Genomic DNA, 230,686 nt, shown 5'->3' on the forward strand with positions numbered 1-230,686 from the left:
GCTGGCCGCGCTGCTGGCGATCGCCGCGGTGGCCGCCGTCCTGTCCAACCTGATCAACAACCTCCCCGCGATCCTGGCCCTGTTGCCGGTCGTCGGGCCCGCAGGGCCAGGCCCGGTCCTGGCCGCGCTGATCGGGGTCAACCTCGGTCCGAACCTCACCTACGTCGGCTCCCTGGCGACCCTGCTGTGGCGGCGCATCATGCACGAGCACCACACCGAACCGGAGTTGGGCCTCTTCACCAGGCTGGGCCTGCTGACCGTGCCCGCCACGCTCCTGGTCTCGACGGCCGGGCTCTGGCTGTCGCTGCTCGCGTTCGGAAGCTGAGCCCGCGACGGCCCCCCTGGTTGTCCCGGGACGGTAAACAGCCGTCAAAAACCCGGTCTGCAACTCCTGTGGTCGGTGGACAAGCCATTGACGCACCGTTGGTCTAGTCCTTTACTCGTTCCCATACCGGCCGGTTCACATGAACGGTCTCCGTTCTTTCACCTGAACCACGACGGCCGATCCCCGTCCGCTCATTTCGGTACTTGTCTGCGCTCCACCCCCACGTGTGTATTGATGCGTCCATGACAGGAGTTTCCGTGTTCCGATCCTGTACGAGAGCGCTGGCCGCGGTTCCGGCCGTCCTCGCCCTGGCCGCCACCGCGGTAGTCGCCACCGCCGGCGGCGCCAGCGCCGCGGCCAACCCGGGCCCCGGCTTCCCCGCCCAGTACGCGGCGCCCTACATCGAGACCTACGCCTCGCCGTCGGCGATGGCCAACGCCCGCAACGCCACCGGGCTCAAGTACTTCACCCTCGCCTTCATCATCGACGGCGGCGGCTGCAACGCCACGTACAACGGTGACACCCCCATCACCGACGCCGGCTGGACCTCGGCGATCAACGCCAACCGCGCCGCGGGCGGCGACGTCATCGCCTCGTTCGGCGGCGCCGCGGGCACCGAGCTGGGCCAGGCCTGCACCTCGGTGGCCGCCCTCAAGACCCAGTACAAGCGTGTCATCGACGGCCTCAACCTCACCCGGGTCGACTTCGACATCGAGGGTGACGGGGTCATCGACGACGACGCGGCCAACGACCGCCGCAACAAGGCGCTCGCCCAGCTCCAGCAGGAGTACGCGGCGGCGGGCCGGAAGCTGGACGTCCAGTTCACCCTGGCGACCGACCCCACCGGTCTGCCCCAGGACCAGCTCGACCTGCTGACCAACGCCAAGAACAACAACCTCACCGTCAACCTCGTCAACCTGATGACGATGGACTACGGGCCGGCGATGGACATGGGCAAGGCGGCCACGGACGCGGCCACCGCGCTGCACGCGCAGCTCGGCCGGATCTGGACCACCAAGACCGACGCGCAGCTGTGGGCGATGGAGGGCAACACCCCGATGATCGGGGTGAACGACACCACGGCCGAGGTGTTCAGCACGGCCAACGCGAACACCCTCACGGCCTTCGCCAAGGCCAAGGGCATCCAGGAGCTGGCCTTCTGGGCGCTCGGCCGGGACAAGGCCTGCGCGACCAACGGCACCCTCTCCGACACGTGCAGCGGCACCTCGCAGAGCGCCTGGCAGTTCTCCAGCACGTTCAACGGCGTCACGGGCGGCGGCGGCACCACCCCGCCGCCCACCGGCGCCACCGGCAAGATCACCGGTCTCGGCGGCAAGTGCGTCGACGTGAACGCGGCGAGCAACGCCAACGGCACAGCGGTGCAGCTCTACGACTGCAACGGGTCCACCGCCCAGCAGTGGACGGTGTCCACGGACGGTACGGTCCGCGCGCTCGGCAAGTGCCTCGACCTCGCCGCGGCGGGGACGGCGAACGGCACCAAGGCCCAGTTGTACGACTGCAACGGCACGGGCGCCCAGCAGTGGCAGAAGGGCAGCGGCAACACGCTGGTGAACCCCGTGTCCGGCAAGTGCCTGGACGTCGTGGACAAGTCCACGGCCAACGGCGCGCGGCTCCAGATCTGGACCTGCGCGGGCGGCACCAACCAGCAGTTCCTGCTGCCCGCCTGACGACCGGCCGCCGATTCCGATCGGTGGAGCCGGACCCGCGTGGCCCCGGGGTGACCTCACCCTCCGGGGCCACGCGCGGGTCGGGGGCCGGGGAGGCAGGGCCCGGTGGCCCGGGTCAGGACCAGCGGTAGCACACGTGGGTCTGTTCCTCCGAGTCCGTCCACAGGGTCGCCGCCAGCCGGGCGTCGGACGCCGCCGCCGGGAGCTTGGCGGGCTGCGGGGTCTCGGGCGCGCCGCGCCTGCCGCCCGGCTCGTAGTAGCCGCCGGGGGTCACGTCCCGGGCGGTCGCCGCGTACAGCGAGGGCAGCGCGGCCTCCTCCGTACTGGAGCCGACGACCCGGCCGAGAGCGAGCTTCGACAGGCGCCGGGTGAGGCCGGAGCCGTGCTGCTGGAGCCCGGTGAAGGCCGAACCCGGGTGGATGACCACGCTGGTCAGGGGCACACCCGCCGCGTCGGCGCGGCGCTGGAGCTCCTGGGCGAAGAGGATGTTGGCGAGCTTGGACCTGGCGTACGAACTCATCGGCCGGTAGCGCTTCACGCTCTGCGGATCCTCGAGGTCGCCGGTGAAGGCCCTGGCACCGGCGATCACCGCGCTGACCGTCACCACCCTCGGCGCGGGCGCCTTGAGCAGCAGCGGCAGCAGGCGTCCGGTGAGCGCGAAGTGGCCGAGGTGGTTGGTGCCGAAGGTCAGCTCGAAGCCGTCCTTCGTGACGCGGCGCTCGGGGATGGCCATCACACCGGCGTTGTTGACCAGCAGATCCAGCGGGCGGCCGCTCTCGGTCAGCCGGCCGGCGAAGGCCGCGACGGAGGACAGGTCGGCGAGGTCGAGCACCTCGGCGCGGACCGTGGCGCCGGGGACGGCCCCGGTGAGCCGGTCGGCGGCGGCGCGGACCTTGTCGGCGGAGCGCCCCGCCAGCACCACCTCGGCGCCCGCGCGCGCCAGCTCGACGGCGGTGACCTCGCCGATGCCGGTGTTGGCGCCGGTCACGACGGCGAGGCGGCCCTGCTGGCGGGGAAGGTTCTGTGGGGACCACTCGGACATGGGGCGGATCACTCCTCGGGACGGACAAGTGCCTGGTGAGATAAGCGCGTAAGTAAGTAACTGACTGTCCAGTTACTTGACTGTAGACCCTGCTCTCCGGCGGATGCAAGGCCGACGCAACCGACCGGTTGGTCAGTTGTACGGTGGATCCATGCCGAGAGACCCGCACGCCACGAGGAACCGCCTGCTGGAGGCCGCGACGGAGGAGTTCGCCGCGTACGGGATCGCCGGTGCCCGGGTGGATCGCATCGCGGTCGGCGCGGGGGCGAACAAGAACCTGATCTACGTGCACTTCGGCAGCAAGGAGGGGCTGTTCGCGGCCGTGGTGGAGCGGGCCGTCGGGGAGCTCCTGGAGACCGTTCCGATCACGCCCCACGACCTGCCCGGCTACGCGGGCGCCCTCTTCGACTTCAACATGAGCCATCCCCGCCTGGTCAGGCTGGCGCGCTGGTACGGGATGGAGCGGCCGGGCCGCCAGGCCGAGCTGCCGCTCGCGGCCGAGTCGACGCGCGCCAAGCTCGACGCGGTGGCCGCGGCGCAGGCGGAGGGCGCGGTGTTCGCGGGGCTGCCGCCCCGGCTGCTCCTGCCGCTGCTGTTCTCGATCGCCATGACCTGGTCGGACGGCGGGGTGGAGCCGTCGGCGCGGGACGGCGCGGACGGCGGGGCGGACGGGGCGGACGGCGGGGCGGACGGGGCGGACGGGGGCGTGGAGGGCGAGCGCGAGGACCGGGCCGCGGCCGTCGCGCTCGCCGCGCGCCGGCACGCGGTGGTGGTCGCGGTGGACCGCCTCGTCCGGCCGTAACGCCACGGGTGACTGACCATTCAGTTACGGACCGCCCCGCACCGCCTGTCCTTGTCTACGATGAGGCGGTGCCCCGAGACTCCCGTACGACCAAGGCCGGCCTCCTGCGCGCGGCGACGGACGAGTTCGCCGAGCACGGCATCGCCGGTGCGCGGGTGGACCGGATCGCCGCGGCCGCCGGGTACAACAAGAACCTGATCTACGTGCACTTCGGCAGCAAGGACCAGCTCTTCGACGCGGTGTACGAGGCCGCCGTCGCGGACATCCTGGCCGCCGCGCCCTTCGACGCCGACGACCTGCCTGGGTACGCGGGCGCGCTCTTCGACTTCCACTTCTCCCACCCCCACCTCATGCGGCTCGCGCGCTGGCACAGCCTGGAGCGTCCCGGCGAGGTACTGCCGCTCGCCGAGCGGGCCAACGCGGAGAAGCTGAGGCTGCTGTCGGCGGCCCAGGGCGACGGCCGGGTGGACGCGGGCCTGCCGCCCCAGGCGGTGCTCGCGCTGCTGGTGGGCATGGCCACGACGTGGGGCGAGGGCAGCCCGGAGCCGGGGGGCGCGGCCGGGAGCGCGGCGGAGATCGCCGCGCGCCGGCACGCGGTGGTGGTCTCGGTCGGCCGCCTGACCCGGCCGTACGGCGCGGGTCCCGCCGACGCGGCTCCCGTGGAAGTTCCCGGCCGGCGCACACTGTGAGTAACCCCACGAAGCGGACAATTGATCATTATCGGCTGCGAGAGTGGCTCTCCGTAGGTCACGCGCTCTTCACCCCGGATTCCCCCGCCGCACGACGGGTGTTCACGGTGCGGAGCCACGAACCCCTGGGAGCACCCTCTTGGCAGCCCTCGCGCGATGGTGCGTCAGGCATCGCCTGCTCGCTGTCCTCCTGTGGCTGACCACGCTCGGCGGCGTCACGGTGGCGGCCCAGGTGATGGGGTCCTCGTACTCGAACGACTACGACACCTCAGGCAGCGAGTCCGGTCACGCGGCCCAGCTCCTCACCGAGAAGTTCCAGGGGCTCGGCGGCGACAGTGACTCCGTCGTCTGGCACACGGACCGGGGCTCGGTCCGTACGGGCGAGGTCCGCCAGGACATGAGCAGGACGCTCGCCACGATCGCGAAGCTTCCCGGAGTCTCGTCCGTCGTCAGCCCGTACGCGCCCGACGGCGACGGCCGGATCAGCCAGGACGGCCGTACCGCCTACGCGACCGTCACCTTCGACCGGCAGGCCGACGACCTCCCGAAGGCGCGGGCCCAGGCGGTCGTCGACACCGCCAAGTCCGCTGCCACGGACACCCTCGACGTGGACCTGGGTGGTGACGCCGTCGCCCTCACCGAGGGCTCGACGGGCGCCCACCGGACCGAGATCGTGGGCGTGGTCGTCGCCGCCGTGGTCCTCTTCCTCGCCTTCGGCTCGCTCGCCGCCAGCGCGCTGCCCCTCGCCACCGCGCTCGTCTCGGTCGGCACGGCGTACGCGGGCATCGTGCTGCTCGGCCATGTGATGACCGTCGCCGACTTCGCGCCGATGCTCGGCCTGCTGATCGGGCTCGGCGTCGGGATCGACTACGCGCTGTTCATCGTCACCCGCCACCGCAAGGGCCTCAAACGCGGGCTCACCGTCACCGAGGCCGCCACGAACGCCGTCGCGACCACCGGCAGAGCCGTCGTCTTCGCCGGGGCCACCGTCTGCATCGCCCTGCTCGGCATGCTGGTCCTCCGGCTCGGTTTCCTCAACGGCGTCGCGATCGCCGCGTCCCTCACCGTCGTGCTGACGGTCGCCGCGTCCGTCACCCTCCTGCCGTCCCTGCTGTCGTTCACGGGGATGCGCGCGCTGAGCCGGCGCGAACGCGCGCGGCTCGCCACCCGTGGCCCCGAGCCCGAGGTCCCCGGCGGCTTCGCCGTCCGGTGGTCGCTCTTCGTGGAGCGCCACCCCAAACTGCTGGGCGCGGTCGCCGCCGGGGTGATGCTGCTCCTGGCCCTGCCCACGTTCTCCCTCCACCTCGGCACCTCCGACCAGGGCAACGACCCCGCCGCGACCACCACCCGGCAGGCGTACGACCGGCTCGCCGAGGGGTTCGGCCCCGGCGTCAACGGGCCGCTCGCCCTGGTCGCGCACCTCGACGGCGCGGACGACCGGCTCGCCATGGACCAGCTGCCCGACCTGCTCCGTACGACCAAGGGGGTGGCGTCCGTCGGCCCGATCATGTTCAACGGCAGCGGCGACACCGCGTCGCTCACCGTCGTACCGACCTCGGCCCCGCAGTCCCGGCAGACCAGCGAGCTGGTCGACCGGTTGCGTACGGACGTGGTCCCACGCGCCGAGACCGACACCTCCTTGGAGGTGTACGTCGGCGGCGTCACCGCCAGCTACGACGACTTCGCCGGCACGATCGTCGGCAAACTCCCGCTCTTCGTCGGGGTGGTGATCACCCTCGGCTGTCTGCTCCTCCTGCTCGCCTTCCGCTCCCTGGGGATCCCGCTCAAGGCGGCGGTGATGAACGTGGCCGCCGTCGCCTCGTCCTTCGGGGTGGTGGTCGCGATCTTCCAATGGGGGTGGGGGAGTGGGCTGCTGGGGCTCGGCGGGGGCGGGCCGATCGAACCCTTCCTCCCCGTGATCATGGTGTCCGTCCTCTTCGGGCTCTCCATGGACTACCAGGTCTTCCTGGTCAGCCGGATGTACGAGGAGTGGCTGGAGACCGGCGACAACAGACGGGCCGTACGGGTGGGACTCGCCGAGACCGGACGGGTGATCAACTCGGCGGCCGTCATCATGATTTCGGTGTTCCTGGCGTTTGTCCTCAGCGGCGACCGGGTCATCGCGATGTTCGGCATCGCGCTGGCCGCCGCGGTCGCGCTGGACGCGTTTGTCCTCCGTACACTGCTGGTGCCGGCGCTCATGCACCTGCTCGGCGGCGCCAACTGGTGGCTCCCGAAGCGGCTGGACCGGTGGCTGCCACGGATCAGCGTCGAGGCACCCGAGTACGGCTCCCGTTCGACGGTCCCCGGACAGCGCCCCTCGGCGCGGGCACCGCACGAGGCACGGCACCGGGTGACGGCCGTGAAGAGAGAGTCCGCCGTGAAGAGAGAGCCTGCGGTGACGAGGGAGTCCGCGGTGACGAGGGAGTCGGATGTTCGCGACATCACTGGGTGACGGTGCGGAGCCGCGCCCCCCGGAGCCCTGGCAGGAAGTCCGCCGGGGGTTGAGCCTCTTCCGGTCAGTTTCGGCGTTCTCAGGAAGTTCTCAGACTTCGCCCCTAGCGTGCGCCGTATGAACCCCACCTCCAAGACCCAGACCCCCGAGCCGGAGTCGTCTCAGGACCCCACGCCTGAGAACGCCGCGGCCACCGCGCCCACGGCCGGGGAGAGCGACGTGCGTGACGAGGCGGTGCCCGCGGCCCGTAAGGCGGACTCCTCCGAAGGGCCCGACGCGGCGGACGGCGCGCTGGTCGTCGAGTTCGACGACGAGGAGTCCGACGAGTCCGACGACGACTTCGCGGACGAGCTCGCCGCCGAGCGCGGCCCCTCCGGCCTGGGCTCGATGGCCGGGGCCTTCCTCGCGCTGGCCCTCGGCATCGTCGGCCTGACCGGCACCTGGTTCGGCAAGGTCCTCTCCGAGCGCGAGGCGCTCTCCGGGCAGGTCAAGCTGGACCAGAGCGCCACCGCCGCCAAGCAGATCTCCGAGGGGTACGCGGACGCGTGGCACGCCTCCGCCGCCGCCAACGGCGTGGTCGCGCTGATCGCCCTGCTGGTCGGCGCGATCGTGGTGGCACTCCCGCAGCGGACCGGCTGGGTGCGTCCCGTCGCCATCGCGGGAGCCGTCCTCGGTTTTGTGGGCATCCTGGTCTCGGTCGGCATGTACTTCGACATCTTCGCGTCGATCCCGGTGCCGCCCGCGCCGCCGGCCGCCCCGGCGGCTCCGTAAGCACCCGGCGGACGACCCGTTTCCCGCCCGGCTCTTCCTCTCGGCCTAAGGCCCTCGCGCGCTTCGCCGCCGGGGCCTTAGGCCGTACCTATGCATCCGCGTCCGCACCCCCGCGCCCGGCCCCGCGCCTAAGGCCCCGGGGGTCCGGAAATGCGGCACTCTCCCGATGCGGGCGGACCCCGTGGGAGACGAAGGTGGAGGCATCACCAGACGCCGGAACCTTCGCCTCAGGGGGAACACCATGTTCGCGTACGAACTCCAGAAGATCCACACCGACGAACTGCTGCGCCGGGCCGCCCGGGGGCGGCTCGTCCAGGAGGCCCGCGCCGCCCGCCGTGAGGCGCGGCGAGCCGCCAGGGACGCCGGGGAGGGGCCGGTGAACCCCCTTCGCGAACGCTTCGCGCGCGCGGCATGAGGCCGCCGGCCGGACCGCCGCCCGTACCGGCGGCTCCAGCGGTGGCCGCTCCAGCGGTGGCCGCTCCAGCGGTGGCCGCTCCGGCGCGGGCCCTCGTGCCCGCGCCGGAGCGCGCGCCCGTCCACACGCGGGCGCGCACACGCGTCCCCGCGCCCGGCGCGCACGGACAAACCGGTACGCCGGGCTCGGGCAGTTGTGCGATGCTCGGCCGTGTGGATACCAGGTCCGTCAGCCCTGTGTTCGTCGGCAGAGCCGGCGAACTGACCGCTCTCACCGAAGCGCTCGCCCGCGCCGACGCCGGCGAGCCACAGGCCCTGCTCATCAGCGGTGAGGCCGGGGTCGGCAAGACCCGCCTGGTCGAGGAACTGCTCGACACCGCCTGCTCGGAGAAGGCCGTCGTCGCGGTCGGCGGCTGCGTCGAGATCGGCGCCGACGGGCTGCCGTTCGCCCCCTTCTCGACCGCCCTGCGCTCCCTGCTGCGCCGGCTGCCCGACGAACTGATCGCGGCGGCCGACGGCCAGGAGGGCGAGCTGGCCCGGATCCTGCCCGAGCTGGGGCAGTCGGGGCGGGAGGCGCTCGGCGAGGACTCCACGGCGCGCCTCTTCGAACTGACCGTCCGGCTGCTGGAACGGCTGGCGGCCGACCGTACGGTGGTGCTCGTCCTGGAGGACCTGCACTGGTCGGACGCCTCGACCCGGAACCTCCTCGCCTACCTCTTCCGCGCGCTGCGCCGGGGCCGGCTCGTCGTGATCGCCACCTACCGCGCCGACGACATCCACCGCCGTCACCCGCTGCGCCCGCTCCTGGCCGAGCTGGACCGACTGCGGTCCGTCCGCCACCTCGAACTCTCCCGCTTCACCCGCGCCGAGGTCGCCACGCAATTGGCCGGCATCCTCGCCGCCGAACCCGACGCGGCCCTGCTGGACGAGATCTTCACCCGCTCCGACGGCAACGCCTTCTTCGTCGAGGAGCTGGCCTGCTCGTACGGCACCGGCTGCCGCCCCGGCCTGAGCGAGTCCCTGCGCGACGTCCTGCTCGTCCGGGTCGAGGCGCTGCCGGAGAACGCCCAGCGGATCGTACGGATCGTCGCCGAGGGCGGCACCACCGTCGAACACCCGCTGCTGCTGACCGTGTCGCGGCTCGCCGAGGACGACCTCATCGAGGCGCTGCGGGCCGCCGTGGGCGCGAACATCCTGCTCCCGGTGGACGACAACAGCTACCGCTTCCGCCACTCACTGGTCCGCGAGGCGGTCAGCGACGACCTGCTCCCCGGCGAGCGCTCGCGGCTCAACCGCCGGTACGCGGAGGCCCTGGAGGCCCATCCCGCGTACGTCTGCGCCGATGTACGGACCACCCGCCTCGCCGGGTACTGGTACAACGCCCACGACGCGGCCAAGGCCCTGCCCGTCGTCCTGAGCGCCGCCGTCGAGGCACGGCAGCGGTACGCCCACTCCGAGCAACTGCGCCTGCTGGAGCGGGCCATGGAGCTGTGGGACGACGCCCCGCCGGAGGTGCTCGCCACGCTGCGGCCGCCGGACGACGCCGAGGTCTACCCCGCGTGCGCCGGCGGTACGAAGACCACCGCGCTCTCGTACCTCGACCTGATGGCGGAGGCGACCGTCGCCGCCCGCTTCGGCGGCGACCGCGAACGGGCCCTGGCGATCTCCAAGAAGGCCATGCGGGTCCTGGAGCGGGACACCGACCCGCTGCGCGCCGCGTGGTTCTGGACGCAGCGCTCCCGGCTCATGCAGGACCTCACCCGCGGCGACGGCTGGCAGGAACTCGCCACCGCCCAGGAGCTGGTACGCGGCCTGCCGCCGTCGGCCGTGCACGCCGACATCCTCGTCAACATCGCCAGCTGGGGCGCCCTGCACCGGCCCGGTCCCGAGGCCCTGGCCGCCGCCACCCGCGCCGTCGAGTACGCCGAGCTGGTCGGCGCCGAGTTCATCGAGCTGCACGCCCGGCTCACCCACGGCTGGCTCACCGCCGACGCGGGCGGCATCGAGGAGGGCCTCGCCGAGATGTACGCGGTGCGCGACCGGGCCGCCGAGATCGGCGCCGTCGGCATCATCGGCCGCGCCGGCACCAATCTGCCCTCCACGCTGGAGGCCGTGGGCCGCTCGGCGGAGGCCGTCGCCGCCGCCGAACTGGCGATCGCGGTCTGCCACCAGCGGGGGCTCGCCAACTCGGAGAGCTGGGTGCGCGGCAACCTCGCCCAGTCGCTCACGTCGCTGGGCCGCTGGACCGAGGCGGACCGGGTCCTCGACGAGGCGGCCGGGCTCGCCCACTCCCGCAAGACCCGCGGCCTGATCGCCGACCGCCGCGCCGAACTGGCCCTGCGCCGGGGCGACCTGGCCGAGGCGCGGGCCCAGGTGGACGCGGCCCGCGCGTTCTACGGCACCCACGACCCGCAGCCGCAGCACTCCATCTCGCTGTCGAGGATGGCGATGAGCGTGGCCGCGCGGCAGGGCAGGCTGGCCGACGCCCGCGCGGAGTTCGAGCAGGCCGTCGGACGGGGCTTCCCGCCGGGCACCCAGCGCTACGCGCTCCCGCTGCTGTGCGCGGCGGTGGCGATGGAGGCCGGGGCGCTGGGCCTGCCGGGCGCGGCGGGGGGCCGGGCGCGGACCCTGGCCGCCGTACGGGCCGAGGCCAAGCGGCTGCCGGCGATCGTGCCCGTCTGGCAGGCGTACGGTCTGCTGCTCGACGCCGAGCTGGCGCGCGCCGAGGGCCGTACGACGCCGGAACTGTGGGGGCGCGCGGCCGTCGCCTTCGAGCAGGTCGGACGGCCCTACGAGACGGCGCTGGCGCAGTGCGGCTGGGCCGCCGCCCTGCTGGACGCCCACGCCGACCGGTCCGCGGCGGCCGGCCCGCTGACCCGCGCGCACGCGCTCGCCGTCGGCCTCGGCGCCCGCCCGCTGGCCGAGGAGACCGGGCAGCTCGCCGCCCGGGCCCGTATCGCCCTCGACGGCGCGTCCGGCGCGGCCGCCCTCACCGGCGCGGCCACCGATCCCGTACGGGCCCTGGGCCTGACCCCGCGCGAACAGGACGTCCTGCGCCTGGTCGCCGCGGGCCACAGCAACCGCCGGATCGCCGAGGAGCTGTACATCTCGCCGAAGACGGCGAGCGTGCACGTCTCCAACATCCTGGGAAAGCTCGGCGTCTCCGGCCGCACGGAGGCCGCCGCGACGGCCCACCGGCTGCGCCTCTTCAGCGACCCGGCCGCCTGAGGTCCGTGGAGCCGGGCCGTTCCGTACCGCGGACCGTACTCCGGCTCACTTCTCGGGCGACGAGGCGGGCGGGGTGGGTGGCTCTGCGGAGGGGGCGGACCCGTCGGACGCTTCGGACTGGCCGGACTGCTCCGACGACCCGGTCTGCTCGGTGGGCACCCGTATCGTCACCTTCCCCGAGGCGAGGTCTATCGGTCCCCGCCCCGGGTCGTTCGCGTCGACGTCGACGCGGCTCAGCTCCAGCCGCTTCTGCTCCTCGGTGGTGTGCTTGCGGCCGGGGGCGAAGAGCTGCTCGATCATGTTGAACACGGACGGTCCACCTTCTCGCTACGGCTGGTCATGAGACCTCCAGCTGGAGAATCCTGTCGTCCCCCGGCTCCGGTGTTCCCCTGGTGTCCGTTTCGCTGGTCACCAACCACACTTTGTCGCCGCCCACCGCGAGAACCGTGCGCAGACGGCCGTACTTCCCCTCGAAGAACGCCTGGGGCGCCGCCGCGGATTCCCGTCCGTCCAGCGGGATCCGCCACAGCCGCTCGCCGCGCAGCCCGGCCATCCAGATGGACCCCCGCGCGTAGGCGATCCCGCTCGGGGACGCCTCGCTCGTCCGCCACTGGACCACCGGGTCCACGAACCCGGCCTTCCCGGCCTTCCCCTCGACGTCCGGCCAGCCGTAGTTCTTCCCCGGCTCGATCAGGTTCAGCTCGTCCCAGGTGTTCTGCCCGAACTCCGCCGCCCACAGCCGGTTCCCGGAGTCCCAGGCCAGGCCCTGCACATTGCGGTGGCCCGGTGAGTACACCAGCGAGTCCGGCACCGGATTGCCGGGCGCGGGCGTCCCGTCCGGCGTCATCCGCAGGATCTTGCCCGCCAGCGACTTCATGTCCTGCGCGAGCCCCGTCTCGCCCGTCTCACCCGTGCCCGCGTAGAGCATCTTGTCCGGGCCGAAGGCGATCCGGCCGCCGTTGTGGATGGTGCCCTTGGGGATCGACCGCAGGACCGTGTCCGGCGCGCCCAGCTGCTCCCCGGACGGCCTCGTGTCGTCGTAGCGCATCCGCGCGATGCGGTTGTCGGACTCCGTCGTGAAGTACGCGTACACCAGGTGGTCCGAGGCGTACGCGGGGGAGAGCGCGATCCCCAGCAGACCCCCCTCGCCCTCGGGCGAGACGCCCGGCACCGAGCCGATCTTCGTCTGCTTCCCGCTGTCGGCGGCGACGCGCGTGATCGTGCCCTCGTCCCGCGAGGACACCAGCAGGTCACCGTCGGGCAGGGCGGCCAGGCCCCACGGCGACTTGAGCCCCTCGGTGAGCGTGCGCACCACCTTCGCCGAGCCCTTCGCGGGCGCCGCGGACCCGCTCGCCTCCGCGCCGGTGGACGGCGCGCCGGCCGACGCGCCCCCCGTACTCCCCGTACCCCCGGTGCCTTCCGTGCTCGACGCGGGGAGCGGGATCCGGCCGGTCCGCGCTCCGTCGCCGTCGGACGAGCACCCGGTGGCCACGAGAAGCACGGCAGCGGCCCATACGGCCGTCACTGCTGAACGTTGCACGGTTCTGATCCCTTCGGCGGGTGAGCGCTGCGGTTCCTACTGTTCTTACACCGCCGCCCCGTGCCAGGTTCCCACCGTCGGCCCATGGATTCCCGAATCCCACGACCCGCGCTCAGTCCCAGGACCCCCGCGCCGCCGGAAGGTCCGCCAGCTCCGCCAGGTCCGCCGCCGTCAGCGCCAGCCCCGCCGCGCCCGCGTTCTCCACCGCCCACTCCACCCGCTTGGTCCCCGGCACGGGCACCACGTGCGGCCCCCGGCCCAGCACCCACGCCAGCGCCACCTGCGCCGGGGTCGCGCCGTGCCGCTCCGCGACCCTGCGTATCCCCGCCACCAGCGGCTGGTTCGCTGCCATCATCTCCGCCGTGAACCGCGGATGCCTGGCCCGCGCGTCGTCCGGCTCGAAGCCCTGCCCCGGCGTGAGCGTCCCGGTCAGGAAGCCGCTGCCCAGCGGCATCGCCGCCAGGAACCCCACCCCCCGCGCCTCGCACCACGGCAGCAGCCGCTCCAGCGCCTCCGGCGACCACAGGGACAGTTCGGCCTCGACCGCGCTCACCGGGAAGACCTGCTGCACCCGTTCCAGCTGCCGGACGGTCGCCTCGTACGGCCGCGTCCGCGCACTCCGGCGGAAGGCCCGCGACGCCGTCGGCCCCGCCTCCACCGCGCACAGCCCGAGCGCCCGTACCTTCCCCGCGCCCACCAGCTCCGCCATGGCCCCCCAGGTCTCCTCGACGGGTATCTCGGGGTCCGCGCGGTGGAGTTGGTACAGATCGATCACCTCGGTCCGCAACCGCCGCAGCGAGGCGTCACAGGCCCGCTTCACATACCGGGGGTGGCCGTTGGCGACCAGATGCCGGTCACCCACCAGCAGACCGCACTTGGTCGAGACGAAGATCTCGTCCCGCCGCTCCCCGACCACCCGCCCCAGCAACAGCTCGTTGGTGAACGGCCCGTACATGTCGGCCGTGTCGAGCAGGCTCGTGCCGGCGTCGAGCGCCGCGTGCACGGCGCGCAGCGACCGGTCGCCGCGCTGCTCCGAGGCGGTGTACGCCCAGCTCATCGGCGCGCAGCCGAGCCCGATCGCGCCCACGTCGAGGGCCGCCGCACCGATGGTCCTGCGCTCCAACCGCCGTACCCCTTCTCGTTCCGCCCACAAGCTAACCCCATCGGCCGCCCGGCCCGCCGGGGGGCGGACCCCGCCGGCGGCGGCTCCGGACGGCCGTCGCATAGCCTCCTGGCCATGACTTCAGACATCTGGCTCCCGATACCGGCGGCCGAGATCGAAGGGCTCCCCGCCGGACCGCGCTACGTCCACTGGGACGGCGCGGAGGACTTCCCGGCGGATCCCGCCGACTGCGCCTTCTACGTGGTCCCGTACATGAAGGGCGCGGAGGTGGCGGTCCGGCCGCTCGCGCGGATGACGTCCGTACGCGTCGTACAGACGCTGTCGGCCGGCACCGACCACGTGCTGCCCGGCCTCGCGCGGCTGCCCGCCGGCATACGGCTGTGCAACGCGAAGGGCGTCCACGAGGCCAGCACCGCCGAACTCGCCCTCACCCTGATCCTCGCCTCCCTGCGGGGAGTTCCCGGATTTGTCGCGGGCCAGGAGCGTGAGGAGTGGCGCTCCGGTTTCTACCCCGCGCTCGCCGACAAATCGGTACTGATCGTGGGGTACGGGTCGATCGGCGCCGCCATCGAGGACCGGCTCACACCCTTCGAGTGCGCGCGGGTGGCGCGCGTCGCGCGCTCCGCCCGTGCCACGGAGCGCGGTGAGGTGCATCCGCTCGACGCTCTGCCCGCGCTGCTCCCCGAGGCGGACGTCGTCATCCTCTCGACTCCGCTCACCGAGGAGACGAAGGGCCTGGCAGGGGCGGAGTTCCTGGCCCTGATGAAGGACGGCGCGCTCCTCGTGAACGTGGCGCGCGGCGCCGTCGTCGACACCAAGGCGCTCCTCGGGGAGCTGGAAACCGGAAGGATCAGGGCCGCACTTGACGTCACCGAGCCTGAACCGCTCCCCCCGGGGCATCCGCTCTGGCATGCTCCGGGTGTTCTCATCAGTCCCCACGTGGGCGGGTCCACCTCCGCCTTCCTGCCCCGTGCCAAGCGGCTGCTCGCCGGACAGCTGACCCGGTTCGTGGCGGGGGAGGAACCTCACAACGTGGTGCACACGACAGGCCACTGACCCGGACCGGCCGCGTCGTGGATACACCCGGTACTCGCAACTCCCCCGCTGGTGACGGAGAGTAGAAGTGCTATGTCCCTGAGTGACGAGACTGGTGTATCGTCCCGATCTGGGGGTCGCGACGTGCGCAGGTGCGACGCGGGGAGAGATCAGACAGCGAGGGGGGCGACGGGCGATGTACGGCCGATGGACCGACCATCCGACGCGGCAGGGCCGCCGACGGCGACCTCCGGACGCCCCGCTGCGTACCGAAGGCCCGATCCCCGCCCCGCACGGCCCGGGATCCGCGGTGGTGACAGCGACGCTCGCCGGGACGCTCCGGTGAGCGCCGAGAGCGTGCTCCCCGCCCACCGGCCCACCCCGGGCGGTCTCGGTACGGGGCTGGTCGCCCAGCTCCTCCTCGCCCTGATCTGCGGGGGCTACGCCGCGGGCGCGGCCCTCGGCTGGGGATCCCCGGAACTGGCTCTGATAATGGGCGACTTCGGGCTGAGCCTCGCCGCGGGCCTCGCGGCCGTCTCCTGCTTCCTCTACGCACGCGGCCGCGACCGGCGCTTCCGCCCCGCCTGGCTGCTCTTCTCGCTGTCCTCCGCCATGGCCTCCTGCGGCAATGCAGTCTGGGGCTGGTACGAAGTGGTCCTCGACCGCCCCGTGCCGGGCCTGTCCCTCGCCGATCTCTTCTTCCTCTGCTTCGCGCCGCCCGCCATCGTCGGCCTGCTCGTCCTCGCCAAGCGCCCCGTCACGAAGGCCGGCTGGGTCTGCCTGGCCCTGGACTCCTGGCTCATCGGCGGCTCGCTGCTGACCCTCTCCTGGAGCCTCGCCCTCGCGCACAACGCGCACTTCCGCGGCGAGAGCGTCGCCCAGGCCGCCCTGTCCCTCGCCTACCCCCTGCTCGACATCGTGCTCGTCAGCATGGTGCTCGCCCTGCACTTCCGGCGCTCCACGGGCAGCCGCTCGGCGGTGAACACCGCCATCGCGGCCCTCGCGCTGACCGTGCTCTGCGACGCCCTGTTCACCTCGCCGCTGCTGCGGGCCACGTACCGCTCGGGACAGCTCCTGGACGCCGGCTGGTTCGCCGGCTCCCTCCTCCTCGCGTACGCGCCCTGGGGCGTGCGCCGCGGCGCGGACGCGGCACCGGACCCGCCGCCCCCGGTCCCCGCCCTCGCCCCGCCCGTCCGTCCCTCCAGCCGCCCCATCGCCGGCTCCCTGGCCGCGCTCACGCCGTATCTCGCCGCCGCCGTCTGCACGCTCGGGATCCTCTACAACGTCATCGAGGGCCGCCGGGTGGACCGGGTGGTGGTCCTCACCGGTTGTACGGTCGTGCTCGCCCTGGTCGTACGGCAGGGCATCATGCTCCTCGACAACATCGCGCTCACCCACGAACTGGCCCAGAAGGAGAACCACTTCCGCTCCCTGGTCCAGGGGTCCAGCGACGTCATCATGATCGCCGCGCCCTCCGGGACCCTGCGGTACGTCAGCCCCGCCGCGACCGGCGTCTACGGACGCGACGCCGAGGCCCTCGTCGGCGCCGAACTGGCCACGATCATCCACCCGGACGATCTCGGCCGGGTGCACCACGAGGTACGGCGATTTCTGGCCGCGCCTCCCACGGAGGAGCCCACGACCCGGATCGAGTGCCGCTTCAAGTCCGGCACCGGCGACTGGCTCAACGTGGAGTCCACCGTCAACCGCCACCAGGGCGGACTGATCTTCAACAGCCGTGACGTCACCGAGCGGGTCCGCCTTCAGGCGCAGTTGCAGCACAACGCCGAACACGACCCGCTCACCGACCTGCCCAACCGCGCCCTGTTCACCGAGCGCGTCCGGCTCGCCCTCTCCGGCCGCCGGGCGAGCGACCCCGGCACGGCCGTGCTCTTCATCGACCTCGACGGCTTCAAGAGCGTCAACGACCGGCTGGGCCACCAGGTCGGCGACGAACTGCTGATCCAGGCCGCCCGCCGGCTCCAGGACTCCGTCCGGGCCGAGGACACCGTGGCCCGGCTCGGCGGCGACGAGTTCGCGGCGATCGTCCTCGGCGACGGCGGCGACGACCAGACCGCCCGCGAGTACCTGGTCCACGAGATCGCCGACCGGCTGCGCCTCCAGCTCTCGCAGCCGTACCGCATCGAGGGCAACGACGTCCGGGTCGCCGCCTCCATCGGCGTCGCCTTCGCGGAGCCCGGCATCACCCCCACCGACCTGATGCGCAACGCCGACCTCGCCATGTACCGCGCCAAGGCCGGCGGCAAGGACCGCGTCGAGCTGTACGCCCCCCAGATGCAGGCCGACGTCGTCCGCAGGACGGAGCTGGCGGCCCGGCTGCGCACCGCGCTGCACGACGGCGAGTTCGCGCTCCTGCACCAGCCCGTGGTGCACCTCACCACCGGCCGGGTCTGCTCCGTGGCCGCCCAGGCGCGCTGGCGCACCGCCCAGGGCATCCTCTCCACGCCCGCCGAGATCCTGCGCGTCGCCGACGACAGCGACCGCACCGCCGAGCTGGGCCGCTGGCTCCTCGAAGAGGCCGTCGCCCAGGCCGCCGAGCGCACCGCGCTCGGCCATCCCGCCCCCGTCGTCGTACGGCTCCCGGCCCGCAGGCTGCTCGACCGGTCCCTGCCCCTCGGCTCGGTGGAGACCCTCCTCGCCCGCCACGGCCTGCCCTCCGGGGCGCTGGTCATCGAGCTGGCCGACAGCGACCCCCGCAGCTCCCTGGACGAGCTGGAGCACCGCCTCCTCGCGCTGCGCCGGCTCGGCGTACGGATCGCGCTCGACGGCTTCGGCAGCGGGTACGCGGCCCTCAACGCCCTGCGCCGCCTGCCCGTGGACATCCTGAAACTGGACCGCGGGCTGGTCGACGGGGTGGTGGAGTCCGCCCGGCTGCACAAGATCACCACCGGGCTGCTCAAGATCGCCGGGGACCTCGGCCTGGAGTCCGTGGCGGAGGGCGTGGACCTCCCCGAGCAGGTGGTGGCCCTCCGCGCCATGGGCTGCACACACGGACAGGGCATGGCCTTCTCCGGGCCCCTCGACGAGTTCCGGCTGCGCCGCGCCCTGGTGCGCGGCTCCTACCCGCTGCCCGGCGGCGCCCCGGGCACCCCCGGCGTCCCGCGGCCCGTCCTGAGCGGCGGCTCCCTGCCCGTCCGCTACACCCGCCCGCCGGGTGCTGACCGGATCCCGTACCCCTCCATCCCCGCCAGCCGCTCAAATAATGAGACGCCCGTCCCACCCACTTGACAGCCGTGGCGGGCCGGAGGGAGGGTCAATGCCATGCGCACCCGAATTCTCGTACTTGGCAAGCGCGTCGGCTGAAGCAGAGCCCGTACCGGCTCCGCAGACCGCACCCGACGCGCTCCCCTCGCTTGCCTCCCGGCACGAGGGGTTTTTTGTTGCACCGATACACCCCAAACCCTCGCGAACACCCTCAGCTTCGAGAAGAGAATGCCGATGACCGACCAGGCCACCGGGGCCCACCATCCGCAGCCGCGGGCCCGTACCGGCGGACCGTCCCCCGCCACCGTCGAGCACGTCACGGGCGCGCAGTCCCTCATCCGATCGCTGGAGGAAGTGGGGGCCGACACGGTGTTCGGCATCCCCGGCGGCGCCATCCTCCCCGCCTACGACCCGATGATGGACTCCACCCGCGTCCGTCACGTCCTGGTCCGCCACGAGCAGGGCGCGGGCCACGCGGCCACCGGGTACGCCCAGGCGACCGGCAAGGTCGGGGTCTGCATGGCGACCTCGGGACCCGGCGCCACCAACCTGGTCACCCCGATCGCCGACGCGCACATGGACTCCGTGCCGCTCGTCGCGATCACCGGCCAGGTGGCCAGCGCGGCCATCGGCACGGACGCCTTCCAGGAGGCGGACATCGTCGGCATCACCATGCCGATCACCAAGCACAACTTCCTGGTCACCAAGGCCGAGGACATCCCGCGGACCATCGCGGAGGCGTTCCACATCGCGTCCACGGGACGCCCGGGACCCGTCCTGGTCGACATCGCGAAGGACGCGCTCCAGGCCCGTACGACCTTCAGCTGGCCGCCCGTCCTGGACCTGCCCGGCTACCGCCCGGTCACCAAGCCGCACGCCAAGCAGATCCGTGAGGCCGCCAAGCTGCTCACCGCGGCCAAGCGCCCGGTCCTGTACGTCGGCGGCGGGGTCATGAAGGCCGGCGCCACCGCCGAGCTGCGGGTCCTCGCCGAGCTCACCGGAGCCCCCGTCACCACCACCCTGATGGCGCTGGGCTCGTTCCCCGACAGTCACCCCCTGCACGTGGGAATGCCGGGCATGCACGGTGCGGTCACCGCCGTCACCGCGTTGCAGAAGGCCGACCTGATCATCGCCCTCGGAGCCCGGTTCGACGACCGCGTCACCGGCAAGCTCGACAGCTTCGCGCCGTACGCCAAGATCGTCCACGCCGACATCGACCCGGCCGAGATCGGCAAGAACCGCCACGCGGACGTGCCCATCGTCGGGGACGCCCGCGAGGTCCTGGCCGACCTCGTGCAGGCCGTCCAGGCCGAGCACACCGAGGGCAACACCGGTGACTACAGCGCCTGGTGGAAGGACCTCTCCCGCTGGCGCGACACCTACCCCCTGGGCTACACCCAGCCCGAGGACGGCAGCCTCTCCCCGCAGCAGGTCATCCAGCGCATCGGCCAACTGGCCCCGGACGACACCATCTACGCGGCGGGCGTCGGCCAACACCAGATGTGGGCCGCGCACTTCATCGACTACGAGCAGCCCGCCACCTGGCTGAACTCGGGCGGCGCCGGGACGATGGGGTACGCCGTCCCCGCCGCGATGGGCGCGAAGGCCGGACAGCCGGACCGTACCGTCTGGGCGATCGACGGCGACGGCTGCTTCCAGATGACCAATCAGGAACTGGCCACCTGCGCCGTCAACAACATCCCCATCAAGGTCGCGATCATCAACAACGGCGCCCTCGGGATGGTCCGCCAGTGGCAGACCCTCTTCTACAACGAGCGTTACTCCAACACCGTCCTGCACTCCGGCAAGGACTCCGACGGCGAGGTCTGCCGGGGCACCCGCATCCCCGACTTCGTGAAGCTGGCGGAGGCCATGGGCTGCGTCGCGATGCGCTGCGAGTCCCCGGACGAGCTGGACGCGGTGATCGCCAAGGCCAACTCCATCAACGACCGTCCCGTCGTCGTGGACTTCATCGTGCACGAGGACGCCCAGGTCTGGCCGATGGTCGCCGCGGGCACCTCCAACGACGAGGTCATGGCCGCCCTCGGCGTCCGCCCCGACTTCGGCGAGAACCTGGACGACTGACGCCGGGACAGCAGGCGTCACACAGGAAGACGACCGAGCCGAGAGCCCCAGAGAGAGCCCGAGAGAGACAGACATGTCCACCAAGCACACCCTCTCCGTCCTGGTCGAGAACACGCCCGGCATCCTTGCCCGGATCGCCGCGCTGTTCTCCCGCCGCGGCTTCAACATCGACTCGCTCGCCGTCGGTGTCACCGAACACCCCGACATCTCCCGCATCACCATCGTGGTGAATGTCGACGGGCTGCCCCTGGAACAGGTGACCAAGCAGCTCAACAAGCTGGTGAACGTCCTCAAGATCGTCGAGCTGGAGCCGAACGCGGCGATCCAGCGCGAACTGGTCCTGGTCAAGGTCCGCGCCGACAACGAGACCCGCTCCCAGATCGTCGAGATCGTCCAGCTGTTCCGTGCCAAGACCGTGGACGTCTCACCCGACGCCGTGACGATCGAGGCCACCGGTTCGAGTGACAAGCTCGACGCGATGCTCAAGATGCTGGAGCAGTTCGGCGTCAAGGAGCTGGTCCAGTCCGGGACGATCGCCATAGGGCGTGGCGCCCGGTCCATCACGGACCGCAGCCTGCGCGCCCTCGACCGCAGCGCGTAGCGCCCGGTAGCCGAGGGCCCCGGCCGTGGTTCGCATCGCGAGACCGGGACCCCGCCTCACCCCACCCGTCGTACGGTGGGAAGGCAAGACGAACCACCACGCAGAAGCAGAAGTGCAACCAAGGAGAAAAGCCAGTGGCCGAGCTGTTCTACGACGACGACGCCGACCTGTCCATCATCCAGAACCGCAAGGTCGCGGTCATCGGCTACGGCAGCCAGGGCCACGCCCACGCGCTGTCGCTCCGTGACTCGGGTGTCGACGTCAGGGTCGGTCTGCACGAGGGCTCCAAGTCCAAGGCGAAGGCCGAGGAGGAGGGTCTGCGCGTGGTGTCGGTGGCGGAGGCCGCCGCCGAGGCCGACGTCATCATGATCCTGGTCCCGGACCCGCTCCAGGGCAAGATCTACGAGGAGTCCATCAAGGACCAGCTCCAGGACGGCGACGCGCTGTTCTTCGGCCACGGTCTCAACATCCGTTACGGCTTCATCAAGCCGCCGGCCAACGTGGACGTGGCCATGGTGGCGCCGAAGGGCCCGGGCCACCTGGTCCGCCGCCAGTACGAGGAAGGCCGCGGCGTGCCCTGCATCGCCGCCGTCGAGCAGGACTTCTCCGGCAAGGCGTTCGCCCTCGCGCTCTCCTACGCGAAGGGGATCGGCGGCACCCGCGCGGGCGTCATCAAGACGACGTTCAAGGAGGAGACGGAGACCGACCTGTTCGGTGAGCAGGCCGTGCTCTGCGGTGGTACGGCCGCGCTGGTCAAGGCGGGCTTCGAGACGCTGACCGAGGCCGGCTACCAGCCCGAGATCGCGTACTTCGAGTGCCTCCACGAGCTGAAGCTGATCGTGGACCTGATGTACGAGGGCGGCCTGGAGAAGATGCGCTGGTCGGTCTCCGAGACCGCCGAGTGGGGCGACTACGTCACCGGCCCCCGCATCATCACCGACCAGACCAAGGCCGAGATGAAGAAGATCCTCGCCGAGATCCAGGACGGTTCGTTCGCCCAGACCTGGATGGACGAGTACCACGGCGGTCTGAAGAAGTACAACGAGTACAAGCAGGCCGACAGCGACAGCCTGCTCGCGACCACCGGCGCCGAGCTGCGCAAGCTCATGAGCTGGGTGGACAACGACGCGTAACCCAGCCGCCGGCCGGGGTCGTTCCCGGGCGCCGGACGGGCCTGGAGCCCGCCCGGCGCCCGGGGCGCGTATGGGTTTTCGCATGTGCCTCAGGCCGCTCCCGTACGGGATTCCCGTACGGGTGACGCAGTCGCCGAAGGCGGAAGTCCACACCCGGTGACAGCACTACACTGCTCAACACAAACGCGTCAGGCCCACAGCGTCGTGCGTCTTCGCGGTCAGACCTCCACCGCATGCGGCCGTCGGGACGGCCGTCCGCAATGGGACTTGTGAGGACTCACGTGAGCTCGAAACCTGTCGTACTCATCGCCGAAGAGCTTTCGCCCGCCACGGTCGACGCGCTCGGTCCGGACTTCGAGATCCGGCACTGCAACGGCGCCGACCGCGCGGAACTGCTGCCCGCCATCGCCGATGTGGACGCGATCCTCGTCCGCTCCGCCACCAAGGTCGACGCCGAGGCCATCGCCGCGGCGGGCAAACTGCGTGTGGTCGCCCGCGCGGGGGTGGGCCTCGACAACGTCGACGTCTCCGCCGCCACCAAGGCCGGCGTGATGGTCGTGAACGCGCCCACCTCGAACATCGTCACCGCCGCCGAGCTGGCCTGCGGTCTGCTGATCGCCACCGCGCGGCACATCCCGCAGGCCAACACCGCGCTCAAGAACGGTGAGTGGAAGCGCTCCAAGTACACGGGCGTCGAGCTGAGCGAGAAGACCCTCGGGGTCGTCGGCCTCGGCCGCATCGGGGTGCTGGTCGCGCAGCGCATGTCCGCGTTCGGCATGAACATCGTCGCGTACGACCCGTACGTGCAGCCGGCCCGTGCCGCGCAGATGGGCGTCAAGCTCCTCACGCTGGACGAACTGCTCGCGGTCGCGGACTTCATCACCGTCCACCTCCCCAAGACCCCCGAGACGCTGGGTCTGATCGGCGACGACGCGCTGCACAAGGTCAAGCCGTCGGTCCGGATCGTCAACGCCGCGCGCGGCGGGATCGTGGACGAGGTGGCGCTCGCCGCCGCCCTCAAGGAGGGCCGCGTCGCCGGCGCCGGTCTGGACGTGTACGCGAAGGAGCCCTGCACGGACTCCCCGCTCTTCGAGTTCGACCAGGTCGTCGCCACCCCGCACCTCGGCGCGTCCACCGACGAGGCGCAGGAGAAGGCGGGGGTCGCGGTCGCGCGTTCCGTACGCCTCGCGCTCGCCGGTGAGCTGGTCCCCGACGCGGTCAACGTCCAGGGCGGCGTCATCGCCGAGGACGTACGGCCCGGCCTGCCGCTCGCCGAGAAGCTCGGCCGTATCTTCACCGCCCTGGCGGGCGAGGTCGCGGTCCGGCTCGACGTCGAGGTGTACGGCGAGATCACCCAGCACGACGTGAAGGTGCTCGAACTCTCCGCGCTCAAGGGCGTGTTCGAGGACGTCGTCGCCGAGACGGTGAGCTACGTGAACGCGCCGCTGTTCGCGCAGGAGCGCGGTGTCGAGGTACGGCTCACCACCTCCAGCGAGTCCCCGAACCACCGCAACGTGGTCACCGTCCGGGGCACGCTCTCGGGCGGCGAGGAGGTGTCGGTCTCCGGCACCCTGGCGGGCCCCAAGCACCTCCAGAAGATCGTCGCCATCGGCGACTACGACATCGACGTCGCGCTCGCCGACCACATGGTCGTGCTGCGCTACGAGGACCGTCCCGGTGTGGTCGGCACGGTCGGCCGCATCCTCGGCGAGGCGGGCCTGAACATCGCGGGCATGCAGGTCTCCCGCGCGGAGGAGGGCGGCGAGGCGGTGGTGGTCCTCACGGTGGACGACAACGTCCCCGCCGCGGTTCTCACGGAGATCGCCGAAGAGATCGGCGCGGCCTCGGCCCGCACGGTGAATCTCACCGACTGACGCGGCCCCCGCGGTTCACGTCGTCCTCAAGCGCCGGACGGGCTTCTTGCCCGCCCGGCGCTTGTGCGTCCGGACGAGGTCACGGGGCCGGGGTCCGCGGCCCGTGCGCGACCGAGTAGCGCGCCATGCCGACTGAACGTCACCGCTGCTCATGATCACGCGGAAATGCTCACGAAACTGCGGAACCTACAAGGAGTCAGAGCCGCGCCGCCTTCAACCCCATGTGCAGCAGCAGGCGGTCCTCGCCCGAGGTCAGGTTCAGGCCCGTCAGGTGTTCGATGCGGGACAGGCGGTAGTAGAGCGTCTGGCGGTGGATGCCCAGGGCCGCCGCCGTGCGGCCCGCCTGGCCCGCGCAGTCGAGGTAGACCTCGGCCGTGTGGGCCAGTTCGGTGTGGGCGGGGGTCAGGAGGGGGCTGACCGCCGGGTCGGGGGTGGGCGGGAGGGTGGTGAGGAGGCGGTACGGGCCCATCGTCGGCCACTGGGCGACCGGGCCCAGGCGTGGCTGGGCCACCGCCGTACGGGCCGCCGCGACCGCCTCGTGCCAGGCCGCGGGCAGGTCGGACGGGCCGCGCCGGGGGGCCGAGGCGCCGGCCGCCGTGTCCTGGTCCGCGCTCTCGCGCAGCCGGGCCACCGCCGCCAGCGCCGGGGTGAGGGCGTCCGGCGAGCGCAGCCGTACGAGCAGGGCCAGCGCCACCTCGCCGCCGTACGGCAGACCGTCGTGGGGCAGGGTGCAGAGCGCCGCCGTGCCCGGCACCGCCCGTACCGAAGGCTCCTCGTCGCGCCACGGTGCCACGCACACCACCACGTGCGGCCCCTCCGCGCCCGGGCCGAGCGCCGTGCGCAGCGCGGTCAGCGCCGTGTCGCGCTGCCAGCCGGGCCCGGCGGTCAGCACCGCCCGCAGCTCGCGCGCCAGGTCCGTGCCGGCCTTGACCTCCTCGGCGAGCAGGTCGCCGATCCGGGCCGTCACCTCCATGGCCGTCGCCAGCCGGGCGGTGCCCGGGCCAGGGTCGGAGTCGTCCAGCAGCCATACGTACCCCAGCACCATGCCCCGGTGCCGTACGGGCAGGCAGATGCGGCCCCGGTAGACCCCCGCGTCCGGGGCCGCCGGGATCCGGACGGGGCCGGTGGCCCGCGTGATGCCGAACCCCTCGAACCACGCGCGGACCGCCGGGGTGGACTTCCTCGTCACGATCGACCGGGTCCTGACCGGGTCCATCGCCGTGTCGTCCTCCGTGTCGTGCGCGCCGAAGGCGATCAGCCCGAAATCGCGGTTCTCCAGCGTAGCGGGGACGCCGAGCAGCGCCGAGATCTCATCCACCAGGTCCTGGTAATCGCCCTTCATCCGGACATTCTCGCACCGCTCTCAGACAGATGTATGAGATCCCGCCCACGGATGCGTGACAGCTGTCGATGGCAGAGGATCGGACCGCTCCCTAGATTTTGAGCCGACGCCCGAACGCACCGGGCGCTCGTACTCACCGTGGAGGTGCCCAGTGCTGGGTCCCGTGATCCTGGCCGCCTCGCGCAGCGGCTCCCTGCGCCGCGCCGTCTCGGCCGCTCCGGTCACCAAGCCCGTGGTGGAGCGTTTCATCGCCGGTGAGTCGATCGAGGAGACGGCCCCCGTCATCCGGTCCATGGCGGCCCGCGGCCTGGAGGTCACCCTCGACGTCCTCGGCGAGGACATCACCGACCCGGCGGAGGCCCTGCGCGCCCGGGACGCGTACCTGCGGCTGGTCGAGGCCCTGGAGCCGCTGGAGCTGGGCGCCCGCGCCGAGATGTCGGTGAAGCTCTCCTCCTTCGGCCAGGCCCTGCCCGGCGGCCACGACCTCGCGCTCAAGAACATCACCGCCGTCGTCGAGGCGGCCGCCGCCATCGGCACCACGGTCACCCTCGACATGGAGGACCACACCACCGTCGACTCGACCCTCGCCATCCACGCCGAGGTCCGCCGCGACTTCCCGCAGACCGGCGCCGTCGTCCAGTCGTACCTCTTCCGTACGGAGGACGACTGCCGCGCGCTGTCGGCCGCCGGCGCGCGCGTACGGCTCGTCAAGGGCGCCTACAAGGAGCCCGCCTCCGTCGCGTACCAGGACAAGGCCGACGTCGACAAGGCGTACATCCGGAGCCTGCGGATCCTGATGGAGGGCGGCGGCTACCCGATGGTCGGCTCCCACGACCCCCGGATCATCGCGATCGCCCAGGACCTCGCGCACCGCGCGGGCCGCAAGCCCGACGAGTACGAGTTCCAGATGCTGTACGGCATCCGCGAGGCCGAGCAGGTGCGGCTGGCCGCCGAGGGCCACCGGATGCGTGTGTACATCGCGTACGGCACCGACTGGTACGGCTACTTCATGCGCCGCCTCGCCGAGCGCCCCGCCAACCTCGCGTTCTTCCTGCGCTCGATCGTCAGCCGTGGCTGACCCCGCCCGACCACACCGCTGATGAGGCTGCTGAAGCTGAAGCTGAAGCGGATGAAGAAGCCGATGAAGGAGATCCGCCACCCATGGACGCTGTGACACAGGTTCCGACGCCGGTCAACGAACCGGTGCACGGTTACGCCCCAGGATCGCCCGAGCGCGCCCTGCTGGAGGCGAAGCTCAAGGAACTGGCCGAGAACCCCGTCGACCTGCCGATGACCATCGGCGGCGTGAAGCGGATGGGCGGCGGCGCGCGGGTCGACGTCGTACAGCCCCACCACCACGAGGCGGTGCTCGGTACGTTCGCCGGCGCCACGGAGCAGGACGCCCAGGACGCGGTCGACGCGGCCCTCGCCGCCGCCCCGGCCTGGCGCGCCATGGCCTTCGACGACCGCGCGGCGATCATCCTGCGCGCGGCCGAGCTGCTGGCGGGCCCCTGGCGCGAGACGCTGGCCGCCGCGACCATGCTCGGCCAGTCGAAGACCGCGCAGCAGGCCGAGATCGACTGCCCCTGTGAGCTGGTCGACTTCTGGCGCTTCAACGTGGCCTACGCCCGTGACCTGCTCGCCGAGCAGCCGCCGGCCAACTCGCCCGGCGTGTGGAACCGGCTCGACCACCGCCCGCTCGAAGGCTTCGTCTACGCGATCACGCCGTTCAACTTCTCCGCCATCGCGGGCAACCTGCCGACCGCGCCCGCGCTGATGGGCAACGTCGTCGTCTGGAAGCCGTCGCCCACCCAGACCCTGGCGGCCGTGCTGCTGATGGAGCTGCTGGAGGAGGCCGGGCTGCCCAAGGGCGTCATCAACCTGGTGACCGGCGACGGGATCGCCGTGTCCGAGGTGGCGCTGCGCCACCGCGACCTCGCCGGCATCCACTTCACCGGCTCGACCAAGACCTTCCAGCACCTGTGGAAGACGGTCGGCGAGAACATCGAGACGTACCGCTCGTACCCCCGGATCGTCGGCGAGACCGGCGGCAAGGACTTTGTCGTCGCCCACCCGAGCGCCGATCCCGCGATCCTCAAGACCGCGCTGACCAGGGGCTCGTTCGAGTACCAGGGCCAGAAGTGCTCGGCGTCCTCGCGGGCGTACGTCCCCGCGTCGATCTGGAACGACGGCTTCAAGGAGCGGTTCGCCGCCGAGGTCGACTCGCTCACCATGGGCGACGTCACCGACCTCGGCCACTTCATGGGCGCCGTCATCGACGAGCGCGCCTTCGCGAAGAACAAGGCCGCGATCGACCGCGCCGCCGCCGACCCCACCTGCACGATCGTCGCGGGCGGGACGTACGACGACTCCGTGGGGTACTTCGTCCGGCCGACGGTCATCGTCTGCACCGACCCGGAGAACGAGGTCTTCACGACGGAGTACTTCGGCCCGATCCTCGCCGTGCACGTCTACGACGACGCGGACTACGAGAGCGTGCTCACGCAGCTGGAGTCGGTCTCGGCGTACGCGCTGACCGGCTCGGTCATCGCCAACGACCGCGCGGCGGCGGCCCGGACGATGGAGAAGCTGCGGTACGCGGCCGGCAACTTCTACATCAACGACAAGTCCACCGGCGCCGTCGTCGGCCAGCAGCCCTTCGGCGGCGGTCGCGCGTCCGGCACCAACGACAAGGCGGGCGCCCCGCAGAACCTGATGCGCTGGACGCTGACCCGCGCCATCAAGGAGACGCTGGTCCCGCCGACGGACTACCGCTACCCGCACATGGGCTGACGGCACCGGGCCCCGTCGTACCCCCGGACCCCCTCGTCCCCCCGGGGCCCCTCATACCCCCGGGGCCCCTCATACCCCCGCCCCCGCACCGGCGCCCCCCTCCGGAGCGGGGGCGGTGTTGTGCCTCCGTACGGGAGAGGGGCGCCGGTGCGGAGGCGGGGGACGCGGGGGACGCGTTCTGGGGTCGGCGGGCCGTCACACCCGGCGCCACCGGGCCATCGCGAACGAGAAGACACCGAACAGCACCAGCCCCGTCGCGACGAGCGCCAGCAGCCACGGGCCCGCAGGGGTCTCCGTGAACGAGCGCAGGGTGTCGTCGAAGCCCTTGGCCTTGTCCGGCTCGTACGTCACCGCCGCCTGGATCACGAACCCACCGATCGCGGCGAACAGGATTCCGCGCCCCGCACCCCCGCCGACGCCCGTCACGTCGACCAGCTGCCGGGTCCTGCGGGACATCTCACCGAGCTTCAGGTGCTTGTGGTACGAGCGCATCACCGCGCGCGTACCGACCCACAGACCGGCGACGACTATGCCCACGCCGGCGATCCCCACGATCCACTGGCCGCCGGGCCAGTCCAGCGCCCTCGCGGTGATGTCCTGCGACTGCTGGTCGCCGGACCCGCTGCCGCTGCTCTTCTCCCCGGCGGCGAACGCCAGGACCGAGTAGGCGACAAAGCCGTAGAAGACGAAGCGGCCCGCCGACATCAGCCGCTTGCCCGGCTTCCGGCCGTCGGGGCCCGCCGCGCCCACGATCGCCTCCGAGAGCCGCCACAGCGCCATCCCGACCAGTCCGATCCCGAGGACCCAGAGCAGGACCGATCCCATCGGCTGCTTCGCCAGCTCGGCGAGCGCGCCCCCGCGGTCGGCCTGTTCACCGCCCCCGCCGAACGCGATGCGCAGCGCCAGGACCCCGATGAGCAGGTAGATCACGCCCCGCGCGGCGAACCCCCAGCGGGCCGCCCCGTCCATCGCCGAGCTGTTCGCCGCCTGCCGCGCCTTGCCCTGGCCACTGTGTGAAACCGTCTGTGCGTCCATGGTGAAACCTCCGCTGTCCGGGTGCCCCCGGCCGCACGGCGGAAACGGCTGTCCAGGGGCGTCCACCCGGTAGTGGTCCCAGCACGCACCCGGCAGCTGTCCCGGCACTCACCCGGCACCGCACCGGCGCTTTCCCATGATCACCGTCTCAGATAGTAGGAAGTCCGAGTAAATAGAAGACAGGGCGGCCCCGCTCGCCTAGCTTGGAATGAGCCGAACGTCTCGCTTCATCGAGCGAACGCGGTAGATGGCACGCGCCCCCACGCAGGCAACCCCTGCCGCGTATGCCGCACCGCCCCTTCCGGCGCCTCGTAGACGCATCATGCGGCCCTCGTGCCGCATGTCTCCGCTCTCCGCTGCCTCAAGGAGTCGATCAACATGGCCGAGACCACTGTCCGCCGCGTCCGTCACACTCCCCGTACGAGCGAGTCCGAGCGCAAGAACGCCGCCGCGGCGCTCCAGCGCGCCCTCGACCGCAGGGACAACGGCGGCTCGACGGGCCACTGAGCCCCCAGTCAGGACCGCGGTATCCATGGAGATTGGCATCCGTGTCCACGGAATGGACACGCGATGTCAATCCATGGGACGCGGAGTAGGGTGCCGCTATGTCTCGCAGCATCAATCTCGCAGTGATCCCCGGTGACGGCATCGGTCAGGAGGTCGTCGCCCAGGGCCTCAAGGTCCTGCGTGCCGTCCTCCCGCAGGATGTGAAGCTGGAGACCAAGGAGTACGACCTCGGCGCGGGTCGCTGGCACCGGACCGGGGAGACCCTCCCGGACGCGGACCTCGAAGCCCTCAAGGGCCACGACGCCATCCTGCTCGGTGCGATCGGCGACCCGACCGTGCCGTCCGGCGTCCTGGAGCGCGGGCTCCTCCTCAAGCTGCGCTTCGCCTTCGACCACTACGTGAACCTGCGTCCGTCGAAGCTCTTCCCGAACACCGCGACCCCGCTGGCCGGCCGCCCCGGCATCGACTTCGTCGTCGTCCGCGAGGGCACCGAAGGCCCGTACACGGGCAACGGCGGCTCGCTGCGCACCGGTACGCCCGCCGAGGTGGCCACGGAAGTGAGCCTCAACACGGCCTACGGCGTGGAGCGGGTCGTCAGGGACGCGTACGCGCGCGCCGCCGCCCGCCCCCGCAAGAAGCTGACGCTGGTCCACAAGAACAACGTCCTCGTCTACGCAGGCCACCTGTGGAAGAACATCTTCGACCGGGTGGGCGAGGAGTTCCCCGAGGTCACCACCGACTACCTGCACGTCGACGCCGCGACGATCTTCTTCGTCACCCAGCCCGAGCGCTTCGACGTGATCGTGACCGACAACCTCTTCGGTGACATCCTCACCGACCTGGCCGCCGCCATCAGCGGGGGCATCGGCCTGGCCGCGTCCGCGAACATCAATCCGGACCGTACGTTCCCCTCGATGTTCGAGCCGGTGCACGGCTCCGCGCCGGACATCGCGGGCCAGGGGAAGGCCGACCCCACCGCCACCGTCCTCTCCGTCGCCCTCCTGCTGCGCCACCTCGGCCTCGACGCCGAGGCCGTCCGGATCGAGGAGGCCGTCGCGGCCGACCTCGCCGGGCGTGACGGTTCCGCGGCCGCGCGGACGACCGACGAGATCGGTGACGCGCTCGCCGTACGCGTAGCGAGCTGACCCGCCGCGACTTCTGACAGCCGCCGGGTCCTGTGACCCGGCGGCTGTGCTTTTGCGGCCTCCGGGTGACACCATCATCCCAGGACCGCATTCACTCGTTCCGGTTACGCCCCCGTCCTCTGTCAACGACGGGGGCGGTCGCCCGCCCGCATACTCGGACGTCCTAGTAGAGCCGTAACGGCGTGAACGCGGTCCGTCACACACAACCGGTGAAGGACGAGAGTATTCATGACCACGCCCACGACCACCCTGGAGCTCAAGCCCTCCGCGCACCCGCTGTCCGACGCCGAGCGCGAGCGGATCCTCGCCAACCCCGGGTTCGGCCGCTACTTCACCGACAACATGGTGACGGTGAAGTGGACCGAGGGCCGCGGCTGGCACGACGCGGAGCTGGTGCCGTACGCCCCGCTGTCGATCGACCCGGCGAACATGACCCTGCACTACGCGCAGACCATCTTCGAGGGGCTCAAGGCGTACCGGCAGGTGGACGGCTCCGTCGCCACCTTCCGCCCGGAGGAGAACGCGCGCCGCTTCCAGCGCTCCGCGCGCCGGATGGCGATGCCCGAGCTGCCCGTGGAGACGTTTGTCGCCGCGGTGGACGCGCTCATCCACCAGGACCGCGCGTGGGTGCCCGGCGTCGGTGAGGAATCCCTCTACATCAGGCCGTTCATGTTCGCGACGGAGGTCGGGGTCGGCGTGCGGCCGGCCAACGAGTTCCTCTTCATGGTCATCGCGTCCCCCGCCGGGGCGTACTTCGCCGGCGGCGTGAAGCCGGTCTCCGTCTGGCTGTCCGAGGAGTACGTGCGGGCGTCCCCCGGCGGCACGGGCGAGGCGAAGGCCGGCGGCAACTACGCGGCGTCCCTCATCGCCCAGGCCGAGGCCACGAAGCACGGCTGCGACCAGGTGGTCTGGCTGGACGCGACCGAGCGGCGCTGGATCGAGGAGATGGGCACCAACAACCTCTTCTTCGTGTACGGCGACAGGCTCATGACGCCCGAGCTGACCGGCACCCTCCTCGCCGGGGTCACCCGCGACTCGGTCCTGCGGATCGCCGCCGACCTGGGGTACGAGGTCACGGAGGGCCGCCTGACCGTCGACGACTGGCGCACCGGCAACGCCGACGGCTCCCTCACCGAGGTCTTCGCGTGCGGCACCGCCGCCGTCATCACCCCGGTCGGTACGGTCCACTCGGCGCGCGGCGGCTGGACGGTGGCGGACGGCCGACCCGGCGAGGTCACGATGAAGATGCGCAAGGCGCTGCTGGAGATCCAGTCGGGCGCCGCGCCGGACGCCCACGGCTGGCGGCACACCGTCGCCTGAGGTGGCCGTACGCACGTACGAGGACCCGCGTCCCGCGCCACCGGGGTGCGGGTCCCGCTACGGCGGCGGCCGAAAGTGATCGACCGCATCGTGAGACAGGGCTCCGTAAAGTGACCAGACGTGCGAAAATCGGCTCGTGCTCTCGTTCGTCATGATTATTGGCAGCAAGCGCGCCGGTCCGCAGTGACCGCCCCGTAGACCAGTACGGAGCGGACATCGAGCCTCGGACCCGCGCGCAGACCTCTCGCATCCGCGAGGGGTTTTTTCGTTTTCCGGCCCCACCCCGGCCGGAGACGGACCGCGCGTGGCGAGGGGGGCAGGTGGAGCCAGACCATCCACTCAACAGGAGCAGGACACCATGACCACAGAGTCCACGGGGCCCACGGGGAACGACGGTTTTCACGTCTTCGACACGACGCTGCGGGACGGCGCCCAGCGCGAAGGCATCAACCTGACCGTCGCCGACAAGCTGGCCATCGCACGGCACCTGGACGAATTCGGGGTGGGCTTCATCGAGGGCGGCTGGCCGGGGGCCAACCCGCGCGACACCGAGTTCTTCGCCCGGGCCCGGCAGGAGATCGACTTCCGGCACGCCCAGCTCGTCGCCTTCGGCTCCACGCGGCGCCCCGGCGCCAAGGCATCGGAAGACCCGCAGGTCAGGGCGCTCGTGGAGTCCGGCGCGCCGGTGGTCACCCTGGTCGCCAAGGCGCACGACCGCCATGTCGAACTGGCGCTGCGCACCACCCTCGACGAGAACCTCGCGATGATCCGCGACACCGTGTCGTACCTGCGCGAGCAGGATCGCCGTGTCTTCGTCGACTGCGAGCACTTCTTCGACGGCTACCGCGCCAACGCCGAGTACGCCAAGTCCGTCGTACGCGCCGCCGCCGAGGCCGGCGCGGACGTCGTGGTCCTCTGCGACACGAACGGCGGCATGCTGCCCGCCCAGATCCAGGCCGTCGTGGCCACCGTCCTCGCCGACACCGGCGCCCGGCTCGGCATCCACGCCCAGGACGACACGGGCTGCGCCGTCGCCAACACCCTCGCCGCCGTCGACGCGGGCGCCACCCACGTCCAGTGCACGGCCAACGGCTACGGCGAGCGCGTCGGCAACGCCAACCTCTTCCCGGTCGTCGCCGCGCTGGAGCTCAAGTACGACCAGCGGGTCCTGCCCCCCGGCGCGCTCGCCGAGATGACCCGGATCTCGCACGCCATCGCCGAGGTCGTCAACCTCGTCCCCTCCACCCACCAGCCGTACGTGGGGGTCTCGGCCTTCGCCCACAAGGCCGGCCTGCACGCCTCCGCGATCAAGGTCGACCCCGACCTGTACCAGCACATCGCCCCCGAGCTGGTCGGCAACACCATGCGGATGCTGGTCTCCGACATGGCGGGCCGCGCCTCCATCGAGCTCAAGGGCAAGGAGCTGGGCGTCGACCTCGGCGGCGACCGCGACCTGGTCGCGCGGGTGGTCGGCCGGGTCAAGGAGCGCGAGCTCAAGGGGTACACGTACGAGGCCGCGGACGCCTCCTTCGAGCTGCTGCTGCGCGAGGAGGCCGAGGGGAAGCCGCGCGTCTACTTCCGTACGGAGTCCTGGCGCGCGATCGTCGAGGACCGCCCCGACGGCACCCACGCCAACGAGGCCACCGTGAAGATCTGGGCGAAGGGCGAGCGGATCGTCGCCACCGCCGAGGGGAACGGCCCGGTCAACGCGCTGGACCGGGCGATGCGGGTCGGCCTGGAGCGGATCTACCCGCAGCTCGCCAAGTTCCAGCTGGTGGACTACAAGGTCCGCATCCTGGAGGGCAAGCACGGCACCGACTCCACCACGCGCGTGCTGGTCACCACGTCGGACGGCACGGCCGAGTGGGCCACGCTCGGGGTCGCGGAGAACGTCATCGCGGCGTCCTGGCAGGCGCTGGAGGACGCGTACACGTACGGCCTCCTACGGGCCGGGGCCGAGCCGGCCGAGTGAGACCCGGCGGAGTGACCGGGCATGACGCCGGACGGGCTGTTTCCAGCCCGTCCGGCGTTTTCCGTGCGGTCGATGGCCTGACAGCGATCCGGTCCGGCTACTGGAGGCGCCACTTCTGATTGGCGGCCCCGGTGCAGGCCCAGATCTGCGCGCGGGCTCCGTTCGCCGACGAGTTCCCCGTCACGTCGAGGCACTTGTTCGCCCCGAGGTTGACGATGTCGCCCGATCCGGAGTTGTACGTGAACTGCTGGGCCGTGGAGCCGTTGCAGTCGTACAGCTGCACCTTCGCGCCGTCCGCCGTGGAGGCCGCCGTCACGTCCAGGCACTTGCCGAGCGTCCTGATGGTGTTGTCCGTGCCGACGGTCCAGTTCTGGGCCGTCGAGCCGTTGCAGTCGTAGAGCTGGACGGCGGTGCCGTTGGCGCTCGAACCGGACGCCGCGTCCAGGCACTTGCCGGCGAGGCCCCGGAAGGTGCCCGTCGAACCGGTGCCGCCCCCGCCGCCCGCCTGGGTGCCCGACCAGGTGAACGTGGCCGAGGTCTTGCCGGGGAGCGAGTAACTGAAGTTCTGGCCGCCCCAGTTGACCCGCAGGGTCTGCGCGCCGGTGCCGTCGTTGTACGCGATCAGCGCCTTCGAGCCGTCCGTGTTGCGCCAGGCCACGTTCGGGACGGTGCCGCTGGCGGTGGAGGAGATCCGCGAGGCGCCCGGCTTCACGAACTTGGTCAGGTGGCCCATCGTGTAGTACTCGATGTTGTAGTCGACCTGGCCGTGCCGGCTGTCACCGTTGTGGACCGTGATCAGACCGTCGCAGGTGCCGCAACCACCGTTGTGGGGACCGCGGTTCTGGTCCACCGCGAGGGACCACTTGGTCACCGACTTCGCCCAGTTACGGGTGTAGTCGATGATGTTGTTCATGTCCTCGCGCTGCTGGTTGGCGATCCACGTGCCACCGGAGTGCTCCGTCTGGAACGCGTCCATCGTCGGGTACTGGTTGTGCACGGTGGTCTGCTTGGCGATGTCGCCGCCGTAACCGTGCCAGGCGACCCCGCCGAAGTTCGGGTGGTTGCGGACCGCCGGGTCGTTCACGGTCTCCGCGGCGTACGCGTCGTACGTGTCCCAGTTCCAGTCGTGCGCCAGCACCTTGGTGGGCAGGCCGGCGGCCTGGAGCTTGGGCAGCAGGTTGCTCTTGGTGAAGAACGCCAGGCCGGAGCCGTTCCAGCTCATCGACGGGTAACTGGAGCAGCACGTCGGCTCGTTCTGCGCCGTGACGTAGTCGATCGGGATGCCCTGGTCGCGGTACGCCTGGAGGTACTTGACGAAGTAGTCGGCGTACGTGCCGTAGTTCTCCGCCTTCAGCCAGCCGCCATTGAGCTGCCCGTTGTCCTTCATCCAGGCCGGGGCGGTCCAGGGCGACGCCACGTTGGTCATGGCCGGATTGAGCTGCTTCGCCTGCTTGGTCAGCGGCAGCACGCCCCGGAGGTCGTGGGCGATCGAGAACTTCGACAGCGTGGGGTCGGTCTGACCCGCCGGCACGTCGTCGTACGTGTAGCCGAAGCGGGCGAGGTCGGAGCCGCCGATCGGGTTCCGGTTGAAGGAGAGCCCGATGCCGTCGGTGGGGGAGAACAGCTTCCTCATCGTGGCGTCGAGGGTCGCCTGCGAGAGCGCGCCGCTCTCCTTCATCAGGTACGCGGCGGTGTCGGTGAAGGACGCGCCGCCGCCCGTGAAGGTCTGGTAGCGGGTGTTCTCGTCGACGGTCACGTTCGTGCCGCTGCCGCCGTTGCCCGACTGGAAGTTGACGGGAGTCTGCTGCTGGAGCCCCCGGGTGACGACCCGGCCCCCGGCGTCGCTCGTCGTCGTCAGATAGATGTTGACCTGCTCGCCCGCGGCCTGGGCCGGCCCGGCGGACAGGCCGGTGAGCCCGGCCGTCGCCAGGGCGCCCGCGAGGAGGACCCTCGTCAGACGCCGTCCTTGAGCACTCGATCTCGCCATGTGACTGCTGCCCTTCTTGGCACAGAGGTGGGGGGTTACGCGATGGTGCCTGCGGCGTGAGTGAACTGCTGTTGCGAACTCCCGTCAAGAGGCGGCGCATTCACAACCTGAACGCATAACTCCCTTGGCCCGCTACTGGCCTGCTATGCACCAAAGGTGCGGACCAATCTCGACGTGAAGTATTGACGGCAGTGTTGCCTCCCGGTTAACTCACCGCCCAACGCCCGGTACCGGTTCCGGAAGCGGTTGCGGTACCGGTTCCACACCTCGACGCGGAGGCCCCCGATGCGTGTCACGATCGCCGACGTCGCCCGCCAGGCGGGCGTCAGCAAGACGACCGTGTCCCGCGTCATCAACACCAAGGGCGAGGTGGACGGCGGTACGGCGGCCCGTGTCCGCGCGGTCATCGCGCAGCTCGGGTACGTACCGAGTTCGGGCGCCGTCGGACTGGCGCGCGGGAGCAGCCGTACGGTCGGCATGCTGGTGCCCTCGCTGACCTGGCCGTGGATGGGCGAGGTCCTCCAGGGGGTGGTCGACACCGTGGAGGCCGCGGGGTACGGGCTGCTGCTGTTCACCTGCAACCGGGGTGCCGAATCGGTTCAGCGGTTCACCACCCAGGTCTCGGCCCGCGCCTTCGACGGACTGCTCGTCGTCGAACCGGAGAACACCCTCGACACCATCATCGGCCTGCACCGCCAGGGCCTGCCCGTCGTCCTGATCGACGACCGCGGCAGCCACCCCGAGGACTTCCCCTCCGTCGTGACCACCAATTTCGAGGGAGGCGCGTCCGCGGCCCGCCATCTGCTGGCCGACGGACGCACCAAGCCGCTGGTCATCACGGGCCCCGCGCATTTCGGCTGCGTACGCGACCGGCTCGCCGGCTTCCGGCACGTCCTGCCCACCGACCGGGTCGTGGTGGGTGACTTCACCGAGCTGTCCGGACGGCTCGCGGTGGAGAAACTCCTCAACGGCCGGGTCGCGTTCGACGCGGTGTTCGCGCACAACGACATCAGCGCGGCCGGCGCCCTGCGGGCCCTGCGGGCCGCCGGGAGGACCGTCCCCGACGACATCGCCGTGGTCGGCTTCGACAACATCCCGATGGCCCGGCACACCGAGCCTCCGCTGACGACCGTCCGCCAGCCCGCACGGCAGATGGGCGAGACGGCGGCGCGGATGCTGCTGGAACACCTGGGAGGGGCGGCCGCCCCCGACGAACCGGTCGTCCTGCCCACCGAACTCGTCGTCCGGCAGTCGGCGCCGTAACGACAGCGCACCGCATGCACGCAACGCCCTGTACCCCACGCACCGCCTTGCACCCCACGCACCGCAGCGCAGTTGTCCGCCAGATCTCGTAGTCCTTCCTGGAGACCCCCATGTCCGCACACCGCAAGCTCCGGGCGCTGGCCGCCGCCACCGTCGTGGCCGCGCTCGCCGCCGGATGTTCCTCGGCCAACTCGGATGCCAACCGGAAGGCCGGCGGCGCGTCGGGTGTGCTCACCGTCAGCATGCCGAACGGCCCCCAGACCAACAACAGCAACCCGTTCCTGGGCACGTCGGCGGGCGCCTCGCTCGGCTACCGCTACATGATCTACGAGCCGCTGGCGATGACGAACCTCATCCGGCCCAGCGAGAAGGCGAAGCCCTGGCTGGCGACCGGCTGGGAGTGGGAGTCCAACTTCACGAAGGTCACCTTCACGATCGACCCCAAGGCCAAGTGGTCCGACGGCAAGCCGCTGACCGCCGAGGACGCCGCCTTCACCTTCGAACTGCTGAAGAAGTACCCGGCGCTCAACGGCAACGGCCTCCAGTTCGACGGCATCGAGGCGCAGGGCGACAAGCTCGTCCTGACCTTCAAGGAGAGCCAGTTCGTCAACCAGAACAAGATCCTCCAGACGTACGTCGTGCCCAAGCACATCTGGGAGACCGTCAAGGACCCGGCGACCTGGCCCAACCGGACGCCGGTCGGCTCGGGCCCGTACAAGCTCAAGACGTTCACCCCGCAGACCACCACCCTCACCGCCCTGCCCTCCTACTGGAAGGGCACGACGCAGGTGAAGGAGCTGCGCTACACGTCGTACAACGACAACAGCGCGCAGACCACGGCCCTGGCGAGCGGCCAGACCCAGTGGTCGTTCGTCTTCATGCCGAACTACAAGCAGCTGTACGTCGCCAAGGACCCCAAGAACAATAAGCTCTGGTTCCCCTCCGGGCTCGGCATCCACGGCCTGTGGTTCAACACCACCCGGGGCCCGCTCGCCGACAAGGCGCTGCGCAAGGCCATGGCGATGGTCGTCGACCGCCGCGCCATCCACGTCCAGGCCCAGGCCACGCTGTACCCGGAGATCACCAATCCGACCGGCATCCCGCTGCCCGCCGGTGACGCGTTCCTCGCGCCCGAGTACAAGAACGCCACGACCAAACCCGATGTCGCGGGGGCGAAGAAGCTCCTCGCCGAGGCCGGGTACAAGCTCGACGGCGGGGTGCTCAAGGACCCCAAGGGCAAGGCGGTCTCCCTGACCTTCACGGACCCGGCGGGCTGGAACGACTACATCACCGGGCTCGCGATCATCAAGGACAACATCAAGCAGCTCGGCATCGACGCGAAGGTCAAGACCCAGACCGCGGAGTCCTGGACGTCGGACGTCACCAACGGCAACTTCGACGCCACGCTGCACTGGACCAACAGCGGTCCGACGCCGTACGACATGTACCAGAACATCATGGACGGGGAGCTGCTCCAGCCCGTCGGCAAGCCCTCCCAGCTCGGCAACTTCGGCCGCTTCGACAGCCCCGAGGCGACCAAGGCGCTGCGGGAGTACGCCAACGCCACCGAGGACGCGGCCCGGACGACGGCCATGAACACCCTCCAGAAGGTCATGGTCGAGGACGTGCCGATGATCCCGACGGCGGCCGGCCCGATCGGCGCGGAGTACTCCACCAAGTACTGGGTCGGCTGGCCCACCGAGGAGAACCCGTACGGCCCCCCGCAGCCCACCCAGCCCAACTCGCTGGACGTCGTGCTGCACCTCAAGCCCGCGGCGAAGTGACGGCGGGACCGGCCATGACCCCCCAGAACACGACCGCCCAGGACGACCCCACCGCCACCGGCCAGGACGGACCCGACGGCCACGACCACGCCGTCGTGCTCGAGGCCCGCGGTGTCACCAAGCACTTCCCCGTCCGGCGCACCGGCGGCGACCTGCTCGCCGGCCGTCACCGCAGCGTCCACGCCGTGGACGACGTGTCGCTGTTGCTGCGGCGCGGCACGGTCACCGCGCTGGTGGGGGAGTCGGGCTCGGGCAAGTCCACCGTCGCCCGGCTGCTCGCCCAGCTGTACCCCCTCACCGAGGGGGAGATACGGCTCGGCGGCAAGCCCGTCAGGGCGGGGCGCGGCCGGTCCTTCCGCGCGTACGTCAAACAGGTCCAGCTGATCTTCCAGGACCCGTTCGCCTCGCTCAACCCCGTACACACCGTGCGCTACCACCTCACCCGCTCGCTGCGGATCCACGGCAAGCGGGGCACGGAGGAGGAGTCGTCCGCGCTGCTGGAGCGGGTGCAACTCACCCCGCCCGGGCAGTTCTTGGACAAGTTCCCGCACGAACTCTCCGGCGGGCAGCGCCAGCGCGTGGCCATCGCCCGCGCGCTGGGCGCCGACCCGCAGGTGCTGCTGGCCGACGAGCCGGTCTCGATGCTCGACGTCTCCATCCGGCTCGGCGTGCTCAACCTCCTGCGCGACCTCAAGGAGCGGCTGCGGCTGGCGATCCTCTACATCACCCACGACATCGCCTCCGCGCGGTACTTCGCCGACACGACGCTGGTGATGTACGCGGGCCGGATCGTCGAGGGCGGGGACAGCGAGACCGTCACCCAGCGCCCCGCGCACCCGTACACCCAGCTGCTGATCGCCTCGGCGCCCGACCCCGACCGGATCGTGGCGGAGGAGCGGCAGGAGGAGACCGGCACCGGCGAACCCCCGTCGCTCATCGCACCCCCCGCCGGGTGCCGCTTCCACCCCCGCTGCCCGCGGGCCATGGAGCGCTGCCGTACGGAGCTGCCGCCGCGCTTCGAGCTGGCGGACGGCCAGTGGGCGGCCTGCTGGCTGTACGAGGACGGCGCCGACGCAGGGAAGGGCCCGGACGCCGGGGGCGCTTCCGCCACCGGGGGCGCGGGCGCCGCGCCGGAGGTGACCGCACCGTGAAGTACGTCCTCCAGCGGCTCACCTTCTACGCCGTCACCGCCTGGGCCGCGATCACGATCAACTTCCTGATCCCGCGGCTGATGCCCGGCGACCCGGTCCAGGCCCTGATCGCCCGCTTCCAGGGGCAGCTCGACACCAGCGCCGTCAACTCCCTCAAGGCCCTCTTCGGCCTCGACAAGGAGCGCTCGCTCTGGCAGCAGTACACCGACTACTGGTCGCAGCTCCTCCAGGGCGACCTCGGGCTGTCGTTCACCTTCTTCCCCACCCCGGTCAGCGAGGTCATCTCCCAGTCGCTGCCCTGGACCCTGGCCCTGGTCGGCACCACCACCCTGATCAGCTTCCTGCTCGGCACCGGCATCGGCGTCTACAGCGGCTGGCGGCGCGGTTCCTGGCTGGACGGGCTGCTGCCCGTCACCACCTTCATCTCGTCCATCCCCTACTTCTGGCTCGGCCTGATCGCCATCGCGCTGTTCGCCGTGAAGTGGCCGCTGTTCCCGGCCTCGGGCGGTTACGACGGCTCGCTGGTGCCCGCCTTCGACGTGCCGTTCCTCTCCAGCGCGCTCTACCACTCGGTCCTGCCGGGCATCACGATCGTGCTGAGCGCCGTGGCGGGCTGGATCCTCGGCATGCGGAACATGATGGTGACCGTCTCCTCCGAGGACTACGTGATGGTGGCCCAGGCCAAGGGCCTGTCGGAGCGGCGCGTGATGTTCTCGTACGCCGCGCGGAACGCGATCCTCCCCAACATCTCCGGCTTCGCCCTCTCCCTCGGGTTCATCGTCGGCGGGACGCTGCTGGTGGAGATGGTCTTCTCCTATCCGGGCATCGGCTATCAGCTCTTCCAGGCCGTCGGCGCCAAGGACTACCCGCTGATGCAGGGCGTCTTCCTGATCATCACGCTCTCGGTGCTGGCCGCGAACCTGCTGGCCGACATGGTCTACCTGCTGCTCGATCCGCGTACCCGGAAGGAGGCCTGAGCCATGGCCGTCACCGCAACCGAAGTCGCCGTCCTGGACGCGGCTCCCGCCCCGGCGCCCGCCCGGCGCACGCGGCTGCGTTTCCTGCGCGGCGGCAAGACCGTCACGGGTCTGGCGATCCTCGGGTTCTTCGTCGTGCTGGCGGTCATCGGCCCGTGGATCGCGCCGTACGACCCGGACAAGATGAGCGACGACATCCTGCGGCCGCCCTCCGGGGCGCACTGGTTCGGCACCACCCAGACCGGCCAGGACGTGCTCTCGCAGATCCTCGTCGGCACCCGCGGGGTGCTGATCGTCGGCTTTGTCGCCGGATTCTTCGCGACGGTCCTCGCCGTGCTGATCGGGGTCAGCTCCGGTTTCCTCGGCGGGGTCGCGGACGAGCTGCTCTCGGCGCTCTCCAACATCTTCCTGGTCATCCCCGCGCTGCCGCTGATCATCATCATCGCCAGCTTCGTCTCGGACGCGGGCGACCTGCTGATCGCCGTGGTGATCGCCTTCACGTCCTGGGCTTGGGGCGCCCGGGTCCTGCGCGCGCAGACGCTCTCCCTGCGCCGCCGCGACTACGTGGAGGCGGCGCGGGCCACCGGGGAGCCCACCTGGCGGATCATCTGCTTCGAGATCATGCCCAACCTCACCGCCGTGATCGCGTCCGGCTTTGTCGGGACGGTCATCTTCGCGGTCCTGCTGGAGATCACCCTCGCCTTCACGGGGGTCGCCGACATCTCGAACTGGAACTGGGGGACGGTCCTGTTCTGGGCGCAGTCCAACCAGGCGCTGGCGCAGGGCGCGTGGTGGTGGTTCGTCCCGGCGGGGCTCTGCATCGCCCTGCTCGGCGCGGCCCTCTCGCTGATCAACTTCGGGATCGACGAGTTCATCAACCCCCGGCTGCGTACGGAGACGGGCGCCTCCCGGAAGGTCAGGATGCGGGTCGGCTTCACGCCGGTGGCCCGCAGGGACCGTACGCCCGACGCCCGTACGCCCGACAAGGAGCCGCGCGCATGACCGGCCGTCCCGTCCTGACCATCCGCGGCCTCGATGTCGACTACGGCACCGGCACCCACGCCGTGCACGCCCTGCGCTCCGTCGACCTCACCCTGCACCGGGGCGAGGTGCTCGGTCTCGCCGGCGAGTCCGGCTCCGGCAAGTCGACCCTCGCCTACGCGGTGACCCGGCTGCTCTCCCCGCCGGGGGTGATCACCGGGGGAGACGTCCACTACCACCCGCCCGGCCGGGACCCGGTGGACCTTCTCGCCCTCACCGCACGGGAGTTGCGGGCCTTCCGCTGGCAGGAGCTGTCGATCGTCTTCCAGGGCGCGATGAACTCCCTCAACCCCGTGCACACCGTCCACAGTCAGCTCACCGACGTCCTCCAGGCCCACCGCCCCCAGATGCGCGCGGCCGAACGCACCGCCCGCGCCGAGGAGTTGCTCACGCTCGTCGGCATCTCCAAGGACCGGCTCTCCGCCTACCCGCACCAGCTCTCCGGCGGCATGCGGCAGCGGGTGATGATCGCGATGGCCCTCGCCCTGGAGCCCGAGATCGTCATCATGGACGAACCGACCACCGCCCTCGACGTGGTGATGCAGCGTCAGATCCTGCGCAAGCTCGTCAGCCTCCGCGAGGAGCTGGGCTTCTCGGTCGTCTTCATCACCCACGACATCTCCCTGCTGATCGAGTTCTCCGACCGGATCGCGATCATGTACGGGGGACGGATCGTCGAGGAGGCCGCCTCCGCCGACATCTACCGCGACCCCCGCCACCCGTACAGCGACGGCCTGTTGCACTCCTTCCCCGCCCTGCACGGCCCCCGCCGCGAGCTGACCGGGATCCCGGGATCGCCCCCGCACCTGACCGCGATGCCGGCCGGCTGTGCCTTCCACCCCCGCTGCGGCAAGGCGTTCGCGCCCTGCTCGTCCCACGTCCCGGTCCTCGCGGGGCCGCCCGGCGAACCCGACCGCACGGTGGCCTGCTGGCTGCACCACACCCCGCCCGCCCCCGGCCCCACCGACCCCGGCTGATCCCGACCGCTTCCGCCTCCGCCCACCCGCGCACTCGTGTGCTTTCCCCTGACCCAGGAGACCCATGAACGCCATCACCCCCCAGGGCCTCACCCGCCCCGCCGTGGCGATCCCCGGCCTGCCCGCGGACTTCCGCTGGGGCGTCGCCACCTCCGCCTACCAGATCGAGGGAGCGGCTGCCGACGACGGCAGGACCCCCTCGATCTGGGACACCTTCTGCCGGGTGCCGGGGGCGGTCGCCGGAGGGGAACACGGTGACGTGGCCTGCGACCACTACCACCGGATGCCGCAGGACGTGGAGCTGATCGCGGGTCTCGGGGTCGACACCTACCGCTTCTCGCTCGCCTGGCCGCGCGTCCAGCCCGGCGGGACCGGACCGGCCAACGCCAAGGGGCTGGACTTCTACAAGCGCCTGGTCGACGAGTTGCGGGACCGGGACATCACCCCGTGGATCACGCTCTACCACTGGGACCTCCCGCAGGAGCTGGAGGACGCGGGCGGCTGGCCGGCCCGCGACACCGCGTACCGCTTCGCCGACTACGCGGCCCTCGCGTACGACGCCCTCGGCGACCGGGTCGAGCACTGGACCACGCTCAATGAGCCCTGGTGCTCCGCGATGCTCGGGTACGACGCCGGGGTGCACGCCCCCGGCCGCACCAACTTCGGCGAGGCCATCCACGCCGTCCACCACCTGCTCCTCGGCCACGGGCTCGCCGCCCGGCGGATCCGGGACGCCGCCGGGGACCGGCCGCTCGAACTGGGCATCACCCTCAACCTCGGCACCGCCACCCCCGAGACGGCCAGCGAGGCCGACGCCGAGGCGTGCCGCCGCGCCGACGGCCTCGGCGGCCGCCTGTACCTCGACCCGCTCGTCCACGGCCACTATCCCGAGGACACCCTCGCCGACCTGGCGGCGCGCGGCGTCGAGATCCCCGTCCAGGACGGCGACCTCAAGACCATCTCCACCCCGATCGACATCCTCGGGGTCAACTTCTACCGGGGCACCCTCTTCTCCGGAGTCACCGAGGAGGGGTCCCCGGTGGGCGCCGACGGGCTGCCCGTCACCCGTGGCGTCCCCCGTGATCTTCCCCGTACCGCCATGGACTGGGAGATCACCCCGACCGAACTGACCGATCTGCTCCTGCGCCTCCAGCGGGAGTACGCCGTACCGACGGTGATCACCGAGAACGGCGCCGCGTTCGACGACGCCGTGGCCGCCGACGGTTCCGTCCCGGACGCCGACCGCACCGCGTTCCTCGCCGACCACATCGAGGCCGTCGCCGCGGCCCGGGAGGCGGGAGCCGACGTACGGGGCTACTTCGCCTGGTCGCTGATGGACAATTTCGAGTGGGCGTACGGCTACGACAAGCGCTTCGGGATCGTCCGTGTCGACTACGACACCCAGGTCAGAACCCTCAAGGACAGCGCCAAGTGGTACCGCGACACGATCGGCCGCACCCGGGCCGCCAAGCGGTAGCACGCACCGCACCCACCCGCACTCCCCCCACCACGGAGGCAACGATGCCCTCGCGCACCACACTCCTCGCCACCACCGCCGCACTGGTGGCCCTCTCCGCACCGCTCGCGTTCGCCGCACCCCCGTCCGCCCCCGGCGCGGTCCCCGCGAAGGCCGCCGCGGTGGCCGCCGCGCCCTGGAACGCCGACCAGGCCGCCGCCTCCTACGCGATCAGCCCGGCCCGGGTCACCTCCTCCGGCAGTGAGAACCCCGGCGTCGGCCCCGGCAACGCCTTCGACGGCAACGCCGCCACCCGCTGGGGCAGCGAGTTCGCCGACAACGCCTGGATCCAGGTCGACCTCGGCAGCTCCCTGCGCATCAACCAGGTCAAGCTCGAATGGGAAGCCGCGTACGGCAAGCAGTACGTCCTCGAAGTGTCCAAGGACGGCACCAACTGGACCAACTTCTACACCGAGACCGAGGGCACCGGCGGCACCGTCACCGCCCACACGTATCCCCAGGAGGTCACCGGCCGGTACGTCCGGCTGCGCGGCGTCCAGCGCGCCACCGCCTGGGGCTACTCCCTCTTCTCCTTCCAGGTGTACGGCGGTGAGCAGGCGCCCGCCTCCACCACCCGCACCAACCTCGCCCTGAACCACCCCGCGTACGGCAACCTCTACCAGCACGCGGGCAATTCACCGGCCTACGTGACCGACGGCGGCTGGCCGGCCGACCTCAAGGCCGACCAGACCCGCTGGGCCAGCGACTGGAACGCGGACCGCTGGGTCGGGGTCGACCTGGGCGCCTCGTCCCGCATCGAAGCGGTCGACCTGTACTGGGAGGCGGCTTACGCCGTCGACTACGAACTCCAGGTCTCCGACGACAATCGCACCTGGCGCACGGTCTACCGGCCCTCCGCCGCCGACATCGCGGCCCGCCGCGCCGACGTCAAGTCCCCGGGGGACGCCGTCGGCAGACGCGACACGATCAACCTGCCGACCCCGGCGACCGGCCGTTACGTACGGATGCTGGGCAAGGAGCGCCGCTCGTTCTACAACCCGGCGCCGGCCACCGCCCAATTCGGCTACTCGCTCTACGAGTTCCAGGTCTGGGGGACCGGCGGCAGCGCCAACGCGGCCTACCCGGCCCTGCCGAAGAACTCCACCGGCGCCTACCGCACCACGTTCTTCGACGACTTCACCGGCTCCGGGCTCGACCGCAACAAGTGGCGCGTGGTGCGCACCGGCCAGGAGATGGGCTCGGTCAACGGCGAGTCCCAGGCGTACGTGGACTCGGCCAACAACATCCGTACGGAGAACGGCACTCTGGTCCTGGAGTCCAAGTACTGCAAGGGCTGCACCACCGTGCCGGGCGGCGGGACCTACGACTTCACGTCGGGCCGCGTCGACACCAACACCAAGTTCGACTTCACCTACGGCAAGGTGAGCGCCCGTCTGAAGCTCCCCGTCGGGGACGGCTTCTGGCCGGCGTTCTGGCTGCTCGGAAGTGACGTGGACAACCCGTCCGTCTCCTGGCCCGGTTCGGGCGAGACCGACATCATGGAGAACATCGGCTACGGCGACTGGACCAGCACCGCGTTGCACGGGCCCGGTTACTCGGCCGACGGCAATATCGGCAAGACCCAGACCTTCCCGGGAGGCGGCCGCGTCGACCAGTGGCACACGTACGCCGTCGAGTGGCTGCCGGAAGGCATGCGCTTCACCGTCGACGACCGTGTGGTGCAGGAGACCTCCCGGCAGAAGCTGGAATCGACCCGCGGCAAGTGGGTCTTCGACCACAACCAGTACGTGATCCTCAACCTCGCTCTGGGCGGCGCCTATCCGGCCGGCTGGAACAAGGTCACCCAGCCCTACTGGGGCCTCCCGCAGTCGAGCGTCGACCGCGTCGCGCAAGGCGGGATCAAGGCCGAGGTGGACTGGGTGCGGGTCGAACAGAAGTAAGACCAGCCGGCGCCCGGGGAGGGGTGACACCCTCCCCGGCGCCGGCCGGTCCGCTACGCCCCCGGGGACACCAGAGTCACCGGGGGCACCAGGGACACAAGGAGCACCATGCAAGGCACACGTGTCAGACCGAGACCGGGCACCAGGACGGCGGCGCTGCTCGCGGCCGCCGTCCTGGCGGGGCTGCTGCCCCTCGCGGGAACCGCGTCGTCCGCCACCGCGGCGGACGACCCGGCCCCCGTGGCCGTCGACCGCTTCGAGGGCGAGATCCCGTTCGCGAACCCACCCGCGGAAGGCATCTTCACCTGGGGCGGGGACGCCGACGACCCGCCGACCCTGAGCATCGCGGACCGCGCCGACGCCCCCGAGGGCGCCAAGGTCCTCGAAGGCTCCTACAACGTCAGCGGGTACGGCGGGTTCAGCCACGACTTCGCCTTCGACAAGCCGTCGCACGACTGGTCGGCCCACCGGGGCATCCGCTTCTGGTGGTACGGCCAGAACACCGCGCCGCTGCCGCCCGGATCCGGCAAGAAGATCGCCTTCGAGATCAAGGACGGCGGCGCCAACGGCGAGGCCTCCGAGCTCTGGAACACGTCCTTCACCGACGACTGGGAGGGGTGGCACCTGGTCGAGATCCCCTTCGCGGACTTCCAGTACCGCACCGACTACCAGCCCGTCGGCGGTATCGACCACGTCCTCGGCCTGACCGAGATGTGGGGTTACGCCTTCACGATGCCCACCGGTGCTCCGGGTCGGTTCGCCCTGGACGGCGTGGAGTTGTACGGCAAGGCCGACCCGAGTCTCAAGGCGAGCGTCGTCACCGACGCGGCGGTGTACCCGGTCAAGGAGGGCGCCACCGCCAAGGTGAAGGTCTCCGTCGCGACCACCGGCTCCGTCCCCGTCGACGAGCCCGTGACGGTCGACTACACCACCGAGGGCGGCACCGCCGAGGCGGGCAAGGACTACACCCCCGTCTCCGGCTCGGTCACCTTCCCGGCCGGCAGCGCCTCGGGCACCTCGCAGACCGTCGAGATCCCGACCCTCAAGGACCGGGCCGGTGAGAGCGCGGAGACCGTACCGCTCAAGCTCACGGTCACCGGTGCCAAGCCCCCGGTCGAGAACCCGCAGGTCGTCGTGGACGCCCACGGACTGCCGTACCTCGACACCAAGCTCCCCGTGAAGAAGCGGGTCACCGACCTGGTCTCCCGGATGTCCCTCGCCGAGAAGGCCGGCCAGATGACCCAGGCCGAGCGCAACGCGCTCACGGCCCAGGGCGACATCGCCACGTACGACCTCGGCTCGCTGCTCTCGGGCGGCGGCTCCGTGCCGACGCCCAACACCCCCGCCGCCTGGTCGAAGATGGTCGACGCCTTCCAGCTGAGGGCGCAGGCCACCCGCTACCAGATCCCGCTGATCTACGGCGTGGACGCGGTGCACGGCCACAACAACGTCGTCGGCGCGACGATCATGCCGCACAACATCGGCCTCGGGGCGACCCGTGACCCGGCGCTGGCGGAGAAGACCGGCGCGGTCACGGCCAAGGAGGTGCGGGCCACCGGCGTCCCGTGGGACTTCGCGCCCTGCGTCTGTGTCGGCAGGGACGAGCGCTGGGGCCGTACGTACGAGACCTTCGGCGAGGACCCCGCCCTGGTGACCTCCCTGGACACGGTCGTCAACGGCATGCAGGGCTCCGCGTCCGGCAGTGACCTGGACCGCAACGACAAGGTGCTGGCCACGGCGAAGCACTTCGTCGGCGACGGCGGCACCGAGTACGGCTCGTCCACGACCGGCTCGTACACCCTCGACCAGGGCGTCACCAAGGTCACCCGCAAGGAGCTGGAGGAGGTCCACCTCGCGCCGTTCAAGGACGCCGTGAAGCGGGGCGTGGGCACGGTCATGCCCTCGTACTCCTCGCTGGACATCACCGACGACAACCTGGCGCCGGTCAAGATGCACGCCGACGGCGCGATGATCAACGGTGAGCTCAAGGACAAGATGGGCTTCAAGGGCTTCGTCATCAGCGACTGGCAGGCGATCGACCAGATCCCCGGCGACTACGCGAGCGACGTCCGTACGTCCGTCAACGCCGGGCTCGACATGATCATGGTCCCGACGCAGTACAAGACCTTCACCCAGACGCTCCAGGCGGAGGTCACGGCCGGCCGGATCACCCAGGCCAGGATCGACGACGCCGTCTCCCGCATCCTGGAGCAGAAGTTCAAGCTGGGCCTCTTCGAGAAGCCGTACGCGGACACCACCCACCAGGCGGAGATCGGCTCGCCCGCCCACCGCGCGGTGGCCCGCCAGGCCGCCGCCGAGTCGCAGGTGCTGCTGAAGAACGACGGCGCGGTCCTGCCGCTCAAGCCGTCGCAGAAGGTGTACGTGGCCGGCTCCAACGCCGACGACCTCGGCAACCAGGCGGGCGGCTGGACCATCAGCTGGCAGGGCGCCTCGGGGAAGACCACCACGGGCACGACCATCCTGGAGGGCATGAGGAAGGCGGCCCCGGACGCCACCCTCACCTACTCCAAGACCGCCACCGAGCCCACCACCGGCTACGACGTCGGTGTGGTCGTCGTCGGCGAGAAGCCGTACGCGGAAGGCATCGGTGACGTCGGCAACGGCCACGACCTGGCGCTGAGCGCCGAGGACAAGAAGGCCGTCGACACGGTCTGCGCCGCCATGAAGTGCGCCGTCCTCGTCGTCGCGGGCCGCCCGCAGCTCATCGGCGACCAGCTCGGCGACATCGACGCGCTCGTGGCGTCCTGGCTGCCGGGCACGGAGGGCGACGGTGTCGCCGACGTCCTCTACGGCAAGCGGGCGTTCACCGGTCAGCTCCCGCTGACCTGGCCCAAGTCGGTCGAGTCGCTGCCGATCAACGTCGGTGACGCGTCGTACGACCCGCAGTACCCGTACGGCTGGGGTCTGACGACCCTCAAGGCGCCCCCGAAGGGCGGCCAGGCCACGCTCGCCGCGATAGGCCTCGCGGCGAAGATCCTCCAGAAGGCCGGGCTCGGCAAGTCGGCGCAGGGCAAGGAACTGGTCGGCCAGGCCAGGCTCCTCGTCCAGCAGAAGATCGGCCAGTCCGTCACGGCCGCGTCGGCGAAGCCCTTCGCCGAGGCGGACCACCTGCTGCTCACCGGTGACCTGACCGGTGCGGTGGCGAAGCTGACGGCGGCGTACAAGGCCGCCTGACCGGAGCAGTACACCCCCCAGGTACGAGGCACCCGAGCCGGCGGGCTCGGGTGCCTCTCCCTTTGCCGGGACGCTTGGGTTTTTGTCGCTGTAAGCACCACTTTGGTGTGATTCGGGTAGCGTCGACCGTATGAGGACCAGGCTCTTCACCGCGCTGTCCGGGTTGCTGCTCGCCTCGGCCGCCGCCCTCACGGCGGCACCCGTCACGCCACCGGCCGAGGCGGCCACCGGCCCCGGGACCGCCGCGGACGCCCTCAGGAAGAACCCGGTGTACGTGGACCCCCGCGCCACCGGCCAGCTGTCGCTGCCGCAGGCCGACGCCCTGGCGAAGAAGATCCGGGACGCGGACAAGCCCCTCTTCGTGGCGGTCCTGCCGCAGAACGCGCAGTTCCCGGCCGACAGCGTGCTCCGTACGATCCGCGCCGAGACGGGTGTGACCGGCCTCTACGCCGTCCGCCTGGGCGACGGCTTCAACGCGGGCGCCGACGCGTCCGTGCTGTCGGAGCGCGCGGTACGGAACCTCACCGCCGCGGTCAAGGTGGGTTCCCCGGACGCCGCGACCGAGCTGAACAACTTCGTCGACCAGGCACTGCCCCAGACGCGCGGCCACGCCCCGGATTCCTGGGGCTCCACCGGCAACGGCGACGGCAACGACGGGAGGGAGGGGCTGATCGCGCTCGCCGGGCTCGTGGTGGTGGGCGGCGGGGGAGCGTACGCCGTCATGAGCAGGAACCGCCGCCGGCGGGACGAGAAGCGGCGGGAGGCCCTGGAGAAGCTCCGGGTCGTCGTGGACGAGGACATCACGGCCTTCGGCGAGGAGCTGGACCGCCTGGACTTCCATCCGGCGGAGTCCGGCGCGGACGAGTCGATGCGTACGGACTACGAGCGGTCCCTCGACGCGTACGAGAAGGCGAAATCCCTCATGGGGTCCGCGCAGCGGCCGGAGGACGTGCGCGAGGTGACCGAGGCGCTGGAGGACGGCCGCTACCACCTGGCGATGCTGGACGCGCGCAGAAAGGGCGCCCCGCTGCCGGAGCGCCGTTCGCCGTGCTTCTTCGACCCGCGGCACGGGCCTTCGGTGACGGACGCGGAGTGGGCGCCGCCGGCCGGGGTGGTCAGGACCGTGCCGGTCTGCGCGGCGGACGCGGCGCGGCTGGCGGACGGGGAGGACCCGGCGGTCCGTACGGTCGGTACGGAACAGGGCCCCCGTCCCTACTGGGAGGCCGGGCCCGCGTACGGGCCCTGGGCCGGCGGGTACTTCGGCGGCGGGCTGCTGCCGGGACTGCTGGCCGGCACGCTGCTCGGCGCGGCCATCGCCTCACCGGGCTATGCCGCTGATTACGGCGGCGGCGAGTACACCGGCTTCGACGGCGGGGACACCGGCGGAGACACCTCGGGCTCGGACTTCGACCCGGGTGACTTCGGGGGTGGTGGGTTCGGCGGGGGAGGGGACGGGGGCGGTGGCGGCGGGTTCGACGGCGGGGGCGGCTTCTAGCTCCTGGCTTCTGGATCCTGCCGGGAACAGGGCCGTACCGAGGCTGGTGCCTCGCCCCCGCCGGTCGCGTACCGACGCTCGTCCGTGCCCCTCGGGGCGCGACGGGTCAGACGGCCTCGGGGGCCTTCTTGATCGCGCTGATGTCGAAGAGCAGCTTGACCTTGTCGGAGACGACAACGCCGCCGGCCTCCAGCGCCGCGTTCCAGGTCAGGCCCCAGTCGGAGCGCAGGATGGTGGCGCCGCCCTCGAAGCCGACCCGCTCGTTGCCGTAGGCGTCGGTGGCCGCGCCGTTGAACTCCAGGTCGATGGAGAGCGGCTTCGTGACGTCCTTGATGGTCAGGTCGCCGTTGATGCGGTACGACTCGCCGCCGAGCTCTTCGGCCGAGGTGGACGTGAAGGTCATCTTCGGGAACTGCTCGGCGTCGAAGAAGTCGCCCGTGAGGAGGTGGCCGTCGCGGTCGGGCGCGCCCGTGTCGACGCTGGAGATCGTGACGACGATCGAGGCCGTGGAGTGGGCGGGGTCGGTGCCGTTCAGGTCCAGCGAACCCTCGAACTCGGTGAAGGCGCCGTGGACGTTGGTGACCATCGCGTGGCGCACCGAGAAGCCGATCTTGCTGTGGCTCGGGTCGATCGTGTACGCGCCGGTCAGGGCGGCCAGGGCGGGGTCGATCTCGCGGGTGGCGGTGGCGCCGTCGTTCTTGCGGCCGAAGAGAGCCATTTCTATCTCCTGTGCGTAGTAGTTCAACATTCAATGAGTGTCGGACGAGCGCAACCATAGACCCATCTCGTTCGGATTTCAACTATGTCCCTCGATCGAGGGAACTCCTTTACCCGCGGCCTCCACGACCCCTTCACGGGCCGGTCCCGCACGCCCTCTGGCGGACGCGCGTAGACATCGGGCAGGATCGGCCTGCGCCACCCGCACCGCCTGCATCGCCGTCCCACCGGCCCGACATCACCGTCACAGCAGGAGGAATCCCCCCATGAAGCTCCGCTCCGTCCTCAGCGCGCTCGCGCTTGTCCTGGGCGCGCTGTTCGCCCCCGGCTTCGGCGTCCTCACGGCCTCCACCGACGCCCAGGCGGCCACGAAGATCACCCACGCCACCGCGACGTCGATGTTCAGCTCGCGCGGCATCACGTGGTCGTCGTCCGGCGGCTGCTCGAACCGCAACAACGCGACGTGTACGTCGTTCGACCAGCTCAACCAGGCGACCGCGCAGGGCGCGCAGACCCTGCGGAGCGCGACGGGCTGCGCGCTCAACATCACGGGCGGCACGGAGACGGGCCACGCGAGCGGCACGTACTCGCACTGGAACGGCTACAAGCTCGACTTCGGCAAGTCGACGTGCCTGACGAACTACGTCAAGAACACGTTCACGTACATCGGCGTGCGCGGCGACGGCTATCCGCAGTGGCAGGCGGGGTCGGGCAACGTGTACGCGGACGAGGGGAATCACTGGGACGTGACGTTCTACAACTGCGGCGGCTGCTGACGCGCGCCCGAGCCCGCGCGGGCCTTGTCCTCAAGCGCCGGACGGGCTGCATGGTGCTCGTCCGGCATGGCCCGTGAACGCCTACGGGGTCACCGCCTGTCCTCAATCGCCGGACGGGCTGAATTGGGCTGCTCGGCATGGTGTGGCCCCTGCGGGGTCCTGATCGCGGCACAATCAGGCGGACCCCGGCCCCATCAAGCCCGTCCGGCGATTGAGGACAAGCCGCGCGCGTTCGTGGAGGTACGCATGACCTGGGCCCGACGCCACCTCCTCGCGGCCACCGCCGCCACCGTCGGCCTCGGACGCGCCGAGCACGCCGGCACAAACGACACCGCCCTCGACACCCTCCGGCACCGCTGGGCCGCCCTCCACCTCGGTACCGCGTACGACGCGAAAGAAGAGCCGTACGCCTCCCGCCTCGCCCGCACGGGCACCCGCGCCGCGCACCACCAGAAAACCATCGCCCCCACCCCCACCTCCCTCTGGCCCGATCACCCCTTCGACCCGCCGGCCGGCGTCACCGCCAGCTACGGCCGGCTCCTGACCATGGCCGAGGCCTACCGGCGGCCCCGCACCGGCCTCACCGGCGACCCCGCCCTCCTCGCCGTCGTCCTGCGCGGGCTCGACCACCTCGCCGCGACCGTCTACCACCCCGGCACCACGCCGTACGGCAACTGGTGGGAGTGGCGGATCGGCAGCCCCCGCCACCTCCTCGACACCGTCGCCGTGCTGTACGACCACCTCACCGAACAGCAGCGGGGAGCCGCCTTCGCCGCCGTCGACCACTTCGTCCCCGACACCCTCCTCACCGACTACTCCGGCGTCAGCACCGGCGCCAACCGCGTCGACCTCTGCCGCTCCGTCGCGCTGCGCGGCATCCTCGGCCGGGCGCCGCAGAAGATCGCCCTCGCCAGGGACGCCCTCTCGCCCGTCTTCCCGTACGTGACGAAGGGCGACGGCCTCCACGCCGACGGATCGTTCGTCCAGCACACCTGGGTCGCCTACTCCGGTACGTACGGCCAGGTCCTGCTCGACGGCCTCGGCCGGCTCTTCACCCTCCTCGCCGGATCCCCCTGGGCCGTCACGGACCCGAACCGGCAGATCGTCCTCGACAGCGTGGAGCGGGCCTACGCGCCGCTGATCCTGGACGGTCTGATGATGGACAGCGTCAGCGGCCGGGCGGTCAGCCGCGGCTGCCTCAAGGACGACGACCTCGGCGTCCTGCGGAGCGACCACTTCCACGGCCAGGCCCTGATCGCGGCGATCCCGCTCCTGATGGGCGTCGCGAGCGCCGCCGAACGGACCCGCTGGACCGCCAGGACCAAGGGCTGGATCGAACGCTCCGCCGCCCCCGGCGCCCCCTCCCCGATCCTCACCGCCCCGCAGTTCGACGTCGCCGACCTCGCCCGGCTGCACACCCTCGCGGACGCGGAGGTCCCCGCCGCCCCCGAACCGGTCGGACACACCCTCTTCCCCGGGATGGACCGGGCCGTCCACCGCCGCCCCGGCTGGACCGCCAACCTCGCCATGGCCTCCGAACGCATCGCCTCCTACGAATGCGGCAACGGCGAGAACCCACACGGCTGGCACACCGGCGCCGGAATGCTCTACTGGTGGACGCCCGGCCCGGACGAATCGGATAAAGGCGACCGTCCCGACGCCGCCCACCGCCTCAACGACCAGTACACCGACTGGTTCTGGCCCACCGTCGATCCCTACCGGCTCCCCGGCACCACCGTCTCCACCCGCCGCCTCCCGGACCGCGCAGGCGGCGAATGGGGCGCGCCCAAACCCGCCGTCCGCTGGGTCGGCGGTGTCACCGACGGGGATTTCGCCTCCGTAGGACAGCACCTCAAGGGCCTCGGCTCCACCCTGGAAGCCCGGAAGTCCTGGATCTTCACCGCCGACACGGTCGTCTGCCTCGGCGCCGGCATCACCGGCACCGACGGCGTCCCGGTGGAGACGGTCGTCGACAACCGCAACCTGGGCGAGCCCGACTCCGGGACCGGGCGCCACCGCTTCACCCTCGACCCCGCTCCCCGCCCCCGCTGGGCCCACCTCGCCGGCCACGGCGGCTGGGTCTTCCCCGGCGGCGCGCCCCCGGGCACCCTGCGGACCCTCGAAGAGGACCGCACCGGCTCCTGGAACGACATCAACACCACCAGCACCACCGCCCGCCGCACCCGCCGCTACCGGACGCTCTGGCTCGACCACGGCACCGACCCGGTGGCGGCCTCGTACCTCTACCTCCTGATGCCGGGCGCCTCCCGCCGTACCGTCGCGGCCCGCGCCGCCGACCCCCACTGGCTGTCGCTCCTCGCCCATACCGGTCACGTCCAGGCCGTGGCGGTCCGCTCCCTCGGCCTGACCGCCGCGAACTTCTGGCGGGCCGGTACGGCGGGCCCGCTCACCGTGACCGCCCCCGCGAGCGTGCTCGTGGTGGAGCGGGGGCGTAACGCCACGATCCACCTCAGTGAGCCGGTACGCTCCGGGCAGCCGGTGGACGTCGTCTGGGACCGGCCGGTACGGCGGGTGGTGGCGGCGGACCCGTCCGTGGAGGTGCTCGCGGCGGGGCGCGCCGTGCGGCTGCGGATCACCCCGGGGACGCTGGGCGGAAGCCACCGCTGTGACGTCACTCTGCGCGGACACACGGGATGACTCTGTGCCGACATCTATGGAAACCCTACAAGTACTAGGTGTTCCGAGCTATGAGGTCGCGCCCATTCGGGTCGGGTTCTGTCCAGCTCCACCAGGAATCGGGGCAGGAGACTGTGTGGAGTCTACGGAGCTATTTACCCCTCCGTGTTCGTAGGGTTGGAACATGACCGTAGTGGACGAGAAGCCGAGCGAGCCCGCCGACGCCCGTGGCCGGGTGGCCGAACTGCACGCCCTGCGCGAGCAGGCCCGCCGGGGGCCGAGCGACCGGGCCACCGAGGCCCAGCACGCCAAGGGCAAGCTGACCGCCCGTGAGCGGATCGACCTGCTGCTCGACGAGGGATCGTTCAAAGAGGTCGAGCAGCTGCGCAGGCACCGGGCGACCGGATTCGGCCTGGAGACGAAGAAGCCGTACACGGACGGTGTGATCACCGGCTGGGGCACGGTCGACGGCCGTACGGTCTTCGTGTACGCGCACGACTTCCGGATCTTCGGCGGCGCGCTGGGCGAGGCCCACGCCACCAAGATCCACAAGATCATGGACATGGCCATCTCGGCCGGTGCCCCGCTGGTCTCCCTGAACGACGGCGCGGGCGCCCGTATCCAGGAGGGCGTCTCCGCGCTCGCCGGCTACGGCGGCATCTTCCAGCGCAACACCCGCGCGTCCGGCGTCATCCCGCAGATCAGCGTGATGCTCGGCCCGTGCGCGGGCGGCGCCGCCTACAGCCCCGCCCTCACGGACTTCGTCTTCATGGTCCGCGAGACCTCGCAGATGTTCATCACGGGCCCGGACGTGGTGAAGGCCGTCACGGGCGAGGAGATCACCCAGAACGGCCTCGGCGGCGCCGACGTGCACGCCGAGACCTCCGGCGTCGCGCACTTCGCGTACGACGACGAGGAGACCTGCATCGCCGAGGTGCGCTACCTCCTGTCGATGCTCCCGCAGAACAACCGCGAGAACCCGCCCACGGTCGACTCCGAGGACCCGGCGGACCGCCGGTCGGACGTCCTGCTGGACCTGGTCCCCGCGGACGGCAACCGCCCGTACGACATGCACAAGGTGATCGAGGAGCTCGTCGACGACGGCGACTTCCTGGAGATCCACGAGCGCTGGGCCCGTAACATCATCTGCGCGCTCGCCCGGATCGACGGACAGGTGGTCGGCATCGTCGCCAACCAGCCGCAGTCCCTCGCCGGGGTCCTGGACATCGAGGCGTCGGAAAAGGCCGCGCGATTCGTCCAGATGTGTGACGCCTTCAACATCCCGATCGTCACCCTCCTGGACGTACCGGGCTTCCTGCCCGGCGTCGACCAGGAGCACGGCGGGATCATCCGGCACGGCGCGAAGCTGCTGTACGCGTACTGCAACGCGACGGTGCCGCGGATCTCCCTCATCCTGCGCAAGGCGTACGGCGGTGCTTACATCGTCATGGACTCCCAGTCCATCGGCGCCGACCTCACCTACGCCTGGCCGACCAACGAGATCGCGGTGATGGGCGCCGAGGGTGCCGCCAACGTCATCTTCCGCAAGCAGATCGCCGAGGCCGAGGACCCCGAGGCCATGCGCGCGCGCATGGTCAAGGAGTACAAGGCGGAGCTGATGCATCCCTACTACGCCGCGGAGCGCGGCCTGGTCGACGACGTCATCGACCCGGCGGAGACCCGCGAGGTGCTCGCGAGCGCCCTCGCGATGCTCCGCACGAAGCACGCCGACCTGCCCTCGCGCAAGCACGGCAATCCCCCGCAGTAGAAGCCCCCGCAGTAGAAGCCCCGCGCCAGAAGCCCCGGCAGTAGAAGACGGAGACCGACTCCATGAGTGAGCCCACCAACGATTCCCTGCTGCGTGTCGAGAAGGGTCAGGCCGACCCCGAGGAACTCGCCGCGATCACCGCGGTCCTGATGGCCCGCGCCGCCGCCCGCTCGGAGGCCCCGGCCGTCGGCCGCGGCCGCTCCACCGCGGGCTGGCGCCGCCTGGAGCGCAGCTCTGGCTTCCGCGCCCCGCACAGCTGGCAGGGCTGACCCGCCCCGCCCACACGGCGTGTACGTACGACAACGGCCCCCGCACTCATCGAGTGCGGGGGCCGTTGTGCGTGACCAGTGGGGTGTGGTTTAGCGCAGTCGTGCCATGAGTGCGTGTTCGACGAGGGTGATGAGGCCGCTTTTGGCGTCGGCGCGGTGGCGGGCGTCGGTGGTGATGATGGGGGTGTCGGGTCCGATCTGGAGTGCTTCGCGTACTTCGTCGGGGGTGTAGGGCTGGTGTCCGTCGAAGCCGTTGAGGGCGATGACGAAGGGGAGTCCTGAGTTTTCGAAGTAGTCGACGGCGGGGAAGCAGTCGGCGAGGCGGCGGGTGTCGACGAGGACGACGGCGCCGATGGCGCCGCGGACGAGGTCGTCCCACATGAACCAGAAGCGGTCCTGTCCGGGGGTGCCGAAGAGGTAGAGGATGAGGTCTTGGTCGAGGGTGATGCGGCCGAAGTCCATGGCCACGGTGGTGGTGGTCTTGTCTCCGGTGTGGGTGAGGTCGTCGATGCCGGCTGACGCGCTGGTCATGACGGCTTCGGTACGCAGCGGGTTGATCTCCGAGACGGCGCCGACGAACGTGGTCTTGCCCACGCCGAAGCCGCCCGCCACCACGATCTTCGCGCTGGTGGTTGAGCGGGCTGCTCCTCCGCCGCTAGAGCTTCCGAAGTCCACTGAGCACCCTTTCGAGCAGTGTCACGTCTGGCTGACCGCCGGCGGTCTCGTCGCCGCCGGGCTGATGGATGGCGACAAGTCCGGCCTCCGCCAGGTCGGCTACGAGGATCCGGGCGACGCCGAGGGGGATGGAGAGAAGTGCCGAGATCTCGGCGACCGACTTGATCTCGAAACAGAGCTGGCAGATCCGCTGGTGCTCGGGCAACTGCCCTTGCAGCCGGGACGGATCGGCCGTCGTACTGACCAGTGCCTCGATGGCGAGCTGGTATCGCGGGCGGGTCCGTCCGCCGGTCATGGCGTACGGGCGCACCAACGGGTTGTGAGTGTCCCTGGACGGGTCGGGCGCGGAGGAGCGCCGGGGCTGCTGCACCGGTTGGATACGGGGCGTCCGGGGCTGGTTGTACTGGTGTTGCGGCGGGTAGGGCTGGTGTTGACCGCCCGGTCCGCCGTAACCGCCGCCCTGACCGCCCTGACCGCCCTGATTTCCCTGACCGCCCTGACCGCCCTGTCTGCCTTGATCGCCCTGACCGCTCGGCGCGGACGGGAAGTTGAAGCGGTTCCGGGCCTGCTCTCCCGTGGGCTGCCGGACACCGTCATAGGGATGTCCGCCTGGGGGTGTAGCCACGTTTCCTCCTCCGACTGCCGGTCGCCGGTCCTTGGTGTGCCTGTGGAGCCGCGCGCCACCGCACCCTATGGTGCGGTGGCGAGAACTGCACTGTCTGTCAGTTGAGCAGACTTCCCTGGAGTTCGGCGCGGAGGTCCGGTGTGAGGACCGTACCGGCGCGATCGACCAACAGGGCCATCTCGTAGCCCACCAGGCCGATGTCGGCCTCCGGGTGGGCGAGCACGGCCAGCGAGGAGCCGTCCGAGATGGACATCAGGAAGAGGAAGCCGCGCTCCATCTCCACGACGGTCTGGTTGACGGCGCCCCCTTCGAAGATCCGGGACGCCCCCGCGGTCAGCGAGGTCAGCCCGGACGCCACGGCCGCGAGCTGATCGGCCCGGTCGCGGGGGAAACCGTCGGACATGGCGAGCAGGAGTCCGTCGGCGGAGACCACCACCGTGTGGGACACCCCGGGGGTGTTGTCCACAAAGTTGGTGATCAACCAGTTCAGATTCTGCGCCGCCTGGCTCATCGGGCTCACACTAACGCTCCTGGTTGTAGGTACTGCCCGGGCCGTGGCCCGGTCCGTTCGTGTCCGCTCCCGCGTTGCGTCCCCGCAGGACCCCGCGCCGCAGGTTGCTCAACCTGCCGCGCACGTCCTCCGGAGCACGGGAGACCTGGGGGCCGCCCTGCGGGGTGCTCTCCGCCGTTCCCTCGACCAGATTGGCCTTGGGCACCCGGCGGGGAAGACCGGACGGGGTGACCCCGCCCGCCTTCGGCTCGCGGAGCTTCTCGGCCCGCTGCCAGCGATCGTCGTTCTTGGAACGCCAGTCCTCGGTGTCCGCCGCCCCGGAGTCCAACTCGCCGGTGACCGGGGGAGTCTGGCCCTGTCCGTCGCTCTGACCGGTGGGCTGCCACTCCTGGGCCTGGCGGCCACCGCCCCGGCGCGGCAGTCCCGCGCCGGTCAGCGCGTGACTGGTGCTCGGAGAAGGACCCGGACGGTCGAAGCCTACGCGGTCGGCGGGGATCTCGGGTGCGACCTGTGAAGATTCCGGTTCGGCGGGCGCCACCGGAGGGTACGCGCCCTGATCGGCCCACTCACCCTGGTGGGGTTGGCCGTCAAAACCGTTCTGGTACGGGACTTCGGCATTCGGCAGGTCCGGGTAACCGGCCTCCGCATAGGCGGGTGCCAGGGGCTCCTGGTATCCGTCGGGCGTGCCGTAGGGCTCGGGCGCGCGGTACTCCTCGTACCCGGCCGGCTGGTACCCGTCCGCGGCCGGTGCCTCCGCCGTCGCCTGCTGGGGGGCGAAGTTCGGGTCGTACGGGGCCTCCTGAGGCGCGTACGCGGCCTCGGAGCCCTCGCGGTACTGCCCGTCGACCTGGTCGCTGAAGAGCGGTCCCTCGGCGCTCTCAGGGCCACCCAGGGCCGCACGCCGTTCCTCGCGCCGCAGGGTGCGGTTGACGGGGTCGAGCCGGCGGCTCTCCTGGACGGGGCCCGGCTCCTCGGCCGCCGTCTCGTACTTCGAGTCGTCGAAGCCGAGTTCGGCCGCCGTCAGCATGGGCGCCGTCGGGAAGGACCGCACCTCGGCGGGCGGTTCCTGGTCCGGGATGATCTGGGAGACCGTGAAGTCGTCGGTCTGGACGGTCGGTTCGCCGCCACCGCCGTGCGTGATCGCGTCGGGGAGCATCACCAGCGACGTCGTGCCCGCCTGCTCGCCCGAGGGGCGCAGCTGGACCCGGATGCCGTGGCGGTCGGCCAGCCGGCCGACCACGAACAGGCCCATGCGCTGGGAGACGGCGGCGTCCACGGTCGGCGGGTTGGCCAGCTTGTGGTTGATGTCCGCGAAGTCCTCGGCGGTCAGGCCGATGCCCTTGTCGTGGATCTCGACCATCACCCGGCCGTCGGGCAGCCGCGTGGCGGTCACCCGGACCTTGGTCTGCGGCGAGGAGAACGTGGTGGCGTTCTCCAGCAGCTCGGCGAGCAGGTGCACGAGGTCGGTCACGGACTGGCCGTGGATGTCCGTCTCGGGGACGCCGGTGAGTTCGATACGGGCGTACGACTCGACCTCCGAGGAGGCGGCGCGCAGCACGTCCACCAGCGGCACCGGCTGGTTCCAGCGGCGGCCCGGCTCCTCACCGGCGAGGACCAGCAGGTTCTCGCCGTTGCGGCGCATGCGGGTCGCCAGGTGGTCGAGCTTGAAGAGGCTCTCCAGCTGGTCCGGGTCGCCCTCGTTGTTCTCCAGGTCCGTGATGAGGGTCAGCTGGCCCTCGATCAGGGACTGGTTGCGGCGCGAGAGGTTCGTGAAGATCGCATTGACGTTTCCGCGGAGCATGGCCTGCTCGGCGGCGAGCCTGACCGCCTCGCGGTGGACCTGGTCGAAGGCGCGGGCGACCTCGCCGATCTCGTCGCGCGAGTCGATCGGGATGGGCTGGACGCGGGTGTCGACCCGGCCCGGTTCGGTACGGGACAGCTGGTCGACCAGCATCGGCAGCCGCTGCTCGGCGATGGAGAACGCCGCCGTGCGCAGCTCGCGCATCGAGCGGCTCATCTGGCGGGCCATCATCCCGGCCAGGATGAAGGCGATGAGCAGGGCGACCACGACGATGGCGCCGTTGGTGATCGCGTCGTTCCTGGCGTTGGTGGAGATCTGCGCGGCGTCCGCGACGGCCTTGTCGACGAGTTCCTTCTCGACCACGGTGTAGCCGTCGAACTTGGCGGTGGCGGCGGCCATCCACACGTCCGGGGTGACCCCCCGCTCCGCGAGCTGCTCGGGGCTGGCGCCGGTGGCGATCGCGGCGACCATGCCGTCGAAGACGGAGCCCTCCTGGCTGGGGGGCGGGGTGAAGTCCTGGCCCGCGGCAGCGGCCTGCTGGCCGGCGGCGGCGAGCTTCTTCGCCCCCTCGGCGGCCTTCTGCTTCATGACCTGCTGGAGCCGGACCGTGTCCGCGGCGGTGCCGCCGGAGACGTACTCGGCGACGGAGACGCTCTCCAGGTAGGCGTACGAGGAGAAGGCGATGGTCTGCCCGCCTCTGACCTGGTCCTTCTGGCTCGGCCTGACCAGCAGGTGCATGCCGATCGAGCGCTGGAGCGACTCGGCGGCCTTGGCGAGCTGGAGGGCGTAGACCGTACGGCCGTAGCTGGTGATGTTGCCGGTGCCGAGGCCCAGCTCGTTGGCGAACTCCATGAGGGAGTGCTGGACCAGCACGTATCCCTCTTCGGTCGCCACGGGGCCGCCGTTGTTGCCGGTCTTGTCCGGGGTCTCCACCGCCGCGGTGTACGCGGTCTTGCGGATGGCGGCCAGCTTGGGCTCTTCCCCGCGGAAGATGCTGAGGCGGCGTTCGAGGCCCTGCTTGGCGGGCATGTCCTGGACCGCGACGTCGAACTTCTTCTTCGCCGCGTCGGTGGCCGCCCTGGTCCGTACGACGATCTGCGCGTCGCGCTTGTTCGTCAGCAGGGGCTGGGCGGTGAGGTCGCGCTCGTTGAGCAGGGCCTGGCCGTACTCGGAGGCGGCCCGCACGATGAGCGCCGTCTTCTCGGCGTCCTGGGCCTCCTGCCAGGTGTCGATCGACCCCTTGACCTGGAAGCCGCCCATCACCAGCCCGACCAGCACCGGGATCAGCAGAATGGCGTTCAGCCGGGTGGCCACACGCCAGTTGCGCGGCGAGAGCCGACTGGAGCTGCCGGGCGCGGAGGGCGCGCCGGCCGGGTCCGCGGACGGCGCCGCCGACCGTGGTGGCGGGGTGAAGTTGCCCCGCGCCTGTTGCTCCGCGGAGCTCGCCTTGCTTCGCCTCACTCGACCAACAACCTCTCGGCGCCGGCACCTACGCTGTGCCGTTTCTCGTTCAGGGCCGTACAAACTCGGGAGTCGCCGAATTCCAGCACGGGGAGTGGTCCCACTCCAAACAGTGGGAATCAGCCGTTCCGAGTGATCCACGCCTCAAATAAAAGGGGCATAAAGGCCGAGCGGGAACAAAAAGGGGTGGCGATGTGAGCGCAGTGATACCAGTTGAGTGCGTCGGGTGTCCGCAGCCCGTCAATTCTCTGTCTAAACGTTATGAAGGGCGAGGCGGGCCGTGTCGGACGACACAGCCCGCACCCTGCGCGGCCTACAGCAACTGCCGTAGCCGTCCGTCTACTTGAGTCGTGCCATGAGTGCGTGTTCGACGAGGGTGATGAGGCCGCTTTTGGCGTCGGCGCGGTGGCGGGCGTCGGTGGTGATGATGGGGGTGTCGGGTCCGATCTGGAGTGCTTCGCGTACTTCGTCGGGGGTGTAGGGCTGGTGTCCGTCGAAGCCGTTGAGGGCGATGACGAAGGGGAGTCCTGAGTTTTCGAAGTAGTCGACGGCGGGGAAGCAGTCGGCGAGGCGGCGGGTGTCGACGAGGACGACGGCGCCGATGGCGCCGCGGACGAGGTCGTCCCACATGAACCAGAAGCGGTCCTGTCCGGGGGTGCCGAAGAGGTAGAGGATGAGGTCTTGGTCGAGGGTGATGCGGCCGAAGTCCATGGCCACGGTGGTGGTGGTCTTGTCTCCGGTGTGGGTGAGGTCGTCGATGCCGGCTGACGCGCTGGTCATGACGGCTTCGGTACGCAGCGGGTTGATCTCCGAGACGGCGCCGACGAACGTGGTCTTGCCCACGCCGAAGCCGCCCGCCACCACGATCTTCGCGCTGGTGGTTGAGCGGGCTGCTCCTCCGCCGCTAGAGCTTCCGAAGTCCACTGAGCACCCTTTCGAGCAGTGTCACATCCGGCGCGCCGCCGGCCTCTCCGTTGCCCGGCTGGTGGATGGCCACCATGCCGGCTTCCGCCAGGTCCGCCACCAGGATCCGGGCGACGCCGAGCGGCATCGTCAGCAGGGCCGACACCTCAGCCACCGACTTGACCTCACGGCAGAGGTGGCAGATCCGCTGGTGCTCGGGGAGCAGGGTGGCGAGATGAGCGGGGTCTGCTGTCGTACTGACCAGCGCCTCGATGGCGAGCTGGTACCGCGGCCGGGTCCGTCCGCCGGTCATGGCGTACGGGCGTACCAGCGGCTGATCGCCCTCAGGTCCGTACGACGCGTCGACTGAGGCGCCGTACGGATCGTGAGAGGCGGGTGGCGGGGTCATGAATCCTCCGGGCGTGACAGCAAGATGTCTGCGTGCCGTCTGACTTGGCCGGTGGGGGGCCGGTTGGGCGGCCTGACGGGGTTGGAGCTGGTGGCGGCGGTGCCGAAGCCTCAGTGCAACAGACTTCCTTGAAGCTCGGCGCGCAGGTCCGGCGTGAGGACCGTACCGGCGCGGTCGACCAGGAGGGCCATCTCGTACCCCACCAGACCGATGTCGCACTCGGGGTGGGCGAGCACGGCCAGGGAGGAACCGTCGGAGACGGACATCAGGAAGAGGAAGCCGCGCTCCATCTCCACCACGGTCTGGTTGACCGGGCCGCCTTCGAAGATCCGGGACGCCCCCGCGGTCAGCGAGGTCAGCCCGGACGCCACGGCCGCGAGCTGGTCGGCTCGGTCGCGGGGGAAGCCCTCGGACATGGCCAGCAGAAGTCCGTCCGCGGAGACCACCACCGTGTGGGACACCCCAGGGGTGTTGTCCACGAAGTTGGTGATCAACCAGTTCAGATTCTGAGCGGCCTGACTCATCGGACTCAACTAACGCTCCTGCTGGTGAGAGGGGCCGAGGTTGAAGCTGTTGTTCGCCGGACCGGCTGTGCCCGCCTGACGACCCTGCTGAATACCCCGGCGTAGATTGGTCAGTCGGCCGCGTACGTCTGCCGGCGCACGCGAAACCTGCGGACCGGCCTGGTTGTTCTGTTCCTGCGCGGTACCGGGCACCAGGTTGGCACGCGGCACCCGGCGGGGCAGACCTGAAGTGGTGATACCGCCCGCCTGGGGCTTTTTGACCCGTTCGGCCTGGCGTACCAGCTCGTCGTTGGGTGACGTGCGCCAGGAGGACGTGGCACTGGAGCCGTTCGCCCCCGAGCCGTTGGTGGCCGGGCTGTTCGAGCCGGCACCGTTGGTGCCGAAACCGTTGCCGCTCGGCGCGCCCGCGCCCATCAGACCGGCACCGGGCTCACGCTGCGGCATCGGGTCACGCCGGGGCGCCGGCGGCAGCGGGGCCGGAGCCTGCTGCTGCGGGGCGACCGGCGCCGGGGGCTGCTGGGGCGGGGGCGGCTGCTGCTGTCCGCCCGGCTGCTGACCGTGGAACCAGTTGGTCTCCAGGTTGTCGAACAGCGGGGTACGGCCGTCGCCGGGACCGGCCGGCGGCAGTGCCTCGTGCTGGGGCTGCGGCGGCAGGCTGGGCTGGCGCGGGGCGCCGTAACCCGGTCCGTCCTGGCCACCCCGCCCGTTGAGCGGCTGACCGTACTGGTCGAGCTGCCCGGGGCCGCGGCCCTGCGCACCCGGCGCCGCAGAGGGAGCCGGGGGACGCGGGGCGTTGAAGTCCTGCTGCTGGCCGTAGTTCGGCGGCGCGGCGTAGTTCTGCTGCTGGCCGTTGCCGTAACCCTGCTGGTAGCCGCCCTGCTGGGCGCTGTGGTCGGGCTGGTAGCCGGTCGGCGCGGGCGCGTTGAAGTCCGGCCGGGGGAACTGGGCCGTGGCAGCCGCATCTTGGTGGCCTTGCTGCTGCCCCCCGCCCCGCTGGCCGTTGTCGGCCCCGGGACGCGGCGCGTCGAAGTCGGGCCGGGGGAACTCCGAGGTGCCGGGACCCTGCTGCGAGGCCTGGGGCCGCGCGTACTGGCCGGTGTTCTCGTGCTCCTCGTGACCGCGCGGGGCGTCCTGCGCGGGCTGCTGCCCGGTGCCCCAGCTGGTGGTCTCGGGGCGCTGCTGGCGGTTCTGCGGCTGCGGGTTGCCGCCCGGCAGCTCGGCGCGCGGACCACCGGGAGGCGGCAGCTGTCGGCTGCGCTCCGGTACGCCGCCCTGCTGGAAGGCGTTCTGGGCGTGGCCGCTGAAGCCGTTCTGGCCCTGCGGTCCGTTGGGCGCGCCGGGACCGTCGTTACGGCCCTGGCCCTGGCCGGGGTTCTGGCCCTGGCCCTGGCCCGCGAACGCGTTCTGGCCGCCGAAGACACTGTTCTGACCGGTCTGGCCCGTCTGGGCCGAGCCCTGGCGCTGCGGGTTCTGCGGCGCTCCGTTCCCGCCCTGCTGGCCGCCTGGTCCACCCTGTCCGCCGTCCCGGCCGGGCAGTGCGGCGCGCGGGCTCGCACCGGCGCCGACCTGGCCGCGCGGGGTGCCCGCGGCGATGCGGCCGGGCGGCGGCGAACCGGGGCCCGCGGTGAGACCGGGGGCGGGCGCTCCGCCGGGACCGGCGGTGAGGCCGGGGCCCGCGGGCGGCCGGCCAGCCACCGGGGCCTGGCCGTTCTGGAGGTTCTGGCCGCCGATGTTCATCCCGGGCTTGCCGACCGGGCCCTTCTTGCCGCCGTGGGCGACGTCGACCGGCAGCATGACCAGCGCGGTCGTACCGCCTGAGTCGGAGGGGCGCAGCTGGATCCGGATGCCGTGGCGCAGGGACAGCCGGCCGACCACGAACAGACCCATGCGGCGCGAGACCGAGACGTCCACGGTGGGCGGCGACGCGAGCCGCTCGTTGATCGCCGCGAGGTCCTCGGGCGAGAGGCCGATGCCGGTGTCGTGGATCTCGACCAGCACCCGGCCGTCGGGCAGCGCGTGACCGGTGACGCGGACCTTCGTCTGCGGCGAGGAGAACGACGTCGCGTTCTCCAGCAGCTCGGCGAGCAGGTGCACGAGGTCGTTGACGACGCGTCCCGCGACCTCGGTCGCGGGGACCGAGGACAGTTCGATGCGCTCGTACTGCTCCACCTCGGAGGCGGCGGCGCGGAGCACGTCGACCAGGGGCACGGGGCGGGTCCAGCGACGGCCAGGCTCCTCACCCGCGAGGACGAGGAGGTTCTCACCGTTACGGCGCATACGGGTCGCGAGGTGGTCCAGCTTGAACAGCGAGGACAGCTGGTCCGGGTCGGCCTCGCGCGACTCCAGCTCGGAGATGAGCGAGAGCTGGCGCTGGATGAGGCCCTGGCTGCGGCGCGAGAGGTTGGTGAACATCGCGTTGACGTTGCCTCGCAGGAGGGCCTGCTCGGCGGCGAGGCGGACGGCCTCGCGGTGCACGTCGTCGAAGGCCGCGGCGACCTGGCCGATCTCGTCCCTGGAGTGCACACCGACTGACTCGACGGAAGTGTCGACGTCCTGCGGGTCCGACTCGGAGAGCGCCTTGACCAGCTCGGGCAGGCGGTCCTGGGCGACCCTGGTGGCCGTGTCCTGGAGCCGGCGCAGCGAGCGGATCATCGCGCGGGCCACCACGAAGGCGCCGACGAGCGAGACCCCGAGGACGAGCAGGATCAGCGCGGCGTTGATGTACGCGTCGCGCTGGGCCTGGTCGCGCAGTTCGCGGGCCTTGCCCTCCATCTCGCCCAGCAGCGTGGCCTCGATGGTCTTCATCGCGTTGATACGGGTCGAGGCCTGGTCGGTCCAGTCCAGGTACGAGCGGTGGGGCTCGTTCTTCAGGCCGTCCTGCTGTCCGAGGACCCGGTCCGCGTACTTCTCGGCGGCCTGGATCTCGGGGTTTCCCTGGCCGTTGAGCGGTGCGGTCAGCTCTTCGGCGTTGCCGCCCATCGACTCGTACAGCGAGTTGAAGGACGTGAGGGAGTTCTTCTCCTTGGTGAGCGCGTTCTGACCGTAGAGACGGTCGTTCTCGCTCAGCGTGCCGTCCTTCTTCGGGTCGGCGGGGAGCGCGGCGGCGATGATGGCCCGCTGGATGGAGGCGTACTCCTTGGCGGACGAGAACGCGGCCAGCGCGCGGGTCCGCTTGATCATGTCCGGGTTGCTGGTCGCCTGCGCCATGTCCTGCGAGAGGCTCAGCAGGGACTCGATCAGTCCGCTGTAGGCGTCGACGGTGAGGGAGTCGGCACCCTTGGACTGGTAGGCGCCCTGGCGGATCTTGTTGATCTGGTTGACCTGCGTGGCGATCTGGTTGACGTTGGAGCGGATGGACTCCAGCGCCTGGTCGCCGTCGGTGTTGCCGATGTCGACGGTGGCGTCGAGGAAGGCCTTCTTCGCCCGGTCCGTCTTCGTACGGCGGTCCTGAACCTTGAAGTCCGACGCGGTCGCGCCGTTGGTGAGCGGACCCGCCGACTCGTCCCGCTCGGCCTGGAGTTGAGCCGCGAGGTTGGTCGCTTCCTTGGTCATCTTCGTCAGCAGCTGCATGTGCTCCAGCTGCTGGATCTCGTTCAACGACTCGTTGATCCGCAGCCCGCCCAGGGTGGTCGCCGCGACCACCGGGAGGGTCAGCAGAGCGACCAGGCGGGTACTGATGCGCCAGTTGCGCAGAAGTATTCGTGAGCCGGCGTCGGTCGGCCCCACGGGTTTCGGCGCGGCCGTCTTGCCGTCGCCGCCCGGAGCCGCCCCGGGGCGTGCGGCCCGCGGGCCGCTCTCGCCCGTCGGTGCCTGGCCCGGGTTCTGGGTGTGCTGGGGCGAGGCACCGCGGTCGGTTCCGCTGCGGGGCTCCTGCTCCGCCGCAGCGCTGCTATCCCTCTTGAAACGTCCCTGCACTAGCGTCGCAACCTCTGGACCAGGCGTCCCACCGCGAAACGGCAGGACGGTGTCGGCGTCGTGGGGCGCAGAACGCTCCCCATGGTGGTCTTGAGTGACCGGCGCTTTACCCCTTCCCCACCGCCACGCGGCGCTGCGATGCGCCCCTGCGCGCCGGCTTGAAACCCGCGGCGGTGGGGGGAATTCCAGCACAGTGCAGGATCTCCAACAAGGGCCGCGTACCGGGCTGTGACCTGTATGACACCGAGTGAGCACCATGTCACAAGCCGTAGAAAGAGTTCATGGAGGAAAGGGGGCGATTGCTGACAGGCTGCTTACGGGTGGGGGGTGTCCCAGTCCTGATGATCAGGAGCGGAATGCAACGTTCAGTAGCGCAATGTCCGTTTCGGTGATCTTGAGACCCCGCCCGGAATGCCTCGAATGCCCGCCCCGTCGTGAGCAAACTCACATGGAGATCGCGAAGGGATCCCCGCTCCGCCGGGGAATCGCGTGTTTAGCCTGACGTTTTACAAGGACGGCACGTCCGACAACCGGCGCTCCGGCGCCCCGAACACGCGACAGGGTCTGACACACAGATGAAGACGACGATGCTGTTCCGCAACACCGCCAATCCCCGGCGCACCACGCTGGCGCACCTGAAGGACGCCACGGGACTGGTACCCACGGAGCGCCCGGAACATCCCGTCACTCTGCCGAACCGCACGGCCAACCCGCGCCGTACGATTTTGATGGACGCTCCGGCCCCCCACAAGGTTCCCGACGCCGAGCCCGCCCAGTAGACCGAGCCCGCCCAGTAAGGGGTACGGCCCCGGCCCCCGGCGGGACCGGGCGGCCCCCGGCGGTCGCACGCGAGCGCGCCACCCCGCACCGGCTAGCCTGGAGTGTCAGTCTCCAGCAGGCCAGCAAGTGACAGTGAGGGGCGACAGCACCCGTGCGCATCGCCAGATTCTCCATCGACGGCAATGTCGCCTTCGGCGCGGTCGAGGGCGACGGCGGCGACCCCGCCGGCCTCGTCCTCGACATCATCAGGGGCATTCCGTACACCGACTTCGAGCTCTCCGGCACCAAGGTGCCGCTGAGCAAGGTGCGGCTCCTGCCGCCGGTGCTCCCCAACAAGGTCGTGGCCATCGGCCGCAACTACGCGGAGCACGCGGCGGAGCTCGGCAACGAGGTTCCCGAGGTGCCGGTGGCGTTCTTCAAGCCCACCACCTCGGTGATCGGCTCAGGTGACGCCATCGAATACCCCTCCTTCTCGAACGACGTGCACTACGAGGCCGAACTGGCCGTCGTGATCGGCCGGTTGTGCCGTGAGGTCCCGCGCGAGCGCGTCAAGGACGTCATCTTCGGCTACACCTGCGCCAACGACGTCACCGCCCGGGACACGCAGAAGACCGAGAAGCAGTGGGCCCGCGCCAAGGGCTTCGACACCTCGTGCCCGCTCGGCCCCTGGGTGGAGACCGAACTGGACCCCTCGGACCTCACGATCCAGTGCACGGTCAACGGCGAGCAGCGCCAGCTCGGCCGTACGAGCGAGATGGTCCGCTCCATCGAGGACCTGATCGTCCACATCACCGAGGCCATGACACTGCTCCCCGGAGACGTCATCCTCACGGGCACCCCCGCCGGGGTCGGCCCCCTCAGCGTCGGCGACGAGGTCGCCGTCTCCATCGAAGGCATCGGCACTCTCACCAACAGGGTGATCAAGCGTGGTTAACGGCCCCGTCCGTGTACGTTTCTGTCCCTCGCCGACCGGCAACCCGCACGTGGGCCTGGTCCGCACCGCCCTCTTCAACTGGGCCTACGCCCGCCACACCGGCGGCACCCTGGTCCTGCGCATCGAGGACACCGACGCGGCGCGCGACTCCGAGGAGTCGTACGAGGCGCTGCTCGACTCGCTGCGCTGGCTCGGGCTCGACTGGGACGAGGGCCCGGAGGTGGGCGGCCCGCACGCGCCGTACCGCCAGTCGCAGCGCATGGACCTCTACCGCGACATCGCGGAGAAGCTGCTGGCCGCGGGGAACGCGTACCCCTGCTACTGCACCACCGAGGAGCTGGACGAGCGCCGCGCGGCGGCCCGCGCGGCGGGCAGGCCGTCCGGGTACGACGGCCACTGCCGGGACCTGAGCGCGGAGCGGAAGGCGGCGTACGAGGCCGAGGGCCGTACGCACATCGTCCGCTTCCGGATGCCCGACGAGCCGATCACCTTCACGGACCTGGTCCGCGGCGAGCTGACCTTCACCCCGGAGAACGTCCCGGACTACGGCATCGTCCGTGCCAACGGCGCCCCTCTCTACACGCTCGTCAACCCGATCGACGACGCGCTGATGGACATCACGCACGTCCTGCGCGGCGAGGACCTGCTGTCCTCCACCCCGCGCCAGATCGCGCTCTACCGGGCGCTGATCGAGCTGGGCGTGGCGAAGGGCGTCCCGGCGTTCGGACACCTCCCGTACGTGATGGGGGAGGGCAACAAGAAGCTCTCCAAGCGCGACCCGCAGGCCTCCCTCAACCTCTACCGCGAGCGCGGCTTCCTCCCCGAGGGGCTGCTCAACTACCTCTCGCTGCTGGGCTGGTCGCTCGCCCCGGACCGCGACATCTTCTCCATGGACGAGATGGTCGCCGCGTTCGACATCGCGGACGTCAACGCCAACCCGGCGCGCTTCGACCTCAAGAAGGCCGAGGCGGTCAACGCGGACCACATCAGGCAGCTGGACGTGAAGACGTTCACCGAGGCCTGCGGTCCCTGGCTGCGCGCGCCGCACGCGCCGTGGGCCCCGGAGTCCTTCGACGCGGCGGCCTTCGAGGAGCTGGCGCCGCTGGCCCAGACCCGGCTCACGGTCCTCTCGGACATCACGGCCAACGTCGACTTCCTCTTCCTGGACGAGCCGGCGGAGGACCAGGCGTCCTGGGAGAAGGCGATGAAGCCGGGCGCGGACGCGCTGCTGGCGACCGCCCGTACGAACATCGCCGCGTCGGAGTGGAACGCCGAGGCGCTCAAGAACGCGGTCCTGGCGGCCGGCGAGGAGCACGGCCTCAAGCTGGGCAAGGCCCAGGCGCCGGTGCGCGTCGCGGTCACGGGCCGCACGGTCGGGCTGCCGCTCTTCGAATCACTGGAGCTGCTGGGCCGCGAGCGGACGCTGGCGCGGATCGACGTGGCACTGGCCAAGCTGACGGCGTAGGCCGTGGGCAGGCCATGCCCTCGGATCGCCGGACGGGCTTTCGGGCCCGTCCGGCTCCCCGGCCCCCCGGGCGCTGATACTCGTTTTGGAGCGCTGCCCGCTGTCGGGTAATGTTCTTCCTGCGCCGCCCGGGAAGGCCGAAAGGTCCGACCAGGAGACGCAAGCCAAGCAAACCCCCGTAAGGGGGTTGAGTTTTGGTGGGCTATGGTGTAATTGGCAGCACGACGGTTTCTGGTTCCGTTAGTCTAGGTTCGAGTCCTGGTAGCCCAGCGCAGACACCATTCTGCAACGCCCCCGTTGTGTAGCGGCCTAGCACGCTGCCCTCTCACGGCAGTAGCGCCGGTTCGAATCCGGTCGGGGGTACAGATCCTTCTCTCCGACGCTTTCGGGTCGCACCCGGACGCGTCGACGCTGGATCGCTAAGGCCCCCGTTGTGTAGCGGCCTAGCACGCTGCCCTCTCACGGCAGTAGCGCCGGTTCGAATCCGGTCGGGGGTACGGTAAGACGTAAATCACCATGGGCTATGGTGTAATTGGCAACACGACGGTTTCTGGTTCCGTTGTTCTAGGTTCGAGTCCTGGTAGCCCAGCTGGACCTCTTGGTCCTCGCCCCCGTTGTGTAGCGGCCTAGCACGCTGCCCTCTCACGGCAGTAGCGCCGGTTCGAATCCGGTCGGGGGTACGTGGATACGCGGAAGGCCCTCCCCGGTGGGGAGGGCCTTTTCCGTATCCCAGCTCCCCAGCTGCTCAGCTCGTACGGCGCAGCGCCTCGCTCAGCCGGCCCGCCGCGTCGATCACGGCCTGGGCGTGCATCCGGCCCGGGTGGCGGGTGAGCCGCTCGATGGGCCCCGACACCGAGACCGCCGCGACCACCCGGTTCGACGGACCCCGGACCGGCGCCGACACCGACGCCACCCCGGGCTCGCGCTCGCCGATCGACTGGGCCCAGCCCCTGCGCCGTACCCCGGAGAGCGCCGTCGCCGTGAAGCGGGCGCCCTGGAGACCCCGGTGCAGGCGCTCCGGCTCCTCCCACGCCATCAGGATCTGGGCCGAGGAGCCCGCCTTCATCGTGAGCGTCGAGCCGACCGGGACCGTGTCCCGCAGCCCCGACAGCCGCTCGGCGGCGGCCACACAGATCCGCATGTCCCCCTGGCGCCGGTAGAGCTGCGCGCTCTCGCCCGTCACGTCCCGCAAGTGCGTCAGCACCGGTCCCGCCGTCGCCAGCAGACGGTCCTCGCCGGCCGCCGCCGCCAGCTCCGCCAGCCGCGGGCCCAGGATGAACCGGCCCTGCATGTCCCTCGCCACCATCCGGTGGTGTTCCAGAGCCACGGCCAGCCGGTGGGCCGTGGGTCGAGCGAGCCCGGTCGCCGCGACCAGCCCGGCGAGGGTGGCCGGACCGGACTCCAGGGCGCTCAGTACGAGAGCAGCCTTGTCGAGAACGCCGACGCCGCTAGAGTTGTCCATGCAACGATACTCGCGTCTCACTCTGTGAAACGCAAGTTCCTTTTCCCAGGGTATTTGCCAACCTGTAGGGACAGGCCCGCGGACCACGGGTCCCCGCCGGCGTCCGGCACGAAGGGGTACGGACGCGGGCCCACGTCTCGAAAAGTGCCGGCGCTCCGCCGGCCGGAGGGAAAGCGATGGGTAGGACACTCGCGGAGAAGGTCTGGGACGATCATGTCGTCCGGCGGGCGGAGGGCGAGCCCGACCTCCTCTACATCGATCTGCACCTGCTGCACGAGGTGACCAGCCCCCAGGCCTTCGACGGCCTCCGTCTCGGCGGCCGGCAGGTCAGGCGACTCGACCTCACCATCGCTACCGAGGACCACAACACCCCCACCATCGACATCGACAAGCCGATCGCGGACCCCGTCTCGCGCGTCCAGTTGGAGACGCTCCGCAAGAACTGCGCGGACTTCGGCGTACGGCTGCACCCGCTCGGCGACGTCGAGCAGGGCGTCGTCCACGTCGTGGGCCCGCAGCTGGGGCTCACCCAGCCCGGTACCACCGTGGTCTGCGGCGACAGCCACACCTCCACGCACGGCGCGTTCGGCGCGCTCGCGTTCGGCATCGGCACCAGCCAGGTCGAGCACGTCCTCGCCACCCAGACCCTGCCGCTGGCCCGCCCCAAGACCATGGCCATCACCGTCGAGGGCGAACTGCCCCCCGAGGTCACCGCCAAGGACCTGATCCTCGCCATCATCGCCAAAATCGGCACCGGCGGCGGCCAGGGCTACATCCTCGAATACCGGGGCTCCGCCATCGAGAAACTCTCGATGGAGGCCCGGATGACCATCTGCAACATGTCGATCGAGGCCGGCGCCAGGGCGGGCATGATCGCCCCCGACGCCACCACCTTCGACTACCTCAAGGGCCGCGACCACGCCCCCGAGGGCGCCGACTGGGACGCCGCCGTCGCGTACTGGCGCACCCTGCGCACCGACGACGACGCCGTCTTCGACGCCGAGGTCGTCATCGAGGCCGCCGAACTGGCCCCGTTCGTCACCTGGGGCACCAACCCCGGCCAGGGCGCGCCGCTCACCTCGCACGTCCCCGACCCGGCTTCGTACGAGGACGCTTCGGAGCGCCACGCCGCCGAAAGGGCCCTGGAGTACATGGGGTTGACCGCCGGACAGGCGCTGCGCGACATCAAGGTCGACACCGTCTTCGTAGGTTCGTGCACCAACGGACGTATCGAAGACCTGCGCTCGGCGGCCTCGATCCTGGAGGGTCACAAAGTCGCGGACGGCGTACGGATGCTGGTCGTCCCCGGGTCCGTACGGGTCGCGCTCCAGGCCGTCGCCGAGGGACTGGACAAGGTCTTCACCGGCGCGGGGGCCGAATGGCGGCACGCGGGCTGCTCGATGTGCCTGGGCATGAACCCCGACCAACTCGCGCCCGGCGAGCGCTCCGCGTCCACCTCCAACCGCAACTTCGAGGGCAGGCAGGGCAAGGGCGGCCGTACGCACCTGGTCTCCCCGCAGGTCGCCGCCGCCACGGCCGTACTGGGCCATCTGGCCTCGCCCGCCGACCTGTCCGACGCCGACGCCGCCCGTACGCCCGCTGGAGCGCGATAACCATGGAAGCCTTCACCACCCACACCGGCCGTGCCGTGCCGCTGCGCCGCGGCAACGTGGACACCGACCAGATCATCCCCGCCCACTGGCTCAAGAAGGTCACCAGGGACGGGTTCGAGGACGGGCTCTTCGAGGCCTGGCGCAAGGATCCGGAGTTCGTGCTCAACCGGCCCGAGTACGCCGGGGCCACCGTCCTGGTCGCCGGACCCGACTTCGGCACCGGATCCTCCCGCGAACACGCCGTCTGGGCCCTCCAGAACTACGGTTTCAAGGCCGTCGTCTCGTCCCGGTTCGCCGACATCTTCCGGGGCAACTCGCTCAAGAACGGTCTGCTGACCGTGGTTCTGGAGCAGTCCGTCGTGGACGCCCTCCAGGAGATCGTGGAGAAGGACCCCACGGCCGAGGTCACCGTGGACCTGGAGCGGCGCCAGGTGCGGGCCGGCTCCCCCGATGGAGCAGTGCTGACGGCTGATTTCGACCTTGACGAGAACGCCCGCTGGCGTTTGCTGAACGGGCTCGACGACATCAGCCTCACCCTTCAGAACGAAGGCGACATCGCCTCCTACGAGGCCTCCAGGCCGTCCTTCAAACCACGCACCATTACCGCCTGATCAGCGCTTTTCCCCTCCTGCACCCCCTGCCTCCCGGCAGGGGGTGCAGTTGCTTGTTGAGCCCCCGTCGGGCGACAACTCGCCCCAGATGGCACAATCGGTGCATGGAACGCGACAACCAACTCAAGCTTTACGGGTTGGTCGCCGAACAACTGAAAGAGGCACACGCGAAGGTGCGTGGACTGCAAGTCCCGGAGGGCGTACGCATGGCGCTCACCCGGAAGCTGCTGGTCATCACGGCTGCGGCGAAGCACGATCTCCCGGATGCGGCAAGGCGTCTGGACCGCTTGACGAAGGACCTCGACGAGGGTCGATTTCCGGAAGGCGACTGACCTCTGCGGAACTCCGCCGGGCCGACTTCGTTGCGGCACTAGGGTGATTAGCCCGTTTCGTGTTTGATTTGCGGTATATATCTGCCTAACGTGCGAAAAAGCTTGAACACTTTCGTTCTGGCAATGTCTCCGAAGGGGAAGACGTGAACAAGGCGCAGCTCGTAGAAGCGATTGCGGACAAGGTCGGCGGCCGCCAGCAGGCCGCGGACTCGGTCGACGCGGTACTCGACGCGATCGTCCGTGCGGTCGTCGCAGGCGACCGGGTCTCGGTCACCGGCTTCGGTTCGTTCGAGAAGGTCGACCGCCCGGCGCGTTACGCGCGTAACCCGCAGACGGGTGAGCGGGTCCGGGTCAAGAAGACCTCGGTGCCGCGCTTCCGCGCGGGTCAGGGCTTCAAGGACCTGGTCAGCGGCTCGAAGAAGCTCCCCAAGAACGACGTGGCCGTCAAGAAGGCCCCCAAGGGCAGCCTCTCGGGCGGTGCTTCCACCCGTACGACGGTGAAGGCCGCGGCCAAGAAGGCCACCGCCAAGAAGGCCACGACCGCCAAGACGGCGGCCAAGCGGACGGTCGCCAAGAAGACCGCCGCGAAGAAGACCAGCGCCGCCAAGAAGACCACGGCGAAGAAGACCACGTCGTCGGCGGCGAAGACCACCGCCAAGAAGGCCACCGCGAAGAAGACCGCGCCGGCCAAGAAGGCGACCGCCAAGAAGGCGCCGGCGAGGAAGGCCGCGTCCCGCACCACCACCGCGAAGAAGACCGCCGCCAGGGGGAAGTAAGCGACAACAGGGCGACTCACGCGCCGGGCCGGGCTCCCCTCGGGGAGCCCGGCCCGCGGCGTTGGTGCGGGACCGTGCGCCAGGTCCTCAGAAGGTCTGGAGCGTCACCAGCGTGATGCGCCGGGAGGGGCCCTCGCCCTCGGTCTCGATCCGTACCCGCTGGCCCGGCCGCAGCAGCCGCAGGCCGCCCGCGTCGAAGGCCGGGGCGTCGAACTCCACCGGGGTGCCGTCGTCCAGCAGCACACTCCCGCTGCGGGTCTCTGACTCGTACGTGTAAGCGGTCGCCTGCATGCCCGCAGCGTAGCGGTCGGCGTACCGCGCGGCCGTCCGAGGGCCGAGCCCCAGCGCCGCCGCCACCAGCAGGTCCGCGCCCGTGTCGACGTCCCGCCGTACCGAATCCACCCCGGTCAGGAGAATTTCCACCGCGCCCGACGACAAATGCCGGGCCCGGGAAGGACCGCCGAAAGCCGGATTCAATTCCGCGCCCGGGGCCGCCGCCAGCAAAGTGGTGCCGATTCCGGCGGCGTCCGCGAGAAAGGCCCGCGGAAAAGCACGCGCGGCGCCCAGCACCCGGGCCAGCTCCGCGGGCCGCAGCGCGGGCAGATCCGCGTTGAGCGCGGCCACCGGCGCGCGCGGATCCGCGGCCCGCGCGACCCCGGCCCCGTGCGCCAGCGCCGCGTTGAGACCGGCGGCCGGCGCGTCCGGCACGACGCGCGCCCCCAGCGCGGCCAGCTCCGCCCCCGCCGTGGGATCGTCCGTGACCACCACGACGTCCCGTACCGCGGGACAGGCCAGCGCGGCGGCCACCGTGTCCTGGGCGAACGCCAGGGCCAGCCGTGGGCGCAGAGCACCGCCCATGGCCCCGGCGAGCCTGCTCTTGGCCAGCCTGAGCGGCTTGAGCGGGACGACCAGGGACCAGCGGGCGGTCGGGTCGGTGTCCGTGGCGAACTCTCCCTCGGTACGTGCGGGGTGGGTACCTGTGTGTACCGGCCCCCTATTGTTGCCCGGCCGTGTCCGGCTCGCAGGCCCGCTCCCCGGGCCGGGGCGTACGGTGTTCTCGACAGCGCACGACCCCGGGGCGAGACGTGGCCCCGGCCCGCCGGATCGCGATTCGGCTCCCGAGGAGGAAGGTGTCACGAGTGTCCCGCCGCAGAATCGGCTTCTGGTACCGCCTGGCGGCCGTCATCGCAAAACCGCCGCTGATCGTTCTGTTCAAGCGGGACTGGCAGGGCATGGAGCACATTCCGGCCGACGGCGGATTCATCACCGCGGTCAACCACAATTCGTATCTCGATCCTCTGTCGTACGGTCACTTCCAGTACAACACCGGCCGCGTCCCGCGATTCCTGGCGAAGGCCGCGCTCTTCAGGGGCTCCTTCGTCGGCATGATGCTCCGCGGCACCGGCCAGATCCCCGTCTACCGCGAGAGCACCAACGCCCTGGACGCGTTCCAGGCCGCCGTCGACGCGATCGAGCAGGGCGAATGTGTTGTCTTCTACCCCGAGGGCACTCTCACCCGCGACCCCGACCTGTGGCCCATGGCGGGCAAGAGCGGCGCGGCCCGCGTCGCCCTGCTCACCAAGGCCCCGGTCATCCCCGTCGCCCAGTGGGGCTCCCACCTCGCGCTCCCGCCGTACGCCAAGGACCGGCCCGTACGGCTCTTCCCGCGCAAGACGCTGAAGGTCCTCGCGGGCCCCGCCGTCGACCTCTCGCGGTTCGAGGGCCAGGAGCCCACCCCCGAGGTGCTGCGCGCGGCGACCGAGGTCATCATGGCCGCGATCACGGAGCTGCTCGCGGAGGTACGCGGGGAACCGGTGCCCGCGGAGTTGTACGACCCCCGCAGGGCCAGGGCGGAACAGCGGCGCAAGGCCGCAGAAGCGGAAGAGGGGTCGAAGTGACGCGGGTCGCCGTTTTCTCAGCGGGTTCGTGGGGCACGGCGTTCGCCATGATCCTCGCCGACGCGGGGTGCGAGGTGACCCTCTGGGCCCGCCGTCCCGAGGTCGCCGAGGCCATCAACACCACCCGCACCAACCCCGACTACCTGCCGGGCCTCGAACTGCCCGAGGGCGTACGGGCCACGACGGATCCGGCGGAGGCCGCGTACGGCGCCGAGTTCACCGTCCTGACCGTGCCTTCCCAGACCCTGCGCGAGAATCTGGCCCGCTGGGCTCCCGTCCTGCCCTCCGACACGGTGCTCGTGTCCCTGATGAAGGGCATCGAACTGGGCACGGCCAAGCGGATGAGCGAGGTCATCGAAGAGGTCGCCAAGGCGCCCGCCGAGCGCGTCGCGGTGATCACCGGACCCAACCTCGCCAAGGAGATCGCCGACCGGATGCCCGCCGCGGCCGTCGTCGCGTGCCGGGACGAGGCCGTCGCCCAGCGCCTCCAGTCCGCCTGCCACACCCCGTACTTCCGCCCCTACACCAACACCGACGTCGTCGGCTGCGAACTGGGCGGCGCCGTCAAGAACGTGATCGGGCTCGCCGTCGGCATCGCCGACGGCATGGGCCTCGGCGACAACACCAAGGCCTCGCTGATGACCCGCGGCCTCGCCGAGACCACCCGCCTCGGACTGACCATGGGCGCCGATCCGCAGACGTTCTCCGGCCTGGCCGGCATGGGCGACCTGATCGCCACCTGCTCCTCGCCGCTCTCCCGCAACCACACCTTCGGCACCAACCTCGGCCGCGGGATGACCCTCCAGGAGACCATCGCGGTCACCCGGCAGACCGCCGAGGGCGTCAAGTCGTGCGAGTCCGTGCTGGATCTGGCCCGGCGTCACGGCGTGGACATGCCCCTCACCGAGACCGTCGTCGACATCGTCCACAACGGCAAGCCGCCGCTGGTCGCGCTCAAGGAACTGATGTCGCGCAGCGCCAAGGCGGAACGCCACTGAGCCCGCACGCCGCCGAGCCGCACGCCACCGGGCCGGCACGCCACCGAGTCGGCCGCTGACGAGGCACTGTCCACCGGGTACGCTCATCGCGATATGAGCAGCGAGAACTCCTCCCAGAGCCCTGAGCGGCAGCTCCGTAAGCCGCGCGTGGCGGTCGTCTTCGGCGGCCGTAGCTCCGAGCACGGCATTTCGGTGGTCACGGCCGGCGCCGTCCTGCGCGCCATCGACCGTACGAAGTACGACGTCCTGCCCATCGGCATCACCACGGACGGCCGCTGGGCCCTCACCGCGGACGCCCCCGAGCGGATGGCCATCACCGACCGCGTCCTGCCGAGCGTCGAGACCGTCGCCGAATCGCTGGACGGCGGGGTGGTCCTCTCCGTGGACCCGGCCAACCGCGAGGTCGTCTACAGCGAGCCGGGCTCCGTGCCCAAGGTGCTGGGCGAGGTCGACGTCGTCTTCCCGGTGCTGCACGGTCCGTACGGGGAGGACGGCACGCTCCAGGGCCTGCTGGAGCTCTCCGGCGTCCCGTACGTCGGCGCGGGTGTCCTCGCCTCGGCCGTCGGCCAGGACAAGGAGTACATGAAGCGGGTGTTCACCTCCTTCGGGCTGCCCGTCGGCCCGTACGTGGTGATCCGCCCCCGCGAGTGGGAGCAGGGCCCCGAGGGCGCCAAGGGCGCCGCCGCCCGCAAGAAGATCGTGGACTTCGCCGCCGAACACGGCTGGCCGCTCTTCGTGAAGCCCGCGCGCGCCGGCTCCTCCATGGGCATCACCAAGGTCGACGACCTCTCCGGCCTGGACGACGCGATCGCCGAGGCCCAGCGCCACGACCCCAAGATCCTGGTGGAGTCGCTGCTGCGCGGACGTGAGATCGAGTGCGGGGTGCTGGAGTTCGAGGACGGCCCGCGCGCGAGCGTGCCCGCCGAGATCCCGCCCGTCACCGCCCACGACTTCTACGACTTCGAGGCCAAGTACATCGACTCCGCCGCCGGGCTGGTGCCCGCGCCGCTCACCGAGGAGCAGACCGCCGAGGTGCGGCGGCTCGCGGTCGAGGCGTTCGAGGCGGCGTCCTGCGAGGGCCTGGTCCGCGCGGACTTCTTCCTCACCGAGGACGGGGGGTTTGTCATCAACGAGATCAACACGATGCCGGGCTTCACCCCGATCTCGATGTACCCGCGCATGTGGCAGGAGACCGGCGTCAGCTACCCGGAACTGGTCGACCTGCTGATCCAGGCGGCCCTGCGCCGCCCCACCGGCCTGCGCTGAGGTCCCGCCGCGGCCTCCGCCCCTCCGGGAGGCCGCGCTCGCGGGGTCCCGCCGGGGCCGGGGCCGTACCCCTCAGAGACTGCTCGGGATCGTCCTCGCCACCGGCGCGGCCAGCGCGGCCAGGGGTGTCGCGTCGTTGGCGAAGCGCGGGCCCATGGTGACCTCCACATACGCCTCGCGGTACGTGGTCGTGAAGCGCGCCCCCGAGCCGAGCTGCTCCAGCATCCAGTTGACGCCGTCGGCGTCCACCGCGTTCGCCCGAGGATCGTCCATCTCCGCGGGGCGGGGGACACCGCAGCGCAGTACGATCGCGTCGTCCCCCCACCCGGCGGTCAGTTCGGAACGCGGCCGGGGATCGTCCCGGTCCAGCCCCCCGAGCGTCTTCGGCAGTGCCCGGTGCAGAGCCCCGCACAGCTTCGCCGCCTCGGCGGAGGGACGGGGAACGGTGACCGGAGAGCCCTCGTCCGTGGACGAGCAGCCCGCCGCGGCCAGGAGCAGGGCGACGGCGGGCAGGCACAGCAGCGGACGGCCGGATAGCCTGCGGCGGAAGAGCCGGCGGCGGGTAACGGTCACCGGCCAAGCGTAGACGGGGGCTACAGGTGAACGACGGGGCAGGTCAGGGTGCGGGTGATGCCGTCCACTTGCTGGACCTTGGCGACCACCATGCGGCCCAGCTCGTCGACGGTGTCCGCCTGGGCGCGGACGATGACGTCGTAGGGGCCGGTCACGTCCTCGGCCTGTATCACTCCTGTGAGCTTGGCGATGGTCTCGGCGACGGTTGTCGCCTTGCCCACCTCGGTCTGGATAAGGATGTACGCCTGTACCACGGAACCTCCAGGGCGGCCACGAGGATCATGTGGGGGGAAAGAGACGCCACGGTATCGCGTCGTCGCGGGCCACGGGGAGACCCGGGGGCCCGATGGCGCCCCCGGGTGGCGTACGGAAAACATAAGTTGACGTGTCTCTTGACGGTACCGACAGCAGTGACGGCCCGCGACCGCAGGCGCGGCCGGCGATGAGAGGGGAGTCTCGGTGAAGGGAACCGTGGGCGAGTTGGGGGAGTTCGGCCTCATCAGGGAGCTCACCTCCCGGCTGACCACCACCCCGGCGGTCCGGCTCGGTCCTGGCGACGACGCCGCGGTCGTGGCCGCGCCCGACCGCAGGGTCGTGGCGAGTACGGACATTCTGCTGGAGGGCCGGCACTTCCGCCGCGACTGGTCCACGGCGTACGACGTCGGCCGCAAGGCCGCCGCGCAGAACCTCGCCGACATCGCCGCGATGGGCGCCGTACCCACCGCGCTGCTGCTCGGCCTGGTCGTCCCGGCCGAACTCCCGGTCACCTGGCCCACCGAGCTGATGGACGGCATCCGCGACGAGTGCCAGGTCGCGGGCGCGGCCGTGGTCGGCGGTGACGTCGTACGCGGCGACACCATCACCCTGGCCATCACGGCCCTCGGCGACCTGCGGGGCCACGACCCGGTGGTCAGGTCGGGCGCGCGGCCCGGTGATGTGGTCGCGTACACCGGCTGGTTGGGGTGGTCGGCCGCCGGGCACGCGGTGCTCTCCCGCGGCTTCCGCTCGCCCCGCGCCTTCGTGGAGGCCCACCGCAGGCCCGAACCGCCGTACCACGCGGGCCCCGCGGCGGCCGGACTCGGCGCCACCGCCATGACCGACGTCAGTGACGGACTGGTCGCGGACCTCGGGCACATCGCGGACGCCAGCAAGGTCAGGATCGACCTGCGGTCCGGACTGGTCGACATCCCCCAGCAGATGCACGACATCGGCCAGGCGGTCGGGATCGACCCGCTCCAGTGGGTGCTGACCGGGGGAGAGGACCACGCGATCGTGGCGGCCTTCCCGCCGGACGTGAAGCTCCCCGCCCGCTGGAAGGTGATCGGCGAGGTTCTCAACCCGTCGGCGCTGCCGCAGGTGACGGTGGACGGGGCACCCTGGACGAGCAAGGGCGGCTGGGACCACTTCGGGGACATCGAGGACGCGCGGTAGATTCGGTCGTGTGAGCCCCTCTCTCCCGTTTGTGCCCGCCCGTGTCCTCACCGTCGCCGGTTCCGACTCCGGCGGCGGCGCGGGCATCCAGGCGGATCTCAAGACGATGCTGGCGTTCGGGGTGCACGGCATGAGCGTGCTCACCGCCGTCACGGCCCAGAACTCCCTCGGGGTCCAGGGGGCCTGGGAGCTGCCGGTGGAGGCGGTACGGGCCCAGTACCGCAGCGTGGCCGGCGACATCGGCGTCCAGGCCGTGAAGACCGGCATGCTCGCCTCGGCCGAACTGGTCGGGGCCGTCGCGGAACTGCTCACGGGGACGGACGCCCCGGCGGTCGTGGACCCGGTCGGGGTCTCCAAGCACGGGGATCCGCTGCTCGCCGACTCCGCGCTGGACGGTGTGCGTACAAAACTGCTGCCCGCCGCCACCGTCGCCACCCCCAATCTGGACGAGGTGGCCCAGCTCACCGGCGTACAGGTCACGGACGAAGGGTCCATGCGCCGTGCGGCGGACGCCGTCCTGGACTTCGGGCCCCGCTGGGCGCTCATCAAGGGCGGTCACCTGCCGGGCGACGCCGTCGACCTGCTCACCGACGGCACCGAGGAACACTGGCTGCGCGCCCCGCGCCACACCAACCGCCACACGCACGGGACGGGCTGCACGCTCGCCTCCGCGATAGCCGCCGGGCTGGCGAACGGGCAGGGGGTGGTGGAGGCCGTGGTCGCGGCCAAGGAGTACGTGACCGGCGCGATCGCGCACGGCTTCCCGCTGGGCGGCGGCATCGGTCCGGTCGACCACGCGTGGCGCTTCCGCCGGGGGCTGTGAAAGCAGGTGAGGACGGCAAAAAGCCGGCCCACCGAGGTGGACCGGCTTTTCAAGGCAACCGCAGGGGCTGCGCTACGACGCAGGCGTCAGCGCGAGACCTTGCCGGCCTTGATGCACGATGTGCAGACATTGAGCCGCTTCGGCGTCCGACCGACCACGGCACGCACGCGCTGGATGTTCGGGTTCCAGCGACGGGACGTACGGCGGTGCGAGTGGGAAATGCTGTTGCCGAAGCCCGGCCCCTTGCCGCAGACGTCGCAGTTGGCAGCCACGGGTCACTCCAAAGACTTCAGATGTACGTACAGAGAAATCCGACGTGCCCGAATCAACTAGTTGATGTGGCCTTGCCGGGGGAATGGCCCGACTCTCGTCGGGCAACCGGAGCAGCATACAACGGCTGCCTCGGTACAACGAAACTACCATGACCTGTCCGGCCCCCTTCCCGGTCCCTTCCCGCTCAGGGGGCGCGCGGCCCCGGGGGTTACCCTGCGTCCAGCCCGCCAGCCCAGGCCGTGAAGGCCGCCCAAGGAGGACCACCCGGTGCCGCAGACCCTCGACGCCGCAGCGGTGCGGAGCTGGTGCTCACTGGCCCTGGAGGCCCTCGGGCGGGAGCGCGAGGAGATCGACGCGACCAATGTCTACCCGGTCGCGGACGGCGACACCGGCACCAACCTCTACCTGACCGTGGAGTCCGCGGCGCAGGCCGTCGAGGCGGTGTTCGCCGCACACGAGACCGGTGGGTCCGTGCCCGGGGCGGGGGATGCCGTACGGGCCATGGCGCACGGCGCGCTGATCGGGGCCCGGGGCAACTCGGGGACGATCCTGGCGCAGTTGCTGCGGGGCATGGCGGACGTGCTGACGGAGGTGCTGACGGACGGCACGCGGGAGACGCGCGGGGCCGACGGGGTCAGTGACAGGGCCGGTGACCGGGCCGGTGACCGGGCCGGTGACGGGGCCGGTGACGGGAGTCACCTCGCGCGGGCGCTGCGCCGGGCCGCCGGGCTCGCCCGGGAGGCCGTCGCGCATCCCGTCGAGGGCACGATCCTCAGCGTGGCCTCGGCGGCGGCGGACGCCGCCGAGCAGGCCCGGGGCGGTACGGCCGCCGTCGCGCGCGCCGCCCACGCCGGGGCCCGTACGGCCCTCGACGCCACCCCCGGCCAGCTCGCCGTCCTCGACCGCGCCGGTGTGGTGGACGCCGGGGGCCGGGGACTCCTCGCCGTCCTGGGCGCCCTCGTCCAGGCCCTCTCGGGGGAGGCGCCCGCGGCCTTCACCGCCGCGCCCCGGCGGCCCGGGGAACCGGCCGTGATCCTCACGCCCGGCGACGGGCCTGACGGACCCGGGGCCTTCGGGTCCTGCAAGGCCGACGAAGGCCCCGCGTTCGAGGTGATCTACCTGCTGGAGGCCGGCGACGACGCCGTGACCCGGCTGCGCGCCCGGCTCGACCGGCTGGGCGACTCCCTGGTCGTCGTCGGGGGGGACGGGCTGTGGAACGTGCACATCCACGTGGACGACGCCGGCGCCGCCGTGGAGGCCGGGGTCGAGGCGGGACGCCCGTACCGCATCAGGATCACCCACTTCGGCGCGGCGGAACGGGCCCCGGAGCAGGTCCAGCGGGCCGTGGTCGCCGTCGTCCCCGGCGAGGGTCTCGCCGGGCTCTGCGCGGAGGCCGGCGCGACGACCGTGCTCGCGCGCCCCGGGGAGCCGCCCGCCAGCGGCGAGCTGGTCGAGGCGATCCGGCGCGCGCACGCCCGCGAGGTGGTGCTGCTGCCCAACGACGCGGCCCTGCGCCACACCGCCGCCGCGGCGGCCGAACAGGCACGCGCGGAAGGGGTACGGGTCGCCCTCATCCCCACCCGGGCCGCCGTCCAGGGCATCGCCGCCCTCGCCGTCCACCAGCCCGAGCGCCGCTTCGACGAGGACGTCGTGGCGATGACCTCCGCGGCCGGCGCCACCCGCTACGCCGAACTGGCCGTCGCGGAACGGCAGTCCTGGACCATGGCGGGCATCTGCCAGGCCGGGGACGTGCTGGGCCTGATCGAGGGTGACGTGGCGGTCATCGGCGCCGATCTCGCCGCCACCGCCGAGGCAGTGCTCACCCGGATGCTCCTCGCGGGCGGCGAGCTGGTGACACTGGTCCTCGGCGAGGACGTGCCCGACGCCCTCGCCGACCGCCTGGAAGCCCACGTACGGGAAGGGCACCTCGCGGTCGACACGGTCGTCTACCGGGGCGGGCGGCAGTCCGCGCCCCTCCTCATCGGCGTGGAGTAGCTCTCTGTCAGTGCCGTGGTGTGCAATGGATCAATGGATCGTGTGTCAGCGCTGGATGAATCCCTCACGAAGACACTCGGCCCCGCCACCGCGAAGGTGATGGCCGAGCAGCTCGACCTGCACACGGTCGGCGACCTGCTGCACCACTACCCCCGGCGGTACGAGGAGCGCGGCCAGCTGACCAAGCTCGCCGACCTGCCGCTGGAGGAGGACGTGACGGTGGTCGCCCAGGTCGCCGACTCACGGATCGTGCGGTACGGCGGCGGCTCGGGGCAGCGCCTGGAGATCACCCTGACCGACGGCAGCGGCCGGCTCCAGCTGGTCTTCTTCGGCCGGGGCATCCACAAGCCGCACAAGGACCTGCCGCCCGGCAGCCGGGGCATGTTCGCGGGCAAGGTGTCGGTGTTCAACCGCAAGCTCCAGCTGGCCCATCCGACGTACGTGGCGCTCGGCACCGAAAGCGGCGAGGACGCGGTCGACGCGTTCGCGGGCAGGCTCATCCCGATCTACCCCGCCTGCAAGGGCCTTGAGTCCTGGAAGATCACCAAGGCGGTCGACGCGGTCCTGCCCCGGGCCGCCGAGGCCCTGGACCCGCTGCCGCCCGCGCTCCGCGAAGGACGCGGCTTCGCCTCCCTGCCCGAGGCGTTGCTCAAGGTCCACCGGCCCGAGACCCGCGCGGACATCGCGGACGCGCGCGAGCGGCTCAAGTGGGACGAGGCGTTCGTCCTCCAGGTCGCGCTCGCCCGGCGCCGCCGCGCCGACGCCCAACTGCCCGCCGTGGCGCGGAAACCGGTCCCCGGCGGCCTGCTGGACGCCCTCGACGCGGGCCTGCCCTTCACCCTCACCGACGGCCAGCTCAAGGTCACCGCCGAGATCTTCGCCGACCTCGCCACCGAACACCCCATGCACCGGTTGCTCCAGGGAGAAGTCGGCTCGGGAAAGACCTTGGTCGCGTTGCGCGCGATGCTCACCGTCGTGGACGCGGGCGGGCAGGCCGCGATGCTCGCCCCGACCGAGGTCCTTGCCCAGCAGCACCACCGGTCGATCACGGAAATGATGGGCGAGCTGGCCCAGGGCGGAATGCTCGGCGGCGCCGAGAAGGCGACGAAGGTCGTGCTGCTCACCGGCTCCATGGGCATGGCGGCCCGGCGCCAGGCGCTGCTCGACCTGGTCACCGGCGAGGCCGGGATCGTGATCGGCACGCACGCGCTGATCGAGGACAAGGTGAAGTTCCACGACCTCGGCCTGGTCGTGGTGGACGAGCAGCACCGCTTCGGGGTCGAGCAGCGCGACGCCCTGCGCTCCAAGGGCAAGCGGCCCCCGCACCTGCTGGTGATGACGGCCACCCCCATTCCCCGCACGGTCGCCATGACGGTCTTCGGCGACCTGGAGACGTCGGTCCTGGACCAGTTGCCCGCCGGGCGGCTGCCGATCGCGAGCCATGTCGTCCCGGCCGAGGACAAGCCGCACTTCCTGGTGCGCGCGTGGGAGCGGGTGCGCGAGGAGGTCGGCAAGGGCCACCAGGCGTATGTCGTGTGCCCGCGGATCGGGGACGACGAGGACGAGCCCAAGAAGAAGAAGGCGTCCGGCGGGAAGCCCTCGGGGAAGGCCGCCGACAAGGCCGCCGAGGAGGACGGCAAGCGTCCGCCGCTGGCGGTGGTGGAGGTCGCCGCCCACCTGGCCCAAGGCCCCCTGGCCGGTCTGCGGATCGAGATCCTGCACGGCCGGATGCAGCCCGACGACAAGGACTCCGTGATGCGCCGCTTCGCCGCGGGCGAGGTGGACGTCCTGGTCGCGACGACGGTCATCGAGGTCGGGGTGAACGTGCCGAACGCGACCGCGATGGTGATCATGGACGCGGACCGGTTCGGCGTCAGCCAGCTGCACCAGCTGCGCGGCCGGGTCGGCCGTGGCTCGGCCCCCGGGCTCTGCCTGCTGGTCACGGACATGCCCGAGGCGAGCCCGGCGCGGGCCAGGCTCGGCGCGGTCGCGGCCACCCTGGACGGCTTCGAGCTGTCCCGTATCGACCTGGAGCAGCGCCGCGAGGGCGACGTCCTCGGCCAGGCCCAGTCCGGGGTGCGCTCGTCCCTGCGGATGCTCGCCGTCATCGACGACGAGGAGATCATCGCGGCGGCCCGCGAGGAAGCCGTCGCGGTGGTCGCCGAGGACCCGGAGCTGGAGCGCTACCCGGAGCTGCGGACGACCCTGGACGCCCTGCTGGACGCCGATCGGGAGCGCTACCTGGACAAGGGCTGACAAGCCCCTGCCGGGCCGGGGTGACAAGCTCCTGCCGAGCCCGGCTGACAAGCCCCTGCCGGGCCGGGGTGACAAGCTCCTGCCGAGCCCGGCTGACAAGCCCCTGCCGGGCCGGGGTGACAAGCCCCCGCCGGGCCGTACGCCATATCGTGAGAGCAGCACCCGCCGCACCCGCGGCCCTGCCCGCTCCCTACCCAGGAAAACCGAGGTTCGCGACACCCATGACCCGCGTGATCGCCGGTTCCGCCGGCGGACGCCGGCTGGCCGTCCCGCCCGGCACCGGCACCCGCCCCACCTCCGACCGGGCGCGCGAGGGGCTCTTCTCCAGCTGGGGATCGCTCCTCGGCACCCTCGACGGCGTCCGGATCGCCGACCTCTACGCGGGATCGGGCGCGATCGGGCTGGAAGCCCTCTCCCGGGGCGCCGTGCACGCCCTGCTCGTCGAGTCCGACCCGCGCGCCGCCAGGACCGTCCGGGAGAACGTCAGGACGCTGGGCCTGCCCGGTGCCGAGGTCCGTACCGGCAAGGCCGAGCAAATCGTCACGGGACCCGCCCCCGACGCTCCGTACGACCTGGTCTTCCTCGATCCGCCGTACGCCGTCACCGATGACGATCTTCGGGAGATCCTCCTCACACTCCGCACTCAGGGCTGGCTCACGGACGACGCCGTCGCCACCGTGGAACGCAGCACCAGAGGCGGGGAGTTCGGCTGGCCCCAGGGATTCGACCCCCTGCGGTCCCGTCGCTACGGCGAGGGAACGTTTTGGTACGGTCGCGCCGCCTCTACGTGCGAAGACGCACCATGACCGGACCGGAGAGCGAGGGAATTCAGTTGCGCCGCGCCGTCTGTCCGGGGTCCTTCGACCCCATCACCAATGGACACCTCGACATCATCGCCCGCGCCTCCAAGCTGTACGACGTCGTGCACGTGGCGGTCATGATCAACAAGTCCAAAAAAGGGCTGTTCACGATCGACGAGCGGATCGACCTGATCCGCGAGGTCACCTCAGAATTCGGCAACGTGGAGGTCGAGGCCTTCCACGGCCTGCTCGTCGACTTCTGCAAGCAGCGCGACATCCCCGCCATCGTCAAGGGCCTGCGCGCGGTCAGCGACTTCGACTACGAACTCCAGATGGCCCAGATGAATCACGGCCTTTCGGGTGTCGAGACTCTGTTCGTCCCCACCAACCCCGTGTACAGCTTCCTCTCCTCCTCTCTGGTCAAAGAGGTCGCGACCTGGGGCGGAGACGTCTCGCACCTGATCCCCCCGGCCGTCCGCCGGGCCCTCGCCGCACGCCTCGGCACGTCCTGACGGGCTGACAGCCCGTCATCCGGTGTCGGACCGGCTCCCACTGGCCGTACAGTCGTTGCGTCCGTCTCCAAACCAGCTGAGAGAGTGGCGAGCACACGGTGGACGTGCAGAAGAAGCTCGACGAGATCGTCGACACGGTGGGCAGTGCCCGCTCCATGCCCATGTCGGCGTCCTGCGTGGTGAACCGCGCCGAGCTGCTCGCGATGCTGGAAGAGGTGCGCGACGCGCTCCCCGGCTCGCTGGCCCAGGCCCAGGAACTGCTCGGCGGCCACGAACAGCTCGCCGCCCAGGCCCGCCAGGAGGCCGACCGGATCATCGGCGCCGCCCACGCGGAACGCACCACCCTCATCTCCGACACGGCGGTCGCCCGCCGCGCCCAGGAGGAGGCCGACCGGATCCTCTCCGAGGCCCGCAGGGACGCCGCGGAGGTCAAGGCCGAGGCCGACGACTACGTCGACTCCAAGCTCGCCAACTTCGAGGTGGTCCTCACCAAGACCATCGGGTCCGTCGACCGCGGCCGCGAGAAGTTGCTGGGCCGCGATCCGGGGCGCGGTGAGCAGGGGTACGGCTCCGAGGGCGACGACGCCGACGACGCCCCCGAGTACAGCGCCGACCCGGAGACCCTGATCAGGCGCGCCGACGAGTACGTGGACGCCAAGATCGGCGCCTTCGAGGCGGTCCTCTCCAAGACCCTCGAAGCCGTCGGCCGCGGTCGGCAGAAACTGCTGGGCAGGACCGAGATCGACGAGCTGGCCGCGCACATCGCCGCCCAGGACGCGGCGGGCCCCCAGATGCAGACCAGCGACGCCGACCACTGGGCGGACCTCGCCGAGGTGCCGCGCGAGCAGCCCCCCGGGCAGGAGGCGGCCCAGGCCGCGCAGCTGCCCCAGATCCCCGCCCAGCAGCCGTACGTGGACCCCGCCTACGGGCAGCCGGCCGCCGCGTACCAGGACACCGGCTACCAGGACCCCGCGTACACCGACCAGGCGTACGCGGGATACGGCCAGCAGGACACCTACGGCGGCGGCTACCAGCAGGACCCGTACGCGTACCAGCAGCCCCCGGTCACGCAGGGATACGGCCAGGAGCAGGGCCAGGCCCAGGGCTACGACCCGAACTACGGCTGGCAGCAGCCCACCGACCAGCAGCCGCCCGTCCCTCAGCACCAGCCCGGCCGGCCGCAACCCGACCAGCAGGGCGCCCTGGACGAGACCAGCCTCTTCGACACCAGCATGATCGACCTCGACCAGCTGCGCCGGTACGAACAGGGCCGCTGAGGCACACCGGGGCACCCGGGGGCCGGCCGGTGCCGCGGGTCCCGGCGGGCCCGGATTGGGCCTACGGCGGCCGGTCCAGTACCCTGGCTCTTCGGTCGCGTGTATGTCCGCGGCCCCCGCCGCCCTCTTCGTTTCCGCGACACTGTGGCGGCCCCTCCACGATCCGAAAGTTGGAACAGCCCTGAACGCGCGCCTCGACCACCGCGACCCCCTCGTGTTCGACACACACGAGCTGGGGCGGCGTCCTGGTGCGCTCAGGAAGCTGACCAGGACGGTCCCCGCACCCAAGGACTTCGGCATCGGGGGAGTCATCGGAACGCCCGAGGGCGGCCCGGTGGACCTCACTCTCCGTATCGAATCCGTCATGGAGGGCGTGCTCGTCACCGGCACCGCCCGTGCGACGGCCGAGGGGGAGTGCGTAAGGTGTCTGGAGCCGCTGGGCCAACAGGTCGAGGCGGATTTCCAGGAGCTGTTCTCGTACCACGACGCCGATGACCGGGGCCGCACCCGTGCGGAGCCCGGCGACGACGCCGAGGACGACGAGGACACGCTGTTCATCGAGGACGGACTGTTCGACCTCGAACCTGTGCTGCGTGATGCGGTGGTGCTCGCACTGCCGATGCAGCCGGTGTGCCGGGAGACCTGCGCCGGCCTGTGTTCCGAATGCGGGATCAGGCTGGACGAGAATCCCGGTCACCACCACGACGCCGTCGACATCCGTTGGGCGGCATTGCAGGGACTCGCCGAAACCGTCAAGGACGGCGAGAAGGACAACATGGGCGGCGCCGCAGCTGGCGTCGACGAGAAGCAGGAGAAGTAGCCGTGGCTGTTCCGAAGCGGAAGATGTCGCGCAGCAACACGCGCCACCGCCGGTCGCAGTGGAAGGCTGCGGTCCCCACCCTGGTGTCGTGCGAGCGCTGCCAGGAGCCGAAGCTCCAGCACATCGCGTGCCCGAGCTGTGGCACGTACAACAAGCGCCAGGTCCTCGAGGTCTGAGCGGCTGGTGAGAGGCACGATGTCTGAACTGTCCACTGCCAAGAAGCAGGCAGACAACGTCAGTACGGCCTCGTCCCCCACGCTTCTGGAAGGGCGGCTCGGCTATCAGCTGGAGTCCGCCCTTCTGGTGCGTGCGCTGACCCATCGTTCGTTCGCGTACGAGAACGGCGGTCTGCCCACCAACGAGCGGCTCGAATTCCTCGGGGATTCGGTGCTCGGCCTGGTGGTCACGGACACGCTGTACCGCACCCATCCCGACCTGCCTGAAGGCCAGCTGGCCAAATTGCGGGCCGCGGTGGTCAACTCGCGTGCGCTGGCGGAAGTGGGCCGCGGCCTGGAACTCGGCTCCTTCATCCGGCTCGGCCGGGGCGAAGAGGGCACGGGTGGCCGGGACAAGGCTTCCATCCTCGCCGACACCCTTGAAGCGGTGATCGGCGCCGTCTATCTCGACCAGGGTCTCGACGCGGCCTCGGAGCTGGTGCACCGGCTCTTCGACCCGCTCATCGAGAAGTCCTCCAACCTCGGAGCCGGCCTGGACTGGAAGACCAGTCTCCAGGAGCTCACCGCGGCGGAGAGTCTCGGGGTTCCCGAGTATCTCGTCACGGAAACCGGCCCCGATCACGAAAAGACCTTCACTGCTGCCGCCCGCGTCGGTGGTGTCTCGTACGGCACCGGCACCGGCCGCAGCAAGAAGGAAGCGGAACAGCAGGCGGCGGAGTCCGCGTGGCGGTCGATCAGGGCCGTGGCGGACGAACGGGCGGCGGCGGAGAAGAACGTCGTGCACATCGAAGGGGCCGACCCGGCCCCGGAGACCCCGGGGGTTGTTCCCGGGGACGTGGCGCCGTCCGGCTCCGACAACGGCCCGGCTTCCGACAACGGCTCGGGCTCCGGCTCCGGGCACGGCATCGATCCCGACGCCGTGGTCCCGGCCGATCCCGCTTCCGCGGACGCGGCCAAGGCCTGACCGGCGGTACGGTCAGCCGTACGGTCCTTCCTGGTACGCCCCTCGCGCCGCACCCCGGCGTGAGGGGCGTCGCCCGTTCCGCTCCTGTCCTGTCCGGCCTGTCCCGTCCCGCTGTCCGCGAGGAGTCCCCGTGCCCGAGCTGCCCGAGGTCGAAGTGGTACGGCGCGGTCTGGAGCGCTGGGTCAGCGGCCGGACCGTTGCCGAGACCGACGTACTGCATCCGCGCGCGGTACGGCGCCACCTCGCCGGCGGCGAGGACTTCGCGGCCCGCATCAAGGGCCACACCATCGGCACGGCCCGCCGGCGCGGCAAATACCTCTGGCTCCCGCTCGCCGACACCGACGCCTCGATCCTCGGCCACCTCGGCATGAGCGGTCAGCTCCTCGTCCAGCCGGAGACCACGCCCGACGAGAAACACCTGCGGATCCGGATCCGGTTCGCCGACTCCCTCGGCACCGAACTGCGCTTCGTCGACCAGCGCACCTTCGGCGGGCTCTCCCTGCACGACAACTCTCCCGACGGCCTGCCCGACGTCATCGCGCACATCGCCAGGGACCCCCTGGACCCGGCCTTCGACGACGACGCGTTCTACCGGGCGCTGCGCCTGCGCCGTACGACCGTCAAGCGCGCGCTCCTGGACCAGTCACTGATCAGCGGCGTCGGCAACATCTACGCGGACGAGGCGCTCTGGCGCGCCAAGCTCCACTACGAACGCCCCACCGCGACCCTGCCCCGGCCGCGCGCCGTCGAGCTGCTCGGCCATGCGCGGGACGTGATGAACGGGGCGCTCGCGGTCGGCGGCACCAGCTTCGACAGCCTGTACGTCAACGTGAACGGCGAATCGGGTTACTTCGACCGGTCGCTGGACGCGTACGGGCGGGAGGGCGAGCCGTGCCGGCGCTGCGGCACCCCCATCCGGCGCAGGCCGTGGATGAACCGCTCCAGCTATTTCTGCCCGCACTGCCAGCGCCCGCCGCGTGCGGCGGTGTAGGCCGTTCTGCGCAGGTCGTTCTGTGCGGGTGGTTCTGTGCGGGTGGTTCTGTCAGAACCCGAAGTCCTGGGTCCACCACGGGCCGCCCGTGGCGGTGTGCACCCCTACGCCCAACCGGGTGTAGTCGCAGTTCAGTATGTTCGCGCGGTGGCCCTCGCTGTTCATCCACGAGTCCATCACCGCCTGGGCGTCGGCCTGACCCCTGGCTATGTTCTCGCCGCCGAGCTTCTGCACCCCGGCCTGGTCCGCGCGGTCCCAGGGACTCTTCCCGTCGGGGTCCGTGTGGTCGAAGAAGCCGCGCGCGGCCATGTCCTCGCTGAAGTCCTGCGCCAGCCCGGCCAGCGAGGCGTCGGCCTTGACCGGGGAGCACCCGGCTTTCGCCCGCTCCTCGTTCACCAGGGAGAGGACGGCGGTCGCGGCGGACGCCGCCACGGGCCCCTGCCCCTGGCTCTCCGCCGCGCGCCGGGTCGTCTGCTCGGGCTCCGGGGCCTGCCGCGCGGGGGCCTCGGTCTTCTTCGTCCCGGGCGCCCGGGTGACCGGGGCCTTCGCCTTCTTCGACGCGTCGGCCGACGGCTTCGACGGGGTGGCGGCGGGCTTCTTGGCCGGGGTGGTCGGCACCCGGCCCGGTGTGGAGGGCGAGGCGGAGACGGAGGCGGACGGGAATTCCGTGGGCTCGGCGGAGGCGCCGCCCTGCTCCAGCAGCTCCGGGGCGCCCTCGGTGCGTACCTGCTCACCGGTCGGCCCACCGCCTACGTTGTACTGGTCACCGCCGGGCAGCAGACCCGAGGCCACCGCCACCGCGCCGACGGCCATGGCCGCCGAGGCGCCGAGCAGTCCGGTCCTCACGGGGGCGGCGACCCGCCGCTTCCGGCGTGCACCACCCCGGTGCCTGCCTGCCGTGACGTCCGCGTAGTCAACAGCGGCGGGTACGGCGGCGGAGCGCGAATGGCGTCCCATCGACTGTGCCTTCCTCATGCTCTCGACATGATCTTGATAGCAACGTGCCTCACCCTTACGAGTGAGGCTCATTGTGACCGGACTGTAGCCCATGGCGTCCGGGGCCGCCGTGTCGTACGGCCGATTGCCGGGGATAGCGTGTGGCCGTGAATGACGACGTACGGCTCACCGCGTGGGTCCGCGGGCGAGTACAGGGAGTGGGCTTCCGCTGGTTCACCAGGGCGAACGCGCTGGAGATCGGCGGGCTGACCGGATTTGCCCTCAACCTCGACGACGGCCGGGTGCAGGTGGTGGCGGAAGGGGCGCGTGAGAAGTGCCACGGCCTCCTGGAGTGGCTGCGCTCGGACGACACACCCGGACGGGTCGACGGTGTGACGGAGATATGGGGCACAGCGCGCGGTGGCTACGAGACCTTCGCGATCCGCTGAGCCGGCCGTCCGGGAGGGCGTCCCGGGCACCGGCCGGGCGGCCGACGTATGCCCGCGGCACCCGCCGACGTCAGCATTGACCTGGTGGTTGCCAAAAATGGCCCCGCCGTGCGAGGCTGCGCGATTAACGAAGATCTCCACGCCCGCAGGGGCCCGTGGGTGAGGCGGTGCCGCGTTCCAGCGGCCGTGCCCCCCGGGCCGACGGCCTGCACGGGCGGTGATCGTGTTGACCGTCAAACTTTTTGGTGAGACCCTGGAATCCCCGCGCACCTTAGCTGTTTGGCAGTAAGAACCGCAGTGGAGCAAGCACTGTCAGGCATCGCGGGTGCGATTTCCCCTATGACCCAACCGCATACGGTCGGTCACTCAGTGTGGAGGACCATCCATCATGGCAAAGGCGCTTCTCGGTTACGTCGGCGGTTCCGACCCGCGACTCCTCGCCGAGATGCGACGGCTTCAGCAGCGCGTCCAGGACCTCGAATCCGAGCTCGTACGGATCCAGTCCGAGAACGACGCGTTGAACGCCGCCGTTGCACAGCACCCTGGAGACTCGTTGTTCGAGAACATGGACATCGAGGTACACCAGGGGGAGCCTGCGCTCACCTGATGACAGCCCCCGTCGGGGCCAGGTGAGTCACACTCACGCAGATTCGGCACCATTCAGCAAGATATGCAAGGGACGCTTCGGCGTCCCTTCTTTCTTTCCATCTTCCGCTGTACACAGCGAGGTTGACCGTACGACGCCCTTTCCTAAGGTCTGATGTGCCCTGCGCGTTCGGCGGCGAAACCGCCGGACGGCGACGGGAGCGGGGTAAAGTCCGGCGGCGTGCACCTCAAGGCCATGACCCTGCGCGGGTTCAAATCCTTCGCGTCCGCCACGACACTGCGCTTCGAGCCGGGCATCACCTGTGTGGTGGGCCCGAATGGCTCCGGTAAATCGAACGTCGTGGACGCGCTGTCCTGGGTCATGGGCGAACAGGGAGCGAAATCGCTGCGCGGCGGAAAGATGGAGGACGTGATCTTCGCCGGGACGACCGGGCGGCCACCGCTCGGCCGCGCCGAGGTCTCGCTCACGATCGACAACTCCGACGGCGCGCTGCCCATCGACTACGCGGAAGTCACCATTACGCGGATCATGTTCCGTAACGGCGGCAGCGAATACCAGCTCAACGGGGACACCTGCCGGCTTCTCGACATCCAGGAACTCCTCTCCGACTCCGGTATCGGCCGTGAGATGCACGTGATCGTCGGACAGGGCCAGCTCGATTCCGTCCTGCACGCCGATCCGATGGGCCGCCGGGCCTTCATCGAGGAGGCGGCGGGCGTACTCAAACACCGCAAGCGCAAGGAGAAGGCGCTGCGGAAACTGGATTCGATGCAGGCGAACCTGGCACGCGTGCAGGACCTCACCGACGAGCTGCGCCGCCAGCTCAAGCCGCTCGGGCGGCAGGCGGCGGTGGCCCGGCGGGCGGCCGTCATCCAGGCCGACCTGCGCGACGCCCGGCTGCGGCTGCTGGCCGACGATCTCGTACGGCTGCGCGAGGCGCTGCGTACGGAGATCGCGGACGAGGCCGAGCTGAAGCAGCGCAAGGAGGAGGCCGAAGGGCGGCTCAAGGCGGCGCTGACGCGGGAGACCGAGCTGGAGGACGAGGTACGGCGCCTCGCGCCCCGGCTCCAGCGGGCCCAGCAGACCTGGTACGAGCTGTCCCAGCTGGCGGAGCGGGTACGGGGCACGATCTCGCTGGCCGACGCGCGGGTGAAGAGCGCGACCGCGCCGCCCACGGACGACCGGCGCGGGCGTGAGCCCGAGGACATGGAGCGGGAGGCCGCCAGGATCCGCGAGCAGGAGGCGGAGCTGGAGGCCGCGCTGGAGGCGGCCGAGCACGCGCTGGAGGACACCGTGGCGCACCGCTCGGAGCTGGAGCGGGCGCTGGCGGTGGAGGAACGCCGCCTCAAGGACGTGGCGCGGGCGATCGCGGACCGGCGCGAGGGGCTGGCGCGGCTGGCGGGGCAGGTCAACGCGGCGCGGGGGCGGGCCGCGTCCGCGCAGGCCGAGATCGGGCGGCTGGCGGAGGCGAGGGACGCGGCGGGGGAGCGGGCGGCGGCGGCGCGGGAGGAGTACGAACAGCTCAAGGCCGAGGTCGACGGGCTGGACGCCGAGGACGAGGAGCTGGCGGAGCGGTACGCGGCGGCCCGGGAGGCGCTGGCCGGGGCGGAAGCGGCGCTGAGCGTGGCGCGGGAGGCCGCGACGGCCACGGACCGCGAACGCGCGGCGGTCGCGGCGCGCCACGACGCGCTCGCCCTGGGGCTGCGCCGCAAGGACGGCTCCGGCGCGCTGCTCGCCGCCCGCGACCAGCTCACGGGCCTGCTCGGCCCGGCCGCCGAGCTGCTGACGGTGACCCCGGGCCACGAGATCCCGGTGGCGGCGGCGCTGGGGGCGGCGGCGGACGCGATCGCGGTGTCCACGCCGGGGGTGGCGGCGGACGCGATCCGCTTGCTGCGGGCGCGGGACGGGGGCCGGGCGTCGCTGCTCCTGGCGGGGCCCGTGGGCGGGGTGCCGGCGCAGGCGGGCGCGGTGGTGCCCGTGCCGGGGCACGGTACGGTCCCGGCCCAGGCGGCCAGCACGGAGGACGCCCCCGAGTCCGAGCTTGCGAGGCCTGCGGCCCCGCTGTGTCCTCAATCGCCGGACGGGCTTGAAAGGGCTCCATCGCCGGAAACGCTGGGCAGGGGAGCCAATCAAGCCCGTCCGGCGATTGAGGACGTCTTTTCCGCCGAAGGCGGTGGCCCGCGTGCAGGGGGTGCCGACGGTTCTGTCGCGGCGGGTGCGGATCAAGCCCGTCCGGCGATTGAGGACATCCTTTCCGCCGAAGGCGGCGGCACGCGTGCGCGGCGCGTTGTCGAGCTCGTGCGGGGGCCCCGCGAGCTCATGGTCGCCGTGAGCCATCTCGTCCGGGACATCGTCGTCGTCGGCACCCTCGAAGACGCCGAGGAACTGATCGCCGCCGCCCCCGGCCTCGTCGCCGTGACCGCCGACGGCGACCTCCTCGGCGCGCACTTCGCGCACGGCGGCTCCGCGGGCGCGCCCAGCCTGCTGGAGGTCCAGGCCTCCGTGGACGAGGCCGCCACCGCCCTCCGCGACCTGGACGTCCGCAGCGAGGAGCTGGCGGAGGCGCAGGCAGGAGCCACCGCCACCCGCGCCGAGTGCGCCGCGCTCGTCGAGGAGCTGGGCGACCTCCGCCGCGCCGCCGACCGCGCGAAGTCCGCCGTGTCCGGACAGCTCGGCCGCCTCTCCGGGCAGGCCCGTGGCGCCGAAGGGGAGGCCGAGCGCACCGCGTCCGCCGCCGCCAAGGCCCAGGACGCCCTGGAGCGCGCCACCGAGGAGGCCGAGGAACTGGCCGAACGGCTCCTCGTCGCCCAGGAGGCCGGGGACGGCGCGGAGGACGAGCCCGACACCTCCGTACGGGACAGACTCGCCGCCGACGGGGCCAACGCCCGCCAGACCGAGATGGAGGCGCGCCTCCAGGTCCGTACCCACGAGGAACGGGTCAAGGGCCTCGCCGGCCGCGCGGAGGCCCTCGACCGGGGGGCGCGCGCCGAGCGCGAGGCGCGGGCGCGCGCCGAGCAGCGCCGCGCGAGGCTGCGCCACGAGGCCCGCGTCGCCGGAGCCGTCGCGTCCGGCGCCCGCCAGCTGCTCGCGCACGTCGAGGTCTCCGTCGTCCGCGCGGAGGCGGAACGCGCCGCCGCCGAGGCGGCCAAGGCCGAGCGCGAGCGGGAGCTGGTCACCGAGCGCACCCGTGGCCGGGACCTCAAGGCCGAGCTGGACAAGCTGACCGACTCCGTCCACCGCGGCGAGGTCCTCGGCGCCGAGAAGCGCATGCGCATCGAGCAGCTGGAGGCCAAGGCACTGGAGGAGCTGGGCATAGAGCCGGCCGGGCTGGTCGCGGAGTACGGCCCCGACCAGCTCGTACCGCCGTCCCCGCCCGCCGAGGGCGAGACGCTGCCCGACGATCCCGAAGACCCCCGGAACCGGCCGCGGCCCTACGCCCGCGCCGAGCAGGAGAAGCGGCTCAAGGCGGCCGAGCGGGCGTACCAGCAGCTCGGGAAGGTGAACCCGCTCGCCCTGGAGGAGTTCGCCGCGCTGGAGGAACGCCACCAGTTCCTCTCCGAGCAGCTCGAAGACCTCAAGAAGACCCGGACGGACCTGCTCCTCGTGGTGAAGGAGGTCGACGAGCGGGTCGAGCAGGTCTTCACCGAGGCGTACCGCGACACGGCACGGGAGTTCGAGGGCGTGTTCTCCCGGCTCTTCCCCGGCGGCGAGGGCCGGCTGATCCTCACCGACCCCGACCACATGCTCACCACCGGCGTCGACGTCGAGGCCAGGCCGCCGGGCAAGAAGGTCAAGCGGCTCTCCCTGCTCTCCGGCGGCGAACGCTCCCTGACCGCCGTGGCCCTGCTGGTCTCCATCTTCAAGGCCAGGCCCAGCCCGTTCTACGTGATGGACGAGGTGGAGGCGGCCCTGGACGACACCAACCTCCAGCGGCTGATCCGCATCATGCAGGAACTCCAGGAGAGCTCCCAGCTGATCGTGATCACCCATCAGAAACGCACGATGGAGGTCGCGGACGCGCTGTACGGCGTCTCCATGCAGGGCGACGGCGTCTCCAAGGTCATCAGCCAGCGGCTCCGCTGACGGTTGAGTTTTCACCCAACCGGCGGGTGTTGCAGCGGGGAATGATGCCCCGTTATGCGCCACTGTGGGGGATCGCCCCCCCACACCCGGCGACGCCGGGGGCTCCAGGAGTTCACGTGACCAGCACAACGAAGGTGCAGCCGTCCGACGGCAACGCCCCCCGCCCTGACCACCTCCGCCACGTCATCTACATCACGACGGCCGCGGCGATGGGCGGATTCCTCTTCGGCTACGACAGCTCCGTGATCAACGGCGCCGTCCAGGGCATCCGCGGCCGCTACAACATCGGTTCGCTGCCGCTCGCCCAGGTCGTCGCCGTCGCCCTGCTCGGGTCCGCGATCGGCGCGGCCACCGCCGGCCGGATCGCCGACCGGATCGGCCGCCTCCTCTGCATGCGGATCTCCTCGGTCCTGTTCACGATCAGCGCGGTCGGCTCCGCCCTGCCCTTCGACATCTACGACCTCGCGGTGTGGCGGGTCATCGGTGGCTTCGCGATCGGGATGGCCTCGGTGATCGGCCCCGCGTACATCGCGGAGGTGTCGCCCGCCGCGTACCGGGGCCGGTTCGGCTCCTTCCAGCAGGGCGCCATCGTGCTCGGCATCGCCATCTCGCAGCTGGTGAACTACGGCATCCTCCAGCTCGCCGACGGCGACCAGCGCGGAAACCTCGCCGGTCTTGAGGCGTGGCAGTGGATGCTCGGGGTGATGGTCGTCCCGGCGATCTCGTACGGCGTGCTGTCCTTCACGATCCCCGAGTCGCCCCGCTACCTGATCTCCGTGGGCCGGGAGGTGGAGGCGAAGAGGGTGCTCGCCTCGGTCGAGGACAACAACGTCGACCTGGACGCGCGGGCCGGGGAGATCGAGCTGGCGATGCGCCGGGAGCACAAGTCGACCTTCAGGGACCTGCTCAACGGCCGTAACTTCCTGCCCATCGTGTGGGTCGGCATCGGACTGTCGGCCTTCCAGCAGCTGGTCGGCATCAACGTCGCCTTCTACTACTCGGCGACGCTCTGGCAGTCCGTCGGGATCAACCCGTCCAGCTCGTTCCTCTACTCCTTCACGACCTCGATCGTGAACATCATCGGCACGATCATCGCGATCTCGCTGGTGGACCGGGTGGGCCGCAAGCCGCTGGCGATCGTCGGATCCTGCGGCATGACGGTCGCCCTGGCCTTCGAGGCCTGGGCGTTCTCCGCCCACCTCGTGAACGGCAAGCTCCCCACCACCGAGGGCACGACGGCCCTGGTCGCGGCGCATGTCTTCGTGCTCTTCTTCGCGCTGTCCTGGGGGGTCGTCGTCTGGGTCTTCCTCGGCGAGATGTTCCCCAACAAGATCCGGGCAGCGGCGCTGGGCGTCGCGGCCTCGGCGCAGTGGATCGCCAACTACGCCATCACCGCGAGCTTCCCGAGCCTCTCCGCGGACTGGAGCCTCTCGGGGACGTACATCATCTACGCCTGTTTCGCGGCGCTGTCGCTGCCCTTCGTGCTGATCTTCGTCAAGGAGACCAAGGGCAAGACACTGGAGGAGATGGGGTAGGGCGCGTCCTCGGGCGTGTCGGCCTTCTGGGCGCCGGCGCTGGTACGCGTGCCGGCGCTGGTACGGGTACGGGCGCGGGGCAGGACCGTGTACAGCGCCGCCGCCACCACGGTCGTCGCCACCCAGCCGAGCCCGTTCGCGCCGATCCAGGTGGACGCGAGCGGCCCGGAGAACCACTCGACGTCCGTGAACAGCAGCCCGGCCACCAGCGCGGCGGCCCACGCCACCAGCGCCGAGGGCGCGAAGCCGCGGCGGTACCAGTACGCGCCGGAGGGGGTCGCGTCCATCAGCCCCGCCGCGTCGTACGTACGGCGGCGCAGCATGTCCGTGCCGAAGACGCCGATCCACGCCGAGAAGGCCACCGCGAGCAGGGTGAGGAATGAGACGAACGAGCCGAGGAAGCTGGTCGCCACCACCATGAGCAGGAAGCCGAGGACCAGGCTGATCACCGCGTTCACGCTGACGGCCCAGGCACGCGGCACCCTGATGCCCAGGGTCTGCGCGGTGAAGCCCGCCGAGTACATCGACATCGCGTTGATCAGCACCATGCCGACCAGCGCCATCAGCAGGTACGGCACGGCGATCCAGGCCGGCAGCAGCCCGCCGATGAAGGAGACCGGGTCGCGGGCGTGCGCCAGGCCGGGCGTGCCGACCGCCATCACCGCGCCCATCACCACCAGGGGCAGCACCACGACGGCCGCCCCGCCGATCGTCCGGCCGACCATGGCCCGGCCCGAGGTGGAGCGGGGCAGGTAGCGGGTGAAGTCGGGCCCCGTGGGGGCCCAGCTGAGGCCGCCGGCCGCGAGGGTGCCGATGCCGGCGATCATCGCCGCCGTCGACCCGGCGGGCCGCGAGAAGACCGCCGACCAGTCCGTGTGCCCGATCAGATACACCAGCACCAGCGCGCTGAACGCGCCGAAGAGATACGCCGCCCACCTGCTGCACACCCGCAGAGCCTTGATGCCCAGGCCCGAGACGAGGAAGGTACCGGCGACGAAGAACAGCAGTGTCACCACGATCAGGGGGGTGCTGGATCTGACGCCGAAGAGCAGGTCGAGGACCGTCAGGACCGCGTAGGCGCCGGTGACCGCGTTGATCGTCTCCCAGCCCCAGCGGGCGACCCAGATGAGGGAGCCGGGGAAGAGGTTCCCGCGCCGCCCGAAGACCGCCCGGGAGAGCGCCATGCCCGGTGAACCACCGCGCTTTCCGGCCAGCGAGATCAGCCCGACCAAGCCGTACGACACGGCGGGCGCCACGCACCCGACGATCAGCACCTGCCAGAGGTTCAGGCCGTTGAAGACGATCAGGCCCGCGCCCAGTGTGAGCAGCAGCACGCTGATGTTGGCGGCGACCCAGGTGGGGAAGAGTTCACGGACCCGGCCGGTGCGGGCCTCGTCGGGGACGGGCTCCAGACCGCGGGTCTCCAGCGCGCCCTCGGGCGCGGACGCGCCTTCGGAAGCGGAGGCGTGGGGCATGGGGGGCTCCGTACAGAGGTGGGGCTCCGGGTGAGCGGAGGCCGGTGAGCGGAGTCCGGGCAAACGGCCCAGAAGACCAATCTTGTACGTTCATCACAAAAAGGCCAAATCGCGACCGTGTTCTGTATGTGACCCTCCGGAACCGGGGAGCGGCGCGGTCGTGGCCGATACTGGGAGCGTTATGGAAATCGTCATCCTTGTTGTAGTCATCGCCCTGGTCGCGGTCGGCGCGATCAGCGGGCTCGTGGTCGGCAGCCGTAAGAAGAAGCAGCTGCCGCCCCGGGCGCCGTCGAGCTCGCCGACCCTCACAGCTCCGCCCGCCGAGCCACACGTCGGTGATGAGGCGGAGACGCCGCGCGACGAACCGCGCCGCACCATCGAGGAGGTCGGTCTCCCGGACGCCTCGGACGTCACGGGGACGCCGGTCGCCGTCGAGGACCCGGTGGTCGGCGCGCCGCCCGCCGTCGAGATCGAGATCCCCGAGCCGACCGCCGGCCGGCTGGTCCGGCTCCGCGCGCGGCTCTCCCGCTCGCAGAACTCCCTCGGCAAGGGGCTGCTCACGCTCCTGTCGCGCGAGCACCTGGACGACGACACCTGGGACGAGATCGAGGAGACGCTGCTCACGGCGGACGTCGGTGTCGCGCCCACCCAGGAGCTGGTCGGACGGCTCCGGGAGCGCGTGCGGGTGCTGGGCACCCGGACGCCCGGTGAGCTGCGCACGCTGCTGCGCGAGGAGCTGGTGGCGCTGCTGGACGTCGGCGCGGACCGGGAGGACTTCGACCGGACGGTCAGGACCGAGAGTGTCCTGGACACCCCGGCCGTCGTGATGGTCGTCGGGGTCAACGGCACCGGCAAGACCACCACCACGGGCAAGCTGGCGCGGGTGCTGGTCGCGGACGGGAAGTCGGTCGTGCTCGGCGCGGCGGACACGTTCCGCGCGGCGGCGGCGGACCAGCTCCAGACGTGGGGGCAGCGGGTCGGGGCCCGTACGGTACGGGGACCCGAGGGCGGCGACCCCGCGTCGGTGGCCTTCGACGCGGTCAAGGAGGGCATCGCGGAGGGCGCCGACGTGGTGCTCATCGACACCGCCGGGCGGCTGCACACCAAGACCGGGCTGATGGACGAGCTGGGCAAGGTCAAGCGGGTCGTGGAGAAGCACGGGCCGCTGGACGAGGTGCTGCTGGTGCTGGACGCGACGACCGGCCAGAACGGGCTGGTCCAGGCGCGGGTGTTCGCGGAGGTCGTGGACATCACCGGGATCGTGCTGACCAAGCTGGACGGCACCGCGAAGGGCGGCATCGTGATCGCGGTCCAGCGGGAGCTGGGCGTACCGGTGAAGCTGGTGGGCCTGGGCGAGGGCGCGGACGACCTGGCGCCGTTCGAGGCGGGGGCGTTCGTGGACGCGTTGATCGGCGACTAGCGCGTAGCGCTGCGCGGTGCGTTGCGGTTACTGATGTCCTCAAGCGCCGGACGGGCTTGGTTCGTCGTGGTGCGGGGGCCGGGGCCTCCGGAGGCACGTGTCCGGACTGCATGATTTACGGCGCGTGCGGCTCGGCTCTTCGCGTGCGGGGCGTGTGCGCCACAAATCACGCTTTACGTCCGGACACATGCCTCCTGCGGCCCCGGCCCCCTCGCGTCGGTGGGGTTGCGCAGGCAGGCCGCGTCGGGCAGCTCACGCGTTCAGGTCGGCATTTCAAGCCCGTCCGGCGATTGAGGACATACGCGCGAAGCGCGTGCGGGGACAGGGTGGTCCGCGCCGCCTCAGGCGGCTGAGCGGTGGCAGATGTACGCCAGTGTTCCCAGGAGCAGTCTTGCCTGGGGTGGGGTCGCCCCGGTGTCCAGCGACGGCGGGCGCAGCCAGCGGACCGGGCCGCGGCCCGGGATCTCGGTGGGCGGGGCCGGTACGTGGCCCGAGCCCTGGCAGCGCAGGTCCAGGCCCGCGTCGTCCCAGCCCATGCGGTAGAGCAGCTGGGGCAGTTCGGCCGCCGCCCCGGGCGCCACGAAGAAGTACGCGCGCCCGCAGGGGGTCGCCAGGACCGGGCCCAGGGGCAGTCCCATCCGCTCCAGGCGGACCAGGGCCCGGGAGCCGGCCGTGGCCGACACGTCGATGACGTCGAAGCTGCGGCCGACCGGCAGCAGGACCGGTGCTCCCGGGGACTCGGACCACACCTTGGTGACGTCGGCCAGCGTCGCGCCCGCCGGCACCTCGTCGCCCGGCCCGTCGGGCGAGCCGAGGGCGACGTCCCAGCCCCAGAGTCCCGTGTACTCCGCCACCGCCGTGCACTCCGTGGTGCCGCGGCCGCGGCGGCGCGTGCCGCCGATCGTGAAGCCCATACCCCCTCCAACGGGTCGAGTGCGCCGGTGGTTACGACTCGCAGTCTGCCCGTGACCCTCTGTGTTCGTCGGGTCGCTTCCGGCGGCGTACGGGAGCACTGGGGGTGGTGCGGCCCGCCGTACGCGCCCCGGCGCACACCGCTTCACCCGTTCCTGATCGTCGTCTGTCAAGTGAATCGCGACCGGCCGTGGGCGAGTTCATTCGAAGGGGTGGCGAATGGTGGCGTTTCTGGAATCACCCTCGCCGGACGGGTGATCGTAGGATTACTTTCGGTACACAGACCCCGGAGGAAAGTGCGACCACGGGTATGCCCGGGGCAACTCGGTTTCCTGTTCGAAGGGGGGCAACCTCCGGACAGGGAGCCACAACTCACGGCATTCTGATAGCGGTTCGCGTGACAGGGCTTGAGCGGATGGGGGCGTACCAGTGGGCGGCAGCGGCGCAAGCGGCACGAATTCAGGCAAGAGCCCGAACGGGCGGCTGGGCTCGTGGTTTGTGCGAAGCGGCTGGTCGAAGGGCGAACTCGCACGTCAAGTCAACCGCAGGGCCCGCGAGATGGGCGCCCATCACATCAGCACGGACACCTCGCGGGTACGGCGCTGGCTCGACGGAGAGCAGCCGCGCGAGCCCATTCCGCGCATCCTGTCCGAGCTGTTCTCGGAGCGTTTCGGCACCGTCGTCGCCGTCGAGGACCTCGGCCTGCGCTCCGCGCACCAGTCACCCTCGGTGTCCGGCGTCGACCTGCCCTGGGCGGGACCGCAGACCGTGTCGCTGCTCAGCGAGTTCTCGCGCAGCGACCTGATGCTGGCGCGGCGCGGCTTCCTCGGCTCCTCGCTGGCGCTGGCGGCGGGACCGTCCCTCGTCGAGCCCATGCAGCGCTGGCTGGTGCCCACGCCGGCCGTCGAGCGGGAGCGCCCCGTCCGGGAGGGCGGGGAGGACCTGGGCCCCCGCCCGTCCCGGCTCTCGCGGGCGGAGCTGGACCTGCTGGAGTCGACCACGGCCATGTTCCGGCAGTGGGACGCGCAGTGCGGCGGCGGGCTGCGGCGCAAGGCGGTCGTCGGGCAGCTGCACGAGGTGACCGACCTGCTCCAGGAGCCGCAGCCACAGGAGACGGCCCGGCGGCTGTTCCGGTGCGCCGCCGAACTGGCCGAGCTGGCCGGCTGGATGAGCTACGACGTGGGACTCCAGCCCAACGCCCAGAAGTATTTTGTCCTCGCGCTGCACGCCGCCAAGGAGGCGGGGGACAAGCCGCTCGGCTCGTACATCCTGTCCTCGATGAGCCGTCAGATGATCCATCTGGGCCGGCCCGACGACGCGCTGGAACTGATCCACCTCGCTCAGTACGGCAGCCGCGACTGCGCCACCTCCAGGACGCAGGCGATGCTGTATGCGATGGAGGCGCGGGCGTACGCGAATATGGGCCAGCCGAGCAAGTGCAAACGAGCCGTCCGGATGGCCGAGGACACCTTCTCCGACGTGGGCCTGGACGGCGAACCCGAGCCCGACTGGATCCGGTTCTTCTCCGAGGCCGAGCTGAACGGCGAGAACGCCCATTCGTACCGTGATCTGGCCTATGTCGCCGGCCGCAGCCCGACGTACGCCTCCCTCGCCGAGCCCGTCATGAGGCGCGCCGTCGAGCTCTTCGAGCACGACCGGGAGCACCAGCGGTCGTACGCGCTCAACCTCATCGGCATGGCGACCGTGCACCTCCTCAAGCGAGAGCCCGAGGAGTCGGCGGCCCTGGCCCAGACCGCCCTGGACGCGGCGAAGAAGGTGCGGTCGGAGCGGGTCAACAACCGGCTGCGCAAGACCGTCGACACCGCCGCGCGGGACTTCGGCGACGTCGCCGAGATCGCCTACCTCACCGACCGGCTCTCCACCCAACTGCCCGAGTCCGCCGAGGCGGTCTGAGTGGCACCCGGACTCCGGCCGCGGCCGTCACCCCGTACAGCCCGACACGGCTCCCCCGCCGCGAGGTCAGCAGGGTGACGGCCACGGCCGGTTTGCGATGTCCCGCGGTTCATCGGTACGTAACATGCAGGACGTCTTCGTCACTGCTGTGAAACATCCAGCGGCACTGACTGAAACGGCGCTGCGCCAATCTCCTCAGCACAGTCGGCCCAGACCCCCCTGAGCATCCGCACGGGCCGTTCCGACTTCCGAGGAGACGCTGGCCTTGAATGGCGCAGATACCGCATTCGTATTGATCAGTGCCGCGCTCGTCATGCTGATGACGCCCGGCCTGGCATTCTTCTACGGCGGCATGGTGCGGGTGAAGAGCGCCCTCAACATGCTCATGATGTCGATGAGCGCGCTCGCCGTCGTCAGCGTGCTGTGGGTCCTGTACGGGTACTCACTGACGTTCGGCGACGACATCGGCGGGGGGCTGCTCGGCAACTTCGACCACATCGGGCTGAAGGGCATCACGGCCGACACGCTGACCGGTGGCAAGGAAGGCATTCCCGTCTTCGCCTTCGCCCTGTTCCAGCTGATGTTCGCCGTGATCACCCCGGCGCTGATGAGCGGCGCACTCGCCGACCGCGTGAAATTCAGTTCCTGGACCCTGTTCATCGCGCTGTGGGTCAGCGTGGTGTATTTCCCGATCGCCCACTGGGTGTGGCAGTCCGACGGCTGGCTCTTCAAGCTGGGCGTGATCGACTTCGCCGGTGGTACGGCGGTCCACATCAACGCCGGTGTCGGCGGACTCGCCGCGGTCCTGGTCGTCGGCAAACGCATTGGATTCAAGAAGGACCCGATGCGCCCGCACAGCCTGCCGCTCGTCGTGCTCGGCGCCGGACTGCTGTGGTTCGGCTGGTTCGGCTTCAACGCCGGCTCGGCCCTGGCCGCCAACGGCACCGCCGCGATCATGGCGTTCAACACCCAGATCGCCACCGCCGCCGCGATGATCGGCTGGCTCGCCTACGAGCGCATCCGCCACGGTGCGTTCACCACCCTGGGCGCCGCTTCCGGCGCCGTCGCCGGCCTGGTCGCCATCACGCCGTCCGGCGCGGCGGTCAACCCGTTCGGCGCGCTGCTCATCGGCGTCGTGGCCGGTGCGATCTGCTCCTGGGCCGTCAGCCTCAAGTACAAGCTCGGCTACGACGACTCGCTGGACGTCGTCGGTGTCCACCTCGTCGGCGGTCTGATCGGCACCCTGCTCGTGGGCGTCCTCGCCATCAACGGCGTCGGCGGTCTCGACCAGCTCGGCAAGCAGGCCGTCGGAGCCTTCTCGGTGATGGCCTACTCCTTCGTCGTCACCTGGATCCTCGCCAAGCTCGTCGACAAGACGATCGGCTTCCGGGCGTCCGAGGACGACGAGACGAGCGGCGTCGACATGGCCTTCCACGCGGAGTCGGCCTATGACTTCAGTGCGCTGGGCGGCTCTCCCTCGGGCCGTAGTAGCGTCCCGGCCGACATCGCCGGAGCGGCGACGAACAAGAAGGTGGACGCATGAAGCTCATCACCGCAGTCGTGAAGCCACACCGGCTCGACGAGATCAAGGAGGCCCTCCAGGCCTTCGGGATCCAGGGGCTCACGGTCACGGAGGCCAGCGGGTACGGCCGGCAGCGCGGTCACACCGAGGTCTACCGGGGTGCGGAGTACACCGTCGACCTCGTTCCGAAGATCCGTATCGAGGTACTGGTCGAGGACAGCGACGCCGAAGAGCTCATCGAGGTAGTGGTCAAGGCCGCCCGAACCGGCAAGATCGGTGACGGCAAGGTATGGAGCGTTCCGGTCGACACGGCGGTCCGGGTACGGACCGGCGAACGCGGCCCCGACGCCCTCTGAGAGACGGGAACGACTGGGTGACGAGCCTCGAAGAGACAACCGAACAGGCAGACTCGGGACCCAGCGGCTATGCGGCGGCCCGGCTGCGCCTTCTCCAGGAGAAGGCGCGGTCCGGGCCGCCGCGGCGCGCCGCCCTCGCGAAACTGACCGACGCCTGGCTGAACGCGCTGTTCACCACCGCCGCGAGGGAAGCCGGCGTCCGGGGCGCGGCCCTCGTCGCCGTGGGCGGCTACGGACGGGGCGAGCTGTCCCCGCGCAGCGACCTCGACCTGCTGCTCCTGCACGACGGCAAGGCCGGCGCCCCCGCCATCGCGGCCCTCGCCGACCGCGTCTGGTACCCGGTGTGGGACCTGGGCCTGGCCCTGGACCACTCCGTGCGCACCCCCGCCGAGGCCCGCAAAACCGCGGGCGAGGACCTCAAGGTGCAGCTCGGGCTGCTCGACGCCCGGCACGTCGCCGGAGACCTGGGCCTCGTCACCGGCGTACGGACCGCGATCCTCGCCGACTGGCGCAACCAGGCCCCCAAGCGGCTGCCCGAACTCGACGAACTGTGCCGCGAACGGGCCGAACGCCAGGGCGAACTGCAATTCCTCCTCGAACCGGACCTCAAGGAGGCCAGGGGCGGCCTGCGCGACGCCACCGCCCTGCGTGCCGTCGCCGCGTCCTGGCTCGCCGACGCCCCCCGCGAAGGCCTCTCCGACGCCCGCAGACGCCTGCTGGACGCCCGCGACGCCCTGCACCTGACCACCGGACGCGCCACCGACCGGCTCGCCCTCCAGGAGCAGGACTCCGTCGCGGCCGAACTGGGCCTGCTGGACGCCGACGCCCTGCTGCGCCAGGTGTACGAAGCCGCCCGCACGGTCTCGTACGCCTCCGACGTCACCTGGCGCGAGGTCAACCGCGTGCTGCGCTCCCGGGGCGCCAGGCCCCGCCTGCGCGCCATGCTCGGCACCAAACCCGCGCCCGAGCGCACCCCCCTCGCCGAAGGGGTGGTCGAGCAGGACGGCGAGGTCGTCCTCGCCCGTACCGCACGCGTGGAACGCGACCTCGTGCTGCCGCTGCGGGCTGCGGCCGCCGCCGCCCAGGCGGGGCTGCCGATCTCCCTGCACGCCGTACGCCGCCTCGCCGCCGCCGCGAAGCCCCTGCCGGTGCCCTGGCCCGCCGAGGCCCGCGAGGAACTCGTCAAACTGCTCGGCGCGGGCGAGTCCACCGTCCCCGTGTGGGAGGCACTCGAAGCCGAAGGGCTGATCACCCAGCTCCTGCCCGACTGGGAGCGGGTCCGCTGCCGGCCCCAGCGCAACCCCGTCCACACCTGGACCGTCGACCGCCACCTCGTGGAGACCGCCGTCCAGGCCTCCTCCCTGACCCGCCGCGTCCACCGGCCCGACCTGCTCCTCGTCAGCGCCCTGCTGCACGACATCGGCAAGGGCTGGCCCGGCGACCACTCCGTGGCCGGCGAGGTCATCGCCCGCGACGTCGCCTCACGCATCGGCTTCGACCGCGACGACATGGCCGTCATCGCCACCGTCGTACGCCACCACCTCCTCCTCATCGACACCGCCACCCGGCGCGACCTGGACGACCCCGCGACGGTCAGCTCCGTCGCCGGCCGGGTCGGCTCCCTCGGCACCCTGGAACTGCTCCACGCCCTGACCGAGGCCGACGCGCTGGCCACCGGGCCCGCGGCCTGGTCCACCTGGCGCGCCGGACTCGTCTCCGACCTGGTGCAACGGGTCGCCGCCGTCCTCACGGGCGACGAGGTCCCCGAGCCCGAACCCACCGCGCCCAGCGCCGAACAGGAACGCCTCGCCGTCGAGGCGCTGCGCACCGGCGAACCCGTCCTCGCCCTGCACGCCCCGCAGACCGAGCCCCCGCCCGACGAGGAACTCGACGCCGAACCCGAACCGGTCGGCGTCGAACTCCTCATCGCCCTGCGCGACCAGCCGGGCGTCCTGCCCGCCGCGGCCGGCGTGCTCGCCCTGCACCGGCTCACCGTCCGGGCGGCCGACCTGCGGGCCATAGAGCTCCCCACGGAGCTGGGCGAGCGCTCGGACGTCCTGCTGCTGAGCTGGCGGGTGGCCGCCGAGTACGGCTCCCTCCCGCAGGCCTCCCGGCTGCGCGCCGACCTCGTACGGGCCCTGGACGGCACGCTGGACATCCCCGCCCGGCTCGCCGAGCGCGAGGCCGCCTACCCCAGGCGCCGGGGCGTGAAGGCCCCACCGCCCCGGGTGACCGTCGCCCCGACGGCCTCCCGGCACGCCACGGTCATCGAGGTACGCGCCCAGGACGCCCCGGGACTGCTGCACCGCATCGGCCGCGCGCTGGAGGAGGCGGCGGTACGGGTCCGCAGCGCCCACGTCTCGACCCTCGGCGCGAACGCCGTGGACACCGTCTACGTCACCCGCGCGGACGGGTCCCGACTGCCGGAGGCGGACGCGGCGGCCCTGGCGAAGTCCCTGGAGGAAGCGCTGAGGTGAGCGAGGACCGGCCTTCTCGCTCCCGGTAAGGCGCCCTCGTCCACGGATTTCCGGCGGGCGAGGGCGCCGCGCTGGTTCAGGCAGATACCCTGGAGGGCGATCTACCCGCCCGCCCCCGACCCGAGGATTCGCGACCACCGTGTTCGACACTCTCTCCGACCGCCTCGCAGCCACATTCAAGAGCCTCCGGGGCAAAGGGCGCCTCAGCCCGGAGGACATCGACGCCACGGCCCGCGAGATCCGTATCGCCCTGCTCGAAGCCGACGTGGCCCTGCCCGTCGTCCGCGCCTTCATCGCCAAGGTCAAGGAACGCGCGAGCGGCGCCGAGGTCTCGGGCGCGCTGAACCCGAGCCAGCAGGTCATCAAGATCGTCAACGAGGAACTCGTCGGCATCCTCGGCGGTGAGACCCGGCGGCTGCGCTTCGCCAAGCAGGCGCCCACCGTCATCATGCTCGCGGGCCTCCAGGGCGCCGGCAAGACCACCCTCGCGGGAAAGCTCGGCCTCTGGCTCAAGAACCAGGGTCACTCGCCGCTCCTGGTCGCCTGTGACCTCCAGCGCCCCAACGCCGTCACCCAGCTCTCCGTCGTCGCCGACCGCGCGGGTGTCGCCGTGTACGCCCCGGAGCCGGGCAACGGCGTCGGCGACCCGGTCAAGGTCGCCAAGGACTCGATCGAGTACGCCCGGTCGCGCCAGTACGACATCGTCGTGGTCGACACCGCGGGCCGCCTGGGCATCGACCAGGAGCTGATGAAGCAGGCCTCCGACATCCGCGACGCGGTCAACCCCGACGAGACGCTCTTCGTGGTCGACGCGATGATCGGCCAGGACGCGGTCAACACCGCCGAGGCGTTCCGCGACGGCGTCGGCTTCGACGGTGTGGTCCTCTCGAAGCTCGACGGCGACGCCCGCGGTGGCGCGGCGCTCTCCATCGCGCACGTCACCGGCAAGCAGATCATGTTCGCCTCCAACGGCGAGAAGCTCGACGAGTTCGACGCGTTCCACCCGGACCGGATGGCGTCCCGCATCCTCGACATGGGTGACCTCCTCACCCTGATCGAGCAGGCGGAGAAGACGTTCAGCCAGGACGAGGCCGAGAAGATGGCCGCGAAGCTGCAGAGCAGCAAGGGCGGCAAGGACTTCACGCTGGACGACTTCCTCGCCCAGATGGAACAGGTCAGGAAGATGGGCAGCATCTCCAAGCTGCTCGGCATGCTGCCCGGCATGGGCCAGATCAAGGACCAGATCAACAACATCGACGAGCGGGACGTGGACCGTACCGCCGCGATCATCAAGTCGATGACGCCGGGCGAACGTCACGAGCCCACCATCATCAACGGCTCACGCCGGGCGCGGATCGCGCGGGGTTCCGGCGTGGAGGTCAGCGCGGTCAAGAACCTCGTGGAGCGGTTCTTCGAGGCGCGCAAGATGATGTCGAAGATGGCGCAGGGCGGCGGGATGCCGGGCATGCCGGGCGTTCCCGGGATGGGCGGGGGCCCCGGCCGTACGAAGAAGAAGCAGAAGGTCGCGAAGGGGAAGCAGCGGTCGGGCAACCCGATGAAGCGCAAGCTGGAGGAACAGGCGGCGGCGACGCGCCGTGAGTCGGCGGAGCCGTCCCCCTCCGGCAACGCGTTCGGCCTGCCGGCCGCGGAGCCCGACAAGAACTTCGAGCTCCCGGACGAGTTCAAGAAGTTCATGGGCTGACGTCACTGCTTGTCCTCAATCGCCGGACGGGCTTGGTTTGTCGTGGTGGCGGGGGGCGGGGCCTCCGGAGGCAGGGGTGTCCGGACTGCTATCCTCACCGCGCTTCGCGCGAGTTGCGACGCTTTACGTCCGGACACCCCTGCCTCCTCCGACCCCGCCCCCCTCACGCCGGACGGGAGACTGAACGACCCCGCCCGCACCGGGGTGGGCCGACGCCTCAACGCGGGCCCGGTAGCGGAGACGACTTCCCCCGCCCCGGGGTGGGCCGGGTTGTTTTGGCGCGGGCCTGGAAGGGGGACGGGCAGGGGTCGTGTCCGGAACGTAGAGCGTGTTTTGTGTCGCATGGCGACCGTTACCCAATACGACTGGCTGAACGCGACGTAAAACATGCAGTGCAGGACACGACCCCTGCCCGGCCCCCGGCAACAACCCGCACCAAGGCCACCGGGCCGCAGCGGGCAAAATCAAGCCCGTCCGGCGATTGAGGACAACACGAACCGCAACCCGGTCACCGAGAACGCGCGGCCCCCCGGGCCCCAGACCGCCCGTCCGGCGCTTGAGGACAACACGGACCGCAACGCGGTCGCGAAGAGCTACGCGCGCGCGATCAGGTAGCGGAAGACGTTCGGCATCCAGACCGTCCCGTCCTTGCGGACATGCGGATGCAACGCCTCCGCGATCTCCTTCTCCACCTGCCGCCGATCCGTCGCCCGCACCGCCCCGTCGAACACCCCCGTGGACAGCAGCCCCCGCACCGCGCTCTCCGTGTCCGCGTACCCGAACGGGCACGACACGCGGCCCGAGCCGTCCGGCTTGAGGCCCGCGCGGGCCGCGACCTCTTCCAGGTCGTCCCGGTATGCCGGGCGCCAGCCGCCCTTGCGGAGGCGGTCGGCCAGCCGGCCCGCGACCCGCAGGACACCCGCCGTCGCGCAGCGCTCCGGCGGGCCCCAGCCCGTCAGCACCACCGGGGTGCCCCGCCCGGCCAGCGGTATCGCCGCGTCGAGCGCGGGAGCCAGCCCCTTCGCGTCGCCCGCCACACACCCGATCGGCTGGAGCGCGGTGATCACGTCGTACGGCACACCACCCGGCAGCGCGGCCTCCGCCGTCCGGGACGTGGGGAGCACACCCCCGGAGGGCTCCCGGCCGGAGGCAGCCGCGTCCGCCGCCAGCCGCGTCGACGCCAGCGCCAGCAGCTCCTCGTCGGAGTCGACGCCCGTGACCCGCGCACCCCGCGCCGTCGCCATCAGGAGCGCCAGGCCCGAGCCGCAGCCGAGGCCGAGCAGCCGGGTGCCGGCGCGGACCTCCAGGCGCTCGTACACCGCTTCGTAGAGCGGTACCAGCATGCGTTCCTGGATCTCGGCCCAGTCACGGGCGCGTACGGACGGATCGGAGGCGACCGCCGTCGGCGGCCCCGCGTTCGTAAGGTGCTGGACGAGCGTACGTGTCATGGATAGCGCCCCAATCCGCCGAGAGGTCGGTACTGCCCTGAATGACATCCCCCGTGTACGTGCGCGCCTTCATCCCCCGTATGCCAGGGAACTCCGCATCCGTGCCCGCGTCCAGTGGGCGATTGGCAAAGCGTCGGTGAACCACTGGTACGCCCCCGCGTGTGCGGCCGGTTCCCGCCCTGGGGCGTCCCCGTGGCTCACGCGCGTGCCGGGCGAAGATGCCTGTTCGGGCGCCCCGGGCGGGTGATTTCCCTTGGGGCGTAAGGGATCCGGCACCCGGCCGGAACTGGCCGACAACGGCCTCCCCCTCGCCGCGTCGGCGACTGGGCCGAATGGGTGGTCGCACGGCAGCGGTCCCACCGCACGCCCGCGTGCGCCCCCACCGGCCACCGACGGACGCCCTCGGCCCGGGCGACGGGCCGGTGCCGGAATCCGGCGATGCGCCGGGTACTGTCGCTCTTGTGGCCCGCGCTCCACCGAGCGCCCGCCCCGCCGGCCGCCCGCGCTTCCCGCGCGCCCGTGCCCCCGTACGTAGATCGTCTACGCGTCGAAGCGTACGAGTCGCTACGTACCAGCTTGGTAGGAGCTGTGAGGCTTCTCCGCAGATCTACGCACCCGCCCTCGTCAGGACGCATCAATGGCAACTGACGGGTACGTGCAAATTATTTGGGATGCCCCGGAATGGAACCCCGGAGCGCCCCAGCTCGTTATTCACGACGTGAGCACGACACCACCTGTTCTCGCCGCAGAGCTGGCACAGGCGTGGGCCGATATTCAGCGGTCCCACCCCGAGCTGCCGGATCTTGCCGCGCCAGAGTCCCTGATCGGAGAGTCCTCGTCCGCCTGCGGCGCGGAGCTCTCATTCGAACGACTGCTTCACGAAGCGGTCCACGGCATCGCCGCGGCGAGAGGTGTCCGCGACACCTCGCGAGCGGGCCGCTATCACAACCGCCGATTCCTGGCGATCGCCGAGGAGATGGGCCTGGACCACCCCGAGGAGCCGCATCCCAGCAGTGGCTTCTCGCTGGTCTCGCTCAGCCCCGAGGCGAAGCGCCGGTACCGCCCCACGATGGAGCGGCTGCAACGGGCCCTCAAGGCACACACGGTCGCGACGGCCGCCGACACCAAGCGGAGCTTCCGCGGCCCCGCGGCCCGGCACGGCTCGTCCGGCGGGGGCGTCCGCGTCAAGGCGGTCTGCGACTGCGGGCGCAACGTCCGCGTGGTCCCGTCGGTCCTGGCCCAGGCGCCCATCGTCTGCGGCGGCTGCGGCAAGCCGTTCCGTATCCCGGAAGTGGTCGCCGCTGCGAGCTGAGCACCGGTGCCCACCGGCGCGCGCCGGTGGGCCGGGCCCGGCGCCCGACCACCGCCGCGTCATGCCGCACCGCAGGTGTGTGGCACAATAGCCAGCTGTACTCGACAGTCGCACAGGACCCCTCTCTCCTCCGGCTGACGCGTCCATCGGGCGGATCGGGTACCGCAACCCCACGCGGCGTCCCGCCTCGCCCAACCACGTCAAGACCAGGAGACACCACTCCAGTGGCAGTCAAGATCAAGCTGAAGCGTCTGGGCAAGATCCGTTCGCCTCACTACCGCATCATCGTCGCCGACTCCCGCGTCCGCCGTGACGGCCGGGCGATCGAGGAGATCGGCATCTACCACCCGGTCCAGAACCCCTCGCGCATCGAGGTCGACTCGGACCGCGCGCGGTACTGGCTGTCTGTCGGCGCCCAGCCGACCGAGCCGGTTCTCGCGATCCTCAAGCTCACCGGTGACTGGCAGGCGCACAAGGGTCTTCCGGCCCCCGCGCCCCTGCTGCTCCCCGAGCCGAAGGCCGACAAGCGGGCCCTCTTCGAGGCGCTCACCAAGGACGGCGGCGACGAGCCCAAGGGTGAGGCCATCACCCCGAAGGCGAAGAAGGCCGACAAGAAGGCGGACGAAGCCGGGACCGAGTCCTCGGCGCCCGCCGAGTCCACCGAGGCCTGAGCATGCTCGAGGAGGCTCTCGAGCACCTCGTGAAGGGCATCGTCGACAACCCGGACGAAGTGCAGGTCGCCTCGCGCAACCTGCGCCGTGGCCGCGTGCTGGAGGTCAGGGTCCACCCCGACGACCTCGGCAAGGTGATCGGCCGCAACGGTCGTACCGCTCGCGCGCTGCGCACCGTCGTGGGTGCCATCGGCGGCCGTGGCATCCGCGTCGACCTCGTCGACGTGGACCAGGTCCGCTGACAGCGTTCAACTGACAGCGTTCAACACCGGCACGGGCCGGGGCCGGGCCGTATGGTCCGCCCCGGCTCGTTGCCGTTTGTTCCATGTGTGACCGTAAAAGGGGCGTATGCAGTGCAGTTGGTGGTTGCGCGGATCGGTCGTGCCCATGGGATCAAGGGTGAGGTCACCGTCGAGGTGCGTACGGACGAGCCCGAGCTGCGGCTCGGGCCCGGGGCCGTACTGGGTACGGAACCGGCGGCGGCCGGCCCGCTGACGATCGCGACGGGCCGGGTGCACAGCGGCAGGCTGCTGCTGCGCTTCGAGGGCGTGAGCGACCGCGGCGGCGCCGAGGCGCTCCGTAACATCCTGCTGATCGCCGAGATCGACCCCGAGGAACTCCCCGAGGACCCGGAGGAGTTCTACGACCATCAGCTGATGGATCTCGACGTCGTCCTCGCCGACGGCACGGAGGTCGGGCGGATCACCGAGATCACCCATCTGCCGTCGCAGGACCTGTTCATCGTGGAACGGCCCGACGGCAGCGAGGTGATGATCCCCTTCGTGGAGGAGATCGTCACCGAGATCGACCTGGAGGAGCAGCGGGCCGTCATCGACCCGCCCCCGGGTCTCATCGACGAGCTCCCTGAGACGGACCGGCCGGAGAAGTCGAATCAGCCGGAGAATTCGGATCAGCCTGACAAGGGCGACGCCTGATGCGGCTCGACGTCGTCACGATCTTCCCCGAGTACCTGGACCCCCTGAACGTCTCGCTGGTCGGCAAGGCCCGTGCGCGGGGCCGCCTCGGCGTGCACGTGCACGACCTGCGGGAGTGGACGTACGACCGGCACAACACGGTCGACGACACCCCGTACGGCGGTGGACCCGGCATGGTCATGAAGACCGAGCCGTGGGGCGAGGCCCTGGACGACGTGCTGGCGGGCGGGTATGAGTCGGGCGCCCACGACCCGGTGCTGGTCGTGCCCACCCCCAGCGGCCGGCCCTTCACCCAGGAGACCGCCGTAGCGCTCTCCGAGCGCCCCTGGCTGATCTTCACACCGGCCCGGTACGAGGGCATCGACCGCCGGGTCGTCGACGAGTACCGGACCAGGATGCCCGTCCACGAGGTGTCCATCGGCGACTACGTCCTGGCCGGCGGCGAGGCGGCCGTCCTGGTCGTCACCGAGGCCGTGGTCCGGCTGCTGCCCGGGGTGCTCGGCAACGCCGAGTCGCACCGCGACGACTCCTTCGCGCCCGGCGCGATGGCCGACCTGCTGGAGGGGCCCGTCTACACCAAGCCCCCCGAGTGGCGCGGACGCGGGATCCCGGACGTGCTGCTCAGCGGCCACCACGGGAAGATCGCGCGCTGGCGGCGGGACGAGGCGTTCGAACGTACCGCCCTCAACCGCCCCGACCTGATCGAGCGTTGTGACCCCTCGGCCTTCGACAAGAAGGACCGGGAGATCCTCTCCATCCTCGGCTGGTCCCCCGAGCCCGGTGGCCGATTTTGGCGCAGGCCCTCCGCCGTGGAAGAATAGGCCGCTGCCCTACGTCCGGTGTGCGCCCCTGCCACAGGGGGAACGACGCCCACCCGACGAGAACGGCACCCCAGACTCTCATCCCGACATCCGCTGATGACCTGTGGCATCAGTGAGGAAGCAGATCCCATGACCAGCTTGCTCGACGCCGTAGACGCGTCGTCGCTCCGCAGCGACCTCCCCAAGTTCCGCGCCGGTGACACCGTGAACGTCCACGTGCGTGTCATCGAGGGAAACCGCTCCCGTATCCAGCAGTTCAAGGGTGTTGTCATCCGGCGTCAGGGCTCCGGCGTCCGTGAGTCCTTCACGGTCCGCAAGGTCTCCTTCTCCGTCGGCGTCGAGCGGACCTTCCCCGTCCACAGCCCGATCTTCGAGAAGATCGAGCTCGTGAGCCGCGGTGACGTCCGTCGCGCCAAGCTTTACTACCTGCGCGAGCTGCGCGGCAAGAAGGCGAAGATCAAGGAGAAGCGCGACAACTGAGCCCCGGGCTCACCGTCGCAACCGGGTCCAGCGGGCCGCCGGACAAGACGATCGGTCTAAGCTCCTGCCCCGATGGACACCGAAGCACAGCACACGGAGCGCGACTCCTCCTCCCAGCCCCTCACCGGGGCGGAGGAGGAGTCGCGCTCCGCGCGTTTCTCCGGCCGGTTCTGGCGCAGGGCCGGGCTGCTCGCCGTGGTGTGCGTCGCCGTGGTCCTGCTGGTCAGCCACTTCGTGATGCAGCCCTTCCTGATCCCGAGCGGCTCCATGGAGCCCACCCTCCGGGTCGGGGACCGGGTGCTGGTCGACAAGCTGGCGTACCGTTTCGGGTCCGTGCCGCACCGCGGCGACGTCGTCGTCTTCGACGGCACGGGCTCCTTCGTCCAGGAGAAGCCCCGGGAGAATCCCGTCACCGGGCTGCTGCGCGGCGCCGCGGCGGCCGTGGGACTCGCCGAGCCCCCTGGGACCGACTTCGTGAAGCGGGTGATCGGGGTGGGAGGCGACCGTGTGGTCTGCTGCGACGAAGGGGGCAGGGTCGAGGTGAACGGACGGGCGGTGGACGAACCGTACGTGTACGCAGGTGACGCCCCGTCCCGTGTTCCCTTCGACATCGTCGTCCCGGAGGGCACGCTGTGGGTCATGGGTGATCACCGCGACAACTCGCGCGACTCCAGGGACCATCTCGGCGAGCCGGGCGGGGGCGTGGTGCCGGTGGAGCGGGTCGTGGGACGGGTGAGGTGGATCGGCTGGCCGCCCGGCCGCTGGTCGGCGCTGAGACCCACCGACGCCTTCGAGGACGTGGGGAGCCCGGCCGGTGCCGTACGGGCTCCCGGTGCCGTACGCGCTCCCCTTGCCGTACGGGCTTCCGGCGGCGGTCAGGGGAGGCGGGACGATGCTCATGGGTAAGCGCGGACGCGCCGCCAGCCACGGACACGACACCCGCCTGCCGACCGGCAGCCGGCCCACCATGGGCCGGGCGCTGCCGGGACGGGCCGACCGGCGCAGACTCGCGCGGCGGGTCAAGAACCGCAGGCGGCGGTCGGCCATGACCGAGATCCCGGTGCTGATCACCGTGGCGCTGCTGATCGCGCTGGTCCTCAAGACCTTCCTGGTCCAGGCCTTCGTGATCCCGTCGGGCTCGATGGAGCAGACGATCAGGATCAGCGACCGGGTCCTGGTGGACAAACTGACCCCGTGGTTCGGCTCGAAGCCGGAACGCGGTGACGTCGTCGTCTTCAAGGACCCCGGGAACTGGCTCAAGGACGAGAAGCCCGTACCGGACACCTCCCCGGTCGTCATCAAGCAGATCAAGGAAGGGCTGACCTTCATCGGGCTGCTGCCGTCCGCCGACGACCAGGATCTGATCAAGCGGGTGGTCGGTGTCGGGGGTGACACCGTCAAGTGCTGTGACGCATCGGGCAAAATTACCGTCAACGGTGTGCCGCTGGAAGAGCCGTATCTCCATCCCGGAAACGCCCCCTCGACGATCACTTTCGAGGTGAGGGTGCCCGCGGGGCGTATCTTCGTCATGGGTGACCACCGGGAGAACTCGGCGGATTCCCGCTTCCACCTCGACGAGAAGGACCAGGGCACGGTCTCGGAGGACGAGGTGGTGGGGCGTGCCGTGGTCATCGCCTGGCCGATCGGCCACTGGAGCCGGCTGGGCGACTCGGAGCCGTTCAGCGAGGTCCCGGACGGGCGTCCCGCGCCGACGGCGGCCACAGCCGCGTCGAATAGTGTGTTCCCGCGGGATCGACATGGATTGGTCCGGCTCCCGAGCCCTGCGGAACTCCCGCTCGTTATGGGAGTGGTGGGCCTGCCCCTTCTCCGGGGCAGGCGACCGCACGGAGTGAATCGCACGGAGTGAGGAGTGGATGTGGGGGATGTGGCGGTCGGTGCACGTTCCGGTCACGATGATCCCGAGGAGGGACACGAGCAGCTCGCCGAGTCGCCCGCGGTCGTGACGGACAGCACGAAGGAACCCGAGAACGGTCCCCTGGGCGGTGACGGCGTCGGTGACAACGACACGGACGGTGCCGGTGACGGCGAGGGGCAGAGGAAGCAGCGTTCCTTCTGGAAGGAACTGCCCCTCCTCATCGTCATCGCGCTGGTCCTGGCGCTGGTGATCAAGACTTTCCTGGTCCAGGCGTTCTCGATCCCCTCGGACTCGATGCAGAACACCCTCCAGCAGGGTGACCGGGTGCTGGTGGACAAGCTGACCCCGTGGTTCGGCTCGGAGCCCGAGCGCGGTGAGGTGGTCGTCTTCCACGACCCGGGCGGCTGGCTGCCCGAGACGGACGTCCCCGATCCGAACATCGCGCAGAAGTTCCTGAGCTTCATCGGGCTGATGCCGTCCGCCGAGGAGAAGGACCTGATCAAGCGGGTCATCGCGGTCGGCGGCGACACGGTGGAGTGCAAGAAGGGCGGCCCGGTCGAGGTCAACGGGCACGCGCTGGACGAGAAGGGGTTCATCTTCGCCGGCAACACCCCGTGCGACGACCAGCCCTTCGGACCGTTCAAGGTGCCCAAGGACCGGCTCTGGGTGATGGGCGACCACCGGCAGAACTCGCAGGACTCGCGCTACCACATGGACAACGCCGACCGGGGATTTGTCCCGGTCAAGGATGTGGTCGGCCGGGCCATCGTGGTCGCGTGGCCGCTCGACAGGCTGGCGACGCTGCCGGTGCCCGACACCTTCGACCAGGCGGGTCCCGGCCAGGCGGCCGCCGCCGTGGGGTCGCTCGCGGCTCCCGGCGCGCTCGGCCTCGCCGGTGCGGTGCCGCTGGTGCTGTGGCGCAGGAAGAGGCTCGCGTCCCGGCCGGCCGGGGAATCGGGTACGCACAGCACCGGACCCGGTGGCGGTACCGCCGGGTAGGGTGCCGTCCCGGATCGTCGATTTCCGGAACGGTGGGGTGCTCGGGTGAGCGGAACGGGACGTACGGGCGGAACAGGACGTACGGGACCTGGGAACGGCGGCCACGGCCGCCTCGGCAGCGTGCTGTCGGGGCTGGTCGTGGCCGTCGGCTGTGTGCTCTTCCTCGGCGGGTTCGTGTGGGGAGCCGTGGAGTACCGCCCGTACACCGTGCCGACCGACTCGATGTCCCCGACCGTGAAGGCGGGGGACCGGGTGCTCGCCCAGCGGATATCGGGGGACGCCGTGCGGCGCGGGGACGTCGTGGTCTTCACCGACAAGCAGTGGGGTGACATGCCGATGGTGAAGCGGGTCGTCGGGATCGGCGGCGACAAGGTCGCCTGCTGCGACACCGGGGGCCGGCTGACCGTCAACGGCAAGGCGATCGCGGAGCCGTACGTGGGTGAGTCGCCCGGCGGGCGTGCCTCCGGCACCGATTTCGACGCGACCGTACCGGACGGTCAGCTCTTCCTGCTGGGTGACCAGCGGACCCTCTCGCTGGACTCGCGGGTCCACCTGGAGGACCGGGGCCAGGGCTCGGTGCCGCGCTCCGCGGTGGACGCGCGTGTCGACGCCGTCATCTGGCCCTCGCCGGGCTTCCTCGGGCGGCCGGCCGGGTTCGCGGCGCTGCCGGGCGGGGTGTCCGCTGCCGGGCCGGCCAAGCCGCTGGTCGGCGCGGTGGTGCTCGGGGCGGTGCTGATCATGGTGGGGGCGGCGTACGGGCCGCTTGCGCAGCGCCGGGCGAAACGGCGGGCGAGGGCCGGGGCGGGGCAGCGGCCGGGGTCCGGTGGGGCCGGGCGGTCGGGGCGGTCGGGGTCGTCAGGGTCGTCAGGGGAAGGGGTGTCGGCGCGTGCCGGAGGCTGAGGTCGGGTTCGGCGGGGACTTCGGCGGGGGCGAGCTGCGGAAGGTCGCCCGCGTGGTGCTGCTCGATCCGGAGGACCGCGTCCTGCTGCTCCACGGCTACGAACCGGACGACCCGGGCGACACGTGGTGGTTCACGCCCGGCGGGGGCCTGGAGGGCGACGAGAGCCGCGCGGAGGCCGCGTTGCGGGAGCTCGTGGAGGAGACAGGGATCACACAGGTCGAGCTGGGGCCTGTGCTGTGGCACCGGCGGTGCTCGTTCCCGTTCGACGGACGGCGCTGGGACCAGGACGAGTGGTACTTCCTGGCGCGTACGACACAGACCGAGACGGCCCCCGGCGGGCTGACCGAGCTGGAGCGGCGCAGTGTCGCGGGGCTGAGGTGGTGGACCTCCGCCGAACTTCTGGCGGCACGTGAGACGGTGTATCCGACCAGGCTCGCCGAGCTGCTGCGTACGCTGCTCGACGAGGGTCCCCCGGATGAACCGGTGGTCCTCGCCCCCGAAATCGTCTAGGGGCGCGGGGGACCGGAGCACAATAGGGGGACGTACGGCTGAAGGGGAACATTGCCATGAGCGCCGAGGACCTCGAGAAGTACGAGACCGAGATGGAGCTGAAGCTCTACCGGGAGTACCGCGATGTCGTCGGTCTGTTCAAATATGTGATCGAGACCGAGCGTCGCTTCTATCTCACCAATGACTACGAAATGCAGGTGCATTCCGTACAGGGCGAGGTCTTTTTCGAGGTGACGATGGCGGACGCGTGGGTCTGGGACATGTACAGGCCCGCCCGTTTCGTCAAGCAGGTACGGGTACTCACGTTCAAGGACGTGAACATCGAGGAGCTCAACAAGAGCGATCTCGAACTGCCCGGAGGCTGAAGAGCATGACAGCGCGGACGGAGATGCCCCGGGGTTGCCGCCCCGGGGCATTTCCGTGTGGCCCAGGGCCATCTCCGTGTGGCCCCGGGTCATCTCCGTGTGCGCTGGCATGGTGTTTCACGGAGTGGTCTCACTCGCACGAGTGAGCGAGTTTTCCACAACGCCCGAGTTGTCCACGAAGATCCACTTGTTTCGGGCGGACGCGGGAGAGTCGGTGCCGGAGGTGGTGCCGAAATGAACGCGACGGGGGCGTTGGGACGCTACGGCGAGGACCTGGCGGTGCGGCGGCTGGCCGCGGCCGGGATGACCGTGCTGGCGAGGAACTGGCGGTGCGGCAGGACGGGCGAGATCGACATCGTGGCCCGGGACGAGGACGCCGGGGGTGGTGAGGTGCTCGTCGTCTGCGAGGTGAAGACCCGCAGGGCGGATTCCTTCGAACATCCCATGGCAGCCGTCACCCCGGTCAAGGCGGAGCGGCTGAGACGGCTGGCTGCCTGCTGGCTGGAGCGGTGCGGCGGTCCGCCGCCGGGCGGGGTGCGCATCGACCTGATCGGCGTGGTCCTGCCCCGGCGGGGCGCGGCCGTGGTCGAGCACGCGCGGGGGGTGGCCTGATGGGGTTCGCGCGTGCGTGCTCGGTGGCGCTGGTGGGCGTCGAGGGTGTGGTGGTGGAGGTGCAGGCGGACCTGGAGCCGGGCGTGGCGGCGTTCACCCTGGTGGGGCTGCCGGACAAGAGCCTCGTCGAGAGCAAGGACCGGGTGCGGGCCGCCGTGGTCAACTCGGGCGGTGAGTGGCCGCAGAAGAAGCTCACGGTCGGGCTGAGCCCGGCCTCGGTGCCCAAGAGCGGTTCGGGATTCGATCTGGCCGTCGCCGTCGCCGTCCTCGGGGCGGCGGAGCGCGTCGACCCCCGGGCCATCGCGGACCTGGTGCTCATCGGCGAGCTGGGGCTCGACGGGCGCGTCCGGCCGGTGCGCGGGGTGTTGCCGGCGGTGCTCGCGGCGGCCGAGGCCGGATACCGGCAGGTGGTTGTCCCGGAGCGGACCGCCGGGGAGGCCTCACTGGTCCCCGGCGTCTCGGTCCTGGGGGTACGGACGCTGCGCCAGCTCATCGCGATCCTGACCGACGAGCCCGTGCCCGACGAACCGGCCGAGACGGGCGAAGGACGCCCCGACCCGCTCCTGGCGGGGCTGATGGTGCCCGGCGCCGGGGTCGGCACGGGACTGGCCGCCGGCCTCGGGGAGCGGGACGGACACCGGCCCGACCTGGCCGACGTCGCGGGCCAGACCGCTGCTCGTACGGCCCTGGAGGTGGCCGCGGCGGGCGGACACCACCTGCTGCTGCACGGGCCGCCCGGGGCGGGGAAGACGATGCTCGCGGAGCGGCTGGCCGGCGTGCTGCCCCCGCTGACCAAACAGGAGTCCCTGGAGGTCACGGCGGTGCATTCGGTGGCGGGCATGCTGCCACCCGGCGAACCGCTCGTCCGTACGGCGCCCTACTGCGCGCCCCACCACTCGGCGACGATGCAGTCCCTGGTGGGCGGAGGCAACGGGATGCCGAGACCGGGCGCGGTGTCGTTGGCTCATCGAGGGATTCTCTTTTTGGACGAGGCTCCGGAATTTTCCGGGCGGGCGCTGGACGCGCTGCGCCAGCCCCTGGAGTCGGGGCATGTGGTGGTGGCGCGCAGCGCGGGGGTGGTACGGCTGCCCGCCCGGTTCCTGATGATTTTGGCGGCCAATCCGTGCCCCTGCGGGCGCCACACGCTCCACGGGGCCGGGTGCGACTGCCCGCCCTCGGCGATCCGGCGCTACCAGGCCCGGCTGTCGGGACCGCTGCTCGACCGGGTGGACCTGCGGGTCGAGGTCCAGCCCGTCCACCGCGCCGACCTGGTGGGACAGGGCGGGCGCGGTGAGTCCACGGCCGTGGTCGCGGCCCGGGTCAGGGAGGCCAGGGCGCGGTCGGCGGCCCGGCTGGAGGGCACACCGTGGCAGGTCAACAGCGAAGTGCCGGGACATGAGCTGCGGACCCGCTGGCCGGTGGCGCCGGGGGCGCTGGACACGGCGGAGCGCGACCTGGAACGCGGCCTGCTGACGGCGCGAGGCCTGGACCGGGTGCTGCGGGTGGCCTGGACCGTCGCGGACCTCGCCGGGCGCCGCTGCCCGGACGCCCGGGACGTGGACCTGGCCCTGGAGCTGCGCACCGGCATCGCCCGCGGCGCGCGGTCCGGAGCGGGCAGGGAGCCGGCGGGCGCCGACGCCGGGATCGCGAGCGGGGGGCTGTCATGACAAACGACGCGGTGAGCGATGGGGTCGGTGCGGGGGAGCGGTTGGCGCGGGCGGCTCTCACTCGGGTGCTGGAGCCGGGGGACGAGCACGGGGGTCGCTGGCTGGCGGAGTTCGGGGCCGCCGGGCTGCTCGCCCGGCTCACCTCCGGGGACGACGGACGCGACGAGCTGAAAGGCGTCGGCGAACAGCGCCTGGAGGGCTACCGGACCCGGGCCGCCGCCGCCGTGCCCGAGCGGGACCTGGCGGCCGTGCACGCGCTGGGCGGGCGCTTCGTCTGCCCCGGCGACCAGGAGTGGCCCAGCCAGCTCGACGACCTGGGCGACGCGCGACCGGTCGGGCTCTGGGTGCGGGGAAGACCGGATCTGCGCATCTGGTCCCTGCGCTCCGTCGCCCTGGTCGGCGCCAGGGCGTGTACTCCGTACGGGGCACATATGGCGGCCGCTCTGGGCACCGGACTCGCCGAGCGCGGCTGGGTCGTCACCTCCGGCGCCGCGTTCGGCGTGGACGGCGCGGCCCACCGGGGCGCGCTGGCGGCGGGCGGGGCGACCGTCGCGGTCCTCGCCTGCGGGGTCGACGTCGCCTACCCCCGGGGTCACGCCGAGTTGATCGGACGCATCGCCGAACAAGGACTGGTCATCGGCGAATTGCCACCCGGCGCCCACCCGACCCGCAGCAGGTTCGTCCTGCGCAACCGCGTCATCGCCGCGCTCACCCGGGGAACCGTCGTCGTGGAGGCGGAGTACCGCAGCGGATCACTCGTCACGGCGCGCGGCGCGCAGCGGCTCGGCCGGTTCACGATGGGGGTGCCCGGGCCCGCCACCAGCGGACTCTCGGCGGGCGTGCACGAACTGCTGCGCGGCGAAGGAGTGCTGGTCACCGACGCCGCCGAAGTCGCCGAGCTGGTCGGGGACATCGGCGACCTCGCACCGGGGCGGCGCGGCCCCGTGGTGCCCAGGGACCTGCTGGACCCGGACAGCGCACGGGTGCTGGAGGCGCTGCCAGCCCAGGGCGCCGCCGACGGACGCGAGATCGCCCGGGGGGCCGGCACCACCGCCGACGAAGCACTCGGCAGGCTCTACGAACTCCACTCGCTGGGCTTCGTCGAACGACACGGCGACGGCTGGCAGTTGGCCCGGCGGCCCACACCGGCGGGCGCGGCGCGGCGAGGCGGTACTTGACCTGGGGCATTCGGGTGAAAAGGTGTGAGCGGCGCCGCTCCCCAATCCGACAGCGGTCGCGCACCGCTACTTCCCAGTCACGCTACGCTCACCTGGATTCCGGCCCAGAAAGATGTCCCCCCGCACGTCACAGCAGAACGGCTCAAGGCAACGCATGCCCCAGCACACCTCCGGGTCTGACCGCGCGGCGGCGCCCCCCGCTGCCCGGGGCGCCGTGCGGCCCCCCGCGCCCACGTCTCTCGACGAGCTGTGGCGGTCGTACAAGACCACGGGCGACGGCCGGCTGCGGGAGCAGTTGATCCTGCACTACTCACCCCTGGTGAAGTACGTCGCGGGCCGGGTGAGCGTGGGACTGCCGTCCAACGTCGAGCAGGCCGACTTCGTCTCCTCCGGCGTCTTCGGCCTGATCGACGCGATCGAGAAGTTCGACATCGAGCGGTCCATCAAGTTCGAGACCTACGCGATCACCCGCATCCGCGGCGCGATGATCGACGAACTCCGCGCCCTGGACTGGATCCCCCGCTCCGTACGGCAGAAGGCGAGGGCCGTCGAACGCGCCTACGCCACGCTGGAGGCACAGCTGCGCCGGACGCCTTCCGAGAGCGAGGTCGCCGCCGAGATGGGGATCGCGGTGGAGGAACTGCACGCCGTTTTCAGCCAGTTGTCGCTGGCGAACGTCGTGGCGCTGGAGGAGCTGCTGCACGTCGGCGGCGAGGGCGGCGACCGGCTCAGCCTGATGGACACCCTGGAGGACACCGCCGCCGACAATCCGGTGGAGGTCGCCGAGGGGCGCGAGCTGCGGCGGCTGCTCGCCCGCGCGATCAACACGCTCCCCGACCGGGAGAAGACGGTGGTCACGCTCTACTACTACGAGGGGCTCACGCTCGCCGAGATCGGCAACGTCCTCGGTGTCACCGAGAGCCGGGTCAGCCAGATCCACACCAAGTCCGTCCTGCAACTGCGGGCGAAGCTGGCCGACGTCGGCCGCTGACGCGAGGCGGGCGCCGCGGGATCCGTAGAGTGGAACCGTGCCCAGGATTCGAGCGGCCTCCGTGGCCGAGCACCGGACGATGCAGCGAGGCGCCCTGCTGGACGCCGCACGCTCCCTCCTGTCGGAAGGCGGTACGGACGCGCTGACCTTCCCCTCCCTCGCCGAACGCACGGGCCTCGCCAGGTCCTCCGTCTACGAGTACTTCCGCTCCCGCGCGGCCGTGGTCGAGGAGCTGTGCACCGTCGACTTCCCGGTCTGGGCGGCGGAGGTCGAGGCGGCGATGGCCGGGGCGGGGTCGCCGGAGGCGAAGGTCGAGGCGTACGTACGGACGCAGCTCGCGCTGGTCGGGGACCGTCGTCACCGCGCGGTCGTCGCGATCTCCGCGAGCGAGCTGGACGCGGGCGCCCGGGAACAGATCCGCGCGGCGCACGGGGGCCTGGTCGCGATGATCGTCGAGGCGCTGTCGGAACTGGGCCACGAGCGGCCCCGGCTCACCGCGATGCTCGTCCAGGGCGTGGTGGACGCGGCGGTCCGCCGCATTGAACTGGGCGAGGCGCTGTTGGAGGTCGCGGAGGTGGCGGTGGGGGTGGCCCTGGGGGGCGTCCGCGGCCCCGCGTCGGGCGCGGCTCACTGATTGTCCTCAATCGCCGGACGGGCTTGATGGTGCCCCTGCGCGGTGCGCGGGTGCGGGTTACTGCGTCCTCAATCGCCGGACGGGCTTGAAAGGCCGGGGTGGGCCGGGTTGTTTTGGCGCGGCCCCCGGCAACGACCCGCAGTCGAAGAACCGGCCCGCAGTGGGCAAAATCAAGCCCGTCCGGCGATTGAGGACAAGCATGACCGCCACGCGGTCACCCGGGGACGGGGACACCGAACGTCGGGAGGAGGCGTGGCGGAGGGCGGGTCAGTTCGGACCGTGGGAGCAGTGACACCGGATTCAGGTAGACGTCACCCCGGCGCAGGCCCCAGTGAACACACCCCCGCGCGCAGTGCGACGCCCCCGCCCGCCTCCCCACCGTCTCGCCCGCCGCCACCTCGTCGCCCTTCGCCACCAAGGGATCCACCGGTTCGTAGGTGATGCGGAGAGGCGGGTCGCCCGTGTCCGCCAGGGTGATCGACACGACTCCCCGGCCCGCCACCCGCCCCGCGTAGAGGACCCGGCCCGCCGCCGCGGCCCGTACCGCCGAACCGGGGGCCGCCGCCAGGTCCACCCCCCGGTGGCCGGGGCCGTACACCGACGCGGGTGGGTCCCAGGCCCGCAGGACGGACGCCGGGGTCACCGGCCAGACCGCGCCGGGCCGCGGCAGGGCGGGCGCCGCCGCCCGGGCGGGCGTGAGCGGGAGGAGCAGGGTCAGCGTCAGCAGAAGCGTGGGGAACATGGGCCCAGACTGGCCCGCACACGGCGACTCCCGCTGATCATGGTCCGGATCTGTGGACGGCGGCCCCGTTGTGGATATCGCCGTCACTCGGCAGTGCGCGGGTCCCGTACACTTCATGTGGCGATCCGGGTCACCGGGTCGACTTCGCACGCCCCGCCAGCGGCCTCTTCGAGCCGCCGGCCGCGCTACTCGGTCCTCCGTGGCACAGCGCGTCGGGGCGTCAGGCGCATCCGTCGTCCGGCGGGTGCGACAACCGAGAGCCTCTAGGAGTACGGCCATGGCCGTCGTCACGATGCGGGAGCTGCTGGAAAGCGGCGTCCACTTCGGTCACCAGACCCGTCGTTGGAACCCGAAGATGAAGCGATTCATCTTCACGGAGCGCAACGGCATCTACATCATCGACCTGCTCCAGTCGCTGTCGTACATCGACCGCGCCTACGAGTTCGTCAAGGAGACCGTCGCCCACGGCGGCTCCGTCATGTTCGTCGGCACCAAGAAGCAGGCGCAGGAAGCGATCGCCGAGCAGGCGACGCGCGTGGGCATGCCCTACGTCAATCAGCGCTGGCTCGGCGGCATGCTGACCAACTTCTCCACCGTCTACAAGCGCCTCCAGCGTCTCAAGGAGCTTGAGCAGATCGACTTCGACGACGTGGCGGCCTCCGGCCTCACGAAGAAGGAGCTGCTCGTCCTCTCCCGCGAGAAGGCCAAGCTGGAGAAGACCCTCGGCGGTATCCGCGAGATGCAGAAGGTGCCCAGCGCCGTCTGGATCGTGGACACCAAGAAGGAGCACATCGCCGTCGGTGAGGCGCGCAAGCTCCACATCCCGGTCGTCGCGATCCTCGACACCAACTGCGACCCCGACGAGGTCGACTACAAGATCCCCGGCAACGACGACGCGATCCGCTCCGTCACGCTGCTCACCCGCGTGATCGCCGACGCCGTCGCCGAGGGCCTCATCGCCCGTTCCGGCGTGGCCACCGGTGACTCGAAGCCGGGCGAGAAGGCCGCCGGCGAGCCCCTCGCCGAGTGGGAGCGCGACCTCCTCGAGGGCGAGAAGAAGGACGACGCGGAGAAGCCCGCCGACGAGGCGGCCGTCGCTGCCGTCGCCGTTGAGGCCGACGCCGACGCCGACGTCCAGACCTCCGCCGAGACGGAGAAGGTCGCCGACGCCGAGCAGGTCGACGAGGCCGCCACCCCGGCCGAGCCCGAGGCTGCTGCCCCGGCTGCGGACAACGAGCAGGCCTGACCTTCACCGGTTCGGTTGCTGACAGCGGGAGCTGGTGCCGTACCCCGGCGCCGGCTCCCCGCCGTCCACCCGTAGATCTTCGACTTCCGAGAGAGATTCACAGACATGGCGAACTACACCGCCGCTGACGTCAAGAAGCTCCGCGAGCTCACCGGCGCCGGCATGATGGACTGCAAGAAGGCCCTGGACGAGGCCGACGGCAACGTGGACAAGGCCGTCGAGCTGCTCCGCGTGAAGGGGCAGAAGGGCGTCGCCAAGCGCGAAGGCCGTTCGGCCGAGAACGGCGCCGTCGTCTCCCTCATCTCCGAGGACAAGACGTCCGGCGTGCTGGTCGAGCTCAAGTGCGAGACGGACTTCGTCGCGAAGAGCGACAAGTTCATCACCGTCGCCAACACGCTCGCCGCCTTCGTCGCCTCGTCCCGCCCGGCTGACCTGAGCGCCCTGCTCGCCTCCGAGATCGAGGCCGGCAAGACCGTTCAGGCGTACGTCGACGAGGCCAACGCCAACCTCGGCGAGAAGATCGTCCTGGACCGCTTCGCGCAGTTCACCGGCGGTTACGTGGCCGCGTACATGCACCGCACCATGCCCGACCTCCCGCCGCAGGTCGGCGTCCTGGTCGAGCTGGACAAGGGCTCCGCGTCGGACGAGGCGGCCGCCACGGCCGCCAAGGACGTCGCGCAGCACATCGCCGCCTTCGCGCCGACCTACCTCACCCGTGAGGACGTCCCCGCCGACGTCGTCGAGAACGAGCGCCGCGTCGCCGAGGCCACCTCCCGCGAGGAGGGCAAGCCCGAGGCCGCCCTGCCGAAGATCGTCCAGGGTCGCGTCAACGGCTTCTTCAAGGACGTCGTCGTCCTGGAGCAGGCGTTCGCGAAGGACAACAAGAAGTCGGTCCAGAAGGTCCTGGACGAGGCCGGTGTCACCCTGAAGCGCTTCTCGCGCATCAAGGTCGGCATCTGAGTCCGTACCGCGTTCGACGCAGGACCCCGCTAGGGTCTTACGGAGTCGTCACACGCGAACGCGACGGACGACCGCAGATCTGACGAGGAGGCCATTGCCGCACGGGACACACCCCCACCGGCAATGGCCTTCGTCGTATGTACGAGGAGATCCCCATGAACAAGGGCGCGGACGCCACCCAGTCTGCCGACGGCAAGGACCACACAGGGGGCAGCGGCGACCCGGCCAAGGGCGCCGGCCGCTTCATGCTCAAGCTGTCCGGTGAGGCGTTCGCCGGCGGGGGCGGGCTCGGCGTCGACCCCGACGTCGTACACGCCATCGCCCGTGAGATCGCGGCCGTCGTGCGGGACGGCGCCCAGATCGCGATCGTCCTCGGCGGCGGAAACTTCTTCCGCGGCGCCGAACTCCAGCAGCGCGGCATGGACCGGGCACGCTCCGACTACATGGGCATGCTCGGTACGGTCATGAACTGCCTGGCCCTCCAGGACTTCCTGGAGAAGGAGGGCATCGACTCCCGCGTCCAGACGGCCATCACCATGGGCCAGGTCGCGGAGCCGTACATCCCGCTGCGCGCCGTACGGCACCTGGAGAAGGGCCGCGTCGTGATCTTCGGTGCGGGCATGGGCATGCCGTACTTCTCCACCGACACCACCGCCGCCCAGCGCGCCCTGGAGATCGACGCCGAGGCGCTGCTGATGGGCAAGAACGGGGTGGACGGGGTCTACGACTCCGACCCCAAGACCAACCCCAGCGCGGTCAAGTTCGACGCGCTGGAGTACAGCGAGGTCATCGCCAAGGACCTCCGGGTCGCCGACATGACCGCGATCACGCTGTGCCAGGACAACAAACTGCCGATCCTCGTCTTCGAATTGCTGACCGAGGGCAATATCGCGCGCGCGGTCAAGGGTGAGAAGATCGGCACGCTCGTGAGCGACCAGGGCACCCGGAGCTGAGTCGCGCGGGAAACCCCGCGGGACACTTGATCCGTACGGCCCCGCACGGGGATGGACAAAGCCCTGACGGTCGGACACCGTGCAGGGCAGGACGCGACGCAGGATCCGCCAGGACCGGTAGCAGGCCCGGCCCGTTCAAGACACGCAGGAGCAAGTGGTGATCGAAGAGACCCTCCTCGAGGCCGAGGAGAAGATGGAGAAGGCCGTCCTGGTCGCCAAAGACGACTTCGCCGCGATCCGCACAGGGCGGGCGCACCCGGCGATGTTCAACAAGATCGTGGCGGACTACTACGGTGCGACGACCCCGATCAACCAGCTGGCGTCGTTCTCCGTACCCGAGCCGCGCATGGCCGTCGTGACGCCGTTCGACAAGACCGCGCTGCGCAACATCGAGCAGGCGATCCGCGACTCCGACCTCGGCGTCAACCCGAGCAACGACGGCAATATCATCCGGGTGGTCTTCCCCGACCTGACCCAGGAGCGCCGCAAGGAGTACATCAAGGTCGCCAGGACCAAGGCCGAGGACTCGAAGGTCTCGATCCGCGCCGTGCGCCGCAAGGCCAAGGAGACGATCGAGAAGCTCGTGAAGGACGGCGAGGTCGGCGAGGACGAGGGCCGCCGCGCCGAGAAGGAGCTCGACGACACCACCGCGAAGTACGTGTCGCAGGTGGACGAGCTGCTCAAGCACAAGGAAGCCGAGCTGCTCGAAGTCTGATGAACGACTCTTCCTGGGGCTCCCCGCCGACCGCCGACCTCTGGGGACAGCCCGACCAGGGGGCCGGCCCGGCGGGTCCCGCCTACGATGAGCCTGCCGCACAGCAGACTCGGCCCATGCCCATCGTGCCCGACGGACCCGCCCACGGCGGGGGCCAGGACAACGACCGGGGGGCGGCTCGGCCGGGCGGCCCCCTGTTCCGTGACCAGATCCCTCAGGAGCCCATGTCCGCGCCCCCGCCACCCCCGCCGAAGAAGCGGGCGGGCCGTGACCTGCGTGCGGCCATAGGGGTCGGCGTCGGGCTCGGTGTGGTGGTCGCGGCCTCGCTCTTCATCGTCAAGGCCGCCTTTGTCGGAGTGGTCGCGGTCGCCGTCGTGGTCGGGCTGTGGGAGCTGACCTCCCGCCTCCACGAGAAGAAGGGCATCAAGGCCCCTCTCGTACCGCTGGCCGTCGGCGGCGCCGCGATGGTCGTCGCCGGGTACGTGCGCGGGGTCGAGGGTGCCTGGGTCGCGATGGCCCTGACCGCGCTCGCCGTCCTGGTGTGGCGGATGACCGAGGAGCCCGAGGGGTATCTGCGGGACGTCACGGCCGGGGTGTTCGCCGCGTTCTACGTCCCGTTCCTGGCCACCTTCGTCGCGCTGATGCTCACCGCGGACGACGGCGCCCGGCGGGTGCTGATGTTCCTGCTGCTGACGGTGGTCAGCGACACCGGCGCGTACGCCGTCGGCTGGCGCTTCGGCACCCACAAGCTCGCGCCGCGCATCAGCCCCGGGAAGACGCGGGAAGGGCTGCTCGGCGCGGTCGTCTTCGCGATGGTCGCGGGCGCGCTCTCCATGCAGTTCATGATCGATGACGGCGTCTGGTGGCAGGGTCTGCTGCTCGGCATCGCGGTCGCCGCCAGCGCCACCCTCGGTGACCTGGGCGAATCCATGATCAAGCGCGATCTCGGCATCAAGGACATGGGGACGCTGCTGCCGGGCCACGGCGGCATCATGGACCGGCTCGACTCCCTGCTGCCCACCGCGCCGGTGGTCTGGCTGCTGTTGGTGATCTTCGTCGGCTCGGGGTGAGCCGCACCGGTACTCTTGAAGGGCTCGCCACTCACCGGTGGCGAGCCCTTTTGGTCCCCGCGCCCGCGCGGGGCTGATCCCGTGAGGTCTCCCGGCACCGGCAACGTGGTGCCGCTCTTCCCCGTGGCACCGGGGATCGGGCCTCGCCGCACCGAGGAGACTTGCGTTCATGGCCCCGCCGACCCCCGGAGAACTCACTTTTGTCGCGCCCCGCGGAGCCAAGAAGCCGCCGCGGCACCTCGCCGACCTCACGCCCGCCGAGCGCCGTGAGGCCGTCGCCGCGATAGGCGAGAAGCCCTTCCGCGCCAAGCAGCTGTCCCAGCACTACTTCGCGCGCTACGTGCACGACCCCGAGCAGTGGACCGACATCCCCGCCGGGGCGCGGCAGAAGCTCGCGGCGGAGCTGCTGCCCGACCTGATGTCCGTCGTACGGCACATCTCCTGCGACGACGACACCACCCGCAAGACCCTGTGGCGCCTCCACGACGGCACGCTGGTCGAGTCCGTGCTCATGCGCTACCCGGACCGGGTCACCATGTGCATCTCGTCCCAGGCGGGCTGCGGGATGAACTGCCCCTTCTGCGCGACCGGCCAGGCCGGCCTCGACCGCAACCTGTCCACCGCCGAGATCGTGCACCAGATCGTCGACGGCATGCGCGCCCTGCGCGACGGCGACGTCCCCGGCGGTCCCGCGCGGCTCTCGAACATCGTCTTCATGGGCATGGGCGAGCCGCTCGCCAACTACAACCGGGTGGTCGGCGCGATCCGCCGGCTCACCGACCCCGAGCCCGACGGCCTCGGCATCTCGCAGCGCGGGATCACCGTCTCGACGGTCGGCCTGGTCCCGGCGATGCTGCGCTTCGCCGACGAGGGCTTCAAGTGCCGCCTCGCCGTCTCGCTGCACGCGCCGGACGACGAACTGCGCGACACCCTCGTACCGGTCAATACCCGCTGGAAGGTGCCGGAGGTGCTGGACGCGGCGTGGGAGTACGCGGCGAAGTCCGGCCGCCGGATCTCCATCGAGTACGCCATGATCCGGGACATCAACGACCAGGCGTGGCGGGGCGACCGGCTGGGCCGGCTGCTCAAGGGCAAGCGGGTGCACGTCAACCTGATCCCCCTCAACCCGACCCCGGGCTCCAAGTGGACGGCGTCGCGCCCCGAGGACGAGAAGGCCTTCGTGGAGGCGATCGCGCGGCACGGCGTGCCGGTGACCGTACGCGACACCCGCGGCCAGGAGATCGACGGAGCGTGCGGGCAGCTGGCCGCTACCGAACGCTGAGGGGCAGCTGTGTAATCTGGTCCTGAACAACAGATTTTCCGTACGGCACATATTCCGACAGGGGAGCGCCACAGCGCTGAGAGTGCGACACGGATCCGGCTCCACGAGCGGACACCGGTCGCAGACCCTCTGAACCTTGCCCAGGTCATTCTGGGTAGGAAGTTCGGACATCACTCAAGCTGTTGCGCCCTGCCCGGACACTCCGGGCAGGGCCGCGTCTTCTCCTGGAGTCCCCAGGAGGAAAACCAGTGAGTACCAAGCACGCCAGAAGAACAGCGGCCCTCGCGCTCGTCGCCGCGCTCGGGGTCTCGACCCTCGCCGCCTGCGGCGGGTCCGACAGTACGGGGTCGTCCGGCGACGGCGGCGGGACGAAGTCCAAGACCGTCACCCTCGTCAGCCACGACTCGTTCAACGCCTCTCCCGCCGTGCTCAAGGCGTTCACCAAGGAGACGGGCTACACCGTCAAGGTCCTCAAGAGCGGGGACGCCGGCGAGGCGCTCAACAAGGAGATCCTCACCAAGGGCTCCCCGCAGGGCGACGTCTTCTTCGGCGTGGACAACACCCTGCTCTCCCGCGCCCTCGACAACGGCCTGTTCACGCCGTACAAGGCGAAGGGACTCGACCGGGTCGCCGCCGACACCCAGCTGGACGCGGCGAAGAACCGGGTCACCCCGATCGACACCGGTGACATCTGCGTCAACTACGACAAGAAGTACTTCGCGGACAAGAAGCTCGCGCCGCCGCAGACGTTCGACGACCTGATCAAACCGCAGTACAAGAACCTGCTCGTCACCGAGAACGTGGCGACCTCCTCGCCGGGCCTCGGCTTCCTGCTCGGTACGGTCGCCCACGCCGGCGACTCCGGCTGGCAGGACTACTGGAAGAAGCTCAAGGCCAACGGCGTCCAGGTCGTGGACAGCTGGGAGCAGGCCTACAACGAGAGCTTCTCCGGATCCGCCGGCGGCAAGAAGGCCAACGGCGACCGCCCGCTCGTCGTCTCGTACGCCTCCAGCCCGCCCGCCGAGGTGCTGTACTCCGAGCCGCAGCCCAAGGTCGCGCCCACCGGCGTCGCCACCGGCACCTGCTTCCGCCAGATCGAGTTCGCGGGCCTGCTCGGCGGGGCGAAGAACGAGGCCGGCGGCAAGGCGCTGCTGGACTTCCTGATCAGCGGCCGGTTCCAGGCGGACATGCCGCTGAACATGTTCGTGAACCCCGTGGTCAAGGCCGTCCCCCTGCCCCCGCTGTTCACCGAGTTCGGCGCGACCGTCGACCAGCCGGAGACGGTGGCGCCCGACAAGATCGCCGCCAACCGGGAGCAGTGGATCCAGACGTGGACCTCACTCGTAGTGAAGTAGCCCGCGAGCCGGACCGCCGGGCCGTACGGGCACATGCCGTACGGCTCGGCCTGATGGCCCTGCCCGTCGTGTTCTTCGCGGTCTTCTTCGCCTATCCCGTCACGGCGATCGTGGGCCGGGGGCTGCGGACCGGCGGGGTCTGGCAGTTCGGCCGCGTCGGTGACGTGCTGAGCCGCCCCGACATCCTCGGCGTCCTGTGGTTCACCACCTGGCAGGCCCTCGCCTCCACGGCGCTCACCCTGGTCGTCGCCCTGCCCGGCGCGTACGTCTTCGCGCGCTTCGACTTCCCCGGCAAACAGCTGCTCCGGGCCGTCGTCACCGTGCCGTTCGTCCTGCCGACCGTCGTCGTCGGCACGGCCTTCCTCGCCCTGCTCGGGCGCGGCGGACTCCTCGACGAACTGTGGGGCGTCCGGCTCGACACGACCGTCTGGGCGATCCTCCTCGCGCACGTCTTCTTCAACTACGCGGTGGTCGTACGGACCGTCGGCGGCCTGTGGTCCCAGCTCGACCCGCGCCAGGAGGAAGCCGCGCGAGTGCTCGGCGCGAGCCGCCTCGCGGCGTGGTGGCGGGTGACCCTGCCCGCCCTCGGGCCCGCCGTCGCGGCCGCCGCCCTCATGGTCTTCCTCTTCACCTTCACCTCCTTCGGTGTCGTGCAGATCCTCGGCGGTCCCGCCTACTCCACGCTGGAGGTGGAGATCTACCGGCAGACCGCGCAACTCCTGGACCTGCCCACGGCCGCCGTGCTGACCCTCGTCCAGTTCGCCGCCGTCGGCGCGATCCTGGCGGTGCACGCCTGGACGGTACGGCGGCGGGAGACCGCGCTGCGCCTGGTCGACCCCGCGCTGACGGCGCGCCGCCCGAAGGGGCCGGGGCAGTGGACGCTGCTCCTCTGCGTACTCGGTGTGGTCCTCGTCCTGATCCTGCTCCCGCTCGGGGTGCTGGTCGAGCGCTCCTTCGACGGCCCCGGCGGATACGGCTTCGCCTTCTACCGGGCGCTCACCTCCGTGGGGTCGGGCGGCACCTTCCTCGTCCCGCCGCTGGACGCCGTGCGGAACTCCCTGGAGTACGCGGTGGTCGCCACGGCGATCGCGCTGCTCGTGGGCGGGCTGGCCGCCGCCGCGCTGACCCGGCGCGCGGGCCGGCTCGTCCGCGGGTTCGACGCCCTGCTGATGCTTCCGCTGGGCGTCTCCGCGGTGACCGTCGGCTTCGGATTCCTGATCACCCTCGACAAGCCGCCGCTGGACCTGCGGGCCTCCTGGATCCTGGTGCCGCTCGCCCAGGCGCTGGTCGGGGTGCCCTTTGTCGTACGGACCATGCTGCCCGTGCTCCGGGCGGTGGACGGCCGGCTGCGCGAGGCGGCGGCGGTGCTCGGCGCGTCGCCGCTGCGGGCCTGGCGCGAGGTCGATCTGCCGTTGGTACGACGGGCGTTGCTCGTCGCGGCCGGGTTCGCCTTCGCGGTCTCGCTCGGCGAGTTCGGCGCGACGGTCTTCATCGCCCGGCCCGACCGGCCGACGCTGCCGGTGGCCGTGGCGCGGCTGCTGGGCCGGCCCGGGGAGCTCAACTACGGGCAGGCGATGGCCCTGAGCACCGTACTGATGGCGGTGTGCGCGGTGTCGCTGCTCGTGCTCGAACGTATCCGTACCGACCGCTCGGGGGAATTCTGATGACGCTGCTCAGCCTCGCGGGGGTGACGGTACGGTTCGGCGACCGCAAGGCGCCGCGAACCGCGCTCGACGCGGTCGACCTGGAGATCGCCGAGCACGAGATCGTGTGTGTGCTGGGACCGAGCGGCAGCGGCAAGTCCACGCTGCTGCGGGTGGTCGCCGGGCTCCAGGACGTCGACGGCGGACGGGTGTCGCTCGACGGCGCGGACCAGGCGGGGGTGCCGGTGCACCGGCGGGGGGTGGGCCTGATGTTCCAGGACCATCAGCTCTTCCCGCAGCGTGACGTGGGCGGCAATGTCGCCTTCGGGCTGCGGATGCGGGGGGTTTCGCGGGACGAACAGGCCCGGCGCGTCGAGGAGTTGCTCGACCTCGTGGGGCTGCCGGGGGCCCGTGGCCGGGCCGTCTCCTCGCTCTCGGGCGGTGAGCAGCAGCGGGTCGCGCTGGCGCGGGCGCTCGCCCCGCGTCCCCGGCTGCTGATGCTGGACGAGCCGCTGGGCCAGCTCGACCGCAGCCTGCGGGAACGGCTGGTGGTCGAACTGCGGGGCCTCTTCGGGCGGTTGGGCACGACGGTGCTTGCCGTCACCCATGACCAGGGCGAGGCGTTCGCCCTCGCGGACCGGGTGGTGGTCATGCGCGACGGGCGCATCGCGCAGACCGGGACGCCGCTGGAGGTCTGGCAGCGGCCGGCCTCCGCGTTTGTGGCGCGCTTCCTGGGCTTCGACAACGTGGTGCCGGCGACGGTTTCGGGTGCGTTCGCGGATACGCCCTGGGGGCGGATTTCGGTGCCCGCGGGTTCCGCGCAGGGCGCGGTGACGTTGCTGGTGCGGCCGGGCGGGGTCCGTCTGTCGCCCGCCCCCGACCCGGCGGCCGGGCTTCGCTGCACGGTGGAGGCGCGTACATTCCGGGGGAGCCGGGTGGTGGTTGTGCTCCGGCCTGACGCGGTGCCGGTGCCGGTGCCGCTGCCGCTGCTGGAGGCGGAATGTGATGTGCGCGAGGCGCCGTTGGAGGGCGCTGAGGTGGGCGTGACGTTCGCGGTGGAGGACGTGATGGTGCTTGCCCCTGCCGGGTGATCGTTGCGGTTGCTTGTCCTTCGTTTTTGGCGTTTGCCCGGTGCGGTGGGCGCGGCTTACTGCTTGTCCTCAATCGCCGGACGGGCTGGGTTTGTCGTGGTGACGGGGGGCGGGGCCTCCGGAGGTACGTATGTCCGGACTGCATGTTTTACGTCGCGTTCAACCGGTCCAATTAGCAACGGTCGCCATGCGACACAAAACACGCTTTACGTCCGGACACACGCACCTCCTCCGACCCCACCCCCCTCACGCCGGGGGTGAAGTGAACGACCCCGCCCGCCCCGGAGCGGGCCGGGTAGTAACGCGGGCCTGGAAGGGGGACGGGCAGGGGTCGTGTCCGGAACGTAAAGCGTGTTTTGTGTCGCATGGCGAACGTTACGCAATTCGGAGTTGCTGAACGCGACGTAAAACATGCAGTGCAGGACACGACCCCTGCCCGGCCCCCGGCGACAACCCGCACCCGAAAAGCCAGCCCGCAGCGGGCACAACCAAGCCCGTCCGGCGATTGAGGACAACACGGACCGCAACCCGGTCACCGGGGCAATCAGCCGGCCGTCAGGGCCACCAGCGCCGCCGGGACCTCCTCCACGGAGTCGACGAGAACGATCCGCGGCTCCATGGACCGACGTCGCGCCAGCGACGAAAGCAGGGGCCACGCAGGCAACCTCTCCGTCCAGTGCTCCCGGTCCACCAGGACCATCGGCGTCGGCTCACCCCGCGACTCGTAATAGTTCGGCGTCGCGTTGTCGAAGATCTCCTGGACCGTCCCCGCCGCGCCCGGCAGGAAGATCACGCCCGCGTTGCACCGGGCCAGCAGCCCGTCCTCGCGGGTGGCGTTGGCGAAGTACTTGGCGATGTGCGCGGCGAACGCGTTCGGCGGCTCGTGGCCGTAGAACCAGGTCGGGATGCCCACCGACTCCTCGCCCTTGGGCCACCGCGCCCGCACGTCGAAGGCCGCCTGGGCCCAGTCGGAGACGGACGGGACGAACGACGGGGTCTCGGCGAGGAGTTCGAGGGCCTCGTCCAGCATGTCGTCGGGGTGGGGCGCGGCGTACGCGCCCAGGTTCGCCGCCTCCATCGCGCCCGGCCCGCCCCCGGTCGCGACGGTCAGCCCGGAACGGGTCAGGGCACGGCCCAGGCGCGCCGCCCCCGCGTACGCGTCCGTGCCACGGGCCATCGCGTGCCCGCCCATCACGCCCACCACCCGCGCGCCGACGAGCAGTTCGTCCAGGGCGTCGGAGATCGCATCGTCGTGCACCGAGCGCAGCATGGAGGCGAAGATGTCGCCGTCCGACTTGGTGCGCTGGAACCACGCGTAGGCCCGCGCGTCCGGCGTGGCGTCGTACCCGTGGTCCGCGAGCCCGTCGAAGAGCTGGTCGGGGGAGTACAGCAGCCCCCGGTACGGGTCGAAGGGGAGGTTCGGCACGGGCGGGAACACCATGGCCCCGTCGGCGCGGACCTTGGCCAGGGCGGCGGCCTCCATGGGGCAGCCGAGGAAGACGGCGCCGGAGGTCTCGGTGGCGATCAGGGTGTCCGTACGGCCGGTCAGGTCCACGGACTGGAGCCGGAAGCCGTCGAGCTTCCCGCCGGTTTCGACGATTCTGCGGTCGAACTCGTCGAGGGTCTCTATCTCCCGGTCCGTCGGCTGCGGTTGGAGGTCATCGCCATTCACCATGGCGTCACGATAGCGGCCGGTCCTCCACACCGTCCGCCCCGCCCGCACTCAGTGCCGCCCCGCCTCCCGCGCCCGCTCCACGGCGGCGCGCGGCCCGTCCGTGAAGGGGGCGCCGTGCCCGGGCAGGACAAGCGCCCCGGCCGGACCGGACAGCAGGTCGAGCGAGGCGAGGGCGGCGGCGCTGTTGTGGGTGAACCCGCGCGCGACGAGCGTCGGTCCGGTGTGGCCGGTGAGGCCGTCGTACGTGACCAGCGCGTCCCCGGTGAAGAGGAGCCCGCGCTCCGCGAAGAGGTAGGCGGTGCTTCCCGGGGTGTGGCCGGGCACGGGGACGGCCCGCGGGCCGCCGGGCAGGGTGGCGGGCAGCCCGGCCGCGCCGAAGCGGTGCGCCTTCTCGACCGCCGGGGCGGTGAACGCGCCCCCGCGCGCCAGGTGCAGCGGGGCGCCGAGCGCGGCGGGCCGCCGCAGCAGGTACGGCAGCAGGCTCCGCTCCGGTTTGGCGTGCCGCATCGCGCTGCGGGGTCCGTCGCCCAGGCTCGCGGCGTCCCTCTCGTGGATCCAGATCTCGGCGCCGGCCCGCCGCAGCCGCTCGGCCAGGCCGGTGTGGTCCGGGTGGGCGTGGGTGAGGAGGACGGCCCGGATGTCCCCCGGCGTGCGGCCGAGTCGCTCCAGGACGGCCTGGAGTCCGCCGAAGTGGCGGGGGAGTCCGGTGTCGACGAGCGTGAGGCCGTCCTCGTCCTCGACCAGGTAGAAGTTGACCGTGTTGTCGCCCAGACGGTGGACGCCGGAGGCGATCTCGGTGCGGGTGGGGCCCGTGCTGCCGGGGGCCGGCTTTGTCATGGATCCTCCTGGGGGAATATTGATTACAGTTCACTGTACTTAATGTCGAACGAAGAAGGCACCCGCCCGATGGCCGAACCTCAGCGCCGCCCGTACGACTCCACCCGCCGCCGCGCCGCCGCCCGCCGGACCCGGGCCCTGATCCTCGACGCCTGCCGGGAGCTGCTCTTCCGGGACGGCTACCGGGCCACCACCGTCCGCGCCGTGGCCGAGCGGGCCGGGGTCTCGCCCGAGACGCTCTACAAGACGTTCGGCAGCAAGGCGCAGCTCATGAAGGCGCTCTGGGACGTCACGCAGGCCGGCGACGACGAACCCCTCGCCATGGCCGAGCGGCCCGTCCTCCAGGAGGTGCTGCGCACCCGCGACCCGTACCCGAAGCTCAGGCTGTACGCGGGGTTCGTACGGGGCGTCCATGAACGGCTCGCCCCCCTCTTCACGCTGCTGACCTCGGCCGGCGGCGAGGTGGCCGAGCTGCTGGCCGAGGCGGAGGAGGAGCGGCTCACCGGGATCACGGCCTTTGTCGGGCACCTCGCGACCGTGGACGTGCTCCCCGCCGGCGCGGATCGCGCGTACCTCGTGGACGCGTGCTGGGTCCTCACCGGCCCCGACCTCCACCAGCGGCTCACGGTCGCGCGCGGCTGGGACGCGGAGACGTACGAGAGGTGGCTGGCGGACACGCTGTCCGCGACGCTGCTGTCCCCCGACGGCCGGGCGTGACCCTCAGACCGTCAGGGGGACGGCCGCCAGGGACGCCACCGCCCACGTCAGCGGTACGAAGACCGCGATCAGGGTCGCGGTCCTTACCGCCGCCGCCGTACGGAGCATCGCCGCCGGGGCGCCCTGCCGTACCAGCTCCTCCGTCGTCGTCGCCCGCGCCTGGCGGGACTCCAGCGCCGCCGTCAGCAGGGTCGCCGCCGTGCAGCCGATGACCAGCCCCGCGCCCAGCCCGGTCAGCGGGCCGAAGGGGCGTTCGTCGCCGGGCCCGTACAGACTCGCCGCCGCGAACGCGCCGGAGACCACCGCGCACAGCACGCCCAGCGGACGGCCGATCCGTCCGGCCTCGCTCATCAGCGTGCGGCCCGCCAGCAGCCGGACCGCGCCGGGGCGCAACGTCTGGAGCAGCCAGCCGCACAGATGGGTGATGCCGGGCCCGGCCAGCGCGAGGCCGACCGCGGTGAGCGCCCAGCCGGCCAGCACGCCCGCCGAGCCGCCGTCGAAGCGGCCGGGCAGCGGCAGCGCGCCCGCGTTCCCGTTCCGGCTCGCGTACGTCTCCACCGCGAGGCCCGCCGCCGTGAGCGCGAACCCCCACGGCAGCCCGCCCGGCGCGGACGCCGGGGCGAACGCGTCGGGCCGCATGGGTTTTTCCTCGCCCGCGTCCGAGGCCCCGGTCGCCGTCCCCGTACCGCCTTCGGACCTGGCGGCCGCAGGGGTGGGGCGCGGCCGCAGCGCCAGTCCCGCGGCGACGGTCGCCAGCACCGGCGCCGCCGCCAGCAGGGTCAGCGCCGCGCCCAGCGGCAGCGGCCGGTCCGCGGAGAGCAGGTCGGCCGCCGCGCCGTCGAACGGCATGCCCGTCAGATCGCCGCGCAGGTGCAGGAAGACGAGCAGCGCCACCGCGCTGCCGAGGGTGGTGGCCACGGCCGTCGACACGACGGCCAGCACCGTGAGCCGGGCCGGGCCGAGGCCGACCGCGGACAGTCCGCTGCGCGGCCGGGTGCTCGGGTCGGTCCTGGCCACCGCCACCGAGAACTGGATCGTGGCGGCCAGCGGGACCAGGCACCACAGCAGTCGCAGATAGGACCCGGCCGGATGGCCCAGCGCCCAGCCGAGCGTGCACAGCAGCAGGAAACCGACCCCGGCGGAGGCCGCGGCGACCAGCAGCCGGCGCAGCAGGACCAGCGGGTGGGTGCCCCGGGTCAGACGGAGAGAGAGCACGCGTCCTGGCCTTCCGCCTCGGACGGCTGGAGGGAGCCCACCCGGCGGCCGTCGAGCAGCGAGACCGTACGGTCGGCGAGGGTCGCGACCTCCGCGTCCAGGGTCGCCAGCACCACGGTGATGCGGTGCGAGCGGGCGGCGGTGGTCAGCGTACGGAGCACCTGGGCCCGGTCCGCCTGGTGCAGGGGCGCGGTCGGTTCGTCGGCGAAGAGCACCGACGGCTTGGTCACCAGGGCCCGGGCGACGGCGACCCGCTGGCGCTGGCTCTGGAGCAGGGCGTGCGGTCGTTTACGGGCGCACGCGCCGATGTCCAGGCGCTCCAGCCACTCCATCGCGGCGGTCTTGGCCGCGCGGTGGCCGGCGCCACGCATCAGCAGCGGCAGGGCGGCGTTCTCCCAGGCGCTCAGCTCGGGGACGAGGCACGGCTCCGGGTCGATCCAGCTGAAACGGTCCCGGCGCAGGCGTTCGCGCAGGACCGCGTTCATGGTGTGCACGGGCGAGCTGTTGAACCAGACCTCGCCCTGGTCCGGCACCAGTTGGCCGGACAGACAGCGCAGCAGTGTCGACTTGCCGCTGCCGCGCGGGCCGTTCACGGCGAGGATGTCGCCCTCGCGCACGCCCAGCGAGACACCGGTGAGGGCGGGCGAGCCGTTGTGGGAGTAGTGCAGGGAACGAGCCCAGAGCACGTCGTTGTCCGGCGGGGCCACCATGGCGCACACCTCCACCTCGGTCGGATCGGTCTCTCGGCACGGTAGGTAACCCGGACCGGTGCGCGCACAGCACACGGCCCGGATGCCACCCTTCTCACTCGAAAGGGGGCACCCGGGCCGTCGATACGATCAGGCGATGGTCAGAGCTTCGTCCACGCCTCCGTCAGCACCGACCGCAGGATCCCCTCGATCTCGTCGAACGTCGACTGGTCGGAGATCAGCGGCGGCGCCAGCTGGACCACCGGATCCCCCCGGTCGTCGGCGCGGCAGTACAGGCCGCGGTCGAACAGCTCCTTGGAGAGGAACCCGTACAGGACGCGCTCGGTCTCCTCGTCGGTGAACGTCTCCTTCGTCGCCTTGTCCTTCACCAGCTCGATGCCGTAGAAGAACCCGTTGCCGCGGACGTCGCCGACGATCGGCAGGTCGTGGAGCTTCTTGAGGGTGTCGAAGAACGCGCCCTCGTTGTCGAGGACGTGCTGGTTGAGGCCCTCGCGCTCGAAGATGTCGAGGTTGGCCAGGCCCACCGCGGCCGAGACCGGGTGGCCGCCGAAGGTGTAGCCGTGCAGGAAGGTGTTGTCACCCTCGTAGAACGGCTCGGCGAGCCGGTCGGAGATGATGCAGGCACCGATCGGGGAGTAGCCCGACGTCATGCCCTTCGCGCAGGTGATCATGTCCGGTACGTAGTCGAACTTGTCGCACGCGAACATCGTGCCGAGCCGCCCGAACGCGCAGATGACCTCGTCGGAGACGAGCAGCACGTCGTACTGGTCGCAGATCTCGCGGACCCGCCGGAAGTACCCGGGCGGGGGAGGGAAGCAGCCGCCCGCGTTCTGCACCGGCTCCAGGAAGACCGCCGCGACCGTCTCGGCGCCCTCGAAGAGGATCTCCTGCTCGATCTGGTCGGCGCACCAGCGGCCGTACGCCTCGGGGTCGTCCCCGAATATCGGCGCGCGGTAGATGTTGGTGTTGACGACCTTGTGCGCGCCGGGGACCAGCGGCTCGAAGGGCGCCTTGAGCGCGGGCAGTCCGGTGATGGACAGGGCGCCCTGCGGGGTGCCGTGGTAGGCGACCGCGCGGGAGATGACCTTGTACTTGGTCGGCTTGCCGGTCAGCTTGAAGTACTGCTTGGCGAGCTTCCAGGCGGTCTCGACCGCCTCACCGCCGCCCGTGGTGAAGAAGACCTTGTTGAGGTCGCCGGGCGCGTAGTGGGCCAGCCGCTCGGCCAGCTCCACCGCGTTCGGGTGGGCGTACGACCAGATCGGGAAGAACGCCAGCTCCTGCGCCTGCTTGTAGGCGGTCTCGGCCAGCTCGTGACGGCCGTGGCCGGCGTTGACCACGAACAGACCGGAGAGGCCGTCGAGGTAGCGCTTGCCCGTGTCGTCGTAGATGTAGGTGCCCTCGCCCCGCACGATGGTGGGCACGGGTGCGTTCTTGTACGACGACATGCGGGTGAAGTGCATCCACAGGTGGTCGTACGCGGTCTTGGAGAGGTCCTTGCTCACGACTATCGGGTTCCCCACATGTAGGTCTGCTTCTTCAACTTGAGGTAGATGAAGCTCTCGGTGGAGCGCACGCCGGGGAGCGCGCGGATCCTTTTGTTGATCACTTCCAGCAGGTGTTCGTCGTCCTCGCAGACGATCTCCACCATCAGGTCGAAGGAGCCCGCGGTCATCACCACGTACTCGCACTCGTCCATCGCCGCCAGCGCGTCGGCCACCGCGTCCATGTCGCCCTCGACGTTGACCCCGACCATCGCCTGGCGCCGGAAGCCGACGGTCAGCGGGTCGGTGACGGCGACGATCTGCATCACGCCCTGGTCCAGCAGCTTCTGGACCCGCTGGCGCACGGCCGCCTCGGAGAGTCCGACGGCCTTGCCGATCGCCGCGTAGGAGCGCCGGCCGTCCTCCTGGAGCTGTTCGATGATCGCGAGGGACACGGCATCGATGGAGGGGGAGGATCCGTTCCCGGTCCTGGACTCTGGTCTGGGATCTGCGCTGCGACTGGCCACGCAGCTCACTGTGCACTGCGACTCGACGGTCCCGCAACCCTGTAGCGATGAAATTCGTTGTTACGGGACCCCAGGAGAACCGAATCCGAAGTTGATGGGGGTCGGGCCTGTCGAAAGCGTCGACCGAGCGATTAGGCTGGGTGTCTCACCCACCGGACACCGGGCACCAGACCATTGACCGCAGGACAACAGGACATCTGACAGGAGGGTGGCAGTGACCACCGAACCGCGCCGTCTGCGTAACTACATCAACGGGGAGTTCCGGGACGCCGCCGACGGGCGGACCATCGAGGTGGTCAACCCGGCCACGGGCCAGGTGTACGCCACGTCGCCGCTCTCGGGCCAGGCCGACGTCGACGCCGCCATGGAGGCCGCCGCGGCCGCCTTCCCGGCCTGGCGCGACGCCACACCCGCCGAGCGCCAGAAGGTCCTGCTCACGATCGCGAACGCCGTCGAGGAGCGGGCGGAGGAGCTGATCGCGGCCGAGTCGGAGAACACGGGCAAGCCGCTGGAGCTGACCCGTACCGAAGAGATCCCGCCCATGGTCGACCAGATCCGCTTCTTCGCGGGCGCCGCCCGGATGCTCGAAGGCCGCTCGGCCGGCGAGTACATGGAGGGGCTGACCTCCTTCGTACGGCGCGAGCCCCTCGGCGTCGTCGCGCAGGTCGCGCCGTGGAACTACCCGATGATGATGGCCGTGTGGAAGTTCGCGCCCGCCCTCGCGGCCGGCAACACGGTCGTGCTCAAGCCGTCGGACACCACCCCCGCCTCGACGCTGCTCCTGGCGGAGATCATCGGCGCGATCGTCCCCAAGGGCGTCTTCAACGTCCTGTGCGGCGACCGGGACAGCGGCCGGCTGATGGTCGAGCACCCGACCCCGGCGATGGCCTCCATCACCGGTTCCGTACGGGCGGGGTCCCAGGTCGCCGCGTCGGCGGCCAAGGACGTCAAGCGGGTCCACCTGGAGCTGGGCGGCAAGGCGCCGGTGGTCGTGTTCGAGGACGTCGACATCGCGAAGGCCGTCGAGGACATCGCGGTGGCGGGGTACTTCAACGCGGGCCAGGACTGTACGGCCGCCTGCCGGGTCCTCGTCCACGAGTCGATCCACGACGAGTTCGTGACGGCCCTCGCCAAGGCCGCCGCCGACACCAAGACGGGCGCGGCGGACGACGAGGACGTGCTCTACGGGCCGCTCAACAACGCGAACCAGCTCGCGCACGTCTCGGGCTTCATCGAGCGCCTGCCCGCGCACGCCAAGGTCCAGGCGGGCGGCCACCGCGTCGGTGAGCAGGGGTACTTCTACGCCGCGACCGTCGTCTCCGGGCTCAAGCAGGACGACGAGATCGTCCAGCACGAGGTCTTCGGCCCCGTCATCACCGTCCAGTCCTTCACGGACGAGGAGCAGGCCGTCGCGTACGCGAACGGCGTCGACTTCGCCCTCGCGTCCTCCGTGTGGACGAAGGACCACGGCCGTGCGATGCGGATGTCGAAGGCGCTGGACTTCGGCTGTGTCTGGATCAACACGCACATTCCGCTGGTCGCCGAGATGCCGCACGGCGGGTTCAAGCAGTCCGGGTACGGCAAGGACCTGTCCGGGTACGGCTTCGACGACTACACCCGTATCAAGCACGTCATGACGTCGCTCGACAGCTGAGATCCGGTGTGGACGCCCGGTCGCCGACGGCGACCGGGCGTTCGCTTGTGCCGTTACGCGGACGGCTCCCCGAACGCCGCCACCATCAGCGACAGCGCCCTCGGGTTCATCCCCTCACCCTTCGCGTCCGTCGCGTTGACGCTGTACACCAGCGTGCGCGAGAGGTCGCGCGTCGCGGCGATCGCCGTGGTGTACCCCCAGCGGCTGCCGGTCTTGCCCCACACCTGACGGCCCCCGAGCGTGATGACCGACAGCCCCGCGCTGTACGCCGCCGGCTCGTCCGAGCCGTACAGGCGCACGGACCCGCCGGGCAGCGTGAACATCTCCGCCAGTTGCGGCCGGGGTACGACCCGCCCCCGGAACAGCGCCTGGACGAAGCGCTCCAGGTCCGCCGTGCTGGAGATGAGGTCGCCCGCCGCCCAGGACTCCGTGGCGCCCCACACCGTCACGTCGCGCAACTCCGTACCCCCGCCGGGGCGCGGGAAGGTCTGGTAGCCGTGGTTGTGCGGGCCGCTGATCCGCGGATCGGCGCCGGGGAAGTACGTGTCGCGCAGCCCGAGCGGCCGCAGCACGCGGCGGGCGGCCTCCTCGGCGTAGGGGCGGCCCGTGACCTTCTCGGTCAGCAGGCCCAGCAGGGTGTAGTTGATGTTGAGGTAGTGCTGCTGCTCGCCCGGTGCGAACTCCGGCTCCTCCGCGAGGGCCGAGGCGGCCATGTCCTTCGGGTCGTGGAGGTCGAAGCGGTGCGCGTACCGCTCCTCAGGGGTGCTCCCCGGCAGGTCGGCGGCCGGGATCCCGCTGGTGTGGTTGAGCAACTGCCGTACGGTCACCTGCCCGTACGTCTCCGGGACCAGGTCCGGCAGGTAGGAGCGGACCGGGCGGCCGAGGTCGACCTTGTGCTCGGCGGCCAGCTGGAGCACCACGGCGGCCGTGAACACCTTTGTCACCGAACCGGCCCGGAAGCGGGCGTGCGGGTCGGCGGGGGCGCCCGAGGCCAGGTCGTGCACGCCCGCGCTGCCGCGCCAGACGCCGTCCGTGCCACCGACCCGGACGAGCGCGGCGGTCGAGTCGGCGTCCGGCAGCCCGGCGAGGGCGGCGCGCAGGGCCGCGGCGTCGGGGGTGTCGGTGCGGGCGTCAGCACCGGCCACGTGCCGCGAGCTGTCCGCCGTGGCGAGCGCGGCCGGGGGACCGGCCGCGATCCCCAGGATCAGTGCGGCGGCCAGGGCGGTTCTGGTACGGGCGTTCATGGCGTGGTCTCCAGGTGAGGGGGCCGACTGGCTGGCACCACTCATCCTGGGGAACGCGGCGCCCCGGCGGATCGCCGGAGCGAGCGGTTCCCGGCCTCTCAATCCCTCGCCGGTACGGGGGAGCCGGCGGCCCGCTCTCCCCCGCCGGAGGGACGGCCCGCGACGACCAGCCCCGTCTCGTACGCGCGGATGACCGCCTGGATCCGGTCCCGCAGCCCCAACTTCGCCAGCACATGGCCCACATGCGTCTTCACCGTGTGCTCGCTCACGGTGAGGGCGGCGGCGATCTCCGCGTTCGACAGGCCCCGCGCCAGATGGAGGAGCGTCTCGCGCTCACGGGCCGTCAGGACACCGAGCTCCGCACCGGGCGGGGCCGCCGCCGCCCGGGGCCGCCGTACGTACTCCTCGACCAACCGCCGCGCCACCGACGGCGCCAGCAGGGAGTCGCCCGCCGCCACCACCCGTACCGCGTGCACCAGATCGTCCCGCCGGACGTCCTTGAGCAGGAAACCGCTCGCGCCCGCGTGCAGCGCCTCGTACACATACGCGTCGGAGTCGAAGGTCGTGAGCATGACGGTCCGGCAGCCGCCCGCCGCCGTGATGGCCCGGCACGCCTCGATGCCGTCCGTCCCCGGCATCCGGATGTCCAGCAGCGCCACCTCGGGGCGCAGCCGCCGGACGGCCTCGACGGCCTGCGCGCCGTCGCCCGCCTCCGCCACCACCTCGATGTCGGGCTGCGCCTCCAGGATCATCGCGAACCCGCTGCGCACCAGCTCCTGGTCGTCCGCCACCACCACCCGGATCGTCAACGCCCCACCTCCGCCCGGGAGTCTACGAGTGGCGGGGGGAGGGGACGAGTGGCGCGGGGGCGGGTACGAGCGGCCCGGGGGCGGGTACCAGCGGCAGCCGTACCGCCAGCCGGAACCCCACACCCTCCGGACCCGCGCCCGCCGTGACCGTGCCGCCGTGCGCGGCCACCCGCTCGCGGACCCCGACCAGACCGTGCCCCGTGGAGTCGCCGGGGCCGCGCCCGTCGTCGGTGACCGTGACCTCCAGGGCGTCGGGGCCGTACTCCAGCCGGACCAGGACGGAGCCGGCGGCGGCGTGTCTGACCACATTGGTCAGCGCCTCCTGGACCACCCGGTAGAGCGTGGCCTCCGTGTCCAGGGACAGCGGCCCCGGCTGCCGCCCCGCCGTCACGTACCCGATCTCGATCCCGCCCGCGGCGACCCGCTCCACCAGCCCGGGAAGCTCCGCCAGGGACGGCTGGGGGTGCAGCGGCGCAGACCCCTCCGACGCCGGACGCCGGGGGTGCTCGTCGCGCAGCACGCCCAGCATCCGGCGCAGCTGCACCATCGCGTCGCGGCCCGTCTCCGAGATCGCGTCGAACGCCGCCTCGGCGCGCTCGGGCGCCGTCCGTACCGCCACCGGACCCGCCTCCGCCTGGACGATCATGATACTGACGGCGTGCGAGAGGATGTCGTGCATCTCCCGGGCGATACGGGCCCGTTCCCGCGCGGTCGCCTGCTCCGCCTCGATCCGGTTCGCCCGCTCCAGCTGCGCCGCCCGGTCCTCGACGGCCGCCGTGTAGTCCTGGCGGATCCGGGTCAGCCGCCCGAAGCCGTACGCCGCGCCGAACACGAGCAGCGAGAACAACAGCTCCCTCGCCTCACCGGAGTTGAGCGCCACGGACGGGAAGATGAGCACGAGCGTCAGGGCGGCCGTGGGCAGACGCCTGCGCGCCGGGGAGAGCGCGGCCACGGTGTAGACCGCCAGCAGCGCGGTGTACGGGAGCGTCTGGCCCGGGCCGTCCCAGGTGAGCTCGTACAGGGCCTGCGCCGCCAGCACGGTCAGCAGGACGGTCACCGGGGCGCGCCGCCGCCACACCAGCGGCAGGACGCTCAGGGTCGTCAGGCCGTACGCGGGCCAGTCGGCCGGCGGCAGCGAGGCGGCGCGCGGGACGACGAACGGGATGGTCACCGCGGCCTGGACGAGCAGGGCGATCCCGATGTCCACACCCCAGGCGCCCGCCCGGCCGCGCGGCCGGGCCGCCACCCCCGGCCACCGTGGCCCGCGCGCCGGGCCGCGCGAGGCGTTCAGGGCTTGCGCCCCACCACGCCGAACTGCGCGACCTCGCCCACGCCGTCCTCCACGCTCGGCTCCGGACGCCAGCGCGAGCAGGACACGAGGCCGGGCGGCAGCAGCTCCAGGCCGCTCAGCAGCGACAGGACCTTCGAACGGCCGCGGGCCACGATCCGCGGTGACGCGTGCTCGTTCCAGAACCGCATCGCCTCCGCGTTCCCGCCGCCGCCCAGCTCCAGCGTGGGGTGCGTGAGGACCAGATAGCTGCCGGACGGTACGGCGTCCATCAGGCGGCCCACGATCGAGCGCGCCTCCACCGTGTCCATGACGAAGTTCAGGATCCCCAGCATCATCACCGCGACCGGACGGCGCAGGTCCAGGGTCGGTTCGACGGCCGCCAGGATCCGCTCGGGGTTGTGGACGTCGACGTCCAGGTACGTGGTGGCTCCCTCGGGCGTGCTGGTGAGCAGCACCCGGGCCAGGGCCAGCACGGTCGGGTCGTTGTCGACGTACACGACCCGCGACTCGGGGGCGATCCGCTGGGCGACCTGGTGGGTGTGGTCGGCGGTGGGCAGCCCGGTGCCGAGGTCCAGGAACTGCCGTACGCCCAGGTCCCGGGTCAGGTGGGTGACCGCGCGGCCGAGGAACGCCCGGTCCGCGCGGGCGACCTCACCGATGGACGGATACATGCTGGTGACTTGGTCGCCCACCGTACGGTCGACCGGATAGTTGTCCGTGCCGCCCAGCCAGTAGTTCCAGACACGGGCGTTCTGCGCGACGTCGGAACGTACGCCTTCCGGGAGGTCCTGGTCGGTCACGACTGCTCCAGGTGAGAGGCCGGGTGGGACGGGGAGGGCGGGGCGGGGCGCGCGGCGCGGCCCACCAGGCCGGCCAGGACGTCGATCCGGTTGGTGGTGATCGAGTCGACGCCCCGTGCGATCAGCCGCCGCATGGAGCGTGCGGTGTCGACGGTCCAGGCGGAGACCAGCAGGCCGTCGCGGTGGTTGCGGTCGGCCAGCTCCTGGCTGACCAGGCCGAAGCGGTAGTTGAGCCAGCGCGGCCGCACGGCGTCGAGCAGCGCGGGGCGGGGCGGGGCGACCGTGGTCCACGTCATCGCGATCTCCGCGTCCGGGTCCGCCGCGCGGACGGCGAGCATCGTGGTGGGGGACGCGCAGTAGTACACCCGGTCGGCGGCCCCGCCGTCCCGTACCGTCCCGACGACGGTACGGACCGCCGCCGCGGAGGCTCCCGGGAGATCGATCATCAGCCGGGCGCCGGGCAGCGCGACCAGCGCCTCGGCGAGGGTCGGCACGCCGCCGCGGGTGTGCTCGCGCACCTCGTCGTGGGTCAGGCCGGCCAGCGGCCGCTCGTCCGCCCACAGCCGCTCCAGCGTGGAGTCGTGGAGCAGGACGGGCACGCCGTCGCGGGTCAGCCGTACGTCGAACTCGACGGCGTCCGCCCCCCGCGCCAGCGCGGAGCGGAGCGAGGGGAGGGTGTTCTCCCGGATCCGGTACGGATCACCCCGGTGCCCCACGGCGACGACGGGCCGCCCGCCCTCTATGTCCGGCTTCGTGTCCGGTCCTGTCTGCCCTGCTCGTCCTGCCCGCCCGGCCTGCTCGTGTCGCTCGTCCCGCTTCGTGCGCATGGGAGCAATTGTGGCCACAGGCGGCCCTCAGCGCGCCAGCCAGGCGGAGGTGTACGTGTCGATCTCGGCGATCAGCCGCTTCTTGCCGTCCGCGTCGAGGAAGGACGCCTCGACGCCGTTCCTGGCCAGGCCGGCCAGGCCGCGCTCGTCCAGGCCTAGGAGGTGTGCGGCCACGCCGTACTCCTGGTTGAGGTCCGTGCCGAACATCGGCGGGTCGTCGCTGTTGACCGTGACCAGCACGCCGGCCGCGACCATCTCCTTGACGGGGTGCTCGTCGAGGTCGGCCACCGCGCGGGTCGCGATGTTGGACGTCGGGCACACCTCCAGCGGGATGCGGTGCTGGGCCAGGTGCGCCAGCAGCTCCGGATCCTGGACGGAACTGGTGCCGTGCCCGATGCGCTCGGCGCGCAGGTGGCGCAGCGCGTCCCAGACCGTCCCGGGCCCGGTCGTCTCCCCGGCGTGCGGCACGGAGTGCAGGCCCGCGTCGATCGCCCGGTCGAAGTACGGCTTGAACTGCGGCCGGGGCACACCGATCTCGGGACCGCCGAGACCGAACGAGACCAGGCCCTCGGGGCGCAGGTCCACCGCCAGCCGCGAGGTCTCCTCGGCCGCCCGGAGCCCCGCCTCGCCGGGGATGTCGAAGCACCAGCGCAGTACGACGCCCAGCTCGGCCTCCGCCGCCTTCCTGGCGTCCTCGATGGCCTCCATGAAGCCCACCTCGGGGATGCCCCGGCTGGTCGAGCTGTACGGCGTGACCGTCAGCTCGGCGTACCGGATGTTCTGCCGGGCCATGTCACGGGCGACCTCGAAGGTCAGCAGCCGGACGTCCTCCGGCGTGCGGATCAGGTCCACGACGGAGAGGTAGACGTCGATGAAGTGCGCGAAGTCGGTGAACGTGAAGTAGTCGACGAGCGCCTCGGGGTCGGTCGGCACCTTCGAGTCCGGGTGGCGGGCCGCCAGTTCGGCCACGATGCGCGGCGAGGCGGAACCCACGTGGTGGACGTGCAGCTCGGCCTTGGGCAGACCCGCAATGAAGGGGTGCAGATCGGTCATCGTGGATCCTCCGGGGGTGGCGCGGGTACGGCGGCGGACGGCGCCGGAGGGGCGGGGTGTCCGCCGTCTGCCCAGGGCCGCTCGGGTCGGGGAACATGGTAGGCCGGGCCGTTCGCGCGCCCGGAGGGGCCTTAGCATGACGGGACGACATAGGGGGGACCATGCCGGACCAGAGTGACCAGCCGCCGGGCGGCTTCGAGGAGAACGATCCCTGGGCACCGCCGGAGCGGCGCGTACCGCTGGACAAGCAGGCGCCCGGATCGGTGCACGACCAGCCCACGGTGATCGGTGGACCGCCGCCCGCCGCCGTACCCCCGCCGCCGCCCGCGCCCGGCGGCCCCGGCGGCGGTGCGCCCGGTCCGTACGGCTACCCCGGCGCGCCGTCCGGCGCGGTCCCGCCGCAGCCCGGCGCTCCGTACGGCTCGCCGTACGCCACCGGGACGGGCGGGACCCACGACACCGGGGCCGGCCACGGCTACCCGGCGGCGGGACCGCCCACCGGGACGACCCACGCCGGCTACCCCGCCGGGTACTCCACCGGCGGCTACATCGCTCCGTACCCCGGCTACGGAGCGGGCGGCTGGCAGCAGGCTCCCGCCAACGGGATGGGCGTCACGGCGCTGGTGCTCGGCATCGTCGCGCTGGTCGTCGGCTGCTTCTGGGGCCTCGGGATCATCCTCGGTGTCCTCGCCCTGGTCTTCGGCGTCATCGGCCGCCGCAAGGCCCGCAGGGGCGAGGCGACCAACGGGGGTGTGGCGCTGGCGGGGGTCATCCTCGGCGCCGTCGCGACCGTGCTCGGCGCGCTGTTCCTCGCCCTCCTCATCTGGGTGGTGAACACCGACGAGGGCACGGACTTCACCGACGAGGACCCGTTCTCCACCTCGTCCGTGGTGCTCGTGACCCCCTGACCCCCTGACCCTCACGCCCGGAGCCGTTCCGGGCCCGACCCTCGGGCCCGGAGCCGTTCCCGCGCCTCCATCAGGGCGAAACCCAGCAGGTTCAGGCCCCGCCACCGGGCGGGGTCCGCCGCGCGCTCGTCCTGGGCCGACAGTCCGATGCCCCAGATCCGGTCCCTGGGGCTGGCCTCGACGAGCACCCGTCCGCCCGTGCCCAGCAGGAACTCCCGCAGCGCGGGGTCCTGCCCGAACTTGTGCACACCGCCCTCCACCACCACGCCGAACCGCTCGCGCTCCCAGACGGCCTGGTCGAAGCCGCGCACCAGCCGCCCCGCCTTCTTGGCCAGGGCCGGATGCGCCGCCGCCACGGCCTCGCGCTCGGCCTCCGTGTCCTCGAAGAGCCGGGCCTTGGCCGCCATCATCCAGTGCTCGGCCGTCGCGTACTCCACCCCGTCCACCGTGAACGGCGACGGCCACCACTGGCTGAGACAGCCCGCCCCCAGCGTGCCGTCCGCCTTCGGTGTGTGCCCCCAGAAGCGCAGGTACTTCACCGTCTCGCCGCGCTCCGCCCGCGTGACCAGGTCGGCGGCCGTGCGGATCGTGCTCCCCGTGTGTTCTCCCATGCACGGGAGTCTTCCAGCCACCACTGACACTCCGTACGGCGATCAGCCCCCTGACACGACACACGGTCCACCGATTCCGTCGCGTAACCAAAAGGCAACAACGGAATCCCTTGTTGAGGTGGACGTGCTCTGTCAGGATCGGCACTCAATTGAAGCCGGACAACGACTGGAACCACGACCGGCGTGCGGGACCGCCGGTACGTGGGCACCGCCGGAACGTCGGCCGGGACATCGGAGAGCGTCATGGGCAACCGCTTCCAGGTGCGGGACCGCTTCGCGGCCGGCGCGCAGTTCATCGGGGGCCGGCTGCGCCCGGGCACCTCGGGACGCACGCAGGCCGTCGTCGACCCGGCGACCGGCGAAGAGGTCTACACGTACGAACTGGCCGGCACCGCCGACGTGGACGACGCCGTCGCCGCCGCGCGCGCCGCCTTCCCCGCCTGGTCGGCCGCCACCCCCGGCGAGCGCTCCGACGCCCTGCACCGCCTCGCCGCCGTCCTCAACGGGCAGGCCGCGGACTTCGCGTACGCCGAGTCGCTCCAGTGCGGCAAACCGGTCAGGCTCGCCACCGAGTTCGACGTACCGGGCACGATCGACAACACCGCGTTCTTCGCGGGCGCCGCCCGCCACCTCGACGGCGTCTCCGCCGGGGAGTACAGCGCCGACCACACCTCCTACGTACGCCGTGAGGCGATCGGGGTCGTCGGCTCCATCGCCCCCTGGAACTACCCGCTCCAGATGGCCGCCTGGAAGATCCTCCCGGCCGTCGCCGCGGGCAACACCATCGTGCTGAAGCCCGCCGAGATCACGCCCTTCACCTCGCTGATGTTCGCCCAGGCCGCCCAGCAGGCCGGACTGCCCGACGGGGTCGTCAACATCGTCTCCGGCGCGGGCCAGGACGCGGGGGAGCGGCTCGTCGCCCACCCCGACGTCGTGATGACCTCCTTCACCGGCTCCACACCCGTCGGCAAGCGCGTCGCCGAGATCGCCGCCGCCACCGTCACCCGCCTCCACCTCGAACTCGGCGGCAAGGCCCCCTTCCTGGTCCTGGACGACGCCGACCTGGAGGCCGCGATCCACGGCGCCGTCGCCGGCTCGCTCATCAACGGCGGCCAGGACTGCACCGCCGCCACCCGCGCGTACGTCCAGCGCCCCCTGTACGACGCGTTTGTCAGCGGGGTCGCCGCGCTGATGGAGACCGTCCGCCTCGGCGACCCGGCCGACCCGGCCACCGACCTCGGCCCGCTGATCACCCACACCCACCGCGACCGCGTCGCGGCCATGGTCGACCGGGCCCGCGGCTACGCGCGCGTGGTCACCGGCGGCGAGGCACCGGGCGGCGCGTTCAAGGACGGCGCCTACTACCGGCCCACGCTGATCGCCGGCGCCCCGCAGGACAGCGAGGTGGTCCAGTCCGAGATCTTCGGCCCGGTCCTGGTCGTCCTCCCCTTCGACACCGACGACGAAGGCCTCGCCCTCGCGAACGACACCCCGTACGGACTCGCCGCCTCCGTCTGGAGCCGTGACGTCTACCGCACGGGCCGCGCCACCCGCGAGATCAAGGCCGGCTGCGTCTGGGTCAACGACCACATCCCGATCATCAGCGAGATGCCGCACGGCGGCTACAAGGCCAGCGGCTTCGGCAAAGACATGTCCGCGTACTCGTTCGAGGAATACACGCAGATCAAGCATGTGATGTTCGACAACACCGCGGTGGCACGGAAGGACTGGCACCGCACGATCTTCGGAGACCGCGCCTAGCGGGTGTCCCGCGGATCCGGCCGTTACCACCCACCCGAAAGGGCACAGCGCATGGAGCAGTACGAGCCCGACCGTCCGTCGGCCGCCCAACTGGCCGCGATGCGGCGCACCCTGACCAGCGGCAGGGGCGCCCTCTCACGCCGCTCGGTGCTGCGCGCCACCGGCGTCGGCGCGCTCACCATCGGCGGCCTCGCCGGTCTGAGCGCCTGCGGGATCCCGCCCGCCAAGCGGGACGAGGACGGCCCGGCCTCCACGGACCACTCGGCGAAGGAGAAGCGGGTCGTCTTCTCCAACTGGACCGAGTACATGGACACCAGCGAGGACGAGAAGCACTACCCGACGCTGGAGGCCTTCACCCGGCGCACCGGGATCGCGGTGAAGTACACGGCGGACATCAACGACAACGTCGAGTTCTTCGGCAAGATCCAGCCGCAGCTCGCGGCCGGCCAGGACACCGGCCGTGACCTCATATGCGTCACCGACTGGCTGGCCGCCCGCATGATCAGGCTCGGGTACGCGCAGAAGCTCGACCCCTCCAACCTCCCGCACGCGTTCGCGAACCTCGCCGAGCAGTTCCGTATGCCCGACTGGGACCCGGGCCGGGCCTACTCGTACCCCTGGACCGGCATCCCGACCGTCATCGCCTACAACGCCAAGGCGACCAAGGGGCGCAAGGTCGAGTCCGTCAGCCAGCTGCTCGACGACCCGGCGCTCAAGGGGCGGGTCGCCTTCCTCTCCGAGATGCGCGACTCCGTCGGGATGACCCTGCTCGACCTCGGCAAGGACCCCGGGTCGTTCACGGACGACGACTTCGACGCGGCGATCGCCCGGCTCCAGAAGGGCGTCGACAACCAGCAGATCCGCCGCTTCACCGGCAACGACTACACCGCGGACCTCGACAAGGGCGACATCGCGGCCTGTGTCGCCTGGGCCGGGGACATCGTCCAGCTCCAGGCGGACAACCCGGACATCAAGTTCACCATCCCGGAGAGCGGCTACATCATCTCCAGCGACAACCTGCTGGTCCCGGCCAAGGCGCGGCACAAGACCAACGCCGAGAAGCTCATCGACCACTACTACCAGCCGCCGATCGCCGCGCAGCTCGCCGCGTACATCAACTACGTCTGTCCGGTGGACGGGGTCCGTGCGGAGCTGACGAAGATCGACAAGGCGATGGCGGACAACACCCTGATCCTCCCGGACGCGGCCATGGCCGCCGCCTCGCACGCCTTCCGCTCCCTCAGCAGCAAGGAGGAGACGGCGTACGAGGGGAAGTTCGCCAAGCTCATCGGCGCCTGAGCCGAGCCCCAGGCCCTGAGCCCCGAGCCCGCCCCGAGCGCCGAGCCGGCCGCTCGCCCCGCCCCCTCCCTCCCAGCCCCCGGGATCGTGACCCATGACAGAGACCGCACCCACCGGCCACGGCGGCGACGACGTCCGCCTCACCGGGATCAGCAAGACGTACGGCTCCTTCCACGCCGTCAAGCCGCTCGACCTCACCGTGCCCCAGGGCTCGTTCTTCGCGCTCCTCGGCGCCTCCGGCTGCGGCAAGACCACCACCCTGCGGATGATCGCGGGACTGGAGGAACCGACCACAGGATCGGTCTTCCTCGGCGACAAGGACGTCACCGACCTGCCCCCGTACAAGCGCCCGGTCAACACCGTCTTCCAGAGCTACGCGCTCTTCCCGCACCTGGACATCTACGAGAACGTCGCCTTCGGGCTGCGCCGCCGCGGCGTGAAGTCCGTACGCAAGCAGGTCGGCGACATGCTCGACCTCGTCCAGCTCGGTGACTTCGCCCGGCGCAAGCCCCACCAGCTCTCCGGCGGCCAGCAGCAGCGGGTCGCCGTGGCCCGCGCGCTGATCAATCACCCGCAGGTGCTGCTGCTCGACGAGCCGCTGGGCGCCCTCGACCTCAAGCTGCGCCGCACGATGCAGCTGGAGCTCAAGCGGATCCAGACCGAGGTCGGCATCACCTTCATCCACGTCACCCACGACCAGGAGGAGGCCATGACGATGGCCGACACGGTCGCGGTGATGAACGGGGGTGTGGTGGAGCAGCTGGGCAGCCCCGCCGATCTGTACGAGAACCCGAACACCACCTTCGTCGCCAACTTCCTCGGCACCTCCAACCTCATCGAGGCCGAGGTCGCCGAGAAGAACGGCGGGGACGTCGTGGTGACGGTCGGCGGCGCCAAGCTGGTGCTCCCCGCGGGCCGGTGTTCCGCGCCGACCACCAGCGGCGGCACGCTCCTCGTCGGCGTACGCCCCGAGAAGATATCCCTGGCGCACGCGGACGACGCCGGAAGCATCCCCGACGGCCGCAACCGCGTCACGGGCCGGATCGTGGACTCCAGCTTCATCGGCGTCTCGACGCAGTACGTGATCGACAGCCCGGCCGGTGCCTCCCTGGAGGTGTACGCGCAGAACATCGAGCGCGACACCCGCCTGGTGGCCGGCGCCGACGTCGTCCTGCACTGGAACCCGGCGCACACCTTCGGCCTGGACGCCGCGCAGTCCGTGCTCGCCGGGACGACGGGCGCCGACGGTACGGAGACGGCGGACGGGGAGGCCTCGTGACCGCCACCGAAGCACCGCCCGCGCCGCCGGGCCCGCCCACCCCGCCCGCCGCCGGGCCCGCCGAGATCCCCCTGTACAAGGTCTCCCGGCGCAAGCGGCTCGTCCCGTACTGGCTGCTTCTGCCCGGCATTCTTTGGCTGCTGGTCTTCTTCGCCCTGCCGCTCGTCTACCAGGCCTCGACCTCCGTCCAGACCGGTTCGCTCGAAGCGGGCTTCGAGGTCACCTGGCACTTCCAGACGTACTGGGACGCGCTCCAGGAGTACTACCCCCAGTTCGTGCGCTCCCTGCTGTACGCGGGCACGGCGACGATCCTGTGCCTGCTGCTCGGCTACCCGCTCGCGTACCTCATCGCCTTCAAGGCGGGACGCTGGCGCAACCTGGTGCTGGTCCTGGTCATCGCGCCGTTCTTCACCAGCTTCCTGATCCGCACGCTCGCCTGGAAGACGATCCTCAGCGACGGCGGACCGGTGGTCGAAGTCCTCAACTCGCTGCACCTCCTGGACGTCACCAGCTGGCTCGGCTGGACCGAGGGCGACCGCGTCCTCGCCACCCCGATGGCCGTCGTCTGCGGTCTGACGTACAACTTCCTGCCGTTCATGATCCTGCCGCTCTACACCTCGCTGGAGCGGATCGACGGCCGGCTCCACGAAGCCGCCGGTGACCTCTACGCCCGGCCCCTGACCACCTTCCGCAAGGTGACCTTCCCGCTCTCCCTGCCGGGCGTCGTCTCCGGCACGCTGCTCACCTTCATCCCGGCGAGCGGCGACTACGTCAACGCGGAACTGCTCGGCTCCACCGACACGAAGATGATCGGCAGCGTCATCCAGACGCAGTTCCTGCGGGTCCTCGACTATCCGACGGCGGCCGCGCTCTCCTTCATCCTGATGGCCGTCGTCCTGCTGATGGTCACCTTCTACATCCGCCGCGCGGGGACGGAGGAACTGCTCTGATGGGTGCTGTTCGCTGGATCAGGCGGAACCTGGTCGTCATCGCGGGCCTGCTGACGCTCGCGTACATGATCGTCCCGAACGTCGTCGTGATGGTCTTCTCGTTCAACAAGCCCCAGGGACGCTTTAACTACTCCTGGCAGACCTTCTCCCTGGACGCCTGGAAGGACCCCTGCGGGGTGGCCGACCTGTGCGGTTCGCTGAGCCTCTCGCTGCGGCTCGCCACCTTCGCCACGATCGGCGCCACCGTCCTCGGCACGATGATCGCCTTCGCGCTGGTCCGCTACCGCTTCCGGGCGCGCGGCGCGATCAACTCGCTGATCTTCCTGCCGATGGCCATGCCCGAGGTGGTCATGGCGGCCTCGCTGCTCACGCTCTTCCTCAACCTGGGCGCGCAGCTCGGCTTCACGACCATCCTCATCGCCCACATCATGTTCTGCCTCAGCTTCGTGGTGACGGCAGTCAAGGCCCGGGTCCTGTCCATGGACCCCCGGCTCGAAGAGGCGGCCCGCGACCTCTACGCGGGGCCGGTGCAGACGTTCGTACGGGTCACTCTGCCGATCGCCGCCCCCGGCATCGCGGCGGGCGCGCTGCTCGCGTTCGCGCTGTCGTTCGACGACTTCATCATCACCAACTTCAACGCCGGCCAGACCGTCACCTTCCCCATGTTCGTCTGGGGCTCGGCGCAGCGCGGCACGCCGGTGCAGATCAACGTGATCGGCACGGCGATGTTCATCATTGCCGTAGCACTGGTGGGCGCCGGCCAGCTGATCAGCAACCGCCGGCGGAAGACCGCCGCCACCACCTGAGAACGCCACACCTGAGAACCCACATCCAGAACTCCGAGGGAGTTGGAAGACATGGCCCCGAGCGCCATGCGTACCGCCGCCGCCTCACTGTCCGACGCGCAGCCGCTGTCCTACTGGCTGGACGACCCCGGCCGCCCCGGGGCCCTGCCCGCCCTCACCGGCGACGAGCGCTGCGACCTGCTGGTCATCGGCGGCGGATACAGCGGGCTGTGGACCGCGCTCCTCGCCAAGGAGCGCGATCCGGACCGTGAGGTCGTCCTGATCGAGGGCCACGAGACGGGCTGGGCCGCCTCGGGCCGCAACGGCGGCTTCTGCGCCGCCTCCCTCACCCACGGGTTCAGCAACGGCCTCGCCCGCTGGCCCGGCGAGCTGGCGACCCTCGAAGAGCTGGGCGCGCGCAATCTCGACGCCATCGGGGCGGCCGTCGCCCGCTACTCCCTGGACTGCGACTTCGAGCGCAGCGGCGAGATCGACGTGGCGACCGAGCCGTACCAGCTGGCCGACCTGCGCGAGACGTACGAGGCGGCCGTGAAGTCCGGCGCCACCGGGCTCGAACTGCTGGACCGGGACGCGGTCAGGGCGGAGGTCGACTCGCCGACGTTCCTGGGCGGGCTGCACGACCCCCACGGGGTGGCCATGCTGCACCCGGCGAAGCTGGTGTGGGGCCTCAAACGGGCCGTCACCGCCCTGGGTGTACGGATCTACGAGAACACCCGCGGCCTCGAACTGGCCCGTACGGCCACCGGCATGGCGGTCCGCACCCCCTACGGACGGGTCTTCGCCCGGCGGGTCGCCCTCGGCACCAACGTCTTCCCGTCCCTGGTCAAGCGGGTGCGGCCGTACACGGTGCCGGTGTACGACTACGCCCTGACGACCGAGCCGCTGACGGACGCCCAGCTCGCCTCCGTCGGGTGGCGCAACCGCCAGGGCCTCGGCGACAGCGCGAACCGCTTCCACTACTTCCGTATCACCGCGGACCACCGGATCCTGTGGGGCGGTTACGACGCGATCTACCCGTACGGAGGCCGGCTCGACCCCGCCCTCGACCACCGCCCCGAGACGTACCTGACCCTCGCCTCCCACTTCTTCCGCTGCTTCCCGCAGCTGGAGGGGATCCGCTTCAGCCACGCCTGGGGCGGGGCGATCGACACCTGCTCGCGCTTCTCGGCCTTCTTCGGCACGGCGTACGACGGACGGGTCGCGTACGCCGCCGGGTACACCGGCCTCGGGGTCGGCGCCACCCGCTTCGGCGGGGAGGTGATGCTCGACCTGCTGGCGGGGGAGCGGACCGTACGCACCGAGCTGGAGATGGTACGCACCAAACCGCTGCCGTTCCCGCCGGAACCCGCCGCCTGGGCCGGGATCGGCCTCACCAAGTGGTCGCTGGCCCGCGCCGACGCGCACGCCGGACGGCGCAACGTGTGGCTGCGGACCATGGACCGGCTGGGGCTCGGCTTCGACAGCTGAGCCGTACGCCGTCTCCGGCAGCGGAGCCGTACGCCGTCGGACTCGCAATTCGGTTGCGCCGTCAGCAGGTTGAGCCGCGCGTTTCAATTGGCGGGCCGAACCCGCGTCATCATCGGGCGCCACCTGTGTCTCTCCCCGTATGGACGTACTGTCCAACAACACGGATGGGAGGCCGGACAGATGACTGGCTCGGGGGCCAAGAGCGCGGTGGAGTGGCTGGTATCGGTGGCACCGGATCCCGATGCCTGCCGGTGGGAGTGGGAGCGCAACCCGCTGGGGGTGACGCTGCTGCCGGCCGGCCGGCGCTGGGACGTACTGATTCTGCCGGGGGAGCTGGGCTATCCGACGCTCGACGTGCTCACCCGGCTCATCGACCGGCCGGGCCCGGTCCTCGCCGACTTCGGCGACTCGCGCATGGGGTTCTTCGTACCGCCGGGCACGGCGGCCCGCTGGCTCGGTACGGGGGTGCGCGGCGCGGGCCACGGCACCTGGATCGTCGTGCCGTACCCGGGGCGGACCAGCGGCGGGGTGCGCTGGCTGATCCCGCCGGACGGCTCGGGCACCCTGACCGACCCGGCGCTGCTGGAACTGGCGATGCACGAGGCCGCGGCGAGGCGGGGGGAGGGCGGGCGGGAGAACGGCGCGTAGCGCGTCCGATGCCATCAGAGGTATTGACCACACCAATTGGTCTGGACCATGCTGTGCGCCACCCGCCCCCTCATTTCCCCCATGCCCGGAGGCAGTTGTGGAACGCACGAGACGTCCTGCCCGGTTCCCCAGACTGGTGGCTGCCCTCACGGCGGCCCTGCTCACCGCGGGCGGCCTCGTCGCCACCGCGCAGACCGCGCACGCCGCCGACGTGGACGTCGCCGTCAACGGCGGCTTCGAGTCCGGCCTCAGCGGCTGGAGTTGTACCGCCGGCAGCGGCGCGGCCGTCACCGCCCCCGTCCACGCCGGCACCGGCGCCCTGCGCGGCACGCCCGCGGGCAACGACAACGCCAAGTGCTCCCAGACCGTCACGGTCAAGCCCGACTCCGCGTACACGCTGAGCTCCTGGGTCCGGGGCAGTTACGTCTACCTCGGCGCCTCCGGCACCGGCACCACCGACGTCTCCACCTGGACGCAGTCCGCGCCCGACTGGCAGAAGCTCACCACCAGCTTCCGCTCGGGACCGTCCACCACGTCCGTGACGATCTACCTCAACGGCTGGTACGGCACCCCCACCTACTACGCCGACGACCTCACCCTCGTCGGCCCCGGCGGAACCCCCGTCCAGCCCCCGGCCGTCCCCGCCGGCCTGCGGTCCACCGGCGTCACCTCGTCCTCGGTCAGCCTCTCCTGGATGGCCGTCACCGGCGCCACCGGCTACACCGTCTACCGGGGCGGCACCAAGGCCCTGGACGTCACCGGCACCTCCGCGACCGTCTCCGGGCTCAACGCGTCCACCGCGTACAGCTTCCAGGTCGCCGCGACCAACAGCGGGGGCGCCTCGGCGCTCTCCCCGGCGGTCTCCGCCACCACGAGCGCCTCGGGAGGCGGCGGCGGAGGCGGCGGTACGACCCTGCCCGCGCACGCCCTCGTCGGCTACCTCCACTCCAGCTTCGCCAACGGCTCCGGCTACACCCGCATGGCCGACGTGCCCGCCTCCTGGGACGTCATCAACCTGGCCTTCGGCGAGCCCACCTCGGTGACCTCCGGCGACATCCGGTTCAGCCTCTGCCCGGTCGCCGAATGCCCGAACGTCGAGTCCGTCGCCGACTTCAAGGCCGCCATCAAGGCCAAGCAGGCGGCCGGCAAGAAGGTGCTGATCTCCATCGGCGGCGCCAACGGCCAGGTCCAGCTCGCCACGACCGCCGCCCGTGACACCTTCGTCTCCTCGGTCTCGAAGATCATCGACGAGTACGGCCTCAACGGCCTGGACATCGACTTCGAGGGCCACTCCCTCTCCCTCAACACCGGCGACACCGACTTCCGCAGCCCCACCACCCCGGTCATCGTCAACCTGATCTCCGCGATCAAGACCCTCAAGGCCAAGTACGGCGCGGGCTTCGTCCTCACCATGGCCCCCGAGACCTTCTTCGTGCAGCTCGGCTACCAGTACTACGGCTCAGGACCCTGGGGCGGCCAGGACCCGCGCGCCGGCGCCTACCTGCCGGTCATCCACGCCCTGCGCGACGACCTCACCCTGCTGCACGTCCAGGACTACAACTCGGGCTCGATCATGGGCCTGGACAACCAGTACCACTCCATGGGCGGCGCCGACTTCCACATCGCCATGACCGACATGCTGCTCACCGGCTTCCCGGTGGCCGGCAACACGTCACGGGTCTTCCCGGCGCTGCGCCCCGACCAGGTCGCCATCGGCCTCCCGGCCTCGACCCAGGCGGGCAACGGCTACACCACCCCGACCGAGGTCAACAAGGCGCTGAACTGCCTGACGAAGAAGACCGACTGCGGTTCCTACCAGACCCACGGCACCTGGCCCGCGCTGCGCGGGCTGATGACCTGGTCGATCAACTGGGACCGCTTCAACGGCCAGGAGTTCTCACGGAACTTCGACGCCTACTTCCCGTGACCGCTTCCGCCGACCGCAGTCCGTGACCGCTCCGCGCGCCGGGAGTCCGCTCCCCGCAGCGCCCGGTCCAGCAGAAGCAGCAGCATCCCGCCCAGCGCCAGACTGCCGAGGACGTCCAGCGGCCAGTGGTAGCCACGCAGGATGAGACCGGTGCCCGTCGCCAGGGTGAGCAGGACGGCGACGGGCACCGTCCGTCTCCGTCCCGCGTACGGGGCGAGGAGCAGCGCCGCCGCGCCGTACGCGACCATCGCCGTCGCCGTATGGCCCGACGGGTAGTACCCGGTGGCGTCGGTCAGCGGGCCGCGCCGGTCGATCCAGAACTTGAGCGGGACGACCAGGACGGGCACGGCCACCATGGTGAGGGCGGCGGCCAGCGCACGGTCGCGCCGCCCGCGCCGGAGCACGTACCCGAGAACCAGCGCCAGGACGGGCAGGGCGACCACGACACTGCCGAGATCGGCGAAGAGTTCGGTGAGGGGCCGGGGGCCGTGACCGGCGAGGGACAGCTCCAGGCGCTCGTCGGCCCGGCGCACGGGACCACCGTCGGCGGCCTGCCAGGTGACGAGGGAGAAGAGGACCGCGCACAGCGCGAAGACCCACGCGCGCCGGGACTGCCACGGACGGCGCGGAACGGAGAAGACCGCGAAGAAGCGGGAGAAGACCGCGAAGAGATGAGAGAGCGGCCGCCCTGGAACAGGGGGGGTGGTTCCAGGGCGGCCGACAGGACCGGTGTGCCGCACGCCCCGGGGGGTTTGGGCCGTGCGGCCGTCCGATCCGTGAGGAGATCCGGAGCCTGAAGCTCCGGTGGTGTGCGCGAAGGCACGGCCGGAACGGTGCTGGGGACGCCCCGAACCGGTGTCGCCCGCAGTCCCCTGCGAGCGGGGTGTTTCTCTCATCCGCACAAACCGTACGTCAGGGCGGCGGGGACGGACAGCGGGAAAACAGAGCCGCCATCGCCCTCGCACACCTTCTTCACAGGCCCTGACCAGCGGCTCCTGACCATGACTTCCGTTTCGCCCGCTCAGAGCGCGGCGAGCGCCGACTCGATGATGTCCAGGCCCTCGTTGAGCAGGTCCTCGCCGATCACCAGCGGCGGCAGGAAGCGCAGCACATTGCCGTACGTACCGCAGGTGAGGACCAGCAGCCCCTCCGCGTGGCACGCCTTCGCCAGCGCGCCGGTCGTCTCCGGGTCAGGCTCCTTCGTGCCCCGGTCCTTCACCAGCTCGATCGCGATCATCGCGCCGCGGCCCCGGACGTCACCGATCACGTCGTACTTCTCGCTCATCGCGGAGAGCCGGCTCTTCATGATCTCCTCGATGCGCCGGGCCTTCGAGACGAGGTCCAGCTCCTTCATCGTCTCGATCGCCCCGAGCGCGGCGGCGCAGGCCACCGGGTTCCCGCCGTACGTACCGCCCAGCCCGCTCGCGTGCGCCGCGTCCATGATCTCCGCGCGGCCGGTCACGGCGGCGAGCGGCAGGCCGCCCGCGATGCCCTTCGCCGTGGTGACCAGGTCGGGCACGATGCCCTCGTCCTCGGACGCGAACCACTGGCCCGTACGGCAGAAACCGGACTGGATCTCGTCCGCCACGAACACGATGCCGTTGTCCTTCGCGAACCGCGCCAGCGCGGGCAGGAACCCCTTGGCAGGCTCGATGAAACCGCCCTCGCCGAGCAGCGGCTCGATGATGATCGCGGCGACGTTCTGGGCGCCGATCTGCTTGGTGATCTGGTCGATGGCCTGCGCGGACGCCTCGGCGCCACAGTTCTCGGGACCGGTCGGCCAGCGGTAGCCGTAGGCGACCGGCACCCGGTAGATCTCCGGGGCGAACGGCCCGAAGCCGTTCTTGTACGGCATGTTCTTCGAGGTCAGCGCCATCGTGAGGTTCGTACGGCCGTGGTACGCGTGGTCGAACACCACCACCGCCTGCCGCTTCGTATGACTGCGCGCGATCTTCACGGCGTTCTCGACGGCCTCGGCGCCCGAGTTGAACAGCGCGGACTTCTTCGCGTGGTCGCCGGGGGTCAGCTCGGCGAGCCGCTCGCAGACCTCGACGTACCCCTCGTACGGCGTGACCATGAAACAGGTGTGGGTGAAGTCCGCGAGCTGCGCGGTGGCCCGGCGTACGACGGCCTCGGCGCTGGCGCCGACCGTGGTGACCGCGATCCCGGACCCGAAGTCGATCAGCCGGTTCCCGTCCACGTCCTCCAGGACCCCGCCCCCGGCGCGCGCGGCGAACACGGGCAGCGTGGACGCCACCCCGGCGGCGACCACGGCGTCGCGCCGGGCCTGCAACTCCAGCGACCGGGGTCCTGGGATGGCGGTGACAAGACGGCGCTCCTGCGGGATGGCGGTCATGAGGGGCTCCTGGGGGGTGCTCCGGCGATGCTCCGGACTCGGACGTGGACGCGGCGCTTTCCCCGCAGGCTAGGCGCGCGAGCCCGACCCGGGCACGCGCCGTTCGGTAGTGGTCCGGCCGTGTCGTTTGTCCGCGGCGGACATAGGGGGGTGGGCGGGGGTGGGGGAGGGGCGACACCCCGGCGGGCGCGGGCCGGTCAACCACGTGCTGACGCCGGGCAGTCGCCATACTGTGTCTCAACGTATTGCAGTTGCAATACGTTGAGCGGCGCATACGCACATCGGTCCTGGCTGGTCAGGGGGCAGGAGCTCATGGACACCGACGGCACGTACGAGGCGCGGGGCGATGCGAGGGCCGGTTCGCCGGGCGACCGGCGGGACGACTCCCACGGCCCCCAAGCCCATCCCGTGCCCCGCCCGGCGGGGCCGCCGCCTCCCATGCCGCCCTCGATGCCCCCGCCGACGGTTCCCCCGGCCGCCACCGGCTCCCGCCCGAGGCCCGTGGAACCGCCACCCGCCCCGGAACACCGGCCCGTCACCGGACCGACGCTGCGTGACTGGCTGCACGTCCCCCGCGTCGACGCGGGTCCGGGGACCTGGGCGTACGGCCATGTCGTGCGGGCGGAACAGGAGCCGGAGAGCGCACCCCTGCGCCAGCTCGTCAGCGGAGCCCTGATCTCACTCCTCGCGGGAGTGCTCCTCTGGTCGCTGATCTACAACGGTTATCTCGGCAGTATCTGGGTCTGGCCGCTCCTCGCGTTCACCCCCGACTCCTGGCCGGGGACCACCACGGGCGAGACCTCCCTCAAGGTCTACTACGCACTGATGATCATCGTGATGCTCGTCGTCTTCGGCCGCCTAGGCCGCTGGGCCGAGCTCGCCCGCCGCGTCCTCGGCCACCGCACCCGGACCGCCGCGACCGCCCCCGCCCCGCCAGGACCCGAGGACGACCTCGCCGAGTGGCCCGAGCTGCGGGCCGCCGGGCAGGGTGAGATCGCCGCGCGGCTCGCCGCCGCGGTGCGGGACGGGCGGATGAACGACGTCGACTACATCCGGATCCGCCGCGCCTGGCAGTCCGTACGGGCCGATCCCTCCCGGCTCACCGCCTTCACCGACGAGGTCCGCGCGCACGGCGCGGCGGCCTGCGTCCACCCCTCCCACGCCCGCGACCTCCCCGTCCGCGCGGCCCGGCACGACCTGCTCGGGCGTCAGGTCCTGCTCGGCACGGTCCAGGACGGGCAGCGCAACCCGTACGCCCGCCGCGGGACCGGACTGGCCCTCGACCCCGACCTGCTCGGGACCTCACTGCTGGCCGTCGGCCCGCCCGGCACGGGCAAGACCCGCGCCCTCGTCCGCCCCGTCGTCGAGTCGCTCGCCCTCCAGGCCCTCGCCGGACGCGCCGCCGTCATCGCCGTCTGCGCCACCGGCACCCGCCTCGGCCCCGACGACGCGTACGACGTCGTCGTCAGCCTCGGCGACCCCGCCTCCGCCTACGACCTCGACCTGTACGGCGGCACCAACGACCCGGACGAAGCCGCGACGCTCCTGGCCGAAGGCCTGGTCGGCGACCTCGCCGACACCGACGGCCGGCGGGCCACCACCGCCCTCGCCCAGCTGCTCGGACCCTTCCGGGCCGCCCACGACCGCCTGCCGTCGGTACCGGAACTGCGGGAACTGCTCGACGGCGAACCCACCGCCCTGGCCGCCCTGCGCGAGGCGCTCGACACCAAGGGCCAGTACGGCATGCGGCGCGAACTCGACACCAGGGAACGGCAGTCGGGCACCCCCGGCGACCCGGGACCCGCGCTGGCCGACCGGATCGCGCTGCTCGACCGCCCGGCCTTCGCCGGATTCTTCGACACCAGCGGCCGGACCAGGCCCTTCTCCCTGCGCACCCTGGAGCACCCGCTGCGGGTCCGCATCGACCTGCCCGAGCGCGGCCACGCCGAGGCCTCCCGGCTGCTGGCCCGGCTCATCCTTGCCCAGTTCACCGCCAACGCCGCGGCCCGGGCCGACCGTTCGCTCTTCGCCTGCCTCGTCCTGGACGACGCGACCCGTACCCTCACCGCCGAGACACTGCGCGGCGTACAGCGACTGCGGTCCGCCAACGCGGGCGCCGTGCTCACCCTCCGTACGCTCGATGACGTACCGGAAGCACTGCACACCTCCCTGCTCGGGGCCGTCGGCTGCCGGATGGCCTTCTCCGGGATCACTACCTGGGACGGCAAGCGGTTCGCCGAGGCGTGGGGCACCGAATGGGTGGAGACCCGGGACGTCACCCAGCGCACGGTCTTCGCGGACCAGCCGCTGACCAGAGCCATCCACGCCTTCCGCAAGCTGGTCACCGGCAAGGCCGTGACGACGGACGCGGTGACCGTACGGCAGGTCGAACGCGAGCGGTGGTCCGCCTCGGACCTGGCGCACGCGGTTCCCGCGGGGCACGCCGTGCTGTCGCTGCGCACGGTGGGCGGCGAGCACGCGCCGCCGCTGCTGGTGGATCTGGGCGGCTGAGACCGGTACGTCGTTCGTACAAGCTGGCAGGATTGGGGTACGCCGTTCGTACGGGACGGCGTACTCGCCCGCCGGTTTCCCGGACGTCCCCGACGTTCCCAGACAAAGGCCTACGGTCCCGCCATGCCGCCCACGCTCGCCTCGCTCGTGCAGCACTCGGCCCTCCACCTCACGGTGCGCGCGGGCGAGGACCGGCTGCGGACGCCCGTGCGCTGGGCCCACGCCAGCGAGCTCGCCGACCCCGTCCCGTACATGGAGGGCGGCGAACTGCTCCTCGTCACGGCCACGACGCTGGACGCCGAGGACCCGGAGGCCATGACGGCGTACGTACGGCGGCTCGTCGGCGCGGGGGTCGCCGGGCTCGGCTTCGCGGTGGGCGTGAACTACGACTCCGTCCCGGAGGCGCTGGTCGCCGCGGCGCGCGCGGAAGGGCTGCCCCTGCTCGAAGTGCCCCGGCGCACGCCCTTCCTGGCGATCAGCAAGGCCGTGTCGGCGGCGATCGCGGCGGACCAGTACCGCGCCGTCACGGCGGGCTTCGAGGCCCAGCGCGAACTGACCCGCGCCGCGCTCGCCGACGGCCCCGCCGCGCTGCTCACCCGGCTCGCCGCGCATGTGGACGGCTGGGCGGCGCTGTACGACGCGACCGGCGCGGTTGTCGCCGCCGCGCCGGAGTGGGCGGCGCGGCGCGCGGCCCGGCTGACGGCCGACGTGGAGCGGCTGCGGGAGCGGCCCGCGCCGGCGAGCGTCGTTGTCGGGGACCCGGGCCACGGCGACGGCGCCGAGGACCGCGTCGAACTCCAGTCCCTGGGCACGGGCCGCCGGACCGGCGGAGCACTGGCGGTCGGCACGGGCGCGGCGCTGGGCACCGCCGAGCGGTACGCCGTGCACTCGGCGGTCGCGCTCCTCACGCTGACGACCGAGCGGTCGCGGGCCCTCCAGGAGGCCGAGCAGCGGCTCGGGGCGGCGGTGCTGCGGATGCTGCTGTCCGGGCAGCCCGACCACGCGCGCTCCGTCGCGGGCGAACTGTACGGCGGGCTCCTCGACGCGCCGTTCCGCCTGCTGATCGCGGAACCGGAGTCCGACACGACGGAGCCGGGCGCGCTGGAGGCCCTGTCGGACACGCTGGAGGCGGCGGGGGCGCGGGCGGGCGAGGCGGTGCTGGCGGTACCGGACGGGGAGCGGCTCGCGGTGCTCGCGGTGGACGGGGGCGCGGTGGTGGCGTCCGCCGCGCGTCTGGGGGAGCGTGCGGTCGACGGGCCCGACGCGGTCGGCGGCGTCGTGATCGGGCTCTCGGCGCCCACGGGGCCCATCGCGGTGGGCGGCGCGTACAAACAGGCCGAGGCGGCGCTGTCGGTGGCGCGGCGGCGGGGCCGAGCGCTGGTCGAGCACGAGGAGCTGGCCGCGGGCTCGATCCTGCCCCTGCTCGCGGACGACGCGGTGCGGGCGTTCGCGGACGGGATGCTGCGGGCGCTGTACGAACACGACACGAAGGGCCGGGGCGACCTGGTGGCCTCACTCCGGGCCTGGCTCTCCCGCCACGGCCAGTGGGACGCGGCGGCGGCGGATCTGGGCGTCCACCGGCATACGCTCCGCTATCGGATGCGGAGGGTGGAGGAGATCCTGGGGCGCTCCCTGGACGACCCGGACGTCCGGATGGAGCTGTGGCTGTCGCTGAAGACGACGGAGCGGTAGCTTCCGCCACGGTGTCCGTTGCGGTTACTAATGTCCTCAATCGCCGGACGGGCTTAAAGACCCGGGGTGGGCCGGGTTGTTTTGGCGCGGGCCCGGAAGGGGGACGGGCAGGGGTCGTGTCCGGAACGTAGAGCGTGTTTTGTGTCGCATGGCGACCGTTGCTAAGACAAGGTGCTGAACGCGACGTAAAACATGCAGTGCAGGACACGACCCCTGACCGGCCCCCGGCAACAACCCGCACACAAAAACGCGGCCCGCAGCGGGCAAAATCAAGCCCGTCCGGCGATTGAGGACAACACGAACCGCAACCCGGTCACCGAGAACGCGCGGCCCACCGGCCCCAGAACGCAACCCGGTCACCAGGCGGGCAGCCCACCAAAGCGGCGTCCTCGAACCCAGGACCACTCCACCTCGGCCAACAACACCACACGCCCCCGCCCCTACCGTTGACCCATGACTCCCACCACCGCCTTCTGGCTCGCCGGCCGCCAGGCCACCGGCGAGGACACCTTCGACGTGACCTCCCCCTGGGACGGCCGTCACGTCGGCACCGTCGCCGTGCCGACCGAGGAGCAGGTCGAGGAGGCCGTCGCGGCCGCCCACGCCGTGCGCGGCACATTCGCCGCGACGCCCGCCCACACCCGGGCCACCGCCCTCGACCACGTGTCACGCCGCCTCGGCGAACGCGTGGAGGAGATCGCCCGCCTCATCTCCGCCGAGAACGGCAAGCCCCTCAAGTGGGCCAGGGGCGAGGTCGGCCGCGCCGTCTCCGTGTTCCGGTTCGCCGCCGAGGAGGCCCGCCGGTTCAACGGCGGCGAGGCGCAGCGCCTCGACACCGACGCGGGCGGCGCCGGCCGCCTCGCGCTGACCCGGCGTTTCCCCAAGGGCGTCGTCCTCGGCATCGCGCCGTTCAACTTCCCGCTCAACCTCTGCGCCCACAAGGTCGCCCCCGCCCTCGCCGTCGGCACCCCGATCATCCTCAAGCCCGCCCCGGCGACCCCCCTGTCCGCGCTGCTCCTCGGCGAGCTGCTGGCCGAGACGGACCTGCCGGCCGGCGCCTGGTCGGTCCTGCCCGTGCCGAACGACCGGATGCCCGCCCTCGTCCAGGACGAACGGCTGCCGGTGATCTCGTTCACGGGCTCCGACAAGGTCGGCTACGCGATCATGGACTCCGTCCCCCGCAAGCACTGCACGCTCGAACTCGGCGGCAACGGCGCCGCCGTCGTCCTCGCCGACTTCGCGAGCGACCAGGACCTCGACCACGCGGCGGCCCGCATCGCCACGTTCTCGAACTACCAGGGCGGCCAGTCCTGCATCTCCGTACAGCGCGTGATCGCGGACGCGGCCGTCCACGAGCGGCTCGTGCCGAGGATCGTCGCCGCCGTCGAGGCCCAGGTCACCGGCGACCCGTCCGACGACACCACCGACGTCGGCCCGCTCGTCAGCGAGGAGGCCGCCCGGCGCGTCGAGTCCTGGGTCGACGAAGCCGTACAGGCGGGCGCCCGGCTGCTCACGGGCGGCAAGCGCGACGGCTCCTCGTACGCGCCCACCGTCCTCGCCGACGTCCCCGACGACGTCACACTCGCCCGCGAGGAGGTCTTCGGCCCGGTTCTCACCCTCCGCAGCGTGACGGGCGAGGAAGCCGCCTTCGAGGCCGTGAACGAGTCCAAGTACGGCCTCCAGGCAGGGGTGTTCACCCACGACCTCCAGGCCGCCTTCCGCGCCCACCGCGCCCTGGAGGTCGGCGGCGTGATCATCGGTGACGTCCCCTCGTACCGCGCCGACCAGATGCCGTACGGCGGAGCCAAGCAGTCCGGCGTCGGCCGGGAGGGCGTGCGGTTCGCGATGGAGGACTACACCTACGAGCGCGTGATGGTTCTGACGGGCCTCGCTCTCTAGCGGGCGCCCGCAGCGTGTGGTGGGCCGATCGATTGGTCGGCCCACCACTGGTGCGTCTGTCGGATATCGGGTAGATACGGACGAGTAGAACCGGCCGGTACACGTCCATCGCTCCCGACATCGCGGCGAGGTGAGTTCCTCATGTCCGCCCCATCCGTCCCCTCAGAAGCATCCGCACCGAAGGACCCGCAGGGCAGGCCCACAGTCTCCGAGCGTGAGGCCCGACAGGTCGCCGAGGACGCCCGCGAGCAGGGCTGGCGCAAGCCCAGTTTCGCCAAGGAGATGTTCCTCGGCCGCTTCCGGCTCGACCTCATCCACCCGCACCCCGTGCCCGCGTCCGAGGACGTCAGGCGGGGGGAGGCGTTCCTGGCGAAGCTGCGTGAGTTCTGCGACCGGGAGATCGACGGCGCCCTGATCGAGCGCGAGGCCAGGATCCCCGACGAGGTGATCGCCGGCCTCAAGGAGCTGGGCGCGCTCGGCATGAAGATCGACGTCAAGTACGGCGGTCTCGGCCTCACCCAGGTGTACTACAACAAGGCGCTATCCCTCGTCGGGTCCGCGAACCCCGCCGTCGGCGCGCTGCTCTCCGCCCATCAGTCGATCGGCGTACCGCAGCCGCTCAAGATGTTCGGCACCCAGGAGCAGAAGGACACCTTCCTGCCGCGCCTGGCCCGTACGGACATCTCGGCCTTCCTGCTCACCGAGCCCGACGTGGGCTCCGACCCCGCCAGGCTGGCGACCACGGCCGTCCCGGACGGCGACGACTACGTGCTCGACGGCGTGAAGCTGTGGACCACCAACGGCGTGGTCGCCGACCTCCTCGTGGTGATGGCCCGGGTGCCGAAGGCCGAGGGCCGCAAGGGCGGCATCACGGCGTTTGTCGTCGAGGCCGACTCCCCGGGCATCACGGTCGAGCACCGCAACGCCTTCATGGGCCTGCGCGGCCTGGAGAACGGCGTGACCCGCTTCCACCAGGTCCGCGTCCCGGCGGCGAACCGCATCGGGGAGGAGGGCGCGGGTCTCAAGATCGCCCTCACCACCCTCAACACCGGACGCCTCTCCCTGCCCGCCATGTGCGTCGGCGCGGGCAAGTGGTGCCTCAAGGTCGCCCGCGAGTGGTCGGGGGCCCGCGAGCAGTGGGGCAGGCCGGTCGCCCGCCACGAGGCCGTGGGCGAGAAGATCTCCTTCATCGCGGCGACCACGTTCGCGCTGGAGGCGGTGGTCGACCTCTCCTCGCAGATGGCCGACGAGGACCGCAACGACATCCGGATCGAAGCCGCCCTGGCCAAGCTGTACGGCTCCGAGATGGGCTGGCGGATGGCCGACGAACTGGTCCAGATCCGCGGCGGCCGGGGCTTCGAGACCGCCGAGTCGCTGTCGGCGCGCGGCGAACGGGCCGTCCCCGCCGAGCAGATGCTCAGGGACATGCGCATCAACCGCATCTTCGAGGGCTCGACGGAGATCATGCACCTGCTGATCGCCCGCGAGGCCGTCGATGCCCACCTCGCGGTGGCCGGCGACATCATCGATCCCGACAAGTCCTTCTCGGACAAGGCGAAGGCGGGCGCGCAGGCGGGCAGGTTCTACGCCCGCTGGCTGCCCAAGCTGGTCGCCGGGACGGGCCAACTGCCGGGCTCATACGCGGAGTTCCACCCGAGCGGGCATGCCGACCTGTCGGTCCACCTGCGGTACGTCGAGCGGACCTCGCGCAAGCTCGCCCGGTCCACGTTCTACGCGATGTCCCGCTGGCAGGGCCGCATGGAGACCAAACAGGGCTTCCTGGGGCGGATCGTGGACATCGGCGCGGAGATCTTCGCGATGAGCGCGGCCTGTGTACGGGCCGAGATGCTGCGCACCGGCGGCGACCACGGCCGCGAGGCGTACCAACTGGCCGACGTCTTCTGCCGCCAGGCCAGGATCCGGGTCGAGGAGCTGTTCACGCGGCTCTGGTCCAACACGGACGAGATCGACCGCAAGGTCGTGGACGGCGTCCTGTCCGGTACGTACACCTGGCTGGAGGAAGGCATCGTCGACCCCAGCGGGGACGGCCCCTGGATCGCGGACGCGACACCGGGCCCGTCCGGGCGGGAGAACGTCCACCGCCGGATCGGCTGACCCGGCGGGGGAGGTGGTGGGAGTGGCGAGAGGGCCGCGTCCGTGACAACGGACGCGGCCCTCTCGTGCTGCCGGGCAGTGGGCGGCTAGTTGAACGGGTCGAGCGTGATGTACGCCTGCTGCGGGTTGCCGTCGTTCACCAGCGACTCGTGCGCGCCGACGTCGTCGAAGGCGAAGGCGTACGCCTTGCCGTCGGCCATCCGGTCGTGGAGCAGCCGGGCGTAGTGGTTGGTCACCGCGTCCTTGTAGAAGCCCGCCGCGCTCGTGTCCGGCTGGTTGGGGTTGGTCAGCAGCGTGGAGCGGTTGAACCCGGCGCACAGGGTGCGCGAGATCGGCCCGCGGACCAGGTCGTTGGGCGCGTCCAGCAGTTTGTAGCAGCCGAAGATGCTGTCGGAGTCCGGCTTCTGGAAGGACGTGACCACGGCCCCCGCGCTGTTGGTGAAGTTCATGACGTTGCCGGAGACCCGCCCGAAGTACTTGGTGTTCGGCTGGTCCGTGAACGGGGTCACCGTCAGAGTCGAGGACGCGTACTTCGTCCAGACCCGATTGATGTAGTCGTTCATGACCGTGGCGGACAGTGCGCCCGACCCCACGCCGTGGCCGGGCGAGAGCGCGCGCAGGACCGTTCCGTCGGACCGGGTCTGGATCAGGCCGCCCCAGCCGGACTGGGCGCGCAGCGCGGTGTAGAAGCCGTTGTAGCCGCCGGGCTTGAGGTGCCCGGTGGACTTCGTGGTGCCGTTGGGGATCTTGACCCCGACCGCGTACGGCGCCGAGAACATGTCGACCTGGGTGCTGTTGATCCAGATGCCGGCGTCGTTGAGCGTGTACTCGGTCCAGTTGAAGAGGATGTTCCGGTTCGGGTCGGCCGGGTTTTGGACCGCGGGCTGCACGAGACCGCCGGTGGTCAGCCTGAAGACGAGTTTCTGACCGTACGAGAAGTAGACCCGGCCGGAGAACTTCGGCAGCCGGATCGTCTTGGACTGCCCGTTGGCGGGCCCGGTGATCGACGCGTCGGGCGCGGGGGTCGGCGGGTTCCCGCCGGCGGGCCAGGCGTGGAACGTGCCGTTCTCGTCGGCCCAGCCCTGCTGACCCGTGGTGAGCAGGGTGCCGAGGTTGTAGACGTAGACCGGGTCCGTGCGCCCGGAGTTGTTGGTGAGGGTGAGAGGGATCGTCGTCGGGACGGCGGCCTCGGCGGGTTCCGCCGGTCCCGCGGCGGTGAACCCCGCGGCGAGGATCACCGCGGCCGCCAGGGGCGCCAGCACCTTCTTCAGGGAGAGCACGCTCTGCCTCCTGCACTGTGGGGGTCGAGGGGTTGAGAGCGCTCTCAGAATCGATCCGGAGGGTGGTCATGTCAATGGACATGACATAACTGCCCACCCCGGACGGCCCCCGCCCCGGCCCCGGAAACCGCTGGGCGCGCGCCCGCCCACCGCGTATCGTCTCGGCGGGCTTCCGGCCCGTGCACGGCGACGGACACGAGGACACGGCGAGGAACAGGGTGACGCGATGACGGACTTCGGCCTGGTGGACGACCCCTCCCGCTGGCAGGCGGGATTCGAGCGGCGGCTGCGCGCGGCGTACGGCTCCGCCGGGCACCCGGCCGCCGCCGTGGAGCGCCGAATCGAGGAGGTCCGGGCCGGGGCGGCCCGCCGGACGGTCGCCGAACTGACCGCGGACGGCGGCGGGACGGTGGGCTTTGTCGCCGTGTCCCTGGACGAGGACGAACCGGGCCCCTCCCTCACCGGCCGGCTCGTGGACCTCTGGATCGATCCCGCGCACCGCGGGCAGGGGCACGGAGAGGCCGCCCGTACGTGGGCCGAGGGCCGGTGCGCGGCGGCGGGGGCGGCCCGGCTGACCGTACAACTCACCGGGGCTGACCCGCTGTTCGCGCACTACTCCGTCCGGGGCCAGACCCGCCTGCGCCACCTCGCCGGGCCGGACCGGGACGTGACGCCGGTCCGGGAGGCCGCGCCGGTCCGGGAGGCCGCGCCGGTCCGGGAGGCCGCGCCGGTCCGCGAGGCCGCGCCGGTCCGCGAAGCCGCGCCCGTCCGCGAGGCCGGCCCGGTCCGCAGGGCCGGGGCCGCCCTGACCGCCCGCCGGATGACGGCGGACGAATACGGGCCCTGGCTGGTGGCGGGCAAGGACGAGTACGTCGCCGACATCGTCCGCTCCGGGTCCCTCACCCCCGGCGAGGCGCGGGCCAAGTCCGACCGAGACTTCGCGGACCTCCTGCCCGCCGGACTGGCCACCCCCGACCACAACATCGTCGTCCTGGAGGCGGCGGGCGCCCCGGTCGGCACCCTCTGGCTCAAGCATCACCACCTGCCGGGAGTGACCTTCGGCTTCTCCCTGGAGATCGACGAGAGCCGGCGGGGCAAAGGGTTCGGCCACGCGTCGATGGCGGTCGCCGAGAGCGAGACGCTCGGCGCGGGCGACTCGGCGCTGATGTTCAACGTGTTCGGCGGGAACACCGTCGCGATGGGCCTGTACGACGCGTCGGGCTACCGCGTGATCCTGGAGCACCGCTACACCGCGCTGCCGCGCGCGACACCCGGCGCCGCGTTGTGAGCGGGCCGCCCCCGTGCCGCACAATCGAGCCTCGGCCGTCGTGATCAACGCGGCGGTGCCGACACAACAGGGGGAGACACATGGCCGGGGCAGTGCGGCGCGGCGGGCGTGGGCGTGGGCCGGGGCGTGGACGCCTGGCGGTGGCCGTGCTCGCCGTGGGCGTCCTGGCCGGTGTCGCCGGATGTGACGGCGGCGGTACGACCGACAGCAAGCCGTCCCCGTCCGCCGCCCCGGCGGGCCCGCCGCCCCGCACCGAGCGCCAACTGACCGCCGCCGCCCTCTCCGACGGCGAGCGGGCGGGCGCCTACACCGTGTCCACGTACCCCCTCGGCGGCCCGCTGGACACGGACTACACCGCCGCCCCCGCCGTCTGCCAGCCCCTCGTCAGCCTCGCCCCCGGCGTCAGCGGATTCCGTCCCGCCGCCGAGGTCGGCCGCCGGGCCGAGGACCCCCGCGAGAAGCTCGGCGTCACCGTGGACGTCCGACTGCGCTCGTACGCGGGACAGGGCGCCGCCCGGGTCATGAAGGCCCTCACCACCGCGGGCCGCGCCTGCGCCGGCGGATTCACCGAGGACCGGCTCTCCCTCGTGCGGGCGAAATACCTCGCGACGGAAACGGTCAAGGCGCCGCACCTGGGGGACGACTCCGTCGCGTACCGCTTCACGATCCTCGACGTCCGGGGCAAGAAGAAGCTGTACGAATACCTGACCGTCGTACAGTCCGGCTCCACCACTCTCTCCTTCCGCGCCGAGGTCACCGGCACGAAGGACATCGGCGCGGTGCCCGTCGACGTGATCCGCGCCCAGTGGGCCAAGTTCGACGCCTCCTGACCGGCTCCGGACGGCACCCGGCCGGGGTTCGCGGGTCATGATTCGGTCGTGTGGAGGGGCGCGCTGTCCTGACGCGGCGCCGATGGGGCAAGAATGGGGCCCATGAGCGACAGCCCAGCCCCTCTCGCGGACCCGCACATCGCCTTCGACCCGGCAGAAGGCCGCCGGGACATCGTCGTCCTCGGCTCGACAGGCTCCATCGGCACCCAGGCCATCGACCTGGTCCTGCGCAACCCCGACCGCTTCCGCGTCACCGCGCTGTCCGCCGCGGGCGGCCGGGTGGCGCTGCTCGCCGGACAGGCGCGGCGGCTCGGAGTGCGTACGGTCGCCGTCGCGCGCGAGGACGCCGTGCCCGCGCTCAGAGAGGCCCTGCGGGCGGAGTACGGTCCGGGCCAGCCCCTCCCCGAGATCCTCGCGGGACCGGAGGCGGCCACCGAGCTCGCCGCGTCCGACTGCCACACCGTGCTCAACGGCATCACCGGCTCCATCGGCCTCGCCCCCACCCTGGCCGCCCTCCGGGCCGGCCGCACCCTCGCCCTCGCCAACAAGGAATCGCTGATCGTCGGCGGCCCCCTGGTCAGGGCCGTGGCGAGACCGGGCCAGATCATCCCCGTCGACTCCGAACACGCCGCGCTCTTCCAGGCGCTGGCCGCCGGCACCCGCGCCGACGTCCGCAAGCTGGTCGTGACGGCCTCCGGCGGACCCTTCCGGGGCCGTACGAGAGCGGAGCTGGCGGACGTCACCCCCGAGGACGCCCTCGCCCACCCCACCTGGGCCATGGGCCCGGTGATCACGATCAACTCGGCGACCCTCGTCAACAAGGGGCTTGAGGTCATCGAGGCACATCTGCTGTACGACATCCCCTTCGAACGCATCGAGGTCGTCGTCCACCCGCAGTCGTACGTCCACTCCATGGTGGAGTTCACCGACGGCTCCACCCTGGCCCAGGCCACCCCGCCCGACATGGGCGGACCGATCGCCGTCGGACTCGGCTGGCCCCGGCGCGTACCGGACGCGGCCCCCGCCTTCGACTGGACCACGGCGTCGGCCTGGGAGTTCTTCCCTCTCGACACCGAGGCCTTCCCCTCGGTGGGACTGGCCCGGCACGTCGGTACGCTCGGGGGCACGGCTCCCGCGGTGTTCAACGCCGCGAACGAGGAGTGCGTGGACGCTTTCCTGGGGGGCCGGCTCCCGTTCAACGGCATCATGGACACGGTCACCGAGGTCGTCGCGGAGCACGGGAATCCCCTCACGGGAACCTCGCTCACCGTGCCGGACGTCCTTGAAGCGGAGACCTGGGCCCGAGCCCGGGCCCGGGAACTCGCGGTAAAGGCGACAGCGGAGGCTCGCGCATGACGATCCTGTTGACGATTCTCGGCATCGCCGTCTTCGCCGTGGGACTGCTGATCTCCATCGCCTGGCACGAACTCGGCCACCTCTCCACGGCGAAGCTCTTCGGCATCCGCGTGCCCCAGTACATGGTCGGCTTCGGGCCGACGGTGTGGTCACGCAAGAAGGGCGACACCGAGTACGGCCTCAAGGCCATCCCGCTCGGCGGCTACATCCGGATGATCGGCATGTTCCCGCCCGACGCCCAGGGCCGTATCGAGGCCAGGTCCACCTCGCCGTGGCGGGGGATGATAGAAGACGCGCGCTCCGCGGCCTTCGAGGAGCTGGAGCCGGGCGACGAGACGCGCCTCTTCTACACACGCAAGCCGTGGAAACGCGTCATCGTGATGTTCGCGGGCCCGTTCATGAACCTGATCCTCGCCGTCGCGATCTTCCTCGGCGTGTCCATGAGCTTCGGCTTCGCGACCCAGACCACCAAGGTCGCCGGTGTCCCGAAGTGCGTCATCCAGCAGAGCCAGAACCGCGAGACGTGCGCCAAGAGCGACCCCATGTCACCGGGGTACGCCGCGGGACTCCGTACCAACGACCGGATCGTGGCCTTCAACGGGCAGCCCGTCAAGGACTGGTCGGCGCTCTCCGACCTGATCCGCAAGACCACAGGACCCGCGACGATCACCGTCGACCGCGACGGCACGGACAAGGTGCTGCACGCCACCCTCGTCTCCAACCAGGTCCTCGCGAAGGACTCCGACGGGCAGGCCATAGAGGGCAAGTACGTCACGGCGGGCTACCTCGGCTTCATCTCCGCCTCGGAGATCGTCCCGCTCTCCTTCACCGACTCCGTCGACCGGATGGGGACGATGCTCCAGGACGGCGTCGACTCGATCGTCGCCCTCCCGTCCAAGATCCCCGATCTGTGGAACGCGGCCTTCGACGGCGGTGAGCGCAAGGCCGACTCACCGGTCGGCGTGGTCGGCGCGGCCCGCATCAGCGGCGAGGTGATGAACCTCGACCAGCCGACGCCGAACCTGATCGCGACCCTGCTCTTCGTGGTCGCGAGCTTCAACCTCTCGCTGTTCCTCTTCAACATGCTGCCGCTGCTGCCACTCGACGGCGGGCACATCGCGGGAGCGCTCTGGGAAGCGGCCAGGCGGAACCTGGCCCGGCTCTTCAAGCGGCCCGACCCCGGTCCGTTCGACGTCGCGAAACTGATGCCCGTGGCCTATGTCGTCGCCGGCATCTTCATCTGCTTCACCGTGCTCGTCCTGATCGCCGACGTGGTCAACCCCGTCAAGATCAGCTGATTCTCCCGCTTCGCCACGGCCGGACACCTTTCGTGTCCGGCCGTTGGCCTTTGGGTGGACTTTTCGCGGCGATGTGCCCGGGCGTGGCGCGGTGGCGTAATCTCGGGGTCCGGAGCCCGCGGGTCCCGGGCGATCAGCCCGCCCGACCCGTCGGCCCGAACAGCCGGCCCGACCAGCCCGTCCGATCCGCATCTGAACCACACCTTGGGGTTGCACACCAGATGACTGCAATTTCTCTCGGAATGCCCGCCGTTCCGACGAAGCTCGCCGAACGAAGGGTCAGCCGCAAGATCCAGGTCGGATCGGTCGCGGTCGGCGGGGACGCGCCGGTGTCGGTGCAGTCGATGACGACCACCCGTACGTCGGACATCGGCGCGACGCTCCAGCAGATCGCGGAGCTGACCGCCTCCGGCTGCCAGATCGTCCGGGTGGCGTGCCCGACGCAGGACGACGCGGACGCGCTGGCGACCATCGCCCGCAAGTCGCAGATCCCGGTGATCGCCGACATCCACTTCCAGCCGAAGTACGTCTTCGCGGCGATCGACGCGGGCTGCGCGGCGGTACGGGTGAACCCGGGCAACATCAAGCAGTTCGACGACAAGGTCAAGGAGATCGCGAAGGCGGCCCGGGAGACCCGGACGCCCATCCGGATCGGTGTGAACGCCGGATCCCTGGACGCGCGCCTCCTCAAGAAGTACGGCAAGGCCACCCCCGAGGCCCTCGTCGAGTCGGCGCTGTGGGAAGCCTCGCTCTTCGAGGAGCACGGCTTCCAGGACATCAAGATCTCGGTCAAGCACAACGACCCCGTCGTGATGGTCAACGCCTACCGCCAGCTCGCCGCCCAGTGCGACTACCCGCTGCACCTCGGCGTCACCGAGGCCGGACCGGCGTTCCAGGGCACGATCAAGTCCGCCGTCGCGTTCGGCGCGCTGCTCAGCGAGGGCATCGGCGACACGATCCGCGTCTCCCTGTCCGCCCCGCCGGCGGAGGAGGTCAAGGTCGGCATCCAGATCCTGGAGTCGCTCAACCTCAAGCAGCGCCGCCTGGAGATCGTCTCCTGCCCGTCCTGCGGCCGCGCCCAGGTCGACGTCTACAAGCTCGCGGACGAGGTGACGGCGGGCCTCGACGGCATGGAGGTGCCGCTGCGCGTCGCCGTCATGGGCTGTGTCGTCAACGGACCGGGCGAGGCGCGCGAGGCCGACCTCGGCGTCGCCTCCGGCAACGGCAAGGGGCAGATCTTCGTCAAGGGCGAGATCATCAAGACCGTCCCCGAGTCGAAGATCGTGGAGACCCTCATCGAAGAGGCCATGAAGATCGCCGAGCAGATGGAGCGCGACGGCATCCCCTCCGGCGAGCCCGAGGTCTCCGTCTCCGGCTGACCGGACGGCCGCCCGCCGCGATCCGGCCGGCATCCCCCTCACCGAACCCCCACCGAACTCCCACCGGATCCCGCGGCCCCGTCCCACCAGGGCCGCGGGATCCGCTGCCCGGGGGGCGGCGCTCCGCCCAGCCGCCAGGTACAGTGCGGAGATCAGCAGACCGTTCGGTGAGGCCCTCGTGTTGACGCACACCACCACCCGGGTCCTCGAACCCAGCGAACTCGGCGCGGCGCTCGCCATCCTGGAGAGCGATCCCGTCACGAACGCCTTCGTGACCTCCCGCGTGCAGGTCGCCGGGCTCGACCCCTGGCGCCTCGGCGGCGAGATGTGGGGCTGGTACGCGGACGGGCGCCTGCGCTCGCTCTGCTACTCCGGCGCCAACCTCGTCCCCATCTGCGCCACCCCCGAAGCCGTACGCGGCTTCGCCGACCGTGCCCGCAGGACCGGCCGCCGCTGCTCCTCCATCGTCGGGCCCGTCGCGGCCACCACCCAGCTCTGGCGCCTGCTCGAACCCAACTGGGGCCCGGCCCGCGAGGTCCGCGCCAACCAGCCGCTGATGGTCACCGAACACCTCCCCGCGTACGTGCCGCCCGACCCTCTCGTCCGCCGGATCCGCAAGGACGAGCTGGACGTGATCATGCCGGCGTGTGTCGCCATGTTCACCGAGGAGGTCGGCGTCTCCCCGCTGGCCGGCGACGGCGGGCTGCTGTACCAGGCGCGGGTCGCCGAACTCGTGGGCGCGGGACGGTCGTTCGCGCGGATCGAGGACGGCAAGGTCGTCTTCAAGGCCGAGATCGGCGCCGCCACCCCGCGCGCCTGCCAGATCCAGGGCGTCTGGGTCGACCCCGCCCACCGGGGCCGGGGCCTGTCGGAGACCGGCATGGCCGCCGTCGTACGGTACGCGCTCGCCGATGTCGCGCCCGTGGTGAGCCTGTACGTCAACGACTACAACACCCCCGCCAGGGCCGCCTACCGCCGCGTCGGCTTCCGCGAGGTCGGCGCGTTCATGAGCGTGCTGTTCTGAGCGTGCCGCGCGGTCAGTAGGGTTCGGCCCATGCTGAGCATCCCCGGGGACAACCCCCGGATCCCCGACGTACGGGTGGGCCCCGTCGACCTCGCCGCCCGCGTCGACGAGGCACTCGCTGTGCAGGCGCTCGCCTTCGGGCTCAGCGACGACGAGATCGAGGTACGCCGCCACATCGTGCTGCGGCACCTGATGTACCCCGGTTGCCGCGCGCTCGGCGCGACCACGGACGAGGGCCGCCTCGTCGGATTTGTGTACGGGCTGCCGAACGACCGCGCGCACTGGTGGTCCTCGGTCGTCGAGCCGTACCTGCGCTCGGCGGGCACCGACAGCTGGCTGGACGACACGTTCGTGATCACCGAACTCCACGTCCACCCCGGCTTCCAGGCCCGGGGCATCGGCCGCGCCCTGATCACCACCCTCACCGACGCCGCCGCCCAGCCCCGGTCGATCCTGTCCGCGATCGACATCGAGAGCCCCGCCCGGCGGCTGTACCGCATGCTCGGGTACGAGGATCTCGCGCGGCGCGTGCTGTTCCCGAGCGCCCCGAAGCCGTACGCGGTGATGGGCGCGCCCCTGCCCCTGCGGCGGCCCTAGCGGGCGAGCCCCCGACCCGGCCCGCAGATTACTGATTACCGCCCGCCCGTGCCGCCCGGCTAACCTCCAGGCATCAGCCGAGAGAACGCAGGAGTGCTCCCCATGTCCCAGGTCCAGCGCATGTCCCGATTGATGGCCAAGACATTGCGCGACGACCCGGCGGACGCCGAGACCCTCAGCCACAAGCTGCTCGTCCGCGCCGGTTACGTACGCCGCACCTCCGCCGGCATCTGGAGCTGGCTGCCCCTGGGCAAGAAGGTGCTCGACAACATCTCGCGCGTCGTCCGCGAGGAGATGGACGCGATCGGCGCCCAGGAAGTGCTGCTGCCCGCGCTGCTGCCCAGGGAGCCGTACGAGGCGAGCGGGCGCTGGGACGAGTACGGCGACCTGCTGTTCCGCCTCAAGGACCGCAAGGGCGCGGACTACCTGCTCGGCCCGACGCACGAGGAGATCTTCACCCAGCTGGTCAAGGACCAGTGCTCGTCCTACAAGGACCTGCCGGTGATGCTCTACCAGATCCAGACCAAGTACCGCGACGAGGCCAGGCCCCGCTCGGGCGTGCTGCGCGGGCGCGAGTTCCAGATGAAGGACTCGTACTCCTTCGACACCACGGACGAGGGCCTCGCCGAGTCGTACGCGCTGCACCGCGCCGCGTATCAGAAGATCTTCGCCCGCATCGGCCTCGACTTCCGGATCGTCTCGGCGGTGTCCGGCGCGATGGGCGGTTCCGCGTCGGAGGAGTTCCTGGCGCCGGCGGCGGCGGGCGAGGACACGTTCGTGGACTGCCCGAACTGCGACTACGCGGCCAACACGGAAGCCGTCACCTTCGCCTTCACCCCGCCCGCCGAGGCCGTCGAGCACGGGCCCGTCGAGGAGCTGGACACCCCCGACACCCCGACCATCGAGACGCTGGCCGCGCACCTCGGCGTGCCCGCCTCCGCGACGCTGAAGAACCTGCTCGTCAAGATCGACGGCGAGATCACGGCGGTGGGCGTGCCCGGCGACCGCGAGGTCGACCTCGGCAAGCTCGGCGAGCACCTCGCGCCGGCGGTCGTGGAGGTCGTGACGGCCGAGGACTTCGAGGAGCGGCCCGACCTCGTACGCGGTTACGTCGGCCCCCAGGGCCTCAAGATCCGCTACATCGCCGACCCCCGGATCGCGGCGGGCACCGCGTGGGTGACGGGCGCGAACAAGCCCGACACCCACGCGCGCAACGTCGTGGCCGGGCGGGACTTCGAGGTCGACGAGTACCTGGACGTCGTCGTGGTCGAGGAGGGCGACCCCTGCCCCTCGTGCGGTACGGGCCTCAAGCTCGACCGCGCGATCGAGATCGGTCACATCTTCCAGCTCGGCCGCAAGTACGCCGACACCTTCCAGCTCGACGTACTGGGCCAGCAGGGCAAGCCCGTGCGCGTGACCATGGGCTCGTACGGCATCGGCGTCTCGCGCGCGGTCGCCGCGCTGGCCGAACAGTCCGCCGACGACAAGGGCCTGTGCTGGCCGCAGGAGATCGCGCCGGCGGACGTGCACGTGGTCGCGGCGGGCAAGGCGCTCCAGACGGAACTGGCGCTGGACGTCGCCGAGCAGCTGGCGGCGGCGGGGCTGCGGGTGCTGGTGGACGAGCGGGCCGGTGTCTCGCCGGGCGTGAAGTTCACGGACGCGGAACTGATCGGCGTACCGCACATCCTGGTGGCGGGGCGCCGTTCGGCGGAGGGCGTGGTGGAACTGAAGGACCGCCGCACGGGGGAGAAGGAGGAGCTCACGGTGGCGGACGCGGTGGCGCGCCTGCGCGCGTAGCGCGCGTCCTGGGCTCCGGCCCGGGGCCCCCGGGGGCCCCGCCTCGGACCTCCGTCCCGGACCCACACCGGGCCGCAGCCCGCACCCGCTTCGGGGGCTCCGCCCCCGGACCCCCGCGCCTCAATCGCCGGCGGGGCTTGGTGTGCCCTTCGGGCATGAGCCCCGTCCGGGGGTGTTGAGTCCGGTTTCGGGGCTCCGCTGGCGTACCTGCTTCGGGGGCTCTGCCCCCGGGCCCCCGCGCCTCGATCGCCGGCGGGGCTTGGTGTGTCCTCCGGGCATGAGCCCCGTCCGGTGGTGCCGAGCCCCGTTTCGGGACTTCCCCGGGGCTGCTCCGGCACTCGGCCCGCGCACCCGCTTCGGGGGCTCTGTCCCTGGGCCCCCGCGCCTCGATCGCCGGCGGGGCTTGGTGTGCCTTCCGGGCATCAGCCCCGCCGGTGGTAGCCGGCGTCGCTGGAGACTTTGATCCCGCTGGGCCCTTCGCGCCCGCAGGGGCGATCGGCGCTGAGCGCACACTCAAGCCCGTCCGGCGATTGAGGACAAACGCGCGCAACGAGCGCGGGCGGGAACAGGGCGGCCCGCTCCGTCCAGCTGGACCCCACGCGCGTTCGGGGCCGCGCTACAGCCAGCTCGCGTACTCCAGCAAGACCTCCGCGTTCGGGCGATGCCCCAGCGCCAGCGCACGCGTGCCCGACTCCACCGCACGGAACAGCGCCCAGCCCCGCAGCCGGTCCTGATCCATGTCCAGGGACTCCGCCAGCCGGCGGACACGGCGGCGTGTCGACGAGGCGCCCGGGGCCGCCGCCACCAGGTCCTCCACCCGGTCCCGCGCCAACCGCGCCAAGTCGTACGCGCGCTCCCCGGTCAGCGGCTCCGGGCCGACCGCCAGCCACGGCGACCGGTCGCCCGCCAGCACCTTGCCCTGCCGGAACGCGCCGTGCAGCAGCAGCGTCTCCGTCGCCGACGCGCACAGCTCGTCGCGGGCCGCGAGCGCCGCCGTGATCAGCGGGGCCAGCCCCACGTCCGCCGCCGCGGCCGCCCGCATCGCCGACGCCTGGCGCGCGGTCCGGTCCGCCACCGACTCGAAGCCGTGTTCCGGCGGCGGCGCGACCCACAGCTTCCGTACCGTGTCCGCCGCCTCCAGCAGCGACTTCGCCTCCGGCAGCGAGCGCAGGGACATCTCCGGATGCAGCCGCTCCAGCAGCAGCGAAGTGTCGGTGGTGTCCAGCAGCTCCGCCGCCCCCCAGCCCTTCCACCGCGCCAGCGCCGCCTGTTCCAGGGAGGGCGCGGCGAAGGGCGGGACGATCTTCAGCGTCGCGGGGGAGCCGTCGGAACGCCGTACCAGCAGCACCAGACCGCTGCGCCCGCCCGGCTCCACCACCCGCTCCACGGTCAGCCCGTGGTACGTCACGGCCTCGGCCGCCAGCGCGGGCAGCCCGGCCAGCCAGGCGGCGGCCCGGTCGCCGTACGTCTCGCCCAGCGTGCGGACCAGGCGTTCCGGCGGTTCAGAAGCGAAAGCCATACGTACCTTTCGTCAGCTCTCAGCGTCGCTCGGCGAGCCCGGGAAAGGTCACGCCGCTGCCGCGCCAGCGGACCGCCCGTACCGCCGCCTCCCGGAGCGCGCCCGCGGCCTCCCGCCGCGCGGGGCCCTCCGAGGCCCGGACCAGGTCGGAGTAGACGTCCGCGACCCGGTCCTCCAGCTCGGCGGCGAGCCGGACGGCCGCGGCCCGGTCGGGGACCGCGAACGGCAGAGCGTACGCGGCCGCCGCCACGGCGGGCTCACCGCCCAGGTCACGCACGGTCCTGGCGAGCGCGTCCCGGCGGGCCCGGTGCGCGGCGTACGCGGCGGTGGCCTCGGCGCCGCGGTCCTCGCCCACCCGGGCGCCGACGATCCCGTACCCGTACACGGCGGCGTGCTCCGCCGCCAGGGCCGCCTGCGTCGCGTCCAGCGTGCCGGTGCTCACGAGACGGAACCTTTCGTCAGCAGATAGACGTGCGCGGCGCCGGCCGCGGCGAGCGAGGCGAGGAGACGGGCCAGTTCGGGCGGGGCGTCCAGCAGCGCGGCGGAGTGCGCGTCGGCGGTACGGCGCTCCGCCGCGGCCAGCGTCTTCACCGCGTCGGCGGGATCGTCCGCGATCGCGAGCGCCCCCGCCGCCGTCGCGGACGCCGAGGGGGGAGAGGACGAGGGGGCGGGAGGAGGGGAGGGCGTGGCCGGGGTGAGCGCCCTCACGTGCGCGGCCACCGCCGTACGCAGCGGCGTCAGCGCGCCCGCCAGGTCGGGGTGCCGGTCCAGGACCGCGTCGTACTCGACCAGCAGTGCCCGGCTGTCCCGCGCGGCGCGCAGGCGCCGGGTGTCGTCCGCCTTCTTCACCGCCGCGGGGCCGGGACCCTCCGAGGAGCAGGCGGTCAGCAGCCCCGCTCCTCCGGCGATGAGGGCATGCCTGCGTGTTGTCCCCGTGCGCCCCACGCGTCTCTCCTCGGGCTCGCGATGATCACCGCAGGCGAGCGTACCCGCGGGTCACCCTCCGGTGGACGGCAACACCCCCCGGGACCGGATACCCTTTGATCTGACACACGACGATCCCACAACAGCACACGCGGCCGAGGAGTCACCCGGATGAGCACCACCGAGAGCGAGAGGCTGCGCGTACTGCTGGAGCCGCTCGTCAGCGCGAAGGACCTCGATCTGGAAGAGGTCGAGGTGGCCCGGGCCGGCCGGCGTCGTGTGCTGAGGGTCGTGGTCGACTCCGACGAGGGCGTGGACCTCGACGCGTGCGCCGAGCTGAGCCGTGACATCTCCGACGAGCTCGACGAGACCGACGCCATGGGCGAGGGCGAGTACCAGCTCGAGGTGACCTCCCCGGGTGCCGAGCGACCGCTGACCGAGCGCCGCCACTACGTGCGCGCCGTCGGCAGGCTCGCCCGGTTCCAGCTGGACGAGGGCGACGAGTTCGTCGCCCGCATCCTCACCGTGGACGACGAAGGACTCGACCTCGAAGTGCCCGGTGTGAAGGGGCGCAAGCCCACCGCCCGGCGCGCCGAGTTCGCGCGGATCGCCAAGGCGCGCGTGGAGCTCGAGTTCAACCGCAAGGACAAGAAGGAAGAGGAGGCGTAGCCGTGGACATCGATGTGAAGCTCCTGAAGGGCTTGGCGCAGGAGAAGGAGATCGCCTTCGACCTGCTGGTCGAGGCGATCGAGTCGGCCCTCCTCATCGCGTACCACCGCACCGACGGCAGCCGCCGCCAGGCCCGGGTCGTGCTGAGCCGGGAGAACGGCCACGTCACGGTGTGGGCCAAGGAGGACCCGGCGGACCTGGAGGAGGGGCAGGAGGCCAGGGAGTTCGACGACACCCCGTCGGACTTCGGCCGGATCGCCGCCACCACCGCCCGCCAGGTCATCCAGCAGCGGCTGCGGGACGCCGAGAACGACGTCACCTTCGGCGAGTACGCGCGCCGCGAGGGCGATGTGGTCGCCGGCATGGTCCAGCAGGGCAAGGACCCCAAGAACGTTTTGGTCCGGCTGGACGACAAGATGGAGGCCATCCTCCCCGTACAGGAGCAGGTCCCGGGCGAGCAGTACACCCACGGCCTGCGGCTGCGCACGTACGTCGTCCGTGTGGTCAAGGGGGTACGCGGGCCTTCGGTCACGCTGTCCCGTACGCACCCCAACCTCGTGCGCAAGCTCTTCGCGCTGGAGGTCCCCGAGATCGCCGACGGCTCCGTCGTGATCGAGGCGATCGCCCGCGAGGCCGGCCACCGTACGAAGATCGCCGTCCGGTCGACACGATCCGGTCTCAATGCCAAGGGCGCCTGCATCGGCCCGATGGGCGCCCGGGTCCGCAATGTCATGGCCGAACTGCTCGGCGAGAAGATCGACATCGTGGACTGGTCGGACGATCCGGCGGAGATGGTGGCCAACGCCCTGTCGCCCGCCCGGGTCAGCAAGGTCGAGGTCGTCGACCTCGGCGCCCGCTCGGCGCGGGTGACCGTGCCGGACTACCAGCTGTCCCTGGCGATCGGCAAGGAAGGGCAGAACGCCCGCCTGGCCGCCCGTCTCACCGGCTGGCGCATCGACATCCGGCCGGACACGGAGGAGCCGAGCGAGAGCGACGCCGAGACCGACCGGGGCCGCGACCGCGGCGGCGACTGGGACCGCGAGCGTGACGGCGGACCCGACCGGGACCGGGAGCGCGGCCGTACCGCGGACCGCGGCGGCGACCGGAGCCGGCCCTAGACCGGACCGGAGCAGAGGCTGGACCGGAAGATCTCCCCGGCCCTGGGACGGCACCGGGAGATCTTTTCGGTCAGAGTTGCCCGTCGGCGGGCGTTCGGATCCTGGCCCGGAGGGGTGAGGTCGGTGCGGGGAGGTAGACTTGAACGTGTCTGGCCGGACGAACGCCCGAGCCTGCCCTGAGCGAACATGCGTGGGGTGCCGGGAGCGAGTGGCCAAGAACGATCTGCTGCGCATCGTGCTGAGCGGAGAACAATGTGTTCCCGATCAACGCGGTACGCTGCCCGGCCGGGGTGCGTATGTGCACCCCGCCTTGGTCTGTCTGGACCTGGCAGTCCGCCGTAGGGCGTTTTCCCGGGCCTTCAAGGTCCAGGGACCGTTCGACAGCGCGGAGCTGCGCAGGGCCGTCGAAGCCCGTACGGCGACGGCGGCTCAGTAGGAACGGCACTGCCGGTAGGAAACGGCACTGCAGGAAGACGTACGGCACGGAACCCCGTGCGGTTCAGGTACCTCGCGAGTTGGAAGTAGGTCGAGATTGCGATGAGCACTCGATGAGTACGCGATGAGTACGCCCATGAAGTAGCGACGGTCCGGCGGTAACCCGGACCTAAAAGGAGCGAAGTGGCTAAGGTCCGGGTATACGAACTCGCCAAGGAGTTCGGGGTTGAGAGCAAGGTCGTCATGGCCAAGCTCCAAGAACTCGGTGAATTCGTCCGTTCGGCGTCCTCGACGATCGAGGCGCCGGTTGTACGTAAACTGACCGACGCATTGCAGGGCCCCGGCGGCAACGCCGGCAAGGCCCCCGCGAAGCCGGGAGCGCCCCGCAAGGCCGCCCCCGCGAAGCCCGGCGCACCCTCGCCGGCCCAGGCGGCGCGTCCCGCCGCCCCCAAGCCCGGTGTCCCGGCTCCCAAGCCGGTTGTCGCCGAGGCCCCCAAGAGCAGCACGCCCCCCGCGTCCGCCGCACCGGCCCCCGGACCCCGTCCGCCGGCCCCCGCGACGCCCGCTCCGGCCGCGCCGCGGCCCGCCGCGGCCGCCAAGCCCGCGCCGGCCGTCCCGGAGTTCACCGCGCCCCCGTCGGCCCCGGCCGCGGCACAGCAGCGTCCCGGAGCGACCCCCGGCCCCCGTCCCGCCACCCGTCCCTCGGGCGGTCAGGGCGAGCAGCGCCAGGGTGAGCAGCGCCAGAACGAGCGTCCGGCGGACCGTCAGGGCGATCAGCGTCAGGGTGGCCGCCCCACGGGCGCCCGTCCCGGCCAGGCCCCGCGTCCCGGTGCCCGCCCCGCGGGCCCGCGTCCGGGCAACAACCCCTTCACCTCAGGTGGCTCCACCGGCATGGCGCGTCCGCAGACGCCCCGTCCCGGCGGCGCGCCTCGCCCCGGCGGTGCCGGAGCCCCCGGCGGCGCCCCGCGCCCGCAGGGTGGCGCCGGCCAGGGTGGCCCCCGTCCGCAGGGCGGACCCGGCCAGTCCGGTCGTCCGTCCCCCGGCGGCATGCCCCGGCCGCAGCAGTCGGCACGCCCCGGTGGCGCGCCTAGCGGCGGCCCCGGTGGTAACCGTCCCAACCCGGGCATGATGCCGCAGCGTCCCGCTGCCGGTCCTCGTCCCGGTGGTGGTCCCGGCGGCGGTGGCCGCGGTCCCGGTGGTCCCGGCCGTCCGGCCGGTGCCGGCGGTGGCGGCGGTCGTCCCGGTGGCGGCGGCTTCGCGGGCCGTCCGGCCGGTCCCGGTGGTGGCGGCGGCTTCGCCGGACGCCCCGGTGGCGGCGGCGGTGCCCCGGGTCGTCCCGGTGGCGGCGGTGGCTTCGGCGGTGGCGGCGGAGGCCGTCCCGGCTTCGGCGGCCGTCCCGGCGGTCCCGGTGGCCGTGGTGGCACACAGGGCGCGTTCGGCCGTCCCGGCGGGCCCGCCCGCCGTGGCCGCAAGTCGAAGCGGCAGAGGCGCCAGGAGTACGAGGCCATGCAGGCCCCGTCCGTCGGCGGTGTGATGCTGCCCCGTGGCAACGGCCAGAGTGTCCGGCTGTCGCGCGGTGCGTCGCTCACCGACTTCGCGGAGAAGATCAACGCCAACCCGGCGTCGCTCGTCGCCGTGATGATGAACCTCGGCGAGATGGTCACCGCCACGCAGTCCGTCTCCGACGAGACCCTCCAGGTCCTCGCCACCGAGATGAACTACGTGCTGGAGATCGTCAGCCCGGAGGAGGAGGACCGCGAGCTTCTCGAGTCCTTCGACATCGAGTTCGGCGAGGACGAGGGCGGCGAGGAGTTCCTCGTGTCCCGTCCGCCGGTCGTCACCGTCATGGGTCACGTCGACCACGGTAAGACCCGGCTGCTGGACGCGATCCGCAAGACGAACGTCGTCGCGGGCGAGGCCGGCGGTATCACGCAGCACATCGGCGCGTACCAGGTCGCCACCGAGGTCAACGGTGAAGAGCGCAGGATCACCTTCATCGACACCCCCGGCCACGAGGCGTTCACCGCCATGCGTGCCCGCGGTGCGAAGTCCACCGACATCGCGATCCTCGTGGTCGCGGCCAACGACGGTGTGATGCCCCAGACGATCGAGGCGCTGAACCACGCCAAGGCGGCCGACGTGCCGATCGTGGTCGCGGTCAACAAGATCGACGTCGAGGGCGCCGACCCGACCAAGGTGCGCGGACAGCTCACCGAATTCGGGCTGGTGGCCGAGGAGTACGGCGGCGACACCATGTTCGTCGACATCTCCGCCAAGCAGGGTCTGAACATCGACAGCCTGCTGGAGGCCGTGATCCTCACGGCCGACGCCTCGCTCGACCTGCGGGCCAACCCGGAGCAGGACGCGCAGGGCATCGCGATCGAGGCCCACCTCGACCGTGGCCGTGGCGCCGTCGCCACCGTGCTCGTCCAGCGCGGAACGCTCCGCGTCGGTGACACGATGGTCGCCGGTGACGCGTACGGACGTGTCCGGGCGATGCTCGACGACAACGGCGACAACGTGGACGTGGCGACACCGTCGACCCCCGTCCTCGTCCTGGGACTCACCAACGTCCCCGGTGCCGGTGACAACTTCCTGGTCGTCGACGACGACCGCACCGCCCGGCAGATCGCCGAGAAGCGTGCCGCCCGTGAGCGGAACGCGGCCTTCGCCCGCAGGGGCATCCGGTTCTCCCTGGAGAACCTGGACGAGGCCCTCAAGGCCGGCCTGGTGCAGGAACTCAACCTCATCATCAAGGGCGACGCGTCCGGTTCGGTGGAGGCTCTCGAGTCCTCGCTGCTCCAGCTCGACGTCGGCGACGAGGTCGACATCCGGGTCCTGCACCGCGGTGTGGGTGCGGTCACCGAGTCGGACATCGACCTGGCGATGGGCTCCGACGCCATCGTGATCGGCTTCAACGTGCGCGCCGCCGGGCGTGCCGCGCAGATGGCCGAGCGCGAAGGGGTGGACGTCCGGTACTACTCGGTCATCTACCAGGCGATCGAAGAGATCGAAGCGGCCCTCAAGGGCATGCTCAAGCCGGAGTTCGAAGAGGTCGAGCTGGGTACGGCGGAGATCCGCGAGGTCTTCCGCTCGTCCAAGCTCGGCAACATCGCGGGTGTTCTCATCCGGTCCGGCGAGGTCAAGCGCAACACCAAGGCCCGGCTCGTCCGCGACGGCAAGGTCATCGCGGAGGACCTCAACATCCAGGGTCTGCGCCGCTTCAAGGACGACGTCACCGAGATCCGCGAAGGCTTCGAGGGCGGTATCAACCTCGGGAACTTCAACGACATCAAGATCGACGACGTCATCGCGACGTACGAGATGCGCGAGAAGCCGCGAGGCTGATTCGCAGCTGGTAGCCGGGGCCGGTCGGCGGGAGATATTTCCGTCGACCGGCCCCGGCCGCTGCGTTACGGTTCTGAACGTCCCTGCCAAGCGTTGGCAGGCGTCTGAACCCGCACCGGCGGGACATCCGGATACGCATGTACGTGGGGACTCTGTCCTTCGATCTGCTTCTCGGCGACGTACGGTCGTTGAAGGAGAAACGCTCCGTCGTCCGGCCGATCGTCGCCGAGCTCCAGCGGAAGTTCGCGGTGAGCGCGGCGGAGACCGGTGACCAGGACGTCCATCGCAGGACCGAGATCGGCCTGGCGGTGGTGTCGGGGGACTGGACCCATCTCAGGGACGTCCTCGACCGGTGCGAACGCATGGTCGCCGGGCACCCGGAGGTGGAGCTGCTGTCGGTACGACGGCGGCTGTACGGCGACGAAGACTGACTTGTACACCAGAGAACCGATAGGAAGAGTGACGGACCGGTGACCGACAACGCGCGGGCCCGCAAGCTGGCCGATCGCATCCAGGTCGTGGTCGCGGAGACCCTGGACCGGCGAATCAAGGACCCCCGACTCGGCTTCGTGACCATCACGGACGCCCGCGTCACCGGCGACCTGCGGGAGGCCACGGTCTTCTACACGGTCTACGGCGACGACGAGGAGCGCGCGGCGTCCGCGGCGGCCCTGGAGAGCGCCAAGGGCGTGCTGCGCTCCGAGGTGGGCCGGCAGACCGGGGTCCGCTTCACCCCGACGCTGGCCTTCGTCCCGGACGCGCTCCCGGACAACGCCCGCACCATAGAGGACCTCCTCAACAAGGCGCGGGCGAAGGACGCGGAGGTACGGGAGGTGTCGACCGGCAAGACGTACGCGGCCGGCGCGGACCCGTACCGCAAGCCGGAAGACGATGACGAGGACGCCGACAGCGCCGCCGACGCCGACGCTGCCGCCGACACCTCCACCGCCACCGACGAGGACGGCTCCACCAAGGAATGACTGACCAGACCCCCACACCCGACGGACTTGTCATCGTGGACAAGCCGTCGGGTTTCACTTCGCACGACGTCGTCGCCAAGATGCGCGGGATCGCCAGGACCCGACGCGTCGGCCACGCCGGCACGCTCGACCCCATGGCGACCGGTGTCCTCGTCCTCGGCGTGGAACGGGCCACGAAGCTCCTCGGGCACCTCGCGCTGACCGAGAAGGAGTACCTGGGCACGATCCGGCTGGGTCAGGACACCGTCACGGACGACGCGGAGGGCGAGATCCTCTCGTCCACCGACGCGTCGGCGGTCACCCGTGAGGGCATCGACGCGGGGGTCGCGGCCCTCACCGGACCCCTGATGCAGGTGCCGTCCAAGGTCAGCGCCATCAAGATCAACGGCAAGCGGTCGTACGCGCGCGTGCGCGGCGGCGAGGAGTTCGAGATCCCGGCCCGCCCGGTGACCGTCTCCTCGTTCCGGGTGTACGACGTGCGCGAGGCCGTGGCCGGGGACGGCACGCCCGTCGTGGACCTCGTCGTCTCCGTCGTCTGCTCCTCGGGGACGTACATCCGCGCCCTCGCCCGCGACCTGGGAGCGGGGCTGGGGGTCGGCGGCCACCTCACCGCGCTGCGCAGGACCCGGGTGGGTCCCTACGCCCTGGACGCGGCGAGGACGCTCGACCAGCTCCAGGAGGAGCTGACCGTCATGCCCGTCGCGGACGCCGCCGCGGCGGCGTTCCCGCGCTGGGACGTGGACGAACGGCGCGCGAAGCTGCTGCTCAACGGGGTGCGGCTCGACATACCGGAGTACGGCACGGGAGCGGTCGCGGTGTTCGGGCCCGACGGGCGGCTCCTGGCGCTGGTGGAGGACCAGCAGGGCAAGGCGAAGAGCCTCGCGGTCTTCGCCTGAGGCTTGGGCGGCCGTGCGTGGGCCCTTCTCCCCCTCATGCCGGCCATACCGTGGGGCGCCCGGGCACGCCCGGCCGCCCCACGATCCCCCTCCCGGAAGGGGTCTATCCATCTCGGACCCCCGCATCACCCCTTCGGCGGGGCGCGTGGGGTGCGCGACGGGTGCACCGGGGGGCGCGTTCTCCCCGGGAGGGTGCCGGGCGGACCTCCGGACGCCGGTGCCGATGCGGGGGGCGGGCCCCGGGCATGGCAGTCTTAGAGCTGCGTAATCCGGCAATCACGTACACAGTTTCGGGCGAGGAGCGGTCACAGTGCAGCGCTGGCGTGGCTTGGAGGACATCCCCCAGGACTGGGGGCGCAGCGTCGTCACCATCGGCTCCTACGACGGGGTGCACCGGGGACACCAGCTGATCATCGGCCGGGCCGTGGAGCGGGCGCGCGAGCTGGGGGTGCCGTCGGTCGTCGTGACCTTCGACCCGCACCCCAGCGAGGTCGTGCGCCCCGGCAGCCACCCGCCGCTGCTCGCACCGCACCACCGGCGCGCGGAGCTGATGGCGGAGCTGGGGGTGGACGCGCTGCTGATCCTGCCCTTCACCGTGGCGTTCTCGAAGCTTTCCCCGGCCGACTTCATCGTGAAGGTCCTGGTCGACAAGTTGCACGCGTTGGCGGTCATCGAGGGCCCGAACTTCCGCTTCGGGCACCGGGCGGCGGGGAATGTCGCGGTGCTCTCGGAGCTGGGGGCGACGTACGACTACGAGGTCGAGGTCGTCGACCTGTACGTCACCGGGGAGGCGGGGGGCGGCGAGCCGTTCTCCTCCACCCTGACGCGCCGGCTGGTCACCGAGGGCGACGTGGCGGGCGCGGCGGAGATCCTGGGCCGCCCGCACCGCGTCGAGGGCATCGTCGTACGGGGCGCGCAGCGGGGACGCGAGCTGGGCTACCCGACGGCGAACGTGGAGACGCTGCCGCACACGGCGATTCCCGCGGACGGGGTGTACGCGGGGTGGCTGACGGCGGCGGGTGAGCGGATGCCGGCGGCGATCTCGGTGGGTACGAACCCGCAGTTCGACGGGACGGAACGTACGGTCGAGGCGTATGCGATCGATCGTGTGGGCCTGGATCTGTACGGGCTGCATGTGACGGTGGACTTCTTGTCGTATGTGCGGGGGCAGCAGAAGTTCGAGTCGATCGAGGGGTTGTTGGTGGCGATCGGTGACGACGTGAAGCGAGCGCGCGAGCTGTTGGACGCGGTGTAGTTGGCCTGGCGGCCGGCTTTTGTCCTCAATCGCCGGACAGGCTTGATTTTGCCCGCTGCGGGCCGCGTTTTCGGCTGCGGGTCGTTGCCGGGGGCCGGGCAGGGGCCGTGTCCTGCACTGCATGTTTTACGTCGCGTTCAACAACTCCGAATTACGTGACGATCGCCATGCGACACAAAACACGCTCTACGTTCCGGACACGACCCCTGCCCGTCCCCCTCCCAGGCCCGCGCCACTACCCGGCCCGCTCCGGTGCGGGCGGGGTCGTCACTGTCCCGTCCGGCGTGAGGGGGGCGGGGTCGGAGGAGGTGCGTGTGTCCGGACGTAGAGCGTGTTTTGTGTCGCATGGCGATCGTTGCTAATTGGACCGGTTGAACGCGACGTAAAACATGCAGTCCGGACATACGTGCCTCCGGAGGCCCCGCCCCCCGTCACCACGACAAATCAAGCCCGTCCGGCGATTGAGGACAATCATTAACCCGCACCGGACACCGGGCGAACCGCATGACACGCCACCTGCGTAGACGTCGCCCCAGACAGCACCGGCAACGCAGTCGTACGACACGCGTCCGCGACGCCCGCCGCGTCCGCCTCGCCCGACGCCAGGACCTGGCAACGCGCGTGGAAACGGCACCCCGCAGGGATCCGGGACGGGTCCGGGGGCTCGCCCGTGAGGACGACCGGGGCGCCGGGGGAGTCCGGGAGGACGGACAACAACGCCCGCGTGTACGGGTGCTGGGGCGACGTCAGGACCTCCTCCACCGGCCCGGTCTCCACGATGCGGCCCAGGTACATGACCGCCACCCGGTCCGCGATGTTCCACGCCAACCCCAGGTCGTGCGTCACGACCAACGCGGAGAGGCCCAGTTCGTCCCGCAGCGACAGCAGCAGCGCCAGGATCTCGCCCCGTACGGACGCGTCCAGGGACGCCACCGGCTCGTCCGCGACGAGGAGTTCGGGTTCGAGGACCAGCGCGCCCGCGATCACGACGCGCTGCCGCTGGCCCCCGGACAGCTCGTGCGGGTAGCGGAGGAAGAACCGCTCCGGCGGCCGCAGCCCCGCACGGGACAGCGCCGAGGCGACGGCTTCGCGTTCGTCACCCGCGTACCCGTGGATCCGCAGACCCTCCGCCACCGCGTCGTACACGGTGTGGCGTGGGTTGAGGGAGCCGCTGGGGTCCTGGAGGACCAGTTGGACCCGCTTGCGGTACGCCTTGAGCGCGCGCGACGTGTGGGTGAGGGTCTCGCCCGCGAAGGTGACGCGCCCGGACGTGGGCGGCACCAGACCCAGCAGGGTGCGCGCCAGCGTCGTCTTGCCGCAGCCGGACTCGCCGACCAGGGCCACGATCTCCCCGGGGGCGATGTCGAGATCGACCCCGTCGACCGCGCGTGCGGGCGCCCCGCCGCGCCGCCCGGGGAAGGTGACGTGCAGGTCGGTGGCCGAGAGCAAAGGGACCGTGGTGGTGGTCATGAGTGGCTCCTCAGGAGGCCGTGGGACCGCCTCATGCCAGGTCGGCGGCGGCATCGTCGGAGTCGGTCGCGGCGGAGTCCGCGGAGGCGGCGGCGCCGGACGCACGCCCCGGCGACACGTGCACGCACGCCGCCCGGCGGCCAGGCCCCGCCTCCCGCAGCACGGGATCGTCGTCCGCGCACGCGTCCAGCGCGACCGGGCAGCGCGGATGGAACGTACAGCCGCCCGGCAGCGCCGAGGGGTCCGGCGGGTCGCCGGGCAGTCCGCGCGGCGCCCGCCGGGAGGCCGGGTCGCCGATGCGGGGGAACGCGGCGGACAGCGCGCGCCCGTACGGGTGCTCCGCCGCGTCGTACACCGCCCGCGCCGGGCCCTCCTCCACGACGCGCCCCGCGTACATCACCGCGAGCCGGTCGCAGGTGTCCGCGAGGACCGTCAGGTCGTGGCTGATCATCAGCAGGCTGATGCCCTGCTCGGCGACGAGCCCCTCGATGAGCCGCAGGATCTGCGCCTGGATCATCACGTCCAGCGCGGTGGTCGGCTCGTCGGCGACGATCAGCCGGGGATCGCACGCCAGGGCCATCGCGATCATCACCCGCTGGCGCTGTCCGCCGGAGAGTTCGTGCGGGTAGGCGCCCGCGCGGGCCGCCGGCAGCCCGACCTGTTCGAGCAGGGCGGCGGCCCGGCGGCGGGCCGCGGCAGGGGTGGCGTGCTGGTGCAGCACCACCGGTTCGGCGATCTGGTCGCCGATCCGGTGCACCGCGTTGAGCGAGTGCATCGCGCCCTGGAACACGATCGACGCCCCCGCCCACCGCACGGCGCGCAGCCGCCCCCACTTCATCGTGAGGACGTCCTCGCCGTCGAGGAGGATCTCGCCGGTCAGTTTCGCCGAGGCGGGCAGCAGGCGCAGCAGTGCCAGCGCCAAGGTGGACTTGCCGCAGCCGGACTCGCCGGCGATGCCGAGCTTCGTACCGGCCCCGACGGTCAGGTCGACGCCGCGCAGGGCCGCCGCGCCGGAGGCGTAGGTGACATGGAGATCCTTGATCTCCAGGAGGGTGGGCGAAGGAGCGGGTGCTGTCGGTGTGGGCGGTGTGGGCGGTGTGGGTGGTGTCGGCGGTGTCGGCGGTGTCGGCGGCGTCGTCAACGGGGTGCCCCTAGCTTGGGGTTGAGCACGGCCTCGACGGTCCGGCCGCAGAGTGTGAAGGCGAGCGCGACACACGCGATCGCGATGCCGGGCGGCGCGAGGTACCACCAGTGCCCGGAGGAGACGGCGCCCGCCTCCCGCGCGTCCTGGAGCAGGCCGCCCCAGGAGACGACGGTGGGGTCGCCGAGCCCCAGGAAGGCCAGGGTGGCCTCGGTGAGGATCGCGGTGGAGATGCCGAGTGTGGTCTGCGCGAGCACCAACGGCATGACGTTGGGCAGCACATGGCGCGTCATGATGTGCCGGTGGCCGCCGCCCAGTGCCCGGGCCCGCTCGATGTACGGCCGGGACTCGACCGCGATGGTCTGCGCCCGTACGAGCCGTGCCGTCGTCGGCCAGCTGGTCACACCGATCGCCAGGATGACGGTCCAGATGGACCGGGACATCACGGTGGCCAGCACGATCGCGAGGACCAGTGTGGGCATCACCAGGAACCAGTCGGTGATCCGCATGATGACGGTCGAGTACCACCGCCCGTAGTGCCCCGCGATGATGCCGACCAGCGTCCCGATGGCGACGGACAGGGCGGCCGCCAGCAGTCCGACGGTGAGCGAGATGCGGGAGCCCCAGACGAGCAGGCCGAGGAGCGACCGCCCGAACTGGTCGGTGCCCAGCGGGAACGCACCGCTCGGCGACTCCAGCGCCGTCCCGGGCGCGTGGGTCACACTCTGCACGTCGTCGCCGACGAGCAGCGGTGCGAGGAGGGCGATCAGGGTGATCAGTGTGAGGGCCGCGAGACCGAAGAGCCCGGCCCGGTGCGTACGGTACTGCCGCCAGAAGCGGGCCACCGAGTCGCGCCGCCGGGTCCAGGCGAGGGAGGACGCGGTCGGCAGGGCGGGACGCGGTGTCGGGGGGAGCGGAGGGGTCTTCTCCAGTGTCATCGGCCCACCCGGGGATCGAGCAGCGGATAGAGCAGGTCGGCGAGCAGGTTCATCAGGATCATCGCGCCGGCGAAGACGACGAACAGGCCCTGTACGAGGGGGAGATCGGGCACGCTGAGCGCCTGGTAGAAGAGACCGCCGAGCCCCGGCCAGGAGAAGACCGTCTCGACGAGGATCGAACCGGCCGCCACATGGCCCAGGTTGATGAACACCATCGTGACGGTGGGCAGCAGGGCGTTGGGTACGGCGTGCCGGCGCCGTACGAGATCGTCCCGCAGGCCCTTCGCGCGGGCCGTCGTCAGGTAGTCGCCGCCCATCTCGTCCAGCAGCGAGGAGCGCATGACCAGGAGCGTCTGCGCGTACCCGACGGCGACCAGGGTCACGACGGGCAGCACCATGTGGTGGGCCACGTCGGTGACGTACCCGAAGCCGCTCGAACTGCCCGACGACATACCGCCGGTGGGGAACATCCCGGGGACCGGGCCGATGCCGACGGAGAAGACGATGATCAGGAGCAGTCCCAGCCAGAAGGACGGTACGGACCAGAGGGTCAGCGCCACGCCTGTGTTGATCCGGTCGCCGAGGCCGCCGTTGTGCCAGGCGGAGCGGGTGCCGAGCCAGAGCCCGAGCGCCGAGTAGATCACCACGGCGACCCCCGTGAGCAGCAGGGTCGCGGGCAGCTTCTCGCCGATCAGCTCACCGACCGGCGCGCGGAACTGGTACGAGGTGCCGAGGTCGCCGGTCAGGGCGTTGGCGCAGTAGTCGGTGAACTGCCGCCACATGGGCAGGTCGAGACCGAACTGCCTGCGCATCGTGGCCAGTTGCTCGGCCGACGTCGGCACGCCGCGGGTCATGGCCTTCACCGGGTCACCGGGGATGATCCGGAACAGGAAGAAGCTGGTGACGAGCACGGCGATCAGGGAGACGACCGCACCGCCCAACTTGCCCGCCACGTAGAGGAGATAGGCGGTCGCGGTGCCGGAGGAGCGGCGGTCCGCCGCGTCCGGCGGCCCGGTCTTCCCCGGGCCGTCGGCGGCGTCCCGCACCACACCGGGGGTGCTTGCGGTACTCATGGGTTATTCACGGTCTTCCGCGGTGGAACGGCGACGCATCACGACGAAGAGCCCGAGAGCGGCCACGAGTACCACGGCGGCTCCGATCCCGATCACCACACCGGTGGAGGACGAACTGTCCGAGCTGCCGCCGCCCGCGGCCGGTACCGCGGACCACCAGCTCCAGTAGCCGTCCTGGCCCCAGAGGTTGCCGGCGGCCTCCGGCATCGTCGTGATCGACTTGATCTGGTCCGTACGGTACGCCTCGACGGCGTTCGGGTAGGCCATGACATTCATGTACCCGGTGTCGTACAGCCGCGACTCCAGCTGCTTCACCAGCTCCGCGCGCCGGGCGGGGTCGTACTCGGCGGCCTGTCGCGCGTAGAGGCCGTCGTACGTCTTGTCACAGATGAAGTTGTCGGTGGCGCCGCTGTCCTTCGGCGTGGCGGGCAGCGCGTCGCACGTATGAATGGAGAGGACGTAGTCGGGATCGGGGTTGACGGACCAGCCGTCGAAGGCCAGGTCGTAGTCACCGGCGAGCCAGGGGTCCGAGACGTTGTCGAGGCACTCGACCTCCAGCCCGATGCCCAGGTCGCCCCACCACTCCTGGAGGTACTTGCCGACGGCCTTGTCGTTGGGGTCGGTGGCGTGGCAGAGGATGCGGAAGTCGAGCGGCTTGCCGTCCTTGCCGACGCGCTTGCCCGAGCTGTTCTTCTTGTAGCCCGCCCGGTCGAGGGTCCTGGCCGCGGCGGCCGGGTCGTACGCGAGCGCCTGGTCGGGCGAGGGCTGCCAGAAGTACGAGGCGAAGCGGGGCGGGATGTAGCCCTGGCCCTCCACCGCGTGGCCCTGGAAGACCTTGTCGATGATGGTCTTGCGGTCGACGGACCGGAAGAGGGCTTCCCGTACGGCCGGGTCGAGCAGCGCCGGATGGCCGTTGCCGAACTTCTCGCCGTCCTTCGACCGGGCCCCCGGGTTGGTGGCGAGGGCGTAGAAGCGGCGCCCGGGCGCGTCGTTGACCTTGATGTCGGCGGTGGCCTTCAGCGAAGCGGCCTGGGCCGGGGTGAGGTTGGGGACGAACGAGACCTCGCCCTTGCGCAGCGCGGCGACGGCGGCGTCCCCGTCCTTGTAGTACTTGAGGACCAGTTCGTCGAACTTGGGCGCACCGCGCCAGAAGGTCTTGTTCGGCTTGAGCTTGATGTACTGGTCGACCTTGAAGTCCGTGACGATGAAAGGCCCGTTGCCGACGATCGGGAACTCTTTGTCGTTGTTGAACTTGGAGAAGTCGCCGACCTTCTCCCAGATGTGCTTCGGCACGATCGGCACGTCGAGCGCGGTCATCGTGGCCTGCGGCTTGTTCAGCTCGACGACCAGCGTGCGCGGGTCCGGGGCGGTCACCTTCTTGAAGTTGGAGGTGAAACTGCCGTTGGCGGTCGCCGCGTTCTCGTCCGTCATCATCTTGTTGAACGTCCAGGCGGCGTCCTTGGCGGTCGCCTTCTGCCCGTCGGACCACGTGGAGTCGTCGCGGATGGTGAACGTCCACGTCAGTTTGTCCGCCGACGGCTTCCACGCCGTCGCGAACCCCGGGACCGTGTGCGCGTCCTTGGGGTCGTAGTTCGTCAGGTACTCGTACGTCAGGCGGTGAAGTGTCGTACCGAGCAACGTCTGGGACAGGAACGGGCTGAGGGAGTCGACACTCTGGCTGACCGCGACCGTGAGCACCTTTTCGCCGTCGGCGGCCTGGGCCTGCTGGGGCGCCGGGAGCAGCGGGTTGAACGGAATCACGGTCCCGGCCACGAGCGCGCCGCACACGGCGCCGGAAGCCAGGAGCAGACGGAATCGGGAGGAGTGCCGCAGGGGCTGTCGCGTCGGGCGTGGGGGAACGCTGTGGACCATGGGACGGTGACCTCGTGTCATCACTCGCACGGAGAAGCCGGGTGGATTCTGGATCGCCAACTGGTGAAGCGCAGGTCTATCAGCGCTCGTCCGGCCGCGTCAACGGCGGCCGGACACCCCGTGTGGGCTGCGGGAATACCAAGAGGGTCCGCTCCTCGAAGAAGGAGCGGACCCTCATTGGTATCTACCTCTGCCGCCTTACTGCTGAGGCGCTGGCGGTGCCTGTGGGGGCTGCTGCCAGCTCGGCGGGACGCCGGGATGTCCTTGCTGCGGCTCGGACGGGTGGGGCGGTTGCCGAGGTGACTGCTGCGGTGCCTGGTGTGGCGGCTGCTGTCCCGGTGGGGCGTACGGCTGCTGGTGCTGGGGCTGCTGTGGGGCGTACTGCGGGGGGTACTGCTGCTGCGGATAGGGCTGTTGGGGGTACGGCTGCTGCTGCGGGTACGGCTGCCCCTGCGGCGGCAGCCCCGGTCCGCCGCCCGGTCCCGGCATCGGCGGCGCGTACTGCGGCGGCGGGTTGTTGCCGTCCGACGTCCAGAGCCCCTGCGCCTGCTGGGCCCGTGCGAAGTCCTCGGCGACCAGCGCGGAGAGGTGGAAGTACGCCTCGCGCGTCTTGGGCCGCATCATGTCGAGGTCCACCTCGGCGCCGGCCGCGAGGTGTTCGTCGAACGGCACCACGACCACCCCGCGGCAGCGGGTCTCGAAGTGCTGCACGATGTCGTCGACCTTGATCATCTTTCCGGTCTCGCGGACCCCCGAGATGACCGTGAGGGAGCGCTGCACCAGATCGGCGTAGCCGTGCGCGGACAGCCAGTCGAGGGTGGTGGAGGCGCTGCTGGCGCCGTCCACCGACGGTGTCGAGATGATGATCAGCTGGTCGGCGAGGTCCAGCACCCCGCGCATCGCGCTGTAGAGCAGACCGGTGCCGGAGTCCGTCAGGATGATCGGGTACTGCTTCCCGAGCACCTCGATCGCGCGCCGGTAGTCCTCGTCGTTGAACGCCGTCGAGACCGCCGGATCCACGTCGTTGGCGATGATCTCAAGGCCGGACGACGCCTGTGAGGTGAAGCGGCGGATGTCCATGTAGCTCTGGAGGTACGGGATCGCCTGGACCAGGTCGCGGATGGTCGCCCCGGTCTCGCGCCGCACCCGGCGGCCGAGCGTGCCGGCGTCCGGGTTGGCGTCGATCGCCAGGATCTTGTCCTGCCGCTCGGTGGCCAGCGTGGACCCCAGGGCGGTGGTGGTGGTTGTCTTGCCGACCCCGCCCTTGAGGCTGATGACCGCGATCCGGTAGCAGGAGAGCACCGGTGTACGGATCAGCTCCAGCTTGCGCTGCCGCTCGACCTCCGCGGCCTTGCCGCCGATCTTGAAGCGGGAGGCGCTGGACGGATTGCGACTGCTCTTCGCCTTGGGCTTGTTGTTGCGCAGGAGCCGGTCGGAGGACAGCTCGACGGCGGCGGTGTAGCCGAGCGGCGCGCCCGGCACGGACCGCTCACGGTGGTCGTGCGACACGGCGGACGGCCAACCGGCCCCGGTGCGGGGGTCGGTGGGAGGCGCGCCCTGGTGCGGCGGCTGCTGGCCCGGGCCCGTCGGCTGGGGGTGCGGCTGGGGCTGGTGCACCTGCTGCGGGGGGATGTACGGAGCCGCCTGCGCGGGCGGCTGGGGTACGGGGCCGGGCTGCGCCGGGTAGTTGGGGTGCGGGAAGCCGTAACCGGCCTGCGGGGGCACGGGTGCGGGCGGGTACGGGCCGGGCTGCCCGGGCTGGCCCTGCTGGGGGAAGCCGTAACCGGCCTGGGGGGCTTGGGCGTCCGGTCCGGGAGCGGCGGGCGCCTGGGGTGCCGCGGGCCCGGCCAGACCGGGCTGGCCCTGCTGCGGGAAGCCGTAACCCGTCGGCAGGGGTGGGGTGTTCGGCCCCGGGGCGGCGGGGGGCTGCTGGGCGGCCGGACCGGGCTGCCCCGGCCGTCCCGGCTGCGGGAAGCCGTAGCCGCTGGTGTCCTGGTGCGGTTGCGCGGGCCAGCCGTAGGGAGGCTGGGGCGCGGGGGGCTGCGGCTGGGTCGGTACGGGCCACTGCGGCGCGGCCGCCGGTGCGGCGGGCTGGAACGCGGGCGGCAGCGGCGGCAGTGCGACCGCCTCTGCGGCGGTCGGCGGCTGCGCCGTCTGCGGGGACCAGGGCGGGCCGGGCGCAAGGACCGGGGGACCGGGGGCGGCGCTCACCGGCGCGGAGTTTGCGGGAGTGTCCTGCGGTGCCGGTGCGGCGGGGGCCGGATCGTCACCGTCCGCCGGGGTGGCGGCGGCAGGCGTCTCCTGGCCGGCCTCGGCCTCGGAACCGGCTTCATGCTCCGGTCCGGCCTCGGGTGCCGTTTCGCCCGCGCTCGCGTCCGGAGCGTCGGCCCCGGCCCGGTCCGTACCGCCGGCCGATTCGCCGCGGTTCGCGGAGTCCGGGCTGTCCGGGCTGTCCGAGGCGGCGGTGGCGGGCGCTCCGGCGCCGGGCGCTCCGGCGTCGCCCCCGACCGCGGCGGCCTTCGCCGCGTCACGTTCCGCGAACTCCCGCTTGAGCGCGGCGGGAGAGAACCGCATCGTCGCCCCGCTGTCCACCTCACCCCCGCCAAAAGGCTCCGCCGCGGCGGGAGCCCCGGGGGCCGCCGGGGTGGCGTCCGCGCCAGTGTCGGGCACTGGCGCGGGCCCAGAGGCCTGACCGGCGGCCGGGACCGGGCCGACGCCTGGAGCGCCGGCCGGGGCCTGGCCGTCAGTCTGGACGGGACCAGCAGCCGTATCCGGCCCGGGTCCCGAAGCCGGACCGTCGGTCGGCACCGGTCCGGGAGTCGTGACCGGTCCGGAGGCGGGAACGGGACCTCCAGCCGTGACCGGACCGGCGGCGGAACTGCCGGCCGGCACCGGACCGCCAACCGGCACAGCCCCGACGGCCGGGACCGCGCCGGCGCCCAGAGCAGGACCGGAGGCCGGAGCCGCATCGCCGGCCGGGACCGGCCCAGGCGTCGCGGTCGGCGCGCCCGCAGGCCCGCCCGTCGGCCCCGTCGGCGGTGTCTCGGGCGCCGAACCCGAACCCGGACCCGACCCCGACCCCGGCGCCGGAGGCGCAATCGTCCAGTTCGGCTCGAAGCCGCTCCCCGTCGGCAGCCCCGGCACCGCCACCGGCACGCCCACCGGCGGCGGAGGCGGCGTCGGGTCGTACGCGGGCGCGGGCGGCCCCGCCGTCGCGGCGCCACCGGCCGTGTCCCCCGGCGCGTTCTGCGTGTACCAGGCGGGAGGGGTGTAGTCGATGGTGAACTCACCCGTCATCTCGGGCTCCGCGTCGGACTGATCGTCCACGGGCGGCCGGTCCCAGCCTCCGCGGATCTCGTCCCGATCGCCGTTCACTTTGCCTCCTGAGGTGGTCGAGCACCCTTGTGCCGTGGTGGGCGGGGGCGGTCGTACCTGGTGTCCGGTCCGCCCGGCTCTCCCCCTGGGCCCTGTCAGGACCCGGCGACGCGGCATACGTGCCTGTCGGTTCTCCTCCCGCGCCTTCACCCACCCTAATCGTCCCCGGTGTCGCTCCGGCAGGGCGGACGGGTCCGCCGGCGAGCGGCCCGTACGTCACGTCCTGCCCCCAAGTGAACACGTAAGGAACCCGGGAGGGTACAGCGATCGGTCAAATCGGTACATGTCCCGGGGAGATCGCGGCAGAACCCGCGCAGAACGGGCGTACGAAGCCGACTTCGGCCCGTACCTCCCCCGCACGCCGGAGGGGCACGCCCCGGACGGAGCGTGCCCCTACCTGTTACCTGCTGTTCGCCGCCGGCTCCGGGTCGACCGGGCTCAGCGCAGATCGAACTCCCCGTCGCGCGCCCCGAGGACAAAGGCCCGCCACTCGGCCTCGGTGTACCTCAGCACGGTGTCCGGGTCCACGGACGAACGCATGGCGACGGCGCCTTCCGGCAGGTACGCGATCTCGACGCGCTCCTCGTCCGCACTGGTGCCGGGCGCGCTGTGCCACTCGACGCCAGAGATGTCCAGGGCATACAGCTCGTCCTTCTCCTGCGCGCTCCCCATCAGACAAGCTTCCTTTCGGTGACGGCCCGGTGACGCCCTCTTCCGGCTGTTCCGGTTCTTCCGGCATCTTAGGACGACTCGCCGTACGTCCGCGACGGAACGATTACAGTGCGTGCGGGCCGGGTAGGAAGGTCAGTCCATCCGGCGGGCCACGCCCAGCAGCCCGGTCTCCGCGTCCGTGCCGCTCGTCATCACCCAGTGGTGCTCACGCCCCGCGCACCACAGCGTGACGCCGTCCGCCAGCGTGGGCAGCGCGTCGCTCTCGGCGCGCGACAGGCCCAAAATGCGGCCGACCTGTTCGGCCTCCTGCGGCGAGACCCGCTGGATGCCCACCAGCGTGGAGCCCCGCATCAACCGCGGTGCCACCGGGCTCATGTACGGCAGCAGGGTCATCACCGACTGCCACGGCGAGGACACCACCCGGCCGCGCGGAGGGCGCATCCCGCAGTCCCGGATCACCACCACGGGGCTGCCGACCGTCGCGCCCATCGGCGGCACCCGGCCGACCTCGTGCAGCGTGATGCAGTCCAGGCCCGCGCCCGCGGCCTGCGCGAGCAGCGTCCAGGCCTGGGCGCGCCCGGTCTCGACCGCGACCCGCGCGCCGGTGGCCGCCGCGCGCAGCGCCAGCACCTGGGCCGTCCACAGGCCGCCGATCAGCAGGACGTCGTACGGTGTCGAGCGGTGGAACCCCACCATCTGCGGGCGGCCCTCGGCGTCGTCGCCGATCACCACACCGTCGTCCCCGACGGGCAGCGACAGCGCGCCGAGATGGTCCAGCGCGATGGTGTGTCCCGCGTGGTGCGGGCCGCGCAGCCCCCGCAGGCCCCGCTTCGTACCGTTGGCAGCGGTCATCGCGCGCCTCCCAGAGGCAGTGTGGCCAGCACCCCGGGCAGCTGCTCGCGGTCCAGCCGTACCAGACCGACCTTCGCGTGCCGCGCGGCCTGCTCCAACGTCCGCCGTACGCGCACCAGTTCGGTGTCCGAGCCGCCGGTGATCCGTACGTGGCCACCGATCGACATCGTCCCCCGGTGCGCGCCGGGGCGCAGGGTCAGGCTGAAGGTGGTGGCGTACGCGGGGGCCGAGGTCAGCAGCGCCACCAGCTTGGGCAGCGGAGTGGCCCCGCGCCCCAACTCGGGCCAGCGGCCCACGGCGTAGGTGGTGTGCCAGCGGTCGTCACACCGCCAGACACGCGCCGTCTCGGCGGTGCGCCGCCGCGCCGACGCGTCCGGCCGGCCCGCGCGGGCCGACAGGGCGGGGCTGGCGCAGGCCGAGGTGGCCACGGTGGAGTTGAGCTCTTCCTGGTCCAGCACCACGGCCCGGAAGCCGGCCCCGGTGATCCGGCTCGCGACATGGTCCGCCACCCGCACCAGGCAGCGCTGCGCCCCTTCGATCCCACCGCCGCGCGCGTCCACGGCCTCCCGGCACAGCTCGGGATCCAGCTTGATCGCCACCCAGGTCAGCCGCAGGGCGGGAGCCCCGGTCTGCTCCTGGAGGGGAGCGTACGAGAGCCGGGCCACGGCCTGCTGGGGCAGGTGCGGCGCGGGCGCCGAGCGCACCTGCTGCACCAACTGCACCGATTCCAGGGTGATGTCGTCCACCGTGAGGGCGTCCGCGAGCAGGGTGAGCGGCAGCGAGCGCGCGCCGAACACCGGGCGCAGCCCGTCGCCGCTGGCCTCGACCCGTACCACCACCGTCAGGAACGTGCCGTCACCGAGCATCCCGACCGTGCGGCGGTTCCGGTCGACGTAGGTGAACGGGCGGAATCCCGGCACACTCTCCGCCACGGGCGCGAGCGAGGGGTCGACGTCCGGCCCGCACGGCTCGGCGGGCCGGGTGCGCGCACGCAGCGCGAGAGCCGTCGACAGCCAGTCCTGTACGGCGTGGCCACGGCGGCGCGACACGGCGACCAGCACCAGCACACAGGCGACGGTCGCGGCCGGCACCAGCCAGAGCCCACCGAGCGCCAGGCCGATCCCCGTCAGCGCGAGAGCGGCCTCGACCAGCACCAACTGCCGTAGCTGGAAGGGCCCGAGGTGGCCGGCGCGGGGGCGTGTGCGCAGTACTGTCCTCGCCGGAGCGACACCCGGGGCCGGGCTCACGGCACCGGCCTCGGCGCGTCTGCCACCTCGTCGGCCGGGCGGAGTGGGGACCCGCGCGGTGCTGCTCCGCCCGTCGCGCTCGCGCGTCGCCGTACTCATCGCCGCCGTGCCCCCTCGTGCCGTAACTGCCGTCCACCCATGGGCGTTGACCGGTCGATCACCCTACCTGAGCGGTGGGACACGAGCGCCAGCATGCATAGTAGGGGGCCGGCGCGACACACGGGTCCCTCCGGTGCACGAGGGAACCTGGTCGCTCAGTGGGGGAAGAGGGACAGCGGGCAGATGGCATCACGACGGGACGAACTCAACGCCTACACCTTCGCGAAACGAAGGCTGATCGCGCAGTTCGTGCAGCCGAACTCGACCGGTTCGGAAGAGGGCGCGCCCCGTCCGCTGCGTGCGGTGCTGCCCGGTGTCATCGTCGGTGTGGTGATCCTCGCGGCCTTCGGCGCGTGGGGGATGTTCAAGCCCGTGGCACCCCAGAAGTGGGACGCGGTGAACGAGAACGTCATCATCGCGAGCAAGTCCACCACGCGCTATGTGGTGTTGCGGACCGGGAAGACGAAGCAGCTGCACCCGGTGCTGAACATGGCCTCCGCGAAGCTCCTGCTCGACCAGGACAAGGGCAAGGTCATCAACGTCAGCGAGTCGGTCATCGACCGCAGCGACCTCGCCCACGGCCCGACCGTCGGCATCCCCTACGCCCCCGACCGGCTCCCCGACGCCAAGGAGGCCGGGGCGGCGAAGCGTTGGGCGGTCTGCGAACGGCCCAGCGCGGGCGGCAGGGCCATCCAGAAGGCCGCGTTTGTCCTCGCCGAGCGCGAACAGGGCAGGACCGAGGGGGCGGACCGCCTGCGCGGCGGTGAACTCCTGTACGTCGAGGGCCCGGACCGGGTCCAGTACGTCGTGGACGCCGAGGGCAAGGCGTACCGCGTGAAGAAGGACGAACTGCTCCTGCGCCAGGTGGTGGGCGCCGACCGCAAGCCGCAGCGCGTCACGGCCGCCTGGCTGGAGACCCTGCACCAGGGCGGACCCATCGACTTCCCGGCGATCACGGGCACCCCCGGCGCCGACGCGAACGCCCCCGGCGCGCTGCTGCCGAAGGAGGCGAACAAGGTGGGCATGGTCCTCGTCGCCCCCGTCAACTCCAAGAACCAGCAGTACGTGGTGCTGCCGGGCCGGGTCGCCCCGGTCACGGACTTCACGGCGAAGCTCCTCCTCAGCAGCAAGGAACTGGTCACGGTCGGCCAGGCGGGCAGGGCCACGTCGGTCAGCCCCGGCGCCATCGAGCCCGGCGAGCCGTTCGGACAGGACAAGGACTGGCCGGAGAGCGACCCGACCCCCGTCAACGAGGCGGGCACGGACGCGGGCAGCCGTAACACCGTGTGCAGTGTGCTGCGTGACGTGGACGGCGCCAAGGGCGCCACCACACTGAGCACGTGGGCCGGCACCGACTTCCCGAAGCCGCTGCCCACCGGCTCCAGCGCGTATGTCACCCCCGGGTCGGGGCAGCTGTTCCGGCAGTTCCAGGGGTCGTCGACCGCCTCGGGTTTTGTTTTCCTCGTCACCGACACGGGCCTGCGTTACGGCATGCAGTCCAACGGCGACAGCGCCGGGGACCAGCCCGGCATCGGAGCGGGTACGGCCCAGGAACGCCAGGCGCGCCAGCAGGAGGCCCAACAGGCACAGAACCGGCTCGGCTACAAGGATGTCGCCCCGGCGCCCGTCCCCGCCGCGTGGGCCACGTTCCTGCCGACGGGGCCCCGGCTGTCGACGGCGGCGGCCCGGCAGATCCAAGGCTCGTGAGAGCGAGAGTGAGCGCGAGAGTCAGGGGAAGAGCGCACATGGCCGACCGGCGGCTCCTCGCCACCACCGCCACCGTGGTCACCGCCGCGGCGGCCCTCCTCGCCCTGCCCGCGTCCGCCGCGGCCGAGGGCCCCACCGACACCCAGTGCACGTTCCCCAGCAAGCCGTACGCGGGCCGCCCCTGGGCGCTGCAACGTGTGCTGCTCGACGAACTGTGGTCGCAGTCCACCGGCAAAGGGGTACGGGTCGCGGTCATCGACACCGGCGTCGACGTCAAGAATCCCCAGCTCACCCCGGCCGTCGATGTGAAGAGCGGCCGCAACAAGATGAAACCGGGGCTCAAGGACGACTTCGGCGGCAAGATCGAGCGCGGCAAGGAGGACGGCACCACGGACACCGTGGGCCACGGCACCAAGGTCGCCGGGATCATCGCGGCCCGCCCCAGGGAGGGCACCGGCTTCGTCGGCCTGGCGCCCGGGGCCACCGTCATCCCCATCCAGCAGAACGACGCCGAGGGGCACGGCACCGCCGAGACCCTCGCCGACGCCATCACGTACGCCGTCGAGGCGCGCGCCGACGTCATCAACATCTCCCAGGACACCGCCAACGCCGTCGAGCCCGCACCGGAGTTGAAGCAGGCGGTGGAGGACGCCCTCGACCAGGACGTCGTCGTGGTCGCCTCGGCGGGCAACGACGGCCTCGGCGGCAACGTCAAGGAGACCTACCCGGCCTCGTACGAAGGCGTGCTGGCCGTGGCGTCGTCCGACAGGAACAACGAACGCGCGGCCTTCTCCCAGTCCGGCGATTTTGTCGGGGTCGCCGCTCCGGGCGTCGACATGGTCTCCACCGTTCCCGGCGGCGGCCACTGCGCGGACAACGGTACGAGTTTCTCCGCCCCGTACGTCGCCGGCGTCGCCGCGCTCATCAGGGGCAAGCACCCGGACTGGACGCAAAAACAGATCGTCACCCAGATCGAGCAGACCGCGGAACGGTCCATCGCGGGCCACGACCGCCTGGTGGGCTGGGGAGTGGTGGATCCGGTACGGGCCCTGACCGAGGACGACAAGCCCCTCGACGCGCCGGTCGCCGACCGGGGAGCCGACCGGGTGGAGGCGCCCGCCGCGGCCCGGTTCCACGTCGGCGAGACGTCGGAGGAACGCGCGACACGCCTCGCGACGTATGTGCTCGTGGGCGCGGGGGTGCTGGTGGCGGCGATAGCGGGCGGCGCGGTGGCACTGCGCGACGCGCGACGGCGTACCCGGCGTGCGTGAGGAGTTGCGAGTGCACAGTTCCCGCACCGCCGCACCGAACCCGTAACAGGAAGTCCCGCCGTGGACAACGCCCTTGGGGCTGTCGGAGTCGATCGCTAGAGTGAGATCCACAGATGCGGTTGTTGTGTGCGGCGCCACGATCGCAACGTAAGACCACTGAGGTGACTGAGGTAGTTGAGGTAAACGGGGAGAGGAACAAGGCATGGTGGTCCCTGCGGACGGCGGGGGAGGCGGGGGAGCCTCGACAGGTGGAAGTGACCTCGAACGCGGTGTCGGCGCGCTGAAGCGCTTCCAGAGCCGGGTGAAGGATCTGCTGGCGGACCTTGAGCGCGGGGCGGCCGGAGACACGAAGGTGGCGGCGCAGACGGTCGCCAGGACCTCGCTCAGCGGGGGCAACGCGGCGTTCGCCGAGGCGGACGGGTTGTACGCCCAGTACAACCGCGTGCACCAGTCGCTCGTCTCGCTCTCCCGGACGCTCGGCGATCAGATCGAGACGTTGAGCATCGGGGTGCACGCGGCGGAGGTCGGGTTCGACAACGTCGAGGAAGACGTGCGGCGGCGGTACGCGAGGATCCAGACCCGCATCCTTGAGGACCGCAGGGCGGAAGAGAAACGCGCGCAGCAGGGCGAGCACGGGCCGGAGAAGAGCGGCAAGTCGAACTCTGAACAGGGGTGGTGACCCATGACTGACGGAAACGCGGAGGAACTGACCCCCGAGGAACAGCACCAGCAGGACGAGGCGCGGGTCCAGGGTCAGCTCGGTGTCATCGACGTCACCCAGAAGGTGTCGTCGATCATGAGCGGTTTCTTCGGATCCGGTGGCGGTCCCGGCCCCTTCGCCAGGACCAGCTTCGAGGGCCACGACCTCAACGCCATGATCGACCTGGTGGAGAACGCGAACCCGGCGGACCTGGAGACCGCGGGCAATGCCCTCTGGAAGGCCAGGGACGCGCTCGCCGACGCGGCACAGGAGCTTCAGGACTACGTCGAGAAGGTCGAGTGGAAGGGCGAATCGGGCGACGAGTTCCGCTCGTTCGGCCGAGGGCTCGCCGAACACGCCCGGGGACTGGGCGCGTTCGCGGACGTGGCCGGTACGCAGATCACCGCGGCGGGCACGGGCCTGGCGTCGGTGCACAAGTCCATGCCGCCCCGCGACACCCGGCTGCGCAAGCAGAGTGTCGAGGACATCGAGATCGTCAAGCAGGTGGACGGCAACGCGGACTACGAGGCCGCGAAGAAGGTGGAGAGGGACCGCCAGGAGGCCATCAACCAGATGAACCGCCTGGCGTCGTTCTACGCGGTCTCCGAGGAGACGCTGGCGGCCCAGGAACCACCGAAGTTCGACCGGGTCCTCAAGGCGAACGTGCCCCCGCCGAGCAAGGTGGGCCCGCCGGTCCGCGCCAAAGGTGTGAGGAACGTCGGCGACGGTCCGTCGGACGAGTCCGAGGTCTCGTCGGTGTCGGCCCGTTCCGACTCCCTCGGGGACGGGGACCGGTCGCAGAGGGATCTGGACACCGTCCGCCCGATCACCCCCGCGCCCGAGCGGGAGACCTCGGTGGAGATCGACAACGTGGTGGCGCCGCCGGCTCCCCCCGCGCTGCCGGACGCGGCGACGCTTCCGTCCTCGACGGGAGGACCCGGTTCTGGCGGTGGGACCGTGCCTCCCCCGGCCGGGGGACCGGCGAACCTCGTCTCCCGGGGCGGATCCGGGGCGAAGGGCCCGCAGGGCTTCGCCAAGTCCGTGGGCCAGAGCGCCGGATCGCTCGGCAAGGGCGGCCCGGCCGGACGCGCGCCGACGGCATCGGGCGGCTCCAGTACGGCCGGCCGGCCGGGGACGATCGGCAGCGGCGGCCCCGGAGCGGGAAGCCGCGCCGGCGCGTCAGGTGCCGGCGGTACGGGGCAGACCCCTGCCGGTCGCGCGGGAGCGGGCCGTGGGAACGGCATCGTGGGCGGAAACCCGCAGCGCGCCGCCGGCTCCAACGGCTCCCGTATGCCCCGGGGGAACGTCATCGGCGGTGAGGGAGCGGCCTCCGGCCGCGCCACCGGCGGAAGGACCGGTCGGGGTGGTGTGGTCGGGGCGAACCCGGCGAACGCCGCCCGGTCCGGAGCGCGCGGCACCGCCAGTACCAACGGCGTGGTCGGCACGCCTCGCGGCGCCGCCTCTCGTTCCCGCCCCGGCGCGGGCTTCACCCAGGGCGGCTCGGGCCTCGTCCGAGGCCCCGGCGGACGGCGGCCGGAGGAAGAAGAGCAGGACGATGCCGTATCGCGTCCCGACTACCTGACGGAAGACGAAGAGACATGGACGGCCGGACGGCGCCCAGCCGCGCCTCCGGTGATCGATTAGGCGCCGACTCACAGGCACCGAGGAAGGTTCGGAAGTCAGGATGACGGCAGGAATGAGCCCCGCCCGGAAGCGTGGCGGCAGATCTCGTCGGGTGCGGCGGGAACTGCTCTGCGCGGTGGCCGCGCTGAGCGCGTGGACCTTGGGTTTCGCCGGTACGGCTCCGGACGCCTCGGCGGCGGACCAGCGGTCGAAGCAGTGGTACCTGGACGCGATGCACGCCGAGGACATGTGGAAGGTCACCACGGGTGAGGGCATCAAGGTCGCTGTCATCGACTCCGGCGTCAACCCGTCCACGCCGTCGCTCAAGGGGCAGGTGTTGAAGGGGATCGACGCCACCACCGAAGGCGGCGGTGGCTCGACGGCGGACACGAACGGCCAGGGGACCACCACGGCCGAGCTGATCGCCGGTACGGGTGAGGGCGGCGGACTGCGCGGCCTTGCGCCCGGCGCCAAGATCATCCCGATCAAGCTGCCTCTTCTCAAGTACGACGAGGTGCCCCAGATCAACGATCCGCTCAAGCGGGCCGTCCGGGCAGCGGCGGACAGCGACGCCCAGATCATCCAGATCTCGGTGGGCAACCAGTACGCGATCGGTCTGGACACCTTCGCCCAGACCTCCGCCTTCACGTACGCGCTGAGCAAGGGCAAGCTGCTGATCGCGGGCACGGGCGACAACGCGAAGAAGGGGAACAAGCCGCAGTACCCGGCCCGGTTCGCCGAAGTTGTCGGGGTGGCTTCCGCGGATCGGAAGGGCGGTGTGGCCGACTTCTCCCAGCACGGAGACGACGTGGACATCGCGGCTCCCGGCACCGACATCCCCCGCTGGTGCGATGCGACATTCCAGAGTTACTGCGATGACGGGGGTGGGGCGGCTGCCGCCGCAGCGCTCTTCTCCGCTTCCGCGGCCTTGGTGTGGTCCGCCCACCCCGACTGGACCGCCAACCAGGTACTCCGTGTGCTCTACGACACCGCGAGTCGGGACTGGGAGAAGAAGACTCTCAGCACCTACCTCGGCCACGGCCTCATCCGCCCCCGCGAGATCATCGTCAACGGCAAGGGCAACCCGGGCCCTCCCGACACCAAGCTCCTCGCCGACGAGGTCTTTCCCGTCGCCTCCCCGTCCGCCTCCCCGTCCGCGTCGGCTTCGTCACAGCCGGAGAAGGGAAAGCCCGTCTCCGAGGCCGTCGTGGCGGGCTCGGCCGAAAAGACCGAGGACGGGGGCCAGTTGGGCCTGATCCTCGGCGGTGTCGCGGTGGTGGTCGTCCTCGCCGGAGGGACCTTCGCCGTGCTCCGCAGGCGTCGTACCGCCTGACAACCGTACGACTGTCCGTCCGTACGTCCGTCCGACGGTCTGTCCGTACGCACACTCCCCGACCGGTGGGACACCGACCCACCGCGACCCCAGCCCCAGGAAAGGAACCATCGCATGGCAGTCCAGAAGGTGAACGGTGTAGCGCTCAAGTCGCTCCAGGGCGAACTCACCAAGAGCTTCGACGACGTCAAGGGCCAGCTCCACAAGCTCCAGGCGACGATCGACAGCCTCGAAGGCCACTGGGCGGGCATCGGCGCCGGGGCGTTCAACGCCAAGCAGACCCAGATCAACAACAACATGGTCGGCATCGGCAACCTGCTGCTCAACTTCCAGGAAGCCATCGAGGCGGCCCGCACCATCGCCGGCAACACCGACGACGAGGTCGAGGCGGCCCTGCGCGGTGTGGACGTGGTCGACGGCTACTCGGGCGACCCCGGCGCCGAGAAGGCGACGTCCAACCTCAACCACTACTGACAGCTGATCCGACCGAGTGAACCAGTAAGCAGAGAGGCAGGACTTCCATGGCGCAGAACGACGGCACGATGATCGTCACGTACACGCGGCTCGACGACGCCGCCCGTGACATCAAGACCCAGGCCGACCGGCTCGACCAGAGCCTGAAGGCCATCCAGGCGAAGATCCGTTCGGTGTCCGACCTCTGGGAGGGCGAGGCCCGCGAGGCGTACAACGGCGCCCAGGCCAAGTGGGACAAGGACGCCATGGCCATTCACACGGCGCTCCTCCAGATCTCGCGGGCCGTGCAGGAAGCGGCTCCGGCGTACAAGGCCGGGGACCAGAAGGCCGCCTCGAACTTCCACTGAGCCCGGAGAGCGGGACCGGGGGAGACGAAGCGGGGCGAGGCGGGGTGGGCACGCGCGGGAGGCGCCCACCCCGCATCCCGGCTCACGAGCCGGACGCCTCCGGCGCGGGAACCCGCTCCGGCAGCCGCGCCTCGCCCGCGCACGTCAACTCGTCCGCGAGCCGCCGCGACACGGAGTTGAGGACCGCCATCCTGTCCTTGCTCGTCGTGTCCCCCTCGATCTGGGCGGGGGTGCTGAAGAGACCCGCGTTCACGTACGGTGTCTCGGCGGCGGTGCTGCCCGTCCCCCGGGTGGGGCACCGGAAGTACAGCGAGGTGGAGTTCTCTTCCTTGGTGTAGGCCAAGACACCCACGGGGTAGTACGTGAGGTCCCGGGCGCCGTTCTCCACCGCGCTCCGGCCGGGGAAGCGGCTCGCCGCCTTGAAGTCCAGCTCGACCAGCGGCTGACCGCTCTTGTCACCGGCTTTGTACACCGTGCACCTGCTCCGCAGGGCGGTGTTGTCGTGGAGGTGCTTCGCCGCGCGCGCGACGGAGAACGCGTTCGGCTGCCCCGCGTCGGTCGTGCCGGTGAGTTCGGTGAACCGGTCGGTGCCGCCCAGGCGCTTCAACGCCTCGGCCCCCGTCGCGTCCAGGGCCCCGTCACAGACCCGCTCCGCCGTGACGCCCGGGGGAGCCTGATCGCCGTCGGAGCGGTCGGATCCGTCGGAGCAGCCGGCCACTCCGAGCAGAACGGCGGCCGTCCCCACCGCGGCCCAGTGCGGCAGGCTTGGAGACGGTACGGTCCGGTGGGGGCCGGCGGCCCTGAGATGACGCACGTCCATCAGTCCTTGTATGGCGGACGCCCGCGAAGGTCGTCCTCGTCGGAGCCGGTCGAGAGATACGTGGTCTTCAGGTTCCGCACCACGTCGTCCGAATCGGCCTGACCGCTGTACTTGGCGGAGTCGTTGAAGTACTGCTCGTAACTGGCCCCGAGGTTGTCGGCGCCCGCGCGGTAGAACTGCTGGCTCGTGAGCTGGGCCTTCGCCGTGGAGTCGGACTCGGCCTTGTCGACGGCCTTGTCGGTCTCCTGCCCGATGAAGGTGTTCAGGGCCTCCCCGGCGATGTCGGCGGCGATGGGGGCGACGACGATCCCGACGGCCGTCGTTCCCGGCAGGGGAATCGCGGCGATCCCGCCGCCGACGATGGCTCCCACCGCGAACTTCCCCCAGTCGGCGGACCGGCCCAGCGACTTGTTCGCCTCTTCCGCCTCGCCCGCGAAGTCGGTCTCGGCCTGCTGGACGCGCGAGTGGTCCAGGATGCCGCGCGCCTCGGCCTCCATGAACAGGGCGTCCTTGCCGTGCTCGTAACTCGCCTGGTCCGTCGGTGGGTTGGCGTCCAGCAGGCTCAGTGTGTAGATGTGCTGGCCCGCGGTCACCATGCCGTGGGACGTCTCGTTCTGCCCGAGGACGCTGAGGAAATTGATGGCGCCCTCGTTCCCGAAGTCCGCGCGCCCCGCGTACCTGGCGGGGAAGTCGCCGGCGTCCTTCGCGTGGTCGCCCACGCCGGACAGGCCGTAGTCGATGTCGTCGATGTACGCGGAGCCCATCTTGCCCAGGCTGTCGGCCAGTTCGGGCTGGTCGTGCAGCATCTTCGGGCCGTCCTCGCCCCCGTACAGATACGCGACCTGCTCCATGACCCCGGCCGTCTCCGCCGTGCGGTGGTCCAGGTTGCCGGGGGTCAGGGGGTCCTTGCCGGAGGCCGCGGGGGCGTCGTAGGCGTAGCCCGTGGTCGCCGCCTCCAGCGCGTGGCCCAGCGAGTCCCGCCCCGCGACGACCTTGTCGTTCCCGTCGAACGTGGCGTCCGGCAGCCAGATCCGGTCCTTCGTCAGGTACTTGAGGTGGTCGTTCACCTCGGAGTCCTTGTCGACGGTGGGGCCCGCCCCGTCGGGCTGGGCGAAGAACTGCGTCGAGGCGTCCGGGTTGTGGCCGAGCGCCTCCAGGAACCCGTTCATCGGGTCGCGGCCACGGTCGTCCTTGCCCCAGTAGTTCAGGTCCGCGTGGTTCCAGTTGTTGACCCAGGGGCTCAGGTCCTTGACGTTGTGTTCCTTGTCGAAGGCGACGAGCTTGTCGCCGTAGTCGTTGAGGAACTGGTCGTCGTAGTCGCCGAAGCGCATCAGGTTGCTCATGACGGCGAAGCCGCGCGGATCGCTGGCGTCGTCGATCCCGAGCGGGTCGGGCCCGAGCTTCACCATCTGCCGCTCCCACTCCTGCATGGAGTCGCTGTCGGAGAGAGTGGCGGTTCCCAGGGTGATGCCGAGGTTCTTCTGGAACTGTTTGGCCAGTTCGCCGCGCTTCGGATCGTACGAGGCCTGGTACGGGTCGGCGATCCCGGCGTAGAACTCCAGCGTCCTCCTCGGGCCGACGTCGGTGGCGAACTTCTCCGCGAAGAGCGGGTCGTTCTTGTACGTGGCCAACGTGCTGTTGAGCTGGTTCAGCTCGGTGTTGGTCACGTCGTGGGGGTTCTTCTTGAAGATCTTGGCCAGGTCGTCGGCGGCCTTGATGGCGGCCGCCGCCGAGTCGCGGTCCGCGTACGAGGCGTCGGAGAAGCCGTACTTGGCCTGGTCCACGATCAGCCGGAGCGCCTGGGCCGCCGTGGTGTCGCTCTCGGTGGCCTTGCCGAGGATGCGCTGGACCTCGTCCCGCAGGGCGTCGACGTCCTGCTGTCCGTGCTCGGGCACGGTGGTGCCCTTCGCGGCCCGGTCCGGGTGGATGTTCATCGTCACGGTGAAGGAGCCGTTGCCGGTGTCCAGCACGGTGAGGTTCTTCTTCAGGCCGCGTTCGACGGCGAGGTTCAACTCGTCGCGGTAGCCGACCAGTTCACCGCGTGTGTCGGCGAGGATCTTGGCGATGGTGTCGGCCTGCGTGTGCGCGTCCCCGAACTCGCCGGCAGTCTTGTCGATGAACGTGCGGGAGACCTGCGCGTTGACCCCGGCCCAATTCGCCTTGTCGGCCTTGGTCTTGAGGTTGTCCTGGGCGTCCTTGCGCAGGTCCGCCAGCTTCGTGACCATCTGCTGCCAGTCGGTGATGGCCGCGTCGAGGGCGGAGAAGTTCCCGAAGCGCAGTGCGTCGAGGTCCATCAGGCGCCCTTCCTCTCGTCGAAGCCCTTGTCCAGGTCCGAGATGCTGCTGAGGGTGCCGGCGATGTACACCTCGTCGCCCGCGTGGGCCGCCTTGGTGTAGTCGAGGTGGTTGGAGATGTGCGCGCAGGCGTCCAGCAGCGTACGGACCTGGTCGACCCACCGCTCGGCCACGTGGTCCAGGGCCCCGCCGAGCGCGAAGCCCTCACTCTTGAGGCCGCCCGCGGCCGTCATCGAGGAGACACGTGCGTGGTCGGCGAACCGGTCGAGATCGCCGAACAGCCGGTACGCCGCGTCACCGATCGCCGCGAGATCCTTCTGGTCGACCTTCAGGTCGCCCTCCGGATTTCCGCCGCCCCCGGGCTCGACCGGGAGCTGGTTGAGCCGCATCCGGGTCGACTGCTCCTGGGCCGTGTCGGCCTTGATCTGTTCCCACTCGTCCCAAGCCATGAAGGCTCTCCCTCTCTTGCGTACCGCTTCCCCGTCGGCCCACCGGGCCGCTCCCGCACGTCCACGCCCCGGTCACGCCAAGGACTCCTCCGCCACCAGACCCGTCTGCACCAGGGGATTCCCCCGCCGCCGGGAGACGAAGACACCACGGCCCGCCGGCATCGGCCGGGGCCGTACACCAGCCAGCACATCACCCTCGTTCGGATCGCCGGACAGCAGGACACCCTGGGCGCCCAGCTCCTGCATCCGCTGCATGAACGGTTCGTACGCGGCCCGGCTCGCGCCCGCCGTGTTGCGCGCGATGATGAACCGCACCCCCACGTCCCGCGCGAAGGGCAGCAGCTCGGCCAGCTTGGCCAGCGGATTGCCGCTCGACGTGGAGACCAGGTCGTAGTCGTCCACGACCACGTACACCGTCGGACCCCGCCACCAGCTGCGCTCGCGCAGCTCCTCCGCCGTGACGTCGGGCGACGGCGTACGGCGCTGCATCAGATTCACCAGCGCGTCGACGTGGTGCTCCATGTTGTTGGACATCGGCACGTACTCCGCCAGGTGGCTCGGCGGAGTGACCCCCAGCAGCCCCCGCCGGTTGTCGATCACGAAGAGCTTGCAGGAGTCGCCGTCGTACCGCTCGCCCAGCTGCTTGATCAGCAGCCGCAGCAGGTTGGACTTGCCGGACTCGCTCTCCCCGAACACCAGGAAGAACGGGTCGCGTTCGAAGTTGACGAAGACCGGCTCCAGGTTGTTCTCGTCGATGGCGAAGGCGATCCCGCTGTCCGGCCGCTCCGCGCCCCCGGGCAGCTCCGCCGCCGGAAGCTCGCGCGGCAGCAGCCGTACGGCAGGCGCCCCCGGCGCCGTCCAGTGCCGGGTGACCTCCTGGGCCATGGCGGCCGTGGCCTCCGACAGGTCGCTGTCCGAGTTGATGCCGTCGATCCTCGGCACCGCGGCCATGAAGTGCAGCTTCTCCGGTGTCAGACCACGTCCCGGCACCCCGGCCGGCACGTTGACGGCCGACTTGCGGTCCAGCTCCGAGTCCATCGTGTCGCCGAGCCGCAGCTCCAGCCGGTTCATCAGGTGGTCCTTGAGGTTGGCGCGTACCTCCATCGTGCGGGACGCGGTCAGGACGACGTGGATGCCGTACCCGAGGCCCCGCGCCGCCATCTCCAGGACCGCCTGCTCCAGACCCTCGTAGTCGGAACGGAAGTTGCCCCAGCCGTCGATCACCAGGAACACGTCCCCCCACGGCTGCTCCGCCGGCGAGATGTCACCCCGCGCCCGCATCCGCCGGAACGTCCCGATCGAGTCGATCCCGGCGGCCCGGAAGTACTCCTCGCGGCGCGTCAGGATGCCGTACACCTCGGCGACCGTACGCCGCACCCGCTCGGGATCGAGCCGTGAGGCGACCCCGCCGACGTGCGGCAGACGGGCCACCGACGACAGGCCGCCCCCGCCGAAGTCCAGCCCGTAGAACTGCACTTCCTGCGGTGTGTGCGTCAGCGCGAACGCCGAGATCAAGGTCCGCAGCAGGGTGGACTTGCCGGACTGCGGGCCGCCCACGATCTGCATGTGGCCCGCCGCCCCCGAGAAGTCCCGGTAGAGCGTGTCACGCCGCTGCTCGAACGGCTTGTCGACCACACCGAGCGGTACGACGAGCCGCCCCGCCCCCTCGTACCCGGGCCGGGTGAGCCCCCGGCCCGGCACGTCCGCGAGCCCGGGGAGCACCTCGTCCAGCGACGGCGGATTGTCCAGCGGCGGCAGCCACACCTGGTGCGCCTCCGCGCCGCGCCCCTCCAACCGCCGCACGATCACATCGAGTACGGAGTCGGCGAGCGCGTCGTCCTCCGCCGCCCGCGCCTCCGGCACGACCGGACCCGGGGCCGGTTCCACGTACCGCACCGGTACGGGCGCCGCCGTGAACGGCACCGGCCCGCGGTCCACCGGCAGCGGCCCGCCGGGCACCGCGTCCCGCTGCGCGCCGGTGCGGTACACCCCGGAGACGTACGCGGCCTTGAAACGCACCATTTCGTCCGTACCGAACTTCAGATACCCCGAGCCCGGCACGTTGGGCAGCTGGTAGGCGTCCGGCACACCCAGCGCCGCCCGCGACTCGGCGGCGGAGAAGGTCCGCAGGCCGACGCGGTACGAGAGGTACGTCTCCAGACCGCGCAGCCGGCCCTCCTCCAACCGCTGCGAGGCCAGCAGCAGATGGACGCCCAGCGACCGTCCGATGCGGCCGATCTGCACGAACATCTCGATGAAGTCCGGCATGGCGGTGAGGAGTTCGCTGAACTCGTCGATCACCAGGACGAGCGACGGGATCGGCTGGAGCGGCGCGCCCGCGGCCCGCGCCTTCTCGTAGTCGTGGATGTTGGCGTAGTTCCCCGCGTCGCGCAGCATCTCCTGGCGCCGGTTCAGCTCACCGCGGATGGAGTCACCCATGCGGTCCACCAGCGTCAGGTCGTCCGCCAGGTTGGTGATCACCGCGGCCACGTGCGGCATCTGCGACATGCCCGCGAAGGTGGCGCCGCCCTTGAAGTCCGCCAGGACGAAGTTGAGGGTCTCCGAGGAGTGGGTGACGGCGAGGCCCAGCACGAGCGTACGGAGCAGCTCGGACTTGCCGGAACCGGTCGCGCCGACACACAGGCCGTGCGGGCCCATGCCCTCCTGCGCGGCCTCCTTGAGGTCCAGCATCACCGGGCTGCCGTCCTCGCCGACGCCGATCGGCACCCGCAGCCGCTCCGCCTGGGAGCGGGGCCGCCAGGTCCGGGTGACGTCGACGGACGCCGCGTCGCCCAGGTTCAGCAGATCCGTGAAGTCCAGGTTGGCCAGCAGCGGTTCGTCGTCGTCGCCGCCCGAGGCCACCCGCAGCGGCGCGAGCTGCCTGGCCAGCGCCTCGGCGGCCGCCACACTGAGCAGGTCGGGCTCCCCGTCGTACACCAGGCCGTTCCCTACCTCCAGTTGGAGCGCGTCCGGGCGTACGACGACGGAGAGGCTGCCACGCGCCCCGGTGACGTCGCCGGGCACGACCTCGATCACCGTCACCCCCTGGAGCCCCTCGGCCGCCGCGAGCGCGGAGGTGGGCGGTACGGTCCTGCCGTCCAGGACGACCACCACGTGCGGCTGGTCCAGCAGGGGCTGGCCGCCGGGCTGGAAACGGGGGCGGCCTTCGAGATGCCCGGCCAGGAGCGTCTCCAGCTCCCAGGGATCCGTGGTGATGAGACGGCGACTGCCCGCGCCGTCCGTGGTGACGGCGGACTGGACGTGCGGCAGCCACTTCGCCCACTCCCACGCGGCGGCCTCCTCGCGCCCGGTGGCGAACGCGATCACCAGGTCGTCGGGGGAGTGGAGGGAGGCGAGCGAGGCGACCATCGCGCGGGCGGTGGAGCGCACCGACCCGGCCTCGCCGCCGACCGTCACGTGGTAAAAGGCGCGCAGCGAGACGGCCATCGGCAGACCGTCCAACGTGCCGTGCGCCGTGAGGAACTGCCGCATGGCGCCGGCGGTCAGCGGCTCCAGTTCGTCGACCGGCGCGGTCTCGGGGGCGATCAGGGGCGTGGCCAGCTCCTGGCTGCCCAGACCGATCCGTACCTGCCCGAAGTCGTGGTCACCGACCCGCCGTTCCCACACCCGGCTGCCCTCGGCGACCAGCGCCCACAACTGCTCGGGGGACGGGTGGAGGTAGTACTGCGCGTCACGCTGGAGCCGCGCCGTCCGCAGCACCGCACGCCTCGTCTGCGTCAGGTACTTGAGGTAGTCGCGCCGCATGTCGGCGAGTTGTCCCTGGGTGCCGCGCCGGTAGCGCACCAGCATCGCGATCGCCATGGCCACCGTCGACGCGATCATCACCATGCCCATGATCCGCATGATCGGATTCGGGGTCATGAAGAAGAAGACGACGGAGCCGCCCATCCCCAGCATCGGGAGCAGCTGCATCAGCGCGCCCTCCTGCTGCCCGCGCGGCAGTTCGGGCGGAGGCTGCAACTGCACCTGTTCGCCGGGCACCTCGGACGGCAGGACCCGCGGTGGGCGCTTGACGACGATCTGACTCACAGCTCACCCATTCCCTCGCCGGACGGAATGTTTCTGTCGGCGCCCCCGTGGCGACTGGTTCCATCCGCGGCAGGGATCCTACTTGCGCCCGGGCCCAGGGGTTGGCGGTAGTGTGACCCGACGCGTTCACACCCCTCTCCAACTCGTGAACTACCGCAAGAAGAGGGGCATTCGGGGCGCATCCACGAGGCCCCCCGGGACCGGTGTCTCCACACCGCACACCACATCTCCACGGCGGGCACGACCAGAACCACGAGGGGAAGCAGCAGGTGAGTATGACGGCCCCAGCGGCGGCCACCGGAACCGGCCGACCGAGCCCCCCGGCCCCGTCCGGCGGCGGAACCGGCTTCTGCCGGGTCACGGTCGTCGCCCCCGACAGCCGCGTCGACGTGGCACTGCCCGAGGACATCGCGGTCGCGGACCTCTACCCGGAGATCCTCCGGCTCTCGGGCCAGAGCCCCGCCGAGGGCGCCCCGGTCGGCTACCACCTGGTGCGCCGCGACGGCACCGTACTGGACAGCGCCCTGTCCCTGGCCGCCCAGCGCATCCTCGACGGCGAGCTGCTGTCCCTGCGCCCCTTCGCCGAGTCCCTGCCGCCCGCCGTCTTCGACGACGTGTCCGACGCCGTCGCCTCCGCCGTCGCCCGCGACCGCGCCCTGTGGACCGACCGGCTGATGCGCGCCGCCGGACTCCTCGGCGGCTCGGTCCTCCTCGTCCTCCTCGGCTTCGTCCTCTGGACGGCAGACCCCCGGCACGACATGCACGGCCTGCCCGGCATCCTCGCCGGCGTCACCGGTGTCCTGCTGCTCGCCCTGTCCGCCGTACGGGCGCGGGTGTACGACGACCGCGCCTCCTCCGTCGCCCTCGGCATCGGCTCCCTCGCGAACATGGCGGTCGGCGGATCAGGACTGCTGCCCCTCGACGCGGGAGAGGGCATCGGCCGGCTCCAGTTCCTGCTCGCCTGCGCCGCCGTCCTGGTCGCCTCCGTGATCCTGGTGATCGTCTCCCCGGGCGGCGACGGCCCCTTCGTCGCCTTCGTCCTCGCCGCCGCCACCGGCCTGCTGCTCACCTTCGTCGCGATCACCCGCCACCTGGAGCCGGCCGAGACCGCCGCGCTCTGCGCCCCGCTCGCCGTCGGCGCCCTCGCCTTCCTGCCCGGCCTCTCCACCCGCTTCGCCCGGCTGCCCATCGGCTTCGAACCGCCCCGTACCAGCGTCGGCGGTTACGGCACCGACCCCGAGCCCCAGGCCACCGTCGACGCCCGGCGGATCGCCGCCCAGGCCCGGCGCGGCCACGAACTGCTCGTCGGCCTGGTCGGGGGCTGCGCGCTGGTGGCCGTCGCCGCCGCCGCGGTGCTCGGCTTCTCCGACGACGTGTGGGCACAGCTCCTCGCCCTCGCCACCGGCGTCGCCATGCTCATGCGCGCCCACCTCTTCCGTTACACCGCCCAGGTCGGCTGCGCCCTCGCGGCGGGCCTCGGCGCGCTGGTCCTCCTCGTGCTCGGCCTGTGCCTCAACCCGCCCGCCGGCCTGATGCGCGAGGCCCTCGCCGGTGACGGCCGGGCCCTGGACATCCGTACGGTCTGGCTCACCACCGCGGTCGCCGCCGTCGCCGCGCTGATCACGGCCATCGGCCTGATCGTGCCGCGCAAGGGCGTCACCCCCTTCTGGGGCCGCTTCCTGGAGATCGCGGAGTCCTGCGTGCTGCTGACGCTCGTACCGCTCTGCCTCGCCGTCTTCGACGTCTACCACTCGATCCGGGCCATGACGTCCTGACCGCGTTGACGCGGGTACGGGACAGAGGCCGCCCGTACCCGGGTGAGAAGCGCGTGAACCGGCTGGTACTCTGGGCGACGGCCGTCTGTGTACGTGACCCCGGCGCCCCGACAGATCCCCACGGATCCGAAGGCTCCCCGGTCGGCACACAGCGGATCCCCAGCCTCCCGAGTTACGGAAGCTCCCCAGAGTATTCGACCTGGGGCACTCGATGGCCACGAAGACCCACGAGGAGTACGCGTGCCGCTCGACGCCGCTACAAAGAAGACGATCATGACCGAGTTCGGCCAGAAGGAAGGCGACACCGGCTCCCCCGAGGTCCAGGTCGCCATGCTGTCGCGCCGGATCTCGGACCTGACCGAGCACCTCAAGGTGCACAAGCACGACCACCACTCCCGCCGTGGCCTGCTGATCCTGGTCGGCCAGCGCCGGCGCCTCCTTCAGTACCTGGCCAAGAAGGACATCCAGCGCTTCCGTGTGCTGGTGGAGCGCCTGGGCATCCGGCGCGGTGCCGCCGGCGGTGCCAAGTAATCCCGACGCCGTGACAGGGAGCGGTTCCCCCATCCCGGGGACCGCTCCCTTCGCCGTATGACGACCCGCACCACGTAATCTGGTGCGGGAGCACCACCGAAGAGCAACCGAAGAGCACAACTGAAGAGGAGAAGCGAACTCCGCCGCCGCCGGTCCTCGGTAGTGGCGCCCGGAAAGACGCGCGGCCCATGCCGCGGCCCCGGGTGCTTCGATCGAAGACCGGCCCGCACCAAGGAGCGCTTCTCCGCCACGTCCCCTGCCACACGGGCACCGGACGAAGACGAGGAGAGAACACTAGTGGAGAACGAGACCCACTACGCCGAAGCCGTGATCGACAACGGAACCTTCGGCACCCGCACCATCCGCTTCGAGACGGGCCGGCTGGCCCGTCAGGCCGCCGGCTCCGCCGTGGCCTATCTGGACGACGACACCATGGTGCTGTCGGCCACGACCGCCTCCAAGAAGCCCAAGGACCAGCTCGACTTCTTCCCCCTCACGGTGGACGTCGAGGAGCGCCAGTACGCGGCCGGCAAGATCCCCGGCTCGTTCTTCCGCCGCGAGGGCCGGCCGTCCGAGGACGCGATCCTCACCTGCCGCCTCATCGACCGCCCGCTGCGCCCGTCCTTCAAGAAGGGCCTGCGCAACGAGATCCAGGTCGTCGAGACGATCATGGCGCTCAACCCCGACCACCTGTACGACGTGGTCGCGATCAACGCCGCCTCCTGCTCCACGATCCTCGCGGGCCTGCCGTTCTCCGGCCCGGTCGGCGGCACCCGTGTCGCCCTGATCAAGGGCCAGTGGGTCGCCTTCCCGACGCACACCGAGCTCGAGGACGCCGTCTTCGACATGGTCGTCGCGGGCCGCGTCCTGGAGGACGGCGACGTCGCGATCATGATGGTCGAGGCCGAGGCCACGCCCAAGACGATCCAGCTCGTCAAGGACGGCGCCGAGGCTCCCACCGAGGAGATCGTCGCCGCGGGCCTCGAAGCCGCGAAGCCCTTCATCCGCTCGCTCTGCAAGGCGCAGTCGGACCTCGCCGCCAAGGCCGCCAAGCCCACCGGCGAGTTCCCGATCTTCCTCGACTACGAGGACGACGTCCTGGAGGCGCTCACCTCCGCCGTCCGCGGCGAGCTGGCCAAGGCGCTCACCATCGCCGGCAAGCAGGAGCGCGAGTCCGAGCTGGACCGCGTCAAGGGCCTCGCCGGCGAGAAGCTGCTCCCGCAGTTCGAGGGCCGCGAGAAGGAGATCTCCGCCGCGTACCGCTCGCTCACCAAGACCCTGGTCCGTGAGCGTGTCATCAAGGACAAGGTCCGCATCGACGGCCGCGGCGTCACGGACATCCGTACGCTCGCCGCCGAGGTCGAGGCCATCCCGCGCGTGCACGGTTCCGCGCTGTTCGAGCGGGGCGAGACCCAGATCCTGGGCGTCACCACCCTCAACATGCTCCGCATGGAGCAGCAGCTGGACACCCTCTCCCCGGTGACCCGCAAGCGCTACATGCACAACTACAACTTCCCGCCGTACTCCACCGGTGAGACCGGCCGCGTCGGTTCGCCGAAGCGCCGCGAGATCGGTCACGGCGCCCTGGCCGAGCGCGCGCTCGTGCCGGTGCTGCCGACGCGCGAGGAGTTCCCGTACGCGATCCGCCAGGTCTCCGAGGCGCTGAGCTCCAACGGCTCGACGTCCATGGGCTCGGTCTGCGCCTCCACCATGTCCCTGCTGAACGCCGGTGTGCCCCTCAAGGCCCCCGTCGCCGGTATCGCCATGGGCCTGATCTCGCAGGAGATCGACGGCGAGACCCACTACGTCACCCTCACCGACATCCTCGGTGCGGAGGACGCCTTCGGCGACATGGACTTCAAGGTCGCCGGTACGAAGACGTTCGTCACCGCGCTCCAGCTCGACACCAAGCTCGACGGCATCCCCGCCTCGGTCCTGGCCGCCGCGCTGAAGCAGGCCCGCGACGCCCGCCTCCACATCCTCGATGTGATGAACGAGGCCATCGACGTCCCGGACGAGATGTCCCCCAACGCCCCCCGGATCATCACCGTCAAGATCCCGGTGGACAAGATCGGTGAGGTCATCGGCCCCAAGGGCAAGATGATCAACCAGATCCAGGAGGACACCGGCGCCGACATCACGATCGAGGACGACGGCACCATCTACATCGGTGCCGCCGACGGCCCCGCCGCCGAGGCCGCCCGCGCCACGATCAACC

Annotated in this window: 187 protein-coding genes, 5 tRNA genes, 3 pseudogenes and 1 riboswitch (2 of these 196 cut by a window edge); of the genes and pseudogenes, 137 read left to right on the top strand and 58 right to left on the bottom strand. The window is 71.3% G+C overall.

The features are described from left to right. Nucleotides 1–325 carry the final stretch of an SLC13 family permease gene (locus ACIO1C_RS27855; RefSeq protein WP_401868688.1) on the top strand. The gene continues 953 nt to the left of window position 1, outside the view, so 325 of the gene's 1,278 nt are visible here — the last part of the coding sequence; its start codon lies beyond the left edge, outside the window; its stop codon occupies nucleotides 323–325. 257 nt (nucleotides 326–582) lie between these two features. Further along, nucleotides 583–2,013, top strand: coding sequence for a ricin-type beta-trefoil lectin domain protein (locus ACIO1C_RS27860; RefSeq protein WP_401868279.1), 1,431 nt, complete (start codon nucleotides 583–585; stop codon nucleotides 2,011–2,013). Nucleotides 2,014–2,128: 115 nt separating this feature from the next. Here ACIO1C_RS27860 and ACIO1C_RS27865 read toward each other — a convergent pair whose 3' ends face one another. Next, entirely contained in the window at nucleotides 2,129–3,055 is a 927-nt protein-coding gene (locus ACIO1C_RS27865) for an oxidoreductase (protein WP_401868282.1), read from the bottom strand. Nucleotides 3,056–3,206: 151 nt separating this feature from the next. On the opposite strand from ACIO1C_RS27865, the gene ACIO1C_RS27870 reads away from it, so the two are divergent. The 6 genes from ACIO1C_RS27870 to ACIO1C_RS27895 all read left to right on the top strand — a co-directional run bounded on the left by ACIO1C_RS27870 (nucleotide 3,207) and on the right by ACIO1C_RS27895 (nucleotide 11,414). Beyond that, on the top strand, nucleotides 3,207–3,857 hold the full coding sequence (locus ACIO1C_RS27870) for a TetR family transcriptional regulator (RefSeq protein ID WP_401868285.1): 651 nt from the start codon (nucleotides 3,207–3,209) through the stop codon (nucleotides 3,855–3,857). Between the two features lie 68 nt (nucleotides 3,858–3,925). Beyond that, nucleotides 3,926–4,546 (top strand): TetR family transcriptional regulator, encoded by a 621-nt coding sequence (locus tag ACIO1C_RS27875; RefSeq protein ID WP_401868288.1) that lies wholly within the window; start codon nucleotides 3,926–3,928, stop codon nucleotides 4,544–4,546. Between the two features lie 139 nt (nucleotides 4,547–4,685). After that, nucleotides 4,686–7,001, top strand: a complete 2,316-nt coding sequence (locus ACIO1C_RS27880) for an MMPL family transporter (protein ID WP_401868290.1) — start codon at nucleotides 4,686–4,688, stop codon at nucleotides 6,999–7,001. A gap of 117 nt (nucleotides 7,002–7,118) precedes the next feature. Continuing rightward, a complete protein-coding gene (locus ACIO1C_RS27885) occupies nucleotides 7,119–7,772 on the top strand; it encodes a hypothetical protein (protein WP_401868292.1) in 654 nt (217 codons plus the stop codon). A 241-nt stretch (nucleotides 7,773–8,013) separates the two neighbouring features. Further along, a complete protein-coding gene (locus ACIO1C_RS27890; protein ID WP_401868294.1) occupies nucleotides 8,014–8,187 on the top strand; it encodes a hypothetical protein in 174 nt (57 codons plus the stop codon). A gap of 200 nt (nucleotides 8,188–8,387) precedes the next feature. After that, a complete protein-coding gene (locus ACIO1C_RS27895; protein WP_401868690.1) occupies nucleotides 8,388–11,414 on the top strand; it encodes an AAA family ATPase in 3,027 nt (1,008 codons plus the stop codon). Nucleotides 11,415–11,459: 45 nt separating this feature from the next. On the opposite strand, the gene ACIO1C_RS27900 is transcribed toward ACIO1C_RS27895, so the two are convergent. The 3 genes from ACIO1C_RS27900 to ACIO1C_RS27910 all read right to left on the bottom strand — a co-directional run bounded on the left by ACIO1C_RS27900 (nucleotide 11,460) and on the right by ACIO1C_RS27910 (nucleotide 14,077). Further along, nucleotides 11,460–11,714, bottom strand: coding sequence for a DUF6191 domain-containing protein (locus ACIO1C_RS27900; protein WP_401868692.1), 255 nt, complete (start codon nucleotides 11,712–11,714; stop codon nucleotides 11,460–11,462). Between the two features lie 37 nt (nucleotides 11,715–11,751). Further along, nucleotides 11,752–12,939 (bottom strand): PQQ-dependent sugar dehydrogenase, encoded by a 1,188-nt coding sequence (locus tag ACIO1C_RS27905; RefSeq protein ID WP_401868694.1) that lies wholly within the window; start codon nucleotides 12,937–12,939, stop codon nucleotides 11,752–11,754. A gap of 127 nt (nucleotides 12,940–13,066) precedes the next feature. Next, nucleotides 13,067–14,077, bottom strand: a complete 1,011-nt coding sequence (locus tag ACIO1C_RS27910) for an aldo/keto reductase (protein WP_401868297.1) — start codon at nucleotides 14,075–14,077, stop codon at nucleotides 13,067–13,069. A gap of 114 nt (nucleotides 14,078–14,191) precedes the next feature. Between ACIO1C_RS27910 and ACIO1C_RS27915 the strand changes: the two genes are divergently transcribed. From ACIO1C_RS27915 to serA, 6 genes and pseudogenes are all read left to right on the top strand, one after another. After that, on the top strand, nucleotides 14,192–15,133 hold the full coding sequence (locus ACIO1C_RS27915; protein WP_401868299.1) for a 2-hydroxyacid dehydrogenase: 942 nt from the start codon (nucleotides 14,192–14,194) through the stop codon (nucleotides 15,131–15,133). 186 nt (nucleotides 15,134–15,319) lie between these two features. Beyond that, entirely contained in the window at nucleotides 15,320–18,361 is a 3,042-nt protein-coding gene (locus ACIO1C_RS27920) for a putative bifunctional diguanylate cyclase/phosphodiesterase (RefSeq protein WP_401868302.1), read from the top strand. A gap of 210 nt (nucleotides 18,362–18,571) precedes the next feature. Next, the gene (locus ACIO1C_RS27925) at nucleotides 18,572–20,422 is read left to right on the top strand and encodes an acetolactate synthase large subunit (protein ID WP_401868304.1); all 1,851 of its coding nucleotides are present in this window, start codon (nucleotides 18,572–18,574) and stop codon (nucleotides 20,420–20,422) included. 73 nt (nucleotides 20,423–20,495) lie between these two features. Further along, the gene (gene ilvN / locus ACIO1C_RS27930) at nucleotides 20,496–21,023 is read left to right on the top strand and encodes an acetolactate synthase small subunit (protein WP_161311117.1); all 528 of its coding nucleotides are present in this window, start codon (nucleotides 20,496–20,498) and stop codon (nucleotides 21,021–21,023) included. A 101-nt stretch (nucleotides 21,024–21,124) separates the two neighbouring features. Then, a pseudogene (gene ilvC, locus ACIO1C_RS27935) lies at nucleotides 21,125–22,156 on the top strand (ketol-acid reductoisomerase); the annotation flags it as partial. A gap of 281 nt (nucleotides 22,157–22,437) precedes the next feature. Then, a complete protein-coding gene (gene serA / locus ACIO1C_RS27940; protein ID WP_401868307.1) occupies nucleotides 22,438–24,030 on the top strand; it encodes a phosphoglycerate dehydrogenase in 1,593 nt (530 codons plus the stop codon). Nucleotides 24,031–24,226: 196 nt separating this feature from the next. On the opposite strand, the gene ACIO1C_RS27945 is transcribed toward serA, so the two are convergent. Continuing rightward, entirely contained in the window at nucleotides 24,227–25,372 is a 1,146-nt protein-coding gene (locus tag ACIO1C_RS27945; RefSeq protein ID WP_401868309.1) for a PucR family transcriptional regulator, read from the bottom strand. A gap of 151 nt (nucleotides 25,373–25,523) precedes the next feature. Between ACIO1C_RS27945 and ACIO1C_RS27950 the strand changes: the two genes are divergently transcribed. Next, on the top strand, nucleotides 25,524–26,450 hold the full coding sequence (locus tag ACIO1C_RS27950) for a proline dehydrogenase family protein (protein WP_401868311.1): 927 nt from the start codon (nucleotides 25,524–25,526) through the stop codon (nucleotides 26,448–26,450). Between the two features lie 83 nt (nucleotides 26,451–26,533). After that, nucleotides 26,534–28,165 carry an L-glutamate gamma-semialdehyde dehydrogenase gene (gene pruA, locus ACIO1C_RS27955; protein WP_401868313.1) on the top strand — a complete coding sequence of 544 codons (1,632 nt, stop codon included), beginning with the start codon at nucleotides 26,534–26,536 and terminating at the stop codon, nucleotides 28,163–28,165. A gap of 195 nt (nucleotides 28,166–28,360) precedes the next feature. On the opposite strand, the gene ACIO1C_RS27960 is transcribed toward pruA, so the two are convergent. Continuing rightward, on the bottom strand, nucleotides 28,361–29,200 hold the full coding sequence (locus tag ACIO1C_RS27960) for a DUF1206 domain-containing protein (protein WP_401868315.1): 840 nt from the start codon (nucleotides 29,198–29,200) through the stop codon (nucleotides 28,361–28,363). Between the two features lie 378 nt (nucleotides 29,201–29,578). Between ACIO1C_RS27960 and ACIO1C_RS27965 the strand changes: the two genes are divergently transcribed. The 4 genes from ACIO1C_RS27965 to cimA all read left to right on the top strand — a co-directional run bounded on the left by ACIO1C_RS27965 (nucleotide 29,579) and on the right by cimA (nucleotide 34,144). Then, complete coding sequence (locus tag ACIO1C_RS27965) at nucleotides 29,579–29,707, top strand: hypothetical protein (protein WP_272925745.1); 129 nt, start codon at nucleotides 29,579–29,581, stop codon at nucleotides 29,705–29,707. A gap of 98 nt (nucleotides 29,708–29,805) precedes the next feature. Continuing rightward, complete coding sequence (locus ACIO1C_RS27970; RefSeq protein ID WP_401868318.1) at nucleotides 29,806–30,852, top strand: 3-isopropylmalate dehydrogenase; 1,047 nt, start codon at nucleotides 29,806–29,808, stop codon at nucleotides 30,850–30,852. 228 nt (nucleotides 30,853–31,080) lie between these two features. Beyond that, nucleotides 31,081–32,172, top strand: a complete 1,092-nt coding sequence (locus ACIO1C_RS27975; RefSeq protein WP_401868321.1) for a branched-chain amino acid aminotransferase — start codon at nucleotides 31,081–31,083, stop codon at nucleotides 32,170–32,172. Nucleotides 32,173–32,530: 358 nt separating this feature from the next. Continuing rightward, nucleotides 32,531–34,144: a citramalate synthase gene (gene cimA / locus ACIO1C_RS27980; protein WP_401868323.1), complete on the top strand. Its 1,614-nt coding sequence runs from the start codon at nucleotides 32,531–32,533 to the stop codon at nucleotides 34,142–34,144. A 97-nt stretch (nucleotides 34,145–34,241) separates the two neighbouring features. Here cimA and ACIO1C_RS27985 read toward each other — a convergent pair whose 3' ends face one another. Next, on the bottom strand, nucleotides 34,242–36,131 hold the full coding sequence (locus ACIO1C_RS27985) for a ricin-type beta-trefoil lectin domain protein (RefSeq protein WP_401868325.1): 1,890 nt from the start codon (nucleotides 36,129–36,131) through the stop codon (nucleotides 34,242–34,244). A 285-nt stretch (nucleotides 36,132–36,416) separates the two neighbouring features. Here ACIO1C_RS27985 and ACIO1C_RS27990 point away from each other — a divergent pair, with 285 nt between their 5' ends. The 10 genes from ACIO1C_RS27990 (at nucleotide 36,417) to ACIO1C_RS28035 (ending at nucleotide 51,431) form a co-directional block, all read left to right on the top strand. Next, nucleotides 36,417–37,394 (top strand): LacI family DNA-binding transcriptional regulator, encoded by a 978-nt coding sequence (locus ACIO1C_RS27990; protein ID WP_401868327.1) that lies wholly within the window; start codon nucleotides 36,417–36,419, stop codon nucleotides 37,392–37,394. Between the two features lie 110 nt (nucleotides 37,395–37,504). Further along, entirely contained in the window at nucleotides 37,505–39,178 is a 1,674-nt protein-coding gene (locus ACIO1C_RS27995) for an ABC transporter substrate-binding protein (protein ID WP_401868329.1), read from the top strand. Between the two features lie 14 nt (nucleotides 39,179–39,192). After that, entirely contained in the window at nucleotides 39,193–40,329 is a 1,137-nt protein-coding gene (locus ACIO1C_RS28000) for an ABC transporter ATP-binding protein (protein ID WP_401868332.1), read from the top strand. Beyond that, nucleotides 40,326–41,306, top strand: coding sequence for an ABC transporter permease (locus ACIO1C_RS28005; RefSeq protein WP_401868334.1), 981 nt, complete (start codon nucleotides 40,326–40,328; stop codon nucleotides 41,304–41,306). Before ACIO1C_RS28000 ends, ACIO1C_RS28005 begins: the two co-directional genes overlap by 4 nt. Nucleotides 41,307–41,309: 3 nt before the next feature. Next, complete coding sequence (locus tag ACIO1C_RS28010) at nucleotides 41,310–42,308, top strand: ABC transporter permease (RefSeq protein WP_401868337.1); 999 nt, start codon at nucleotides 41,310–41,312, stop codon at nucleotides 42,306–42,308. After that, complete coding sequence (locus tag ACIO1C_RS28015; RefSeq protein WP_401868339.1) at nucleotides 42,305–43,324, top strand: ABC transporter ATP-binding protein; 1,020 nt, start codon at nucleotides 42,305–42,307, stop codon at nucleotides 43,322–43,324. Before ACIO1C_RS28010 ends, ACIO1C_RS28015 begins: the two co-directional genes overlap by 4 nt. A 64-nt stretch (nucleotides 43,325–43,388) precedes the next feature. Beyond that, the gene (locus ACIO1C_RS28020; protein ID WP_401868342.1) at nucleotides 43,389–44,801 is read left to right on the top strand and encodes a GH1 family beta-glucosidase; all 1,413 of its coding nucleotides are present in this window, start codon (nucleotides 43,389–43,391) and stop codon (nucleotides 44,799–44,801) included. Nucleotides 44,802–44,845: 44 nt separating this feature from the next. Beyond that, nucleotides 44,846–46,741, top strand: a complete 1,896-nt coding sequence (locus tag ACIO1C_RS28025; protein WP_401868345.1) for a discoidin domain-containing protein — start codon at nucleotides 44,846–44,848, stop codon at nucleotides 46,739–46,741. 108 nt (nucleotides 46,742–46,849) lie between these two features. Next, nucleotides 46,850–49,936, top strand: a complete 3,087-nt coding sequence (locus tag ACIO1C_RS28030) for a glycoside hydrolase family 3 protein (RefSeq protein ID WP_401868348.1) — start codon at nucleotides 46,850–46,852, stop codon at nucleotides 49,934–49,936. A gap of 130 nt (nucleotides 49,937–50,066) precedes the next feature. Then, nucleotides 50,067–51,431 carry a hypothetical protein gene (locus ACIO1C_RS28035; protein ID WP_401868351.1) on the top strand — a complete coding sequence of 455 codons (1,365 nt, stop codon included), beginning with the start codon at nucleotides 50,067–50,069 and terminating at the stop codon, nucleotides 51,429–51,431. A gap of 106 nt (nucleotides 51,432–51,537) precedes the next feature. Here ACIO1C_RS28035 and ACIO1C_RS28040 read toward each other — a convergent pair whose 3' ends face one another. Beyond that, a complete protein-coding gene (locus ACIO1C_RS28040) occupies nucleotides 51,538–52,149 on the bottom strand; it encodes a YceI family protein (protein ID WP_401868696.1) in 612 nt (203 codons plus the stop codon). Nucleotides 52,150–52,414: 265 nt separating this feature from the next. On the opposite strand from ACIO1C_RS28040, the gene ACIO1C_RS28045 reads away from it, so the two are divergent. The 4 genes from ACIO1C_RS28045 to ACIO1C_RS28060 all read left to right on the top strand — a co-directional run bounded on the left by ACIO1C_RS28045 (nucleotide 52,415) and on the right by ACIO1C_RS28060 (nucleotide 57,598). Further along, nucleotides 52,415–52,924, top strand: coding sequence for a hypothetical protein (locus ACIO1C_RS28045; RefSeq protein WP_401868354.1), 510 nt, complete (start codon nucleotides 52,415–52,417; stop codon nucleotides 52,922–52,924). Between the two features lie 246 nt (nucleotides 52,925–53,170). Then, the gene (locus ACIO1C_RS28050; protein WP_401868357.1) at nucleotides 53,171–55,582 is read left to right on the top strand and encodes a polysaccharide lyase 8 family protein; all 2,412 of its coding nucleotides are present in this window, start codon (nucleotides 53,171–53,173) and stop codon (nucleotides 55,580–55,582) included. Nucleotides 55,583–55,745: 163 nt separating this feature from the next. After that, nucleotides 55,746–57,329 carry an acyl-CoA carboxylase subunit beta gene (locus ACIO1C_RS28055; protein WP_401868359.1) on the top strand — a complete coding sequence of 528 codons (1,584 nt, stop codon included), beginning with the start codon at nucleotides 55,746–55,748 and terminating at the stop codon, nucleotides 57,327–57,329. Between the two features lie 62 nt (nucleotides 57,330–57,391). Continuing rightward, complete coding sequence (locus tag ACIO1C_RS28060) at nucleotides 57,392–57,598, top strand: acyl-CoA carboxylase subunit epsilon (protein WP_401868361.1); 207 nt, start codon at nucleotides 57,392–57,394, stop codon at nucleotides 57,596–57,598. 90 nt (nucleotides 57,599–57,688) lie between these two features. Here the strand turns inward: ACIO1C_RS28060 and ACIO1C_RS28065 are convergent, their stop codons facing one another. From ACIO1C_RS28065 to ACIO1C_RS28100, 8 genes are all read right to left on the bottom strand, one after another. Next, nucleotides 57,689–58,273, bottom strand: a complete 585-nt coding sequence (locus ACIO1C_RS28065; RefSeq protein ID WP_167026571.1) for an ATP/GTP-binding protein — start codon at nucleotides 58,271–58,273, stop codon at nucleotides 57,689–57,691. After that, entirely contained in the window at nucleotides 58,254–58,898 is a 645-nt protein-coding gene (locus ACIO1C_RS28070) for a DUF742 domain-containing protein (protein WP_401868364.1), read from the bottom strand. Before ACIO1C_RS28070 ends, ACIO1C_RS28065 begins: the two co-directional genes overlap by 20 nt. A gap of 97 nt (nucleotides 58,899–58,995) precedes the next feature. Beyond that, nucleotides 58,996–59,409: a roadblock/LC7 domain-containing protein gene (locus tag ACIO1C_RS28075; RefSeq protein ID WP_040028900.1), complete on the bottom strand. Its 414-nt coding sequence runs from the start codon at nucleotides 59,407–59,409 to the stop codon at nucleotides 58,996–58,998. A gap of 10 nt (nucleotides 59,410–59,419) precedes the next feature. Further along, nucleotides 59,420–62,671 carry a nitrate- and nitrite sensing domain-containing protein gene (locus ACIO1C_RS28080; protein ID WP_401868367.1) on the bottom strand — a complete coding sequence of 1,084 codons (3,252 nt, stop codon included), beginning with the start codon at nucleotides 62,669–62,671 and terminating at the stop codon, nucleotides 59,420–59,422. 339 nt (nucleotides 62,672–63,010) lie between these two features. Beyond that, nucleotides 63,011–63,595 carry an ATP/GTP-binding protein gene (locus tag ACIO1C_RS28085; protein WP_167026562.1) on the bottom strand — a complete coding sequence of 195 codons (585 nt, stop codon included), beginning with the start codon at nucleotides 63,593–63,595 and terminating at the stop codon, nucleotides 63,011–63,013. Beyond that, nucleotides 63,576–63,983, bottom strand: a complete 408-nt coding sequence (locus ACIO1C_RS28090) for a DUF742 domain-containing protein (protein WP_167026559.1) — start codon at nucleotides 63,981–63,983, stop codon at nucleotides 63,576–63,578. Before ACIO1C_RS28090 ends, ACIO1C_RS28085 begins: the two co-directional genes overlap by 20 nt. Nucleotides 63,984–64,093: 110 nt before the next feature. Further along, nucleotides 64,094–64,507 carry a roadblock/LC7 domain-containing protein gene (locus ACIO1C_RS28095; RefSeq protein WP_030351794.1) on the bottom strand — a complete coding sequence of 138 codons (414 nt, stop codon included), beginning with the start codon at nucleotides 64,505–64,507 and terminating at the stop codon, nucleotides 64,094–64,096. 9 nt (nucleotides 64,508–64,516) lie between these two features. Continuing rightward, nucleotides 64,517–68,422: a nitrate- and nitrite sensing domain-containing protein gene (locus tag ACIO1C_RS28100; protein WP_401868370.1), complete on the bottom strand. Its 3,906-nt coding sequence runs from the start codon at nucleotides 68,420–68,422 to the stop codon at nucleotides 64,517–64,519. A 575-nt stretch (nucleotides 68,423–68,997) separates the two neighbouring features. On the opposite strand from ACIO1C_RS28100, the gene ACIO1C_RS28105 reads away from it, so the two are divergent. From ACIO1C_RS28105 to ACIO1C_RS28140, 8 genes are all read left to right on the top strand, one after another. Further along, entirely contained in the window at nucleotides 68,998–69,201 is a 204-nt protein-coding gene (locus ACIO1C_RS28105) for a hypothetical protein (protein WP_401868373.1), read from the top strand. Nucleotides 69,202–69,353: 152 nt separating this feature from the next. After that, entirely contained in the window at nucleotides 69,354–70,136 is a 783-nt protein-coding gene (locus ACIO1C_RS28110) for a fumarylacetoacetate hydrolase family protein (RefSeq protein WP_401868375.1), read from the top strand. After that, entirely contained in the window at nucleotides 70,129–71,601 is a 1,473-nt protein-coding gene (gene gltX / locus ACIO1C_RS28115; RefSeq protein ID WP_401868377.1) for a glutamate--tRNA ligase, read from the top strand. The genes ACIO1C_RS28110 and gltX overlap by 8 nt, the downstream gene beginning before the upstream one ends. A 198-nt stretch (nucleotides 71,602–71,799) precedes the next feature. Then, nucleotides 71,800–71,871 (top strand) — tRNA-Gln (locus ACIO1C_RS28120). A gap of 20 nt (nucleotides 71,872–71,891) precedes the next feature. After that, nucleotides 71,892–71,964, top strand: a tRNA-Glu gene (locus tag ACIO1C_RS28125). Between the two features lie 61 nt (nucleotides 71,965–72,025). Further along, nucleotides 72,026–72,098 (top strand) — tRNA-Glu (locus ACIO1C_RS28130). A 20-nt stretch (nucleotides 72,099–72,118) separates the two neighbouring features. Beyond that, a tRNA-Gln gene (locus tag ACIO1C_RS28135) sits at nucleotides 72,119–72,190 on the top strand. An 18-nt stretch (nucleotides 72,191–72,208) separates the two neighbouring features. Then, nucleotides 72,209–72,281: transfer RNA gene (locus ACIO1C_RS28140), tRNA-Glu, on the top strand. A gap of 65 nt (nucleotides 72,282–72,346) precedes the next feature. Here ACIO1C_RS28140 and ndgR read toward each other — a convergent pair. Continuing rightward, nucleotides 72,347–73,063 carry an IclR family transcriptional regulator NdgR gene (gene ndgR / locus ACIO1C_RS28145; protein WP_030361934.1) on the bottom strand — a complete coding sequence of 239 codons (717 nt, stop codon included), beginning with the start codon at nucleotides 73,061–73,063 and terminating at the stop codon, nucleotides 72,347–72,349. A gap of 176 nt (nucleotides 73,064–73,239) precedes the next feature. On the opposite strand from ndgR, the gene leuC reads away from it, so the two are divergent. The 4 genes from leuC (at nucleotide 73,240) to ACIO1C_RS28165 (ending at nucleotide 76,395) form a co-directional block, all read left to right on the top strand. Further along, complete coding sequence (gene leuC, locus ACIO1C_RS28150) at nucleotides 73,240–74,676, top strand: 3-isopropylmalate dehydratase large subunit (RefSeq protein ID WP_401868380.1); 1,437 nt, start codon at nucleotides 73,240–73,242, stop codon at nucleotides 74,674–74,676. A 2-nt stretch (nucleotides 74,677–74,678) separates the two neighbouring features. After that, nucleotides 74,679–75,287, top strand: a complete 609-nt coding sequence (gene leuD / locus ACIO1C_RS28155; protein WP_401868383.1) for a 3-isopropylmalate dehydratase small subunit — start codon at nucleotides 74,679–74,681, stop codon at nucleotides 75,285–75,287. 104 nt (nucleotides 75,288–75,391) lie between these two features. Next, nucleotides 75,392–75,619: a hypothetical protein gene (locus ACIO1C_RS28160; RefSeq protein ID WP_161311048.1), complete on the top strand. Its 228-nt coding sequence runs from the start codon at nucleotides 75,392–75,394 to the stop codon at nucleotides 75,617–75,619. A 143-nt stretch (nucleotides 75,620–75,762) separates the two neighbouring features. Further along, nucleotides 75,763–76,395: an HU family DNA-binding protein gene (locus ACIO1C_RS28165; protein ID WP_401868386.1), complete on the top strand. Its 633-nt coding sequence runs from the start codon at nucleotides 75,763–75,765 to the stop codon at nucleotides 76,393–76,395. Nucleotides 76,396–76,704: 309 nt separating this feature from the next. On the opposite strand, the pseudogene cofC reads toward ACIO1C_RS28165, so the two are convergent. Then, nucleotides 76,705–77,307, bottom strand: a pseudogene (cofC, locus tag ACIO1C_RS28170) (2-phospho-L-lactate guanylyltransferase); the annotation flags it as partial. Nucleotides 77,308–77,534: 227 nt separating this feature from the next. On the opposite strand from cofC, the gene ACIO1C_RS28175 reads away from it, so the two are divergent. The 3 genes from ACIO1C_RS28175 to ACIO1C_RS28185 all read left to right on the top strand — a co-directional run bounded on the left by ACIO1C_RS28175 (nucleotide 77,535) and on the right by ACIO1C_RS28185 (nucleotide 80,557). Next, nucleotides 77,535–78,293: a lysophospholipid acyltransferase family protein gene (locus ACIO1C_RS28175; RefSeq protein ID WP_401868389.1), complete on the top strand. Its 759-nt coding sequence runs from the start codon at nucleotides 77,535–77,537 to the stop codon at nucleotides 78,291–78,293. Next, nucleotides 78,290–79,291 (top strand): NAD(P)H-dependent glycerol-3-phosphate dehydrogenase, encoded by a 1,002-nt coding sequence (locus ACIO1C_RS28180; RefSeq protein WP_401868391.1) that lies wholly within the window; start codon nucleotides 78,290–78,292, stop codon nucleotides 79,289–79,291. The genes ACIO1C_RS28175 and ACIO1C_RS28180 overlap by 4 nt, the downstream gene beginning before the upstream one ends. A gap of 93 nt (nucleotides 79,292–79,384) precedes the next feature. Continuing rightward, the gene (locus ACIO1C_RS28185) at nucleotides 79,385–80,557 is read left to right on the top strand and encodes a D-alanine--D-alanine ligase family protein (RefSeq protein WP_401868394.1); all 1,173 of its coding nucleotides are present in this window, start codon (nucleotides 79,385–79,387) and stop codon (nucleotides 80,555–80,557) included. Nucleotides 80,558–80,629: 72 nt separating this feature from the next. On the opposite strand, the gene ACIO1C_RS28190 is transcribed toward ACIO1C_RS28185, so the two are convergent. Next, complete coding sequence (locus tag ACIO1C_RS28190) at nucleotides 80,630–81,130, bottom strand: DUF3515 domain-containing protein (protein WP_401868396.1); 501 nt, start codon at nucleotides 81,128–81,130, stop codon at nucleotides 80,630–80,632. 20 nt (nucleotides 81,131–81,150) lie between these two features. Beyond that, on the bottom strand, nucleotides 81,151–81,384 hold the full coding sequence (locus ACIO1C_RS28195) for an Lrp/AsnC ligand binding domain-containing protein (RefSeq protein ID WP_161309489.1): 234 nt from the start codon (nucleotides 81,382–81,384) through the stop codon (nucleotides 81,151–81,153). 205 nt (nucleotides 81,385–81,589) lie between these two features. Between ACIO1C_RS28195 and ACIO1C_RS28200 the strand changes: the two genes are divergently transcribed. Together ACIO1C_RS28200 and thiD are read left to right on the top strand one after the other, a co-directional pair. Next, nucleotides 81,590–82,561 carry a thiamine-phosphate kinase gene (locus tag ACIO1C_RS28200; RefSeq protein ID WP_401868400.1) on the top strand — a complete coding sequence of 324 codons (972 nt, stop codon included), beginning with the start codon at nucleotides 81,590–81,592 and terminating at the stop codon, nucleotides 82,559–82,561. A 10-nt stretch (nucleotides 82,562–82,571) separates the two neighbouring features. Then, nucleotides 82,572–83,384 (top strand): bifunctional hydroxymethylpyrimidine kinase/phosphomethylpyrimidine kinase, encoded by an 813-nt coding sequence (thiD, locus tag ACIO1C_RS28205; protein ID WP_401868403.1) that lies wholly within the window; start codon nucleotides 82,572–82,574, stop codon nucleotides 83,382–83,384. Nucleotides 83,385–83,470: 86 nt separating this feature from the next. Here thiD and rpmB read toward each other — a convergent pair whose 3' ends face one another. Continuing rightward, nucleotides 83,471–83,656, bottom strand: coding sequence for a 50S ribosomal protein L28 (gene rpmB, locus ACIO1C_RS28210; RefSeq protein WP_078877327.1), 186 nt, complete (start codon nucleotides 83,654–83,656; stop codon nucleotides 83,471–83,473). A 268-nt stretch (nucleotides 83,657–83,924) separates the two neighbouring features. On the opposite strand from rpmB, the gene ACIO1C_RS28215 reads away from it, so the two are divergent. The 9 genes from ACIO1C_RS28215 (at nucleotide 83,925) to mutM (ending at nucleotide 93,448) form a co-directional block, all read left to right on the top strand. Beyond that, nucleotides 83,925–85,652: a DAK2 domain-containing protein gene (locus tag ACIO1C_RS28215; protein ID WP_401868406.1), complete on the top strand. Its 1,728-nt coding sequence runs from the start codon at nucleotides 83,925–83,927 to the stop codon at nucleotides 85,650–85,652. Nucleotides 85,653–85,685: 33 nt separating this feature from the next. Next, the gene (recG, locus tag ACIO1C_RS28220; RefSeq protein WP_401868409.1) at nucleotides 85,686–87,908 is read left to right on the top strand and encodes an ATP-dependent DNA helicase RecG; all 2,223 of its coding nucleotides are present in this window, start codon (nucleotides 85,686–85,688) and stop codon (nucleotides 87,906–87,908) included. A 221-nt stretch (nucleotides 87,909–88,129) separates the two neighbouring features. Beyond that, the gene (gene rsmD / locus ACIO1C_RS28225) at nucleotides 88,130–88,714 is read left to right on the top strand and encodes a 16S rRNA (guanine(966)-N(2))-methyltransferase RsmD (RefSeq protein ID WP_401868412.1); all 585 of its coding nucleotides are present in this window, start codon (nucleotides 88,130–88,132) and stop codon (nucleotides 88,712–88,714) included. Between the two features lie 26 nt (nucleotides 88,715–88,740). After that, entirely contained in the window at nucleotides 88,741–89,220 is a 480-nt protein-coding gene (gene coaD, locus ACIO1C_RS28230) for a pantetheine-phosphate adenylyltransferase (protein ID WP_401868699.1), read from the top strand. Nucleotides 89,221–89,318: 98 nt separating this feature from the next. Continuing rightward, nucleotides 89,319–90,497, top strand: coding sequence for a cell division initiation protein (locus ACIO1C_RS28235; protein WP_401868414.1), 1,179 nt, complete (start codon nucleotides 89,319–89,321; stop codon nucleotides 90,495–90,497). A gap of 181 nt (nucleotides 90,498–90,678) precedes the next feature. Beyond that, on the top strand, nucleotides 90,679–91,317 hold the full coding sequence (locus ACIO1C_RS28240) for a YceD family protein (protein WP_401868702.1): 639 nt from the start codon (nucleotides 90,679–90,681) through the stop codon (nucleotides 91,315–91,317). Between the two features lie 2 nt (nucleotides 91,318–91,319). Then, complete coding sequence (gene rpmF / locus ACIO1C_RS28245; RefSeq protein WP_003965982.1) at nucleotides 91,320–91,493, top strand: 50S ribosomal protein L32; 174 nt, start codon at nucleotides 91,320–91,322, stop codon at nucleotides 91,491–91,493. Nucleotides 91,494–91,512: 19 nt separating this feature from the next. Further along, on the top strand, nucleotides 91,513–92,457 hold the full coding sequence (gene rnc, locus ACIO1C_RS28250) for a ribonuclease III (RefSeq protein WP_401868417.1): 945 nt from the start codon (nucleotides 91,513–91,515) through the stop codon (nucleotides 92,455–92,457). A gap of 130 nt (nucleotides 92,458–92,587) precedes the next feature. Beyond that, the gene (gene mutM, locus ACIO1C_RS28255; protein ID WP_401868420.1) at nucleotides 92,588–93,448 is read left to right on the top strand and encodes a bifunctional DNA-formamidopyrimidine glycosylase/DNA-(apurinic or apyrimidinic site) lyase; all 861 of its coding nucleotides are present in this window, start codon (nucleotides 92,588–92,590) and stop codon (nucleotides 93,446–93,448) included. Nucleotides 93,449–93,499: 51 nt separating this feature from the next. Here mutM and ACIO1C_RS28260 read toward each other — a convergent pair whose 3' ends face one another. Further along, nucleotides 93,500–94,405 (bottom strand): CAP domain-containing protein, encoded by a 906-nt coding sequence (locus tag ACIO1C_RS28260; RefSeq protein ID WP_401868423.1) that lies wholly within the window; start codon nucleotides 94,403–94,405, stop codon nucleotides 93,500–93,502. A gap of 146 nt (nucleotides 94,406–94,551) precedes the next feature. On the opposite strand from ACIO1C_RS28260, the gene ACIO1C_RS28265 reads away from it, so the two are divergent. From ACIO1C_RS28265 to ACIO1C_RS28280, 4 genes are all read left to right on the top strand, one after another. Further along, nucleotides 94,552–94,833 carry an acylphosphatase gene (locus tag ACIO1C_RS28265; RefSeq protein ID WP_401868426.1) on the top strand — a complete coding sequence of 94 codons (282 nt, stop codon included), beginning with the start codon at nucleotides 94,552–94,554 and terminating at the stop codon, nucleotides 94,831–94,833. 388 nt (nucleotides 94,834–95,221) lie between these two features. After that, nucleotides 95,222–95,440, top strand: a complete 219-nt coding sequence (locus ACIO1C_RS28270) for a hypothetical protein (RefSeq protein WP_401868428.1) — start codon at nucleotides 95,222–95,224, stop codon at nucleotides 95,438–95,440. Nucleotides 95,441–95,659: 219 nt separating this feature from the next. Next, nucleotides 95,660–99,523: an AAA family ATPase gene (locus tag ACIO1C_RS28275; protein WP_401868431.1), complete on the top strand. Its 3,864-nt coding sequence runs from the start codon at nucleotides 95,660–95,662 to the stop codon at nucleotides 99,521–99,523. Nucleotides 99,524–99,639: 116 nt separating this feature from the next. Next, complete coding sequence (locus ACIO1C_RS28280; RefSeq protein WP_401868433.1) at nucleotides 99,640–101,058, top strand: sugar porter family MFS transporter; 1,419 nt, start codon at nucleotides 99,640–99,642, stop codon at nucleotides 101,056–101,058. On the opposite strand, the gene ACIO1C_RS28285 is transcribed toward ACIO1C_RS28280, so the two are convergent. After that, entirely contained in the window at nucleotides 100,971–102,533 is a 1,563-nt protein-coding gene (locus tag ACIO1C_RS28285; RefSeq protein ID WP_401868436.1) for a purine-cytosine permease family protein, read from the bottom strand. The genes ACIO1C_RS28280 and ACIO1C_RS28285 overlap by 88 nt on opposite strands. A gap of 181 nt (nucleotides 102,534–102,714) precedes the next feature. On the opposite strand from ACIO1C_RS28285, the gene ftsY reads away from it, so the two are divergent. Next, nucleotides 102,715–103,953: a signal recognition particle-docking protein FtsY gene (gene ftsY, locus ACIO1C_RS28290; RefSeq protein WP_401868439.1), complete on the top strand. Its 1,239-nt coding sequence runs from the start codon at nucleotides 102,715–102,717 to the stop codon at nucleotides 103,951–103,953. Nucleotides 103,954–104,294: 341 nt separating this feature from the next. On the opposite strand, the gene ACIO1C_RS28295 is transcribed toward ftsY, so the two are convergent. Beyond that, the gene (locus ACIO1C_RS28295) at nucleotides 104,295–104,867 is read right to left on the bottom strand and encodes a bifunctional DNA primase/polymerase (RefSeq protein WP_401868442.1); all 573 of its coding nucleotides are present in this window, start codon (nucleotides 104,865–104,867) and stop codon (nucleotides 104,295–104,297) included. 427 nt (nucleotides 104,868–105,294) lie between these two features. Here ACIO1C_RS28295 and ACIO1C_RS28300 point away from each other — a divergent pair, with 427 nt between their 5' ends. The 5 genes from ACIO1C_RS28300 (at nucleotide 105,295) to ffh (ending at nucleotide 112,836) form a co-directional block, all read left to right on the top strand. Next, nucleotides 105,295–106,779: a hypothetical protein gene (locus ACIO1C_RS28300; RefSeq protein ID WP_401868444.1), complete on the top strand. Its 1,485-nt coding sequence runs from the start codon at nucleotides 105,295–105,297 to the stop codon at nucleotides 106,777–106,779. A gap of 265 nt (nucleotides 106,780–107,044) precedes the next feature. After that, nucleotides 107,045–108,322 (top strand): ammonium transporter, encoded by a 1,278-nt coding sequence (locus tag ACIO1C_RS28305; RefSeq protein ID WP_327234281.1) that lies wholly within the window; start codon nucleotides 107,045–107,047, stop codon nucleotides 108,320–108,322. Next, nucleotides 108,319–108,657, top strand: coding sequence for a P-II family nitrogen regulator (locus ACIO1C_RS28310; RefSeq protein WP_167026465.1), 339 nt, complete (start codon nucleotides 108,319–108,321; stop codon nucleotides 108,655–108,657). Before ACIO1C_RS28305 ends, ACIO1C_RS28310 begins: the two co-directional genes overlap by 4 nt. A gap of 17 nt (nucleotides 108,658–108,674) precedes the next feature. Next, complete coding sequence (locus ACIO1C_RS28315; protein ID WP_401868448.1) at nucleotides 108,675–111,134, top strand: [protein-PII] uridylyltransferase; 2,460 nt, start codon at nucleotides 108,675–108,677, stop codon at nucleotides 111,132–111,134. A gap of 139 nt (nucleotides 111,135–111,273) precedes the next feature. Then, nucleotides 111,274–112,836 carry a signal recognition particle protein gene (ffh, locus tag ACIO1C_RS28320; protein ID WP_401868451.1) on the top strand — a complete coding sequence of 521 codons (1,563 nt, stop codon included), beginning with the start codon at nucleotides 111,274–111,276 and terminating at the stop codon, nucleotides 112,834–112,836. Nucleotides 112,837–113,429: 593 nt separating this feature from the next. Here the strand turns inward: ffh and ACIO1C_RS28325 are convergent. Then, on the bottom strand, nucleotides 113,430–114,284 hold the full coding sequence (locus ACIO1C_RS28325; protein WP_401868454.1) for a methyltransferase domain-containing protein: 855 nt from the start codon (nucleotides 114,282–114,284) through the stop codon (nucleotides 113,430–113,432). Between the two features lie 718 nt (nucleotides 114,285–115,002). On the opposite strand from ACIO1C_RS28325, the gene ACIO1C_RS28330 reads away from it, so the two are divergent. The 17 genes and pseudogenes from ACIO1C_RS28330 (at nucleotide 115,003) to ACIO1C_RS28410 (ending at nucleotide 128,236) form a co-directional block, all read left to right on the top strand. Then, nucleotides 115,003–115,596: a hypothetical protein gene (locus tag ACIO1C_RS28330; protein ID WP_161308529.1), complete on the top strand. Its 594-nt coding sequence runs from the start codon at nucleotides 115,003–115,005 to the stop codon at nucleotides 115,594–115,596. A gap of 224 nt (nucleotides 115,597–115,820) precedes the next feature. Beyond that, nucleotides 115,821–116,267, top strand: coding sequence for a 30S ribosomal protein S16 (gene rpsP, locus ACIO1C_RS28335; RefSeq protein WP_327234277.1), 447 nt, complete (start codon nucleotides 115,821–115,823; stop codon nucleotides 116,265–116,267). Between the two features lie 2 nt (nucleotides 116,268–116,269). Next, entirely contained in the window at nucleotides 116,270–116,509 is a 240-nt protein-coding gene (locus ACIO1C_RS28340) for an RNA-binding protein (RefSeq protein WP_020868149.1), read from the top strand. Nucleotides 116,510–116,620: 111 nt separating this feature from the next. Next, nucleotides 116,621–117,202: a ribosome maturation factor RimM gene (gene rimM / locus ACIO1C_RS28345; RefSeq protein ID WP_401868458.1), complete on the top strand. Its 582-nt coding sequence runs from the start codon at nucleotides 116,621–116,623 to the stop codon at nucleotides 117,200–117,202. Further along, a complete protein-coding gene (gene trmD / locus ACIO1C_RS28350) occupies nucleotides 117,202–118,023 on the top strand; it encodes a tRNA (guanosine(37)-N1)-methyltransferase TrmD (RefSeq protein ID WP_401868461.1) in 822 nt (273 codons plus the stop codon). Before rimM ends, trmD begins: the two co-directional genes overlap by 1 nt. 129 nt (nucleotides 118,024–118,152) lie before the next feature. Continuing rightward, complete coding sequence (gene rplS / locus ACIO1C_RS28355) at nucleotides 118,153–118,503, top strand: 50S ribosomal protein L19 (RefSeq protein ID WP_161308525.1); 351 nt, start codon at nucleotides 118,153–118,155, stop codon at nucleotides 118,501–118,503. Between the two features lie 72 nt (nucleotides 118,504–118,575). Beyond that, on the top strand, nucleotides 118,576–119,409 hold the full coding sequence (gene lepB / locus ACIO1C_RS28360; protein ID WP_401868464.1) for a signal peptidase I: 834 nt from the start codon (nucleotides 118,576–118,578) through the stop codon (nucleotides 119,407–119,409). Continuing rightward, nucleotides 119,402–120,417, top strand: a pseudogene (gene lepB / locus ACIO1C_RS28365) (signal peptidase I); the annotation flags it as partial. The gene lepB (ACIO1C_RS28360) and the pseudogene lepB (ACIO1C_RS28365), both read left to right, overlap by 8 nt. Then, nucleotides 120,389–121,378, top strand: coding sequence for a signal peptidase I (gene lepB / locus ACIO1C_RS28370; RefSeq protein WP_401868467.1), 990 nt, complete (start codon nucleotides 120,389–120,391; stop codon nucleotides 121,376–121,378). The pseudogene lepB (ACIO1C_RS28365) and the gene lepB (ACIO1C_RS28370), both read left to right, overlap by 29 nt. A 45-nt stretch (nucleotides 121,379–121,423) precedes the next feature. Beyond that, entirely contained in the window at nucleotides 121,424–122,278 is an 855-nt protein-coding gene (lepB, locus tag ACIO1C_RS28375; protein ID WP_401868470.1) for a signal peptidase I, read from the top strand. Beyond that, nucleotides 122,265–122,789 (top strand): NUDIX hydrolase, encoded by a 525-nt coding sequence (locus ACIO1C_RS28380; protein ID WP_401868473.1) that lies wholly within the window; start codon nucleotides 122,265–122,267, stop codon nucleotides 122,787–122,789. The genes lepB (ACIO1C_RS28375) and ACIO1C_RS28380 overlap by 14 nt, the downstream gene beginning before the upstream one ends. A 56-nt stretch (nucleotides 122,790–122,845) precedes the next feature. Continuing rightward, a complete protein-coding gene (locus ACIO1C_RS28385) occupies nucleotides 122,846–123,154 on the top strand; it encodes a DUF2469 domain-containing protein (protein WP_014675276.1) in 309 nt (102 codons plus the stop codon). Between the two features lie 234 nt (nucleotides 123,155–123,388). Then, the gene (locus ACIO1C_RS28390; protein WP_401868476.1) at nucleotides 123,389–123,766 is read left to right on the top strand and encodes a YraN family protein; all 378 of its coding nucleotides are present in this window, start codon (nucleotides 123,389–123,391) and stop codon (nucleotides 123,764–123,766) included. Then, on the top strand, nucleotides 123,766–125,433 hold the full coding sequence (locus ACIO1C_RS28395) for a YifB family Mg chelatase-like AAA ATPase (protein WP_401868479.1): 1,668 nt from the start codon (nucleotides 123,766–123,768) through the stop codon (nucleotides 125,431–125,433). Before ACIO1C_RS28390 ends, ACIO1C_RS28395 begins: the two co-directional genes overlap by 1 nt. Next, entirely contained in the window at nucleotides 125,430–126,611 is a 1,182-nt protein-coding gene (gene dprA, locus ACIO1C_RS28400) for a DNA-processing protein DprA (RefSeq protein WP_401868482.1), read from the top strand. The genes ACIO1C_RS28395 and dprA overlap by 4 nt, the downstream gene beginning before the upstream one ends. Before the next feature lie 154 nt (nucleotides 126,612–126,765). Continuing rightward, nucleotides 126,766–127,602: an RNA polymerase sigma factor WhiG gene (whiG, locus tag ACIO1C_RS28405; RefSeq protein ID WP_401868484.1), complete on the top strand. Its 837-nt coding sequence runs from the start codon at nucleotides 126,766–126,768 to the stop codon at nucleotides 127,600–127,602. 61 nt (nucleotides 127,603–127,663) lie between these two features. Further along, nucleotides 127,664–128,236 carry a TetR/AcrR family transcriptional regulator gene (locus ACIO1C_RS28410; protein WP_401868705.1) on the top strand — a complete coding sequence of 191 codons (573 nt, stop codon included), beginning with the start codon at nucleotides 127,664–127,666 and terminating at the stop codon, nucleotides 128,234–128,236. 214 nt (nucleotides 128,237–128,450) lie between these two features. On the opposite strand, the gene ACIO1C_RS28415 is transcribed toward ACIO1C_RS28410, so the two are convergent. Then, nucleotides 128,451–128,978, bottom strand: coding sequence for a peptidoglycan DD-metalloendopeptidase family protein (locus ACIO1C_RS28415; protein ID WP_401868487.1), 528 nt, complete (start codon nucleotides 128,976–128,978; stop codon nucleotides 128,451–128,453). Between the two features lie 277 nt (nucleotides 128,979–129,255). On the opposite strand from ACIO1C_RS28415, the gene rpsB reads away from it, so the two are divergent. The 9 genes from rpsB to ACIO1C_RS28460 all read left to right on the top strand — a co-directional run bounded on the left by rpsB (nucleotide 129,256) and on the right by ACIO1C_RS28460 (nucleotide 139,293). Next, entirely contained in the window at nucleotides 129,256–130,224 is a 969-nt protein-coding gene (rpsB, locus tag ACIO1C_RS28420) for a 30S ribosomal protein S2 (protein ID WP_401868490.1), read from the top strand. A 105-nt stretch (nucleotides 130,225–130,329) separates the two neighbouring features. Further along, nucleotides 130,330–131,184, top strand: a complete 855-nt coding sequence (gene tsf / locus ACIO1C_RS28425) for a translation elongation factor Ts (RefSeq protein ID WP_401868493.1) — start codon at nucleotides 130,330–130,332, stop codon at nucleotides 131,182–131,184. A 155-nt stretch (nucleotides 131,185–131,339) separates the two neighbouring features. Then, nucleotides 131,340–132,137: a UMP kinase gene (gene pyrH, locus ACIO1C_RS28430; RefSeq protein WP_401868495.1), complete on the top strand. Its 798-nt coding sequence runs from the start codon at nucleotides 131,340–131,342 to the stop codon at nucleotides 132,135–132,137. 157 nt (nucleotides 132,138–132,294) lie between these two features. After that, complete coding sequence (gene frr, locus ACIO1C_RS28435) at nucleotides 132,295–132,852, top strand: ribosome recycling factor (RefSeq protein ID WP_401868497.1); 558 nt, start codon at nucleotides 132,295–132,297, stop codon at nucleotides 132,850–132,852. Then, nucleotides 132,852–133,922, top strand: a complete 1,071-nt coding sequence (locus tag ACIO1C_RS28440; protein ID WP_401868500.1) for a phosphatidate cytidylyltransferase — start codon at nucleotides 132,852–132,854, stop codon at nucleotides 133,920–133,922. The genes frr and ACIO1C_RS28440 overlap by 1 nt, the downstream gene beginning before the upstream one ends. Before the next feature lie 169 nt (nucleotides 133,923–134,091). Continuing rightward, nucleotides 134,092–135,204: a 23S rRNA (adenine(2503)-C(2))-methyltransferase RlmN gene (rlmN, locus tag ACIO1C_RS28445; protein WP_401868502.1), complete on the top strand. Its 1,113-nt coding sequence runs from the start codon at nucleotides 134,092–134,094 to the stop codon at nucleotides 135,202–135,204. 49 nt (nucleotides 135,205–135,253) lie between these two features. Next, nucleotides 135,254–135,383, top strand: a riboswitch (TPP riboswitch). A gap of 69 nt (nucleotides 135,384–135,452) precedes the next feature. Further along, entirely contained in the window at nucleotides 135,453–136,559 is a 1,107-nt protein-coding gene (locus tag ACIO1C_RS28450; RefSeq protein ID WP_401868505.1) for a thiamine ABC transporter substrate binding subunit, read from the top strand. Between the two features lie 53 nt (nucleotides 136,560–136,612). Continuing rightward, nucleotides 136,613–138,223: an ABC transporter permease gene (locus ACIO1C_RS28455; RefSeq protein ID WP_401868708.1), complete on the top strand. Its 1,611-nt coding sequence runs from the start codon at nucleotides 136,613–136,615 to the stop codon at nucleotides 138,221–138,223. Nucleotides 138,224–138,228: 5 nt separating this feature from the next. Then, complete coding sequence (locus ACIO1C_RS28460; protein ID WP_401868711.1) at nucleotides 138,229–139,293, top strand: ABC transporter ATP-binding protein; 1,065 nt, start codon at nucleotides 138,229–138,231, stop codon at nucleotides 139,291–139,293. A 544-nt stretch (nucleotides 139,294–139,837) separates the two neighbouring features. Here the strand turns inward: ACIO1C_RS28460 and ACIO1C_RS28465 are convergent. After that, nucleotides 139,838–140,968: an LOG family protein gene (locus ACIO1C_RS28465; protein WP_401868508.1), complete on the bottom strand. Its 1,131-nt coding sequence runs from the start codon at nucleotides 140,966–140,968 to the stop codon at nucleotides 139,838–139,840. 48 nt (nucleotides 140,969–141,016) lie between these two features. Next, nucleotides 141,017–141,805, bottom strand: a complete 789-nt coding sequence (locus tag ACIO1C_RS28470; RefSeq protein WP_401868511.1) for an MBL fold metallo-hydrolase — start codon at nucleotides 141,803–141,805, stop codon at nucleotides 141,017–141,019. Nucleotides 141,806–141,847: 42 nt separating this feature from the next. Between ACIO1C_RS28470 and ACIO1C_RS28475 the strand changes: the two genes are divergently transcribed. Continuing rightward, nucleotides 141,848–142,522 carry a helix-turn-helix domain-containing protein gene (locus ACIO1C_RS28475; RefSeq protein WP_401868512.1) on the top strand — a complete coding sequence of 225 codons (675 nt, stop codon included), beginning with the start codon at nucleotides 141,848–141,850 and terminating at the stop codon, nucleotides 142,520–142,522. 3 nt (nucleotides 142,523–142,525) lie between these two features. On the opposite strand, the gene ACIO1C_RS28480 is transcribed toward ACIO1C_RS28475, so the two are convergent. From ACIO1C_RS28480 to ACIO1C_RS28495, 4 genes are all read right to left on the bottom strand, one after another. After that, nucleotides 142,526–143,737 (bottom strand): hypothetical protein, encoded by a 1,212-nt coding sequence (locus tag ACIO1C_RS28480; RefSeq protein ID WP_401868515.1) that lies wholly within the window; start codon nucleotides 143,735–143,737, stop codon nucleotides 142,526–142,528. Then, nucleotides 143,719–144,447 carry an ABC transporter ATP-binding protein gene (locus ACIO1C_RS28485; RefSeq protein WP_401868517.1) on the bottom strand — a complete coding sequence of 243 codons (729 nt, stop codon included), beginning with the start codon at nucleotides 144,445–144,447 and terminating at the stop codon, nucleotides 143,719–143,721. Before ACIO1C_RS28485 ends, ACIO1C_RS28480 begins: the two co-directional genes overlap by 19 nt. Nucleotides 144,448–144,587: 140 nt before the next feature. Then, nucleotides 144,588–145,967, bottom strand: a complete 1,380-nt coding sequence (locus tag ACIO1C_RS28490) for an aspartate aminotransferase family protein (protein WP_401868519.1) — start codon at nucleotides 145,965–145,967, stop codon at nucleotides 144,588–144,590. Then, nucleotides 145,952–146,455, bottom strand: a complete 504-nt coding sequence (locus ACIO1C_RS28495) for an Lrp/AsnC family transcriptional regulator (protein WP_401868521.1) — start codon at nucleotides 146,453–146,455, stop codon at nucleotides 145,952–145,954. The genes ACIO1C_RS28490 and ACIO1C_RS28495 overlap by 16 nt, the downstream gene beginning before the upstream one ends. Before the next feature lie 214 nt (nucleotides 146,456–146,669). Here ACIO1C_RS28495 and ACIO1C_RS28500 point away from each other — a divergent pair, with 214 nt between their 5' ends. Beyond that, the gene (locus ACIO1C_RS28500) at nucleotides 146,670–148,109 is read left to right on the top strand and encodes a gamma-aminobutyraldehyde dehydrogenase (protein ID WP_401868524.1); all 1,440 of its coding nucleotides are present in this window, start codon (nucleotides 146,670–146,672) and stop codon (nucleotides 148,107–148,109) included. Between the two features lie 53 nt (nucleotides 148,110–148,162). Here the strand turns inward: ACIO1C_RS28500 and ACIO1C_RS28505 are convergent, their stop codons facing one another. From ACIO1C_RS28505 to ACIO1C_RS28530, 6 genes are all read right to left on the bottom strand, one after another. After that, nucleotides 148,163–149,353 carry a serine hydrolase domain-containing protein gene (locus ACIO1C_RS28505; RefSeq protein ID WP_401868526.1) on the bottom strand — a complete coding sequence of 397 codons (1,191 nt, stop codon included), beginning with the start codon at nucleotides 149,351–149,353 and terminating at the stop codon, nucleotides 148,163–148,165. 98 nt (nucleotides 149,354–149,451) lie between these two features. Further along, entirely contained in the window at nucleotides 149,452–150,162 is a 711-nt protein-coding gene (locus ACIO1C_RS28510; protein WP_401868528.1) for a response regulator, read from the bottom strand. Between the two features lie 22 nt (nucleotides 150,163–150,184). Next, nucleotides 150,185–151,408, bottom strand: a complete 1,224-nt coding sequence (locus tag ACIO1C_RS28515) for a sensor histidine kinase (protein ID WP_401868531.1) — start codon at nucleotides 151,406–151,408, stop codon at nucleotides 150,185–150,187. A 41-nt stretch (nucleotides 151,409–151,449) separates the two neighbouring features. Then, nucleotides 151,450–152,253, bottom strand: a complete 804-nt coding sequence (locus ACIO1C_RS28520) for an SAM-dependent methyltransferase (RefSeq protein WP_401868534.1) — start codon at nucleotides 152,251–152,253, stop codon at nucleotides 151,450–151,452. After that, the gene (locus ACIO1C_RS28525) at nucleotides 152,250–153,080 is read right to left on the bottom strand and encodes a glycerophosphodiester phosphodiesterase (protein WP_401868536.1); all 831 of its coding nucleotides are present in this window, start codon (nucleotides 153,078–153,080) and stop codon (nucleotides 152,250–152,252) included. Before ACIO1C_RS28525 ends, ACIO1C_RS28520 begins: the two co-directional genes overlap by 4 nt. Nucleotides 153,081–153,107: 27 nt before the next feature. Further along, complete coding sequence (locus ACIO1C_RS28530; protein ID WP_401868539.1) at nucleotides 153,108–154,133, bottom strand: adenosine deaminase; 1,026 nt, start codon at nucleotides 154,131–154,133, stop codon at nucleotides 153,108–153,110. Between the two features lie 161 nt (nucleotides 154,134–154,294). On the opposite strand from ACIO1C_RS28530, the gene ACIO1C_RS28535 reads away from it, so the two are divergent. After that, nucleotides 154,295–155,041 (top strand): DUF4190 domain-containing protein, encoded by a 747-nt coding sequence (locus tag ACIO1C_RS28535; RefSeq protein ID WP_401868541.1) that lies wholly within the window; start codon nucleotides 154,295–154,297, stop codon nucleotides 155,039–155,041. Between the two features lie 11 nt (nucleotides 155,042–155,052). On the opposite strand, the gene ACIO1C_RS28540 is transcribed toward ACIO1C_RS28535, so the two are convergent. Next, a complete protein-coding gene (locus tag ACIO1C_RS28540; protein ID WP_401868543.1) occupies nucleotides 155,053–155,652 on the bottom strand; it encodes an NADAR family protein in 600 nt (199 codons plus the stop codon). A 243-nt stretch (nucleotides 155,653–155,895) separates the two neighbouring features. Here ACIO1C_RS28540 and ACIO1C_RS28545 point away from each other — a divergent pair, with 243 nt between their 5' ends. The 8 genes from ACIO1C_RS28545 (at nucleotide 155,896) to ACIO1C_RS28580 (ending at nucleotide 165,789) form a co-directional block, all read left to right on the top strand. Continuing rightward, nucleotides 155,896–157,413: a gamma-aminobutyraldehyde dehydrogenase gene (locus ACIO1C_RS28545; protein WP_401868545.1), complete on the top strand. Its 1,518-nt coding sequence runs from the start codon at nucleotides 155,896–155,898 to the stop codon at nucleotides 157,411–157,413. A 51-nt stretch (nucleotides 157,414–157,464) separates the two neighbouring features. Further along, complete coding sequence (locus ACIO1C_RS28550) at nucleotides 157,465–158,712, top strand: spermidine/putrescine ABC transporter substrate-binding protein (protein ID WP_401868547.1); 1,248 nt, start codon at nucleotides 157,465–157,467, stop codon at nucleotides 158,710–158,712. Nucleotides 158,713–158,806: 94 nt separating this feature from the next. Then, nucleotides 158,807–159,991, top strand: coding sequence for an ABC transporter ATP-binding protein (locus ACIO1C_RS28555; protein WP_401868550.1), 1,185 nt, complete (start codon nucleotides 158,807–158,809; stop codon nucleotides 159,989–159,991). Then, on the top strand, nucleotides 159,988–160,941 hold the full coding sequence (locus tag ACIO1C_RS28560; protein ID WP_401868553.1) for an ABC transporter permease: 954 nt from the start codon (nucleotides 159,988–159,990) through the stop codon (nucleotides 160,939–160,941). The genes ACIO1C_RS28555 and ACIO1C_RS28560 overlap by 4 nt, the downstream gene beginning before the upstream one ends. Then, nucleotides 160,941–161,747, top strand: a complete 807-nt coding sequence (locus ACIO1C_RS28565) for an ABC transporter permease (protein ID WP_401868555.1) — start codon at nucleotides 160,941–160,943, stop codon at nucleotides 161,745–161,747. Before ACIO1C_RS28560 ends, ACIO1C_RS28565 begins: the two co-directional genes overlap by 1 nt. Before the next feature lie 51 nt (nucleotides 161,748–161,798). Beyond that, nucleotides 161,799–163,214: an NAD(P)/FAD-dependent oxidoreductase gene (locus tag ACIO1C_RS28570; RefSeq protein WP_401868557.1), complete on the top strand. Its 1,416-nt coding sequence runs from the start codon at nucleotides 161,799–161,801 to the stop codon at nucleotides 163,212–163,214. 180 nt (nucleotides 163,215–163,394) lie between these two features. After that, nucleotides 163,395–163,862: a hypothetical protein gene (locus ACIO1C_RS28575; protein ID WP_401868560.1), complete on the top strand. Its 468-nt coding sequence runs from the start codon at nucleotides 163,395–163,397 to the stop codon at nucleotides 163,860–163,862. 97 nt (nucleotides 163,863–163,959) lie between these two features. Next, nucleotides 163,960–165,789 carry a chitinase gene (locus ACIO1C_RS28580; protein WP_401868563.1) on the top strand — a complete coding sequence of 610 codons (1,830 nt, stop codon included), beginning with the start codon at nucleotides 163,960–163,962 and terminating at the stop codon, nucleotides 165,787–165,789. Here the strand turns inward: ACIO1C_RS28580 and ACIO1C_RS28585 are convergent. Both ACIO1C_RS28585 and gabT read right to left on the bottom strand, forming a co-directional pair. Further along, nucleotides 165,777–166,685 carry a phosphatase PAP2 family protein gene (locus ACIO1C_RS28585; protein ID WP_401868565.1) on the bottom strand — a complete coding sequence of 303 codons (909 nt, stop codon included), beginning with the start codon at nucleotides 166,683–166,685 and terminating at the stop codon, nucleotides 165,777–165,779. The genes ACIO1C_RS28580 and ACIO1C_RS28585 overlap by 13 nt on opposite strands. Nucleotides 166,686–166,810: 125 nt before the next feature. Then, on the bottom strand, nucleotides 166,811–168,145 hold the full coding sequence (gene gabT / locus ACIO1C_RS28590) for a 4-aminobutyrate--2-oxoglutarate transaminase (RefSeq protein ID WP_401868567.1): 1,335 nt from the start codon (nucleotides 168,143–168,145) through the stop codon (nucleotides 166,811–166,813). 312 nt (nucleotides 168,146–168,457) lie between these two features. Here gabT and ACIO1C_RS28595 point away from each other — a divergent pair, with 312 nt between their 5' ends. From ACIO1C_RS28595 to ACIO1C_RS28610, 4 genes are all read left to right on the top strand, one after another. Next, a complete protein-coding gene (locus ACIO1C_RS28595; protein WP_401868569.1) occupies nucleotides 168,458–170,656 on the top strand; it encodes an ATP-binding protein in 2,199 nt (732 codons plus the stop codon). Between the two features lie 123 nt (nucleotides 170,657–170,779). Beyond that, nucleotides 170,780–172,348 (top strand): PucR family transcriptional regulator, encoded by a 1,569-nt coding sequence (locus tag ACIO1C_RS28600; RefSeq protein ID WP_401868571.1) that lies wholly within the window; start codon nucleotides 170,780–170,782, stop codon nucleotides 172,346–172,348. 453 nt (nucleotides 172,349–172,801) lie between these two features. Then, the gene (locus ACIO1C_RS28605) at nucleotides 172,802–174,247 is read left to right on the top strand and encodes an aldehyde dehydrogenase family protein (protein ID WP_401868574.1); all 1,446 of its coding nucleotides are present in this window, start codon (nucleotides 172,802–172,804) and stop codon (nucleotides 174,245–174,247) included. A 141-nt stretch (nucleotides 174,248–174,388) separates the two neighbouring features. Then, the gene (locus ACIO1C_RS28610; RefSeq protein WP_401868577.1) at nucleotides 174,389–176,362 is read left to right on the top strand and encodes an acyl-CoA dehydrogenase family protein; all 1,974 of its coding nucleotides are present in this window, start codon (nucleotides 174,389–174,391) and stop codon (nucleotides 176,360–176,362) included. An 86-nt stretch (nucleotides 176,363–176,448) separates the two neighbouring features. Here ACIO1C_RS28610 and ACIO1C_RS28615 read toward each other — a convergent pair whose 3' ends face one another. Beyond that, on the bottom strand, nucleotides 176,449–177,642 hold the full coding sequence (locus tag ACIO1C_RS28615; RefSeq protein ID WP_401868580.1) for a glycoside hydrolase family 64 protein: 1,194 nt from the start codon (nucleotides 177,640–177,642) through the stop codon (nucleotides 176,449–176,451). Between the two features lie 226 nt (nucleotides 177,643–177,868). Here ACIO1C_RS28615 and ACIO1C_RS28620 point away from each other — a divergent pair, with 226 nt between their 5' ends. The 8 genes from ACIO1C_RS28620 (at nucleotide 177,869) to ACIO1C_RS28655 (ending at nucleotide 187,211) form a co-directional block, all read left to right on the top strand. Then, nucleotides 177,869–178,930, top strand: a complete 1,062-nt coding sequence (locus ACIO1C_RS28620; protein WP_401868582.1) for a GNAT family N-acetyltransferase — start codon at nucleotides 177,869–177,871, stop codon at nucleotides 178,928–178,930. 140 nt (nucleotides 178,931–179,070) lie between these two features. Further along, nucleotides 179,071–179,760, top strand: coding sequence for a hypothetical protein (locus tag ACIO1C_RS28625; RefSeq protein ID WP_401868585.1), 690 nt, complete (start codon nucleotides 179,071–179,073; stop codon nucleotides 179,758–179,760). Nucleotides 179,761–179,853: 93 nt separating this feature from the next. Further along, on the top strand, nucleotides 179,854–181,116 hold the full coding sequence (dxr, locus tag ACIO1C_RS28630; protein WP_401868587.1) for a 1-deoxy-D-xylulose-5-phosphate reductoisomerase: 1,263 nt from the start codon (nucleotides 179,854–179,856) through the stop codon (nucleotides 181,114–181,116). Next, nucleotides 181,113–182,414 (top strand): M50 family metallopeptidase, encoded by a 1,302-nt coding sequence (locus ACIO1C_RS28635; protein ID WP_401868590.1) that lies wholly within the window; start codon nucleotides 181,113–181,115, stop codon nucleotides 182,412–182,414. The genes dxr and ACIO1C_RS28635 overlap by 4 nt, the downstream gene beginning before the upstream one ends. A gap of 221 nt (nucleotides 182,415–182,635) precedes the next feature. Continuing rightward, nucleotides 182,636–183,793, top strand: a complete 1,158-nt coding sequence (gene ispG, locus ACIO1C_RS28640; protein ID WP_161309630.1) for a flavodoxin-dependent (E)-4-hydroxy-3-methylbut-2-enyl-diphosphate synthase — start codon at nucleotides 182,636–182,638, stop codon at nucleotides 183,791–183,793. Between the two features lie 178 nt (nucleotides 183,794–183,971). Beyond that, complete coding sequence (locus tag ACIO1C_RS28645) at nucleotides 183,972–184,817, top strand: GNAT family N-acetyltransferase (RefSeq protein ID WP_401868593.1); 846 nt, start codon at nucleotides 183,972–183,974, stop codon at nucleotides 184,815–184,817. A gap of 30 nt (nucleotides 184,818–184,847) precedes the next feature. After that, on the top strand, nucleotides 184,848–185,414 hold the full coding sequence (locus ACIO1C_RS28650; protein WP_401868595.1) for a GNAT family N-acetyltransferase: 567 nt from the start codon (nucleotides 184,848–184,850) through the stop codon (nucleotides 185,412–185,414). Nucleotides 185,415–185,516: 102 nt separating this feature from the next. Then, complete coding sequence (locus tag ACIO1C_RS28655) at nucleotides 185,517–187,211, top strand: proline--tRNA ligase (RefSeq protein ID WP_401868597.1); 1,695 nt, start codon at nucleotides 185,517–185,519, stop codon at nucleotides 187,209–187,211. A 616-nt stretch (nucleotides 187,212–187,827) separates the two neighbouring features. Here the strand turns inward: ACIO1C_RS28655 and ACIO1C_RS28660 are convergent. The 3 genes from ACIO1C_RS28660 to ACIO1C_RS28670 are packed head-to-tail and all read right to left on the bottom strand — an operon-like array spanning nucleotide 187,828 to nucleotide 189,675. Then, entirely contained in the window at nucleotides 187,828–188,730 is a 903-nt protein-coding gene (locus ACIO1C_RS28660) for an aminoglycoside phosphotransferase family protein (protein ID WP_401868600.1), read from the bottom strand. A 19-nt stretch (nucleotides 188,731–188,749) separates the two neighbouring features. Beyond that, nucleotides 188,750–189,172 (bottom strand): ferritin-like domain-containing protein, encoded by a 423-nt coding sequence (locus ACIO1C_RS28665; RefSeq protein WP_401868603.1) that lies wholly within the window; start codon nucleotides 189,170–189,172, stop codon nucleotides 188,750–188,752. Then, complete coding sequence (locus tag ACIO1C_RS28670; RefSeq protein WP_401868606.1) at nucleotides 189,169–189,675, bottom strand: hypothetical protein; 507 nt, start codon at nucleotides 189,673–189,675, stop codon at nucleotides 189,169–189,171. The genes ACIO1C_RS28665 and ACIO1C_RS28670 overlap by 4 nt, the downstream gene beginning before the upstream one ends. Nucleotides 189,676–189,825: 150 nt before the next feature. Here ACIO1C_RS28670 and rimP point away from each other — a divergent pair, with 150 nt between their 5' ends. The 8 genes from rimP (at nucleotide 189,826) to ACIO1C_RS28710 (ending at nucleotide 198,355) form a co-directional block, all read left to right on the top strand. Continuing rightward, entirely contained in the window at nucleotides 189,826–190,323 is a 498-nt protein-coding gene (gene rimP, locus ACIO1C_RS28675) for a ribosome maturation factor RimP (RefSeq protein WP_327234220.1), read from the top strand. 2 nt (nucleotides 190,324–190,325) lie between these two features. Continuing rightward, nucleotides 190,326–191,441 (top strand): transcription termination factor NusA, encoded by a 1,116-nt coding sequence (gene nusA / locus ACIO1C_RS28680; protein ID WP_401868609.1) that lies wholly within the window; start codon nucleotides 190,326–190,328, stop codon nucleotides 191,439–191,441. Between the two features lie 145 nt (nucleotides 191,442–191,586). Continuing rightward, nucleotides 191,587–191,877 carry a YlxR family protein gene (locus tag ACIO1C_RS28685; protein ID WP_401868713.1) on the top strand — a complete coding sequence of 97 codons (291 nt, stop codon included), beginning with the start codon at nucleotides 191,587–191,589 and terminating at the stop codon, nucleotides 191,875–191,877. A gap of 182 nt (nucleotides 191,878–192,059) precedes the next feature. Then, the gene (gene infB, locus ACIO1C_RS28690; RefSeq protein ID WP_401868612.1) at nucleotides 192,060–195,224 is read left to right on the top strand and encodes a translation initiation factor IF-2; all 3,165 of its coding nucleotides are present in this window, start codon (nucleotides 192,060–192,062) and stop codon (nucleotides 195,222–195,224) included. A 137-nt stretch (nucleotides 195,225–195,361) separates the two neighbouring features. After that, complete coding sequence (locus ACIO1C_RS28695; RefSeq protein ID WP_161311733.1) at nucleotides 195,362–195,655, top strand: DUF503 domain-containing protein; 294 nt, start codon at nucleotides 195,362–195,364, stop codon at nucleotides 195,653–195,655. 39 nt (nucleotides 195,656–195,694) lie between these two features. Continuing rightward, on the top strand, nucleotides 195,695–196,204 hold the full coding sequence (rbfA, locus tag ACIO1C_RS28700; protein ID WP_401868614.1) for a 30S ribosome-binding factor RbfA: 510 nt from the start codon (nucleotides 195,695–195,697) through the stop codon (nucleotides 196,202–196,204). After that, on the top strand, nucleotides 196,201–197,100 hold the full coding sequence (gene truB, locus ACIO1C_RS28705) for a tRNA pseudouridine(55) synthase TruB (protein ID WP_401868617.1): 900 nt from the start codon (nucleotides 196,201–196,203) through the stop codon (nucleotides 197,098–197,100). The genes rbfA and truB overlap by 4 nt, the downstream gene beginning before the upstream one ends. A gap of 310 nt (nucleotides 197,101–197,410) precedes the next feature. Next, a complete protein-coding gene (locus ACIO1C_RS28710; protein ID WP_401868620.1) occupies nucleotides 197,411–198,355 on the top strand; it encodes a bifunctional riboflavin kinase/FAD synthetase in 945 nt (314 codons plus the stop codon). A gap of 474 nt (nucleotides 198,356–198,829) precedes the next feature. Here ACIO1C_RS28710 and ACIO1C_RS28715 read toward each other — a convergent pair whose 3' ends face one another. From ACIO1C_RS28715 to eccE, 9 genes are all read right to left on the bottom strand, one after another. Then, the gene (locus ACIO1C_RS28715; RefSeq protein WP_401868623.1) at nucleotides 198,830–199,825 is read right to left on the bottom strand and encodes an ABC transporter ATP-binding protein; all 996 of its coding nucleotides are present in this window, start codon (nucleotides 199,823–199,825) and stop codon (nucleotides 198,830–198,832) included. Between the two features lie 31 nt (nucleotides 199,826–199,856). After that, entirely contained in the window at nucleotides 199,857–200,966 is a 1,110-nt protein-coding gene (locus ACIO1C_RS28720) for an ABC transporter ATP-binding protein (protein WP_401868626.1), read from the bottom strand. Further along, nucleotides 200,963–201,904, bottom strand: a complete 942-nt coding sequence (locus ACIO1C_RS28725) for an ABC transporter permease (RefSeq protein ID WP_401868628.1) — start codon at nucleotides 201,902–201,904, stop codon at nucleotides 200,963–200,965. Before ACIO1C_RS28725 ends, ACIO1C_RS28720 begins: the two co-directional genes overlap by 4 nt. Continuing rightward, nucleotides 201,901–202,977 (bottom strand): ABC transporter permease, encoded by a 1,077-nt coding sequence (locus tag ACIO1C_RS28730; protein WP_401868630.1) that lies wholly within the window; start codon nucleotides 202,975–202,977, stop codon nucleotides 201,901–201,903. Before ACIO1C_RS28730 ends, ACIO1C_RS28725 begins: the two co-directional genes overlap by 4 nt. Nucleotides 202,978–202,980: 3 nt before the next feature. Beyond that, a complete protein-coding gene (locus tag ACIO1C_RS28735; RefSeq protein WP_401868633.1) occupies nucleotides 202,981–204,849 on the bottom strand; it encodes an ABC transporter substrate-binding protein in 1,869 nt (622 codons plus the stop codon). A gap of 198 nt (nucleotides 204,850–205,047) precedes the next feature. After that, nucleotides 205,048–208,224: an SCO5717 family growth-regulating ATPase gene (locus tag ACIO1C_RS28740; protein ID WP_401868635.1), complete on the bottom strand. Its 3,177-nt coding sequence runs from the start codon at nucleotides 208,222–208,224 to the stop codon at nucleotides 205,048–205,050. A gap of 438 nt (nucleotides 208,225–208,662) precedes the next feature. After that, on the bottom strand, nucleotides 208,663–208,896 hold the full coding sequence (locus tag ACIO1C_RS28745; RefSeq protein ID WP_161306834.1) for a DUF397 domain-containing protein: 234 nt from the start codon (nucleotides 208,894–208,896) through the stop codon (nucleotides 208,663–208,665). 132 nt (nucleotides 208,897–209,028) lie between these two features. Next, nucleotides 209,029–209,748: a hypothetical protein gene (locus ACIO1C_RS28750; protein WP_401868637.1), complete on the bottom strand. Its 720-nt coding sequence runs from the start codon at nucleotides 209,746–209,748 to the stop codon at nucleotides 209,029–209,031. Then, nucleotides 209,745–211,094, bottom strand: coding sequence for a type VII secretion protein EccE (eccE, locus tag ACIO1C_RS28755; RefSeq protein ID WP_401868640.1), 1,350 nt, complete (start codon nucleotides 211,092–211,094; stop codon nucleotides 209,745–209,747). The genes ACIO1C_RS28750 and eccE overlap by 4 nt, the downstream gene beginning before the upstream one ends. Nucleotides 211,095–211,277: 183 nt before the next feature. On the opposite strand from eccE, the gene eccB reads away from it, so the two are divergent. The 7 genes from eccB (at nucleotide 211,278) to ACIO1C_RS28790 (ending at nucleotide 218,549) form a co-directional block, all read left to right on the top strand. Then, nucleotides 211,278–212,801, top strand: a complete 1,524-nt coding sequence (gene eccB / locus ACIO1C_RS28760; protein ID WP_401868643.1) for a type VII secretion protein EccB — start codon at nucleotides 211,278–211,280, stop codon at nucleotides 212,799–212,801. A gap of 38 nt (nucleotides 212,802–212,839) precedes the next feature. Then, the gene (gene mycP / locus ACIO1C_RS28765; protein ID WP_401868645.1) at nucleotides 212,840–214,072 is read left to right on the top strand and encodes a type VII secretion-associated serine protease mycosin; all 1,233 of its coding nucleotides are present in this window, start codon (nucleotides 212,840–212,842) and stop codon (nucleotides 214,070–214,072) included. 202 nt (nucleotides 214,073–214,274) lie between these two features. Further along, nucleotides 214,275–214,751, top strand: coding sequence for a hypothetical protein (locus tag ACIO1C_RS28770; protein WP_401868648.1), 477 nt, complete (start codon nucleotides 214,275–214,277; stop codon nucleotides 214,749–214,751). A 3-nt stretch (nucleotides 214,752–214,754) separates the two neighbouring features. Continuing rightward, nucleotides 214,755–216,416 carry a hypothetical protein gene (locus tag ACIO1C_RS28775; RefSeq protein WP_401868651.1) on the top strand — a complete coding sequence of 554 codons (1,662 nt, stop codon included), beginning with the start codon at nucleotides 214,755–214,757 and terminating at the stop codon, nucleotides 216,414–216,416. Nucleotides 216,417–216,468: 52 nt separating this feature from the next. After that, nucleotides 216,469–217,728 carry a S8 family serine peptidase gene (locus tag ACIO1C_RS28780; protein WP_401868654.1) on the top strand — a complete coding sequence of 420 codons (1,260 nt, stop codon included), beginning with the start codon at nucleotides 216,469–216,471 and terminating at the stop codon, nucleotides 217,726–217,728. Between the two features lie 114 nt (nucleotides 217,729–217,842). Beyond that, nucleotides 217,843–218,202: a WXG100 family type VII secretion target gene (locus ACIO1C_RS28785; RefSeq protein ID WP_327234202.1), complete on the top strand. Its 360-nt coding sequence runs from the start codon at nucleotides 217,843–217,845 to the stop codon at nucleotides 218,200–218,202. A gap of 47 nt (nucleotides 218,203–218,249) precedes the next feature. Beyond that, entirely contained in the window at nucleotides 218,250–218,549 is a 300-nt protein-coding gene (locus ACIO1C_RS28790; protein WP_167026233.1) for a WXG100 family type VII secretion target, read from the top strand. 82 nt (nucleotides 218,550–218,631) lie between these two features. Here ACIO1C_RS28790 and ACIO1C_RS28795 read toward each other — a convergent pair whose 3' ends face one another. The 4 genes from ACIO1C_RS28795 to eccCa all read right to left on the bottom strand — a co-directional run bounded on the left by ACIO1C_RS28795 (nucleotide 218,632) and on the right by eccCa (nucleotide 226,162). Beyond that, a complete protein-coding gene (locus ACIO1C_RS28795) occupies nucleotides 218,632–219,363 on the bottom strand; it encodes a hypothetical protein (RefSeq protein ID WP_401868657.1) in 732 nt (243 codons plus the stop codon). A gap of 5 nt (nucleotides 219,364–219,368) precedes the next feature. Next, nucleotides 219,369–221,663 (bottom strand): hypothetical protein, encoded by a 2,295-nt coding sequence (locus ACIO1C_RS28800; RefSeq protein ID WP_401868660.1) that lies wholly within the window; start codon nucleotides 221,661–221,663, stop codon nucleotides 219,369–219,371. Beyond that, a complete protein-coding gene (locus ACIO1C_RS28805; protein ID WP_401868662.1) occupies nucleotides 221,663–222,112 on the bottom strand; it encodes a hypothetical protein in 450 nt (149 codons plus the stop codon). Before ACIO1C_RS28805 ends, ACIO1C_RS28800 begins: the two co-directional genes overlap by 1 nt. Before the next feature lie 72 nt (nucleotides 222,113–222,184). Beyond that, nucleotides 222,185–226,162: a type VII secretion protein EccCa gene (gene eccCa / locus ACIO1C_RS28810; protein ID WP_401868665.1), complete on the bottom strand. Its 3,978-nt coding sequence runs from the start codon at nucleotides 226,160–226,162 to the stop codon at nucleotides 222,185–222,187. 275 nt (nucleotides 226,163–226,437) lie between these two features. On the opposite strand from eccCa, the gene eccD reads away from it, so the two are divergent. The 3 genes from eccD to ACIO1C_RS28825 all read left to right on the top strand — a co-directional run. After that, complete coding sequence (gene eccD / locus ACIO1C_RS28815; protein WP_401868668.1) at nucleotides 226,438–227,937, top strand: type VII secretion integral membrane protein EccD; 1,500 nt, start codon at nucleotides 226,438–226,440, stop codon at nucleotides 227,935–227,937. A 240-nt stretch (nucleotides 227,938–228,177) separates the two neighbouring features. After that, nucleotides 228,178–228,468: a 30S ribosomal protein S15 gene (gene rpsO / locus ACIO1C_RS28820; protein WP_161312975.1), complete on the top strand. Its 291-nt coding sequence runs from the start codon at nucleotides 228,178–228,180 to the stop codon at nucleotides 228,466–228,468. Nucleotides 228,469–228,765: 297 nt separating this feature from the next. Further along, nucleotides 228,766–230,686 carry the 5' portion of a polyribonucleotide nucleotidyltransferase gene (locus tag ACIO1C_RS28825; RefSeq protein WP_401868670.1) on the top strand. 314 nt of this gene lie beyond the right edge of the window, so only the first 1,921 of its 2,235 coding nucleotides appear in the window; its start codon is at nucleotides 228,766–228,768; its stop codon lies off the right edge, out of view.

It is taken from the genome of Streptomyces sp. NPDC087420 (genome assembly GCF_044744165.1).
Classification (GTDB): Bacteria; Actinomycetota; Actinomycetes; order Streptomycetales; family Streptomycetaceae; genus Streptomyces.

Excerpts from the sequence above, each read along its gene's own strand:
- ACIO1C_RS28525 (WP_401868536.1), bottom strand. The coding sequence starts at position 153,080 with ATGCGCACGAAGCGGGACGAGCGACACGAGCAGGCCGGGCGGGCAGGA.
- ACIO1C_RS28550 (WP_401868547.1), top strand. The coding sequence starts at position 157,465 with ATGGAGCAGTACGAGCCCGACCGTCCGTCGGCCGCCCAACTGGCCGCG.
- ACIO1C_RS28020 (WP_401868342.1), top strand. The coding sequence starts at position 43,389 with ATGAACGCCATCACCCCCCAGGGCCTCACCCGCCCCGCCGTGGCGATC.
- rpsB (WP_401868490.1), top strand. The coding sequence starts at position 129,256 with ATGGCCGTCGTCACGATGCGGGAGCTGCTGGAAAGCGGCGTCCACTTC.
- mycP (WP_401868645.1), top strand. The coding sequence starts at position 212,840 with ATGGCCGACCGGCGGCTCCTCGCCACCACCGCCACCGTGGTCACCGCC.
- dxr (WP_401868587.1), top strand. The coding sequence starts at position 179,854 with ATGGGGCCCATGAGCGACAGCCCAGCCCCTCTCGCGGACCCGCACATC.
- pyrH (WP_401868495.1), top strand. The coding sequence starts at position 131,340 with ATGAACAAGGGCGCGGACGCCACCCAGTCTGCCGACGGCAAGGACCAC.
- ACIO1C_RS28605 (WP_401868574.1), top strand. The coding sequence starts at position 172,802 with ATGACTCCCACCACCGCCTTCTGGCTCGCCGGCCGCCAGGCCACCGGC.
- dprA (WP_401868482.1), top strand. The coding sequence starts at position 125,430 with ATGACAAACGACGCGGTGAGCGATGGGGTCGGTGCGGGGGAGCGGTTG.
- ACIO1C_RS28505 (WP_401868526.1), bottom strand. The coding sequence starts at position 149,353 with ATGAACGCCCGTACCAGAACCGCCCTGGCCGCCGCACTGATCCTGGGG.
- ACIO1C_RS28695 (WP_161311733.1), top strand. The coding sequence starts at position 195,362 with ATGTACGTGGGGACTCTGTCCTTCGATCTGCTTCTCGGCGACGTACGG.
- ACIO1C_RS28770 (WP_401868648.1), top strand. The coding sequence starts at position 214,275 with ATGGTGGTCCCTGCGGACGGCGGGGGAGGCGGGGGAGCCTCGACAGGT.
- ACIO1C_RS28750 (WP_401868637.1), bottom strand. The coding sequence starts at position 209,748 with ATGACCGCTGCCAACGGTACGAAGCGGGGCCTGCGGGGGCTGCGCGGC.
- ACIO1C_RS27890 (WP_401868294.1), top strand. The coding sequence starts at position 8,014 with ATGTTCGCGTACGAACTCCAGAAGATCCACACCGACGAACTGCTGCGC.
- ACIO1C_RS28295 (WP_401868442.1), bottom strand. The coding sequence starts at position 104,867 with ATGGGCTTCACGATCGGCGGCACGCGCCGCCGCGGCCGCGGCACCACG.
- ACIO1C_RS28325 (WP_401868454.1), bottom strand. The coding sequence starts at position 114,284 with ATGACACGTACGCTCGTCCAGCACCTTACGAACGCGGGGCCGCCGACG.
- ACIO1C_RS28475 (WP_401868512.1), top strand. The coding sequence starts at position 141,848 with ATGTCGAACGAAGAAGGCACCCGCCCGATGGCCGAACCTCAGCGCCGC.
- ACIO1C_RS28530 (WP_401868539.1), bottom strand. The coding sequence starts at position 154,133 with ATGACCGATCTGCACCCCTTCATTGCGGGTCTGCCCAAGGCCGAGCTG.
- ACIO1C_RS28415 (WP_401868487.1), bottom strand. The coding sequence starts at position 128,978 with ATGTTCCCCACGCTTCTGCTGACGCTGACCCTGCTCCTCCCGCTCACG.
- ACIO1C_RS28455 (WP_401868708.1), top strand. The coding sequence starts at position 136,613 with ATGGCCCTGCCCGTCGTGTTCTTCGCGGTCTTCTTCGCCTATCCCGTC.
- ACIO1C_RS27915 (WP_401868299.1), top strand. The coding sequence starts at position 14,192 with ATGACTTCAGACATCTGGCTCCCGATACCGGCGGCCGAGATCGAAGGG.
- ACIO1C_RS27990 (WP_401868327.1), top strand. The coding sequence starts at position 36,417 with ATGCGTGTCACGATCGCCGACGTCGCCCGCCAGGCGGGCGTCAGCAAG.
- ACIO1C_RS28385 (WP_014675276.1), top strand. The coding sequence starts at position 122,846 with ATGAGCGCCGAGGACCTCGAGAAGTACGAGACCGAGATGGAGCTGAAG.
- ACIO1C_RS28440 (WP_401868500.1), top strand. The coding sequence starts at position 132,852 with ATGAACGACTCTTCCTGGGGCTCCCCGCCGACCGCCGACCTCTGGGGA.
- ACIO1C_RS28060 (WP_401868361.1), top strand. The coding sequence starts at position 57,392 with ATGAGTGAGCCCACCAACGATTCCCTGCTGCGTGTCGAGAAGGGTCAG.
- ACIO1C_RS28545 (WP_401868545.1), top strand. The coding sequence starts at position 155,896 with ATGGGCAACCGCTTCCAGGTGCGGGACCGCTTCGCGGCCGGCGCGCAG.
- ACIO1C_RS28310 (WP_167026465.1), top strand. The coding sequence starts at position 108,319 with ATGAAGCTCATCACCGCAGTCGTGAAGCCACACCGGCTCGACGAGATC.
- ACIO1C_RS28260 (WP_401868423.1), bottom strand. The coding sequence starts at position 94,405 with ATGGGACGCCATTCGCGCTCCGCCGCCGTACCCGCCGCTGTTGACTAC.
- ACIO1C_RS28270 (WP_401868428.1), top strand. The coding sequence starts at position 95,222 with ATGGCAAAGGCGCTTCTCGGTTACGTCGGCGGTTCCGACCCGCGACTC.
- ACIO1C_RS28745 (WP_161306834.1), bottom strand. The coding sequence starts at position 208,896 with ATGGGGAGCGCGCAGGAGAAGGACGAGCTGTATGCCCTGGACATCTCT.
- ACIO1C_RS28075 (WP_040028900.1), bottom strand. The coding sequence starts at position 59,409 with ATGAGCCAGGCGGCGCAGAATCTGAACTGGTTGATCACCAACTTTGTG.
- eccD (WP_401868668.1), top strand. The coding sequence starts at position 226,438 with ATGACGGCCCCAGCGGCGGCCACCGGAACCGGCCGACCGAGCCCCCCG.
- ACIO1C_RS28050 (WP_401868357.1), top strand. The coding sequence starts at position 53,171 with ATGACCTGGGCCCGACGCCACCTCCTCGCGGCCACCGCCGCCACCGTC.
- ACIO1C_RS28030 (WP_401868348.1), top strand. The coding sequence starts at position 46,850 with ATGCAAGGCACACGTGTCAGACCGAGACCGGGCACCAGGACGGCGGCG.
- ndgR (WP_030361934.1), bottom strand. The coding sequence starts at position 73,063 with ATGGACAACTCTAGCGGCGTCGGCGTTCTCGACAAGGCTGCTCTCGTA.
- ACIO1C_RS28775 (WP_401868651.1), top strand. The coding sequence starts at position 214,755 with ATGACTGACGGAAACGCGGAGGAACTGACCCCCGAGGAACAGCACCAG.
- ACIO1C_RS28790 (WP_167026233.1), top strand. The coding sequence starts at position 218,250 with ATGGCGCAGAACGACGGCACGATGATCGTCACGTACACGCGGCTCGAC.
- ACIO1C_RS28040 (WP_401868696.1), bottom strand. The coding sequence starts at position 52,149 with ATGGCTCTCTTCGGCCGCAAGAACGACGGCGCCACCGCCACCCGCGAG.
- ACIO1C_RS28595 (WP_401868569.1), top strand. The coding sequence starts at position 168,458 with ATGGACACCGACGGCACGTACGAGGCGCGGGGCGATGCGAGGGCCGGT.
- ACIO1C_RS28725 (WP_401868628.1), bottom strand. The coding sequence starts at position 201,904 with ATGACACTGGAGAAGACCCCTCCGCTCCCCCCGACACCGCGTCCCGCC.
- ACIO1C_RS28805 (WP_401868662.1), bottom strand. The coding sequence starts at position 222,112 with ATGGCTTGGGACGAGTGGGAACAGATCAAGGCCGACACGGCCCAGGAG.
- ACIO1C_RS27925 (WP_401868304.1), top strand. The coding sequence starts at position 18,572 with ATGACCGACCAGGCCACCGGGGCCCACCATCCGCAGCCGCGGGCCCGT.
- ACIO1C_RS28035 (WP_401868351.1), top strand. The coding sequence starts at position 50,067 with ATGAGGACCAGGCTCTTCACCGCGCTGTCCGGGTTGCTGCTCGCCTCG.
- ACIO1C_RS28105 (WP_401868373.1), top strand. The coding sequence starts at position 68,998 with ATGAAGACGACGATGCTGTTCCGCAACACCGCCAATCCCCGGCGCACC.
- ilvN (WP_161311117.1), top strand. The coding sequence starts at position 20,496 with ATGTCCACCAAGCACACCCTCTCCGTCCTGGTCGAGAACACGCCCGGC.
- leuD (WP_401868383.1), top strand. The coding sequence starts at position 74,679 with ATGGAAGCCTTCACCACCCACACCGGCCGTGCCGTGCCGCTGCGCCGC.
- ACIO1C_RS28650 (WP_401868595.1), top strand. The coding sequence starts at position 184,848 with ATGCTGAGCATCCCCGGGGACAACCCCCGGATCCCCGACGTACGGGTG.
- ACIO1C_RS27885 (WP_401868292.1), top strand. The coding sequence starts at position 7,119 with ATGAACCCCACCTCCAAGACCCAGACCCCCGAGCCGGAGTCGTCTCAG.
- cimA (WP_401868323.1), top strand. The coding sequence starts at position 32,531 with ATGACCACAGAGTCCACGGGGCCCACGGGGAACGACGGTTTTCACGTC.
- ACIO1C_RS28780 (WP_401868654.1), top strand. The coding sequence starts at position 216,469 with ATGAGCCCCGCCCGGAAGCGTGGCGGCAGATCTCGTCGGGTGCGGCGG.
- ACIO1C_RS27960 (WP_401868315.1), bottom strand. The coding sequence starts at position 29,200 with ATGGACGCACAGACGGTTTCACACAGTGGCCAGGGCAAGGCGCGGCAG.
- ACIO1C_RS28785 (WP_327234202.1), top strand. The coding sequence starts at position 217,843 with ATGGCAGTCCAGAAGGTGAACGGTGTAGCGCTCAAGTCGCTCCAGGGC.
- ACIO1C_RS28555 (WP_401868550.1), top strand. The coding sequence starts at position 158,807 with ATGACAGAGACCGCACCCACCGGCCACGGCGGCGACGACGTCCGCCTC.
- ACIO1C_RS28025 (WP_401868345.1), top strand. The coding sequence starts at position 44,846 with ATGCCCTCGCGCACCACACTCCTCGCCACCACCGCCGCACTGGTGGCC.
- ACIO1C_RS28015 (WP_401868339.1), top strand. The coding sequence starts at position 42,305 with ATGACCGGCCGTCCCGTCCTGACCATCCGCGGCCTCGATGTCGACTAC.
- ACIO1C_RS28635 (WP_401868590.1), top strand. The coding sequence starts at position 181,113 with ATGACGATCCTGTTGACGATTCTCGGCATCGCCGTCTTCGCCGTGGGA.
- ACIO1C_RS28390 (WP_401868476.1), top strand. The coding sequence starts at position 123,389 with ATGAACGCGACGGGGGCGTTGGGACGCTACGGCGAGGACCTGGCGGTG.
- rnc (WP_401868417.1), top strand. The coding sequence starts at position 91,513 with ATGTCTGAACTGTCCACTGCCAAGAAGCAGGCAGACAACGTCAGTACG.
- ACIO1C_RS28655 (WP_401868597.1), top strand. The coding sequence starts at position 185,517 with ATGTCCCAGGTCCAGCGCATGTCCCGATTGATGGCCAAGACATTGCGC.
- ACIO1C_RS28000 (WP_401868332.1), top strand. The coding sequence starts at position 39,193 with ATGACCCCCCAGAACACGACCGCCCAGGACGACCCCACCGCCACCGGC.
- ACIO1C_RS28610 (WP_401868577.1), top strand. The coding sequence starts at position 174,389 with ATGTCCGCCCCATCCGTCCCCTCAGAAGCATCCGCACCGAAGGACCCG.
- ACIO1C_RS28565 (WP_401868555.1), top strand. The coding sequence starts at position 160,941 with ATGGGTGCTGTTCGCTGGATCAGGCGGAACCTGGTCGTCATCGCGGGC.
- rplS (WP_161308525.1), top strand. The coding sequence starts at position 118,153 with ATGACCAGCTTGCTCGACGCCGTAGACGCGTCGTCGCTCCGCAGCGAC.
- ACIO1C_RS28465 (WP_401868508.1), bottom strand. The coding sequence starts at position 140,968 with ATGGTGAATGGCGATGACCTCCAACCGCAGCCGACGGACCGGGAGATA.
- ispG (WP_161309630.1), top strand. The coding sequence starts at position 182,636 with ATGACTGCAATTTCTCTCGGAATGCCCGCCGTTCCGACGAAGCTCGCC.
- ACIO1C_RS28095 (WP_030351794.1), bottom strand. The coding sequence starts at position 64,507 with ATGAGTCAGGCCGCTCAGAATCTGAACTGGTTGATCACCAACTTCGTG.
- ACIO1C_RS28185 (WP_401868394.1), top strand. The coding sequence starts at position 79,385 with ATGAGCAGCGAGAACTCCTCCCAGAGCCCTGAGCGGCAGCTCCGTAAG.
- ACIO1C_RS28285 (WP_401868436.1), bottom strand. The coding sequence starts at position 102,533 with ATGCCCCACGCCTCCGCTTCCGAAGGCGCGTCCGCGCCCGAGGGCGCG.
- ACIO1C_RS28575 (WP_401868560.1), top strand. The coding sequence starts at position 163,395 with ATGACTGGCTCGGGGGCCAAGAGCGCGGTGGAGTGGCTGGTATCGGTG.
- ACIO1C_RS27865 (WP_401868282.1), bottom strand. The coding sequence starts at position 3,055 with ATGTCCGAGTGGTCCCCACAGAACCTTCCCCGCCAGCAGGGCCGCCTC.
- pruA (WP_401868313.1), top strand. The coding sequence starts at position 26,534 with ATGGACGCTGTGACACAGGTTCCGACGCCGGTCAACGAACCGGTGCAC.
- ACIO1C_RS28160 (WP_161311048.1), top strand. The coding sequence starts at position 75,392 with ATGGAACGCGACAACCAACTCAAGCTTTACGGGTTGGTCGCCGAACAA.
- ACIO1C_RS28660 (WP_401868600.1), bottom strand. The coding sequence starts at position 188,730 with ATGGCTTTCGCTTCTGAACCGCCGGAACGCCTGGTCCGCACGCTGGGC.
- ACIO1C_RS28535 (WP_401868541.1), top strand. The coding sequence starts at position 154,295 with ATGCCGGACCAGAGTGACCAGCCGCCGGGCGGCTTCGAGGAGAACGAT.
- trmD (WP_401868461.1), top strand. The coding sequence starts at position 117,202 with ATGCGGCTCGACGTCGTCACGATCTTCCCCGAGTACCTGGACCCCCTG.
- ACIO1C_RS27895 (WP_401868690.1), top strand. The coding sequence starts at position 8,388 with ATGCTCGGCCGTGTGGATACCAGGTCCGTCAGCCCTGTGTTCGTCGGC.
- ACIO1C_RS27975 (WP_401868321.1), top strand. The coding sequence starts at position 31,081 with ATGACCACGCCCACGACCACCCTGGAGCTCAAGCCCTCCGCGCACCCG.
- ACIO1C_RS28470 (WP_401868511.1), bottom strand. The coding sequence starts at position 141,805 with ATGACAAAGCCGGCCCCCGGCAGCACGGGCCCCACCCGCACCGAGATC.
- ACIO1C_RS28735 (WP_401868633.1), bottom strand. The coding sequence starts at position 204,849 with ATGGTCCACAGCGTTCCCCCACGCCCGACGCGACAGCCCCTGCGGCAC.
- gabT (WP_401868567.1), bottom strand. The coding sequence starts at position 168,145 with ATGACCGCCATCCCGCAGGAGCGCCGTCTTGTCACCGCCATCCCAGGA.
- ACIO1C_RS27995 (WP_401868329.1), top strand. The coding sequence starts at position 37,505 with ATGTCCGCACACCGCAAGCTCCGGGCGCTGGCCGCCGCCACCGTCGTG.
- ACIO1C_RS28600 (WP_401868571.1), top strand. The coding sequence starts at position 170,780 with ATGCCGCCCACGCTCGCCTCGCTCGTGCAGCACTCGGCCCTCCACCTC.
- ACIO1C_RS27920 (WP_401868302.1), top strand. The coding sequence starts at position 15,320 with ATGGACCGACCATCCGACGCGGCAGGGCCGCCGACGGCGACCTCCGGA.
- ACIO1C_RS28620 (WP_401868582.1), top strand. The coding sequence starts at position 177,869 with ATGACGGACTTCGGCCTGGTGGACGACCCCTCCCGCTGGCAGGCGGGA.
- ACIO1C_RS28055 (WP_401868359.1), top strand. The coding sequence starts at position 55,746 with ATGACCGTAGTGGACGAGAAGCCGAGCGAGCCCGCCGACGCCCGTGGC.
- ACIO1C_RS28485 (WP_401868517.1), bottom strand. The coding sequence starts at position 144,447 with ATGGTGGCCCCGCCGGACAACGACGTGCTCTGGGCTCGTTCCCTGCAC.
- eccB (WP_401868643.1), top strand. The coding sequence starts at position 211,278 with ATGGCATCACGACGGGACGAACTCAACGCCTACACCTTCGCGAAACGA.
- tsf (WP_401868493.1), top strand. The coding sequence starts at position 130,330 with ATGGCGAACTACACCGCCGCTGACGTCAAGAAGCTCCGCGAGCTCACC.
- ACIO1C_RS27985 (WP_401868325.1), bottom strand. The coding sequence starts at position 36,131 with ATGGCGAGATCGAGTGCTCAAGGACGGCGTCTGACGAGGGTCCTCCTC.
- ACIO1C_RS28800 (WP_401868660.1), bottom strand. The coding sequence starts at position 221,663 with ATGGACCTCGACGCACTGCGCTTCGGGAACTTCTCCGCCCTCGACGCG.
- truB (WP_401868617.1), top strand. The coding sequence starts at position 196,201 with ATGACTGACCAGACCCCCACACCCGACGGACTTGTCATCGTGGACAAG.
- rimP (WP_327234220.1), top strand. The coding sequence starts at position 189,826 with ATGAGCACCACCGAGAGCGAGAGGCTGCGCGTACTGCTGGAGCCGCTC.
- ACIO1C_RS28540 (WP_401868543.1), bottom strand. The coding sequence starts at position 155,652 with ATGGGAGAACACACGGGGAGCACGATCCGCACGGCCGCCGACCTGGTC.
- rsmD (WP_401868412.1), top strand. The coding sequence starts at position 88,130 with ATGACCCGCGTGATCGCCGGTTCCGCCGGCGGACGCCGGCTGGCCGTC.
- recG (WP_401868409.1), top strand. The coding sequence starts at position 85,686 with ATGGATCGTGTGTCAGCGCTGGATGAATCCCTCACGAAGACACTCGGC.
- ACIO1C_RS27900 (WP_401868692.1), bottom strand. The coding sequence starts at position 11,714 with ATGATCGAGCAGCTCTTCGCCCCCGGCCGCAAGCACACCACCGAGGAG.
- ACIO1C_RS27970 (WP_401868318.1), top strand. The coding sequence starts at position 29,806 with ATGTCTCGCAGCATCAATCTCGCAGTGATCCCCGGTGACGGCATCGGT.
- ACIO1C_RS28585 (WP_401868565.1), bottom strand. The coding sequence starts at position 166,685 with ATGAGAGAAACACCCCGCTCGCAGGGGACTGCGGGCGACACCGGTTCG.
- ACIO1C_RS28715 (WP_401868623.1), bottom strand. The coding sequence starts at position 199,825 with ATGACCACCACCACGGTCCCTTTGCTCTCGGCCACCGACCTGCACGTC.
- ACIO1C_RS28570 (WP_401868557.1), top strand. The coding sequence starts at position 161,799 with ATGGCCCCGAGCGCCATGCGTACCGCCGCCGCCTCACTGTCCGACGCG.
- rlmN (WP_401868502.1), top strand. The coding sequence starts at position 134,092 with ATGGCCCCGCCGACCCCCGGAGAACTCACTTTTGTCGCGCCCCGCGGA.
- ACIO1C_RS28395 (WP_401868479.1), top strand. The coding sequence starts at position 123,766 with ATGGGGTTCGCGCGTGCGTGCTCGGTGGCGCTGGTGGGCGTCGAGGGT.
- eccE (WP_401868640.1), bottom strand. The coding sequence starts at position 211,094 with ATGAGTACGGCGACGCGCGAGCGCGACGGGCGGAGCAGCACCGCGCGG.
- lepB (WP_401868464.1), top strand. The coding sequence starts at position 118,576 with ATGGACACCGAAGCACAGCACACGGAGCGCGACTCCTCCTCCCAGCCC.
- ACIO1C_RS28010 (WP_401868337.1), top strand. The coding sequence starts at position 41,310 with ATGGCCGTCACCGCAACCGAAGTCGCCGTCCTGGACGCGGCTCCCGCC.
- ACIO1C_RS28045 (WP_401868354.1), top strand. The coding sequence starts at position 52,415 with ATGAAGCTCCGCTCCGTCCTCAGCGCGCTCGCGCTTGTCCTGGGCGCG.
- ACIO1C_RS28340 (WP_020868149.1), top strand. The coding sequence starts at position 116,270 with ATGCTCGAGGAGGCTCTCGAGCACCTCGTGAAGGGCATCGTCGACAAC.
- leuC (WP_401868380.1), top strand. The coding sequence starts at position 73,240 with ATGGGTAGGACACTCGCGGAGAAGGTCTGGGACGATCATGTCGTCCGG.
- ftsY (WP_401868439.1), top strand. The coding sequence starts at position 102,715 with ATGGAAATCGTCATCCTTGTTGTAGTCATCGCCCTGGTCGCGGTCGGC.
- ACIO1C_RS28730 (WP_401868630.1), bottom strand. The coding sequence starts at position 202,977 with ATGAGTACCGCAAGCACCCCCGGTGTGGTGCGGGACGCCGCCGACGGC.
- ACIO1C_RS27965 (WP_272925745.1), top strand. The coding sequence starts at position 29,579 with ATGGCCGAGACCACTGTCCGCCGCGTCCGTCACACTCCCCGTACGAGC.
- whiG (WP_401868484.1), top strand. The coding sequence starts at position 126,766 with ATGCCCCAGCACACCTCCGGGTCTGACCGCGCGGCGGCGCCCCCCGCT.
- ACIO1C_RS27870 (WP_401868285.1), top strand. The coding sequence starts at position 3,207 with ATGCCGAGAGACCCGCACGCCACGAGGAACCGCCTGCTGGAGGCCGCG.
- ACIO1C_RS28090 (WP_167026559.1), bottom strand. The coding sequence starts at position 63,983 with ATGACCCCGCCACCCGCCTCTCACGATCCGTACGGCGCCTCAGTCGAC.
- ACIO1C_RS27945 (WP_401868309.1), bottom strand. The coding sequence starts at position 25,372 with ATGAAGGGCGATTACCAGGACCTGGTGGATGAGATCTCGGCGCTGCTC.